The sequence below is a fragment of the Acinetobacter sp. SW-226 genome (assembly GCF_055632855.1).
On sequence record NZ_CM145752.1, the window covers coordinates 2932695 to 3163380 of the forward strand.

General features: G+C 40.9%; 200 protein-coding genes, 2 tRNA genes, 3 rRNA genes and 9 pseudogenes (2 of these 214 only partly in view). 72 read left to right on the plus strand and 142 right to left on the minus strand.

Features of this window, described 5'->3' with window-relative positions:
- Positions 1-359, plus strand: partial view of an ExbD/TolR family protein gene (locus ACZ8ZH_RS13935; RefSeq protein ID WP_119063738.1) — the 3' portion only. It extends 58 nt beyond the left edge of the window; only the last 359 of its 417 coding nucleotides appear in the window; its start codon lies beyond the left edge, outside the window; the stop codon is at positions 357-359.
- Between the two features lie 62 nt (positions 360-421).
- Here ACZ8ZH_RS13935 and bioD read toward each other — a convergent pair whose 3' ends face one another.
- The 5 genes from bioD to ACZ8ZH_RS13960 form a co-directional block, all read right to left on the minus strand.
- On the minus strand, positions 422-1075 hold the full coding sequence (bioD, locus tag ACZ8ZH_RS13940) for a dethiobiotin synthase (RefSeq protein ID WP_119063737.1): 654 nt from the start codon (positions 1073-1075) through the stop codon (positions 422-424).
- A complete protein-coding gene (bioC, locus tag ACZ8ZH_RS13945; RefSeq protein ID WP_119063736.1) occupies positions 1072-1851 on the minus strand; it encodes a malonyl-ACP O-methyltransferase BioC in 780 nt (259 codons plus the stop codon). The genes bioD and bioC overlap by 4 nt, the downstream gene beginning before the upstream one ends.
- Before the next feature lie 7 nt (positions 1852-1858).
- Positions 1859-3016 carry an 8-amino-7-oxononanoate synthase gene (locus tag ACZ8ZH_RS13950; RefSeq protein ID WP_119063735.1) on the minus strand — a complete coding sequence of 386 codons (1158 nt, stop codon included), beginning with the start codon at positions 3014-3016 and terminating at the stop codon, positions 1859-1861.
- Complete coding sequence (bioA, locus tag ACZ8ZH_RS13955; protein ID WP_119063734.1) at positions 3013-4332, minus strand: adenosylmethionine--8-amino-7-oxononanoate transaminase; 1320 nt, start codon at positions 4330-4332, stop codon at positions 3013-3015. Before bioA ends, ACZ8ZH_RS13950 begins: the two co-directional genes overlap by 4 nt.
- Positions 4333-4437: 105 nt before the next feature.
- Entirely contained in the window at positions 4438-5184 is a 747-nt protein-coding gene (locus tag ACZ8ZH_RS13960) for an alpha/beta hydrolase family protein (RefSeq protein ID WP_119063798.1), read from the minus strand.
- 155 nt (positions 5185-5339) lie between these two features.
- On the opposite strand from ACZ8ZH_RS13960, the gene ACZ8ZH_RS13965 reads away from it, so the two are divergent.
- A complete protein-coding gene (locus ACZ8ZH_RS13965) occupies positions 5340-5909 on the plus strand; it encodes a peroxiredoxin (protein ID WP_086208739.1) in 570 nt (189 codons plus the stop codon).
- Positions 5910-6007: 98 nt separating this feature from the next.
- On the opposite strand, the gene ftn is transcribed toward ACZ8ZH_RS13965, so the two are convergent.
- The 5 genes from ftn to ACZ8ZH_RS13990 form a co-directional block, all read right to left on the minus strand.
- The gene (ftn, locus tag ACZ8ZH_RS13970; RefSeq protein WP_004695301.1) at positions 6008-6472 is read right to left on the minus strand and encodes a heteropolymeric bacterioferritin subunit Ftn; all 465 of its coding nucleotides are present in this window, start codon (positions 6470-6472) and stop codon (positions 6008-6010) included.
- Positions 6473-6742: 270 nt separating this feature from the next.
- A complete protein-coding gene (locus ACZ8ZH_RS13975) occupies positions 6743-8374 on the minus strand; it encodes a PepSY-associated TM helix domain-containing protein (RefSeq protein ID WP_119063733.1) in 1632 nt (543 codons plus the stop codon).
- A 3-nt stretch (positions 8375-8377) separates the two neighbouring features.
- Positions 8378-8671, minus strand: a complete 294-nt coding sequence (locus ACZ8ZH_RS13980; protein ID WP_086208741.1) for a hypothetical protein — start codon at positions 8669-8671, stop codon at positions 8378-8380.
- Positions 8637-8927 carry a hypothetical protein gene (locus tag ACZ8ZH_RS13985; protein WP_162622312.1) on the minus strand — a complete coding sequence of 97 codons (291 nt, stop codon included), beginning with the start codon at positions 8925-8927 and terminating at the stop codon, positions 8637-8639. Before ACZ8ZH_RS13985 ends, ACZ8ZH_RS13980 begins: the two co-directional genes overlap by 35 nt.
- A 73-nt stretch (positions 8928-9000) precedes the next feature.
- Entirely contained in the window at positions 9001-11142 is a 2142-nt protein-coding gene (locus ACZ8ZH_RS13990; protein ID WP_228199430.1) for a TonB-dependent receptor, read from the minus strand.
- A 265-nt stretch (positions 11143-11407) separates the two neighbouring features.
- On the opposite strand from ACZ8ZH_RS13990, the gene ACZ8ZH_RS13995 reads away from it, so the two are divergent.
- Positions 11408-12475 carry an SDR family oxidoreductase gene (locus tag ACZ8ZH_RS13995; RefSeq protein WP_086208743.1) on the plus strand — a complete coding sequence of 356 codons (1068 nt, stop codon included), beginning with the start codon at positions 11408-11410 and terminating at the stop codon, positions 12473-12475.
- 278 nt (positions 12476-12753) lie between these two features.
- Here ACZ8ZH_RS13995 and ligA read toward each other — a convergent pair whose 3' ends face one another.
- The 5 genes from ligA to ACZ8ZH_RS14020 form a co-directional block, all read right to left on the minus strand.
- Positions 12754-14793, minus strand: a complete 2040-nt coding sequence (gene ligA / locus ACZ8ZH_RS14000; RefSeq protein ID WP_086208744.1) for an NAD-dependent DNA ligase LigA — start codon at positions 14791-14793, stop codon at positions 12754-12756.
- Between the two features lie 94 nt (positions 14794-14887).
- Positions 14888-15874: a cell division protein ZipA C-terminal FtsZ-binding domain-containing protein gene (locus ACZ8ZH_RS14005; RefSeq protein WP_119063732.1), complete on the minus strand. Its 987-nt coding sequence runs from the start codon at positions 15872-15874 to the stop codon at positions 14888-14890.
- Between the two features lie 4 nt (positions 15875-15878).
- On the minus strand, positions 15879-19331 hold the full coding sequence (gene smc, locus ACZ8ZH_RS14010) for a chromosome segregation protein SMC (RefSeq protein ID WP_119063731.1): 3453 nt from the start codon (positions 19329-19331) through the stop codon (positions 15879-15881).
- 10 nt (positions 19332-19341) lie between these two features.
- The gene (locus ACZ8ZH_RS14015) at positions 19342-20037 is read right to left on the minus strand and encodes a GntR family transcriptional regulator (protein WP_086208747.1); all 696 of its coding nucleotides are present in this window, start codon (positions 20035-20037) and stop codon (positions 19342-19344) included.
- Between the two features lie 160 nt (positions 20038-20197).
- Positions 20198-21001 carry a sulfite exporter TauE/SafE family protein gene (locus tag ACZ8ZH_RS14020; RefSeq protein ID WP_119063730.1) on the minus strand — a complete coding sequence of 268 codons (804 nt, stop codon included), beginning with the start codon at positions 20999-21001 and terminating at the stop codon, positions 20198-20200.
- Between the two features lie 28 nt (positions 21002-21029).
- Between ACZ8ZH_RS14020 and ACZ8ZH_RS14025 the strand changes: the two genes are divergently transcribed.
- Positions 21030-21785, plus strand: a complete 756-nt coding sequence (locus ACZ8ZH_RS14025; protein ID WP_119063796.1) for a biotin--[acetyl-CoA-carboxylase] ligase — start codon at positions 21030-21032, stop codon at positions 21783-21785.
- A 17-nt stretch (positions 21786-21802) separates the two neighbouring features.
- Positions 21803-22534: a type III pantothenate kinase gene (locus ACZ8ZH_RS14030; protein WP_119063729.1), complete on the plus strand. Its 732-nt coding sequence runs from the start codon at positions 21803-21805 to the stop codon at positions 22532-22534.
- On the opposite strand, the gene ACZ8ZH_RS14035 is transcribed toward ACZ8ZH_RS14030, so the two are convergent.
- The gene (locus ACZ8ZH_RS14035) at positions 22525-23124 is read right to left on the minus strand and encodes an RBBP9/YdeN family alpha/beta hydrolase (RefSeq protein ID WP_119063728.1); all 600 of its coding nucleotides are present in this window, start codon (positions 23122-23124) and stop codon (positions 22525-22527) included. The two genes, ACZ8ZH_RS14030 and ACZ8ZH_RS14035, sit on opposite strands and share 10 nt — an antisense overlap.
- 180 nt (positions 23125-23304) lie before the next feature.
- Positions 23305-24711 (minus strand): signal recognition particle protein, encoded by a 1407-nt coding sequence (ffh, locus tag ACZ8ZH_RS14040; protein WP_010327404.1) that lies wholly within the window; start codon positions 24709-24711, stop codon positions 23305-23307.
- 138 nt (positions 24712-24849) lie between these two features.
- Here ffh and ACZ8ZH_RS14045 point away from each other — a divergent pair, with 138 nt between their 5' ends.
- A complete protein-coding gene (locus tag ACZ8ZH_RS14045; RefSeq protein WP_010327405.1) occupies positions 24850-25659 on the plus strand; it encodes a cytochrome C assembly family protein in 810 nt (269 codons plus the stop codon).
- A 178-nt stretch (positions 25660-25837) separates the two neighbouring features.
- On the opposite strand, the gene ampC is transcribed toward ACZ8ZH_RS14045, so the two are convergent.
- Together ampC and ACZ8ZH_RS14055 are read right to left on the minus strand one after the other, a co-directional pair.
- Positions 25838-27004, minus strand: coding sequence for a class C beta-lactamase (ampC, locus tag ACZ8ZH_RS14050; RefSeq protein WP_119063727.1), 1167 nt, complete (start codon positions 27002-27004; stop codon positions 25838-25840).
- 201 nt (positions 27005-27205) lie between these two features.
- Entirely contained in the window at positions 27206-27586 is a 381-nt protein-coding gene (locus ACZ8ZH_RS14055; RefSeq protein ID WP_119063726.1) for a hypothetical protein, read from the minus strand.
- Positions 27587-28130: 544 nt separating this feature from the next.
- Here ACZ8ZH_RS14055 and ACZ8ZH_RS14060 point away from each other — a divergent pair.
- Together ACZ8ZH_RS14060 and ACZ8ZH_RS14065 are read left to right on the plus strand one after the other, a co-directional pair.
- Positions 28131-29717, plus strand: a complete 1587-nt coding sequence (locus tag ACZ8ZH_RS14060; RefSeq protein WP_119063725.1) for an ATP-binding cassette domain-containing protein — start codon at positions 28131-28133, stop codon at positions 29715-29717.
- A gap of 62 nt (positions 29718-29779) precedes the next feature.
- Positions 29780-30715, plus strand: a complete 936-nt coding sequence (locus ACZ8ZH_RS14065) for a tRNA dihydrouridine synthase (RefSeq protein ID WP_213069988.1) — start codon at positions 29780-29782, stop codon at positions 30713-30715.
- Here the strand turns inward: ACZ8ZH_RS14065 and ACZ8ZH_RS14070 are convergent.
- From ACZ8ZH_RS14070 to acnD, 20 genes are all read right to left on the minus strand, one after another.
- Positions 30712-31767, minus strand: coding sequence for a DUF1176 domain-containing protein (locus tag ACZ8ZH_RS14070; protein WP_119063724.1), 1056 nt, complete (start codon positions 31765-31767; stop codon positions 30712-30714). The genes ACZ8ZH_RS14065 and ACZ8ZH_RS14070 overlap by 4 nt on opposite strands.
- A gap of 39 nt (positions 31768-31806) precedes the next feature.
- Entirely contained in the window at positions 31807-32211 is a 405-nt protein-coding gene (locus ACZ8ZH_RS14075) for an NUDIX hydrolase (RefSeq protein ID WP_119063723.1), read from the minus strand.
- A gap of 96 nt (positions 32212-32307) precedes the next feature.
- Positions 32308-32787 (minus strand): YybH family protein, encoded by a 480-nt coding sequence (locus ACZ8ZH_RS14080; protein ID WP_228146980.1) that lies wholly within the window; start codon positions 32785-32787, stop codon positions 32308-32310.
- A gap of 77 nt (positions 32788-32864) precedes the next feature.
- Positions 32865-33200 (minus strand): YegP family protein, encoded by a 336-nt coding sequence (locus ACZ8ZH_RS14085; protein ID WP_110973862.1) that lies wholly within the window; start codon positions 33198-33200, stop codon positions 32865-32867.
- Positions 33201-33434: 234 nt separating this feature from the next.
- Complete coding sequence (locus ACZ8ZH_RS14090) at positions 33435-33800, minus strand: 5-carboxymethyl-2-hydroxymuconate Delta-isomerase (protein ID WP_119063722.1); 366 nt, start codon at positions 33798-33800, stop codon at positions 33435-33437.
- Between the two features lie 139 nt (positions 33801-33939).
- Positions 33940-34278: a zinc ribbon domain-containing protein YjdM gene (locus tag ACZ8ZH_RS14095; protein ID WP_110973864.1), complete on the minus strand. Its 339-nt coding sequence runs from the start codon at positions 34276-34278 to the stop codon at positions 33940-33942.
- 177 nt (positions 34279-34455) lie between these two features.
- On the minus strand, positions 34456-34806 hold the full coding sequence (locus ACZ8ZH_RS14100; protein WP_086208761.1) for a DUF488 domain-containing protein: 351 nt from the start codon (positions 34804-34806) through the stop codon (positions 34456-34458).
- A gap of 59 nt (positions 34807-34865) precedes the next feature.
- Positions 34866-35315 (minus strand): SRPBCC family protein, encoded by a 450-nt coding sequence (locus ACZ8ZH_RS14105; RefSeq protein WP_171264420.1) that lies wholly within the window; start codon positions 35313-35315, stop codon positions 34866-34868.
- Positions 35316-35446: 131 nt separating this feature from the next.
- Positions 35447-35839 carry a ribonuclease E inhibitor RraB gene (locus tag ACZ8ZH_RS14110; RefSeq protein ID WP_086208762.1) on the minus strand — a complete coding sequence of 131 codons (393 nt, stop codon included), beginning with the start codon at positions 35837-35839 and terminating at the stop codon, positions 35447-35449.
- Positions 35840-35989: 150 nt separating this feature from the next.
- Complete coding sequence (locus tag ACZ8ZH_RS14115) at positions 35990-36946, minus strand: SNIPE associated domain-containing protein (protein ID WP_119063721.1); 957 nt, start codon at positions 36944-36946, stop codon at positions 35990-35992.
- Between the two features lie 285 nt (positions 36947-37231).
- Entirely contained in the window at positions 37232-37897 is a 666-nt protein-coding gene (locus ACZ8ZH_RS14120; RefSeq protein ID WP_086208764.1) for an RluA family pseudouridine synthase, read from the minus strand.
- A 627-nt stretch (positions 37898-38524) separates the two neighbouring features.
- A complete protein-coding gene (locus tag ACZ8ZH_RS14125) occupies positions 38525-38923 on the minus strand; it encodes a VOC family protein (protein ID WP_119063720.1) in 399 nt (132 codons plus the stop codon).
- 554 nt (positions 38924-39477) lie between these two features.
- A complete protein-coding gene (locus ACZ8ZH_RS14130; protein WP_119063719.1) occupies positions 39478-39750 on the minus strand; it encodes a hypothetical protein in 273 nt (90 codons plus the stop codon).
- Positions 39751-39835: 85 nt separating this feature from the next.
- A complete protein-coding gene (locus ACZ8ZH_RS14135) occupies positions 39836-40537 on the minus strand; it encodes a hypothetical protein (RefSeq protein WP_162900270.1) in 702 nt (233 codons plus the stop codon).
- Positions 40538-40776: 239 nt separating this feature from the next.
- Positions 40777-40983 (minus strand): hypothetical protein, encoded by a 207-nt coding sequence (locus tag ACZ8ZH_RS14140; protein ID WP_110973870.1) that lies wholly within the window; start codon positions 40981-40983, stop codon positions 40777-40779.
- A 231-nt stretch (positions 40984-41214) separates the two neighbouring features.
- Positions 41215-41790 (minus strand): DUF4126 domain-containing protein, encoded by a 576-nt coding sequence (locus tag ACZ8ZH_RS14145; protein WP_119063718.1) that lies wholly within the window; start codon positions 41788-41790, stop codon positions 41215-41217.
- A 119-nt stretch (positions 41791-41909) separates the two neighbouring features.
- On the minus strand, positions 41910-42053 hold the full coding sequence (locus tag ACZ8ZH_RS14150) for a zinc ribbon-containing protein (protein ID WP_004695201.1): 144 nt from the start codon (positions 42051-42053) through the stop codon (positions 41910-41912).
- Positions 42054-42393: 340 nt separating this feature from the next.
- Positions 42394-42537, minus strand: coding sequence for a zinc ribbon-containing protein (locus ACZ8ZH_RS14155; RefSeq protein WP_081313263.1), 144 nt, complete (start codon positions 42535-42537; stop codon positions 42394-42396).
- Between the two features lie 145 nt (positions 42538-42682).
- Positions 42683-44029: an SIR2 family NAD-dependent protein deacylase gene (locus tag ACZ8ZH_RS14160; protein ID WP_086208769.1), complete on the minus strand. Its 1347-nt coding sequence runs from the start codon at positions 44027-44029 to the stop codon at positions 42683-42685.
- Between the two features lie 69 nt (positions 44030-44098).
- Positions 44099-46723 (minus strand): Fe/S-dependent 2-methylisocitrate dehydratase AcnD, encoded by a 2625-nt coding sequence (gene acnD / locus ACZ8ZH_RS14165; RefSeq protein WP_119063717.1) that lies wholly within the window; start codon positions 46721-46723, stop codon positions 44099-44101.
- Positions 46724-46984: 261 nt separating this feature from the next.
- Here acnD and ygfZ point away from each other — a divergent pair, with 261 nt between their 5' ends.
- The gene (ygfZ, locus tag ACZ8ZH_RS14170; protein WP_119063716.1) at positions 46985-47707 is read left to right on the plus strand and encodes a CAF17-like 4Fe-4S cluster assembly/insertion protein YgfZ; all 723 of its coding nucleotides are present in this window, start codon (positions 46985-46987) and stop codon (positions 47705-47707) included.
- Positions 47708-47786: 79 nt separating this feature from the next.
- Positions 47787-48758 (plus strand): hypothetical protein, encoded by a 972-nt coding sequence (locus ACZ8ZH_RS14175; RefSeq protein WP_119063715.1) that lies wholly within the window; start codon positions 47787-47789, stop codon positions 48756-48758.
- A 45-nt stretch (positions 48759-48803) separates the two neighbouring features.
- Here the strand turns inward: ACZ8ZH_RS14175 and ACZ8ZH_RS14180 are convergent, their stop codons facing one another.
- A complete protein-coding gene (locus ACZ8ZH_RS14180; protein ID WP_119063714.1) occupies positions 48804-49979 on the minus strand; it encodes a PQQ-dependent sugar dehydrogenase in 1176 nt (391 codons plus the stop codon).
- A 340-nt stretch (positions 49980-50319) separates the two neighbouring features.
- On the minus strand, positions 50320-50565 hold the full coding sequence (locus tag ACZ8ZH_RS14185; RefSeq protein WP_119063713.1) for a hypothetical protein: 246 nt from the start codon (positions 50563-50565) through the stop codon (positions 50320-50322).
- 293 nt (positions 50566-50858) lie between these two features.
- On the opposite strand from ACZ8ZH_RS14185, the gene ACZ8ZH_RS14190 reads away from it, so the two are divergent.
- On the plus strand, positions 50859-51665 hold the full coding sequence (locus ACZ8ZH_RS14190) for a tetratricopeptide repeat protein (protein ID WP_110973876.1): 807 nt from the start codon (positions 50859-50861) through the stop codon (positions 51663-51665).
- A 39-nt stretch (positions 51666-51704) separates the two neighbouring features.
- Here the strand turns inward: ACZ8ZH_RS14190 and ACZ8ZH_RS14195 are convergent.
- The 3 genes and pseudogenes from ACZ8ZH_RS14195 to ACZ8ZH_RS14205 form a co-directional block, all read right to left on the minus strand.
- A pseudogene (locus ACZ8ZH_RS14195) lies at positions 51705-52629 on the minus strand (AEC family transporter).
- Between the two features lie 90 nt (positions 52630-52719).
- Positions 52720-53835: an NADH:flavin oxidoreductase/NADH oxidase gene (locus ACZ8ZH_RS14200; protein ID WP_086208823.1), complete on the minus strand. Its 1116-nt coding sequence runs from the start codon at positions 53833-53835 to the stop codon at positions 52720-52722.
- A 158-nt stretch (positions 53836-53993) separates the two neighbouring features.
- Positions 53994-54302: pseudogene (locus ACZ8ZH_RS14205) on the minus strand (carbohydrate porin); the annotation flags it as partial.
- 336 nt (positions 54303-54638) lie between these two features.
- Between ACZ8ZH_RS14205 and mutM the strand changes: the two are divergent.
- Complete coding sequence (gene mutM, locus ACZ8ZH_RS14210; RefSeq protein ID WP_086208824.1) at positions 54639-55499, plus strand: bifunctional DNA-formamidopyrimidine glycosylase/DNA-(apurinic or apyrimidinic site) lyase; 861 nt, start codon at positions 54639-54641, stop codon at positions 55497-55499.
- Complete coding sequence (locus ACZ8ZH_RS14215) at positions 55496-55780, plus strand: peptidylprolyl isomerase (RefSeq protein ID WP_086208825.1); 285 nt, start codon at positions 55496-55498, stop codon at positions 55778-55780. The genes mutM and ACZ8ZH_RS14215 overlap by 4 nt, the downstream gene beginning before the upstream one ends.
- 55 nt (positions 55781-55835) lie before the next feature.
- Here ACZ8ZH_RS14215 and ACZ8ZH_RS14220 read toward each other — a convergent pair whose 3' ends face one another.
- The 3 genes from ACZ8ZH_RS14220 to typA all read right to left on the minus strand — a co-directional run bounded on the left by ACZ8ZH_RS14220 (position 55836) and on the right by typA (position 58775).
- Complete coding sequence (locus tag ACZ8ZH_RS14220) at positions 55836-56165, minus strand: gamma-glutamylcyclotransferase family protein (RefSeq protein WP_086208826.1); 330 nt, start codon at positions 56163-56165, stop codon at positions 55836-55838.
- Between the two features lie 134 nt (positions 56166-56299).
- Positions 56300-56734 carry a large conductance mechanosensitive channel protein MscL gene (mscL, locus tag ACZ8ZH_RS14225; protein WP_086208827.1) on the minus strand — a complete coding sequence of 145 codons (435 nt, stop codon included), beginning with the start codon at positions 56732-56734 and terminating at the stop codon, positions 56300-56302.
- A gap of 202 nt (positions 56735-56936) precedes the next feature.
- A complete protein-coding gene (gene typA / locus ACZ8ZH_RS14230) occupies positions 56937-58775 on the minus strand; it encodes a translational GTPase TypA (protein ID WP_004695169.1) in 1839 nt (612 codons plus the stop codon).
- A 171-nt stretch (positions 58776-58946) separates the two neighbouring features.
- On the opposite strand from typA, the gene ACZ8ZH_RS14235 reads away from it, so the two are divergent.
- From ACZ8ZH_RS14235 to ACZ8ZH_RS14245, 3 genes are all read left to right on the plus strand, one after another.
- Complete coding sequence (locus tag ACZ8ZH_RS14235; RefSeq protein ID WP_470247762.1) at positions 58947-60317, plus strand: uracil-xanthine permease family protein; 1371 nt, start codon at positions 58947-58949, stop codon at positions 60315-60317.
- Between the two features lie 67 nt (positions 60318-60384).
- On the plus strand, positions 60385-61410 hold the full coding sequence (locus ACZ8ZH_RS14240; protein WP_086208829.1) for a class I SAM-dependent methyltransferase: 1026 nt from the start codon (positions 60385-60387) through the stop codon (positions 61408-61410).
- 9 nt (positions 61411-61419) lie between these two features.
- Positions 61420-62883: an amino acid permease gene (locus ACZ8ZH_RS14245; protein ID WP_119063712.1), complete on the plus strand. Its 1464-nt coding sequence runs from the start codon at positions 61420-61422 to the stop codon at positions 62881-62883.
- Positions 62884-63566: 683 nt separating this feature from the next.
- Here ACZ8ZH_RS14245 and omp38 read toward each other — a convergent pair.
- A complete protein-coding gene (gene omp38, locus ACZ8ZH_RS14250) occupies positions 63567-64574 on the minus strand; it encodes an outer membrane protein Omp38 (protein ID WP_086208831.1) in 1008 nt (335 codons plus the stop codon).
- A 374-nt stretch (positions 64575-64948) separates the two neighbouring features.
- On the opposite strand from omp38, the gene ACZ8ZH_RS14255 reads away from it, so the two are divergent.
- The 3 genes from ACZ8ZH_RS14255 to ACZ8ZH_RS14265 all read left to right on the plus strand — a co-directional run bounded on the left by ACZ8ZH_RS14255 (position 64949) and on the right by ACZ8ZH_RS14265 (position 67383).
- Complete coding sequence (locus ACZ8ZH_RS14255) at positions 64949-65473, plus strand: GspH/FimT family pseudopilin (protein ID WP_119063711.1); 525 nt, start codon at positions 64949-64951, stop codon at positions 65471-65473.
- 101 nt (positions 65474-65574) lie between these two features.
- Complete coding sequence (locus ACZ8ZH_RS14260; RefSeq protein ID WP_119063710.1) at positions 65575-66750, plus strand: thiolase family protein; 1176 nt, start codon at positions 65575-65577, stop codon at positions 66748-66750.
- A 183-nt stretch (positions 66751-66933) separates the two neighbouring features.
- Positions 66934-67383: a VOC family protein gene (locus ACZ8ZH_RS14265; protein WP_119063709.1), complete on the plus strand. Its 450-nt coding sequence runs from the start codon at positions 66934-66936 to the stop codon at positions 67381-67383.
- A 55-nt stretch (positions 67384-67438) separates the two neighbouring features.
- Here the strand turns inward: ACZ8ZH_RS14265 and ACZ8ZH_RS14270 are convergent, their stop codons facing one another.
- The 7 genes and pseudogenes from ACZ8ZH_RS14270 to ACZ8ZH_RS14300 all read right to left on the minus strand — a co-directional run bounded on the left by ACZ8ZH_RS14270 (position 67439) and on the right by ACZ8ZH_RS14300 (position 76980).
- Entirely contained in the window at positions 67439-68908 is a 1470-nt protein-coding gene (locus ACZ8ZH_RS14270) for a hypothetical protein (protein ID WP_228199429.1), read from the minus strand.
- 9 nt (positions 68909-68917) lie between these two features.
- Positions 68918-69271: a DMT family transporter gene (locus ACZ8ZH_RS14275; protein ID WP_087528269.1), complete on the minus strand. Its 354-nt coding sequence runs from the start codon at positions 69269-69271 to the stop codon at positions 68918-68920.
- Positions 69272-69376: 105 nt separating this feature from the next.
- A complete protein-coding gene (locus tag ACZ8ZH_RS14280) occupies positions 69377-69862 on the minus strand; it encodes a DUF934 domain-containing protein (RefSeq protein WP_086208836.1) in 486 nt (161 codons plus the stop codon).
- On the minus strand, positions 69855-71498 hold the full coding sequence (locus ACZ8ZH_RS14285) for a nitrite/sulfite reductase (RefSeq protein WP_110973889.1): 1644 nt from the start codon (positions 71496-71498) through the stop codon (positions 69855-69857). Before ACZ8ZH_RS14285 ends, ACZ8ZH_RS14280 begins: the two co-directional genes overlap by 8 nt.
- Before the next feature lie 379 nt (positions 71499-71877).
- Positions 71878-74279: pseudogene (locus tag ACZ8ZH_RS14290) on the minus strand (glucose/quinate/shikimate family membrane-bound PQQ-dependent dehydrogenase).
- A 183-nt stretch (positions 74280-74462) separates the two neighbouring features.
- The gene (locus tag ACZ8ZH_RS14295; RefSeq protein WP_119063707.1) at positions 74463-75740 is read right to left on the minus strand and encodes a carbohydrate porin; all 1278 of its coding nucleotides are present in this window, start codon (positions 75738-75740) and stop codon (positions 74463-74465) included.
- Positions 75741-75861: 121 nt separating this feature from the next.
- Positions 75862-76980, minus strand: coding sequence for a CaiB/BaiF CoA transferase family protein (locus ACZ8ZH_RS14300; protein ID WP_119063706.1), 1119 nt, complete (start codon positions 76978-76980; stop codon positions 75862-75864).
- Positions 76981-77191: 211 nt separating this feature from the next.
- On the opposite strand from ACZ8ZH_RS14300, the gene ACZ8ZH_RS14305 reads away from it, so the two are divergent.
- The 4 genes from ACZ8ZH_RS14305 (at position 77192) to ACZ8ZH_RS14320 (ending at position 82282) form a co-directional block, all read left to right on the plus strand.
- The gene (locus tag ACZ8ZH_RS14305) at positions 77192-78202 is read left to right on the plus strand and encodes an AraC family transcriptional regulator (RefSeq protein ID WP_086208841.1); all 1011 of its coding nucleotides are present in this window, start codon (positions 77192-77194) and stop codon (positions 78200-78202) included.
- Between the two features lie 189 nt (positions 78203-78391).
- Positions 78392-79597: an acetyl-CoA C-acetyltransferase gene (locus tag ACZ8ZH_RS14310; RefSeq protein ID WP_119063705.1), complete on the plus strand. Its 1206-nt coding sequence runs from the start codon at positions 78392-78394 to the stop codon at positions 79595-79597.
- Positions 79598-79608: 11 nt separating this feature from the next.
- Positions 79609-81753 carry a 3-hydroxyacyl-CoA dehydrogenase NAD-binding domain-containing protein gene (locus tag ACZ8ZH_RS14315; protein ID WP_119063704.1) on the plus strand — a complete coding sequence of 715 codons (2145 nt, stop codon included), beginning with the start codon at positions 79609-79611 and terminating at the stop codon, positions 81751-81753.
- Between the two features lie 187 nt (positions 81754-81940).
- A complete protein-coding gene (locus tag ACZ8ZH_RS14320; protein ID WP_114837568.1) occupies positions 81941-82282 on the plus strand; it encodes a hypothetical protein in 342 nt (113 codons plus the stop codon).
- A 30-nt stretch (positions 82283-82312) separates the two neighbouring features.
- Here the strand turns inward: ACZ8ZH_RS14320 and ACZ8ZH_RS14325 are convergent, their stop codons facing one another.
- Together ACZ8ZH_RS14325 and ACZ8ZH_RS14330 are read right to left on the minus strand one after the other, a co-directional pair.
- Entirely contained in the window at positions 82313-82747 is a 435-nt protein-coding gene (locus ACZ8ZH_RS14325) for a GNAT family N-acetyltransferase (RefSeq protein WP_119063703.1), read from the minus strand.
- A gap of 58 nt (positions 82748-82805) precedes the next feature.
- A complete protein-coding gene (locus tag ACZ8ZH_RS14330) occupies positions 82806-84020 on the minus strand; it encodes a class I SAM-dependent methyltransferase (RefSeq protein ID WP_110973894.1) in 1215 nt (404 codons plus the stop codon).
- Between the two features lie 109 nt (positions 84021-84129).
- Between ACZ8ZH_RS14330 and trhA the strand changes: the two genes are divergently transcribed.
- The 3 genes from trhA (at position 84130) to ACZ8ZH_RS14345 (ending at position 86803) form a co-directional block, all read left to right on the plus strand.
- Positions 84130-84771, plus strand: coding sequence for a PAQR family membrane homeostasis protein TrhA (gene trhA, locus ACZ8ZH_RS14335; protein ID WP_086208847.1), 642 nt, complete (start codon positions 84130-84132; stop codon positions 84769-84771).
- A gap of 145 nt (positions 84772-84916) precedes the next feature.
- Entirely contained in the window at positions 84917-86233 is a 1317-nt protein-coding gene (locus ACZ8ZH_RS14340; RefSeq protein WP_110973896.1) for an MFS transporter, read from the plus strand.
- A gap of 141 nt (positions 86234-86374) precedes the next feature.
- Positions 86375-86803: a hypothetical protein gene (locus ACZ8ZH_RS14345; RefSeq protein ID WP_086208849.1), complete on the plus strand. Its 429-nt coding sequence runs from the start codon at positions 86375-86377 to the stop codon at positions 86801-86803.
- A gap of 7 nt (positions 86804-86810) precedes the next feature.
- Here ACZ8ZH_RS14345 and ACZ8ZH_RS14350 read toward each other — a convergent pair whose 3' ends face one another.
- Positions 86811-87821, minus strand: coding sequence for a metallophosphoesterase (locus ACZ8ZH_RS14350; RefSeq protein WP_119063702.1), 1011 nt, complete (start codon positions 87819-87821; stop codon positions 86811-86813).
- 188 nt (positions 87822-88009) lie between these two features.
- On the opposite strand from ACZ8ZH_RS14350, the gene ACZ8ZH_RS14355 reads away from it, so the two are divergent.
- Positions 88010-89551, plus strand: coding sequence for a phospholipase D family protein (locus ACZ8ZH_RS14355; RefSeq protein WP_228146985.1), 1542 nt, complete (start codon positions 88010-88012; stop codon positions 89549-89551).
- A gap of 4 nt (positions 89552-89555) precedes the next feature.
- Here ACZ8ZH_RS14355 and ACZ8ZH_RS14360 read toward each other — a convergent pair whose 3' ends face one another.
- The gene (locus ACZ8ZH_RS14360) at positions 89556-90380 is read right to left on the minus strand and encodes a lysophospholipid acyltransferase family protein (RefSeq protein WP_086208852.1); all 825 of its coding nucleotides are present in this window, start codon (positions 90378-90380) and stop codon (positions 89556-89558) included.
- Between the two features lie 389 nt (positions 90381-90769).
- On the opposite strand from ACZ8ZH_RS14360, the gene hflX reads away from it, so the two are divergent.
- The 5 genes from hflX (at position 90770) to ACZ8ZH_RS14385 (ending at position 94462) form a co-directional block, all read left to right on the plus strand.
- Positions 90770-92101: a ribosome rescue GTPase HflX gene (gene hflX, locus ACZ8ZH_RS14365; protein WP_086208853.1), complete on the plus strand. Its 1332-nt coding sequence runs from the start codon at positions 90770-90772 to the stop codon at positions 92099-92101.
- Between the two features lie 43 nt (positions 92102-92144).
- Positions 92145-92516: a hypothetical protein gene (locus ACZ8ZH_RS14370; protein WP_086208854.1), complete on the plus strand. Its 372-nt coding sequence runs from the start codon at positions 92145-92147 to the stop codon at positions 92514-92516.
- A 10-nt stretch (positions 92517-92526) separates the two neighbouring features.
- Positions 92527-93201, plus strand: coding sequence for an LrgB family protein (locus tag ACZ8ZH_RS14375; RefSeq protein ID WP_086208855.1), 675 nt, complete (start codon positions 92527-92529; stop codon positions 93199-93201).
- 87 nt (positions 93202-93288) lie between these two features.
- Positions 93289-93732 carry a DUF2147 domain-containing protein gene (locus ACZ8ZH_RS14380; protein WP_086208856.1) on the plus strand — a complete coding sequence of 148 codons (444 nt, stop codon included), beginning with the start codon at positions 93289-93291 and terminating at the stop codon, positions 93730-93732.
- A 280-nt stretch (positions 93733-94012) separates the two neighbouring features.
- Positions 94013-94462 (plus strand): DUF2147 domain-containing protein, encoded by a 450-nt coding sequence (locus ACZ8ZH_RS14385; RefSeq protein WP_086208857.1) that lies wholly within the window; start codon positions 94013-94015, stop codon positions 94460-94462.
- A 43-nt stretch (positions 94463-94505) separates the two neighbouring features.
- Here the strand turns inward: ACZ8ZH_RS14385 and ACZ8ZH_RS14390 are convergent, their stop codons facing one another.
- Genes ACZ8ZH_RS14390 through pdxA form a run of 3 tightly spaced genes read right to left on the minus strand, consistent with a single transcriptional unit; the run spans position 94506 to position 97169 of the window.
- Positions 94506-95354, minus strand: coding sequence for a symmetrical bis(5'-nucleosyl)-tetraphosphatase (locus ACZ8ZH_RS14390; RefSeq protein WP_119063701.1), 849 nt, complete (start codon positions 95352-95354; stop codon positions 94506-94508).
- 1 nt (position 95355) lies between these two features.
- A complete protein-coding gene (gene rsmA / locus ACZ8ZH_RS14395) occupies positions 95356-96168 on the minus strand; it encodes a 16S rRNA (adenine(1518)-N(6)/adenine(1519)-N(6))-dimethyltransferase RsmA (RefSeq protein ID WP_110973901.1) in 813 nt (270 codons plus the stop codon).
- 32 nt (positions 96169-96200) lie between these two features.
- Positions 96201-97169 (minus strand): 4-hydroxythreonine-4-phosphate dehydrogenase PdxA, encoded by a 969-nt coding sequence (gene pdxA, locus ACZ8ZH_RS14400; protein WP_086208860.1) that lies wholly within the window; start codon positions 97167-97169, stop codon positions 96201-96203.
- Between the two features lie 539 nt (positions 97170-97708).
- Between pdxA and rplM the strand changes: the two genes are divergently transcribed.
- Complete coding sequence (rplM, locus tag ACZ8ZH_RS14405) at positions 97709-98137, plus strand: 50S ribosomal protein L13 (RefSeq protein WP_004695096.1); 429 nt, start codon at positions 97709-97711, stop codon at positions 98135-98137.
- A gap of 12 nt (positions 98138-98149) precedes the next feature.
- The gene (gene rpsI, locus ACZ8ZH_RS14410) at positions 98150-98536 is read left to right on the plus strand and encodes a 30S ribosomal protein S9 (RefSeq protein WP_086208861.1); all 387 of its coding nucleotides are present in this window, start codon (positions 98150-98152) and stop codon (positions 98534-98536) included.
- Between the two features lie 125 nt (positions 98537-98661).
- Here the strand turns inward: rpsI and ACZ8ZH_RS14415 are convergent, their stop codons facing one another.
- The gene (locus ACZ8ZH_RS14415; RefSeq protein ID WP_086208862.1) at positions 98662-98991 is read right to left on the minus strand and encodes a hypothetical protein; all 330 of its coding nucleotides are present in this window, start codon (positions 98989-98991) and stop codon (positions 98662-98664) included.
- Positions 98992-99114: 123 nt separating this feature from the next.
- Between ACZ8ZH_RS14415 and ACZ8ZH_RS14420 the strand changes: the two genes are divergently transcribed.
- The 7 genes from ACZ8ZH_RS14420 to ACZ8ZH_RS14450 all read left to right on the plus strand — a co-directional run bounded on the left by ACZ8ZH_RS14420 (position 99115) and on the right by ACZ8ZH_RS14450 (position 103687).
- Positions 99115-99768, plus strand: coding sequence for a glutathione S-transferase N-terminal domain-containing protein (locus ACZ8ZH_RS14420; RefSeq protein ID WP_086208863.1), 654 nt, complete (start codon positions 99115-99117; stop codon positions 99766-99768).
- Positions 99769-99776: 8 nt separating this feature from the next.
- A complete protein-coding gene (locus ACZ8ZH_RS14425; RefSeq protein ID WP_086208864.1) occupies positions 99777-100208 on the plus strand; it encodes a ClpXP protease specificity-enhancing factor in 432 nt (143 codons plus the stop codon).
- A gap of 17 nt (positions 100209-100225) precedes the next feature.
- Positions 100226-100885, plus strand: a complete 660-nt coding sequence (locus ACZ8ZH_RS14430) for a hypothetical protein (protein ID WP_086208865.1) — start codon at positions 100226-100228, stop codon at positions 100883-100885.
- Between the two features lie 404 nt (positions 100886-101289).
- Positions 101290-101649, plus strand: a complete 360-nt coding sequence (locus ACZ8ZH_RS14435; protein ID WP_086208866.1) for a hypothetical protein — start codon at positions 101290-101292, stop codon at positions 101647-101649.
- A gap of 82 nt (positions 101650-101731) precedes the next feature.
- A complete protein-coding gene (locus tag ACZ8ZH_RS14440; RefSeq protein ID WP_119063700.1) occupies positions 101732-102703 on the plus strand; it encodes a hypothetical protein in 972 nt (323 codons plus the stop codon).
- Between the two features lie 9 nt (positions 102704-102712).
- Entirely contained in the window at positions 102713-103261 is a 549-nt protein-coding gene (locus tag ACZ8ZH_RS14445) for a GTP-binding protein (protein WP_119063699.1), read from the plus strand.
- Positions 103262-103279: 18 nt separating this feature from the next.
- Positions 103280-103687: a roadblock/LC7 domain-containing protein gene (locus ACZ8ZH_RS14450; protein ID WP_086208869.1), complete on the plus strand. Its 408-nt coding sequence runs from the start codon at positions 103280-103282 to the stop codon at positions 103685-103687.
- A 131-nt stretch (positions 103688-103818) separates the two neighbouring features.
- On the opposite strand, the gene rrf is transcribed toward ACZ8ZH_RS14450, so the two are convergent.
- The 5 genes from rrf to ACZ8ZH_RS14475 all read right to left on the minus strand — a co-directional run bounded on the left by rrf (position 103819) and on the right by ACZ8ZH_RS14475 (position 109253).
- Positions 103819-103933: ribosomal RNA gene (rrf, locus tag ACZ8ZH_RS14455) — 5S ribosomal RNA — on the minus strand.
- A gap of 179 nt (positions 103934-104112) precedes the next feature.
- Positions 104113-107006, minus strand: a 23S ribosomal RNA gene (locus tag ACZ8ZH_RS14460).
- A 428-nt stretch (positions 107007-107434) separates the two neighbouring features.
- Positions 107435-107510, minus strand: a tRNA-Ala gene (locus tag ACZ8ZH_RS14465).
- 68 nt (positions 107511-107578) lie between these two features.
- Positions 107579-107655: transfer RNA gene (locus ACZ8ZH_RS14470), tRNA-Ile, on the minus strand.
- 61 nt (positions 107656-107716) lie between these two features.
- A 16S ribosomal RNA gene (locus ACZ8ZH_RS14475) occupies positions 107717-109253 on the minus strand.
- The 16S, 23S and 5S rRNA genes sit together here with 2 tRNA genes alongside, the layout of an rRNA operon.
- Positions 109254-109804: 551 nt before the next feature.
- Here ACZ8ZH_RS14475 and ACZ8ZH_RS14480 point away from each other — a divergent pair.
- The 7 genes from ACZ8ZH_RS14480 to ACZ8ZH_RS14510 all read left to right on the plus strand — a co-directional run bounded on the left by ACZ8ZH_RS14480 (position 109805) and on the right by ACZ8ZH_RS14510 (position 117396).
- A complete protein-coding gene (locus ACZ8ZH_RS14480; protein WP_086209817.1) occupies positions 109805-110704 on the plus strand; it encodes an MlaA family lipoprotein in 900 nt (299 codons plus the stop codon).
- Positions 110705-110802: 98 nt separating this feature from the next.
- On the plus strand, positions 110803-111771 hold the full coding sequence (gene gigA, locus ACZ8ZH_RS14485) for an RsbU family protein phosphatase GigA (protein ID WP_086209818.1): 969 nt from the start codon (positions 110803-110805) through the stop codon (positions 111769-111771).
- Between the two features lie 112 nt (positions 111772-111883).
- Complete coding sequence (gene gigB, locus ACZ8ZH_RS14490; protein WP_086209819.1) at positions 111884-112405, plus strand: anti-anti-sigma factor GigB; 522 nt, start codon at positions 111884-111886, stop codon at positions 112403-112405.
- A gap of 23 nt (positions 112406-112428) precedes the next feature.
- The gene (locus tag ACZ8ZH_RS14495; protein ID WP_086209820.1) at positions 112429-113253 is read left to right on the plus strand and encodes a carbon-nitrogen hydrolase family protein; all 825 of its coding nucleotides are present in this window, start codon (positions 112429-112431) and stop codon (positions 113251-113253) included.
- A gap of 347 nt (positions 113254-113600) precedes the next feature.
- Positions 113601-114026 (plus strand): organic hydroperoxide resistance protein, encoded by a 426-nt coding sequence (locus tag ACZ8ZH_RS14500; protein ID WP_086209821.1) that lies wholly within the window; start codon positions 113601-113603, stop codon positions 114024-114026.
- Between the two features lie 179 nt (positions 114027-114205).
- Positions 114206-116692, plus strand: coding sequence for a sacsin N-terminal ATP-binding-like domain-containing protein (locus ACZ8ZH_RS14505; protein WP_470247763.1), 2487 nt, complete (start codon positions 114206-114208; stop codon positions 116690-116692).
- Positions 116692-117396: a protein NO VEIN domain-containing protein gene (locus ACZ8ZH_RS14510; RefSeq protein WP_151706724.1), complete on the plus strand. Its 705-nt coding sequence runs from the start codon at positions 116692-116694 to the stop codon at positions 117394-117396. Before ACZ8ZH_RS14505 ends, ACZ8ZH_RS14510 begins: the two co-directional genes overlap by 1 nt.
- 64 nt (positions 117397-117460) lie before the next feature.
- On the opposite strand, the pseudogene gspE reads toward ACZ8ZH_RS14510, so the two are convergent.
- A pseudogene (gene gspE / locus ACZ8ZH_RS14515) lies at positions 117461-118949 on the minus strand (type II secretion system ATPase GspE).
- Between the two features lie 114 nt (positions 118950-119063).
- Here gspE and ACZ8ZH_RS14520 point away from each other — a divergent pair.
- Together ACZ8ZH_RS14520 and ACZ8ZH_RS14525 are read left to right on the plus strand one after the other, a co-directional pair.
- Positions 119064-119876 (plus strand): hypothetical protein, encoded by an 813-nt coding sequence (locus tag ACZ8ZH_RS14520; RefSeq protein WP_086209824.1) that lies wholly within the window; start codon positions 119064-119066, stop codon positions 119874-119876.
- Between the two features lie 9 nt (positions 119877-119885).
- Positions 119886-120809 carry a mechanosensitive ion channel family protein gene (locus ACZ8ZH_RS14525; RefSeq protein WP_086209825.1) on the plus strand — a complete coding sequence of 308 codons (924 nt, stop codon included), beginning with the start codon at positions 119886-119888 and terminating at the stop codon, positions 120807-120809.
- A 49-nt stretch (positions 120810-120858) separates the two neighbouring features.
- Here ACZ8ZH_RS14525 and ACZ8ZH_RS14530 read toward each other — a convergent pair whose 3' ends face one another.
- Positions 120859-123564 carry a DUF2339 domain-containing protein gene (locus tag ACZ8ZH_RS14530; protein ID WP_470247764.1) on the minus strand — a complete coding sequence of 902 codons (2706 nt, stop codon included), beginning with the start codon at positions 123562-123564 and terminating at the stop codon, positions 120859-120861.
- Positions 123565-123726: 162 nt separating this feature from the next.
- Here ACZ8ZH_RS14530 and polA point away from each other — a divergent pair.
- Positions 123727-126493: pseudogene (gene polA / locus ACZ8ZH_RS14535) on the plus strand (DNA polymerase I).
- A gap of 143 nt (positions 126494-126636) precedes the next feature.
- Here the strand turns inward: polA and ACZ8ZH_RS14540 are convergent.
- Genes ACZ8ZH_RS14540 through ppx form a run of 5 tightly spaced genes read right to left on the minus strand, consistent with a single transcriptional unit; the run spans position 126637 to position 131752 of the window.
- Entirely contained in the window at positions 126637-127206 is a 570-nt protein-coding gene (locus ACZ8ZH_RS14540) for a YggT family protein (protein ID WP_004979206.1), read from the minus strand.
- Between the two features lie 25 nt (positions 127207-127231).
- Positions 127232-128062 carry a pyrroline-5-carboxylate reductase gene (gene proC, locus ACZ8ZH_RS14545; RefSeq protein WP_119064930.1) on the minus strand — a complete coding sequence of 277 codons (831 nt, stop codon included), beginning with the start codon at positions 128060-128062 and terminating at the stop codon, positions 127232-127234.
- Between the two features lie 28 nt (positions 128063-128090).
- A complete protein-coding gene (gene tilS, locus ACZ8ZH_RS14550; RefSeq protein ID WP_119064929.1) occupies positions 128091-129437 on the minus strand; it encodes a tRNA lysidine(34) synthetase TilS in 1347 nt (448 codons plus the stop codon).
- Positions 129374-130198: an acetyl-CoA carboxylase carboxyltransferase subunit alpha gene (locus tag ACZ8ZH_RS14555; RefSeq protein ID WP_086209830.1), complete on the minus strand. Its 825-nt coding sequence runs from the start codon at positions 130196-130198 to the stop codon at positions 129374-129376. Before ACZ8ZH_RS14555 ends, tilS begins: the two co-directional genes overlap by 64 nt.
- A 30-nt stretch (positions 130199-130228) precedes the next feature.
- On the minus strand, positions 130229-131752 hold the full coding sequence (gene ppx / locus ACZ8ZH_RS14560) for an exopolyphosphatase (RefSeq protein ID WP_086209831.1): 1524 nt from the start codon (positions 131750-131752) through the stop codon (positions 130229-130231).
- Between the two features lie 263 nt (positions 131753-132015).
- Between ppx and trxA the strand changes: the two genes are divergently transcribed.
- From trxA to ACZ8ZH_RS14575, 3 genes are all read left to right on the plus strand, one after another.
- Positions 132016-132342, plus strand: a complete 327-nt coding sequence (gene trxA, locus ACZ8ZH_RS14565; RefSeq protein WP_086209832.1) for a thioredoxin — start codon at positions 132016-132018, stop codon at positions 132340-132342.
- Between the two features lie 331 nt (positions 132343-132673).
- Positions 132674-133942, plus strand: coding sequence for a transcription termination factor Rho (rho, locus tag ACZ8ZH_RS14570; protein ID WP_004692266.1), 1269 nt, complete (start codon positions 132674-132676; stop codon positions 133940-133942).
- A gap of 409 nt (positions 133943-134351) precedes the next feature.
- Positions 134352-134597, plus strand: a complete 246-nt coding sequence (locus tag ACZ8ZH_RS14575; RefSeq protein WP_470247765.1) for a hypothetical protein — start codon at positions 134352-134354, stop codon at positions 134595-134597.
- A 134-nt stretch (positions 134598-134731) separates the two neighbouring features.
- Here ACZ8ZH_RS14575 and ACZ8ZH_RS14580 read toward each other — a convergent pair whose 3' ends face one another.
- From ACZ8ZH_RS14580 to pheS, 3 genes are all read right to left on the minus strand, one after another.
- A complete protein-coding gene (locus ACZ8ZH_RS14580; RefSeq protein WP_004649746.1) occupies positions 134732-135028 on the minus strand; it encodes an integration host factor subunit alpha in 297 nt (98 codons plus the stop codon).
- A complete protein-coding gene (pheT, locus tag ACZ8ZH_RS14585) occupies positions 135025-137406 on the minus strand; it encodes a phenylalanine--tRNA ligase subunit beta (protein WP_470247766.1) in 2382 nt (793 codons plus the stop codon). The genes ACZ8ZH_RS14580 and pheT overlap by 4 nt, the downstream gene beginning before the upstream one ends.
- Positions 137407-137561: 155 nt before the next feature.
- Complete coding sequence (pheS, locus tag ACZ8ZH_RS14590) at positions 137562-138542, minus strand: phenylalanine--tRNA ligase subunit alpha (protein ID WP_086209835.1); 981 nt, start codon at positions 138540-138542, stop codon at positions 137562-137564.
- Positions 138543-138699: 157 nt separating this feature from the next.
- Between pheS and ACZ8ZH_RS14595 the strand changes: the two genes are divergently transcribed.
- Entirely contained in the window at positions 138700-139716 is a 1017-nt protein-coding gene (locus ACZ8ZH_RS14595) for a hypothetical protein (protein ID WP_119064927.1), read from the plus strand.
- A gap of 63 nt (positions 139717-139779) precedes the next feature.
- Here ACZ8ZH_RS14595 and ACZ8ZH_RS14600 read toward each other — a convergent pair whose 3' ends face one another.
- The 4 genes from ACZ8ZH_RS14600 to rpmI form a co-directional block, all read right to left on the minus strand.
- Positions 139780-139992 carry a KOW motif-containing protein gene (locus tag ACZ8ZH_RS14600; protein WP_119064926.1) on the minus strand — a complete coding sequence of 71 codons (213 nt, stop codon included), beginning with the start codon at positions 139990-139992 and terminating at the stop codon, positions 139780-139782.
- A gap of 144 nt (positions 139993-140136) precedes the next feature.
- Complete coding sequence (locus ACZ8ZH_RS14605; protein WP_119064925.1) at positions 140137-140676, minus strand: P-loop NTPase family protein; 540 nt, start codon at positions 140674-140676, stop codon at positions 140137-140139.
- Between the two features lie 270 nt (positions 140677-140946).
- Positions 140947-141306, minus strand: a complete 360-nt coding sequence (gene rplT, locus ACZ8ZH_RS14610; RefSeq protein ID WP_004692276.1) for a 50S ribosomal protein L20 — start codon at positions 141304-141306, stop codon at positions 140947-140949.
- An 11-nt stretch (positions 141307-141317) separates the two neighbouring features.
- Positions 141318-141512, minus strand: a complete 195-nt coding sequence (rpmI, locus tag ACZ8ZH_RS14615) for a 50S ribosomal protein L35 (protein WP_004278281.1) — start codon at positions 141510-141512, stop codon at positions 141318-141320.
- A 221-nt stretch (positions 141513-141733) separates the two neighbouring features.
- Between rpmI and ACZ8ZH_RS14620 the strand changes: the two genes are divergently transcribed.
- Both ACZ8ZH_RS14620 and ACZ8ZH_RS14625 read left to right on the plus strand, forming a co-directional pair.
- Positions 141734-142987 carry an MFS transporter gene (locus ACZ8ZH_RS14620; RefSeq protein WP_119064924.1) on the plus strand — a complete coding sequence of 418 codons (1254 nt, stop codon included), beginning with the start codon at positions 141734-141736 and terminating at the stop codon, positions 142985-142987.
- Between the two features lie 105 nt (positions 142988-143092).
- On the plus strand, positions 143093-143824 hold the full coding sequence (locus tag ACZ8ZH_RS14625; RefSeq protein WP_119064922.1) for a TonB family protein: 732 nt from the start codon (positions 143093-143095) through the stop codon (positions 143822-143824).
- 101 nt (positions 143825-143925) lie between these two features.
- Here the strand turns inward: ACZ8ZH_RS14625 and ACZ8ZH_RS14630 are convergent, their stop codons facing one another.
- From ACZ8ZH_RS14630 to ACZ8ZH_RS14640, 3 genes are all read right to left on the minus strand, one after another.
- Positions 143926-144354 (minus strand): YqaA family protein, encoded by a 429-nt coding sequence (locus tag ACZ8ZH_RS14630; protein WP_119064920.1) that lies wholly within the window; start codon positions 144352-144354, stop codon positions 143926-143928.
- A gap of 1 nt (position 144355) precedes the next feature.
- Positions 144356-144649: a hypothetical protein gene (locus tag ACZ8ZH_RS14635; RefSeq protein WP_119064938.1), complete on the minus strand. Its 294-nt coding sequence runs from the start codon at positions 144647-144649 to the stop codon at positions 144356-144358.
- A gap of 114 nt (positions 144650-144763) precedes the next feature.
- Positions 144764-145384: a glutathione binding-like protein gene (locus tag ACZ8ZH_RS14640; protein WP_110975526.1), complete on the minus strand. Its 621-nt coding sequence runs from the start codon at positions 145382-145384 to the stop codon at positions 144764-144766.
- A 119-nt stretch (positions 145385-145503) separates the two neighbouring features.
- Between ACZ8ZH_RS14640 and ACZ8ZH_RS14645 the strand changes: the two genes are divergently transcribed.
- Positions 145504-146142, plus strand: coding sequence for a class I SAM-dependent methyltransferase (locus tag ACZ8ZH_RS14645; protein ID WP_119064918.1), 639 nt, complete (start codon positions 145504-145506; stop codon positions 146140-146142).
- Positions 146143-146231: 89 nt separating this feature from the next.
- On the opposite strand, the gene infC is transcribed toward ACZ8ZH_RS14645, so the two are convergent.
- Positions 146232-146783, minus strand: a complete 552-nt coding sequence (gene infC / locus ACZ8ZH_RS14650; RefSeq protein ID WP_086209844.1) for a translation initiation factor IF-3 — start codon at positions 146781-146783, stop codon at positions 146232-146234.
- A gap of 5 nt (positions 146784-146788) precedes the next feature.
- Complete coding sequence (gene thrS / locus ACZ8ZH_RS14655) at positions 146789-148711, minus strand: threonine--tRNA ligase (protein WP_086209845.1); 1923 nt, start codon at positions 148709-148711, stop codon at positions 146789-146791.
- Between the two features lie 509 nt (positions 148712-149220).
- On the opposite strand from thrS, the gene ACZ8ZH_RS14660 reads away from it, so the two are divergent.
- Positions 149221-150864 (plus strand): acyl-CoA synthetase, encoded by a 1644-nt coding sequence (locus ACZ8ZH_RS14660; protein WP_110975528.1) that lies wholly within the window; start codon positions 149221-149223, stop codon positions 150862-150864.
- Between the two features lie 79 nt (positions 150865-150943).
- Here ACZ8ZH_RS14660 and yjgA read toward each other — a convergent pair whose 3' ends face one another.
- The 9 genes from yjgA to mazG all read right to left on the minus strand — a co-directional run bounded on the left by yjgA (position 150944) and on the right by mazG (position 157587).
- Positions 150944-151477: a ribosome biogenesis factor YjgA gene (yjgA, locus tag ACZ8ZH_RS14665; RefSeq protein ID WP_086209847.1), complete on the minus strand. Its 534-nt coding sequence runs from the start codon at positions 151475-151477 to the stop codon at positions 150944-150946.
- 2 nt (positions 151478-151479) lie between these two features.
- A complete protein-coding gene (locus ACZ8ZH_RS14670; RefSeq protein WP_110975219.1) occupies positions 151480-151749 on the minus strand; it encodes an HPr family phosphocarrier protein in 270 nt (89 codons plus the stop codon).
- Entirely contained in the window at positions 151746-152597 is an 852-nt protein-coding gene (rapZ, locus tag ACZ8ZH_RS14675) for an RNase adapter RapZ (protein WP_086209849.1), read from the minus strand. Before rapZ ends, ACZ8ZH_RS14670 begins: the two co-directional genes overlap by 4 nt.
- A 26-nt stretch (positions 152598-152623) precedes the next feature.
- Positions 152624-153466, minus strand: coding sequence for a pantoate--beta-alanine ligase (gene panC / locus ACZ8ZH_RS14680; RefSeq protein ID WP_119064916.1), 843 nt, complete (start codon positions 153464-153466; stop codon positions 152624-152626).
- A 3-nt stretch (positions 153467-153469) separates the two neighbouring features.
- Positions 153470-154279 (minus strand): 3-methyl-2-oxobutanoate hydroxymethyltransferase, encoded by an 810-nt coding sequence (gene panB, locus ACZ8ZH_RS14685; protein WP_086209851.1) that lies wholly within the window; start codon positions 154277-154279, stop codon positions 153470-153472.
- 4 nt (positions 154280-154283) lie between these two features.
- Complete coding sequence (gene folK, locus ACZ8ZH_RS14690) at positions 154284-154805, minus strand: 2-amino-4-hydroxy-6-hydroxymethyldihydropteridine diphosphokinase (RefSeq protein ID WP_086209852.1); 522 nt, start codon at positions 154803-154805, stop codon at positions 154284-154286.
- On the minus strand, positions 154802-156271 hold the full coding sequence (gene pcnB, locus ACZ8ZH_RS14695) for a polynucleotide adenylyltransferase PcnB (protein ID WP_119064914.1): 1470 nt from the start codon (positions 156269-156271) through the stop codon (positions 154802-154804). The genes folK and pcnB overlap by 4 nt, the downstream gene beginning before the upstream one ends.
- Positions 156272-156408: 137 nt before the next feature.
- Positions 156409-156807 (minus strand): ComEA family DNA-binding protein, encoded by a 399-nt coding sequence (locus tag ACZ8ZH_RS14700; protein ID WP_119064912.1) that lies wholly within the window; start codon positions 156805-156807, stop codon positions 156409-156411.
- A gap of 18 nt (positions 156808-156825) precedes the next feature.
- Positions 156826-157587, minus strand: a complete 762-nt coding sequence (gene mazG / locus ACZ8ZH_RS14705; protein WP_119064910.1) for a nucleoside triphosphate pyrophosphohydrolase — start codon at positions 157585-157587, stop codon at positions 156826-156828.
- Between the two features lie 118 nt (positions 157588-157705).
- Between mazG and ACZ8ZH_RS14710 the strand changes: the two genes are divergently transcribed.
- On the plus strand, positions 157706-158473 hold the full coding sequence (locus tag ACZ8ZH_RS14710) for an SDR family oxidoreductase (protein ID WP_086209856.1): 768 nt from the start codon (positions 157706-157708) through the stop codon (positions 158471-158473).
- A 41-nt stretch (positions 158474-158514) separates the two neighbouring features.
- On the opposite strand, the gene ACZ8ZH_RS14715 is transcribed toward ACZ8ZH_RS14710, so the two are convergent.
- Genes ACZ8ZH_RS14715 through cysM form a run of 4 tightly spaced genes read right to left on the minus strand, consistent with a single transcriptional unit; the run spans position 158515 to position 164022 of the window.
- Positions 158515-160821: a RelA/SpoT family protein gene (locus tag ACZ8ZH_RS14715; protein ID WP_086209857.1), complete on the minus strand. Its 2307-nt coding sequence runs from the start codon at positions 160819-160821 to the stop codon at positions 158515-158517.
- Positions 160822-160854: 33 nt separating this feature from the next.
- Positions 160855-162243 carry a 23S rRNA (uracil(1939)-C(5))-methyltransferase RlmD gene (rlmD, locus tag ACZ8ZH_RS14720; RefSeq protein ID WP_119064908.1) on the minus strand — a complete coding sequence of 463 codons (1389 nt, stop codon included), beginning with the start codon at positions 162241-162243 and terminating at the stop codon, positions 160855-160857.
- A gap of 6 nt (positions 162244-162249) precedes the next feature.
- The gene (locus ACZ8ZH_RS14725) at positions 162250-163071 is read right to left on the minus strand and encodes a 3'-5' exonuclease (protein ID WP_086209859.1); all 822 of its coding nucleotides are present in this window, start codon (positions 163069-163071) and stop codon (positions 162250-162252) included.
- A gap of 21 nt (positions 163072-163092) precedes the next feature.
- On the minus strand, positions 163093-164022 hold the full coding sequence (gene cysM / locus ACZ8ZH_RS14730; protein ID WP_086209860.1) for a cysteine synthase CysM: 930 nt from the start codon (positions 164020-164022) through the stop codon (positions 163093-163095).
- A 153-nt stretch (positions 164023-164175) separates the two neighbouring features.
- Between cysM and ACZ8ZH_RS14735 the strand changes: the two genes are divergently transcribed.
- The 5 genes from ACZ8ZH_RS14735 (at position 164176) to rsfS (ending at position 170098) form a co-directional block, all read left to right on the plus strand.
- On the plus strand, positions 164176-166989 hold the full coding sequence (locus ACZ8ZH_RS14735; RefSeq protein WP_119064906.1) for a GacS-like sensor histidine kinase: 2814 nt from the start codon (positions 164176-164178) through the stop codon (positions 166987-166989).
- 118 nt (positions 166990-167107) lie between these two features.
- Positions 167108-167896 (plus strand): crotonase/enoyl-CoA hydratase family protein, encoded by a 789-nt coding sequence (locus tag ACZ8ZH_RS14740; RefSeq protein ID WP_086209862.1) that lies wholly within the window; start codon positions 167108-167110, stop codon positions 167894-167896.
- 36 nt (positions 167897-167932) lie between these two features.
- On the plus strand, positions 167933-168808 hold the full coding sequence (locus ACZ8ZH_RS14745; RefSeq protein ID WP_119064904.1) for an NAD(P)-dependent oxidoreductase: 876 nt from the start codon (positions 167933-167935) through the stop codon (positions 168806-168808).
- A 15-nt stretch (positions 168809-168823) separates the two neighbouring features.
- Positions 168824-169618, plus strand: coding sequence for a hydroxypyruvate isomerase family protein (locus ACZ8ZH_RS14750; RefSeq protein ID WP_086209864.1), 795 nt, complete (start codon positions 168824-168826; stop codon positions 169616-169618).
- A gap of 75 nt (positions 169619-169693) precedes the next feature.
- Positions 169694-170098 carry a ribosome silencing factor gene (gene rsfS, locus ACZ8ZH_RS14755; RefSeq protein WP_086209865.1) on the plus strand — a complete coding sequence of 135 codons (405 nt, stop codon included), beginning with the start codon at positions 169694-169696 and terminating at the stop codon, positions 170096-170098.
- Positions 170099-170143: 45 nt separating this feature from the next.
- Here the strand turns inward: rsfS and ACZ8ZH_RS14760 are convergent, their stop codons facing one another.
- Positions 170144-170752, minus strand: a complete 609-nt coding sequence (locus ACZ8ZH_RS14760) for a hypothetical protein (RefSeq protein WP_119064902.1) — start codon at positions 170750-170752, stop codon at positions 170144-170146.
- A gap of 16 nt (positions 170753-170768) precedes the next feature.
- Positions 170769-172103, minus strand: coding sequence for an ammonium transporter (locus tag ACZ8ZH_RS14765; RefSeq protein ID WP_086209867.1), 1335 nt, complete (start codon positions 172101-172103; stop codon positions 170769-170771).
- A gap of 416 nt (positions 172104-172519) precedes the next feature.
- On the opposite strand from ACZ8ZH_RS14765, the gene ACZ8ZH_RS14770 reads away from it, so the two are divergent.
- Positions 172520-173671, plus strand: coding sequence for an IS4-like element ISAbe18 family transposase (locus ACZ8ZH_RS14770; RefSeq protein ID WP_058971770.1), 1152 nt, complete (start codon positions 172520-172522; stop codon positions 173669-173671).
- Positions 173672-173735: 64 nt separating this feature from the next.
- Here the strand turns inward: ACZ8ZH_RS14770 and ACZ8ZH_RS14775 are convergent, their stop codons facing one another.
- The 7 genes from ACZ8ZH_RS14775 to ACZ8ZH_RS14805 form a co-directional block, all read right to left on the minus strand.
- Positions 173736-175142 (minus strand): efflux transporter outer membrane subunit, encoded by a 1407-nt coding sequence (locus tag ACZ8ZH_RS14775; RefSeq protein ID WP_162900309.1) that lies wholly within the window; start codon positions 175140-175142, stop codon positions 173736-173738.
- Positions 175142-178273, minus strand: a complete 3132-nt coding sequence (locus tag ACZ8ZH_RS14780; RefSeq protein WP_119064900.1) for an efflux RND transporter permease subunit — start codon at positions 178271-178273, stop codon at positions 175142-175144. Before ACZ8ZH_RS14780 ends, ACZ8ZH_RS14775 begins: the two co-directional genes overlap by 1 nt.
- 8 nt (positions 178274-178281) lie before the next feature.
- Complete coding sequence (locus ACZ8ZH_RS14785; RefSeq protein ID WP_162622342.1) at positions 178282-179457, minus strand: efflux RND transporter periplasmic adaptor subunit; 1176 nt, start codon at positions 179455-179457, stop codon at positions 178282-178284.
- Positions 179458-179528: 71 nt separating this feature from the next.
- The gene (locus ACZ8ZH_RS14790; protein WP_119064898.1) at positions 179529-180152 is read right to left on the minus strand and encodes a TetR/AcrR family transcriptional regulator; all 624 of its coding nucleotides are present in this window, start codon (positions 180150-180152) and stop codon (positions 179529-179531) included.
- Positions 180153-180329: 177 nt separating this feature from the next.
- The gene (locus ACZ8ZH_RS14795) at positions 180330-181784 is read right to left on the minus strand and encodes an NAD(P)(+) transhydrogenase (Re/Si-specific) subunit beta (RefSeq protein ID WP_086209871.1); all 1455 of its coding nucleotides are present in this window, start codon (positions 181782-181784) and stop codon (positions 180330-180332) included.
- A gap of 3 nt (positions 181785-181787) precedes the next feature.
- Complete coding sequence (locus ACZ8ZH_RS14800) at positions 181788-182111, minus strand: proton-translocating transhydrogenase family protein (protein ID WP_086209872.1); 324 nt, start codon at positions 182109-182111, stop codon at positions 181788-181790.
- A gap of 11 nt (positions 182112-182122) precedes the next feature.
- Positions 182123-183250 (minus strand): Re/Si-specific NAD(P)(+) transhydrogenase subunit alpha, encoded by a 1128-nt coding sequence (locus ACZ8ZH_RS14805; protein WP_086209873.1) that lies wholly within the window; start codon positions 183248-183250, stop codon positions 182123-182125.
- A 1062-nt stretch (positions 183251-184312) separates the two neighbouring features.
- On the opposite strand from ACZ8ZH_RS14805, the gene ACZ8ZH_RS14810 reads away from it, so the two are divergent.
- The gene (locus ACZ8ZH_RS14810) at positions 184313-185503 is read left to right on the plus strand and encodes an MFS transporter (protein WP_086209874.1); all 1191 of its coding nucleotides are present in this window, start codon (positions 184313-184315) and stop codon (positions 185501-185503) included.
- A gap of 52 nt (positions 185504-185555) precedes the next feature.
- Here ACZ8ZH_RS14810 and ACZ8ZH_RS14815 read toward each other — a convergent pair whose 3' ends face one another.
- The 5 genes from ACZ8ZH_RS14815 to ACZ8ZH_RS14835 all read right to left on the minus strand — a co-directional run bounded on the left by ACZ8ZH_RS14815 (position 185556) and on the right by ACZ8ZH_RS14835 (position 191666).
- Positions 185556-186200, minus strand: coding sequence for a HEPN domain-containing protein (locus ACZ8ZH_RS14815; protein WP_119064896.1), 645 nt, complete (start codon positions 186198-186200; stop codon positions 185556-185558).
- A gap of 172 nt (positions 186201-186372) precedes the next feature.
- Entirely contained in the window at positions 186373-187923 is a 1551-nt protein-coding gene (locus ACZ8ZH_RS14820; protein ID WP_171405815.1) for an arylsulfatase, read from the minus strand.
- Positions 187924-188044: 121 nt separating this feature from the next.
- Entirely contained in the window at positions 188045-189307 is a 1263-nt protein-coding gene (locus ACZ8ZH_RS14825; RefSeq protein WP_119064894.1) for an anaerobic sulfatase maturase, read from the minus strand.
- Between the two features lie 299 nt (positions 189308-189606).
- Entirely contained in the window at positions 189607-190596 is a 990-nt protein-coding gene (locus ACZ8ZH_RS14830; protein WP_119064935.1) for an NADP-dependent oxidoreductase, read from the minus strand.
- 791 nt (positions 190597-191387) lie between these two features.
- A complete protein-coding gene (locus tag ACZ8ZH_RS14835) occupies positions 191388-191666 on the minus strand; it encodes an abortive infection family protein (protein WP_470247934.1) in 279 nt (92 codons plus the stop codon).
- A gap of 71 nt (positions 191667-191737) precedes the next feature.
- On the opposite strand from ACZ8ZH_RS14835, the gene ACZ8ZH_RS14840 reads away from it, so the two are divergent.
- A protein-coding gene (locus ACZ8ZH_RS14840) for an IS3 family transposase (protein ID WP_252665664.1) occupies positions 191738-192867 on the plus strand; the annotation gives its coding sequence in 2 pieces (ribosomal slippage) (positions 191738-191990 and positions 191990-192867; 1131 coding nt in all).
- Between the two features lie 154 nt (positions 192868-193021).
- Positions 193022-193522, plus strand: a complete 501-nt coding sequence (locus ACZ8ZH_RS14845; RefSeq protein WP_252665665.1) for a YqhA family protein — start codon at positions 193022-193024, stop codon at positions 193520-193522.
- 350 nt (positions 193523-193872) lie between these two features.
- On the opposite strand, the gene ACZ8ZH_RS14850 is transcribed toward ACZ8ZH_RS14845, so the two are convergent.
- The 16 genes and pseudogenes from ACZ8ZH_RS14850 to ACZ8ZH_RS14925 form a co-directional block, all read right to left on the minus strand.
- On the minus strand, positions 193873-194805 hold the full coding sequence (locus ACZ8ZH_RS14850) for an IS5 family transposase (RefSeq protein WP_470247767.1): 933 nt from the start codon (positions 194803-194805) through the stop codon (positions 193873-193875).
- A gap of 146 nt (positions 194806-194951) precedes the next feature.
- Entirely contained in the window at positions 194952-196391 is a 1440-nt protein-coding gene (locus tag ACZ8ZH_RS14855; RefSeq protein WP_470247768.1) for an ATP-binding protein, read from the minus strand.
- 179 nt (positions 196392-196570) lie between these two features.
- Positions 196571-197962, minus strand: a complete 1392-nt coding sequence (gene radA, locus ACZ8ZH_RS14860) for a DNA repair protein RadA (protein ID WP_180105882.1) — start codon at positions 197960-197962, stop codon at positions 196571-196573.
- A gap of 254 nt (positions 197963-198216) precedes the next feature.
- Complete coding sequence (locus ACZ8ZH_RS14865) at positions 198217-199431, minus strand: hypothetical protein (protein ID WP_428872051.1); 1215 nt, start codon at positions 199429-199431, stop codon at positions 198217-198219.
- A 7-nt stretch (positions 199432-199438) separates the two neighbouring features.
- On the minus strand, positions 199439-202315 hold the full coding sequence (locus ACZ8ZH_RS14870; RefSeq protein ID WP_470247769.1) for a type I restriction endonuclease subunit R: 2877 nt from the start codon (positions 202313-202315) through the stop codon (positions 199439-199441).
- Positions 202316-202366: 51 nt separating this feature from the next.
- Entirely contained in the window at positions 202367-203464 is a 1098-nt protein-coding gene (locus ACZ8ZH_RS14875; RefSeq protein WP_470247770.1) for a PD-(D/E)XK nuclease family protein, read from the minus strand.
- 69 nt (positions 203465-203533) lie between these two features.
- The gene (locus ACZ8ZH_RS14880; RefSeq protein WP_317113165.1) at positions 203534-203902 is read right to left on the minus strand and encodes a DUF4431 domain-containing protein; all 369 of its coding nucleotides are present in this window, start codon (positions 203900-203902) and stop codon (positions 203534-203536) included.
- Between the two features lie 36 nt (positions 203903-203938).
- On the minus strand, positions 203939-204790 hold the full coding sequence (locus ACZ8ZH_RS14885) for a hypothetical protein (protein ID WP_470247771.1): 852 nt from the start codon (positions 204788-204790) through the stop codon (positions 203939-203941).
- A 60-nt stretch (positions 204791-204850) separates the two neighbouring features.
- Positions 204851-205591, minus strand: a pseudogene (locus tag ACZ8ZH_RS14890) (restriction endonuclease subunit S); the annotation flags it as partial.
- Positions 205574-206005: pseudogene (locus ACZ8ZH_RS14895) on the minus strand (restriction endonuclease subunit S); the annotation flags it as partial. The pseudogenes ACZ8ZH_RS14890 and ACZ8ZH_RS14895, both read right to left, overlap by 18 nt.
- Positions 206005-207572, minus strand: a pseudogene (locus ACZ8ZH_RS14900) (type I restriction-modification system subunit M). The pseudogenes ACZ8ZH_RS14900 and ACZ8ZH_RS14895, both read right to left, overlap by 1 nt.
- 255 nt (positions 207573-207827) lie before the next feature.
- Complete coding sequence (locus ACZ8ZH_RS14905; protein WP_428872055.1) at positions 207828-208742, minus strand: recombination directionality factor; 915 nt, start codon at positions 208740-208742, stop codon at positions 207828-207830.
- Between the two features lie 288 nt (positions 208743-209030).
- A complete protein-coding gene (locus ACZ8ZH_RS14910) occupies positions 209031-210080 on the minus strand; it encodes a YqaJ viral recombinase family nuclease (protein ID WP_428872056.1) in 1050 nt (349 codons plus the stop codon).
- 158 nt (positions 210081-210238) lie between these two features.
- Positions 210239-211273, minus strand: a complete 1035-nt coding sequence (locus ACZ8ZH_RS14915) for a DUF932 domain-containing protein (RefSeq protein ID WP_428872057.1) — start codon at positions 211271-211273, stop codon at positions 210239-210241.
- Between the two features lie 18 nt (positions 211274-211291).
- Positions 211292-211558 (minus strand): hypothetical protein, encoded by a 267-nt coding sequence (locus ACZ8ZH_RS14920; RefSeq protein ID WP_428872058.1) that lies wholly within the window; start codon positions 211556-211558, stop codon positions 211292-211294.
- A 121-nt stretch (positions 211559-211679) separates the two neighbouring features.
- Complete coding sequence (locus tag ACZ8ZH_RS14925; RefSeq protein ID WP_470247772.1) at positions 211680-212564, minus strand: YagK/YfjJ domain-containing protein; 885 nt, start codon at positions 212562-212564, stop codon at positions 211680-211682.
- Positions 212565-213182: 618 nt separating this feature from the next.
- Here ACZ8ZH_RS14925 and ACZ8ZH_RS14930 point away from each other — a divergent pair.
- Positions 213183-214115: a hypothetical protein gene (locus ACZ8ZH_RS14930; RefSeq protein ID WP_419271654.1), complete on the plus strand. Its 933-nt coding sequence runs from the start codon at positions 213183-213185 to the stop codon at positions 214113-214115.
- A gap of 38 nt (positions 214116-214153) precedes the next feature.
- Here the strand turns inward: ACZ8ZH_RS14930 and ACZ8ZH_RS14935 are convergent, their stop codons facing one another.
- Positions 214154-214699 carry a hypothetical protein gene (locus tag ACZ8ZH_RS14935; RefSeq protein WP_470247773.1) on the minus strand — a complete coding sequence of 182 codons (546 nt, stop codon included), beginning with the start codon at positions 214697-214699 and terminating at the stop codon, positions 214154-214156.
- Between the two features lie 23 nt (positions 214700-214722).
- Positions 214723-215217: a hypothetical protein gene (locus ACZ8ZH_RS14940; protein ID WP_470247774.1), complete on the minus strand. Its 495-nt coding sequence runs from the start codon at positions 215215-215217 to the stop codon at positions 214723-214725.
- Between the two features lie 232 nt (positions 215218-215449).
- Between ACZ8ZH_RS14940 and ACZ8ZH_RS14945 the strand changes: the two genes are divergently transcribed.
- Complete coding sequence (locus ACZ8ZH_RS14945) at positions 215450-215740, plus strand: pyocin activator PrtN family protein (RefSeq protein WP_180105869.1); 291 nt, start codon at positions 215450-215452, stop codon at positions 215738-215740.
- On the opposite strand, the gene ACZ8ZH_RS14950 is transcribed toward ACZ8ZH_RS14945, so the two are convergent.
- On the minus strand, positions 215712-216848 hold the full coding sequence (locus tag ACZ8ZH_RS14950; RefSeq protein WP_470247775.1) for a tyrosine-type recombinase/integrase: 1137 nt from the start codon (positions 216846-216848) through the stop codon (positions 215712-215714). The genes ACZ8ZH_RS14945 and ACZ8ZH_RS14950 overlap by 29 nt on opposite strands.
- Positions 216849-216982: 134 nt before the next feature.
- On the opposite strand from ACZ8ZH_RS14950, the pseudogene dusA reads away from it, so the two are divergent.
- Positions 216983-218001, plus strand: a pseudogene (gene dusA / locus ACZ8ZH_RS14955) (tRNA dihydrouridine(20/20a) synthase DusA).
- A 138-nt stretch (positions 218002-218139) separates the two neighbouring features.
- Here dusA and ACZ8ZH_RS14960 read toward each other — a convergent pair.
- From ACZ8ZH_RS14960 to ACZ8ZH_RS15000, 9 genes are all read right to left on the minus strand, one after another.
- Positions 218140-219249 carry a DUF695 domain-containing protein gene (locus tag ACZ8ZH_RS14960; protein WP_119064563.1) on the minus strand — a complete coding sequence of 370 codons (1110 nt, stop codon included), beginning with the start codon at positions 219247-219249 and terminating at the stop codon, positions 218140-218142.
- A 99-nt stretch (positions 219250-219348) separates the two neighbouring features.
- The gene (locus tag ACZ8ZH_RS14965; protein WP_119064565.1) at positions 219349-220116 is read right to left on the minus strand and encodes a tRNA threonylcarbamoyladenosine dehydratase; all 768 of its coding nucleotides are present in this window, start codon (positions 220114-220116) and stop codon (positions 219349-219351) included.
- A gap of 129 nt (positions 220117-220245) precedes the next feature.
- Positions 220246-222999: an aconitate hydratase AcnA gene (acnA, locus tag ACZ8ZH_RS14970; RefSeq protein WP_119064567.1), complete on the minus strand. Its 2754-nt coding sequence runs from the start codon at positions 222997-222999 to the stop codon at positions 220246-220248.
- Between the two features lie 127 nt (positions 223000-223126).
- Positions 223127-223942: a TatD family hydrolase gene (locus ACZ8ZH_RS14975; RefSeq protein WP_162900304.1), complete on the minus strand. Its 816-nt coding sequence runs from the start codon at positions 223940-223942 to the stop codon at positions 223127-223129.
- A gap of 12 nt (positions 223943-223954) precedes the next feature.
- Positions 223955-224905 carry an RsiV family protein gene (locus tag ACZ8ZH_RS14980; protein WP_086209919.1) on the minus strand — a complete coding sequence of 317 codons (951 nt, stop codon included), beginning with the start codon at positions 224903-224905 and terminating at the stop codon, positions 223955-223957.
- A gap of 47 nt (positions 224906-224952) precedes the next feature.
- Positions 224953-225771: a hypothetical protein gene (locus tag ACZ8ZH_RS14985; RefSeq protein WP_110975534.1), complete on the minus strand. Its 819-nt coding sequence runs from the start codon at positions 225769-225771 to the stop codon at positions 224953-224955.
- 89 nt (positions 225772-225860) lie between these two features.
- Positions 225861-227450 carry a peptide chain release factor 3 gene (locus tag ACZ8ZH_RS14990; protein WP_086209921.1) on the minus strand — a complete coding sequence of 530 codons (1590 nt, stop codon included), beginning with the start codon at positions 227448-227450 and terminating at the stop codon, positions 225861-225863.
- A 169-nt stretch (positions 227451-227619) separates the two neighbouring features.
- Positions 227620-229698 carry an EAL domain-containing protein gene (locus tag ACZ8ZH_RS14995; RefSeq protein WP_086209922.1) on the minus strand — a complete coding sequence of 693 codons (2079 nt, stop codon included), beginning with the start codon at positions 229696-229698 and terminating at the stop codon, positions 227620-227622.
- A 265-nt stretch (positions 229699-229963) separates the two neighbouring features.
- A protein-coding gene (locus ACZ8ZH_RS15000) for a carboxy terminal-processing peptidase (protein WP_086209923.1) crosses the window boundary here: on the minus strand, positions 229964-230686 show its final stretch. 1473 nt of this gene lie beyond the right edge of the window; 723 of the gene's 2196 nt are visible here — the last part of the coding sequence; the start codon falls outside the window, past its right edge; its stop codon occupies positions 229964-229966.

Consider the following 230686-nt stretch of genomic DNA (forward strand, 5'->3'; position numbering starts at 1 on the left):
TGACTCCCCTGATTGATGTCATGTTGGTGTTGTTGATTATGTTCATTATCACAATCCCACTACCAAACAATGCCATTAATATCAATCTACCCAATGGTACACCACCACCGACTCAGGAAAAACCGCCTGAGATTGTCGAATTACGTCTAGATGCTCAAGGCAAAATGTTTTGGAATGAACAACCTGTTGATTCGAAGCAAGCCTTAGAAACACTACTACAAACGGTCGCACAAAAAACAGATCAAGACCAAATTAAGCTAAAAGCTGATCGCGCAACGGAATACAAATACATTGCGATGGTTATGGCGGCAGCTCAACGCCTTGATGTGAAAAAAATTGGAGTTGTAAGTAATCAATAAATAAAAGCATCATAAAAAACCGCTGACCGCGTTTAAGGTCAGCGGTTTTTTATTTTTTATGACTATATAGATGACTTTAACACAGGGATATCCATCCACAACGCCTGTGGAAAATGCTTCGCCAAATAGCCCTTTAAATAAGATGCCGTATCTTTAGAAATGAGTTCATCCTGAGATTCATCATTTAGGTTATAGGCCAAAGCATAGAGCTCTAAACCACGGTTTTTCAATGCTTCTAAACTTAAAAGAGTATGATTAATACTGCCCAAACGCCCCGAACTTACCAAAATCACAGGCAGTTGCTTGGCTACAATATAGTCGATACTGAGTAAATCTGTGGTTAAGGGCACCATCAAGCCACCCGCACCCTCTAATAACACCGCTTCATATTTTTCAGCCAGCTGCTGTGTAGCGCGCTCAATTTTTTCAAAATCAATTTCGCGCCCATCTAGCTTCGTGGCCAAGTGTGGCGATGCTGGATAAGTGAAAATTTCAGGCATGGTCAGCTTGCTTTCATCCTCTGGAAACCAACCCATTCCCATAATTTCACGGTGCTGTTCAATGTCTTCAGAAACATCGACATTGCCCGTTTGTACTAACTTTTGAGTAATGGTTTTCTTGCCTTGTTCATTCCAAAGTTTGGCTAAATAGCCTGTGGTATAGGTTTTCCCAATGCCTGTATCTATTCCACTGATGAAGTAAACTGATCCAGTCATGGCATTCTCCGTGCTATACAATAAATAGGATGATAGCTCAGGCGATAATGAATCAGCCCTGATGCATCCTGTTGTGAAAATTGTTGATAATCTTGATAAAAACGTTCGAGCGAGTGCTTGGTCCAACGAAAGTTAGATGCCGTTGCCGTGACACCTGTGGCTTTTAAATGTTGCAATACCTGTTTCGGTGTCGCAAAGTCTAAGTATTCAATTTGTTCAGACAAATGTAGAACGTCAAAGCCTTGGTTTTGCAACCTTTCCCGTAGTTGATCGAGCTTTAAATAAGCTAAGCCTTGTCCCGTTAAAGTCTTAATTTCTTGTAAATTCCGTTCACCAAAGGTGGAAAAACAAAACAACCCTTGTGCAAGCAGACTGTCATTCGCTTTATGGAAAACAGCATCAAGATCCGTCATCCACTGTAGCGCTGAAGTCGACACAATCAACTCTAAAGCATCAGGAAAATTGAGCCGTTCAATGTCACCCAACAACCAGTCTATATTTGAATAGCCCTGAAAGTGTTGTTGTACCTCTGGATATAAATCATTCAGTAGATAGTGTGAAATTTGGAAATCTTTCAGCAATAAATGGCTTAAATTTCCTGAACCACAACCAATTTCAAACACCCGCTCAAATTGCGTTTTAGCGGCATAATGTTGAATTAAATCAAAAAGCCGTCGTGCAATTTGCTTTTGCACAATCGCATGCTCAGTGTAACTTTGCCCTGCCTGAGCAAAGCGCAATGCGACTTGGGATTTATCAATCTCTGAATTTTTCACGACTCACTCACAACAACTGAATCAACTGATCTAAATCAGTATGGCGAACTTGAGCGGTCAAGGATATACGCAGCCTAGAACTATGCTGCGGCACAGTCGGTGGTCGTACAGGCATAATATAAAAGCCTGCTTGTTGCAAAGCTTTCGCCTTCTCCACCGTTTTGCTCGAATCACCGATGATCACAGGGACAATTTGAGACGTTGAAGGACAAGCAAAACCTTTGGCCTGAACTGCTTGCTGTAGGCGCTGACTGATACTGTGTAAATGCTGACGTGGATTATTTAACTGCAAGACTTGTTGCAAGATAAAGTTACTCCATGCCATGCAGATCGGCGGTTGTGCCGTACTAAAAATCAGTGGGCGCATAGTATTGATGAGATAGTCTCGAATTACAGGATGACAAATCAGATAACCACCAATTGAAGCCATAGCCTTACCCAAAGCACCAACTAAAAAGTCGATCTCATCAATCACTTGGTATTGCTCGGCACAACCCAAACCTTGCTCACCACGCACACCAATACCATGTGCTTCATCGACATAGAGCACGACTTTTTCAAACTGTTTTTTGATGCGGACCAGTTCAGCCAAATCGGTTTCATCACCATCCATACTAAAAATGGACTCGGTCACCACAATGATTCGCTCAAAAGCATCATCGGCATGATACTTCTGCAAAAGTTGGGTTAAATGCGCCAAGTCATTATGACGATAACGTACCAACTTCGCTGTCGATAAACGAATACCATCAATCATGCTGGCATGGATTAATTTATCAGCCAGAATTAAGGTTTTACTGTCCGCTAATGCAGGTAAAATACCAATATTCATGTGATAGCCGCTGTTGAATACCAAAGCAGCTCGACCATGAAAAGCCTGACTTAAGCTAGCCTCAAACTGTTCATATTCAGGAAAATTACCCGTCAATAAACGTGAAGAAGCTGAACTCATCCAGCGCTGAGCATTCGGTGTTTCATCGAAAAACTGCTCTCGTAATTCAATATTTGCAGCCAATCCTAGATAATCATTCGATGCCAAATTCAACATCTCATGATCATGGATTCGAATCATCCGCCCCTGCTGCACATTGGATGTAAACTGACGTAAATTGCCTTGCTGTTTAAGCACATCCAGTTGTGCTGCAAAATGCTCTATATGCTTCATACAACAGACTCCTGCATCTGTACGACTACTTCAACCAGTTGCTCAAGCAAGGTTTTGAGTTCCTGTGGGGTAATCACATAAGGGGGCATCACATAAACCAGTTTTCCAAATGGTCGCACCCAAATACCCCGGCGGACAAACTCCTGTTGTAAGGTCTTCATATCCACATTAAACGTCAGCTCAACCACACCAATAGCACCCAATACACGAACCTCGTGTACATATTCAAGTGACTGCAACGGGGTCAAAGCGGTACGAAGTTGTGTTTCGATGCGTTGAATATTGCTTTGCCAATCTTGTGAGATGAGGAGTTCTGTACTTTTCGCTGCCACCGCACACGCCAAGGGATTGGCCATAAACGTTGGGCCGTGCATAAACACACCCGCTTCGCCTCGACTGATGGTCTCAGCAATATGCTTTGTGGTTAAGGTTGCAGACAAAGTCATATAGCCACCTGTCAAACCTTTACCCATACACATAATGTCAGGTTCGACCTGTGCATGCTCCCAAGCAAAGAGTTTCCCCGTTCGTCCAAAGCCCGTCGCTATTTCATCAAAAATCAGTAAAACACCATATTTTTCACAGAGCAATTTGGCCTGTCGTAAATACTCAGGATGATAAAAACGCATCCCGCCTGCACCCTGAACAATCGGCTCAATAATCAGCGCGGCGATACTTTCATGCTGTGTTGCTAAGGTATTTTCAAGTTCCCGAATGTCCTCTTGATCCCACGCTGCATCAAAGGTAACTTGCGGTGCAGGAACAAAAATACGGTTGGGTAAGCTTGAGCCAAAAATTTGATGCATCCCTGTGACAGGGTCACAGACCGACATCGCATTCCATGTATCACCGTGGTAGCCCGAACGCGGGGTGACAAAATTGGTTTTGCCTTGTTTCCCAAGCGACGTCCAATACTGAACTGCCATCTTTAACGCCACTTCAACTGCAACAGAACCTGAGTCTGCATAGAAAATTTTATCTAAACTTGGCGGGGTAATTTGCAACAGTAATTTGCCCAGTTGAATGGCGGGATCATGACTAAAACCACCAAACATAATATGCGACATGTTTTGCAGTTGATCCGTCACAGCCTGATTCAGTTCAGGATGATTATAGCCATGTATGGTACACCACCACGAAGACATGCCATCAATCAACTGACGACCATCCTCTAGTTCAATGGTTGAACCGAAGGCTTTTTTGACTTTAAAGGTGGGAAGCGGATTGGTCATCGAGGTATAAGGATGCCAAATATGTTCTCGATCAAATGCTAAGTCATCCAACTCAGCATCCAATTTGGCATTGATCTTAGTCATCCTTAACTCCATATCGACTACAGTTACAGCAAAATTTCATTTTGACTGATCTTAAACCTGCGCGCATCAAAAAGAAATTGCGATATTCGCCACTCAGCAAGTTGTTTAATCCATTTTTTGTAAATATTGGCAGATTTGGTCAGTTACTTCATCGGCATGAAAAACTGGAAGCCCATGTGAACCACTTAAAAGCATCACATCTAAAAAATTTGCACCTAAAGCTTTTAAATTATCCATGACTTTGTAGCTAACTAAAAAATCTTGTTTAGCCAACAGATGGAGTTGATGTCCCGTATATTTTTGTAAGATCTCAACCGTATTTAAATACTCTAAACAATTGAGTCCCTGTTTTAACAGATCTAAAGACTGAGGCTGAAGCAAACTTTGCAACTGCAAAAAATCTTGCTTGGTGGTTGCCGTCCCTTGGCACACCATAAATCCAAATTTCTTTAAGGTTGCAATCGCATCTTCTTCGAAGGATTGTTTAAAGTTTTGAAATGTCACTGGACTCATCGCGGTTGGCCAATTTTCATACACCACAAAGCACGGATTTGAAGCCAAAGTGATTAATACTTTTTGCTGTTGATACTGCTTTTCCACAGCCTCAACCAATAAAGTCGCCAGTTGCCCCCCCAAAGACCAACCGATCAAGACATCAAAGTCTTTGGCTTGTTCAGCATGTTGCTGCAACACCTGTGCGTCCAATCCATTAAAAATATTGATCAGCTCAACCGTATGCCCTTGGTGTTGCAAAGCATGAGCCAAAGGTTGTAGTAACTTGGTCCCACCACCCCAGCCTGTGATGAGTAAAATACGTTGATTCAATGCCGACTCTAAAACTGTAAATTTCAAACAGTATGAAACCTCAGACTCCATTGCAAAGCAAGCCTTTTGAATAAGCACTAAATCGAACTGAAGAAGTTCAGAGTTGGATCTGAGAATATCAGCCCTTTAGCGCCTTAAAATTTGCTAAGATCAAGTCAATACTTTTCAGGACAGCCTACATCATGAAAATAATGCAAATGGCAACGATTAGCTTAATTTCGCTGGGTAGTTTCTGTGCCATCAGTAATGCCACTTATGCAGCACCGGCTTTTTCAAGCGCTTCATCAGAGCAAAAGCAGTGGGTGGGTAAGCCAGCTCCGAGTTTTAAGTTACAAGATCAAAATGCCAAATGGCATGAGCTCAAACAATATCAAGGCAAGTGGGTCGTTCTCTATTTTTATCCGAAGGATGACTCACCAGGTTGCACACAAGAAGCCAATCAGTTCAAAGCACTCTACCCACAATTTAGCAAAAATAATGCCGTGGTTTTAGGCGTAAGTCTGGATGACGTACAGTCACATCAAAAATTTTCGAAAAAGTTAGGGCTGAATTTCCCTATTTTGGCTGATAACAATCATCAACTGGCCAATCAGCTCGGCATTGTACGGAACTTAGGTATCGCTAAAATTGCGAAACGTGAAACCTTTCTGATCGACCCACAAGGTACGGTGGTCTATCACTACAGTAGTGTGAATACCCAAACCCATGCGGGACAAGTATTGGCAGATATTCAAAAGTTCTCTAAAAAATAACCCCTACAAAAAAGCCTTCGAACATTGATTCGAAGGCTTTTTTGATTTCTTACCATATAAATGCAACTGCCATCTTTACATAAAATGGCTCGCATCTCTTACATCTGAGACTGAATATAGTTTTGTAGACCAATCAACTCGATTAAACGTAATTGTTTTTCTAACCAATAAGTATGGTCTTCTTCAGTATCTGACATTTGTTGACGTAACATGTCACGGGTAATGTAATCACCCTTTTCTTCACACAATTTTACGCCTTGCGCTAATTTTTCACGTACATGATATTCGAGCTTTAAATCGGCTTTTAAGCATGAAACCACATCTTCACCAATTTCAACATCATCGCGTTGCATATTCGGTGTGCCTTCCAAAAACAAAACCCGGCGAATAATCGCATCCGCATGTTGTGCTTCTTCTTGCATTTCATGATCAATACGTTCAAAGATTTTGCTTAAGCCCCAATCTTCATACATACGTGAATGAATCAGATATTGATCGCGTGCAGCCAATTCTCCACCGATCAACATATTTAAGTAGTCTACGACTTCAGGATTGCCACGCATTTCAAAATCTCCAATCTTTAATGCAACCATTATGGACACATTTAATTCACTTTGCAAAACTTAAATTATGTAAGTTCATGATTTTTATAAAATTAAAATGAGAAACATACGCATTTGCAGTATGAATTATCAAAATAATAGTTATAAAATAAGCCTTTGCAAAAATTGATCCCTTTTGCAAAGGCTTTTTCAGCTTAAATAGCCCTCTGCTTTATTTTGTAACCATTAAAAATGCTTCTTATTTCAACCACCAAACACATTGAAAAAGACTCACTTGGATGAAGCAACAGACCAAATTGAACCTACTTCTGCGGACTGTACACGCGCTTGTGCTTGACGATAAAACCGTAAAAATAGCCCCGCAAAAAGAATGGAAAATACATCAATCCACCATAAATAGGAAAAAGATGACCATAAACCAATCTCGGGCAACAGCAAAGCAAGCATTGAGGTTAAAGGCAACAGCAATAAAGTCACTGCAATAAAGAGTAACAATGTAGGCAAAGCCCTTGCAGCACCAAGTACAAAACTAAGAATGAGGCTAAAGATAAAAATTGCATAATAGATATACATAAACCATGCATTGATGCTGTGTAGTTCAGGACTGAGGACATAAGCCCAACGCCCAATCAACATACTCATAAAAATGCCAAGGACTGTTCCTAAACATGACCCTATGGTTAAGTTTGCAATGAATTGCACATCCTTGCGCTGTGCAGGTGGTGCTAAATTCGGATTTTTTTGTCGCTTTACACGCGATTCAATCCATAGAATATTGCCTGAATAAAATAAAAATGCCCCGCCCATCCCCAAGGCCAAATACAACCACCGAGTAAAATCTCCACCATAGTTGCCAAAGTGCAAACTGAACATAGATCGAATCAGTTGATCTAGAGCTGAACTCTGGGTATTTAAATTGACCGTACTATAAGGTGCGGGCTGATAAGGATTGAAAAACATCACATCGAAGTTGTCACCGCGTAACATCTGGTCAGGGCTGTATAAACTCACACGGGCGGATGCCTTCGCGGGCTGGTCGAGATTGTTAAAACTTACAGACGAAACCTCATAGCCCTGTGCTTGTTGCTGGACCTGCAAGAGTATTTTTTCAACATCCAATGGAGGGACTGGTTCTACAATCTGCACCGCAGCAGGACGCTCAAACAATGGTTTGCCTTTTGCGACCAGTTGCCCTAAACCATCATAAAAGAGATCATGAAATGCAAAAACAATCACCGTTACACTAATCAAAATATGAAATGGTAAACTGGTAATGCCAATCACATTGTGTGCATCAAGCCAAAAGCGTTTTTTGTTCTTGCCTTGCCGTATCGCAAAATAGTCTTTGACCAACGTTGGCAAGAGAACGATCAGGCCAGTCATCAGCGCTAAAAAATATAAGACAGATACCACACCCATGACATAAACACCGAGCGTATGGTGCCCAAGCATGCCCGGAATGCCTGCTGTTTCATGTAGTTGTTCAATCAACCAACCCAGTTTGGATAGGTTTTCCTGTTCAACCTGTAAACTGCCATCTGGTTTCAGTGTCGCCAACATTGCACTTTGATCGGTATCAAAGTCATGATCATCATGCGCTTGACTTTGCGCAGGTTGCCACTGGATCGGGGCATGATGAAACTCTTTAGAGTTTAAATTGATCTGAAAGCTTTTTTGCGCTTCAGGATAGCGCTGCTGTACCTGTGACACCAAATCATTGTACTGATGCAATTCAACCGTATGTAAACTTTGTTGTGGTGGTGTTGCCCACTTACTCAAATCATGCTGGAACATACTTAGCCCACCTGCAAAAAAGCAGATGAACAAGAGAATACCCGCGCAAATCCCGACCCATGTATGTAACTCTTTGGCAAGTCGGAGAATATCTGTACGTACCTTCATACCCTATTCCCCTCTAAGCCAAAACACGAGTGCGTAAGCCACGACATTGAAAAACATATAAATTACAATAGACTGCCAACCACGTGGAATAAAATAGGCCACGAAAAAGAGTGGTAACCAAATCCACGGAATCGACCACATCCCTAACTGCGGCGCAAGGCCACGATGCTCAGATTGAAGTCCCCACATCGTGATTAATGCAGCTAAAGCGAAAGCTAGACTAAGTCCAAGAACTGCACCCGCAAAGCTTTTCGTCCACCAGTCAGGTTGTATCTTTTGATCGCGTAGCAACGTCATGCGTCAAAGCCCCATGTAATAAAGGAAGAAATGGTAGTGCTGACCACAACACCAATGGAATCAGTAACCACATCAACACTGCTACCAGTTTTGGTAATACCGACAGTAAAAGAACCAATGCCAAAACAAGACCTGTAAGTCCGACCCAGCGGTACTTTTTCGCCACAGCCTGCTTGAGTACAGTTTGATTAGCATGGGTCAAATACAGCAGGACACAACCACTACAGCACAGGAGTAAACCGAGAAATTTAATCATTGCTTTCAACTTAAATGAGGCAGCATTCAGACATAAAAAAGCCCACTGCATCGCAATGGGCTAATCTCAAAAATTAGAAATCGAAAGTGACACCAAGTTTATAGGTACGACCAGCACCTAAAATGGCATAGTTACTACCAAAGACTCCTGACCAATATTTTTCATCGGTTAAGTTATTTACATTGGCTCTAAATGTTGTATTTACACCACCAATTTTTGTCGCATATTTAGCCCCCAAATCCAAAATCGTGTAATCAGGCAACTCTAAACTATTATCCGTATTTAAGTATTGTTCACTCACATAAGATGCACGAGCATTTACACTCAAACCGTCAACGACAGGAATTTTATAGTCCATACCCAAACCAGCAGTAAAATCAGGTGTACCAATTACAGTATTACCTACTTGAGATGCTGTCCCCGATTTAACATATTCAGCATCAATATAAGCTAAGTTCGCCATCAAACTTAAATCTTCTGTTAGCTGTCCCGCTGTTGAAAACTCGATACCACGAGACCGTGTCTCAGCATCATCTTTAACAGCCTTAGTTACAGTGTCCTGATAAACCTCAGGCTTTTCAATTTGGTAAAGCGCTAAAGTATTGAGCCAAGAACCCACTTGGTATTTAGTCCCTAGTTCATATTGCTTGGTTTGATAAGGGGCTAATGTCTCCCCCTTATTTGTTGCAGTTGGATAGGTAATATCTGAAACTGTTACCCCTTCAGATAGTCCTTCGACATAACTTGCATAGAAAGATAGGTCCTCACCAAATGGTTTAACGACGAGACCTAAGCTTGGGGAAAGTTTATCTGATGAATATTTCGTCTTTTTATATAAATTTTTCGTGTCAATATCTTGGTACCGAGCACCTAAAATGACTTGTAATTTATCGTCTAACATCGACATTTGATCAGTTAATGTATAGCTGACATAGCGGTTATCGGCATAAGGTACAATAGTTGGATATGACGTAGGCATTTGTTCAGATGCATCTACAATTGGGTTATAAAGGTTAGTATTAAACGCATTTGATGTTGCTGCTGAATGTTGCCAATAATTACGTGTCAGATAATCTGCGCGTAAGCCAAGTGTATGTTGGATGGCACCTGTATCAAACTTACCTTCTAGCCCAAGATTAGCTGCGACAGCATGTTCTTGATAACCCACTCGATAATACTGTGAACTTGCGGCACCTGTAGTCGCATTTTGCACAATCATCCGTGTGCCAAAAATATGTCCAGAATATTCTTTTTCTGTATATCCTGCTCCCCCAAATACTTTTAAATCAGGGCTAAATTTATATTCGCCTGATACTCCTAAGTATTGACTACTTTGCTCACCGTGAATGTTTGGGAAGAAATTACTATCCCCACTCGGAGCCGCAATAACCTGTTTGATTGTACCCATACTTACCATAACAGGTGAACCATTATCACGCTTATCTCGTACCGCATAAGCGTCAAAGTTTAGTTTTAACTTATCCGTTGTATAGTCAAGTGCCACGACCCCTGTTGAATTTGTATCATCCATCCCATCAATGATATGTTCACCTTGCCCATAAGAGCCACCGACACGTACACCAAATTCCTTGTTATTACCTAAACGTCTTGCAACATCAAAGCCTGATTTATAGTAACCATCGTCTTCATAGCTTGCACTTACACGTGTCAGATCTTGATTAGCGCGCTTTGTTTGCGCCATGACCACACCACCAACACTCCCAGCTGGTGCCATGCCCGCCACTAAAGCATTAGGACCTTTAAGAACAGTGACTGAATCAATAATATCTGTTGGAATACGTCCAGTTGGCGCCATGCCATATAGACCATTAATATTGTAGTCTTCAAAACCTACAGAGAAACCACGGATCTGAATGTTTTCATTTAAATGACCTGAATTGGTCGTTTCACGAATACTCGGATCATTTTTAAGAACTTCAGAAACCGTCGCAGCTTGATTATCAGAAATTGTTTTTGCAGTATATGTAGTGACACTAAAAGGAGTATCAATGACAGACTTATTACCCAAGGCGCCTAACTTAGCTTCTTTGGCTAACTTACCATCTGCATAGTTTTGTTGTTGTGCCTGCGCTTCTGATTTTAAGGCAGGTAAAATCGAAACCTCTTCCTCAGCAAAGGCAAGCTGAAAACAGCCACCTCCCATCATTAAAATAGCAACAGAACTTGCAAGAATTTTTTTTGAAAAGGTTTTCATTTGAAACAACGCTTAAACTAAATGATAATGATTATTATATACACAATGTAAATAATTATTAATTGAATTTTCTCGTTTGACTTATTTATTTGATCTAAAATATAAATTTAGGATTTTTTCAATAAACCCTATATATATTGAATTAAATTGAGTGAACTATCGTAAAATAACGAATAAGTCAGTCATCAGTTCGGTACTGAAGCAAAGACTTTCCCTGCATTCACGTTTACACTAAGCCTATACTTAAAACAACAACGGTTGATCTATGACAAATTTAGCAACACAAGCGCCTGTACTGGTCACAGGTGCATCGGGTTATATTGCCAGTTGGGTGATTCAAAAATTATTAGCCCAAGGTTATACCGTTCATGCCACTGTACGTGACCTGAACAAAACCCAAAGCTTCGCACATTTATCTCAAATTGCAGAAAGCAGTGCAGGAACACTGAAACTATTTAAAGCCAATTTACTCGAACCCAATTCCTTTAAAGAAGCGATGCAAGGTTGTGAAATTGTCTTTCATATGGCCTCTCCTTTCGTCGTCACCAACTATAAAGATGCAGTGAAAGACATCATTGAACCTGCTGTTTTGGGTACAGAAAATGTCTTAAACACCGTCAATGAAACTGAGTCCGTTAAACGTGTCATTGTTACGTCGAGTATTGCATCGACCTATGGTGATGCGATTGATATTTTAAAAACGGACCATAATACTTTTGATGAAAGTCACTGGAACACCAGTAGTTCTGAGACCCATCAGCCTTATCCATATTCTAAAGTGATGGCTGAGCGTAAAGCTTGGGCAATGGCTGAGGCACAAGATCGTTGGCAGTTGGTCTGCATTAACCCTGCGTTGGTCTTTGGTCGTTCATTGACACCAAATACACAGTCAGGTTCGATTGAGGTCTTACAACAGTTTACCAATGGCTTGACTTTAGCAGGTGTCCCACCCATGTGGAATGGTGTGGTCGATGTTCAAGATGTTGCTGAAGCGCACTTACAAGCAGCATTCAACCCAAAAGCAACAGGTCGTTACATCGTCAGTGGTGGAACTTTAAGTCTGCTTGAAATCGGTCAATTGCTTAAAGCTCATTTTGGTTGGAAATTTCCATTTCCACGAAATGAACTGCCCAAAGCAGCCTTTAAGGTGATTGGTCCATTCATTGGCTTTAGCCGCGAGTTTGTTGAGTTGAATATGGGTTATCCGATTTATTTTGATGCGAACAAGAGCCAAAAAGAATTGGGTTTAAAATACCGAGATGTCAAAGAGAGTCTCGTTGAGCACTTTCAACAATTGCTCGATGACGGTGTTATCAAGCAATATATTCCTTGAAATAAATTACATGAATTTGACTTAAATATTCCTCCAGCTCATTGAAAAGCAATGATCTTGGCGGAGTCTTATCAAGTTCTCACCCCATTTCATCATTAGCCTGCAGCTGGCCCTACTTTTGTTTTGGCAAAAGTAGGCAAAACCATGCTCATCTGCAAAACCTGACCACTTTTTGATGTATCAGAAATATGTCGCAGAAACATTATCTTATTTACACCACGCAGGTTGCAGATGACGTTTTCGAGTATCATATTTCTGATTTAATCTGAGTCAACAATCTAAGCCTCTAACTGACCATAATCTTTCATTAGTTGAATAAACTCAGCTTCATTAATCACAGCAATCCCAAGCTTCTCCGCTTTATCCAGCTTTGAACCAGCTTTTTCACCTGCAACGACACACTTGGTTTTACTCGACACACTACCACTGACACGTGCACCTAGTGCTTGCAAGAGCTGTGTTGCTTCATCACGCCCCATCGTACTGAGTGTCCCTGTCACGACCCAACTTTCACCGTTTAAAGGTTGGCGACTTGGTGCCACAGGCGCGTCCCAGTGAATACCTGCCGCCAATAATCGGTCCAAAACTTCAAGGTTATGCGGTGCTTGAAAAAAGTCGACAATCCACTCTGCCGTGATATCCCCCACATCTGGAGTTTTCTTTAAAGCTTCAATGTCTGCGACACGTAGCGCATCTAAAGTTTGGAAGGTATTGGCTAACATACGCGCTGTGGTTTCACCTACCCCACGAATCCCCAGCGCATAAATAAATGCAGCCAAAGTCGTTTTCTTGCTATTTTCAATCGAATCAATCAAGTTCTGAACGGACTTCTCACCCATTTTTTCAATGGTTAATAGTTTTTCTCGGTGCTCGTGTAGGTGATAAATATCAGCCACATCTTTAAGCAAATCAAGATGTAACAGTGATTCGACCCAACGATCCCCCAAACCTTCAATATCGAGAGCTTTACGGGATACGAAGTGGCGAATTGCCTCGATACGCTGTGCAGCACAATACAAACCACCAGAGCAACGTGCTAAAGCTTCACCTTCGGGCATTACCACAGGCGATTCACACACGGGGCATTGGCTCGGGAGTTCAACTTCAGTGGCATCAACAGGGCGGAACTCAGGCCACACTTTTTCCACTTTGGGAATCACATCACCACTACGGTAAACACTGACAGTATCGCCAATTCGCACATCTAGGCGGTGAATTTCCCCAATATTATGCAAGGTGACATTTGAAACGGTCACACCACCCACAGCAACAGGATTCAACCGCGCCACAGGGGTCAATGTACCTGTACGCCCGACTTGCCAGTCAATATGTTCAACCGTGGTAAGCGCAGCCACCGCAGGGAATTTATACGCCGTTGCCCAACGCGGTTCACGACTTAAAAAGCCTAGCTGTTGCTGTTGTTTAAGGCTGTTGACCTTAATCACCATGCCATCAATTTCCACACTCAATTGTGGTCGTTCCGCATTGATTTGCTCATAAACAGCTTGAACTTCTTGAATGCTATCGCAGACAAAATGACGCTCACCGACTGCAAAACCAAACTGTTGCAACCACTCTAGACTTTCCGACATGGTGCTTTGACCATGATTGGGTTCACACTGCGCAATACCATAAGCATAAAATGCAAGTGGACGTGCAGCCGCAATGTTCGGGTCTAACTGACGTAGACTTCCCGCTGCGGCATTCCGTGGATTGGCAAAAGTCTTTTCACCTTTGGCTTCATTTTCTGCATTGAGCTTTTCAAAACCTGCTTTAGGCATCAAAACTTCGCCACGAACTTCCAGTAATGTAGGTACTTCGCCCTGATCTGTGCTCAACACCTTCGGCAAGTTACGAATGGTTTTGACGTTTTGGGTAATGTCTTCCCCTGTTTCACCATCACCACGCGTTACCCCACGCACCAGCACACCCTGTTCATACCACAGTGAAATGGCAAGACCATCAAACTTCAGTTCGACATCATATTGAATGGTTTGATTCGGCAAACGTTCTTCTGCACGGCGCGCAAAGGCAAAGAGTTCTTCTTGATTAAACACATTACCCAAGGACAGCATCGGTACCACATGAGTCACGCTCGTAAACTTCGCCAAAGGTTTAGCACCCACTTTATTGATCGGGCTATCTGGCTGAATACACTCAGGGTGTTGTTCTTCTAAAGCTTTCAATTGATGAAAAAGCTGATCATATTCACTGTCTAAAATGGTCGGCTGATCCATCACATAATAAGCATGATTATGCTGTGCCAAAATTTGGATCAGTTGACGCATTTGCGCAACGACAGTCGAAGTTTGAGTCATAATTTCACCATAAAAAAGGGCGGTCTTTGTTCCGCCCTAAAAATTGTATTTCTGCTGTCTATTATAGAAATCGTTATCGTTGCTTTCAATCAGATTAAGCGTCGATTGCTTGTCCAGCACGGTAATCAATCGCCAAGTGGCGCCAATGCTCACGCAGTTGGGGCGTGAACTCTTGATTATTTTGGTCATAAACCGTTCCATCTATTTCACGGGCAATCAAACGTGAAATACTGTCCATGGTGTCAAAGGCATTTTGGACATCGCGGTGTGGTAAGGCCAAGAAAAAGGCCAAGCCTTTAATTGGATCGGTCGACAAATTTTCCAAGTCAAAACCATCCATACCTGTATCGGTAATTTGCAAAACAGAGAACAGCAACTTGGTTCCATCTTCGTTATAGCGATGGAAACATGACATTTCGCCAAAACGTAAACCATACTTCATTAAAACTTTTAAGGTTTTCTCACCAGACAATGCACGACGTTCAGGATAAACATTCAGGGCAATAAACGATTCTGCTGTGGCTAAGGCACTTTCATCATCAACAATTTTTTGCTCATACAAATGTGCATCTAAAATACTACTTTCATCGTCAAACTCTGAAATTTCGGCTTTTTCAACGTTGGCATTTAAACTAAATTCAGCTTTATCAGCCTTCGCTTGGTCATCGACAAGCGCTGAGGTTGTACTTTCAGTCGTTGATTCTGTTGCAGTATTTTCAGGAGTGGCTGAGTCTACTGCTTTATTTTCTATGTCAGCTGATGCCACTAAACTTGGTTCAGCATCAGTATTCTCGACTACACTATCTGCATCTAAAGCCTTTGGTTCAGCTTTTCCCGCTATTGTTGCATCGACTGGAGCATCACTTAAAATCGGCTCTTTACGCTCTGCAGGTTCCGCGACCACCGTTTGCAGTTGGTCACGGACATGACGTGGAATAATCGGTTTTTGACTATCTTCATCAATATGCAAAGTCGAATCTAGCGATGGTGCGGCATCTGTCGGCTTTCGGAAAATCATTCTGATGCCAAGCAGCATAATAATCACTGCTATGACGATACCAATAATTGTTGTGTATTCCATCTTATTAGGCCTCCGCGACTAAACCGTATTCTTTTGCCTGTTCTAAATTTACAGTCACTAATTTTGATGTTCCCGGTTCAGGCATCGTAACACCTAACAAGTCGGTCGCCATCGTCATTGCGAGTTTATTATGGGTAATGTAAATGAATTGCACCTGTTCAGAAAGCTCTTTTACAAGATTACAAAATCTTCCCACGTTTGCATCATCCAGAGGTGCATCAACTTCATCCAAAACACAAAATGGTGATGGATTAAGACGGAAAATCGCAAACACCAAGGCCAATGCTGTCAGGGCTTTTTCTCCGCCTGAAAGTAGTGCCAATGAGCTGTTGCGTTTGCCCGGTGGACGGGCCATCAGTTTTACCCCAGACTGCCAGTCATCTTCTAAAGTTAGACTCGCCTCCCCACCATTAAACACTTTCGGGAACAAATCTTGTAGTTCAGCATTGACCCGATCAAAAGTAGTCATAAACAGTTTGCGGGTTTCTTGGTCAATACTTTTCATTGCAGCACGCAACTGTTCAACGGTATTTTCCAAATCTTGAATTTGATGACTCAATTCTTCAAAACGTTTAGACACTTCTTCATATTCTTCTGAAGCTGCCAAATTCACTGCACCCAATTTCTCAAACTGCTGCTGTGCTTTTTCTAGAACTTGTTGATGGCTACTGATCTCAATGTTCAAACCCTCAATAGCTTCAACATTCATCTCTTTCAGCTGTTCAGAATAATGTTGTAAGTCTGACTTTGCAGCTTGCCACGCCAAACGTTTTTCTTCTAACTGAGTTCTCAGCTTTTCATCTTGTTGCTGATGCTGATGACGTTGTTCGGTCAAACTCTGCTGACGCTCTTGCACCGCATTCAGCTCAACTTGCCATTCAGACCATGTTTTTTGTAACTTTTCAGTGATCTGTGCTTGTTCACTAAACTGGCTTTCTAAGGCAGGTAGCTCCAGTTGTACAGGGTCAATAAACTTTTTGGCCTGTTCCATCTGCGACAAAATTTGCTGATACTGTGCTTTTAAAAAAGTACGGTCTTTTTCTAACAGTTCAATCTGCTGTGTGGTTTGCACTGCCTGACGACGTACCATTTCAAGTGCTTGCCAAACCTGCTGTGCCTGCTGCTGGCTGTCATCCAGTTGCTCAGTCAAAGACTCCACTTGGAACTGCATGGTTTTGTAGTTAGGCAAGTTTTGCTCAAGCTTAATATTCAATGCATGCAGATCAATCTCCAAATCATCTTTTTGCATGGCATCTTCTTCGAGTTGACTGTCTAACTGTGCCAGTTGATTGGCCAATTGTTGTTTTTGCACTTCAAAGGCTTGGTTGGTACTTTGTACTTTGGCGATATTCAAGTCAATCTGCTGGGTTGCCTGAACTTCTTTTTTCAATAGCTGTTGATCCGCTTTTAACTGCTCATCTACTGCTTGAACTTGAGTACGAAGTTCTGTGGTTTTCGTTTCAAGCTGAGTCAGAAGTCCTGTTTTTTCAGCAAGACTCTGTTCAATTTCATCTAAACGAATTCGATGACTGAGTGCCCCCTGTCCAGCTTGGCTCGCTTCGTCATAATCCAGACCAATCACCCAGTCCACACCAACATGATAACCGTCTAAACTTAGAAGAGACTGACCATCTTTCAATTGCTTTTGCAAAGCGAGGGCTTGTTTTAAGTTGGTGGTCACCCCCACCTGCTGCCACAAAGAGGACTGCGGTGATTCAATCCAACTGGCTAGGCTATCACAACCTGCAATTTCGATCAGTTCAACATGTGGCTGAGGCGTTAACTGACGTGCAACCGCATCGGTGAATGCATCGCTGTTGTCCAAACAATGCGCTGAAAGCCATTTGGCTAAGAATTTTTCGACCAGCGCGGCATGGGTTTTAGCCGCATCTTTAAGCTTCAGCACATGCATCAACTGTGGATGATCACTATTTTTTAAGGCACTGACTTTAACCAACAGCTGCTTTAAATGCTTCTGCTCTGCACTTAAGACCTGTATATCTGCTTTGTGCTGATTCAACTCAGTTTGAGCAGCTTGGTGCTGAATACGCAAATCATCCAGCTGTAACTGCACCTCAATGATACTTTGCTCACGTTGTAACTGTTGTGCTTCGGCATCTTGCTTGGCATGCAACAATTGGTCTATCGCATCCAACTGGCTTTGGTTTTGAATTTGCGCCGCTTGCTGCTCTAAAATTTGCTTTTGTTGTTCAAAGCGTAAAATGTTTTTGGCCAACTGTTCACTTTGCGTCAACATTTGCGTTTTTTGTTGCTGTTGCTTTTCAACCAAACTTTTGACTTGTTCAAACTGTTGAAGCAATTGTTGCTGCTGTGCTTTTAAATCCGTTAAGCCTTGGCTTTGCTGTTGGTTTTGACTTTCTTGCTGTTGTAACTGTTCGGTATGAAGCTCATTTTGTTCGTGCAAACTTTCCAGTTGTAACTCGATCAACTGCATACGTTCTTTGGTTTGTGCCTTCTGCTGTTCAAGCTGTGCCAAAGTCGTCGTATTTTGCTGGAACAAGCTCTGCTTTTGTTCCAAAGTCATTTTCAACTCAGCCAGCTTTTTCTCGGCCTGTTGCCACTCACTCTGTAGGGGCGTGGACTGCTGAATCAGGCGTTGAAATAGCTCACTGGTTGAAGTCAAATCATGCTCTAAAGTGGTTAACTCTGAACGGACTAACTTGAACTGATCGCCCAAATCATTCATGTGCAGCGTATATTCTTGCTGTAAACGGCTGCTTTGTTCACATTGAAAAGATAAAACTTCGACTTTAATGGTGCGAATTTGGCTTTCCAGTGTTTTATATTGAATCGCGGTTTCAGCCTGACGTTTTAAAGTTTTTAACTGTGATCTTAACTCAGAGGCAATATCTTCTAAACGCGATAAGTTTTGCGTGGTGTGATCCAAATGCAATAAAGTTTCACGGCGACGTGCTTGATAACGCGAAACCCCTGCAGCTTCCTCAATAAAAACCCGCATTTCTTCAGGTTTCGCATCGACCAAACGGTTGATCATGCCCTGTTCAATAATCGAATAAGAACGTGGCCCTAAACCTGTGCCCAAGAATATATCGGTAATATCCCGACGACGGCATTTGGTGCCATTTAAAAAGTATTCAGACTTGCCATCTCGGTTAACCTGACGTTTAACTGCCAGTTCGGTATAGGCATTATAACTACCACCTAACTTGCCATAGGTATTGTCAAAACGCAGTTCGACACTTGCGACACTAACGGGCTTGCGCTTTGCCGTGCCCGTAAAAATGACATCCTGCATGCTACCGCCACGCAGTTGGCGAGCACTAGATTCGCCCATGACCCAACGGATCGCGTCGATTACATTGGATTTACCACAACCATTCGGCCCAACCACTGCGGTACGGCTATCTTTAAAGTGTAAGGTAGTACTGTCGGCAAAAGATTTGAAGCCGGAAAGTTTTAAACTGCTTAAACGCATAATGTCCTGACTAACGTCGTGAGCGTCTCGCCCACGCAAGTTCAATTTGTTTCATTCGGGTCAGAGATTCCAACACCAAGTTACGTAAGTGTCGACAAAAATCTTCCATAAATAAAGTAGCTTGTTGTGATTTTCTGATTAAAACCGCATCAGTCACTAGTTTAAATAAATCATAAGATTCTTGTAACTCTCTACGTGAAGTATTTAAGGTTAAAAAATAGCTTCGACGTATCGAGGGTAATAGCTCTTGATAGAACTTCATTAGATAAGGATTGCCCACCATTTCATGCTGGCGCGCCAAACCTTCAAAAATTAAATCATAAAATTTTTCGATACTGCCTTGTTTCAACTGGTTGCTCAATTCATCCAATAACAATTGCAAACGTTCCGCTTCATAGCTACGCCATGTCTCCGCAATACGTTGCACAATTTGCCCCAAAAGCAGGCTGCTGGTATCAAACAAGGCGCGCACTTGTTGGGCTGACATTTCTGAGACAATCGCGCCACGGCGCGGATAAATTTCAATCAGATGGGTACGTTCAAGCAATAACAAAGCTTCACGCACAGAACCGCGACTCACATCCAGTTCTGCGGCAATACGTAATTCTTGTATGCGCTCACCTTCAACCAACTCACCGCGAATAATTTGTTCACTGATGTGCTTGGCAATTTGTTCGGACAAACTCTCTGTATCATGTGCTTGCATACTGTTCCTAACTTGTTTTTATAAGATGCAATCCATGGTCTTTAGTGACCTATTTTTAAGTTTTACCTGAGATTAAACGGTAAACACCATGTCATTGTCAGACAATTTTACCGTCTATAATGCCAATGAAAATCAAGCTAGACAAGATTTTCGCGCTTATTTAAGAACTAAAACCTTGATAAATAAAATATAGCCCAACAACAATTAATAACCCCGCAAAACACTTTTTCAACATCGCTGGCGACAAATGGTGCGCTACTTTTGCACCAAACTTGGCAGTAATGAAGCTCATCATCGCAATCCCGAAAAAGGCGTAGACATGAATATAACCAATGGTATTCGGTACATTGACCTCAGCTCGATGACCAAACCACATAAAACCCAAAGCACCAGCTACTGCAATAGGTAAGCCACAAGCTGCAGATGTCGCCACTGCTTTTTGCATAACGACCCCGTGCCGGTTTAAGTACGGCACTGTCAAACTTCCACCACCAATACCAAAAATCGCGGAAGCCACACCAATACCTGCTCCAGCAAATAACTGTCGTCCTGTTGAAGGTAACTGACGCGATGGATCGACCTCGACATGTGCGCCACTAAACATTTTGTACGCCACCCAAACAGCAAAGAAACCAATGAGCAGTTGTAAGCCATGTCCCGACATATAGTCAGCAATGCCTGCACCTAAAAATGCCCCCACAACCAACCCAGGAGCTAAATTACGAAATACCGACCACAACACTGCTCCCCGTTTATGGTGCGCACTCACGGAGCTCATTGAAGTGACAATAATTGTGGCCAACGAAGTTCCCACTGCCATATGCATAATGACACTCGGGTCATAGTTTAGATGAGTAAACACCACATATAAAATCGGGATGATAATGAGTCCACCACCGACCCCAAATAGCCCCGCAGCAAAACCAGCGATTGCGCCAATCAGTAAATATATGATTAACTCCATGATCATTTTTCACTTTTCTCAGATTCATATGGATTTAGAGACACGCCAATTACAACAACTTCTCGCTGAAGCACAGCAACTCCCTGAAGTTTTATTGCTAAAACCAGTTACCACATCCACCAATGATGATGTGCGAGAGATTGCACAAAAAGGGATTCAGAGTGTTTTAGTGTGTAGCACACGGCAAACACACGGCCGTGGACAACGCCAACGACAATGGGTGTCCCCAGAAGGAAACATCTATTTAAGCACATTGTTACAAAGCAAAGCACCTATAGATGGGCGCTTGGCTTTAGAAGTTGCGCTCAATATTTTACAAATGCCGAGCTTACAAGGTTTAGCTTTGCAAGTGAAATGGCCAAATGACCTATATAGTGCACAAGGCAAATGGGGCGGAATTTTAGTTGAACCGCTATCGAGCCACCAAGCGATCATTGGGGTGGGCATCAATATCAATCAAGTCGAAGATACCCAGCTCGATCAAGCCACCAGTTCACTTGAACAGCTTGGTTTAGCCCAACCAGATCGAATTCACTTAATGGCAGAACTGTATCTGGCCATTCAACAAGCAGGCTTATGGTTCACCCATAACAGTGCAAATCTGGCTTCTCGTTTCAATCATTACGCAGCATTTATGCAGCAACAGGTCGAATTTGAACATATGAAAGGTCTGTCTCAAGGCCTATTCTTAGGCATTCAAGATGATGGTGCGGTACAAATTCAGACCGCGAATGGTGTTAAATGCTTTTACCAAGGCCGCTTGCGCCCAACATCCGTCATTTAAATAGACCGAGGATTATCATGAAAAATCTATGGTTAGATATTGGCAATACGCGGCTGAAATATTGGATTACGCAGGAAGATCGCATCATAGAACAAGGTGCTGAGTTACATTTACAATCCCCTGCTGACTTACTTTTAGGACTGATTCAACATTTTAAAAACTTGAACATTCAACAGATTGGTGTTTCTTCGGTTCAGGACAAAAAAAATAACGACCGAATCAACAAGCTTCTAAAAAGCTTAAATGTGCCCATCACCTTTGCCCAAGTACAGGCGAGCTATGCGGGTCTACAGTGTGGCTATGAAAAACCTGAACAGCTCGGAATTGACCGTTGGCTACAAGTACTCGCTGTAGCACGCGATGCTAGGCAGAACTATTGTGTCATTAGCTGTGGTACAGCGCTGACCATTGACTTGGCGGATGGGTTACAACACTTAGGTGGATATATTTTACCAAATCTTTACCTACAACGTGATTCACTCATTCAAAACACCAAAGGTATTAAAATTCCAGATGCCGCTTTTGATGAACTGGGGCCCGGTCGTAATACCATCGACGCCGTGCATCATGGAATTTTACTTGGTCTCGTCAGTACCATTGAAAAGGTTTTACAGCAGTCCCCACGTCAACTGATTTTAACTGGTGGCGATGCTCCTATATTTGCACGTTATTTGGAGCATTATGCACCTTGCATTGAAAATGATTTATTACTCAAAGGCTTGCAATATTATATTCAGCATCAACCCTGAGCCACCAGCTGCTGTTGTAACAGGGGTCTTAAGGTATTCAGCAATAGCTCAAATTCAGCATAGCCATTTTCCCGCATAAAATGCCCTGCACGTTTCACTTCCAATACCTCTGCACTCAAAAAGTGCCCAAAGCTAAGCGCCAAAGGCGGCGGAACATAGGGGTCATTATTGGAAAACATCACCACACGTGAAGCGATGTGAGAGTGGAGTAAACCGCTGTCCAACTTCGCTTGCGCAATAAAACCACTTAACTCAGGTAAGCTTTTTAAAGCCGCTTTAAAGCCCGCAATACAAAAAATCGCTTTGATTCGACGGTCACACAGTTTACCACTGAGATAATGTAAAGTCGCTAGACACCCCAAACTATGCGCAATGATGATGGTATTTTCATCCAAAGTGGACATTTGCAGGGTTAAAGCCTGCTGCCACTCTTCAAAATGTGGTGTATCGCTATGCGGAAGCACTAAGCGTTTTACTTCAGCACGTAGATCCATCTGACTGAGTTTTTGGCTGAGCCACGGAAACCAATGATCATTGGGCGATGCTTGATAGCCATGCACAATATAGATGTATTGTTTTGATCCATTCATTTTCTGCTTCTTATTATAATATTTGAAAAGAATAAATTTTACGCAACTTTCAGTCCATAAACAGTGCGTTTTTGTTATTAAGCAAGAGTGTTGAAAACGTACACAATAATTTCCATGACTCACAAAACAGCATAAAAAAAGGCGCTCAACGCGCCTTTTTCTGAAATGGTTAGAAGCAGATTACTTCTTATCGTTACCACCAAATAATGGTCCCATTCCGCCGCCGCCACCAAACTGCTTTTGCATACCGCTTAATGATTTCATCATTTTTGCCATACCCGACGGATTGGCAAATTTCTTCATCATTTTCGCCATTTGCGCATGTTGTTTAATCAACTTATTGACTTCAACGACATCCATACCACAACCTGCTGCAATGCGCTTTTTACGGCTTGGGTTCATCAGATCTGGATTACGACGCTCTTTGATAGTCATCGATTGGATAATCGCTTCCATCTTTTTCACTTGCTTTTCAGGGTTTGCTTGCGCCAACGCATCTTGAATCCCAGCATTGCTCATGCCAGGCAACTTATCCAAGAAGCCCATCATGCCACCCATTTTATTCATTTGCTCAAACTGCATTAGCATATCTTCAAAGTTGAAGCTGCCGCCTTTTTGCAGTTTTTTCGCCATTTTTTCGGCTTTTTCTTTGTCGACTTTGCGCTCAAGTTCTTCAACCAAAGAAAGTACGTCACCCATACCCAAAATACGTTGTGCAACACGTTCAGGATGGAATGGCTCTAAGGCATCGAGCTTTTCACCCATACCTAAGAATTTGATTGGCTTACCTGTGATGGCACGTACTGAAAGTGCCGCACCACCGCGCGCATCACCATCAGTTTTGGTCAGAATCACACCCGTTAATGGCAGTGCATCATTAAAGGCTTTGGCTGTATTTGCCGCATCCTGACCGGTCATTGCATCGACCACGAACAAAGTTTCAGTTGGCTTAATCGCCGCATGAAGTTCTTTGATCTCGTCCATCATTTCATCGTCTACGTGTAGACGACCTGCGGTATCGACAATCAAGACATCCGCAAACTGAATTTTGGCCTGTTCAATTGCACGCGTTGCAATGGTAATCGGTTTTTCGTCAGCGCTCGATTCAAAGAAAATCGCGCCAACTTCACCTGCAACGGTTTGTAACTGTTTAATTGCTGCTGGACGGTAAACGTCGGCAGATACCATCGCTACTTTTTTCTTTTGGCGTTCTTGTAAGAAGCGAGCAAGTTTTGCAGCCGTTGTTGTTTTACCTGCACCTTGTAAGCCCGCGAGTAGGACCACAACAGGAGGTTTTGCTGCAAGATCAAGGCTTTCATTGGCCTCGCCCATCATTTTTGTTAATTCGTCATGCACGATTTTAACAAATGCTTGGCCCGGCGATAATTGAGTCATCACTTCCTGACCCAACGCCTCTTCCTTAACTTTCGCGATAAATTCACGAGTTACAGGAAGTGCAACATCGGCTTCAAGAAGTGCCATACGTACTTCACGTAGGGTATCTTTAATATTGTCTTCGGTTAGCTGCCCAGAGCCAGTAACATTTCTTAAACTCTGCGTGAGTCGTTCCGTTAAGGTATCAAACATTGCAAAATCCGCTTAAAATTGCTAGTTGCAAAAAAATCTTTCTTAAAATAGAAAATTTATGCATAGAATGCTATAGGATACTGTAGTTCGCACCGAATTTATATAAATGAATATTCATCATCCTGAAAAAGGTTTGACATGATTAGCCTGCCCTTGGTTTACACCATCTTAGCATTAGTTGCCTATACCACCTCTTTTTGGTATTTGTTTCTCAAGTTAATGGCTAAACGTGATCCAAACCATTGGTTTATTGGCATTATTTTAGGCTTAGGCTTATTGCTACATGCCACCGTTTTGTACCATGACATGCTCACGCCAATGGGGGTGAATTATGACGTTTTCGTCTTAATGTCATTTACATCTGGGCTCATGTTGTTACTCAGTCTACTCTATAGCACTTATCGTCCAATTCTAGCTTTGAACCTGATTGGCATTCCTGTGGCTGCTACAGGACTCATTTTAGGTTTTGCCTTTAGTCAGTCCACTCAATTTATTGAACAGCGCTCATTGGGTTTAGATATTCATATTATTTTATCGCTGTCGGCCTATGCAGTACTACTCATGGCAACCATTCAAGCCGTAATTTTATGGTTCCAAGATCGCGAGTTAAAGAACAAACAAAAGAAACGCTTTTGGGTCAACTTACTGCCCTCTTTTCAAGCGATGGAATCTTTACTATTTGACTTGATTAAAACAGGTTTTCTTTTACTGACCGTAGCATTGGTATTTGGTTTCTTTACCATCGATAACTTTTTTGCCCAACATCTGGCACATAAAACCGCTTTTAGTATTATTTCTTGGTTTGTGTATGGAGCTTTGCTTATCGGACATTACCGTTTTGGTTGGCGGGGGCAAAAAGCGATTCGTTTTACCTTAATTGGATTCTTTTTATTGGCTGTCGGTTTTATCGGATCTAAGTTTGTATTGGAAATGATCTTAGGTCGATAACGTCTTTTTTAGTTTACCTGATCAAAAATATGTAACATTGCTTTATAAGCAAAAGCGGAACATGATCATTCAATAGAAAAGCCCAGTTTGGTCAGACTGGGCTTTTTAGTAAACATCAAGATTTTGATTTAGAAAAAATTATCGAATGCATTTCGTATGATGTAAATTTTAGAAAAACTTAAATACTTTTTACTGTGTTGAATACATTGTATGCCGCTTTTATCCGCTCTTCATTTGGGATTCTTTTATTCATTAACATGACTAGCCCAAAGCCTTTTTCAGGAATAAAGAGAACATAAGTTCCAAAACCATTCGTAGAACCAGTTTTATGAAAAACTTTGGATTTTGACTGGCTAATATCCTTTATAACTGGATTTGATTGCATAACAACGCTTTCAGAATTGCTCTCTTGCAAAATTTCTAAGGTAGTCGGATAAGAGAACGTCTCCCACCCAAGCGCCTGAGTCATGTTTCCAAGTTTGAAATAGCCTTTGTGCGTTTCTAAAATGGCTTTCTTTATCTCTGAACTATTTTTTTCTACATCCAAATTTGAATTTAAAAAACTTAGCATATCTGGAAGTGTAGATTTAACTCCATATGCTTGAGCATCTAATGCACCAGGATTAACTCGAATAAGATCATTCTTTTGATCATGCCCAAAAGCATAATGTTCTTTCTGTTCCTCTGGAACATTCACATAAGTATGTTTTAAATGAAGACTTGGAAAAATCACCTGTTCTAGTAATGATGGGAAAGGGACTTTCATTGATCTTGCTGTTAACTCTCCAAACAACCCAATACTAGGGTTTGAATATTGACGATATTTACCAGGAGGATTTTTTATATGCCAATTTTTAAAAAAGTCTAAAATTTGCTCATCTGTTTTGACATAATCAGGAAATTGTAAAGGTAAATTACCACTCGTATAAGTCGCTAGTTCCAACAAGTTTACCTTATCGATTTCTGAGTTCTTTAAAGCTGGCCAATATTGACTTGGATGATCTTGAAAAGATAATTTTCCTTGAGCCTTAGCATAAGCACCCGCGGTTGCAGTAAACAGCTTGCTGACAGAACCCAACTCAAAGATAGTCCGACTATCTACTTTTTTATGATCATTATTAGCTTGAAGACCATAATAGTGTTCGTAGTTTTTCCCCTGATAGATGACGCCTATCGCCATTCCTGCCACACCATACTGTTCCATAAGTGGTTTAAATGACTGGTTAACAGCAGTTTCAATATCTTTTTGCTTTGCCTCTATTTCATATGCATTTGAATGGATACTACATCCCACAGCTAAGGTAAAGAGACTAGTTTTAAATAGTTTTTGGGTTTTAGATAACATTCCTACTATTAGCCTTAATAATACAAATAACAATGTTCTCACTTATCTAATTTATTTTCTGTAATGAATCCTTATCACTCGCCTATTTAGCGCCATAGCGGTTATGCAGATTACTCTTAATCTAATGCGTAATATCCATAATTTAAAACCCATCCATAAAAAAGAAGCTTGTGCTTCCTTTTTATCCAATTGAACTTCAAATCAATTCTCTGGTAATTCATTTTCTTTAATAGATTCTTCTCTTGAAGCTAAAGCATTCTTACTAGAAATAAATTGTGAAATTTGAAATGCCATACCCATCACTGCACAAAACACACCAAGCAGACTCAAGCCCAAAGCTCGTTTCACAACAAGATGATCAGTAGCCCCAGAGTCAAATGACATCCCAAAAAATATTACAAACATGAGTGGTGTTAAGAACAGCATAAGGAGGCTAAATCGCGACCAGAAGGTTGCACGAACTACATCTCCACATAAATCAGTCAATAAGTTTTTTAAAACAGTTGTAATCACAAAAGTAGTAGCGCTACTCACCAGTAATGCAATACTAATTTCAATAATAAAACGTGTTAAAACATCCATTGCAGTCCCCTCACTATCATTATTTATTTAATTTTATTATCTACTCAAAAGAAAAAGAGCCTACCCTCCGTGTCTCATTAAGAATACAAGCAGTGATTTAACATCAATCTCTTATACGAACTCTAAATACTCAAAGCTATACACTCTACAGCCTTTCCAAAGGCAGCTCCACTAAAAACGTATAACGCCACTGTGAGCCTCAACTTTACACTCCTAAAAACCTAACTATCGCAATCGTGCGTGATGTACTCACATCTACAGAAAGCCACGATTAGTGTATGACAGAGTTTCGCAACCAATAATACTAATCGATAAATCTTAAATGCATAAGAAGGATAATGAAATGGATCACTTTTCATCCACCTGCTATACTAGCTAAATATTTAACGCCCCCTCCTTCTACTTTAGAGTAATGCCAATGAAGTAAGTCTTATTTTCCGTCAAATCTAATTTATTTGTTTTCTGACGTGCAAAATAAACTTATTTACTACTCTATACCCTTATAAAAAATTTATTTTGTATGTCCTGTACAAAGGAGTCTTCAATGACCCAACAGGCCTGTACCGTAAAAAATCTTAGTGTTCAATTTACTCATGAAGCACTTTTTCAGCATTTAAACTTTGAATTACCCGCTGCCCAATGTTCAGCCCTGATCGGACGTAATGGTCAAGGTAAATCAATATTAATGTCCTTACTCACTCAAGCGCACAGACCCAATTATGCGAGTGGCGAAGTGATTTGGCATATGCCATATGCTTACTTAAGTCAGCTCGAACGTTTAAGCAACTGTACGCTTGCCGAAGCCCTTAATATTGCTGACCTGCATGCAAGTTTTCAGAGGATTGAACAATCTACCGCAAGCTTTGAAGACTATGACCGCGTCGAACATGCATGGCATCAACCCTCTGAATGGTTAAAATTACTGAAAAGTGCAAACTTACCTACAGATCTATCCAGCTCAGTATCTCAACTCAGTGAAGGTCAGAAAACTAAACTGGCACTGTGCCGCCTATTTTTACAAACTGAGCATTATTTACTTCTTGATGAACCCAGTAATCACTTAGATCATGAAAGTCGTGTGTGGTTAAGCAAAAAAATCCTTCAACATCCTGCGGGCTGTTTAGTCGTTAGCCATGACCGCACATTGTTAAATCAAATCTCCAACACCTATGTTTTAAATGATTTTGGCTTGCAACATTTCCGTTGCAACTATGCCGAGTATCAGTTACAAGCAGAGCAACAGCAGCAGGCGCTACTACACAACATCTCGCAAGAGAAACGCGAACTTAAACAATTACAAGTCCAACAGCATGAACAACGCATGAAAGCCCAGAAAAGGCAAAAGTCTGGGCAGAAATTACGAAGCTCTGGTTCTCAAGCCAAAATCCTGCTCGACTTTAAAAAAGAACGTGCCAGTCAAGCGCTATCGGGTGTCGCGCAGCAACAACTTCGCCAAAAGGAACAAGCGCAAGACGAACTCAAAAACAAACAGCAACAGCTAGAACAGATGAAATCACAAAAGTTTGATTTCCATTTTCAACCTCAACAAACTGGTGAAATTCTTCGTTTAAAAGATGTGGTTTTAACCACACTTTCTATCTCGCCTATTTCTTTTGCTTTATATAGCGGAGAAAAAATCCAACTGTGCGGCCAAAATGGTTCAGGTAAGTCGACTTTACTTCGTGCCATCCAAAATCATAGTCATGTTCAATCGGGAGAGATTTTCAAGCGAGGAGCATCGTTATATTTAGATCAAAACTTTAGTCTGCTGAATCCAAAACTGAATGCGGTACACAATTTACAATTATTAAATCCATCTTTGTCTGATGAAGAGTGTCGGAATCAATTGGGGCAACTTCGAATTCGACGAGATAAGGCTCTGCTTCCCATCTCACTACTTAGTGGCGGTGAACAACTCAAAGTTGCCTTACTGTGTATCAGTCTCGCAGCACAGCCTGTGGACTTACTGTTACTGGATGAACCCGAAAATCATCTCGACATCGACTCAAGACAACTGTTGGCACAGGCTATTCGCGATTTTACAGGGGCGGTTATTTTAGTTTCACATGATGATGCCTTTGTCGAGGAGACACAGATTCAAAACTATTTCGATTTAACCCAAACGCATTAGACTGGACAGCGTGATCGGATTTGCGTATAACACCGTTTTTCTATTTGACTGGTGACACCGCTGTGAAACTCATCCTTGCACCGATGGAAGGCTTAACTGACCCAATCATGCGTGATGTGCTCACGTCTGTAGGTAGCTTCGATTGGTGTGTGACCGAGTTTATCCGTGTGACCAATTCGGTCTTACCTGATCATATTTTTCATCAGTATTGCCCTGAATTACTGCATAACGGAAAAACGGCAGCGGGAACACCCGTGCATGTTCAATTCTTAGGTAATGACCCTGAAATGCTGGCTGCCAATGCCATCCGTGCTGTGAAACTCGGTGCACCCGCCATTGATATGAACTTTGGTTGTCCAGCCAAAACCGTGAACCGTCACCGTGGTGGCTCGGTGCTTTTAGATGAGCCAGAAGTGGTGCATGAACTGGTCAAAGCAGTACGTGATGCGGTTCCTGTGCACATTCCTGTTTCTGCGAAAATGCGCTTAGGCTATATGGACCGACATTTTATGTTGGACAATGCTCATGCCATTGAAGACGCAGGTGCGGCTTGGGTTACCGTGCATGCACGGACCAAAGCCGATGGTTATACCCCACCCGCTTTTTGGGATCAACTCCGCCCGATTCGTGAAGCCTTAAAGATCAATGTGATTGCCAATGGTGAAATTTGGAATAATGCAGACGCGAAACAGTGTCGCTTAGAGTCTGGCTGTGAAGATTTGATGATTGGACGTGGTGCCGTGACCACTCCCGATTTAACCCAGTGTATTCGTCAAAATACTGATACACCTCTACTGACATGGAATGAGCTACTGAGCTTACAAATCCGTTTCTTAAACGGTGGGTATAAAAAAGAAATGAATATGGTCGGACGCTATAAGCAATGGCTCGGCATGATGTCTAAACATTATCCTGAAGCCAAAGCCCTCTGGGATGAAGTCAAACGCATCAAGCCGCTGGATGACATTATTCTCAAACTAAATACAAGTGTGACTTAATCCGTTCGCGCAACGATCGCGACATAAGTGGGTAAGTTCCACGCACCACCAGCAAAGCCTTTACATTGCTGCGATTGTGCCTGATAACTGAGGACAAAAGCCTTTCCATTCCAAGCCCACTCAGAACGAATACCACAGTCAGCAATGCCCCGCCCTTTTTGCTCTGAGAAAATTTGCGCCTCACTAAAACTTGAGCCTGATGTGGTAACTTGCTGCTGAATCTTTTGTAAGGCTTTGTCCATGACCCAGTAGCCTAGACCTTCATTGTATGCCCCACGCCAACATGGTACTTGAACCACCACTTGTTCCGCATTCAGCGGATAGACTGAAACCCGATCATCCTCAAAAAACCGCGCCTCATAGAGATTTGGACAGTCTTGTTCATCTGTTTTTGCTTTTAACTTTTTAAAGAGTTGATGGGCATTTTTACTGTCCACGGCAAAGTGGCTGGCAACCGCAGGTCGGTATCCTGTAATGCCAATTTTAGGGATGGCTTTGGGTTGTAAAACATTTTGCTCAGACTGATTGCCTTTTTGATAGATGGCATTCGGTGTATTTACCCGCTTTTGTATATCATCCATTTTGAGCAAAACAGCATTTGCCCCTGCGGTTGAAATTTGCCATTGCTGTGCTTGGGTCGTGAGACGAATATCTTCTGCACCCACCAAGGCCTTTAGCAACTGCGTACTTTGAGCACTGGACAGTTTTGCGGTACTTTTGTGGGCATCAAAGGTGGCTCTTCCCAACGAAGTAGCGCCAACACTCAGATTTGCCTCCATATTTTGCACTAAGTCTTCTTCTATCTGAAGTTGGATAAGCACTGCACCGCCTGCACCTGCGGGACGAGAAATCAGTAAAGATACTGGTTGACCAAACTGAGCATCACTCTGATAGCCTGCCGCACGGCACATACCCGTATTATCACAGGCAAGTTCCCAGTCCTTATGTATAAAGTAACTCCCCGTATCTGCATAAGCCAGTTGAGTTAAGGTGCTGATCAAAACAGCGCCCAAGAGTGAATGACTTAGCGTTCCTAACGTTCTATTCAACATATGACTTCACTCCGCTTGCGTGGAATATTAACCCTGTGCTTAAAAACTTCGACTCTGTACCGTACCTGTATAATTTAAACAGTCTTCAACACGAATCCGTTGCACTTTAGACAGTTGATCTAAATCAAACCATGCATAGGCCGTATGTTCATCGCTCAACTTAATCTCGGTCGATTCAGCCAGATGACATCTAAAAATAAACGCATGTGAAGTCACTGCCGCATGAAAATACACACCCGATAAATAATCAATTTGGACCTCACAACTGAGCTCTTCTTGGCACTCTCGCAGTAACGCTTGATGAATGGTTTCACCCATGTCTAATGCACCACCTGGTAAACCCCAAGCCTGATCAGCATAATTGGCTTTCAGTAATAAAACCTGCCCTACAGCATTGGTGATGACCGCATGAGAGCTTAGTCGGTAAAAGTCTTGGAATGCCATACACTTTCCTTTGGTCAAAGCTACATTCATTCATTAAAACACAGTCTGAACATGAATTGATTCCCCCCTGTAAAGCCTCTGCCTTTCAGTTTTTCATCAATCAGGAAAGTAGATCGGCTTCGACATTTGTGTCTCAAAATCGACAGGCACTGAAATATGTTGATGTGCAACCAACCACTCTCCAGCCGTTTTTTGAAAACACAATGTCGTTCGGCACCAAGGGATCTCTGGAGTAGCCACCCCACTGGCATGATCAAGTTTGGAATAACAATGAACAAAGGCCAAACCATCACGACTAAAAATATTCAGGCTACGCCTAAAAACCTTCACTTCACCCTGAAAAAATGGTGCATAGCGTCGCCATAGTTCCTGATAGGCTTGTACGCCTTGTAACTCAAATCCAATATCAAACAAACTGACATCACTCTGGCAAAGACGAATAATATTTTGTACATCCATTTTACAAATGGCATCATCCCACTGCTTGAGTTTGAAGATAATCTCATGCCCCGCATGCTCATCTCCAATTAATCGTACATCCACATAGTGCTCCAACAATGCGCATAAAATACCCATAAAAAAACACGTGCGCCTTCCTTAGCTAACACGCGATTTTTTTAAATTCTTAAACCCATAAATAATTTAATAGCAAATTAAGCTGTTAAATCTTTAATTGTGGCGCTTGCACCATTGTTTTTTACAGACTCAATGCCTTTATCGCGTGACTGCTCCGTAGCATAAAACTGACTGGTTCCAATAATCTGATGGTTGGCAGCCTTTAAGTTAAAATAAGGCTTACCATTTTTGGCTTCTAAGCGATCATAACGCGCATCATCTGGACTATTTTTCTGAACTGACTCAATTCCATTATGGGCTGACGCTTTTGCTTTATACAGTTCACTGGTTAAAATGACTTCTCCATTTCCCGCTTTCAAAACAAAGCGATATTGACCGTCATTTGCCTGACTGAGTTCGTACCATCCTGACATAAGCTCACCTCTTGTTATTTTAAAGCAATAATAAATAAATCAGATTTGAATAAAAAACCATCCAATTTTATAAAATATAAATGACTTCTTTTATAAAAAAAAGCCATTTATTGCCTTACCCATCTTTATTTTTTTTAAAATAACAGCGCTATATGAATAATGCATGACAACATCAAAATGCCAACACTGCATTTTCTCAACTCGGCTGAAACGGTTGATTATCCTTAAACTACTTTAGGCTTTTAGCACAAATTTACTATAGCTATTTCTTGGCATTTCAATAATTTCTACGCATATTTGTACAGCTAAATCGGTCGGGGCTTTAAAATTTTGCTGCAATGTTTTAAGTAAGAGCTTGGAAATAGCAGATTGCGTGGCTTCATCTCGACCACTAAGTAAAGAGACTTTGGCATGTAAATAAGCTTCTGCGTCTCCATCTACCCCAATCACAAAATCGGATTGTTTGATGGCACGACTTTTCACTTCATTGCCCGATTGTACAAACTCACCATCAAGCAAAGCTTGGTTTAAAGCCAACAACATCGGTTTAACTTCGAGAGTGTCTATATTATCTGAGTACTCAAGGTGGATATGAGGCATAACGTATTCTTCAACAGTTTTTTATCTTTATAGCATGCTGTGCACTTGTTTAAACAATTCATCTACTTTCAAAATCGTTTAAAACAAAAAATGGAGTCCCATTGACTCCATTTTAATTACTAACTGTAAACTCAGCGCATTAGGCTTTTTTTACATACTCAGACTTGAGTTTCATCGCGCCAACACCGTCGATCTTACAATCAATATCATGACCATCTGCAGCATCAGGTAGCAAACGAATATTTTTCACTTTAGTTCCGACTTTTACCACAGACGACGAACCTTTAATTTTTAAATCTTTAATTACCGTTACTGTATCACCATCGGCGAGTAAGTTGCCATTGGCATCTTTAATTGCCACCACTTCTTCGGTAGATTCCCCCTCTTTCCATTCGTTTGAACATTCAGGGCAGATCAGCAAGTCACCATCTTCATAAGTATATTCGGACTGGCACTTTGGGCAGTTGGGTAAAGACATAAAAACCTCAAAAATAAAAAATAAGCAATTCACATTGCTCAAAGCGCCAATATAGCATTATTCAGGCTAAAACAATGTGAATCACGTATTTATTTTATGGCTTTGGTTTTGCTTCTGTAGAAACAACGTTGATGCATGATTAAAGTAAATTTTACCCGTAGAACACTCATCCTAAGCTTATTTTTGCTCCAAGCACTGCTTCAAAATCACCACATGGTTATGCTGTTCTTCTTTAGCTGCGGTAAGTAACGTGATCTGCTCTTGCAATGCCAGTTGCCGTAAGTCATTCAACTCGCTGGGATGTGCTTCCAGCTCTTTCATATAACGAACCCTAAACTCATCCCAGTGTGCCACCATGTCTTGGTGATACCATTTCCGCAGCTCATTGGACGGGGTTAAGTTTTTTGACCACAGATCTATTTGGGCTTCAAGCTTTGAGACTCCTCGTGGCCATAGCCGATCAACCAAAACACGCTTACCATCTTCGGCTTCAACAGGTGCATAAATCCGCTTCATGCGTATTGGCATGCAAAACTCCTTTTTATTCTTTTGTGCAACTTATTCAATTGTTCAACGATGACGAAGTATTATTCATCGGGAATGTCTGGATTCACTAAAAAAGCCAAGAGTTGCAATGACTCTTGCCACCCCAGATAACAGCCATCGACAGGAATCACTTCTGGTAAACCAGACTGTGTGATATGAACTTCTGTTCCTACAGAGACCTCTTTAAACTCTACACGGACTTCAATTTTACCTGCCAGTTCAGGTACATCAAATTCATCGGTATAGCGTAATAAGCTATTTTCAATGATTTCATGATAGGTACCATGAAATGAATGCTGCATGCCTGTACTAAAGTTGGTAAAAAACATGCGATATTGACCACCCTCACGTACATCAAACTGCTCCACATGAGCCGTGAAACCATGCGGTGCCATCCATTTTACTAAAGCATCTGCATGGGTAAAAGCACGATAGACACGCTCGACAGGTGCACTAAATACGCGGTGTAACTGAACACTATTTGACATCATTTTTCTCGTTCTTTTCAAATATTCATGTTTAGTTTAAAACGCTAGAAATTAGAAACTGTAGCGTTATTGTGCGTAAATATAGAGCAAATAAAAAAGCATGTTTTTCAACATGCTTTTAATTTAGTGCTGACCTAAGCTTGGCCTTGCTCATAGTTTTCGTCGTCATCTTCTTCGTCATCATAGACATACGCCATACAGCCCCAACCATCGTATTCACCACCAAACTGCTCTGCAATTTTGGTAAACCACTGTTCTAAGTCGACAATGTCAGAATACTCAGGTTCCATATAGACATAAATGGTAATGATCCATTCGGAAACATCATTGTCCTCATCGACAAATAAGGTAATTTTTTGTTCTTCTTGTAATAAATACAGTGCACATTTTTCAGCTTGTGACTGATCTTGAAAGGCAATCGAATATTCTATTTCATGCGGCTCTGACAGATCATCACCATCCTCAGCCATTTGCCAAAGTACATTTCCGTTGTCATCATCTGGATATAATTCAAAATCACGTGTCATGCGAATGTCCTTGTTATCTTTTGAGCCAATATAACGTTGGCAAGTGACAAAATAGTGACTTTAACATAGCATAATTTGCTCATTTTTTAGCAGGTGGATCTGATTTTTTCTGCCAATTTTTACACTTTCTTTTTCTATCTATTTGCAACTTTATTGTACAACTCGATGTTCAAGCACAATGTGGCTTTGTCCTTGCACATCCCCCGTTTTTAAACTGTTCAATAAAGCTGTAAATTTCAACTCTTCTAACCGTAGCGCAAGATAATGGTCCATAATACGAGCATGACCAAAGACAGCACCATAGTGATTAATTAAAGTAAAGTCATCGCGCAATGCTTGAAGTAGCAAACCGAGATTGTCTTGAGCAACGCGTTGTAAATAAAAGTCTGCTTTACTGTTAAATAACTGAGAAAGCAGTGCGATGGCGGATAAATGCCGATGCTCATCCAAAAATGCACAAGTGACCACTTGATTGTGTTCTACAGCACGAATCACCTGCTGACGGACTTTGAGTAAATGATTGGCCGCATCCGTTTTCCCATAGCCTTCGATGAGTTCATCTAATAACTGCTCTGAAGGCAGTTGGTAAATGTGACTGTGTGTTTCAATTTTATTGTTTAATGCTTTAGAAATTTCAGCCAACTGCTCTCGTTCTTCTGCCATGTGAAAAAATGCGCCTAACTTTTCCTTTGCCCGTTGCATGATGGTTTCTTTGGCTTTGAGCTCGTATTCCGATAAGAAGTGATTTACTTTTTCAATCCGTTGTCGACATTGATTGAGCATCTGTTCGGCGTCAAATTTAACTGTTTCTGCAAACAACTCCACTTGGCTCAGCCGTTCAATCACATAATGTTCGACATCAATGATTTCTTGATAATGACTTAGTGCTTGTTCACGTTGTCTGAGTGTTCCCACTTCAATTCTTAAACTCGTCAGTCGATGTTGTAATTCATGCTGTTGTTGTTCGTAAGCCTCTAAGGTATTTCGACTGCGCTCTAAATTACATTCTAAAATTTCAATCTGCTTTTTGTGGCCGAGACTGCGCCTGAGTTGCCAAAAAATAATCGTACTGAGTAATGCAATCATGACAGCAAGTAGATAAAACATAGCCTATCTCCCAAAGGGAAAGTCATTTTTATTTTTTGAGGCTCATCTATTAGATAGCTTGTAAATTGAACGACGAGCCTTATAACAGACAAACGTACTCTCAGCCCATCTCAATTTGCTCAGCAATACCTTATCCAAAGAAGAAGCACATAACCTGACACTTTAAATGGGCATATTCGCTATACATTAAGGAGGCTCTTTTACACTCTAACTTAGCTGTGTTTTGGGCAATTTTATATCCCAAATTTTAAGTATTTCTCGTTTTTATTAAAAAATGTGTCTTGGTTAAAAAGGTACGTTCCCATGAATAGTAACAGTCTCCCCTGTTAAAGGCTGTTTAAAGGCTAAAAAGCTGGCATGTAGAGCCATACGCTTTAAAGGACTCCTTGTCGGTTCAGGATGATAGAGCTTGTCCCCTGTAATAGGATGCCCGATATATTGCATATGCACACGAAGCTGATGCGAACGCCCCGTAATCGGGGTCAGTAAAACCCGTGTAATATCGGTCTCAATGTCATAACTAAGGGCTTGATAAAGCGTTTTTGCAGGTTTGCCCAGTTCGAAGTGCACAATCTGCCGTGGTCGGTTTTCCCAGTCGGTAATCAACGGTACGTCAACACTGCCTTCAGCATCTAACTGGCCTTGAACTAAAGCAATATAGTGTTTATCCACCGTGCGAGCTTGGAACATTTTACTGACCGCAACTTCGGCATCGCGGTGCTTGGCAAACATTAAAACCCCCGAGGTCGCCATATCTAAACGATGGGTAATTTTGGCATGTGGGTACTGAGCTAAAACCCTTAAATAGGCACTGTCTTGGTGTTCTGGTAAACGCCCCGGCACCGACAACAAACCCGCAGGCTTTTCAATCACCACCAAATCATCGTCTTCATAAACGATCACCAAGTCTTCTTGGGGAGGTGCATAAACAAAGTTGTCATTTAAAGCCATGAAAATAACAGCATAGAAAAGCGAGCGCGAAAAATAACAAGCTGTGTTTCTACTGTCAATCATCTCACCAATATAGAAAACTCTCTCGGCTATTGGTTTTTCGCCCTGTAAATCACAGTTGATCGGTCAGTACTGAATAGGAGGCTTAAAAATGAAATGATCCATGAGGAACTGAATCAGCAGGATTTTTAAACTTTGTTAGAAATCTAGAATTTTATTTTTGTTTTGCTGTTTATTCATTGGAGAAATTTTTTAGGGTGTCTGGGAAAACATGTTGTTTACTTCAACTATCATAACTTTGTAAGTGATGATCTTATAGCCTATAAACTTTTGATTTATAGCGTCCTAAGCCGAATCAAGACCTTTTGGGTAAGTACTACTCACGCGTTTTGCGCCACTGGTAGCATGCTACTCTTTTCGATCCCGTCACACCCTTGAGATATAATTTAACAATCCAAGGACGGGATTGTTTCCCGAAGATAAAGTCTTTTTGGCTGTTTTTGGAAAAAAATCCTAGATTATTATTCATATAAAAAATATTTTCCCAAATGAACCGAATTTGTGATTTTTTTCGCACATAAAAGCGCTTTTCTCAGGATTTTATTTCTTCAAAGGCAGATATCTTACTCATTCATTACTTTTGAACATTTGCATCAATTGAATAAGATTGCCACAAGTATCATCAAACACCGCTACCTTGACTGTGCCTGCTCGCGTGGGAGCTACGGTAAAATGTACCCCTAATTTTTTCAGGCGCTCATATTCCGCATCGAGGTCATCCACTTGAAAAGAAGTATAGGGAATCAGATCTGCCTTGAGTGCGGTTTTAAACGGCTGTGCCGCAGGATGTGCATCAGGCTCCAGTAGCAGTTCAACACCTTCAGGACTTTCGGGGGAAACCAAAGTCAGCCAACGATAATCCCCCACAGGTACATCATGTTTGACTTTAAAACCGAGTTTTTCTGTATAAAACTGACAGGCTTTTTCTTGGCTATCGACCATGATGCTGGTGACATATATTTTCATTGTTGTTCCATATTTTTTATCAGACTTTTAATGGTTATAGCAGAAGCTTATGCTTTTCCGTGTTATGAATTAGACGTTTTTAGATAGGCATTTGTGAAACATTACAATGCTCACACACTACTGATTCAGTGTAATATTTTGAGATAATTTGAAAAAAATGGGATAAAAATATTTAAGAAATAAAGCTTTATGATTTTTTGGGATCAGGAGATAACTTCAACGATTAAAACTGGGTAAGTTCTAAACTTTTGCCTATAGATGGATAATCTATAGCGTCCTAAGCTGAATCGAGACCTTGTGGGTAAGTACGACGCTGATCTGATAGATAACGAGTCGCAAACTACTCTTTTCGATTCCTGTGCCCTTGAACGTTATATTAGGCAAAATGATACGAAATAAAATTCCTAAGATTCGCTTATTTCGTCATAGGATGAAAAAAATTTCCAAAAATTCAGAAAAACAAAGGAAATTTACACACATCAGCAGTTTTTTATTCTATTTCATTGCATACGTTCAGTCTTATTCGGTTTCTTGGCATTAAACTGCTCAAAACATTAAGTTCCCATATAGCCTTGCAACCACGTTGCAATAAACCACCATAAACTGATCGCAGACATACCACAGAGTAAGTTCGCTAAAACTTTCTGCATATTACTGAGCTGAGACAGATAGATTTTTCGGTTAATTACATACGCAACCACAGCTAAGGCTCCGCCGATTGCACCCCCAATGATCACTAAAAATAAAGGCCAACCTGCCATGAGATGCGCAACTGTACTCAGTTTCGGTTTCTCATTTTCAATCAACGCCATTTCTTTATTTTCCATCATCTCCCCTATATCTTTTCATCATGCTCACACAATATATCAAAGCATATTCATTAAAATTAACTTAGCAAAAACCACGCCAAGGCTACTCAAAACTAAGATCGTCGATGTCCTGAATTTTGCTCAAATACATCGGAGCAATATTCACCTTGCTCCATATTTCTTTAAATTTAGGGTCGCTATCAAGGTCTTTATTGAGGTTTTCTCTGACGAGCTTCTTCGCGGTAAGAAAATTAACACTGGTTTCACTGTTCACATAGGGGCCGAAATTATCTGAACTGTCATAACCAATCAGGCGCATATCACGCCCCTCTAAACGGAACTGGTAGGCCCAATATCCATAACGACCATGTGCATAATGCAGTTTTAACAAGCCTTTTTCGATAGAGGGCACCAACTCAGGGGCAAAGTACACACCACCATCTTCATTTTCCGAGGAAAATAGCGACAGGTTTTGAACGACTTTTTGATAGTGCCCTTTTACATTCAACAGCACAACCACGCCACGGCGGTTGCGGTCTAGTTTTCCACGATATTCATCAGTGATCCACTGTTTCGGATCTGTAGCTTTGACGATTAAAACTACATCTTGTAAGCCATCCTTGTTTAAGTCTCCCTGAATGGTTTCAAATAAGGTATAGCTCGCAGGAATATAGGCCTTATAACGAAGGCTGTCTTTTTTTAGCTGTTTTTCTGCTGTACTCAAAGTGGTATCTGCATAAACCAATAAAGACGAACTCAACAATGCAATCACACCAAGCAAAACCACCTTGAAAGACTTAGTCATAAATATCCTTAAAATTATGAGCAAACATCAGACCTTACTTTTTATCCATCAGCATTATAAGCTTGAATAGAACGTACAGACTGTTGATATTCTATGATCAGCATGAACAAACAATTTAAGATATGTATTTTCATCAATTTGCGACTTAAAGCTAAAGCTGAGGATATAAGGTTTATCTGAATTTCAAATACCGCCTAAAATAAAAAAGCTTTGCGACTTGCAAAGCTTTTTGATGGTTCTCACCCAAAACAGCACTTGTCACAACCTTCGACTTTTTCTCTGGGCCAGTTCATTCTTGCCCGTTTATAAGCCAGCTCATAATTGGCAAAATAACCAATCAGAATTTGATCCTCCGAGCTGGGTAAGTCTTCGCAGCCTAAGGATGCATTATGAATATGATGTACACCTTTTTCACTAGGCTGTTCATTTACAATAAATTTTATCATTTACAGCTCCCCGAATAATTCTTATAAAGTTCAACCACAAACAAAACCATACAGAAAGTATGTATTTGTAAAATTAAACGGATGGCGGATGAAAATCAATCATTATTTTAAAGGTGAAACTGAGCTCTAAGTCATATCAAGTTAAAAGGATTGATGTCCACATAACCGAAAATTAGCCACTCTATTTTTAAAACTTAGAGACCTAGCAACGCCATAATAAAACTGCCGAGATTATAAGGGTGTGCTGATACTTTGTTGTTTTTTGCGTTTAAACCAACGTACGGCCCAGATTGCCAAAATAATGCCTACAACCACCACCAAGACAGGAACCAGTAGTGACAGCACGGACAATAAAACGGCACCTACCCATTCCACGGTAGACACCAGTGGATTGGCAACCCCGCCTGTCGTCGCGGTTGAAACCCCTCGAACAGCAACGGTACTCATTTGCACGGCGCCTGCGGTTCCACCACCAACAATGATTGCGGCGGCCCAACTGGCAAACTGTGACATTTCCCCACTGCTGACCGCCATAGTGGTGAGTGTTCCTGCGACCATCGCGACTGGCGTTGCAATGGTGTCTAAAGCGTTGTCGACCCATGGTATGTAATAAGCTGCGATTTCACAGACAGTTGCAATGGCTAAGGCGATACATACCGATGGCATCGTTAACCATTCAAAACCTTGCATGGGCTCGAACCATCCCATAATTGAAGCAAGGCTCATAACCAAGAGTGGAACAAAGACACGAAAGCCACAGGCCGCACTTAAGCCAATACCGATACAAAGTCCTAATATGGTTTCCATGTGCTTTTCCTGTATGGCTTAAGTTGGGATATTCTTGATCTTTTTTATAACTTAGCAAAAAGCCCTATCGGGTGATAGGGCTTTTCTTTAAAACAGTGGGTAACTGTTAAATCTTTGGCTTAGGCATTCTTATTGTTAAATTGATTGCCTTGGCATTTGGTACACGGGGGTAAACGATCTGTACCAATTTCTAAGTAGACGCGGTGTCCGCATTGAACACAAAAATAGAAGCCTGTTCCAGGTTTTTCGCCAGCAGTAACCATTTTTGTTCTCCATATGTTTAGAAAATGGTCTTACTAGTATATGCATTTTATGATGGATGTCTATTGATCATTTTGACAAATGATGACGTCATAAATGTAAGAAATGATGTATTTCAAAAATAGCTAAGCTAAATAAAATTTAGTCATGAAAGTGCTGTCAGTAGCTTATATTGTTGTCTTTAGAGCGTTGAATCGTAAATGTACTCTTTTAAGCCGAGATGCGTTTGAGTCATGGCATCCGTTTTTAGCTTAACCAAAACATTACTTCCAACAAATGAAAAGCCCTATCTAATGAGAGGGCTTGATTCAAAACAGTGGATAACTGTTTGCAGTGTGCAGCTTAGGCAATCTTGTTGTTAAATTGATGGCCAAGGCATTTGGTACACGGGGGTAAACGGTCAGTACCAATTTCTAAATAAGCGCGGTGTCCGCACTGAACACAAAAATAGAAGCCTGTTCCAGGTTTTTCGCCAGCAGTTACCATTTTTGTTCTCCATGTGTTTTAGAAATGGTGAACAGAGTATAGACAAGCTTTTGAGGTTGTAGAGTCTATTTTGTGACCGCAGGGGTCAGGAAAATCGATTTATCTTTAATTTACAATATTTATTACTGCCAAAAAAATTAGTTTTTTAAACATTATAAAAAGGTGCATCTACTCCTCTTTCACTTAGATATTCAGCTATAAGTAATTTATTTTCCTTTAAAACATCATCCCAATGTTGTTTCCAAATTGAATATGCTTCCCAAGAGTACCCTAATAGCAACTCCTCACTCATGGTATTAAATGAATGTAAAACTACTTCCATAAAACTGTTTTTATTATGAAATTTGGATATATCAATGTTTGTAAAAAAATAAGTTAACCAATTTGCTAATGCAGTATATTGCCCCCATGCCCCATCCTCCGTCGTCAGAATTCTCTTTTTTTCGAATATATCTAAAAACTTTTCTTGTGCATTTTTAGTTTCAAAATTATAACCTGATGAAATCATTGCATTAAATATTTCAAAAAAAGAATCTGATGATCTAAGGTAGTCTTTACGATAACGTCTATTAGAACCATTTCTCATTACTCTTTGAATAGCCCTCTTCGAACTCGCCTTACATTCTTCTGCCTTTGGGATATAATCATTTAATTTTCTAAAAAGTCCATCTATCTCAACACCATCTAAAACACGCATATTAAAATTATTTTTATATAAATCCTTAATATGCTTCTCAATTTTACGCCTAGTAACTAAAATAATATTTGGTGATGTCATTGATGATTTTGAAAACTCTTTATAGCTATTAAATATAGATTTCAAATTATTATCATTAAACGCATAACCAAGAATTACAATAGTATTTTCATAAAGCAAAGTACTTAACTTACGTGAAAAGTAACTTTCAGCATTCATAAATTTAAAATAATTATTTGATGTTACTATCATATTATTAGGCGAATCAATGGAACCATGCACATGATAAACTTTAACCTTAGATCTTAATCTCGGAATCAAAACTCCAGGAGAAATTGTTTGACATTCCCCTTCTCCACATAATTCTTGTATTAGTTTATCGTAATTAGTTGTAACGACTCTAAATGATTGCTCTTGAAAAAATTTCTTAATATTTTCACAATTATCTGAAATAGTTAATGGTAAAATTATTTTTTTTATTTCCTCATAAATATCTAATTCTTTTTCTTTTAATTTCGAAGCTATAATCTCTGCCAATTCATCTAAAGCAAGTATAGGCTTATTAACTACAAACTCATGCTCTTTACTACATTTAGGACATTCACCTGTTATTTTTGATTTAAATAACTTCTTCTCAAGCTCGCCTGTATCATCACATTTAGCACATAATTCTTTTAAAAGATCTTCCCAAGTTGGAGCTTTCTGATTTGTAATTGCTTTTGTAAAACCAGCTCCTGTTATAAGACATAATCGATTATTAACAGCAGCATAAGCAATGTCAAAATAAATACTCATTTTTAACTCAAATAAAAACCCCACATTAATGTAGGGCTTTTCTTTGATAATTTCAAATACTTTTAATAATTAAGCTCTTAATTGCTCTTTCTCTTCTTGGCTTTCCAAAAAGTCCTGCGCAAAGCGTTGCAACACACCGCCCGCTTCATATACAGACACTTCTTCTTCAGTATCTAGGCGACATGTGACAGGCACTTCAACAATTTCACTCTTACCGTCATCCGTCGCACGTTCAATGACTAAAGTTAACGTCGAACGCGGCGCAATATTACCAATCACGCTATACAGCTCCGTACCATCTAGCTTTAAAGTTTTGCGGTCAACACCCGCTTTAAATTCAAGTGGTAACACGCCCATACCCACCAAGTTAGTACGGTGAATACGCTCAAAACCTTCCGCTACAATCACTTCAACACCAGCAAGACGCACACCTTTTGCAGCCCAGTCACGGCTAGAACCCTGACCATAATCCTTCCCAGCAATGATGATGAGCGGTTGCTTACGATTCATATAAGTTTCAATCGCTTCCCACATCCGCATCACTTCACCTTCAGGCTCAACACGTGCTTTCGAACCTTGCTTGATCGTGCCGTCCGCACGAACCACCATTTCATTAAACAGTTTCGGATTAGCAAATGTTGCACGTTGCGCCGTCAAATGGTCACCACGGTGCGTTGCATAGGAGTTAAAGTCTTCCTCAGGTACACCCATTTTGTGTAGGTACTCGCCCGCTGCCGAATCCATCATAATTGCATTCGATGGTGACAAATGATCCGTGGTGATGTTGTCAGGCAAGATGGCAAGCGGACGCATATTTGCCAGTGTACGTGGTGCAGCCAAAGCCCCTTCCCAGTACGGCGGACGGCGAATATAAGTACTTTGCGGACGCCAGTCATATAAAGGACTGGCTGCTTTTTCCGTTACACCTAAGTCAAACATTGGGATGTACACTTTACGGAACTGTTCAGGTTTCACCGCTTCTTTAACCAATGCATCAATTTCTGCATCTGATGGCCAAATGTCTTTTAAATAAATTGGATTGCCGTCTTTGTCATTTCCTAATGCATCTTTTTCAATATCAAAACGAATCGTTCCTGCAATTGCATAAGCAACGACCAAAGGAGGAGAAGCCAAGAAGGCTTGTTTTGCATAAGGATGGATACGACCATCAAAGTTACGATTACCTGAAAGTACCGCAGTTGCATACAGGTCACGATCAATAATTTCTTGTTGCAGTTTAGGGTCTAAAGCACCTGACATACCGTTACAGGTGGTACATGCATACGCCACGATCCCAAAACCGAGTTTTTCTAAGTCGTCCAAGACACCTGCTTCTTCAAGATATAAAGCAGCAGCTTTAGAACCCGGTGCAAAAGAAGATTTCACCCACGGTTTACGAGTTAAGCCCAATTCATTGGCTTTACGTGCCAATAAACCTGCGGCAACGGTATTACGTGGGTTTGAAGTATTGGTACATGACGTAATGGCAGCAATAATCACAGCACCATCAGGCATTAAACCATCGGTACGCTGTTCAACCACGCCAGCAATGCCTTTTTCTTTTAAATCCGCAGTTGATACACGAGCATGCGGGTTTGATGGGCCTGCAATATTACGTGTTACTGTTGAAAGATCGAAGCGAAGGACACGTGGATATTCCGCTTGTTTCATATCCGATGCCCAAAGACCAATTTCTTTGGCATAGGTTTCAACCAGTGCAACTTGCTCAGCTTCACGACCTGTCAGGGTTAAATAATCAATGGTGTTTTGGTCAATATAGAACATTGCCGCAGTTGCGCCATATTCAGGTGTCATATTGGAAATCGTGGCACGATCCCCCACTGACATGCTGTCCGCACCTTCCCCAAAGAACTCAAGGTACGCACCGACGACACGCTCTTTACGCAAGAATTCAGTCAATGCCAATACGATATCCGTTGCAGTAATCCCTGCTTGACGTTGCCCCACCAATTCAACCCCGATAATGTCTGGAAGACGCATCCAAGACGCACGACCGAGCATCACATTTTCAGCTTCGAGTCCTCCGACACCAATCGAAATCACACCGAGTGCATCGGTATGTGGTGTGTGTGAATCTGTACCGACACACGTATCTGGGAATGCCACGCCATCACGACTTTGCACCACTGGAGACATTTTTTCCAAGTTGATTTGGTGCATGATGCCGTTCCCTGCTGGGATCACATCAACATTCTCAAAAGCGGTCTTGGTCCATTCGATGAAGTGAAAACGGTCTTCGTTACGACGGTCTTCAATGGCGCGGTTTTTCTCAAAGGCATCTGGGTCAAAACCACCGTATTCCACAGCTAAAGAGTGATCGACGATCAACTGAGTCGGCACAACAGGATTCACTTTCGATGGGTCACCACCTTGGTCAGCAATCGCATCACGTAAACCTGCAAGGTCAACCAATGCCGTTTGCCCAAGGATGTCATGACACACCACACGTGCAGGATACCAAGGGAAATCATGATCTTGTTTTGAGAAAATCAGTTCTTTTAGTGACTGCTCCAAAATGGCAGGATCACAACGACGCACTAACTGTTCAGCCAATACTTTTGAGGTGTATGGAAGTTTTGCATAAGCGCCTGGCTGAATCTGTTCAACGGCTTCTCGCACATCAAAGTATTCTAGCTGGGTGCCTTGCAGTGGTTTGCGGTGATTATTGTTCATAGCGTTCCTGCCTTTGGTGTTTCATTTTTCTTCACTGTCTTTACTAGACAATTCATCTTTGTCTGCTAGGCATACTACACTGTCGAAAACCCATTTCCCAAATCGTTTATATTTCATAAGCTTAGGTATAAAAACAGGGGGTTTTGAAATATTTAGTTACATTAACTTTTAAATATTTACTCTAAATATGATTTTTTCTGAAAAATAGCGGAAAATAGCCCTAATTCTTTAGTATTAGATTTTAAGGTAGGCGAGCAATTCATGAGCGATCTAGCTTTCTCCTCTTTCACTTTAATTGGTGTAGATGCACTCAAATTTTTACAAGGTCAAGTAACGGTCAACGTTGAAGCTTTAGCTGAAAATACAACGCAATACACCGCCATTTGTGACTTGAAAGGTCGTATCCACTTTGGTTTGTGGCTGACAAAACGTAACCCTGAGCACTTTGAAATTGTCACCACTCAAGACCAGTCGGAAGAGTTTGCGAAACACATTAAAAAGTTTGGTGCCTTCTCTAAAATGAAACTTGAACCTATGAGTTCAGTTTTTCCAACCTTTACGCAAGACCGTACCACCTTCTCTGCTGAGCCTACCAATATTGCAGCATGGAAAGTGCAAGCCATTACTCATGGTGAAGCGTTTATCGACCAAGCGATTGAGCATGTGTTTCAACCTCAAGAGCTTCGTTTACACCAACGTGAAGGCGTGCACTATGACAAAGGGTGTTACTTGGGTCAGGAAGTGATTGCGCGTTTATGGTTTAAAGCTAAACCAAAAGCATGGTTGCATTTAATTCAGGGTACAGGCAGTGCGCCTGCGCAAGCTGAACAGTTGAATAAAGGTATTCAAGTGGTGAATAGTACTGCGATTGATGGCGGTTATGTCGCGTTGGTGGTGGCTCGTCCTGAGTCTTTGAGCGAACTGGATGTGACAGTTTTAGACTTACCGGAACGCTTAAATGGTGATGTGGCACGACCGCAGTAAGCCTTTAAAATTACAAGTAAGTTTATAATTTACTTGTAATTTTCATTAATATAATTAAATCTATAATAAGAGACACTTTATGAAAAAATTGGGGACTGTAATATTAACTTCTGTCTCTTCTATCACTTTTGCTTTTGATTATCCTAAACTATCTAATCCTACTCAGCAAAAGTTTCTAGAACTGTATATCAAAGATCGGAATGATTTAGTAAAAGAAGATTTATTTGCCCCATCAAGCACAAAACAAGAATGGCCTTGTCCAATCTCTCAAAAAGAACAGAATAGACTTGCCAATTTATTGTTGAGTAAACCACTAGCTATAGAAGATAAATCAAATACTCGAAAAGATGCAGATAATATCCCATCAAAAGAAACGATAATAATAAACAAAAATGTTCAAATCATTCCAATGAAAGCGGAATGTGTAAATGGAAAAATTATGGGCGAAGTAGAACTTCGAACAGAATATGACAGCCTACTAGAACAATATACAAAAAATACATCAAATAATGTCAGGTTTATATCGAAAATACATAACACCACACTAAGTACGGGAATGATAAAAGATGATAAGTTAGTTGGTACTGCAAAATCTTTTTCTAAGTTCATTACTTATTTAAAAATCGAAACTTCTCCAAACGATGGTAATAAACAATTTAGCGATCCAATTATCACTTTAGAAGTGAAATATAAAGATAATATTGGGAATATGGCATCATTTACAGAGGAAACAGGGTTTTATATTGCAGGCGGTGAGACTCAAAATCTGAGAAGTACTTTTACTTTGGTTATTGATAAAAATCATACACAAAAAATCACATATAAAAATAATCACATATCATCCATTGAGCCTTTTAAAAATGGGCTTCCTCATGGTGATCAGCTAGGCTACCTTGTTGGTATGGACGATAAAATTAATTTAATTCAAGCTGAAATGCCAAGTTCACATCCAAAGTTAGTTACAATCAACAGTACTAACTACATCGAAACACACTTGTGTATGCATGAAGGAGTCGAAGTTGATCAATTCCCATGTGTTGCTAAAAATTAAATTCAAATAGTTATTTGGGTGTGCGGAATCAAAAAAATGAATACACTATTTCCGCCTCACATAATAAACCACACCGCCCTTATCATCTGAAAAATAAAAAGAATTTTCATCAACTCGGTAAATATCTGCGGGTCGCCCATTTACCGTTTTATCCACTAAAAAACCATCCATAAAGGTCTGTAATTTTTGCCCTTTACGCATAATCACAATTTTATAACCATGACCAATCGTGGCATCCGTAGAACCATGCAGAGCCACTAAAAATGAATTTTTAATGGTGTCATCCGTATTTGGATCATCAAAATAGTCAAAGCCTAGAGCAGATGAATGTGATGGGAAATAAACATAAGGAGACGGTACATTTTTACATCCTGTTGAACGTTTAAATTTTGGATCTGCAAAAATTTGACCATTCGACGAATAACAAGATGGCCAACCATAATCGACATCATGCTTAAGTGCATAAAAAGTTTCATCAGGTTTATGTTTACCTAGATGATCTGCACCTTGATTGGTAGCAAATAAAAATTTACCTATCCATCTCAAACCCACTGCATTGCGTAAACCTGTGGCAAAAACCTTTTGTTCCGAACCATCGGGATTCATTTCTAAAACAGTTGCTCTAACTTTTTCTTTCTCGACACAAGCATTACAACTCGAACCCACGGAAACATAAATTTTTCCGTTCCCACCTACGGCAATAGTTCGTGTTAGATGCCAGCCCCCATATTTATAACTTAAACCATAATCAGGAAACGTCGCTAGAACTTCAGCTTTGGCCGTGGATTTTATTTCATCTTGGGTAAATTTTCGTCGGGTGAGCTGATGCGTTTCAGCCAAATACACCCAATCTTGTCCTGAAGAATCGGTATAAAATTGGACTGAATTTGGATTTTTTAACCCCGTCATATAAGGAATAATTTTGCCGAATTTCCCCGTTTCAGCATTCCATTCATCCAAAATATAAACAATGCCTTTTTTATTGTCGGTCAAATCGTGCATATCCGTTACAAACATTCTACCGTCAGGTGCTTTGCTAAAAAAACGAACGCGTTTTAAACCTTCAGCCGCAGGAATGATTTCGTAATTTGCGGGGAGATTTAGAGAAAAGTGCTTCCCATTTTTCAAGTTGATTTGATGAGGCACAAGATTGGGCTGCCCTGCTAAAACTGCCATTGAGCAACATAAACATAGAAATAAGATTGACAGTATTTTCTTCATATTGTGATACGTCTCGATTCATCTTATGAAAAACAGCTTCTTTTTATATGATACAACTTGAATTATGAACACAGAGTCAAATACTTTTGCTAGAAAATCGCATAAGCTATTCATATACAAACTATTCTTTTATATTATCTTTTAGCCTAACCACTGCAAGCGTCTTTACAGTGGGTTAAAGCCTTCATTCTCGTTCTGTGGCTACAAACAGAACATAAAAAAGTATTGCTTTAGAAATCTATAGCAAGCATCATTCCTTGGATAAAAGACTCACCCAAGGACTTAAACTATTTTTAGAGCCTTATGTAATAGTTCACTCATTTTCAATGAATATTAAATATCAAAAATCATGAAACAATTTATTCATGTCTTTGCAGAGATAGTCTTTAAATGAAAAGTCTCGTGCATGTTTAGCATCAAATTTTGCAGTCACACCGTCTTTTTCAAAGATATACACGCGGTCATCTTTGCTCACTAAAAACGCACCACCCAATTTCATCAATAAGGCATCAATTTTTTCGCCATCTGGAATCGACTCATCGGCCAAAACTTTTAAATAATTTCGCTTAATTGACTTAATAAACATGCTGAACTCACTACTAATTTTCAGCGCTATTTAAACAGAATCGAAGCCATAAACCTAATGAAAAAGCGAAGCCATCAGCTACTAATATCCATAACACGTTTGAATCCTTCCCACCTTAGAGCATGTGGTTTGTATTGGAAAAATATATTTGGATCAAAATAATCAACGGAAATTTGTAAGACCAAAACACAATTCAGATATTTACATTCACACAATTCAACTTATGATGTGAAATGACTAAAAACAAATACGCACATAGATGGACTTATGTGTACGAAAAAGGTTTATACAGCATGAAGAAAATCGTACTTGCAAGCTTAATTGCTCTTTCTAGCCAGTTTGCACTTGCAGCCACCACCCAAGATACGACCAACCCCGAATTTGCCAAAATTGAAGAAATGGTCAAAGCCAACAATATGACAGGGGCATATCAAGCTTTAGAAAAACTGGCAAAGTCTGGCAACCCACAAGCCATGTACAACTTGGCTTATTTGACGCAAACAGGTCAAGGCACAGCGAAGAATGAGAAAAAAGCCATTCAGCTCTATCAAGAGGCTGCAAACAAAGGCTACCCTGTTGCGCATTATGTGCTTGCGAAAAACTATGTCACTGGCACTTTAGGCTTGCCACAAGACCTCAACAAAGCCAAACAACACTTTGAAGCTGCCTCTAAACTAGGCTTTGATGATGCAACTGTTGAATATGCCGTGCTGTTATTTTCTGAAAATAAACCAGAGTCTGAAAAGTTAGCCCTGAAGAAACTTGATCCTTTGGTGAAAAAAGGCAACTATCAAGCCATTCATGCACAAGCCTTGTACGACATCAGCACAGGCTTTAAAAACAAACAAGAAGCGCCGATTCAAAAAGGTCTCAACAGCATTCAAGACTTAGCCAAAAAAGGTTACATTCCTGCCCTAATGGCCGTGGGCAATATGTTTGCCAATGGCAATATCATTCCGCAGAACTTACCAGAGGCGAAGAAAATTTTTACTGCTCTAGCCAAAGAAAATGTGCCACAAGCGAAAGAGTCATTAGCGCAGGTTGAAACCATGATGGCGAATCAAGCCAAGTCCCCTGCAACAGCAGCGGTTAAAAAATAAATATTTTCTTCAAAAATACTCTCCAAGGAGAGTATTTTTTTACCACCAAAGACCAATCAAGACACTGACCACCACAAAACTCAATAACGTGCTGATCATCAATGGGGTGAGTGCTTTTTCATTCAAACCATACACTTGCCCAAAAATACCAAATAGAGATGGCATCGGTAAGGCTGCAATCAAGGTCCCTGCATAAATCATCTTTTGGTCCAATGCAGTCAAATAGGTCAGTCCTAAATAAACCAATATTGGCATACAAATATTTTTAGACACCACCAGATAAACCGTTTGCAGGTTAAAAGACTGAATAGTGAGACCGACCATTCCACCACCAATAATAAACAAGGCTAAAGGCGAGGCAGTCTGACCTAACATTGCAAACACTTGGTCTATTAAATGCGGAATTTTAATTTCAAACATCGCACAGCTCATGCCAATCATCACCGACAAGAACAATGGGTTTTTAAATAACGTAAGAAATGTAGTCTTTAAAATGGAAGCAACATTGGCTTGCCTTTGTCGGCCTATTTCAGCCAAAGTGAGCATCAATGGAACCAAAAATACACTTTCAATGATCACCACCAATGAAATATAAATCATCGCTTCACTCCCCATCAGCAACGTCAAAATAGCGGCTCCCAATAAGCCTGTATTGGACATAGATGCACCCAGTGAGAAGACTGGAAGCGTGGGTAAAGTGATTATTAAAAAGCTTTTGACCGAGAATAAAAGCCGAAATGAATAAACCAAAAGTCACAACGGCATAAACAAAGAAATAGGACGGATACCAAATTTCATGCAGGTCCTTTGTTGCCAAGGCGTGCAGCAATAAAGCAGGTAATGCAATTTTAATAACAAAGGCACTGATTGCTATAATTTGTTCTTTAGCAAGCAATTGAATTTTGACTGAAATAAAGCCAAGAAATAGCAAAAAAAAGACTGGAAAAATTACCGAGAAAATCATTCAAGTTATTCCTTTTCCAGATGATGTAAGTAAAGACCTATCCTAGAACACATCTTTACGCAGTTGAAATATTTAAAAAGACTTATGGGCTTAGAACGCAGAAAATAAATCTTTGACTCCATGTGGCTGACACCGTAAATACTGTGGTGCGATAGAGACTTTTCCACCTAGTTCTGCGGCGGCATGCCACGGCCATCGTGGGTCATACAGCATAGCCCGCGCCAGACCAATTGCATCAGCTTCTTGCGCTTCCAAAATATGTTCAGCCTGCTTGGCTTCTGTAATCAGTCCTACCGCAATCACAGGAATTTGCACTGCTTGCTTCACCGCATGAGCAAAAGGTACTTGATATTTGGCCTTGATCTGAATGTTTTGTTCCACATGCAAGCCACCACTTGAGACATGAATATAAGCTGCACCGAGTTGCTCCAATGCCTTGGATAGACCTACCGTTGAATCAATATCCCAACTTTCTGTTGCGGTCGACTCCATCCAGTCAGTTGCAGATAAACGCACGCCCACGGGATAGTTTTCAGGAACGGCTTGTTTAATGGCTTGGAACACTTCTAAGGTAAATCGAATGCGGCTTTCAAAGCTTCCACCATATTCATCCGTCCGTCGGTTTGACAGGGGCGACATGAATTGATGCAGCAAATAGCCATGGGCTGCATGTAGTTCGATCAGCTCAAAACCTGCATCTACTGCACGCACAGCGGCACTGGCAAAGTCATCTATGATGTCTTGCATTTCTGTCACACTCAAAGCATGTGGAGCATGCTCTTCGGGCTTAAAAGGCACATCACTAGCAGACACCGTTTGCCAACCATGCGTCTGATTCGGTTTGATCTGACCTTTTCCCGACCAAGGACGGTCGGTCGATGCTTTACGCCCTGCATGTGCCAGTTGAATAGCAAAAGGCATTGGGGAGAGTGTTTTGACTTTTTGAAGTAAGGCCTTCATTTGCGCACGTTGCAAATCATTCCACAGTCCTAAGTCTGCAAAACTAATCCGGCCTATCGCTTGTACGGCTGTCGCTTCGACAATGCATAAGCCTGCACCAGACAACGCATAATTGGCCCATTGTTGCTCATGCCAATAGCTGAGTTCACCAGCATCATTGGCAGAGTATTGGCACATGGGCGCAATCACAATTTTATTTGTTAATTTTAAATCCCCAAATTGAATGGGTTGAAATAATAATGACATCACAGCTCTCCCTGTACTCACTATGATCTATAACAAATAAAGTGCCTTGCATTCAACGCTAAAAGTGCAAATCTGCTGTCAAACCTTTGCACTTTTATGGCTATCCATTTAGAAAATAATGCAGCTTACAAATCCCAAGACCAAGGCATTATCCACCACGTCGCAACAAAACGAACGATGAATCCCTCCCAGCCTGCCAACTTTTCTAAATCAAATTGTGTGCCTAGCCAAAACTGAGAAGTCGTTGTCAGACTTCTACCAGTGTTACGTCCACCATCCGCTAAATAATTGGTATCTGTTAACGCATTCGCTTCAAACTTGATCCCTTTTTGCGCCAATTCAGTTCGTTTTCCCTGCCAGTCACCGAATAAGTACTGGCCATGAGCATCCAAAACTTGTTCAGCATGACTCATTGTTGCTAAAACAGACATTGCCGTTGCACATAAAGAAAGCGTGAACTGTCGCATGAAATCCTAAGCCCTGATTTAAAATGAATATAGATCCACCTCATTTAGATGAAAAATTTAATGAAAATTACATAATTTTAAAAGAAAGATCTCAGCATTTTTTTATTTTTTATTCAGAATAAGTTATCAATACAGTCAACAATTATAAATATAAGATTTGATTTAAATGGTTCAAAGATTGTCCCTATAAAAATTGCTCTCTACTCCTACCTAAGTACTCATTCTGCTTTTCATTTTGTTCTAAATGCTTAGAAAAATAAGACAGATGCCAAAACTACTTGCAATATTGCGTGTACACCGCAATATTAAGCTCACGTTTTATCATCTTACGTTGCCATGCCTGAATTACCTGAAGTTGAAACTACCAAAGCCAGTTTATTACCGTTGTTAGATCAGCAAGTACTCAGCGTTGAAGTTCGTCAATCCAGTCTACGTTGGCCAATTCCCGCAGATCTCAACAAACTGGTCGGACAGCGCTTAGTTCAATTAAGTCGGCGATCCAAATACATTTTGGCAAGCTTTGAACAGGACACCATGCTTTGGCATTTGGGCATGTCGGGTAGTTTTCGGATTTGTGAAATTGGCGAACCTCTAAGAAAACATGATCATTTAATTATTCGTTTTGAAGATGTCGAGCTACGCTACCATGACCCGCGCCGTTTTGGATGTATCTTATGGTTAGATGAAAACTCACAAGCCAAGTTAATTGATACACTTGGACCTGAACCACTGAACACAGATTTTAATACTGAATATTTGAGTCAAAAGCTGAAAAATAAGCAGGTCGGCATAAAAGTTGCAATCATGGATAATCATGTAGTGGTTGGTGTTGGAAATATCTATGCCACAGAAAGTTTGTTTAATTTGGGCATACACCCTGCGCAAGTGGCATCGAGTTTAACGCATAGCCAAATTGAACAATTGGTGATCGAAATTAAACGCATTTTGCAGCAGGCCATTAACTTGGGAGGCTCGACCTTAAGAGACTATTCAAACGCCATGGGAGAAAATGGCTATTTCCAACAAACCTTGTTGGCTTATGGCCGAGCAGGTGAAATGTGTGTGAACTGCGAAACCACGCTGGAAAACATCAAACTCGGACAACGCGCTTCGGTGTTTTGCCCAGAATGCCAACCGCTGAAAAAAGTGCAATCCAAGCCCAAAGCAACGGCTATAGTTCGAGGAAAAACCAAATGAAAACTGCCATTGTTCGTCATATTTTGGTCAAAGACAAAGACCTCGCTGAACAACTGAAAAAGAAAATCCACGATGGCGCCGATTTCGCTAAAATTGCCAAACAATATTCCACCTGTAACTCGGCTAAGCGTGGTGGTGAGCTCGGCGAAGTGAAAAAAGGTCAGTTGGTTCCAGTGATTGATAAATTGGTCTTTACTGCAGCAGAAAAAGTACTTCATGGCCCAGTGAAAAGCCAATTTGGTTTTCATTTATTAGAAATAAAATTCCGTATGGATTTTTAAAATATAGCGAGATATGGTGTGTTTAAGTCCAAACACACCATAAGCATGGTCTTGATTAAGCTTCCTTCATCTCATAAGTCCACGCATCAACAGGTTCACCAGACGCTAACACCCCCTGCACCTTTACCCGTTGATACTGTATTCCTTCAAACTCATCCAATGCATCCCAATGTTCAGCCAACTTTTCGCTACAGAAAAAATAGCCCTCAACAGCAGGTGCCTTAGAATCAAGCACAATCGCAAATAAACCTTTATCAGGTCCCCAATCCAAAATATGGACCACGCCATGCACATAGCCTTTTTGCCATATACCACCAATGCGCTCTAAAAGGTGAGCATTTTCATGATTTGGACGTAAGGTCCCATAGACAAATAATTGATTCATGCAGCATCACAATACGGGTTCAAACTGCGCGCATCATAAAATTAAATCTGTACAAAAACCAGTCTTTTCATCAAGCATAAAGAAAAAAACGGCACATGATGTGCCGTTTTATTTTTGTTATCTTCGTCTTTTCATTATTGACGTTTTTTTAATTCATCACGAATCTCACGTAGCAATTCGATATCTTCTGGTGTTGCCGCTGGTTCTGGCGCAGCTTCTTCTTGTTTACGGCGCATACGATTGATCATTTTCACCATTAAGAACACTACCCATGCCAAAATGATGAAATTAATTAAAATCGTAAGGAAGTTACCATAGGTCAGGACATTTACACCTGCTTTGGTTAACTCATCTAAAGACTGTAAATTGTTTGGGTTATCGCCTAAAACAAAGAACTTTTGTGTGAAATCCACACCACCACCGGTGATCACAGTAATCAATGGCATGATGATATCTTTCACTAATGAATCAACAATTTTACCAAATGCCCCACCAATAATCACACCGACAGCCAAGTCGATCATATTACCTTTTACCGCAAATTCGCGGAACTCTTGCATAATACTCATTTAAATCTCCAGTTTTTTTTTGACTTTAATTTATGTGACGAAGTATACATTAATTTTATAGCTTCATTTCCACGTAATTTACTCGGAAATCATCTGTTTTTATACATAGGTTTGCTAATTTTAAACAAAAAAAATGCCATCAAGTGATTGATGGCATTTTTAAATGGCGCTGCCCCGCATGGGGCAACACCATTTTTAAAACTTATTTACCAGAACGGTTACGTTTACGTTCGTTTTCAGTCAAGTAACGCTTACGGATACGAATAGACTTAGGAGTTACTTCAACTAATTCATCATCTTCAATGAATTCAAGCGCTTGTTCAAGTGTATATTCAACAGCTGGAACAAGAGTCAACGCATCATCAGTACCAGAAGCACGTACGTTTGTTAACTGTTTTGCTTTAGTTGGGTTAACTGTCATGTCATCTGAACGAGAGTTAATACCAATGATCATACCTTCGTAAACTTCTAACTGAGGTTTAGCAAATAGACGACCACGGTCTTGCAATGTGAACAATGCATAGCCAAGGCAAGTACCTTGAACCATAGAAATCAACACACCGTTTTGACGTTTCGCAACAGTACCTTGTTTCATTGGACCGTAGTGCGAGAAGCTTGAAGTCATGATTCCTGTACCAGAAGTCATGGTCAAGAATTCTGAACGGAAACCGATCAAGCCACGTGAAGGAACAGTTGCCTCAATACGGATACGGCCTTTACCGTCAACTTCCATATTGGTCATTTCGCCTTTACGGTGACCCATTTGTTCCATTACAGAACCTTGGTGCTGTTCTTCAACGTCAAATGTTACGTTTTCGTATGGCTCTTGCTTTTCGCCATCAACTTCTTTCAAGATTACTTGTGGACGAGATACGCCCATCTCGAAGCCTTCACGACGCATGTTTTCAATCAGAACTGAAAGGTGAAGTTCACCACGACCAGAAACTTTGAAACGGTCTGGACTGTCAGTGTCTTCAACACGTAACGCTACGTTATGAATTAATTCGCGGTCTAAGCGCTCACGGATGTTACGTGAGGTTACGAATTTACCTTCTTTACCAGCAAACGGAGAGTTGTTTACTTGGAAAGTCATCGTTACTGTAGGCTCATCTACAGACAATGGCGGTAAAGCTTCAACATTTTTCGGATCACAGATTGTGTCAGAGATATGAAGTTCATCAATACCTGTGATACATACGATATCGCCTGCTTGAGCAGAATCAACATCAACACGTTCTAAACCGTGGTAACCCATGATTTTTAAGATACGACCGTTACGAGTCTTACCTTCTTTGTCAATTACAGTAACTTGAGTGTTCAGACCAACTGAACCACGTTGAATACGACCAACACCGATAACACCTACGAAGCTGTTATAGTCAAGTGAAGAAATCTGCATTTGGAATGGACCATCAACATCAACTGCTGGTGGTTCAACAATGTCTACGATGGTTTGGAACAATGGAGTCATATCTTCAGCAAGTTCTTCTGGAGATGGACCAGCAACACCACGAAGACCTGAAGCGTAAACAACTGGGAAGTCTAACTGTTCGTCAGAACCACCAAGGTTATCAAACAAATCAAATACTTGGTCAATTACCCAATCAGGACGCGCGCTTGGCTTGTCGACTTTGTTGATAATTACGATTGGCTTCAAACCACGTGCGAACGCTTTTTGCGTTACGAAACGAGTTTGTGGCATTGGACCTTCTTGAGAGTCAACAAGAAGAAGTACACAGTCAACCATAGACATTACGCGTTCAACTTCACCACCGAAGTCCGCGTGTCCTGGGGTGTCGACGATGTTAATACGGTATTCTGTATTGGTACGTGCATCTAACCATTTGATTGCAGTGTTTTTTGCAAGAATAGTAATACCACGTTCACTTTCAATCGCGCCTGAATCCATGACACGCTCAATCTCACCTGCACGATCGCCAAGTGCACCTGATTGCTGTAAAAGTTTGTCTACTAGAGTGGTTTTACCGTGGTCAACGTGCGCAATGATGGCAATGTTGCGGAGAGTTTTAATATCTGACATGTAAATTCGATACGCCTAAAGTTTGAGGGCAAATTATACAGAAAAATAATAGAATTTAGTAGTGACAGTTTATTGACAGACTCGTTTTTTTTGATAAGTGGTGTGCAATTAATTTTGTAAAGCCGTGTAAAGCGATTAGAATGGCGCCACATTGCTAATATCTTTTGACTTATGTCTGATCAGAATCTCCCCCCTAATCAGCCAGATCAGCTTGATTTGGTCTATGGTTTAAATGACCGCCCTCGTCCACTTATTGCTTTTCTTGCTGCTTTTCAGCACCTCCTTGCCATTATCGTCCCAATCGTTACTCCAGGTTTGCTGATTTGTTTAGCGCTTGGTGTGTCGAAAGAAGATACCAACATGATTTTATCCATGTCATTGGTCATCTCAGGTGTTGCAACCTTCTTACAATGTAAAAAAGTTGGACCTTTGGGCGCAGGCTTACTGATTGTTCAAGGGACCAGTTTTAACTTTATCGGTCCAATTATTGGAATTGGCTCTGCCATGGTTGCTGCAGGTACTCCTGTAGAATCCGTCATGGCTGCCATTTTTGGTGTAGTAATCGCAGGTTCATTTATTGAAATGGGCGTGTCACGCATCCTACCTTGGGTGAAAATGCTCATTACCCCATTGGTAACAGGCATTGTGGTGTTATTGATAGGTTTGACCCTCATCAAAGAAGGTCTCATCAGCATGGGTGGTGGCTATCAAGCCATGTCAAACAACACTTTTGCCAATGCAGACAATCTCATCATGTCGTGTACAGTGCTGGCATTGATCATCATCTTGAACCGTATTCGTATTACTTGGGTGAAAAGCTCGGCTATTTTAATCGCACTGATTGTCGGTTATATATTGGCTGGCTTTATGGGTCATCTTGACTTTTCGGGTGTTCAGGACGCCCCCCTAGTTCAAGTTCCAACCCCCATGCACTTTGGTTTAGACTTCTCTTGGAGCTTGTTTATTCCAATGGCCTTTATTTACCTTGTAACCTCTTTAGAGGCGATTGGCGATATTACAGCGACCTCTAAACTCTCCAACCAACCTGTCGATGGTTCAACATGGATGGAGCGTATTAAAGGTGGTGTCTTGGTGAATGGTGCAAATTCTTTGCTTGCAGGTATTTTCAATACCTTCCCTAGCTCGGTCTTTGCACAAAACAATGGCGTGATTCAACTTACTGGGGTGGCGAGTCGTTATGTCGGCATCTGGATTGCTGCGCTATTGGTGATTCTAGGTTTACTGCCTGCGGCTGCAGGTGTGATTCAGGCAGTGCCTCAAGCTGTTCTAGGTGGTGCTGTGATGGTGATGTTCGGTGCTGTTGCTGCATCAGGGATTAATATTCTTTCGGGTGTTCACCTTGACCGCCGAGCACTACTGATCATTGCCATTTCGCTGGCGCTCGGTTTAGGTGTTGCACAAGTTCCACAAATTTTGGAACATTTGCCAGAATTATTCCGTAACATCTTTAGTTCAGGTGTTGCGACAGGCGGTATTGCAGCATTGTTATTAAACATTATTCTTCCTGAGCCGAAGAAATAAGTTTTCATTTCAGTATGCACGTAGCCCAGCACTGTCTGGGCATCGTTTTTACTATGGAGTATATAAAATGGATCCACGAAGTGAAGTTGTTCTTCGCCAGCAGGAATTTCTCTCTGGTTCAGTCTTACTGGTCAATGCACCGTGTGACGAATTAAATACGCAACTAACTGGGGTTGTAGAGCCACATTTTTGGACATGGAATTTTAACGAATTACAATATTTCCAAAACCAACAAAGTGATGTGCATTTTGGTACAGATTTACCAGATGTCGCTTTTGATCAAGCCATTGTATTTGTTCCAAAATCAAAAGAGCTTCTCAATTACGTCTTGCACCAACTGGTCAGTCGTTTGGCCGTAGGCGCATCAATCTTTTTAGTCGGTGAAAAGAAAGGCGGTGTAGAACGTGCTTCAAAACAGCTACAACCATTTGGTAAAACACTCAAATTAGACAGTGCCCGACATTGCCAAATGTGGCAATTGATCACCGAAAAAACCGTAACCGCAAAACCTTTGGTCGATTGGGCACAGCACTACACAGTGCTCACCCCAAAAGGTGAATTACAGATTTGCGCATTGCCGGGGGTGTTTAGTCAAAGCCGTCTAGACGTAGGAACAGCCGTGTTATTGCCTCACCTTTCCCACGTCACCTCTGGCAAAATTGCAGACTTTGGCTGTGGTGCTGGTGTGATTAGTGCTTATTTAGCCAAGTTAAATCCGAAAAATCGTATCTTTGCACTGGATGTCGATGCCTTTGCACTGGCTTCAACAAAAATGACTTTTGAAAAAAATAATCTTTTACCAGAACAACTTGAGATCAAAGCAGTTCGCGGAATTGAGGATGCGCCACTATTTTTACACGCAATCGTCAGTAATCCCCCATTCCATCAGGGCATTCATACAGATTACAATGCCAGCGAAAATTTATGCAAAACATCCCGCCGCCATCTCAAATCAGATGGTGAGTTGTGGATTGTTGCCAATCGCTTTCTGAATTATCCATTACTCATTGAGCAAAGTTTTGGCCAATGTACAACCAAAGCCGATCAACAAGGCTTTAAAGTGCTGTTTGCTAGCACACAAAAGAAATCTTAAGGAACAATGATGAGCGAAACGACTCAACCAGCTCAACTCAAGCGAAAGCTTGGAGCTCGCCATCTGAATATGATCGCCATTGGTGGTTCAATTGGCACAGGTTTATTCCTTGCCTCAGGTGCAACCATTGCAAATGCTGGTCCAGGCGGGGCGTTATTGGCCTACTGCTTAATTGGTGTGATGATTTACTTTCTCATGACCAGTCTTGGTGAGTTGGCAACACACAACCCAACATCGGGTGCATTTTTCACCTATGGTACCAAGTATGTTGAAGGTGGTTTTGGTTTCGCCCTCGGCTGGAACTATTGGTATAACTGGGCGATTACGGTGGCATTTGAATTGGTTGCCGTCCAATTCATTATGAAATTCTGGTTCCCCGACCTACCTGGTTTTTACTGGAGTGCCTTATTTCTAGCTGTTGTCTTTGGGATCAACGCACTCACCGTCAAAGGCTTTGGTGAAAGTGAGTTCTTCTTCTCCTTGGTGAAAGTCCTTGCCATTATCGTGTTTATCATCATTGGTATTTTCATGATTGTTAAAATCATGATGACACCAGGTGTATCTACATTTGCAAACTGGACTAAAGGTGAAGCCCCATTTGTTGGTGGTTTATCTGCACTAATTGGTGTGGCGATGATTGCGGGGTTCTCGTTTCAAGGTACCGAGATGGTTGGCGTTGCTGCAGGTGAATCAAAAGATCCGCAGAAAACCATTCCAATCGCCATCAAACAGATTTTTTGGCGTATTCTTCTGTTTTATGTCGTGTGTATTTTCATTATTGGCACCCTGATTTCTTATGATGATCCCTTGCTCCTTCAAGCCGCTTCATCTGAGAATATTACACTCTCTCCCTTTACTCTACTCTATGAAAAAGCAGGTTTTGCCTTTGCAGCCAGTGTAATGAATGCTGTAATTTTAACAGCCATTCTTTCAGCGGGTAACTCAGGAATGTATTCGTCAACACGTATGTTGTTCGACATGGCCCAAAATGGTAGCGCACCAAAAGCATTTTCAAAATTGGACCGTCGTGGCGTACCTATGAATGCCCTTTATGCGACCACAGCAATTGCCGCACTTTGCTTCTTAACTACCTTTATTGGTGAAAAGCAGGTATTTAACTGGCTGCTCAATATGTCAGGTATGTGTGGTTTTATCGTCTGGTTAGGGATTGCTGTTTCACACTATCGTTTCCGTAAAGGTTATGTTGCGCAAGGACATAGAATTGAAGATCTGGCTTATCGTGCCAAATTTTTCCCTTTTGCTCCATGGTTTGCCTTTATTCTGTGTACCATTGTTGTTTTAGGTCAAAACTACCAAGCAGTACTTGATGGCGAATGGCTCTCTGTTCTATCGACCTATATTGGTATTTTCTTGTTCTTGATCATTTGGTTAGGCTATAAGTGGAAATACAAAACCAAACTGGTTTCTTATCAAGAGATGGATGTCAGTCCAATGAACCCCGATCGCGATTAAAATCCTTTCATAATAAAAGACAGTCTTCGGGCTGTTTTTTATTATCATCATTTATTGTTTAACTCAAACCATAACACATCAATTAATAATTCAATTTTCAATAAGATAGTTCAATTATTAAAGTCACATAAAACCGATAGCTATAATTCGAATCTAGCCTAAAATTAGTTAATATTCTGCAACTAGTATCCGTTCACTTGTGAGATGAACAATTGACATACTTACGCAGTAAAAAGAACGTACTTGGTTTAGCTCCAAATTCGCACCGCCACAACTCAAGAAGACAGCTTGTTGAGCACTGATCGCGATCTATTTTTTAGACAGAAAATAAAGTAGTTTCAAGTGGCTCCAAGTTGGAAATATTATTTCGTTGGCAAACACATCCTTGTAAAGTTAAATAACTAGAATTATCCATTTACTCTAAAGGTAAAGCTATTATCAATGTCATGAAGCAGGAATAAATGTAAATACCCTTATCATTCCTCTTAGCCCCATCCCTATAATTCGAAACTTCTAACAGTATCATCCTATAACGAAACTAACCATGACGACCCTAAGTCTTAACGGCTCTTGCATTAAGTAATGGGTTTATTGTTATCAACATGACTTAACATAAATTGCATTATTTTTAGGCATAAAAAAACGACTCCGAAGAGTCGTTTTTTTATTAGTTAAAACTCAAATTATTGAGCTTGAACTGTACGGCTGCCAGAAATTGTCGCGAATACACGACGGTTCATAGCACGGCCTTCTTTAGTATTGTTGTCAGCAATCGGTTGGTCCCAAGCGAAACCTTGAGTAGACAAACGAGCTGGGTCAACGTTGTATTCGTTTACTAGAGACGATTTAACAGAGTTAGCACGAGCTAAAGATAAACGTTCGTTCAATGCACGTGGACCAGTGTTGTCTGTGTGACCTTCGATGCGAGCAGTAGCGTTTGGATATTCAACTAACTTCTCAGCAACTTTAGCGATTTCTGGTTTGTATTGGTCTTTGATATTTGATTTATTTGTATCAAAGAACACACGAAGTTCCATGTTAAGGTCTTCAGTTAACTCTTGTGGTTCAACTGGAGCAACAGGCTCAACTGGAGCAACTTCTACTACAGGAGCAGCAGGCTTCAAGTGACCACCAAGAACTACGTTAAGACCAGCAAGTGCTGTGTAGTTCCAGAAATCTTCATCAATGTTGTAAGTAGCACGAGCTTCAGTACGTAGAGATAAAGCGTCGTTTAAGCGCCAGAAAGCACCAAGACCAGCATTACCTAAAGTACCTTCTTCGTCTTTAGCAATACCATCGATGTCATATTTATAGTGACCAGCACCTAAAAGTACATACGGCTTAATTTTGCTGTCGTAGTTTTTAGTAATCAAATCAGAAGTAGCATAGAAGTTACCATTGATTTGAGTTTGCTTGTATTCAGCGCCAGCAGCTAAACCGTCTACATCACCTTTAACTTGGTTGTATTCAGCTTCGAAACCTAACCATGGAGTCAATTCAACGCCTAGAGCAGCACCAACGAATAAATCGTCTTGAAGTTCAGGACCTGAAGTTAAGTGGTCAACTCCGTTGTTGTGCTGACTGTCTTGGAAAGTGTAACCAAGCATTAATGGAGTAACAGTTACGCCCGCGTTTGCAGCAGCTAAAGGAGCAGCTACGAGCATTGCTAATGCAATACGACTCATTTTCATGGATTTATCCTCCAGAGATAACAATTGTTTTTCAAGCTAAGCTTAAAATTATTTAACCATTCTGAGATAGGTTTTTTTATACCCCAGTTTTATTTTTAAGCTATTCGCAATGAATCATACAAACACTTTATTTTTTTTCCAAGTGCTTGATAACTTTAATCAAGTAAATTATTGACAAAATTACTTACAATTTCCGTTGTAATTCGGTAATTTTTTACTCAATTTTTAGTTGCGAATCGCTTATTTTCACTTGTCATACATTTTAACAGCTTTTTGAACAAGTTGAATACTACTAATTATGTATAAAATTTGTTTGATAAACAAAGCTTTAATAAATAAAAAATAATCTTAAAATAAAAAATACGGATAAATACATGTTTTATATCAATAAAAAAGGGATAACTTTGTTTGAACTTGTGATTACCATCACTATTCTTGCCATCATTTGCACACTCGCCCTGCCATATTTTCATCAACACATGGCCTCACAAGAGCGAAGCAAGACGCTGAATATATTAAGAAATAGTATTCAGACTGCCAAGAATATAGCCAACTTACAACATCAAAATATCACCATTTGTCCAAGTCAAGACCTCGTTCAATGCCAGAATCATCAATGGAACACAGGCTTTATTGTATTTATCGATAATAATAAAAACCGACGAGTAGATCCCACTGAAACCATTATTCGAACAGAACAGCAACAGCTCAAATATGGCAATCTTGATTGGCGAGGCACACTCAACCTTCCATCCTTAAGCTTTAAAGCTGAAAATGGTCTCCCTCTCGGCTCAAATGGAACTTTTTATTATTGCTCTTTGCAAAGCTCAGATCATTTTAAACTAGTCATGAGCAAAATGGGACAGCTCCGAGCCGAGCCACTCAATACCTGTAACTAGACCCATGAGTCCATAATCACGTTTTCAGCTTTTCACTCAAAAAAATTTGCATATACTGCTTAAGTTTCCAACAAAACAGATAAGTGATTTCGGAGAAGAAAATGACAGACATCGTGATTGTAAATGGTGCACGTACCGCAATGGGTGGTTTTCAAGGCAGTTTAGCAAGCGTAACTGCGCCTGAACTCGGTGCTGTGACCATCAAAGAAGCGATTGCTCGAGCAGGCTTACAAGCAAACGATGTAGAAGAAGTCATTATGGGCTGTGTTCTACCTGCCGGTTTAAAGCAAGGTCCAGCACGCCAAGCTATGCGCCAAGCTGGTTTACCTGATTCAACAGGTGCCGTGACCATTAATAAGCTCTGTGGTTCTGGTATGAAAGCAGTTATGCAAGCGGCGGACATGATCAAAGCTGGTTCTGCAAATATTGTTGTTGCAGGTGGCATGGAGTCGATGACAAATGCACCTTATATTTTAACCAAAGCGCGTGCGGGCTACCGTATGGGACATGGCGATGTCAAAGACCACATGTTCCTTGATGGTTTAGAAGATGCTGAAACAGGCCGTTTGATGGGTTCTTTTGCACAAGATATGGCCAATACTCGTGGCTATACGCGTGAGCAAATGGATGCCTTCGCGATTCGCTCTTTAGAGCGCGCACAAACAGCGGTCAACGAAGGTTACTTTGCCGATGAAATTGTGCCTGTGACTGTAGCAACCCGTAAAGGGGATGTTGTCATTGATAAAGATGAACAACCGTTCAATGCCAACATTGCAAAAATTCCAAGCCTTCGCCCTGCTTTTGCTAAAGACGGCACCATCACTGCGGCAAATGCAAGTTCAATCTCGGATGGTGCATCAGCATTGGTTTTAACTTCAGCAGAGAATGCATCGAACAAAGGTTTAGCCCCATTAGCTAAAATTGTGGCTTATGCTTCGAATTCACAACATCCATCAGAGTTTACCATTGCACCCGTCGGTGCAATTGAAAAAGTACTGAAAAAAACGGGGTGGGATGCACAAGAGGTCGACCTTTGGGAAATCAATGAAGCTTTTGCAATGGTGACCATGTGCCCAATAGATGACTTCAAGCTTGATCCTGCAAAAGTGAACATCAATGGTGGAGCTTGCGCACTGGGTCACCCTGTCGGTTCAACAGGCTCACGTATTATCCTCACTTTAATTCATGCACTTAAACGCACAGGTGGTCAAAAAGGGATTGCAGCACTATGCATCGGCGGCGGTGAAGCGACTGCTGTCGCGATTGAATTACTTTAAGATGCAAGCAACCTTCTTTTATTGACATATTTTATACAATAAAAGATTGAATGATTAGCTGATATAAAAGCGATATTTATGAGAATCCCTCGACTTCGGGGGATTTTCTATTACAAGATTGTATTATGGTCGATCTCAACGACTTGTTAAAATAACGACGAAAAAAATAACAAGGATAAGACAATGCAACTGAATCACTACCTCAACTTTGACGGTCAAACCGAAGCCGCTTTTAATTTTTACAAATCTGTCTTTGGTGGAGAGTTTGCAACGTTCATGCGTTATGGAGATTTACCTTCAGATGAAAGTTCAGTCACCCTTTCCGAAGCTGACCAACAAAAAATCATGCATGTTTCATTACCGATTAACGAAACAACAGTGCTTATGGCATCCGACACGAATGATCAGTTTTGTGCTCAAAGCAATACTGTATTTACAGTAGGTAATAACCATTATATTTCGATCAATTTGGAAGCCCATGAGCAAGCCGACGCAAAACGTTTATTTGATGCACTTTCAATCAATGGAAAAATAGAGATGCCTCTAGAGAAAACCTTTTGGGGTGCACTCTATGGCGCATTTACTGATCAGTTTGGAATTAAATGGATGGTGAATTGCCAACTAGATGGATAATTGCATATTTGTAATAATGCAATCTCAAATTGATATTGCATTATTATTTCTCTATTTATATGTTTTCTAATATTTTACGAACTCCAATATCTTCAAAAATCTCAGGGTATTGTTTCATAAAAGTTGGTAAATGTTGTTTCACTTCATTTTTCTGAAGTACAGTCCATCTCGGTGGATAGGTTTCATAACTAAGAAATTGTAGACGACACCGTAAATGATAGTAAAAGCTCTGCTGATCTTTCTCAGTTTCTATAAATTTTTGCTGCGTAACAAACCAATAAAGCTGATCCCATAAACTATAACCTTGCGTTAAGTCTAATTTTTGCTGAAATGACAAACTTCCTTCGACTAAGCATAAATACTGTTTTAATTCATCTAAAGTAGGCTGGGTATCACAATATCCTTTTGCTTTAATAAATTGAGATGGTGACACTATTTGTTGAGTAGAATGAAAATATTCTAAATATTGATTTAGTTTGATATTTTTTTGTTTCAATGCAAATAAGACCAATGCATTTGCAACTTTTTGAGATTCCATTTTTTCAATAATATGAAAAAAATGAGGTAAATCACCTTTCCATAGAATCCATTGAAAAGCTCTAATTTTCAGCTGTTGTCGGTTTAAACTATCAATAGAATATTGAGTAAAATATTCTTTAAAATCAAATTGACATTGCCTTAAAGCAAAATATGCATAATCCATTATAGATAAATAATGACTGTGCCAAAGCTTAATTAAATCATCCGTTGTTAAAACACCTCTATGATACAAGACATCAAATAAACGATACTGCACATCTCGAAATTTTAAAGTTTGGAGTTCAATCATAAGTTCATGATTTGATTGAGTTTGAATAATAAAATCAAGCCAAAACTTACGGACTATTTGGTCTTTCGCAACTTTGCATAATTCAATCAAGTAATCATGTTCAACCCATTGGTATTTTTTGATATAAACCAACAAAATACGAGGAAGTTCTCCTTGTAATGAAATCAAGGTGTCTTGCAAATAACTTTTATTATTAGCAACCTCTTTCAATAATAATTCTTCAACTTCAGTAACAACGCGTATTCTCTTTTGTATCGCCGCAATATCTAAAAAATAATCAACACAGAGCCGACTAAATTCAGGCCTTTGACTCCACCGTTGCAAGTGTCTAGCTGCCAACTTTTGGTTAATTGGAACATAGTCACTTAACCGAAATAATAAAGCTGGAAAAAGTGCAGTCTCATAACAGTCTTGCAGTTGTTCTAATGTACTCTGACGTACATACCCATCATAACTTCTAAGCTGCCAAAGCAATTCATCTAAAGAACTTTCTTCAAGATTTTCATTTTTTATTTTTGGCATAATTACATAAGAAGATTGTTCTTCTAAACATTCAACGGACTGCTTTTCAAATACATTAGATGCATTTATATGTTGCTCAGACAAACCAAAGAGCTTTTTTAAAAAGTTTAACATTTTATTTTTTAATGAAAGAATTTTATTTTTATAACAAATTATGAAATAGCTGTCATTCACTGTCGATTATCAAACATCAATATTGGAAAATTGCGCAATAATAGTGAGCCCCACAGTAATAAAACCGATACCAAGCCATCCTGCTAGATCTATGTTTTGTCCTAAAAATGTCTTGGCCAGTAGTGCAGTGGCGATAACACCAATACCAGACCACAGCACATATAAAATGCCTGCTTGCATAAATTTTAAAGCATAGGCAGCGCATGCAAAAGAAATCATGTACAGCACTAGCGCAATGCCTTGATCCAATTTATTGACCAAGCCATTGCCTTTTGCAGAGTAAAAAGTCGAAAGCACATCTGTAGCAATAGCGATGAGTAGCCAAATGACACCAGGATTAATCTTTGCAAAGAGTGCCATCATATCCAATTTTCCTGCTTTTTTTCTTCAATTTGTTCATCAAAAATGCTGCGTATAAATACAAAAAAGCTGGACTAAAGTCCAGCTTTTCAATGCTTGCCTAAAAATTTAAGCGCCTGTTTGATAACTGGCTTGAGCAACGGCTGTTGATGCTTGATACGGATTTCTAAAATCATTTAAACCCGCTGCTGCTTCAAGAATGTCTTTGCCTTCTTTAACAACAAAGGTATCAAAGCCTGAACGTTTCATGTAGTTCAAGACATCTTTAAACACATCACCTGTTGCGCGTAGTTCGCCTTGGAAACCTTGACGGCGTAATAGCGCTGCAAATGAATAGCCACGACCATCGTTAAAACCAGCAAAATCAATAAATATGGCATCTAGCTGATCTAAAGGGAACTCATGCGTTTCAGGTGAAGCATCGACTGTCACCAGTAGTGCTTTTTTACCCGAAACTTGAGCCAATTGATCTAACTGCTCAACCGTTAAAACCACATCACCTTGTGGTAAAACACCATCTTCACCAATCACTTGGTAAGTATTGTCGGCAATCGTGCCATCTTTAGAGAGGACTTGTAGTGCTGTATTAAGCATATGCACGCTCCTTAAAGGGTTGGATGCCCACACGGCGATAAGTTTCAATGAATTCTTCACCCTCATTTCGAAGGTCAAGATAGGTATTTAAAATTTCTTCAACGATGTCTGGTACCACGTCAGCTGCAAATGATGGGCCTAAGATGTCACCAATTGAAGCATCATGGTCTGCATTACCACCCAAAGTGATTTGGTAGAACTCAGCGCCTTTTTTGTCTACACCTAAAATACCAATGTTACCTACATGGTGATGACCACATGCATTCATACAACCTGAAATATTCAGATCCAGTTTGCCGAGGTTATAAATGGTATCTAAGTCATCAAAACGGCGTGAAATCGCTTCAGAAATAGGAATTGATTTTGCATTTGCCAATGAACAGAAGTCACCGCCTGGGCAGCAGATAATATCTGTTAAGAAACCAATGTGCGCACGTGCTAGATTGTTTTTCTCAAGAATAGTCCAAAGCTCAAACAAATCTTTCTGAGGCACATCGACCAAAGAAATATTTTGCTCATGCGTGGTCCGCAATTCACCAAAGGTGTATTTGTCTGCAAGGTCTGCAATCAAATTCATTTCTTCCGTGGTCACGTCACCCGGTGCAATACCTGTACGCTTCAACGAAATCGTTACAATACGGTAGCCCTTCACTTTGTGAGCATTGGTATTGATATTGAACCACTGTTTGAATTTTGGATGCGTAGCAAACTGTTCAGAAAAATCTTCATCTGCATAATCTTGATAATCAAACGGTATAAATTCTTCGTCTAATTTCTGCAAAATTTCAGGCTGAATCTTTAAAGTTTTAATGGTATGCGCAAACTCAGCTTCGACTTTTTCAGCAAAGACTTGAGGAGTTAACGCTTTCACTAAAATTTTAATACGTGCTTTGTATTTGTTATCACGGCGACCGTGTAAGTTATAAACACGTAGTACGGCTTCTAAATAAGCAATCAGGTCTTCACGTGGCAAGAAATCACGAATGAAACTACCAATTACAGGGGTACGACCTAAGCCACCACCGACTTTAATTTTATAGCCGATCTCACCCGCTTCATTTTTAACGATATACACCCCAATATCATGGAATGAGGTCGCTGCACGATCGGTTTCTTCAAGTGCTGATACAGCAATCTTGAACTTACGTGGCAAGAAAGCAAATTCTGGGTGGAAGGTTGACCATTGACGGATCAACTCACACGTTGGACGTGGGTCAGCTACTTCACCAGCAACCACACCTGCATATTGGTCTGTAGTCGTGTTACGAATACAGTTACCTGAAGTTTGGATCGCATGCATTTGTACCGAAGCAAGCTCTTGAAGCATGTCTGGAACATTTTCTAGCGCAGGCCAGTTAAACTGAATATTCTGACGGGTTGAAACGTGTGCATAACCACGGTCAAACTCAGTTGCAAGTTCTGCAACTTTGCGCAATTGCGTTGAGTTCATTAAGCCATAAGGCACAGCAATACGTAACATTGGCGCATAGCGTTGTACATAGAGACCGTTTTGAAGGCGTAATGGGCGGTACTCATCTTCAGTGAGTTTTCCAGCTAAATAACGTTCCGTTTGGTCACGGAACTGTGCAACACGTTCATTGATCAGTTGCTGATCGAAATCAGTATATAAATACATGGCGTACAGCTAGTAGTTTCATTATAACGGCTGACAGCATAACGAGATTTAAACTATCAACAAAATGCGTTTTTTACATATTTCATAGCTGTTTTATTGATAAGGATAAGTAGATGTGCTGTTTGTCCCTAATCCTAAAGGTTTTTCTGATTAAAGTATTTTTTATTAGATACTTATACATTATTCAGCTAACCTCATTCAGGCTATCATATACACGCTAGCCCATCCATTGCTACTGCGTAAATTTTAAACCCAGCTTTCTGGACAAACCTCAATATTTTTATTCTTTCTTCCTCATCACTTTGCCCTTTTCAACTGACTGCACATAAAAATAGCCTAACGAATCAGGCTATTTTAAAGTTTAAATGGCTACAGAAGATTATTTTGCATCGGGTAAGGCATACGCCACCAAAGCATCTCCCATCTTGGTACCAAATGAACCATGACCACCCGCCATAATGACCACATACTGTTTGCCATTCGCTTCATAGGTCATTGGTGTAGCTTGACCACCCGCTGGTAAACGACCTTTCCAAAGTTCATCACCATTGGTCACGTTGATGGCACGGATATAATTATCCTGCGTACCACCGACAAACATCACATTACCCGCAGTTGAGATTGAACCACCAAGCATAGGCACCCCCATTTTAAATGGTGGCAATTGAATCCCTGGTAAGCTGTCGCGGATCGTACCAATACGACGTTTCCATGCAACTTCATGAGTATTTAAATCCACACCTGCCACAAAGCCCCAAGCAGGCTGTTTACATGGCAAGCCAAATGGAGACAAGAACGCACTGATCTCTACACCATAAGGCACACCATACATCGGTTGTACGCCCGCTTCAGTGCCTGCACCTTTGGCTGTTTTCGGACGGTTTGGATCGGCTGGAATGAGTCTAGACACAAACGGCAAACCGATTGGGTTCATCACCGCGATTTGGCGGTCAGGGTTAACAGACATACCGCCCCATTCGAATACACCCAAGTTGCCCGGGAAAACCAAAGTTCCGTTTTCTGAAGGTGGGGTATAAATACCGTCATAGTTCAGTTTGTGGAACGACACACGGCACATCAACTGGTCAAACATGGTTGCGCCCCACATTTGCTTATCCGTCAATTTCTCTTTTGGTGCAAGATCAAAATCAGAGAAAGGTTGTGTCGCAGAATAACGCTCACCTTTGGTTTGTGGCCCACGTTTCACTGTTTGTGGTACAGGTTTTTCCGTAATTGGAACAATGGCTGCACCAGTACGACGGTCTAGAACAAAGGCATTACCTGTTTTCGTTAACACGTAAATGGCAGGAACCATTTTACCTGACTTGTCTTTAATGTCCGTCAATGTCGGTTGTGATGGTACATCCATATCCCACAAATCATGATGCGTGGTTTGGAAATTCCACACCAACTTACCTGTTGAGGCATTCAGTGCCAGCATTGAGTTGGCATAACGCTCATGTAATTCGGTACGGTTACCCCCCAAATATCTGGCGTACCCACACCCGTTGGAATGTAAACGATATCCAAAGCTGCATCATAGGCTAATGGTGCCCATGCATTCGGTGAGTTTTGAACATACTTTTGACCCGGAGCTGGAATCGCGTTCGGATCTTCGGCACCTGTATCAAACACCCACAACAATGCACCCGTATTCACATCATAACCACGAATCACACCTGAAGGTTCTTCAGTTGAATAGTTATCTGTGGTTGAACCCGCAATAATAATCGTCGTGCCTGTGACCACAGGTGGTGAAGTTGGGATATAACCGCCCGGATAAGGGAATGGCATGTCTTTTTGTAAGTCGACTTCACCATTTTTACCAAAGTCCGTACAACGCTCACCAGTATCAGCATTGATGGCAACCAAACGACCATCATTCACCGGCAAGATCACTTTACGTGGGCACAACTCAGACGATGACTTTTTATGTTGCAAGCTGGCTTCAAAACCAACTGTATTGTTCGCATCATAATAAGACACGCCACGACAGGTTAAATGTTGGAAAGTATTGTCCGATTTCAACTTCGGATCAAAAGTCCATTTCGCCTTACCTGTAGCTGGGTCGAGGGCAACCAGTTTTTGGTGCGTGGTACAGATATACATATTGTCCCCAACTTTAATTGGGGTGACCTGATTGGTGGTTTCACCAGAGTCATTTTCTGTTTTAAAGTCACCTGTGTTATAGGTCCAAGCCACTTTTAAATCTTTAACATTCTCAGAATTAATTTGCGTTAAAGGAGAATAACGCAAACCAGACTGAGTACGACCATAAGCAGGCCAGTCGCCATCCGCAACACCCGGAATGGACTGTGCGGTTGCAGGTTGCTTGCTGCTCAGTTCACCTCGAATTTCTTGAGGATCATTAAATACAGCATAGATCATCACTGCAATGGTAATTGCCAATGAACCTGTTAAAGCAATTTTTGCACCTTTAGCGTTGTCAAAGCCACGTGTGACCGCTGGAATGAGTAACCATAATCCAAATAAACCAAGGATATCTAGACGTGGTGCCAAGGCAAAGAAGTCAGAACCCACTTCCCATAGGCCCCACACCACTGTACCCAAGACCAACAAGGCATAAACGATTAATGCCGTACTTTTTAATTTTTGCAGTAGAACTGCAGTCGCGATGAAGAGTAACCCTGCAATGATGTAGTACCAAGACCCACCAAGCACTGCAAGATAAATCCCTCCTATCAGCAGGACTAAACCAAAGATCACAGCAATCACAGCTGTAAAAGTTTTAAGTCCTGAACCTGAAGACGGAGTACTCATATTGACCACCTTTTTCTTAGATTCTGTTAAAAGCTCATATCATTTCAACATTGATATAAGCACCTAGACAGTTTTTAGATTTTAAGTATCTGTCCAAACGACTTATTTCAAACAGTTTTATGCTTTGAATAACCATAAACGTATTTATCAACCTTGTTGAACAAATACTTATAGATCTAGAAACTAAAATGCAGTCTGGAATTTAATTCCGCCGACCCATGCATTTTCACCATTTTTATATGCGCCCACATGGCGAATATATTGGATATTGGGACGAATGGTTAACCAGTTGGCTGCATGAATACCGTAGTAAATCTCGGCATCATATTCTTCACTTTGTAAGCCACGGGCATCAACGCTGTTATTGGCAATATTCGCCTCATTCACGTCATCATTGATGCTAATACGCCCCAAGCCAATCGCAATTTCATCTTGTGGACGTGCATCAAAAGCGCCTTTATAGACCAAACCTATGTTCTGCATGTCGCGAACCGTATTGGTGTCTGAGTCATGTAGCGTGAGATTTACAAAGCCTGTTAAACCACGTGTAGCATCATCGTGATGTGCTGTGAGTTGTTGCTTGGCAACCACCCAGCCCCCTTGTTTATGTGAAGTTTGCTGCGGGTTTTGAATATTTGTGGCGTCTGCCGAACTGTAGTAATAACCCGCACGATATTCACCGGGTAATTTTTCAGTTCCTAACTGAGGAGACCACACTACTTCAGCAGGAAGAATCGCGCCATGCGAACCATCAGTACTTAAGTTCCAGCCTTTGCCACGCTCTAAGTTTTCAGGGTTATATTCATATACCCCAACTTGTGCATATAGCTCAGGACGGATATTGTATTTAACCCGCGCAGCCCACTGACTGACAGGCCAGTTGTACCATTGGTCACCGACCCAGTTACCAACTTGAGAGCCACACAGTGCAAGATTCTGGAAATCACAATCGAAACTGTTGAAGTCTTCACCTTCACCAAAACGACCGACTTTGATGTCCAACTTTTGATCCATGAACTTTTTCTTAATCCACAAATCCGTTAAACGCCACGTTTGTCCACGTCCCCACACTTCTTGAGTAGAACTTAAATGTCCATCTAAAGCATCGGAAGTTTGAGAAAGTGAACGTCCATTACGCTCAGTAATGGTGATTTGAGCCTCAGTATCCTGCCAACCCAAAATTTTGTCTAAATCGAAGTGCGTACCAAATGCAAACTGGTCTGCATATTCAGTACCATGATTTGAAGAACGTGAAGCATCGAGTAAAGTTGCCATCTCACCCGTATAACCAAAGCTAAAATCGTAGCCTTTTTCTTGCAATGCGGTGCGTTGACCATTCCAATCACCGAGCATCCAAGGGCTTTGTACCTCGAATGCATTTGCAGCATATACAGTTTGCAGGCAACAGCTGAGTGTTAATAAACTCACCGTTAAACACCAACTTCTATTACATTTATTCATAATTGGTGACCTTTCTTACAATTTTACAACCAATTGATATGATACTTGCTATTTGTATAAAGACCCATTGTTTTTGTTAGATTATTGTTTTAAAACTGGTTAAATTATCGCTATATGATATTTACAAAGAGTCAAAACCCAAAGATTTCCCTATAAATTCATACCTTATTTTTGAACGTGAAAACTTGATTGGACAAGCTAATTGTTGTTCGCTTTTTGTACTCCCCTCTTCTAAAGGCACAGCAACAATCCATTTTCGGTCTCTTGCCAGTTGCGAATCGAGTGCTTCATCTAGCTTCAATACAGGCTCAACACAGACATCCCGTGACTGAAAAATTGCGTTCCATACAGCAAAATCTTGGGTTTTAATCTTGGCTTTTATCGCTTGTTTCACCACCTGACAGTCGTCAGTTGCCAGTGAGGCGCCTTTTTCAGCCACAATGGGCAACTCTAAAATTTCTGCCAGTCCATGTAAAAACTGTGGCTCTAAACTCCCAATCGACAAATAGCGACCATCTTGCGTTTCATAATAGTCATAAAAAGTCGCACCATTGAGATAGCTTTGCTCCGGCCCTTGCTTTTCCTGTCCTGCTAAGCTCGCCGCTGCAGCCATGCTACTGAGCCCCACCACACAGTCAGTCATAGAGATATCAATATACTGCCCTATGCCACTACGCTGCCTTTCGATCACAGCTGCGAGTATTCCTATCACGCTATGTAATGACCCGCCTGCAATATCCGCAATTTGAATTCCCAAAGGAGGAGGACCACTGTGCTGTCGGCCGCTATGTCCTGCGATCCCAGACAAAGCCACATAGTTGATATCGTGCCCTGCTTTATTTTGATATAAACCTGTTTGCCCATAACCCGTAATGGAACAATAGATCAAGCGCGGATTAATTGCAGATAAAGTTTGATAGTCAAGTCCCAGTCTTTGCATTACCCCCGGGCGGAATTGCTCAATCACAATGTCATAGTCTAAAATTTTCGACTTGATCAGTTCAATATTGGCAGGATCTTTTAAATCCAGTGCTACAGAATGCTTATTTCGGTTGAGATAACTGTGTGCTGTGGCCTGCCCATTGGCATAAGGTGGCATTAAACGGATCAGATCAGGTCGAGTTGGAGACTCGATGTGGATCACTTCTGCACCTAAGTCTGCCAAATACATTGTTGCAAACGGTCCCGGTAAAAGTGTAGAAAAATCGAGAACTTTCAATCCTTTCAATGCCATATCCATGCTACTTTTTACTCTTTTTATGTTGATTTTTTAGCTATTTTAGAAATATAAAAGCAACAAAACAATGTCATGTTCAGCCATTTACCTTGATCATTTCGGCAATTTAACATGTAAAAAGGCAAAAAACTTTAGTGTAAATTGCCTAAACTTATTTTTTTAGCGTCATTTAGGTCAAACGCAAGTGAATATAAAAGAGACTGAAGGATTAAATATGAGCCGTGATACCATTAGTATCCATTTCGTCAATGCGGCTTTAACTGGCGTAAAACGTCTCGGCATGGATGTCGAAACATTACTTTCTCACGTTGGCATTGAGGCAGAACTGCTGCGTCAGCCTAAAGCCCGTATTTCTCCAGAACAATATACTCGCTTCGTTAAAATGTTATGGATGGTCACCCAAGACGAACATGTTGGTTTTGACAAACAACCACGTCGTCTAGGTACATTTGCCATCATGTGCCAGTTGATTATTCATGCCAAGACCTTAGGGGATGCTTTAGAACTGTCTTCACAGTTTTATAAGCTCTTTGGTGATGAATGGTCTGTGACATTAGAGCGCGACAAGCACGAAGCGCGTCTCGTTCCCCAGATTCCAAAATCAATGGACCCAGATCACTTTATCACTGAAAGTATGTTGATGATTTGGCATGGTCTTGCTTCTTGGTTGATTGAACGTCGTTTACCCCTGGAACGTGTACATTTTGGCTATGAACGTCCTGCACATGCAGATGAATATGATGCCTTATTCTTCGCACCTGTGATGCAGTTCGATATGCCGCGTACCGAAATCACTTTTGCCGCAGATTATTTGGACTTACCAATTCGTCAGAATGAAGAAACGTTAGAAGAGTTCTTAAAAGCCGCTCCTGCACAGTTGTTAGTGAAATTTAAAAACACCAACTCCCTCACTTCACGTATTCGTGATGTGTTGAAAAGTCAAATTGGTGAGGAAATGCCAACCCTGAACGATGTGGCTTCCATGTTGTATTTATCTCCTCAAACGTTGCGTCGTCGCTTAGCGGCTGAAGGTAAAAGTTACCAAGGCGTGAAAGATGCATTACGTCGTGATGCCGCGATTCACCTGCTGTTAAATCCGGGTTTGACGTTGGAAGATGTGGCACAACAAGTGGGCTTTAGTGAAACCAGCACCTTCCACCGTGCCTTTAAAAAATGGACAGGCGTCACACCTGGTTTATATCGCCAACTACACGGTTATCACTAATTTTTTAGTTTGACGACGGTTCGGCACATTGCTAAACCCAAGATTTCGATCTTGGGTTTTTTTATGCCCTAAACTCAGGCTATTGGCAAAAATCTTCATCTAGCCTGACCCGTTCTAGTCATTGCATCACGGCGATTAATTTGTACACTCAAGGACATAACAACTTAAAAGTCATAAAAAGGAACAGCTATGAGCGAGGCTTATATCATTGACGCCATTCGCACACCACGCGGAAAAGGAAAGAAAGATGGTTCATTGTATGAAGTAAAACCGATTACTTTACTCACCATATTATTGAATGAACTCAAAGATCGTCATCATTTAGATACGTCTAAGGTAGATGATATTGTCTTAGGTTGTGTCACACCAATAGCTGATCAAGGTGGTGATATTGCGAAAACTGCAGCAATTGCAGCAGGTTGGGACAATGATGTTGCGGGTGTGCAAATCAATCGCTTTTGTGCGTCAGGTTTAGAAGCAGTCAATATGGCTGCGCAAAAAGTACGTTCAGGTTGGGAAGATGTGGTTGTTGCTGGTGGCGTAGAGTCGATGTCACGTATTCCAATGGGGTCCGATGGTGGCCCGTGGGCATTAGACCCTGAAACTAATTTAAAATCACATTTTGTTCCGCAAGGGATTGGTGCTGATTTAATTGCAACATTGGATGGTTATACGCGCTCAGATGTTGATGGTTTTGCAGCAAATTCTCAGCGTAAAGCGGCGGCGGCGCAAGCTGCAGGTTATTTTAATCAGTCTGTGGTTGCCATCAAAGACAAAGCCGGCGTGACCATTTTAGACCAAGATGAATTTATTAAACCAACCACGACAGCAGAAGGTTTAGCAAAACTCAATCCAAGTTTTGAAATGATGGGTGCAATGGGGTTTGATGCGATTGCATTACAACAATATCCAGAAGCGCAAAAAATTAACCATGTGCATCACGCAGGAAACTCATCAGGTATTGTCGATGGTGCAGCACTTGTATTGCTTGCTTCCGAGAAAGCGGTCAAAGAACAAGGTTTAAAACCACGTGCCAAAGTATTAGCGACAGCATTGGTCGGTTCGGATCCAACCATTATGCTGACTGGGCCGGCACCTGCTGCTCGTAAAGCATTGGCAAAAGCAGGCTTAACGATTGACGATATTGATCTATTTGAAGTCAATGAGGCCTTTGCATCTGTGGTGATGCGTTTTATGACAGAATTAAAAGTGCCAAGCGATAAAGTCAATGTAAATGGTGGCGCAATTGCGATGGGGCATCCATTGGGTGCGACGGGTGCGATGATCCTTGGAACCTTACTGGATGAATTAGAGCGTCAAGGTAAAAAGCGTGGCTTGGCAACATTATGTGTGGGTGGTGGCATGGGTATTGCGACCATTATTGAGTTGGTATAAGGAGAATAATAATGAGCGCAATTCAATATTTAAAAAATGACGATGGCATTATTATTCTAACTTTAGATTCCCCGAATCAATCAGCAAATACTATGAATGCGGATTTCCGTGTAGCTTTAGAAAATATTGTTTCTAAACTGAAATCTGAAACGTCAATTACTGGGATTATTTTCCGTTCAGCGAAGAAAACTTTCTTTGCAGGCGGTGATTTAGATGAATTGATTCAAGCACGACCTGAAGATGCTACGCCTTTTTTTGAAATGATTCAGAAAATGAAAGCCGAGTTCCGTTATATCGAAACTTTAGGTGTACCTGTTGTAGCTGCATTGAATGGTACGGCTTTGGGTGGCGGTTGGGAAATTGCTTTAGGCTGTCATGCACGTATCGCATTGAATGATCCTAAAACAAAATTTGGTTTACCAGAAGTGACTTTAGGTCTACTGCCAGGTGGTGGTGGTATTGTACGTATGGTACGCCTTTTAGGTTTACAAAATGCTTTTCCATTCTTGATGGAAGGTAAGCAGTTTGGTGTGGATAAAGCGAAATCATTAAGTTTAATCCAAGACACGGCGGAAACACCTGAAGAATTGATGGATAAAGCGATTGCTTGGGTGAAAGCACATCCCCCATCCACAAAAGCATCACAACAGCCGTTTGATGTGAAAGGCTATAAGATCCCAGGTGGTGATCCTAAAACACCTGCGGTTGCGCAAATTCTTGCGATTGCTCCAGCAATGTTACGTGATAAAACCAAAGGATGTTATCCAGCGCCTGAAGCCATCATGGCGGCTGCGGTTGAAGGTGCACAGGTGGATGTGGATACGGCACTGACCATTGAATCTCGTTATTTTACCTATCTTGCGACAGGTCAAATTTCAAAAAATATGATTGGTACTTTTTGGCATGGATTAAATGCAATTAAAGCAGGTGCGAGCCGTCCTAAAGATGTTGCAAAATGGCAAGCAACAAAAGTGGGTGTACTTGGTGCTGGAATGATGGGAGCAGGGATCGCTTATTCAACAGCAATCAAAGGTATTCCTGTTGTACTCAAAGATATTTCTGTTGAAAATGCAGAAAAAGGGAAAGCCTATAGCCAAAAACTGCTAGATAAAAAAGTATCACAAGGACGTATGACCGCTGAAAAGCGTGATCAGGTTTTAAGCTTGATTACCGCAACGGCATCTGCCGAGGATTTAAAAGGCTGCGATTTAATGATTGAAGCTGTATTTGAAAATCAAGAACTCAAAGCTAAAGTCACTCAAGAAGCTGAGACTTTCCTTGCTGAAGGCGGAGTGATGGCTTCAAATACCTCGACATTACCGATTACTGGTTTGGCAAAAGCTTCGAAAGATCAGGCAAATTTTATTGGCCTACATTTTTTTAGCCCAGTTGATAAAATGCAATTGGTTGAAATCATTAAAGGCAAAAACACTTCTGCTGAAACTTTAGCGAAAGCCTATGACTATGTACAGCAAATTGGTAAAACCCCGATTGTTGTGAATGATAGACGTGGCTTCTTCACCAGTCGTGTATTTGGTACTTTTGTTCAGGAAGGCTTACGTTTACTGCATGAGGGCGTACACCCAGCTCGTATTGAAATGGCGGCACTCAAAGCAGGCATGCCCGTTGGCCCACTAGCCATTCAAGATGAAGTTGCATTAACCCTTTCTGAACATGTTGCCAATGAAACGCGTAAGGCATTGCAGGCCGAGGGTAAAGATTTACCACGCTCAGGTGCAGATGATGTGATTCAAACCATGATTCATGAATTCGGTCGTAAAGGGAAAGCTGCTGGCGCAGGTTTTTATGATTATCCTGAAAGTGGTAAGAAACAGCTTTGGGAGGGCTTGAGCCATTGGAAAAAAGAGATTGATATTTCTGAACAAGAAATGATAGACCGCTTCTTGTTTGTACAATCGCTAGATACGTTACGTTGTTATGAAGAAAATGTCCTTGAGTCTGTAATTGATGCCAATATCGGTTCGATCTTTGCGATTGGCTTTGCGCCGTGGACAGGGGGAGCAATTCAGTTTTTAAATCAATATGGTTTAGACAAAGCGTTGCAACGTGCCAATCAGCTTGAAGCGAAATACGGTGAGCGTTTTAAAGCACCGCAATTACTCATTCAATCATTGCCATCTGGGCAAATCCATTAAAATGCTGACTTAAAAATCAGGGATCCATAGATCCCTTTTTTTATTCTCTTGGAGAAACCAATTAAAATACTGATTCATCTTTTAATTTTGACCTATCTTAGTGCATTATTTTCACGCCCGAACTCATTTTTTGTGTTATAAAGTTACATCGTTTTAGATTTATTATTATTCAATTGGGCTGTTGCACATGACTGACAATACTTCTCCTGAAAAATCACCATGGGGTTGGAAAGCACTGATCATTGCTTTCATTTTAAGCGGATTTTTCTTAGGTTTCTTCTACCTTGCAGTAACCAATGAACCTGACTATATGCCAAGTCAGCAAGCTAAACAGAACACTCAACAACATGCTTTTAAAAATGCACCAGCTATGTCTGAAGAGTCAATGGCAAAAGCGCAGGCTGATAAAGTAGCGCGTGAAACAAGCAATCAAGCTGCTTCTGAAAATACAACCGAACATGCAACGGCTGAAGAACATAGTATGAGTGCCGATGAACATGCGCAGATGTCTTCTGAACATAGTCACTAATCTACGTTAAAAAGAAAAAGCCCTGATGAATCAGGGCTTTTTCATAGACGATAAACGCATATCAATATGTGGAATACCACAGTCTAAATACACCTCACCCTCTTGTACAAAACCCAAAGCCTGATAAAACGCTTGTGCATGTACTTGAGAAGACAACACTAAAAATGGACGCTGTTGCTGTTGGGCGTATGCGATCACAGCCTGCATCAAAACCTGACCTATACCCAAACCTCGATGCGACTTTAAAACAGCAACACGACCAATACTATGATTCTGTAATAGCCTTGCCGTGGCGATAGCTTGATCTTGTTCATAGACGACAAAATGAACTGCAATTTCATCTTGCTCATCCCATTCATCTTCAGCAGCAATGCTTTGCTCTTGAATAAAGACCTGCTCACGAATCATTTTCGCAGCCTGTTGCAACTCATCCCATGTTCCGTGCGTAATTCTCAAACTTGGCATTTTCATTTCCCTATAAATCATCTCTGTATTGATCATTGCAGTAACAGTGATGTTCCGATCAACACTTACACCCAACACCTTGCTGATCCCATTGATCATTCAACAACAGTTCCAGTGAATGCTTTTGAATGCCATACATCTCTTTCAAGGCTTGAATTTGTGCCAAGACAGCAACATCGGGCGCTTGATAATCCCTACGCTTGGTTGCCAAAATCATTTTATTCTTACTGGTATGCTCAAGTGCCACAAACTCAAACACTTTGGTTTCATAGCCATAGGCTTTGAGTAATAAGGCACGAATAGTATCGGTCAGCATTTCAGCTTGCTGACCTGCATGAATGCCAAATTGCAACATGGGTTGTAATACAAGCGGAGCTTTCAACTGTGGACGTAATTCTTTATGACAACACGGCGCACACATGATCATTTCGGCATTTAAACGAATGCCCGTATGGATCGCAAAGTCAGTCGCTACATCGCACGCATGCAGCGCAATCATCACATCGAGACGTTCAGGTTGGTAAGTTCGAACATCGCCCTGAAAAAAATCAAGTTGTTGAAAATCCGACTTGTGTGCAACCTCCTGACAGAATTCCACCATCTTGCTGTTGAGCTCAACCCCAGTCACAAAAGGATTCAGATCTTGCTTTAGCAAATAATCATACAAAGCAAAAGTTAAGTAGCCTTTTCCAGAGCCAAAATCGACCACACGTAGTTGTTCAGGCAGTTGAATATGACTTAAAGCTCCTGAGAAAATTTCAACAAATTTATTAATCTGTTTCCACTTACGCGCCATACTAGGAATGATGTGCGCTTTTGCATCGGTAATGCCAAGCGGCTGTAAGAAATAACTGTCTTGATCGACAAAACGCTGCTTGATTCGATCATGTCCTTGCTGCTCTGCTACTTTAGCCTGCGTTTTATTTTTACTTTGGGTCAGCATGGCTTTCTTCTTGTTCTTTTTCAGTTGAAACTCTTGTTCAGTCGTCATCAAATTGGCTTGTTTACACTGTGCCAAAAGTTCAGTCACCGTTTCAAGTGCCAGATCTAAGGAATAGTTTTTAGTGACATCTTGAGTTTTATAACGATATAAACAACTCAATACTGACTGACCTTGCACAGTCACTACCCGAAATGTCATTTTTTCTAATTGTTGCATTTCCCCCTGATACTGGCTCAAAATCATCCGATCAAAACATTGAGATTCAAGCGCTTGCTGAAAGGCTTGCAGGAATTGCTGCTCTTGTATAGAGGAAGACACCGAAGTGGTCATAATAGAAACCAGAAAAAGAATTGCGATTAAATTTTAAAGCGTCTTACGCTAAATGCAAATTTGAATTACGATACAGTTGTATATTTTATAAAAACAAGCACGATTGCCTATGAACGCTCATCCAGTTGCAAACTACGATCCTGTCGAAGAACGAATCAATTTCATTAGCCATGCTATTGGTGCAGCTCTTGCACTCATAGCAGGAATATTATTGATTATCAAAGGGTCTTACTTAGAAACAGCGCAATGGATCGGGCTGTGGGTCTATGCTTTGAGCCTATTTTTATTGTTCGCCGCATCAAGCTTATATCATTTTGCCGAATCACCTGAGCGTCGAGGCTGGTATAAAAAATTAGATCACACCGCCATTTATTATCTAATTGCGGGCACCTATACCCCATTTTTGTCTATCGCACTACCCACACAAAAAGCACATTACCTGCTCATTGCACTTTGGGTGATTGCACTCATTGGCACACTATTCAAGTTAGTTTTCATCCATCGCTTTGAAAAAATCTCACTGATTGCCTATCTACTTATGGGATGGATGGCTGTGTTGGTTATGGATGATATGCAACGCTTTTTATCTAAACAAGCACTCACTTTTTTAATCATTGGTGGACTTTCCTACACCATCGGTGCATTGTTTTATGCGCTAAAAAAGGTAAGATACACTCACGCTATCTGGCATATTTTTGTATTGATCGGTGCAGGATCACATTTCTTGTCTATCTATCTTTACGTGATATAACCCGCACCTACTACATTTTTTAGCAACCCTAATCCCGTAGTTTGTCCGCAGGGTTTTCGTATTTTTTTAAGAAATTACGCCTTTTTTAAAAAGATTACGCTTTTAAAACTAAGTCTCATTATTTTTAGTAAGTGTAAGGTCTACCATGGCGTCATTAAATACTGCTGTTGCAGAACAACAGCAGCCTGTAAACTCAAAATTTCGCGTACTTACAGCCAGTCTCGTAGGTACCACAATCGAATTCTTCGATTTTTATATTTATGCGACTGCTGCAGTCATCATTTTTCCATATTTGTTCTTTCCAGCAAGTACCGATCCGATGACCGCTACAATTCAGTCATTAGCAACCTTTGCGATTGCCTTTATTGCACGCCCGATTGGTGCTGCACTGTTTGGACATTTAGGTGATCGTATTGGTCGAAAAGCCACCTTAGTTGCCGCATTGCTAACCATGGGGCTTTCAACCGTATGTATTGGCTTGCTACCAACCTATGCACAAATTGGAATTGTTGCACCATTACTGCTTGCACTCTGTCGTTTAGGTCAAGGCCTCGGCTTAGGTGGTGAATGGTCAGGTGCGGTCTTGCTTGCCACAGAAAATGCACCTGAAGGTAAACGTGCTTGGTATGGTATGTTTCCACAGTTAGGTGCACCCATCGGCTTTATCTTGGCAACGGGTTCATTCTTGACACTCGGTCATTTCATGTCTGAAGAAACATTCATGACATGGGGTTGGCGTATTCCATTTATATCAAGTGCGCTACTGGTGATTGTAGGACTGTGGATTCGTTTACAACTCCACGAAACTCCTGCGTTCCAGAAAGTTTTAGACAAGCAAAAAGAAGTTAATATTCCATTTAAAGAAGTAATCACCAAGCACTGGGGTATGCTGATTTTAGGCACTATTGCTGCCATCTGTACCTTTGTTGTGTTCTACCTCACGACGGTCTTTGCTTTACAGTGGGGCACCAAACAACTGGGTTACACTCGTGAACAGTTCTTACAACTTCAATTGGTCGCAACACTCTGCTTTGCTGCGTTCATCCCTTTATCTGCAGTATTTGCAGAAAAGTTTGGTCGTAAAACAACGTCTATTGCTGTATGTATTGCTGCGGCACTGTTTGGTTTAGTGTTTTCCAGCATGTTGGAATCAGGCAATACCTTTGTTGTATTCTTATTCCTATGTATTGGTTTATCTATCATGGGTTTAACCTATGGGCCAATTGGTACCGTGCTCTCTGAAATTTTTCCAATATCGGTTCGCTATACAGGTTCAGCACTGACCTTTAACCTTGCTGGCATCTTTGGTGCTTCATTTGCGCCATTAATTGCAACAAAACTTGCAACCACTTATGGCCTACATGCTGTAGGTTACTACCTCACAGCTGCATCCCTTCTGTCTTTATGTGCATTCTTAATGATCCGTGAGACCAAGAATGATGATGTAAACAATCAAATTTGACCCTAAGTTTGATATTTGAAACCAGCACAATGATGCTGGTTTTTTTATACCAATGCTTTAACAAACGCTACAAAAACCACCTTTAAAATTGCGCATATAACTTCAAAAATAAAGGTGAATACTGATGAATAGGACACAGAAATGGATGAAAAAATAGAACAACTCACCAATGAACAACTCCTCGACGTCATCGTATTAGTTGAAGAAAACAAAATCATTCAAGCCATCCAATACATCGCAACACACACGGCTTTTCAATACGACGATGCCCAAGAAATCGTCACAGAACTCACAAAACGTCATGATGCAGCACTAAAAAGTATGTATAACCACGAGCAACTTTACTCAGAAGATATCTCAACTGCAGAGTTAACAATAAATCGTCTTACTCCTCCGAAATTAACTCTCAAAGAAGATCAAACCCTGCAAAAATCACAACATAAAGATGTGAATAATAGTGACGTAACCCGAACACAAGGTATTCAAGCCTTACAGCCCAAAAACCACAAGCTGTGGATGATCTTGGCTGTGGTCATTTTGGTTTTAAGCTTTATTTTTTATTGGTTCTAGCTGAGCTTTAGATTAGCTCAATGATATCAATGGTCGGTGGGACCCGGAAGCGAAACGGTACACCCACCATACCTGTACCCACCGTAACAAACACATCTGCGTGTTCATGACGGTACAAGCCTTTCTTGTGCCCCAAGATCGACACCTTTTTCATCACAAAATCCGTTAACCACGGCAGTTCAACCTGGCCGCCATGCGTATGACCTGACAACATTAAAGGACGTGTTGGTAAAGAAGGCACCATATCGACCGTGTCAGGATTGTGCGATAAAATGACCCATGGCTTGTCCTGTGGTAAATGTGGCATAAAACGCATATCTGCCTTACCTGCCCACAAGTCACCGACCCCGATTAAACGAAACTCATCAAATTCAACAATCTGCCCCTCTATATCAATGACATTGTTGATCTTCAAAGCATGTCTTAACAGGTTTTGAATCGGGGGACCTGGATACTGTTCATCATGGTTACCATTGACCGAATAGACGGGGGCATTAATTTCGCGTAGTACCTCTAACTCTTCCGCCAGTGTATTTTCAGGTTCATAGGTCCAGTCTCCAGCAATCACCACCAAATCAGGCTTTTGTTCATTCAGCCGTTTAACAATGGTTTTTAACTGACGTTCATGACCTGAAAACAAACCAATATGTAAATCGGCAACCAAAGCAATACGAACAGGTTTGAGTAATTTATAGTCCTCTTGGATTTGATACTGCATGGTTTTAACATGGACAAAATGCGGCTCAATAAAACGTGCATAACACAATAAGCCACTTACTAAAAAGACAAAAATTGCTTCATGCCATGAGTAATAACCTTGGATACCTGCGTATAAACTAAAGAAAAATAAAGGAATCAGTAAATAAGACAAATAAAAAGCCAGTAAATGCACAAAGGCTTTAAACGGATGAATCGTCTCCGTATTGGTTTGACTGATCCATGCTTGATACACTGCCCAACCGGCAAGCAAGGCCATCGCAATATAAAAATAGAACACGACGGATTGTGTATTTAGCATAGACATTTACTCACAAACAGTTCATCAAGAACACATAATCTTCTGTTTATCTTTTCACAGCTCAGAATTATACTCAAACCAAATTTATAGACTTTATGACGATGGAAAAACCACACAGCGCAGTGAAGCGCGCTCTACCCCGCTCAACGTCGACTCAGCAAGGTGCTAAACTACTTTTACTCAGCTGTATGGTGATCTCTGTTCCTGCCTGTAATACTTTGCCCAAACAGATTCCGCAGCCTCAAGTTTATGCTTTTGATCAAGCCACGGACCAAACCAGCTTAGCCAAAATCGTACTACCACTCCGTGAGCAAAATCCGGGATTGACAGGTTTCCATATTCTCTATAACCCACTCGAAGCATTAGCAGCACGCATCCATCTCATTGATAAAGCAGAAAAGACTTTAGATCTACAATATTATATTTGGGATAATGACCGTATCGGCGCACTGGCACTTTATTCAATATTGAAAGCGGCAGACCGTGGGGTCAAGGTTCGGTTACTGATTGATGACAACAATGCCAAGAAAATGGAAGGCATTTACCTCGCACTCGACCAACACACCAACATTGACATCAAACTGTATAATCCCTATCGCTTCCGCCACTATCGCGCGATGGATATGATGCTCAATCTCAAACGCATTAACCGTCGTATGCATAACAAAAGTTTTATTGCTGATAACCAAATCGCGCTGATTGGTGGTCGTAATATGAGTAACCAATATTATAATGTCAGCGACAATTACCAGTTTTCCGATGTAGATGTCATGCTTGTAGGTTCGGCAGCAGATGAAATTGTGCACTCATTCGATGAATACTGGAATGATGATTATGCCTTTCCAGTACGTCAAATCGTCAATGCCAATCATTACAGCTTACGTTATGAAGGCTTAAAAACACAGTTGCAACAGCACTATCAAGAAGTGACGGTACAAAATTATCTGGATCTTGCCAATCGTTCACAAGCGTTTGAACACTGGCTGAACGATAGTATCCAATTTGACTGGGTCAAGGCCGAAGTCGTAAAAGACTCACCAAGTAAAATCAAATCCCGAGCTAAAAAAGAAGAACATCTCAACTTCCAGTTGCAAACCCATCTAGAAAAACCAACAGATAGCATCGACATTATCTCTGCCTATTTCGTTCCTGAACGTAAAGGCAAAAAACACCTTGCCAACCTTGCGCAAAGTGATATCCAAGTCCGTGTACTCACCAACTCATTCAAAGCCAATGATGTACCTTTGGTCCATGCTTTCTATGGAAAATACCGCCAAGACTTACTAGAAAATGGTGTACAACTGTATGAATTCTTAGCAAATCCTGCGGCTGAAGCACTTAATGAGAACAATGAGGAAATCTCGAAAAAAGCCAAAGTCAGCATCAAAGGATTAAGCCGTTCTAGCCTGCATGCCAAGCTTATGACGATTGATGAAAAACAGGTTTTTATTGGCTCATTTAATTTTGACCCACGTTCTGCCAACTTAAATACCGAAATTGGTGTTTTACTCAACAGCCCGCCTTTGGCAAAGGCTGTGCATCAAACAATGGATCAAAATTTGAGTAAATATGCCTATAAACTGGTTCTGGATGCCAACAAAAATATTAACTGGCAAATTAAGCAGGCCGATGGCTCAATCAAGACTTATACCACAGAGCCGAAAATGAACTGGTTTAAACGTGCTGGTATTAAAGTCATTTCATGGCTCCCGATTGAAGGCTTTATGTAAGCCTTCAACTTCCCATCGCGCTCGCTTGAGGTTTCAATACCTTTTGGTGTAAGTCAGCCAAGCCTTGCACCATCTTTTGTTGTACCAAGGCTGTTAAGCTATCGACTGTATGACCTGCAGTACAAATTGCAGGTAATGCAACCAGATGTGCTGTAACTTGAGGCATCTCCAAGACTTTTTGGACGTGTTCGGCAAAACCAATATTACCAATAAAAGGCGAAACTTGGTCGAGCCCGCCCTGCTGATTGACATAACAAATTAAACAAATTTGGACATCGCGCTGTGCTTCAATTGCAGCCCCTAAAATACGCCCATGTACTTTTTTTACTTTAGAGCCGTCAGTAGTTGTCGCTTCTGGAAAGAACAGCACAGGAATGTCTTGTTTTAAAAATTCAGTAATTTGTTCACGGATCTTGATTGAATCCCCCGACCCACGTTGGATAAACAAGGTTCCACCACTTTTTGCAAGTTTGCCGAACACAGGCCATTTTTCAATTTCAGCTTTGGCTAAAAAAAACACCCGTGCGCCAGAACCCAAAACAGCCACGTCTAACCATGAAATATGATTACTCACCCAAAGTGCAGGTTTACGTGGAATATCGCCATGTACATGCACATCAATGTTAAAAACTTTGCAGAGTCGACGACAAAAATACTGCACGTAGCGGGTATTTTGAGGATTATTAATGTCTTTATACAAGCCATGTCGATAAACCAAATAAAAACCCTCAGAAACGGCACCGAGTCCCGTTACTAGCTTCTTGCTATACAACGCAAGTTTTGAGAGTCCACTTAATGATGTTGTTTTTATTTCAGTATTTGATTGCATAGAGGATTCACTTGGCACAGCTTTATTCAACAGTTAATCATTGATTACAACTCATTCTATACTGATCTTAACTTACTTGCATTGATCATAAAAACCGAAAGACTAGATGATTATTTTCAATTTTAATCGTTTAAATAAATTAATTACAATAATTCAATCGAAATATCAAAACAAGGTTCTCCCATGAATGATCAAATGAATCCTCCTGCTGCACCCTTAAATCCCGTTCAAGCATTTAAATTTATTCTTGGGTTAAGCATCTTATACTTTGGAAGTTTGGTTCTTTTGGTACAGCTCTTTCGCACCATGTAAAGCCACGCTATAACTATTTCGCTCAAGCTGAGTAAATTCATCTACACTAGAGCTTTCTAGGTGCGAGATTATATTGAGTGGAATATTTTGAACAGAAACAAGGTGGCGAAAAAACGATTTTAGTCAGTGTTGCCATCCACATTCTGGAAGATCTTGATGCAGAAGAGTTTCGCTTACTTGCCAAGTCGGCAGGTGCAGAAATTCTAGAGCATATTCACGCTCAAAGATTCAAACCTGACCCTAAATATTTTATTGGTTCAGGCAAAGCTGAAGAAGTAGCAGCACGTGTGGAAGAGCTAGAAGCAAGTTTGGTGATTATTGACCATGCACTAACCCCCAGTCAGGAACGCAACCTGAGCCGCATTATCAAATGTCGCGTCATTGACCGCACCCGCCTTATTTTAGATATCTTTGCACAGCGCGCACGTACTCATGAAGGTAAACTTCAAGTCGAATTGGCTCAACTTGATCACTTGTCTTCTCGACTAGTCGGTACAGGGATTAGTCTCGATAGCCAAAAAGGTGGGATTGGGCTTCGTGGACCAGGTGAAACTCAACTCGAAACTGACCGTCGTTTACTTCGTGTTCGTGTAGGACAACTTAAAGATAAATTAGAGAAAGTACGACAAACGCGAATCCAAGGTCGTGCAGCACGCCAAAAAGCTGCTATTCCAACCGTTTCTTTAGTCGGTTATACCAATGCTGGAAAATCGACTCTATTTAACACCCTCGCCAAATCTGATGTTTATGCAGCAGATCAGCTATTTGCAACCTTAGACCCCACTCTAAGACGTTTAGACTGGGATGGTATTGGCCCTTTGGTCTTAGCCGACACTGTAGGCTTTGTACGTAACCTTGCGCACGCCTTGGTCGAATCTTTTAAAGCGACACTAGAGGAAACCTTAGAAGCTAGCCTACTGCTGCATGTAATTGACTCCAACAGTCCAGATCTGATGGAACAAATTGAAGCCGTTGAAAAAGTGCTCAAAGAAATTGGAGCCGATATTCCTATCCTTCGTGTTTATAACAAAATTGACCAAAGTGCTGAACAAGCCAAAATTATCTATGCTGAACCCAATGTCCCTGAGCGTGTTTATGTGTCAGCACATACGGGCGAAGGACTCAATCTACTGCGCCAAGCAGTACAAGAGTGCTTAATGGGACAAATTCAAAACTTTGACGTTCTGCTCAAGCCAGCCTATGGAAAATTGCGCAACCAATTATATGCCCTGAATGTGATTCAATCTGAAAATTATGATGATGAAGGAAATCTTCACCTACAAGTGTACATTGCACCACATAAACTGGAACAACTGATTAAACAAGCACATTTACCAATTGATGAAATTTTAGGTTTGAAAGCAAAACAATTTCATCGTGAACTCGAAGAATTTGAAATCAAAAACTAAATCGGTTAAAACGTGATAAGTAAAATGTTAATGACAGAACAAAATGGAATGGATAAAAACGGTTGATTGGACCGCATGGATCGGCACGGTTGCCCTCATCGTTCTCTTTCGAGAATCTGCTGTATGGGTCACGGGGTACTTTGGGCACCCCGAAATGGGCAATTTACTTGGACTCATTAGTTTATTAATCGTGCTGTTAGGTTGGCGGAAATTCAAAAAAATTCCAGCACGTTTGGTCGATACCAACAATAAAATCATGAAAGAAAGTGCTTTCGCCTTTCTGCCCATTAGTGCAGGTTCCTTGCTGATGATGACCCATTTAGGTCACGAAATCCCAATGTTTTTGGTGGTGCTGTTTGTCAGCACACTTATCCCACTTTGGGTTTATGCCAAAATGTCTAAGAAATGGCTTTAGGAGAATGCTCATGATTCCCATCATTTTCGGTTTTTTCCTGACTTTAGTTGCTTATTTACTGGCAAAACCAATCAATAAAAAGTTGCCACAGATTCCAATTATTGTGATTGGCATGTGTTTTGTGATTGCACTTCTCTTCCTCCTCAACATTCCTTATGAGCAATATATGGCGCAGGTAAATCCTGTTTTTAATCATTTGCTCGGTTATGTCACTGTTGCACTGGCTATTCCTTTAGCGTCCATGCGTTATGACGACCTTCCTCTCAAAGCAGTGGTTGGCATCTTAGTTTTTGCAAGTATTAGTGCGGTCGGATTGCCTATGGGTTTGGCTTATTTACTGCATTTATCTGATCCGACCATCATGGCTTTTGCCACACGTGCTGTCACCACTCCAATTGCGATTAATATCGCAACACTCCTCCATGCACCCATCAGTCTCGCAATTTTAATTGTGATTTTATCTGGAGTCATCGGTGCCGCATTCTCTCCACTGATTTTAAAACATATCAATGATGAACGCGCTTCAGGGTTAGCACTCGGTCTTGCCGCACATGCTATTGGAACAGCCCAAGCATGGCAACGAGGCAGTATTGCAGGGCGCTATGCTGCCTTTGGAATGGCAGTCAATGCTGTGTTTACTGCAATATGGTTACCGTTGTTTATTCTATACTTGCAAAAAATGTGATATGTTCCTCACATAAACAATTGTATTGTTTAAAAAATCAACTTATGATGAGTTTGTCGTTTATTAAATGATAAAAGGATTTTGTTCATGAGCAAATTGACACTTGCAATCGCACTCGCTACATCTGTCATTGGCAGTGCAGCTTTTGCTGAAGATATTAGCGGTACGTGGAAAAACATTGATGACAAAACTGGATCATCGAAAGCCATCCTAGAAATCCGTCAAGAATCAAACGGGACCTATACCGCTAAAGTTGTTAAAGTGACCCCTCGTCCAGGCTATACCCCCAAAGAACATTGTATCAATTGCCCAGCACCATATACCAATAAACCCATTTTAGGCATGGATGTCATGAAAGGGCTCAAACACAATGGTGATACCAATTATACAGGTGGAAAAATTATCGACCCGTTGTCAGGAAATATTTACAGTTGCAAAGCAAAACTTAGCTCGAATGGTAAACGTTTAACACTTCGAGGATATGTGGGCATATCTGCACTGGGTCGTAGCCAAACATGGATCCGTGAATAATTGCGACTTAATGCTCGCTAACGTGTGGCTATCATCTGTAAAATCATACCATGTTGAGATTTAACAGCTAAACGATGAGTAAATTATACATTTTCAAAACTTAGACTGATCATTTTAAATTCAATGAATAATAAGGTTTCAGCTAAGTCTGTATGATTTTTCCATTTTTTTAAAAGGCATATGCCTATTCTATATCCAACGACCATAAGCAGTTTGCCTTATGCTAACTGCTTATTTTTCTGTGTCTTGGATATTTTTGTGAAATTATAGAGAACCTTATATGAAAAGTAAGTTTTTTATCGCGGGATTAACATTGTCCATGCTTTGCGGGGGAGCATTTGCACAGGACTTAACAGGGACATGGCAACAAATTGATGATAAGTCAGGCTCGCCGAAAGCCATTATTGAAATTCGTAAAGAGTCCAATAACACCTATACTGGAAAAATTGTTAAAATTACGCCACGTCCTGGATATACACCTAAAGAATTTTGTGTAAATTGCCCATCGCCTTATACCAACAAACCCATTTTAGGCATGGATATTATTAAAGATTTGAAGCACGTGGACGGCACCAACAACTATGAAAAAGGTCGTGTGATTGATCCATTATCAGGCAAACTCTATGATGCCAAAATGAAGCTGAATGCCACAGGAAAGCGACTTTCCCTACGTGCATACATTGGTGTTTCTGCCTTAGGTCGTAACCAAACATGGTTAAGAATCGACTAAGAATAAAAAAGCCACGAACTTCGTGGCTTTTTTAATGCATGGGCTATTGAACTGGATTATCAACGGCAAATAAGCTCTCATCTTCTAAACGGTAAGCCATTAATTGATGCCCCCAGACACAACCGCCATCTACATTTTGAATCGAGTCCGAAATAGTTTTGCCTTGTAAAGCGGCCCAGTGACCAAACACAACTTTATGGGTTTGCGCTGCTTGCGAAGCGAAGTCAAACCATGGTTTGAACCCTTCAGGCATTGGGTCGCTGAGTGAGTCCTTAAAACTAAACTCCAAACGCCCAGCACTATCGGTTAAACGCATACGGGTCAAATAATTCACGATACAGCGTAAACGCGCGTTGCCCGTGAGTTCATCCGACCACAAAGTAGGTTCTTTGCCATACATGTCTTTTAAAAAGGCATCGACAACATCAAAATCATCCGCTGCAATGACCGCCTCAACTTCTGCCGCCAAAGCAGCAGCCTGTTCTGCTGTCCAGTTAGTTGGAATGCCTGCATGCGTCAGAACTGTCGTTGCATTTGGAAACACACACAAGGGCTGTTTCCGCAACCAATCAATCAAATCATCACTATCAATCGCATCAATCACATCACGAATGTTATCTTTATCTTTAATTGTTTTAATGCCACGTGCAGCCGCCAGCAAAGTTAAATCATGATTGCCTAAAACTGTTGCAGCAGTATTACGCTCTACTAATTTTTTAATAAAGCGTAAGGCACCCAATGAGTTTTCACCACGGGCAACCAAATCCCCTGCAAACCAAATAAAATCTTGGTCAGGATCAAACTGAATGGTCTTTAGCAAGGCTTTGAGTGCTTCAAAACAACCCTGCACATCACCAATGACATAATTGTATCGAATCTCTGCACCTGCCACCTTAAGCCACCATTTGATCTGCTAATGCCACAAATTGAGCCAGTGTTAAAGTCTCTGGGCGCGCCATCGGATCAACACCTGCTTGTTCAAAACCATCTTCAACCAACATGCCTTTTAAGCTATTACGCAAAGTTTTACGGCGCTGGGTAAAGACATGTGATACCAACCGTGCCAAAGCTTTTTCATTTTTTGCCACAATCGGCTTAACTGCGTACGGCTCTAAACGGAACACCGCAGAAGTCACTTTAGGTGGTGGGTTAAATGAACCCGGCGGTACTTCAAACAAGAACGTAGGTTTACAGAAATACTGAATCATCACCGACAAACGACCATACTCTTTGCTATTTGGAGTAGCCGTAATACGATCCACCACTTCTTTTTGTAGCATAAAGTGCATGTCTTTAACTTTGTCACCAAACTCCAAGAGGTGAAACAAAAGTGGCGTCGAGATGTTATACGGCAAATTACCCACAACCCGTAAAGGGCGACCATCTTCAAATAGATTAGTGAAGTCGTACTTCAGTGCATCCGTTTCAATAATGGTTAAACGTTCAGGATGTGGCACACGCCCCGGTAAACCTGCCGCCAAATCACGGTCTAATTCGACCACCGTGAGTGCGTCACATTCGCCAATCAATGGAGAAGTTAAGGCTGCCAAACCCGGGCCAATTTCCACAATGTTATCACCTGAACGGGGTGCAACTGAACGTACAATCTTGGCAATCACACGTTGGTCATGTAAGAAGTTTTGCCCAAAACGCTTACGCGTATGGTGCCCTTCATCTTTAGGGTTTAAGGCATTAATTTGATACATAAAATTTTCCAACGTGAGTTAATCACTGAACATTAGTGACGAGCTAATTCTAACGCTAAATCAACAGCGACCTGGAGGCTTGAGCTTTTCGCAAGACCTGTGCCTGCGAGGGAGAGAGCTGTGCCATGATCAACTGAGGTACGAATAAACGGCAAGCCCAAAGTAATATTAATGGCTTCACCAAACCCTTGCGATTTTAACACAGGTAAGCCCTGATCGTGATACATCGCCAAAACAGCATCGGCATCTTTTAAGTTTTCAGGGGTAAATAAAGTGTCGGCAGGCAAACTCAGGCTCATATTCATGCCTTGAGCACGGTAGCTTTCTAGCACGGGATTAATCACCTCAATTTCCTCCATCCCCAAATAGCCATCCTCTCCTGCGTGTGGGTTTAAGCCACACACTAAAATATGCGGATGCTCTTTTTTGAATTTGCTTTTTAAATCTTGAATTAAAATATCAATCACTTGATGCAGGCGCTCTTTGGTAATTGCATCAGGCACAGCTCTCAAAGGTAAATGTGTAGTCGCTAGCGCGACACGCAACGTCTTGGTTGCAAGCATCATCACCACACGTTCCACCCCAGCAAACTCTTGGTAGTATTCGGTATGTCCACTAAAGTGAATGCCAGCATCATTGATGACTGACTTTTGTACAGGTGCAGTTGCAACACCTACACTTTTCCCTGACATGGCATAATCGGCCGAACGTCGTAACTGTTCTAAGACATAGGATGCATTGCTTGGGTTTAATTCACCTAATACCACAGCTTGGTTCAAGGGCACATGTTCAACATAGAGCTGTCTCGGAGCCGATGACGTCTTTTGCCCTACATATTCAATGAGTTCTATGTCGATTCCCAATTTCTCTGCGCGCTTAGCTAACAAGTTCAGATCCGCCAAAACAACAATGGGGCGTTCATCTACCCGCCCTGCAAGGCTCAAACAAATATCTGGACCAATTCCAGCAGGTTCGCCACTGGTGACATATAAAGGAAGCATAGCTAACTCAAATAGAAGGCATGCAATATTATACAACGTATATCAAAGCACATCATGTAACGATGAACTCAAGACCTATCTATCGGCTGACATATTTTAAGCATGTCGATATGGCTCTTGAGCTAGAAGACCTTCTGTAGAAAATGAAACAGTGAAACTTGTTTAATCGAGCGATTTCAAAATTGAAGCAGGGAAATTTGGTACTTTATAAAGAAAACTCACCCAATCTTGGACAAATTTCCAACTGTCACTTTTATAAAATTCATAAGCAATATCATATCTTAGATTATAAAAATATGTTTCAAATTTGATAATAGCGCCAACTCTCCGCTTTTATTTTCGATTCACTCCAATTTCCTCATGATTTAAATAAAAGAATAAACTTTAATCTCTTCCTTTATAGTGCGGAATATCGTAAAATACGGCACTTGAAATTTCATATTTTCATTTGTGATTCCGAACAACTTCGTTTAGAATCGCGTCTCCTTTTGTTTGGACAGATTCCATAGTCCAAACCAACTATAATAGGTAGTGGTTTAATGAAAACTCTCAGCGCTAAGCCTGCTGAAGTTCAACACGACTGGTACGTTGTTGATGCTTCTGGCAAAACTTTAGGTCGCCTTGCGACTGAAATCGCTCGTCGTCTACGTGGTAAGCACAAGACTTCTTATACTCCTCACGTTGACACTGGCGATTATATCGTTGTAATCAATGCTGAAGAAATTCAAGTGACTGGTAAAAAAGCACTTGATAAAAAATACTATCGCCACACTGGCTTCCCTGGTGGTATCCGTGAGACTAACTTTGAAAAGTTAATCGCTCACAAACCAGAAGCAGTTTTAGAAAAAGCTGTTAAAGGTATGTTACCAAAAGGTCCTCTTGGTTATGCAATGATCAAGAAAATGAAAGTGTATGCAGGTACTGAGCATCCACACGCTGCTCAACAGCCACAAGTTTTGGACATCTAAGGGATACAGCACATGGCTACTAATTATGGTACAGGTCGCCGTAAGACCGCAACTGCACGTGTTTTCTTGTCAGCTGGTACAGGCAAACTCGTAATTAACAACCGTACTCTTGAGCAATACTTCGGTCGTGAAACTGCTCGTATGGTTGTTCGTCAACCTTTAGAGCTTCTTGAAGCTACTGAAAAGTATGACCTTTACATCACTGTTGCTGGTGGTGGTATCGGTGGTCAAGCTGGCGCTATCCGTCACGGTATTACTCGTGCGTTGATCGCTTCTGACGAAACACTTAAACCTGCTCTTCGTCAAGCTGGTTTCGTTACTCGTGATGCTCGTGAAGTTGAACGTAAGAAACTTGGTTTACGTAAAGCTCGTAAACGTCCTCAATTCTCTAAACGTTAATTCGTTTACCGAATCGGACAAAAAGCCTTGGTTTATCCAAGGCTTTTTTTATGTGTCATTTTCAACTTTAAAGTCCATGCATTCTGCTTTATTCGTATGATATCCCTCTAGTTACATATTTCAGCTTATTTTAAAAATTGATGATCTTTAGGAAGTGGTGCATTACACGGCTCATCCGTTTGCTCATCGACCATTTTCACAGCTCCATCATTATAAACAGTGACCTTACAGCCTTTTACCGTATATTCTTGCTGAATACCGCCATACATCTCATCCTCAGATACAGAGGTAGCGACATCACAGGCTTCATCAGTAATACAAGCGGCATATTCAGCAGTCTGCGGCACTACATCTACTGATTCGGCTATATCTTGATTTTGAGCATAACTATTTGAGATAGAAGTCATTAATACAATCACTGCGATCAATTGAGTGATTCTGAGCATTAGTTGCATAGTTTTATCCTTATCTTTAATTTTTTCCAAGTTATTCGATTGTATAAGCATATTAAAGTTAAGATGATTTTATTGGCTATTTTTAGTATTCTAACCGATTCACTTCACCTAGTTTCTTGAAATATGTCTGTCGAAACTACTCCGCTTCAAGGAATTACGCTGTATAGCCATGCAGATGATTTTCGCTCCCACTGGATTCGTTATGTACTTGCAGAGAAGCAAATCAAATACCATCTGGTTTTAAGTGATGCAGATGATGAAGATCTCGCCAGCTTAAACCCTTATAATCAGCTGCCGATGTTGATTGAAAATGATTTAAAACTATTTAATGCCAATATCATTTCCGAGTATTTAGACGATCGTTATCGTCAAAACAAGCTCTATGCCGACGCGCCTATGCCTCGTGCGGAACAGCGTCAGTATATTTGGCGCTTTGAACAAGATTGGTTAAAGCTTGCCGATATGATGCTACGCCATCCAGATACACTCGATGCACAAGCAAAACTGAAAGCACAAAAAAAACTGAAAGATACACTCATTTCCCTAACACCATTGTTTCAGCATTTCCCCTATTTTATGTCGGAAAGCTTTAGCATTTTAGATTGCATGCTCGCGCCCATCTTTCTGCGCTTAAACAGTATGGGTGTGCATTTACCCAAACAGCAATGTCGCCCAATTTATTTATATTGCCAACGTATTTTTAGCCGCCCTGCATTTTTAAAGTCTTTAACTTTGCAGGAGAAAAACCATTATCAATCTGAATTTAAACAGCCGTAGAGAATATTATGTCTGATCAAGAATTAAACCTTACGCCGACTCGTCCATATTTAGCTCGCGCCATATATGAATGGATTTGTGATAATCAGCTGACACCACATTTATTGGTCGATGCAACCCAGCCCAATACTCTCGTTCCTGAACAATTTATTCAAGATGGGCAGATTGTCTTAAACATCGTCCCGCATGCCGTGCATGCGCTACATATGAGCAACGATGCGATTACCTTCTCTGCACGTTTTGGTGGGGTATCTCGTGATATTTATGTCCCCCTTAATGCTGTGATTGGCATTTATGCCCGTGAAAATGGACAAGGTTTATTCTTCGACCCATCTGAATATGAGGGTCATACCCAAAATGAGCAAAATGCTTTAAAATCAGAGCATGAAGAAAAACCTGAAGCATCTAAGAAAAAACCAAGTCTCAGACTATTAGATTAATAAAATGGAGTAAGTATATGGCTTTTGATTTAGTACAATATTTTTCAGAACAGATTAAAATTCAAAAGCCTGAGCTTCTGAATAAATTTCCTCACGAAGAACGAAATCAGTATCTAGCAGAAGCCAATACACTCGCACTAGGAAAACTTATCACGCTTATCCGTAAAGATGGCGCGAAACTTTACCACGAAATTCAAACTCAAGATCACCTGTATATTCAGGAACTTGCTCGACATCTTACCACCTCACCTCACAATGTATCTCAGCTAGCCAAAGCAGACTTAGAACATAGTCTAACGGAAATGCTAAGCCTTCAGTTTGCTGAACTAAAACAACTTGATGAAACAGGTAATTTTGGTGAACGAGGTATTCATGAACTTCTCGTGGGTCAAGTTGAACACCTTTCAGGTCAAGCAGACGACTGGATTTGGACAACAAATGACCTAACAGAACTGATTGGCTCTAAACCAATGCCTGAAGAAGAGCTATCATTAGAAGAGACGATGAAGGAGTTTAATCAAATGGTAAATCAACACACAACTGACCACCAAGACCACACACATAGCCAAGCAACTGAAGTAAACACAACACCAGTGTGGGCTAAAATCCTTGAACCAGTGGTTGCTGTTATTATTCTATGGGGACTCTACTGCGCAGCCTCACAAATGTTCATCTAAATGATTAAAGATGAGAGATGCTCTAATTCAACGCATCTCTCTGTTTTTAAATTAGAAATATTTATTCAATCTTCTTAAATTAATCAGAAAAATAGATCTTGTCCTCAACATTATATGGCTATTTTTAAAATTTACATTTCCTTACACTTGTAAATAAATTAAGCAATTTTCTATTCAATTGCAAATTCAATCAAAATATTTTAATTGAAATGTCAATAAAATCACAAAAAAACCAGTAAAAACTGACTAAAAAGCTCGGATTTGATCGCCAATTCCTTTTCCATATTTGTAGCTCAATTTATTTCTATTGATAATTTTTTCACGCCGTCCATATAATGAAATCGACTTGTGAAACAACAGGTTAAAAGGATTTTCTAAAACTCATATAATTGAAGAGAAAAACTATGGCTAGAGTCTCATTAGAAGCATTAGCAAATATTGATGGTTTCTATGCAGCAGCATTGGTTGACGGAGAAAGTGGTTTAGCTCTCGCGACTCAAGGCGGTGGAAGCATTGATTTAGAACTCGCAGCAGCAGGCAATACCGAAGTCGTTCGCTCGAAACGTCGTGTTGCACAAGCCTTAAATTTAAATGATACGATTGAAGACATTCTTATCACTTTAGGCAAACAATATCACCTAATCCGTCCATTAGAAGGCAATGACAAGATTTTCTTATATCTTGTACTTGAACGCTCTAAAGCCAACCTTGCAATGGCACGTCATGAACTTAAAGGATATGAAAAAGGCTTAGATTTTTCTTAATTTGAATTACCCCCTTTTTCATCATTATGGGAAAGGGGTTGTTTGTATTGCCCTCTTCAACCTTTTAAATTAAAGACATACTATGAATAAGCAATATATTAATATTGCGATTACTGGCCTAAGTTCGAATCATTCAGAAGAGCTTAAAACACAGCTACGTAATCTCATTCCTCAAGAGTATAAAATTAACTGGAGTTCTGCTGCCGACCCAAGCATTGATTGCTTATTCATACATGAAAATTTTTATGACACAGACAGCATACAAAAAATCATACAAAGCCGAAAATTTCCTTGGCTGAAAATTACCAAACGCCAACAAGGGCAAAACCTGATTCATGAAAATACGCTTTCTTTGCCCATTATTCACCATGAAAGCTTATCTAATTGGATTCTACAACATCTACTCAATACACCGATTGAAACTCAATCACACGCACTTACTGAAGCTGACACACAATATAAAAAAAGCCCTTATAAATTAGAATATTTCAGTAAAATGCTAGATCAAGAACGAAACTCAAAACTCCATCTCTTTGACACATTAGGCACTATTGCAATTATTGATGTACAGAACAATATTGCATGGCTCAATACGACTAGAGAACAAGATTTCACCGAATTTGGCTTTGACTATGATATTGCCAGCACCAGCAACTTCATGAAAGTCTCACGGAAGCAACCACATATACTGAGTGATTGGCTATGGCAGTTTTTTTGGAATTCTCCATTATTTTTAAAAGAAATCGCACCTGAGGATGGTCATTTTAAAATTCATATGTGGCCTAAACCTAGCCAGAACTTGGATAGAAAATACATTTTCCAACTTTCAAGTTGTTTTATACAAGGTGGAAAGATTTCCAAAATTTCAATACAACTTGATTTACCTATCGACACAGTACAACGCTTTATTGCAACAAATATTGCAACAAACAACCTCTCGAAAATCAATATCTGGGATAAGCACTACAATCCCCCAGAAACACCACAAATTTCAGAAGAATCAAGTTTCATTAAAAGTTTTTTTGGAAAGCTAAGAAAAAAATTAGGCATATAGGAAAAGTGTATGATTTTACAACGCTTTAAAATCGTTTTTGCAGGTGGTATGGGTGCAGGAAAGACAGAGGCCATTCGCTCACTTTCAGAGATTCCTGTACTGCAAACGGAAGCTTTTAATACTGATGTACAACGCCATAGCAAACTAGAAACTACTGTTGGAATTGATTATGGTGAAATTACACTCGAAGAAAACCTCACTATTGGCCTCTATGGCACACCTGGGCAAAGCCGTTTTGATTTTGTTTGGTCCGCTATTACCAAAGGAGCAATCGGTGCGGTTATTCTTATTGACCACCATTCGGATGATCCTATCCAAGAATTAGAGAACTATTTAGAAACCTTTCAGAATTTTACGGATAATATCGCCATTGGAATTACCCATACCGATCTTCATTCTGAATCAGGTAAATCTACAAATATTTATAAGGAATGGCTACTTGAAAATGAGCTCTTTTCTCCTCTTTTCTTTATTGATGCACGAAACAAAGATGATGTACTGCTATTATTAGAAGCTTTAATTACTTCGATCGAAACTAACTCAAATATTACAAATTAACCCTCCGAGAGGTTTTATATGTTCACATTGACACAAAACCGTACTGCACCCGAAGAGTTAATTGAATTTTCAAAAAATGTAATTCAAGATATTCTCATGAATGTTCGCGGTGTCAATTACGTTATGCTCTGTAGCACTGATGGTTTTGAATTAGCACACGTTTATAAAAAAGATGGTTATAACACGACTAAACTTGCGGCTGTCAGCAGTTCAATTTTGGCTATGGTTGCTGCATTTATGCATGAAATTCACCTTGAAGGCTGTCAATCAATTACATTAGATGCAGATAATGGTAAAGCCATCTTAACCTCTATTCCCTCTTCAAAGCATCCTATGATTATCGTGACTTTAACCGAAAAAGATGTCTTACTTGGCCAACTTCTCTATACCCTAAAAAATTCTGGTAATCGCATTATGCAATATTGACTTAAAAATCAACCAAAAACCAGATACTGATAAGACATCAGCATTAATCAATGACAATAAATTCACTATTTCACTAACCGCATAATAAAAAAAGCCCCCTAACAATTAAGTTAGGGGGCTTTTGAATAATGAGCTGGCGATGACTTACTCTCACATGGCAAACGCCACACTACCATCAGCGCTAAGAGGTTTCACTTCTGAGTTCGGGAAGGGATCAGGTGGTTCACTCTTGCTATTGTCGCCAGCACAACTGTTTATGACTATTCGTTTGGTCTTATTTACACATTGTGTATGCCTAACTTTCATCAAATGAGTTATTAACAGAACATCTGAGTTAATTTAATTTGCACATTGTACTTAGCTTTATAACTAAATCAAGGTATTTGCAGTGATTTGAACCACAACACCAACTGTTTGGGTGTTGTATAGTCAAGCCTCACGAGCAATTAGTATTGGTCAGCTTCACATATCACTATGCTTCCACATCCAACCTATCAACGTCGTAGTCTTCAACGGCTCTTTAGAGGACATAAAGTCCTAGGGAAATCTTATCTTGAGGTAGGCTTCCCGCTTAGATGCTTTCAGCGGTTATCCCTTCCGAACATAGCTACCCGGCGATGCGACTGGCGTCACAACCGGTACACCAGAGGTTCGTCCACTCTGGTCCTCTCGTACTAGGAGCAGATCCTCTCAAATTTCCAACGCCCACGGTAGATAGGGACCGAACTGTCTCACGACGTTCTAAACCCAGCTCGCGTACCTCTTTAAATGGCGAACAGCCATACCCTTGGGACCTGCTTCAGCCCCAGGATGAGATGAGCCGACATCGAGGTGCCAAACACCGCCGTCGATATGAACTCTTGGGCGGTATCAGCCTGTTATCCCCAGAGTACCTTTTATCCGTTGAGCGATGGCCCTTCCATACAGAACCACCGGATCACTAAGACCTACTTTCGTACCTGCTCGACTTGTGGGTCTCGCAGTTAAGCGCGCTTTTGCCTTTATACTCTACGCGTGATTTCCGACCACGCTGAGCGCACCTTCGTACTCCTCCGTTACTCTTTAGGAGGAGACCGCCCCAGTCAAACTACCCACCAGACATGGTCCTCGTCCCGGATTACGGGACAGAGTTAGAACCTCAATATTACCAGGGTGGTATTTCAAGATTGGCTCCACCGAAACTAGCGTCTCGGTTTCAAAGCCTCCCACCTATCCTACACAAGTAAGATCAAAGTTCAATGTCAAGCTGCAGTAAAGGTTCACGGGGTCTTTCCGTCTAGCCGCGGGTACACCGCATCTTCACGGCGAATTCGATTTCACTGAGCCTCTGCTGGAGACAGCGCCCCCATCATTATGCCATTCGTGCAGGTCGGAACTTACCCGACAAGGAATTTCGCTACCTTAGGACCGTTATAGTTACGGCCGCCGTTTACTGGGGCTTCGATCAAGAGCTTCGCTTACGCTAACCCCATCAATTAACCTTCCAGCACCGGGCAGGCATCACACCCTATACGTCCACTTTCGTGTTTGCAGAGTGCTATGTTTTTAATAAACAGTTGCAGGGGCCTGGTTTCTGTGGCTGCCAATAGCTCAAGGAGTAAATCCTATCACCGTCGGCAGCGTACCTTCTCCCGAAGTTACGGTACCATTTTGCCTAGTTCCTTCAGCAGAGTTCTCTCAAGCGCTTTGGTCTACTCGACCTGACCACCTGTGTCGGTTTCGGGTACGATTCCTATGTAACTGAAGCTTAGAGACTTTTCCTGGAAGCATGGTATCAGCCACTTCACTGTACAAGTACAGCTTGCTATCAGTTCTCAGCATAGAGTACCCCGGATTTGCCTAAGATACATGCCTACAACCTTCCACCTGGACAACCAACGCCAGGCTGACTTAACCTTCTCCGTCCTCTCATCGCATTACATAGAAGTATTGGAATATTAACCAATTTCCCATCGACTACGCCTCTCGGCCTCGCCTTAGGGGTCGACTCACCCAGCCCCGATTAACGTTGGACTGGAACCCTTGGTCTTTCAGCGAACGGGTTTTTCACCCGTTTTGTCGTTACTCACGTCAGCATTCGCACTTCTGATACCTCCAGCATACTTCTCAATACACCTTCATCGGCTTACAGAACGCTCCCCTACCACTTGCAATAAATTGCAAATCCGCAGCTTCGGCATATAGTTTTAGCCCCGTTACATCTTCCGCGCAGGCCGACTCGACTAGTGAGCTATTACGCTTTCTTTAAAGGGTGGCTGCTTCTAAGCCAACCTCCTAGCTGTCTATGCCTTCCCACATCGTTTCCCACTTAACTATAATTTTGGGGCCTTAGCTGGCGGTCTGGATTGTTTTCCTCTTGACTACGGACGTTAGCACCCGCAGTCTGTCTCCCGGATAGTACTCATTGGTATTCGGAGTTTGCATCGGTTTGGTAAGTCGGGATGACCCCCTAGCCGAAACAGTGCTCTACCCCCAATGGTATTCGTCCGAGGCGCTACCTAAATAGCTTTCGGGGAGAACCAGCTATCACCGAGTTTGATTAGCCTTTCACCCCTATCCACAAGTCATCCCCTGGCTTTTCAACGACAGTGGGTTCGGTCCTCCAGTTAGTGTTACCCAACCTTCAACCTGCTCATGGATAGATCACCCGGTTTCGGGTCTACACCCAGCAACTAAACGCCCTATTAAGACTCGATTTCTCTACGGCTCCCCTATGCGGTTAACCTCGCTACTGAATGTAAGTCGCTGACCCATTATACAAAAGGTACGCAGTCACCGAACATGTCGGCTCCCACTGCTTGTATGCATGCGGTTTCAGGATCTATTTCACTCCCCTCACAGGGGTTCTTTTCGCCTTTCCCTCACGGTACTGGTTCACTATCGGTCAGTCAGGAGTATTTAGCCTTGGAGGATGGTCCCCCCATATTCAGACAAGGTTTCACGTGCCCCGCCCTACTCGACATCATCATATAAGCCCTTTCGTGTACAGGACTATCACCCACTATGGTTGCACTTCCCAGAGCATTCCACTAAAACTTATATGACTTAATGGGCTTTTCCCCGTTCGCTCGCCGCTACTGAGGGAATCTCAATTGATTTCTTTTCCTAAGGGTACTGAGATGTTTCACTTCCCCTCGTTCGCCTCGTATGACTATGTATTCATCATACGATACCTGCCTTATGACAGGTGGGTTTCCCCATTCAGAAATCTCCGGATCACAGGATATTTGCCGCCTCCCCGGAGCTTATCGCAGGCTATTACGTCTTTCTTCGCCTCTGACTGCCAAGGCATCCACCACATGCACTTAATTACTTGACTATACAACCCCAAACAGTCGCTAATCCCTACAAGTAGGATATTGCGTCGCGAACTTAATCGCTACAGTTGGAGCCTTGTAGATTTAACTACGTACAGCTTCAATTCAATTCACATACCAAAACGCTTGATTCAGTTAATTTCGCTAGTAACTCATTTCTTCAATCTTCACCATCCAGTAATAAATCACTGTTAATGTCGATCTTAAAAACGAGTATGAACAAATTATTTCAACTCAAATATATTCTGTTAATGATTTTTCCAGCCTTCGTCAGGTCAGGAAACTGCGATAAATCACAGAAGTTAATAAGCTATTTGCTTACTAAGTTCTGTAATCTTTAGCTCTAAGCTTCGTTCTATGTGTGCCTGCGCACAGCATAGCTGTTTGCTTAAATTCTCGGACAAAGCGTTGCTTTGTTTACCCTCAAATTTGGTGGAGACTAGGAGAGTCGAACTCCTGACCTCCTGCGTGCAAAGCAGGCGCTCTACCAACTAAGCTAAGTCCCCAGCTTATCAATAAGTCAATGTCTCTGTTTTTCTGTATTCAGCATTTAACAATGCTTGTTAGTCAGATTTGGTGGGTCTGACAAGACTTGAACTTGTGACCCCACGCTTATCAAGCGTGTGCTCTAACCAACTGAGCTACAGACCCTCAGATACATCGTCATGAAGAACAACTTGTTGTGGATTCTTACCAATCGTCAATCTTTCGTTAAGGAGGTGATCCAGCCGCAGGTTCCCCTACGGCTACCTTGTTACGACTTCACCCCAGTCATCGGCCACACCGTGGTAAGCGTCCTCCTTGCGGTTAGACTACCTACTTCTGGTGCAACAAACTCCCATGGTGTGACGGGCGGTGTGTACAAGGCCCGGGAACGTATTCACCGCGGCATTCTGATCCGCGATTACTAGCGATTCCGACTTCATGGAGTCGAGTTGCAGACTCCAATCCGGACTACGATCGGCTTTTTGAGATTAGCATCCTATCGCTAGGTAGCAACCCTTTGTACCGACCATTGTAGCACGTGTGTAGCCCTGGTCGTAAGGGCCATGATGACTTGACGTCGTCCCCGCCTTCCTCCAGTTTGTCACTGGCAGTATCCTTAAAGTTCCCACCCGAAGTGCTGGCAAATAAGGAAAAGGGTTGCGCTCGTTGCGGGACTTAACCCAACATCTCACGACACGAGCTGACGACAGCCATGCAGCACCTGTATGTAAGTTCCCGAAGGCACCAATCCATCTCTGGAAAGTTCTTACTATGTCAAGACCAGGTAAGGTTCTTCGCGTTGCATCGAATTAAACCACATGCTCCACCGCTTGTGCGGGCCCCCGTCAATTCATTTGAGTTTTAGTCTTGCGACCGTACTCCCCAGGCGGTCTACTTATCGCGTTAGCTGCGCCACTAAAGCCTCAAAGGCCCCAACGGCTAGTAGACATCGTTTACGGCATGGACTACCAGGGTATCTAATCCTGTTTGCTCCCCATGCTTTCGTACCTCAGCGTCAGTATTAGGCCAGATGGCTGCCTTCGCCATCGGTATTCCTCCAGATCTCTACGCATTTCACCGCTACACCTGGAATTCTACCATCCTCTCCCATACTCTAGCTTCCCAGTATCGAATGCAATTCCCAAGTTAAGCTCGGGGATTTCACATCCGACTTAAAAAGCCGCCTACGCACGCTTTACGCCCAGTAAATCCGATTAACGCTCGCACCCTCTGTATTACCGCGGCTGCTGGCACAGAGTTAGCCGGTGCTTATTCTGCGAGTAACGTCCACTATCCAAGAGTATTAATCTCGGTAGCCTCCTCCTCGCTTAAAGTGCTTTACAACCAAAAGGCCTTCTTCACACACGCGGCATGGCTGGATCAGGGTTCCCCCCATTGTCCAATATTCCCCACTGCTGCCTCCCGTAGGAGTCTGGGCCGTGTCTCAGTCCCAGTGTGGCGGATCATCCTCTCAGACCCGCTACAGATCGTCGCCTTGGTAGGCCTTTACCCCACCAACTAGCTAATCCGACTTAGGCTCATCTATTAGCGCAAGGTCCGAAGATCCCCTGCTTTCCCCCTTAGGGCGTATGCGGTATTAGCATCCCTTTCGAAATGTTGTCCCCCACTAATAGGCAGATTCCTAAGCATTACTCACCCGTCCGCCGCTAGGTTAGGTAGCAAGCTACCTCCCCCCGCTCGACTTGCATGTGTTAAGCCTGCCGCCAGCGTTCAATCTGAGCCATGATCAAACTCTTCAGTTAAAATCATTTAGTGACTTAAGGTCACAATTCTGGCTCATCAATTTTCTGACTAAAAATTCGCTCAAATAAACTTCGAGTAATTTCTACCATCAATCAATGAAATATTTTCGATCGATCAATCAGTAAAAATCCACACAAGTTGTTCTTCATAATCTCTTAATGATCTTCTCAATGGTTCGTCACCATCAAGCTAGGTCGGCTATATTACTCTCAATCTCTTAAAAGTCAACTGGTAATTTAAATTATTTTAAACTCTCTTTCTAAAACCCAACTCAATCACTTTCAACTAAGTTACTGTTTTATCAGAAGTTTTAATCTTCATCACCGCCGATGGATGTGCATTCTACAGCATTTCTATCCCCTTGCAACCCCCTTCTCTCAATTATTTATAAAAAAACTCCCACTTGTTTATTTATTCGACAAAAATACATCTTTTTACTAACATTTCTTAAAATTTGATTTAACAATGAGCAATTAAGAGCTGTTAATATAGTTAAAAGATTATATTTTTAATTCAATCTGCTGATTATAAAGTTCCGGAACTCTTTTATATGCAACACATTCGCCATTTATGTGCAGGTCTTCTGTTTATAGGCTTCACGACTTTTGCATTTGCTGAAGATGTAACTACAGCTTCAAGCGAAATAGATACCAGTGCTGATCCACAAGCAGCTTCATCTTCTTCGCTTAAAGAATTGAAGAACATTAAAGCGAAAGATTTAAAAGTAGATGCCAATGCAGCACAACCCGATAGTGTAAAAGATCCACTTCAACCCTTAAATCGGCAAATTTTTGCTGTTAATGATGCATTAGACCGTGCAATCGTTCGCCCTATTGCTGTTGAATATAAAGAAAAGATTCCCTCAACTGTTCGTGATTCGTATAGTGGCTTTCGTAAAAATCTTGGTGAGCCTTGGAATGCAGTCAACCAATTAATTCAGGGAAGACCTGGTCGTGCGGCAAAAACATTAGGTCGATTCACTATTAATACAGTGACTACTTTAGGCTTTGCAGATCCTGCTTCGCGCTTAGGTTTAGAAACGGAAGATGAAAACTTTGGTACAACACTTGGCTATTGGGGCGTGCCTTCTGGCCCATACCTCGTACTCCCAGTTTTTGGACCTAGTACTTTCCGTGATGGTTTTGGTTTGGTCGTTGATGGTTATGCACGTCCGCAACGGTACATTCTAGAAGATGAAGAAGGCCTATATTGGTCCGAACAAGTTTTACGTGGTATTGATGTTCGCTCACAACTCATTGATATTGAAGGTGCGATTCAAGGCGACAAATACTCTTCAATTCGTGATATTTATTTACAACGTAAAAACTTCATTATTGCTGAGAAAAAGGGGGTAGAAGCTGAAGGTATGTTTATTGATGATGTTGGTGACGATGACTCTACCGACTCCCCTTCTTCTAATCAATCACATCAAATGTTAGATACGGAATAACAATGGGTTACAGCTAGAGCTGAATTTTCTTTCTCTAGCTGTAATTTGCTTGTTATAGTAAAGCTATAGCTTAATGCTAAGGATAAGCCAATTTTTTTATGTATTTCATTCAACCCTCTCGCCATATTCCATATTTAGAACAGGTGCTAGACACACTGCCCAGTGTGCAAATGATTCGCATAGAAGATATTGATCTTTATGACCCAACGATTATTGCGATTGCTGATATCCAAGATTATTTAGAGCACAAATGGGTACTCCCAACGATCGTGCTTGCCTTTGAAAATGAAGGAAGTGCTTTAGCTCAAGCTTGGGAGCTCGGTGCATTAGCTGGTTGGATGTGGAATAAACTGCCCAGTAACCCACAGCAATCCTTACTTAAGATTGATGCACAATATAAACGTAACCAAGATAGTCGAGATCTACCTTCTGCAGCCGAATTGCAAAAACGACTTTTGCCTAATCCCATAGAATTACAAAACTATACCGTTGAAACCTTTTTTCAGCCTTCTGCTTATTTGTCTGGCGATTGGTTTGATTACTGGAAAATTAGTGACAAAGAACTGATGTTCTATTTGGCTGATGTTTCTGGACATGGTGTCACCAGTAGTTTATTAACCTCTTGGATGGCGGCTTTTCATGGTCGTGCCAAAACACCACGTGGGCTCATTAAGAAACTTAATGGCATGTTGGTGCAAGAAAATATTGAAAAGCACATTACCATGATTGCAGGAATTTTAAACCTCGAAACCCACCAACTACGATGGTCGAGTGCAGGACATTATCCCCCTGCCATTGTGTTTGAACCAAACCAAGCACCTAAAATATTGAACACCAGCAGTTTTCCTCTTGGCCTTACCGAAGAGCTAGAGGTTGAAGAGCATGAATGTGTGCTCAACCGTCATGCCCGCTTCATTATTTGTTCCGATGGAGCTCTTGAACCGTTCAGTGGTGGACTAAATGATCAATTCACACAATTGGTCTATCATTTGCAAAATCAATCCTTTGAAGCACCAGAGCATGTTGCAGACGATATTGCTATCTTAAGTTTACGTCGAATGAATTAATCAAATTATCAATAACTTATTACAATATCCTAGTTTCTAAGACTGTTAGATACTTGAGTAAGTATTTGCCCTATGGGATAATTTCCTATCCTTCTCTGCAAATGGCATTTATATGTCAACAGGTCATGTTGAATATGCAAGCTTGAATGGAACGCATATTTTTAAGCTTATTGGCGAAGTGCGTGCCCAATCTTGTATCAGTCTAGACAAACTTTTAAACCGTATTGAACAACAGTCAAATGTTGTTGGTGCAATCGTAGATTTAACTCAAACTACATTCATTGACAGCACTGTGTTAGGCATTTTGGCGAAGTTAGGCTTAAAGCTTAAACAGATCCATAATATCCAAGCTGTCATGTTGTCCACCAACTCAGATATCACGACCTTGGCCAATAGTATGGGGCTAGGGCAAGTTTTTGTGATTTTAAATTACTGCGGTGATCCAAACGTTTGCACCCTTGAACTTACAGAAGAACATATCACGCATCGTAATATGTTAACTACTGTGTTGGATGCACATAAAACGTTAATGGAACTCAACCAAAGTAATCAAAACATGTTTGAACCTTTAGTTAAACAATTGCAAAAAGAACAAGACAGCCTCGACCAAGTGTCGCAGCAACAAAACGCATAACAACAAATTCTACAGGCCCATTTATGACTTTACTTTCTGCTGTACAGATGAATTCTCAAAATGACATTGACGCAAATTTCATTGTCATTGAGTCTCTGATTCAACAAAGTAAAGCAAATGGTGCTGAACTCATTGTGTTTCCAGAAAACTTCGTGTGTTTTGCAGCAGGCAAACAGCGTGAGACTGCGGCACAGTTCGAAGATATTCAAAAACGTTTAGAAAAATTGGCGCATCAATACCAAACGTGGATTGTTGCCGGAACGTTGCCATGCCCCTTTCGTCCAGATGGTTCAGTGATTAAGGATGGTCGTGTACGTACAGTGAGTCTTTGTATTAGTCCTGAGCGTACCGAAGCACGTTATGACAAAATTCATTTGTTTGATGTGCAAGTTGGCGATGCTGTAGGTGGTTACCAAGAATCTAAATTTTTTGAACCTGGTACAGATGTCGTTGTAGCGAAAACACCTTTTGGTGATATCGGCTTAATGGTGTGCTATGACTTACGCTTTCCTGAACTGGCTTTAACTTTACGCGCGAAAGGTGCAAATATCTTGACGGCGCCTGCTGCATTTACTTACACCACAGGTCAAATGCATTGGCAATTATTATTACAAGCACGTGCGATGGATAGCCAATGCACTGTATTAGGCGCTGCGCAACAAGGTTGGCATGGTGAAAAAAGACAAACTTGGGGGCATACGGCAGCAACCAATAGCCGTGGTCAAGTTTTGGATTTGATTCATACTCAAGGTGCTCAGCTAATTACCGTCCCTTTTGACTTGGCAGAACAAGCTCATATCCGTGAAAGTATGCCATTGATGCAACACCGAAAATTAATGCAGTTTTAAATCAAGTCACAATCTTTAAAAACTACTGACTTCTTCGCACCAAATTATCTTGATGAACATCTACTGTTCTTCTACGGAAGAAATCTCCAATACTAAAAATACATAACTCTATTTACCTTTAAATGGTGAATAATGTCACTGATTACATTCCGTTTGCGTTCACATGAATAAGCCACAGCTAGGAAAGCTTTGAGAACTAGCAATCGAACCTATATGATTGATTTTTAATAGACTAAAGTCTCAATTTAATCATAACGATTTTCTGTGTAAATTTACAAAAACACTGCTTATTCTTTCTATGATTTAAGACAGGATAAGGACTCAAATACAATATTTAGGGAATCAAAATGTCTTTAGAAAAAGTCGTTTATACAGCACACGCAAAAGCAACAGGTGGTCGTGATGGTAGCGCAACGTCATCAGACGGCATTTTAAATGTTAAATTAGCAGTGCCTAAAGAAATGGGCGGTGCAGGTGGTGGCACCAACCCTGAACAGCTTTTTGCCGCAGGTTATTCTGCATGTTTTCTGGGTGCGATGAAGTTTGTCGCAAACCGTGACCATTTAAAAATTACACCTGACGTATATATCGAAGGTGATGTTGGGATTGGTCCGATTCCAACAGGCTTTGGTATTCAAGTGACTTTAAATATTCATTTAGAAGGTTTAGAGCAAGCCGAAGCGCAAAAATTGGTGGATGCAGCACATATCGTTTGTCCTTATTCAAATGCAACGCGTGGCAATATTGATGTGACATTGAATGTAATTGTTTGATTTTTCTCATAAGAATCTACCTAAAAATACAATTTTATTTTTAGGTAGAAATAATTTTATTTTGATAGAACAGCACATCACTATTGAAAAATATAGCTTATATTCATGAAAGTTTATATATTCACAAACAATACAGTAAAGAATACAAAATCTAAACTTCAAAATAACGTGAAACAAAAATGAGTGAAATGCAAAATATAAACCGTAATGAAATATTAGAAAATGCAAAGACAGAATCAGAATTATCAGATTTGAAACAACACGCAGACAAGATGATAAGAGGTTTTGAGAGTTTTAATAATTTTTCGTCAAATCGTGCTGTATGGGAGCTGGTTCAAAATGCTTGCGACCTTACAACGGAATGTGAAGTCGTTTTAGATTACAAGGACGGGTTTTCATTTACTCATAACGGAAAACCATTTACGACAAAATCGTTCATTTCTCTAATAAAGCAAGTAAGCGGAAAATACGGAGAGGAAACAAACATTCCAGAAGTTGGAAAATACGGAACAGGTTTTTTGACGACACATACATTCGGGCGTAAATTTCGTATCAATTCAACTCTTGAAGCAAACAACACATTTTTTGAAATTAAAGATTTTTTAATCGACCGTAGCCCGAAAGAGTGGAAAACGTTAAGTGAAAACATTAGAACGCAAAAAGAAAATGTTTATGAGCTTATACAAAAAGGTGCAATTCTTGCCAACCCTGAAATAAAAACGACATTCACTTTTTTACCCGAAACCGACCAAGAACGAAATTACATTGCAGAATCAAGTAAAGACTTAGAAGACTACATTCCTATTGTTTTAACGATAAATGACCGACTCAAAAAAGTAAAAATCGTTTTAAATGATTCTGAAACTTCGTTTGAACGAATTAAAAAAATAAAAGTAGAAAATGACAAAGGAATAGAATTATACAAAACAACTATTTCAAAAAATGGAACAAACAAAATAATTTATTCAATCATTGAAACTGACGACCAAATTGAAGTAATTCTTCCAATCAACGAAAATCTCGAATTGTTTCAGTTTTCAGAAAGAATTGCCCGATTATTTTTATATTATCCTCTAATTGGTTCAGAGGATTTTGGTTTAAACTTCGTTATCAACTGTAATAAGTTTTTGCCAACAGAACCAAGAGATGGAATACATTTAAAAAGCAACAAAGACCAAGTAAAGGAGCAAGAGGAAGCAAACCGAAAAATAATAGAAAAAGCATCACAACTAATTTTTGAATTTTTAAAAAGTAACCTATTAAACGTTTCAAATCCGCTTTTATATGCTCAAATAAATTTCCAAAGAAATACAAACAATAGCTTATTAAACGAGTATTTTGAATCACTGCAAAAAGTTTGGATAGAAGAATATAAGTTTTTGCCTATTGTTGAAACCTCTGACGGTTTTAAACCCGTTAACCAAGTTTATTTTTTTGACGAGGAACTATTAAACAACACAGAGTTTTTTTATGACATTTACACTTTGGTTTCGACATTTTATAACAACATTCCGATAAAAGAAAAAATTGTTTTATGGAGCAAATTTGCAAGTGAATGGACAAACGAAAAAACAAAAGGAAAAGCTGACTTTATTGGACATAAGGATTTAGTTGAGAAAATATCAAAAGAACATTTATCTAAGTTTGACAAATATTGCTTAATCAACTACTACAAATATCTAATCATAGAAGAAAAGATAAATTATTTTTCAGAACATACTTTATTACCAAACTTAGACGGGAAATTATGTTTTCTTTCGTTGCTACTTACGCCTAAAAATTTAAACGGAACACTTATTGAGATTGGGAAGTCTTTAATCCCAGATTCTATTGAACGAATAATTCATAAAGATTTTTGCTTTGAATTCCATTTTGACAAATTCAATAGAAAAGACTTTTCAAATAGCGTTAAAACAAAATTGGACGAAATGCAGGCTTCAACTGGTATCTATTTTCCTGAAACTATCAATGAACAAATTTACAATGTTCAATCATTTGACAAAACTCAAAAACTTAATGCTAATTTCTTTGAAAGTTTATTGAAGTATTGCAAGCTGAACAACAATGTAAATTCACAAAGCAAACCTTCATCATTAGTAAAAATCATCAGCAAGTATTATTCTTTTGGAGAAAATTTAATTCAATTATCTAACATTGAAAACCAAGAAGAAAATTTAGACATTCGTTCATCAAGGAAGATATTAGTTCAAATTTTCTTCAACTTAATTCAATATCACAACGAAAATTGGGTAAAAGAAAACATTAACTTGTTACTTGAAATTGCAAACTGCAATGAAGACAGCCTTAAAGAGGTTTATTTGGCTTCAAAAATTTATCCTAATCAAATAAACCAACTAAAAAGCATTAGTGAACTAAAAAGAGATCTTGAAATAATTCCTGAAATTAAAGGCCTTTACAATAAGGTGGCAAAGAACGAAATCAGAAAAGAATTGGTTTACATAGAATTTAATGAATTTGTTGCGGAGGATAGATTTGTAACAAGCAAATATCTAACCACAGAAATTGAAGACATTTTCTTTGGGACAGACATTAACAACATAAACGAACACCCTTTCAAAGTTGAAATACTAAACATCATAAAATCCTTGAGAGAAAAAAATATGCAGAACTTTTTCCAAGACTTGATGATAAAAAGGCAAATGTAATGTTGGAAGTTGTTACTAATGAAAATACCAAAGACGATATTTTTTCAATTGTGACTTTAGGAGAATCAGATCTAAAAAAACTCGGAAAACTTGTGCAAGAAAAAAATTTTTCAGCGATTTTAAACGCTGCAACCATCTTGCTTCAACAGCAAAGGGAAACTGAAGCCGATTTTCACCATAAATACGAAATTGGAACATACATTGAAAAGCTAATTAGAGAAAAATTATCTAAGGAATTGCAAAACAGAGTTTCATTTGGCGACAATGAAACAGAAACAACCAATATACAAGGCGGTCAAGACATCGTTATTTTCCTTGACAAAAATCCCGTTTATTTCATAGAGGTAAAATCAAGGTGGAACTCACAAAATTCCGTTTCTATGAGTAAACTACAATTACAAAGAGCAGTTGAAGAAAATAGGCGTTATGCTTTGTGTACGGTGGACATTACACGCTATCCAGGTAAAAACGATAGATATAAACTTTCAACAGATGAAATTTTACCACTTACAAAATTTGTAACGAACATCGGAGACACAATAAAACCGCTAATTGAAGACAACTTAGAGGCAGAAAAACACCAAGAAAAATCAATACACCTGATCGAATACAGAGGTATAATTCCTCAAGACATTATTCAAAGAGGTAACGATTTTAAAAGTTTCATCGAAATCCTTTTTACAATAATTACTGAAAAAACATGAAGTAAGTAAATGATCATAAATATTAACTTCTTGATCAAAATATCAACAAAATAAATAAAGTGGCTTATTCCGCCGCTTCATTGGTCACACGTAATACTTCTTCCAAAGTAGTCTTCCCTGCCAATACTTTGCGCAAACCATCATCGCGAATAGAGCCTGAATGTTGTCGTGCATAAGCTTCTAGCTCAAATTCAGCTGCGTTACCATGAACTAAACGTCGCATTTGGTCATCCACAGGGACAATTTCATAAATTGCGGTACGCCCTGTAAAACCTGTATGTGAACAACGTTCACAGCCATTTGGTTGAGGTAACTGAAATTCTGTTTTTGGATTCAAATGCTGAAATAATTTTTTCTCAAAATCATCTGCCTCATGCCAAGTTGCACACTGGCTACATAAGGTGCGTACTAAGCGCTGTGCGATAACACCAATCAAAGAACTCGATAACAAAAATGGCTCAATGCCCATATCTTTTAAACGAGTGACCGCCCCAATGGCTGTATTGGTATGCAGTGTAGATAATACTAAATGCCCTGTGAGCGATGCTTGTACCGCAATTTCAGCCGTTTCTAAGTCACGGATTTCCCCCACCATCACCACATCAGGGTCTTGGCGCAGCATGGCCTTTAAGGCTCTCGCAAAAGTCATATCGACTTTGGTGTTGACTTGCGTCTGTCCAATCCCTTCCAGTTGATATTCAATCGGGTCTTCGGCGGTCAAAATATTTTTAGAGCCGTCATTGAGGTCTGAAAGTGCTGCATAAAGTGTCGTGGTTTTACCCGAACCTGTCGGCCCTGTGACCAAAATAATACCGTGTGGTCGATGCACCAATTGAGTCAAACGCTCATAGTCAGGCTTCAATAAACCCAAATGGGTCATATTCAAACGACCCGCTTGTTTATCGAGTAAACGCATCACCACTCGTTCGCCATGTGATGATGGCAAAGTCGATACCCGCACATCGACTTCACGCCCAGCTAAACGCAGTGAAATACGTCCATCTTGTGGAATCCGTTTTTCCGCAATATCCAATTTAGCCATGACCTTAATACGTGATACCAACAGCGGTGCCAACTCACGGCGTGGTTGGACAATTTCACGTAATTGCCCATCGACACGTAAACGCACCGATAATTTCTTTTCAAAGGCTTCAATATGAATATCAGATGCGCCAACACGAATCGCTTCAGATAATAAGGCATTAATTAAACGAACAATTGGAGCATCATCTTCCTGATCCATCAGGTCTTCAGCTTCCAGGCACTTGGTCGGCTAAGCTGAGTAAATCAGGATGATCTTCTAAACCTGCGGCCACTTGCTGTGATTCACCACTGTCGCCTGCAAAGCTACTACTCAAAAGCTGATGAAACTCTTCATCACTACACAATTGATGTTGTGCTGCCACACCTAAAAAACGACGTGCCTCTTGCAAAGCCAACAAAGGGGTACTTTCACGGCGCACAATATAAGCTTGATCGCCTTCGTAGCGTAGTAGCACGCCATGTCGTTTAGCAAAACTATAGGGAATTTGTAATTGTTTAAGCACTTGCATCTTAAAATTATAATAATGATGAAAAATATTATTTTGAGTGTACTCTAAGCGTATGACAGCGTGAAGTCTGTTTTTCACTGATTTGCAATATAAGGAAATGTGCTGTTGCCTAATATGAATGAACTGTTTGAATCGGATAGCCCCAATTTAAAATGGTGGGGCGAATACAACTTTGAGCTGAATCAAGCCCGTGCATGGCAATTTGGCTCATTACTCTTTCGCCTCACTCGTGGTCTACAAGAGTGGCGTTTAGAGTTTCATCGTCCTCAAGTGCAGTATGACTATGAGCAAAAATGGCATGCGATAGAAGACCCACATTTCGCCTTTCCACACCCTGTCGAAATCAAACGCTACATGTTTAAAAACACCCACTCTACGATTCAACTGATGCCACGTTTAGCTGATCGTTCAGTGGTGATTAAGCCTGTCGATCCGATTTACATTCCTGCGGGGCAACGTGGGACACTTTATATCAGTACACCTTTGTCAATTTCAGGTTTTATTGAAGGTCAGCGCGACCCTTTATTTGATATTCCTGTGATTTTACCCAAAGAAACGTGGTTTGGCCCAAATCATCGTACTGGGGAAATTGCTTATGCGACAGCCGTCGATGGGAGGACTGAATTACATCAGTTAAAACCACGCGCTTTTCGTGCAGTGACGCCTATTGAGTTTCAAAACACCAGCCATTTACAACTACGTTTTGATCGAATGAACGTCCCCGTTCCTGCATTACCACTCTTCTATAGTGAAAGCACGGGACGACTTTGGACTTCACAAATTAAAGTCATGCATGAAGGAATTGATCGACCACCTCGTATCCGTATCGAAAACCGAACACCACCACATGCAGGTAAAGTCATTTATATGCATCCGCCACGCTCTTCGGCAAGTGCACTGTTTAATATGTTTGATTCATTCTTCTAGGGGGAACATATGCCAAATTCAAATATTCCCCAAGAGATTAGCAGTAGCCTAAAAGGCATTTTCACCAACATCAACACAGAGCGATTAACAGAAATCCTAATTGCCTTAGTATTGTGTTTTGTTGGTTTTGTCTTGGCACGTCTGGTTTCAAATACCTTTATCCGCACCATTGGGACTAAATTTAACGCCCACCAACGACTGGTTTGGCGGCGGGGTATCTTTTACTTCATTTTCTTGATCTTTGTGATGGCAAGTCTCAAAGAAGCAGGTTTTAAACTGAGCGTCTTTTTAGGCGCCGCGGGTATCTTAACAGTAGCTTTGGGTTTTGCTTCGCAAACCTCTGCATCCAACTTAATCAGTGGTTTATTTCTTATTGGTGAAGGTTCTTTTGAAATTGGCGATACCATTCAAATTACCCTCATTCGCGGACATACCATTGAGGGTGAAGTCATCTCAATTGACTTACTCTCAGTTAAACTATTGACTCAAGACAATATTTACGTTCGACTCCCCAATGAACAACTGATTCGGGCACCTGTCCACAACCTCTCTAAGTTTCCAATACGGCGTATTCCAATCACCTTAGCGATTAACTTTCATGAAGACATCATTAAAGTCCGTGAAGTACTGATTGATGTGGCCAACAAATACCCTTTGGTGCTTGCAGATCCCAAACCTGCTGTGACAGTCACCGCCTTTCGCGAATCGTCAATTGAGTTACTGTTTGCTGTGTGGTGCCAGCAAGATCACTATCTACAAGTCCGTGATGAAATGCAGGAACGGGTTCGTAACGGGTTCTTAGAGAACCAAATTGAAATTCCTGTACCAAAAATGGGTTTTGTTGATCACCCACTTTCACGTCCTTTGTCTCATGAAGATATTGATCAATATACCAATGCCCAAGCTCTAAAACGTGAGCCGAATATCAAATAAATCAATGCAGCTCCTTATGATTCATACCGACATAAGGAGCTGAACTTGTTTAATTAGTCTTTTCTTCAAGTTCAGGCATCGGCGCAATATACGCGATTACCAACATCACTAGGCCAGCGCCCAAAAACGAAATCACACGGGTGAGTGTGCCAATATGAGACAAGTCAAATAAGACCAGCTTGAGCGTCACCAAAACCAAAATACAGCCACCAAAAATCCATAGTGAGCGCAAATTACGCTTGGTTGCCGTCAACATACAAATGAATGCCAAACTGACCCAAAGCAAAGTAAAGCTCAATTGCACCAACGCATTTTCCCACATTTGCCAGTCATTATAAGGTGTTAGGAAGTAGACATGCAGCGCACGTAGCACCACATAACTACTCAGCCAAAGTAGACTCGACATCATCAAAATGGCACCTAGACTTTTTTCCAAACCTGCTTTCATCTGTAAATTCAGCATCCAAATAAACCCGATCAGCATCGCAATACTGATCAAGTCGAATGGGTTGAATATCGGCAACCAATATAGTTGAAAAGCTTGCTGGCTAAATATCTGAGAACAGACGATCCAAAACAGCATAAGCACTAAGGTATTACGCGCCTGCCAAAACTTTCGCCACAAGTTTGGAGTGGGCTGCGCATAACACCATACGGCAAAGGCGAGCGGTAAAATAACGATGCTCAGATATGGCATACTTGGAATGAAGGTTAAACTGGTCAGCGCCAAACTCAATAAAGCACCCAAACTCACCCATTCCAGCTCATCCTCCACACCCTGTAGCGGGCGTAACCACAGCAAGGTGAGTAATCCGCTCGTTAAAGCAAACAATAGACGGTCTAAGCCAGAATGCCACATAATGATGCCATCATGGCTCAGGTCAACCAAGAAAATAAAGGCAACCGCATACAACGGAATCAGGCCAACCCATTTGGGCAATAGCCATGACCAACTGGCTTTGCGGTAGAGTAGCCACTCATTCAACACGCTATATAAAAGTGTAATGATCAGTAGCGCTATTGTTACCTGACTTTTACTGTCGATTTCATCTAAAAGCAAAATAAACAACATGCTGGTTGCTGAAAGCAGTTGTAAGCAAAAAAAGGCAATCGTGGCAAAAGACAACTGTTGTCTAAAGCGCTCTACACTGTTGGCAATGGCAACCACAGCAAAATAACTCAGACACAACGCCCAATAAACTTCCGTTGGAAAACGATTGAGCTCCACCACATAGTAGAGGCTCGACAGTCCTGCTACCGCCAATAAGCCCATTGCCAAATATCGACTCAAGCTCAAGGTACGGTACAAAGCGTAGATAAAGATCAGCGCACCCTCGACACTCCAACCCACCACACCCCACTGATCAGGCAGTAAAATGGGAGGTATCAACGCCAAAAAGACCAAAGACAAACTGAGATAACTTTGTGCAATCAGCTCAACACTGTGAGCTCTTTTTATAAGTTGATAAAGCATGGCATAGAGCGCTGCGAAGCCTAGACTGAAGCCTGCCTGCCAAGTCGCTTCCTCAAAATACATCACATACAAAAAAGCAAAAGCAACAATGGGTGCCGCAAAAATTAGAGCCACATCCAAGATCGGGTTCAACTTGAACTGAGTTAAATCCTCACGTGCCAACAGTTGACTATAACGAAAACTCAGCCAAATAAAGACGGCACTATGTGCTAAAACCAACAAGGTAAGCATGTCTCGCTCAGGCGCTTTACCTTGATAAAAAGCATACGCTCCACCTACGACCACCGTCATTAAAAAAGCAATTTGGTTAAGGACTTTCCACGGTCTGAACGTGCTTAAAACCGCAACCGCAATATTGATGACCAAATAATAGGCCACTAGCTCTATCGCAGTGGCATTCCGTACAGGCAAGGTAAAAGGTGCTAAATAAGCAATGACCATCGCCATTAACGCTAGTTCAATCGACTGCTGTCTTAAACTAAGCCAAAGTGTCACTGCCATCACCACCACAAAGCACAGACTCGCTATCGCTAAACTTGCAATCACACCGTTGTAATAAGCAAAAAACAAAGTCAAAAATAAACCTGACAATCCAAGTGCTTCCAAAGCCAAAGCAAAACTGCGGTTTTTGTGTTGAAGCACATAACCCAAGACCACAACAGACACACTCACCACTGCAACAAGACCCAGCTTGACCGCAAGACTCAACTGCCAATGTTCGGTAGCAAAACGTAATAATAAAATAAGCCCAATCAACAGCACCACGATTGCAACTTTTAACACAGGATTACCCTGCCACAGCCAGTGTTTCACTTGCTCACTGAGACTCAAATCATCTGTGTTATTTAGAACGGTGGACTTCGTGGGCAAAGGGGGTGAATTTTCAAATTCTGGGAAACGGTCGGATATACCCTGATGTGGCTGTGCTTGCACAGATAACAATAGATATTCTAGGCGACGCAACCAGCGAAAGAAAAAGAACAACCAACCACTGATCCCCAACCCAATGAGTCCGCCCCATTGCCCCACCATCCCGATTAAAATGATGAAAGACGCAAGGTAAAGTGGCACTTTTGACGTTGGCTGAAAAGCAACGCCCTGTTGTTCCGCCAACGTCGTACTGGGTTTTTCAATATTATCAACATAGTGCATGACACTCATGACCCAAGCGATTCCACACAATGCACTTAACAGTGGCACAACTAAAAACCATGCTGCAATTGCAACAATGGTCAGCCCCATCAACCACATCATGCGAATTTCACGCTGTCCAGTTTGCATCCGTTCTCAATCTCTTTTTCTCATCTTCAAAGAATACATCAGCTTGGCGTCACTATTTAAGCGCTGAACGGTAACCATCTATGCCAATCGGTACATCAATACACTTTGTTCTGTGGCAAAATCACGTACAATGAACAGGTTATTTGGATAAGGAATCTTGCAATGCCACCATTTGTCTTGGTCGATGGCTCATACTTTTTATTTCGTGCTTTTCATGCTTTGCCACCGCTCACCACGTCAACTGGCTTACATACCAATGCAATTCGTGGGGCAATTTCTGCGATCCAGAAACTGATGCGTCGTACTCAACCAACGCATATGGCGGTCATTTTTGATACCCCTGAACCGACTTTCCGTCATGTGCTGTCGCCCATTTATAAAGGTGACCGCCCAAGCATGCCTGATGAATTATCGGAACAAATTCCATACTTGCATGCCTTGATTCGTGCCTTGGGTATCCCTTTATACATGCTCCCAGGTGCAGAGGCGAGATGACATCATCGGGACTTTAGCCAAACGTGCAGAGGCCGCGGGACAGCAAGTGCTGATTTCCACAGGCGATAAAGACATGGCACAGTTGGTGACCGATAAAGTCACCTTAGAAGACAGCTTTAAAGACAAGCCGATGGATGTGAATGGCGTATTTGAAAAGTTTGGGGTGTGGCCAAACCAAATTATTGACTATCTGACCCTAATGGGCGATGCCTCTGACGGCATTATGGGCGTTCCAGGTGTCGGTGCCAAAACTGCGGCAAAACTGTTAACAGAATATGGTTCGATTGGTGGCATCTTAGAAAATGTCGATAAAATTAAAGGCAAAGTCGGTCAAAACATCAAAGAACATGCCGATGGCATTGCCCTAGATCACCAACTGGCAAGTATTGTCTGTGACTTAGAGACAGGGCTGACCTTTGACGATCTTAAACTGCAAGACCCGAATACCGAAGCCTTACGTTCACTATATACCGAACTGGAATTCCGCCAACAGTTGCAATCATTGGATCATCCAAATAATCCCAATAGTGCAACCTACAAACAAGCAACGCAAGAAATTGTTAAATCAGCACAATCTGAAACCGTTATCAATACGGAAGATCAAGCCGTCCAAAGCAGCGTCGATGACCAACTGGGTCAAGCGAACTACCATACTGTGCTCAGTGCAGAACAGTGGGCATCATTATTCAAACGTTTAAGTACAGAAAAACGTTTTGCCTTTGATACTGAAACCACCAGTTTAGACTATCGCGTAGCGCAAATTGTCGGTTTTTCGGTCGCATTTGATGCGCAAGATGCCTATTACGTTCCACTTGCACATGATTATGAAAATGCACCTGTGCAACTAGAGCGTGAACAGATCTTGGCACAAATCAAACCGATTTTAGAAGATGAGTCGGTTCAGAAAATTGGCCATCATTTGAAATATGATGCGCATGTCTTAGAAAATCATGGCATCGAGCTAAAAGGCTGGTACTTCGATACCATGTTGGCATCTTATGTACTCAATGCTGTAGCAACGCGTCACGGGATGGATGACGTGTCACGTCTCTACCTCAGCCACTTAACCACCACGTTTGAACAAGTAGCAGGTAAAGGCGCAAAACAGAAAACCTTTAATCAAATTGAGATCGAAACCGCTGCACACTATGCTGCCGAAGATGCCCATGTAACCTATCGCCTGTTTGAAGTGCTCGATGCCAAACTGCAAAAGCACCCTGAACTGGTCAATATTTTACACAATGTCGAAATGCCAGTGGCCCGTGTCCTGACCATCATGGAAGAAAACGGCATTGAGCTCGACTTAGACTTCCTCGACCAACTCGGTGTTGAGTTTGCCAATACCATGGCCAATCTTGAAAACCAAATTACCGAACTGGCAGGACAAAGTTTCAATGTTAGCTCGCCGAAGCAAGTCGGTGAGATTTTGTTTGATAAACTCGGACTCAAGGGTGGCAAAAAAACCGCAACGGGCCAGTACAGTACCTCTGAAAGTGTTTTAGAAAAAATTGACCACCCGATTACCGAGCTCATTTTAGACTATCGCGGTTTATCTAAACTCAAAAGCACCTATACCGATGGCTTATTAAAACAAGCCAATAACGATACCCATCGTGTGCATACCAGCTACCACCAAGCACTGACCGCAACAGGCCGTCTGTCTTCGACCGATCCAAACCTACAGAACATTCCTGTGCGTGAGGAAATTGGACGTCAAATTCGTAAAGCCTTTATTGCACCGCAAGGTCGCGTGTTATTGGCAGCCGATTATTCACAAATCGAACTGCGTTTAATGGCGCATTTCTCACAAGATGAAGCCTTGGTTGATGCCTTTAATCATGGGCAAGATGTACACCGTCGTACTGCGGCTGAAGTCTTAGGTATCGCCCTCGAAGATGTCACGTCAGACCAACGTCGTCAGGCCAAAGCAGTCAACTTCGGTCTACTCTACGGCATGTCTGAATTTGGCTTAACCCGTCAACTCGGTTTTAGCCGCGAAGAATCGCGTGGCTATATTGCGAAATACTTCCAACGTTATCCGGGCGTGCTCGACTATATGGAACGCACCCGCCAAATTGCACGCGAACAAGGTTTTGTCGAAACCATTTTGGGTCGTCGCTTGTACACGCCAGATATCATGGCAAGCAATAAAATGATCAAACAAGCGGCCGAACGTGCTGCAATTAATGCACCACTACAAGGTTCTGCTGCGGATATTATTAAAATGGCGATGGTTGCAGTTGATCAAATGCTACCGAAAGATCAAGCCAAAATGCTACTACAAGTACACGATGAATTGGTTTTTGAAGTCGATGAAGCTATTGCAGATGAATTGGCACCACAGCTTGCTAAAGTGATGCAATCGGTCTTGAATATTTCAGTCCCTCTTGTAGTTGAAGTTGGCAAAGGTCGAAACTGGGATGAAGCCCACTAAAGCATTTGCGCCTTCCTCCTCCAAGGAGGAAGGCTGGGATGGAAGCTATTTGTCTCCTAAAAGTAAGATCAACGTCTTCATCTAAAAAATTTCAGCCGTAAAAAAAGGACTCGCAATCGAGTCCTTTTTTATTCGCTACAATCTTATAAACCAGTGAGCAGAACAATCGCCACTTCATTCATAATCATTTCAGCAATATACAGCGCCAAGAACGCTACAATTGGAGAAAGGTCAATCATGCCCATATTCGGCAATAAACGGCGAAACGGCGCCAGTAAAGGTTCCGCAAGCTCCTGAATTACCTCAATATAAGGCGAGCGTGACTGCGTAAACATCACCACCCAACTTAAAATAATCGTTGCAAAAATCAAGTAACGACAGAAACGAATCAAGTCCTGAATCATGGTCACAAAAGTTAAAATAACCAAATGCACAGGACTATTTGGCATCGCTCCAGAGAGATACATGACACCAAAAATTTTCAGTAAGTACAATAAAACCAAAAGCACTAAAGCCGCTAAGTTAACGCGACCTTTCGCTACATTTGGAAAAATACGACCAAACATATCCACAATTTTTGTGGCTTTTACGGTCGACATCACCACTGGGTTATAAAAGTTAACCGCTGCCAATTGCATGAGAAAGCGGAAGAACACCAGTAAAATTGCAACGTTAATAATGATGCCAAAAATTAGCGCAGAGTTTGCACCCATACTTGAACTTTCCTAAATAAAACGATTATTTGCTACTTTCACTTAGCTCTTGAGCAAGTTCCTGACTGCGTTTTTGAGCAGCAGCCAATGCAGCTTGGATATTTTGTGAAATTTGTGCACGATCAAACACTTCAAGTGCCGCTTGGGTTGTACCATTCGGTGAAGTGACATTTTTACGCAATTCAGCTGGTGTATTTGAGCTGGTAATTGCCATTTGCGCCGCACCCAATGCAGTTTGCAACGTCAATGCCGTTGCCACTTTTTCATCTAGGCCGAGGTTTTTACCTGCACGGATCATGCTTTCCATCATATAGAAAAAATAAGCAGGACCTGAACCAGAGACCGCAGTCACCGCATCAATCTGCGCTTCCTCACCTACCCATAAAGTTAAGCCAGTCGCAGCAAGTACTTGGCCCGCCAAATCACGGTCTTCTTTATCTACAGCCTCAGTGGCATATAAACCATGCGCACCTGTTTGTACTAAAGCAGGCGTATTTGGCATTACACGCACAATACGATCACTGCCAGCGAGTGCAGCAATCGTGGCAATTTCAGCACCTGCAACAATCGAAATAATCAACTTACCGTCAAATAAACCGTTTAATGGTTTTAAAACATGGGCTAAAACTTGAGGTTTAACCGCTAAGACCACGACATCGGCTTCACGAATAGCAGATGCGTTATCCTCAGTCACCACCAAGTCTTTTTCAGCCAATAAATGACGAACTTGTTCAACAGGATCAGAAACCGTAATGCGAGTTGAAGGTAAACCACGTGAAATCAAGCCACCAATGAGGGCTTGAGCCATGTTACCACCGCCGATAAAACAAATATTACGATTCAGCACTGCGCTCATGATTATTTCTCTATCTCGAATTTTTTAACTAAGCAATTAAATTTGGTTGCCATCCACCCGCTTCACAATAAGCTGACTCGATCAACCAAAATCCTTTAGGCGTAAAAACACCAAGCATAACATTATCTATGCTTAATATTTGTATTGTGTGACGTTGCCATGGAAAAATTTGTGCACTTTGAATGGCTTTTTTCAATGGCCAAGCCCCAACACGCCCATGTAAATGTAATTTTTCCCCGCCTAAACGTGGTTTTATTTGTAAAGGCTGCTCTAATAATTTAGCAGACAGCCCATATTTTTGTGTTTCAATCTGATATTGCCCAGATGCCAGATTATAGCTTTGATGTAGGCTAAAATGCTGTTCAATTGGTTCAAGTGTCTGAGATTGCTCCGCCAAATACTCGGTCTTATGGACTCGAAAGAGTTGCTGTTGATAACGCACATAATAGTATTGATTCCAATGCAAAGCGGCCTGAGCATCGACTTTGGATTCAATCACCTCATCAAATAGGCGTTGTACCATATCAAAAGCAGGACGATATAAGTCCTCACCTTTCATCCAAGCAGACAACAGCTGTCGCTGTCTCGGTGCTGATAACTGACGAAATGAAGTTAAATTTAAAACTGAAGCATCTCCACAACTGGCCCAGTCTTGCGCCAACACATCGGTCAAAATGGATTCAGCATCTTGCATCAAATAACTGGTACGTGCCAAAGCTTGCTGCATTTTCGGAAAGCGTTGTTCTAAGGTTGGCCATAATTCGGCTCGACACCATGCCCGATCATAACTGGTATCAAAATTGGTTTGGTCTTGAATATTTCTCAGTTGCATATCAGCAGCCCACAGCTCAATTTGCTGTCTGGACAAAGCCAATAGCGGGCGCCAAATTGTAAATTGCTCTCGTATGTCGAGGCTCTGCATGGCGGCAAGTCCATGAATCCCTGCACCAGAGAGTAATCGGAGTAAGATAGTTTCGGCCTGATCTTGTTGATGATGCGCGAGAACTAAAATTTCATTGGCAAGAAGATGCTTCTGAAAGGCAGCATAACGTGCACTGCGGGCTTGGCTTTCTACATTGCCTGTATCAACATCCACCGCTTGAATCACACATGGAACATCCAAGACATAGCACTGTTCTTGAACAAAGCTGCCCCACTGTGGACTGACATCCTGCAATTGATGATCAATATAAATGGCGCGAGTGCGCTTGGGAAATAAATGAGACATCAAATGGAGTAGTAACATGGAATCCATGCCACCACTACATCCGATTAAAAAATGAGGCTGTTCAGGTGTATCCTGAAACTCGGTTAAGACGCTAGTCCTAAATTGTCGCTGCCAAACTTCATTAAACGTTGGTAACGTGCTTCGCATCGTTCATTCGCATCCATCGGTTGCAACTCAGCCAAAGCATCTTTTAAAACAGTTTTTAAAGCATGCATGACCTGTTCTGGGTGGAGGTGAGCACCTTCACCTTCATCGACCACATATTCAACAACACCCATTTTCTGTAATTTTTCAGCAGTCAATGCCAAAGCTTCACTAGCTTGCTCTGCTTTTTCAGCTGTTTTCCATAAAATAGATGCACAGCCTTCAGGTGAAATGACCGAATAAATACTATGGGACAACATCACCACACGGTCAGCCACGCCAATGCCCAGTGCGCCGCCTGAACCACCTTCACCAAGGACAGTTGCAATCACAGGCACTTTCAAGCTTGAAAGTTGTGCCAAAGACGTTGCAATTGCTTCAGCCTGACCACGTTCTTCTGCACCCACACCTGGATATGCACCCATGGTGTCAATAAAGGTAAAGACGGGTAGATTAAAACGTTCAGCCATATCGAGTAAACGTTGTGATTTACGGTAACCTTCTGGGTTACTCATACCAAAGTTATGTTGTAACTTTTCACGCGTACTACGACCACGGTGTTGACCCACAATCATGACTGGCTGACCATCAAAGCGAGCTAATCCACCGATCATTGCACCATCATCACCAAATAAGCGATCACCATGCAAAGCATCAAATTCGGTAAAAATTTCACTCACATAATCTAAAAATTGCGGACGCTCAGGATGACGTGCAATTTGAACCGTCGTCCATGCTTTGGATTGCGCAGCTTTATTCTTCATAGCTCAACCATAAATCCCTAATTGACCAATTTATTCATCGACAAATTGTTCTGATTGGATATCCAGCTCAACATCCCAATGCTTAAATTGCGCCTGCTCATCATGCAAGTCTGCAACCAGCAAAGGCCATTGCGCGGCATTACCAGAAACACTCAGTTGCCATTGTTGCGCATTGCCTACTGTTAATTCAATGGCAGGAAGCATCTGATCGCTACGACTATGATTGAGTAAAACAGCAAGGCGAAGTAGCAAACACAGATAGACTAATTTGTTGCCGCCGACTTTCATCACATCGACACGCGCGTCACTGCGCAGCTTACGGCGATGATGCGCTACCAAATGTGACAAATGGTTTTGATCAATTTGTGAGAAGCCCGCAATGTCCGAATGTTGCAATAAATATGCACCATGACGATGGTAGCCAGCATGGCTAATCGCCAAACCAATTTCATGCAGATAAGCTGCACGACGCAGTAAATCACTGTCTTCTGTAGTTAATTTTAGTGACTCTGCCACACCATCAAACAAATGTTGAGCCATGTTCACAACTCGTTCCGCTTGTTTTGGATCGGCGTTATAACGGCCCATCAACGCTTGTACAGAACGATCTCGGATATCTTCATGTTGAAAACGCCCCAGTAAGTCGTACATGACCCCTTCGCGCAGGGCACCATCTGAATACACCAACTTATCTAGTTCAAGTACATCAAAAATGGCGTAAAGAATAGCAATCCCGGCTGGCAAAACTGCTCGACGGTCTTCTTTTAAACCATCAAACTCCATCTCAGAGACGTGTTTATATTTGAGCAATTTTTCTTTAAGCTTATCTAAACCGTCACGGGTCAGTTCTTCTTTTTCATTACTCCAGCCCATATTTACGGTAATTTGACGACACGCTTTGATGGTTCCACTCGAACCGACCACCGTATCCCAACCCGCTTCTTTATAGGTATTGGCAATCCCTGACAGCTCCTTACGTGCTGCGACCACGGCTTTATCAAAACTTTTTTGGTTTATTTCACCATCGACAAAGAAGGCTTTGGTAAACGCCACACAGCCCATTTGTAAAGATTCGGTATGAATCGGCTCAAATTCTTCACCAATAATCAGCTCAGTTGAACCACCGCCGATATCAATCACAAGGCGACGTCCACTGTTCTCCATGGTGTGGGATACGCCCAAATAAATCAAACGTGCTTCTTCACGGCCAGCAATAATTTCAATATGTTTAGGTAAAATTTCTGCCGCTTTTTGAATAAACTCATGACCATTTTTAGCTTGACGCAGCGCGTTGGTCGCCACAATTCTTAAACGGTTTGGTTGAACTGAACTTAAACGACCAACAAAGCGGGATAAACAGGCCAAACCACGCTGCTGTGCAGCTTCTGTTAAATTTTTATTTTCATCTAAACCCGCAGCTAACTGTACCTTTTCTGACATTGACGCAACTTTTTTCACTTCGCCATGATCCACACGTGCAATTGCCAAGTGGAAACTGTTCGACCCCATATCGATGGCAGCAAGTAACTCTTCATCAATCAAAAAATCAGACATGATTTAATATAAACCTATACAGAATTGTGCTTAGATTAATTCACCTCCATGCAATTTAAAAGCCATTTATGGTCAGAAATTGACGAGCTTTTAAAATTTCAGCATATATGACAATTGTGTTACACGATCAGTAACATTGAGAGCTCCAATTAGACAAATTCAAACTAAAGGTTGAAAATTTAGTAATCCATCTACTCAGTGATAGCAGGCTATGACATACTATTAGCCATAAAACTATCCAAAAATTGAAACTGGAGCTATCCATGTCTGGCAATATCGTAAATACAACTGATACTAACTTCGACGCTGATGTACTTCAATCAGACGTTCCTGTGCTTGTTGACTTCTGGGCAGGCTGGTGTGCGCCATGTAAAGCGATTGCACCTGTATTAGAAGTATTGGCGAACGAATACGAAGGTAAAGTGAAAATCGTTAAAGTTGACGTAACTGCTTGTGAACAAACGGCTGTGAACTACAACATCCGTAACATTCCTGCACTATTGATGTTTAAAAATGGTGAAGTTGTGGCTCAACAAGTGGGCGCTGCACCAAAATCGAAACTAACTGCTTTCATCGACGAAAACATTTAAACCTCGATTTAGAGCACATCATGAAATACGCTGTTTAAACAACAGCGTATTTTTTTCGGCTATAAATTGACAAGTTTGACTTTCTCTCTTATATTGCTTGCTCAAGAGATAAAGGATTATCCAATCCTGTCATTTTCTTAAAAGACACAACACATAAGATCGCCGCTCGGCAATACAAATTGTTTTGACACGCTTCTCTTCAAACAATGAATCAGTCCTCTGAATTGTTATTGTGCAAATACAATTGCGTTACTTCATTGCATGTCCGCGGCTAAATGTTGCTTCCTTTTCATCCTGTATCCTAGAATTTTTGATTCTTATCTGACCTCCTATGAATTTAACCGAACTCAAGAAAAAACCGATTGGCGAACTCATCAAAATTGCTGAATTTATGGGCCTTGAAGGAATGGCTCGTAACCGTAAGCAAGACATTATTTTTGCCATCTTAAAGCGCCATGCGATGAATGGCGAAGAGATCTTTGGTGATGGCGTTTTGGAAATTCTGTCAGATGGCTTCGGCTTCTTACGCTCTGCAGCAGGTTCTTACCTTGCAGGTCCAGACGACATTTATGTTAGCCCATCTCAAATTCGTCGTTTTAATCTCCGTACTGGTGACACCATTACGGGAACGATTCGCCCACCAAAAGAAGGCGAACGTTATTTTGCACTGTTAAAAGTGAATCAAATTAACTACGACACCCCTGAAAACTCTCGTAATAAGATTTTATTTGAAAACCTAACGCCATTATTCCCGACTGAACAGTTGGTGATGGAACTTGGTAACGGCACCACTGAAGATTTAACTGCACGTGTAGTCGACTTAGTTGCACCCATTGGTAAAGGTCAACGTTCAATTATCGTTGCGCCGCCAAAAGCGGGTAAAACTATGTTATTACAAAACATCGCCCAGTCGATTGTACGTAATAACCCAGAGTGCTTCCTCATCGTTCTTCTGATTGATGAACGTCCTGAAGAAGTAACAGAAATGGAACGTACAGTTCGTGGCGAAGTGATTGCGTCAACGTTTGATGAATCTCCTGCTCGTCACGTTCAAGTGGCTGAAATGGTGATTGAAAAAGCCAAACGTTTGGTTGAACACAAAAAAGACGTTGTGATTCTTCTCGACTCCATTACCCGTTTAGCACGTGCATACAACACCGTTGTGCCTTCATCAGGTAAAGTTTTAACTGGTGGTGTCGATGCACATGCACTTGAGCGCCCTAAGCGTTTCTTCGGTGCAGCACGTAATATTGAAGAAGGTGGTTCACTGACCATCATTTCTACAGCCTTGATTGAAACAGGCAGTAAAATGGATGAAGTGATCTACGAAGAATTCAAAGGTACTGGTAACCAAGAAATTACGCTAGACCGCCGTATTGCTGAAAAACGTGTCTTCCCTGCGATGAACATCAAAAAATCAGGTACACGTCGTGAAGAACGCTTAATGTCTGAAGATAACCTTCGTAAGGTCTGGATTTTACGTAAGTTACTTCATACCCAAGATGAACTCGCAGCAATGGAGTTCCTACTTGATCGTATGAAAGAAACTAAAACCAATGATGATTTCTTTGACCAAATGAAACGTAAAGCAACCAGCTAATCTGACTAATCTTATAAAAAGGCTGTCTCTAGGACAGCCTTTTTATTTGGTTGACACCACTTACACAATGAAACATTTCAAAGCACGGTATGTAAACTTATTTGCAAGTTTTTGATAAACAAAAATTTGAAATAAAAAAGCTCCATCTTTTTAGATGTTTATTCGGCATTTATCCAATATAAACCCTGCTATTAATTGTTATTTTCTGTTAAAAAATCACTGTTTTTAGACCATTTTTATCAATTTTTTCACCTTAGCTAGTAGCAATTCAAAATGCGCAGTGATAGCATATTTGCAGACCAGTTAGACTGCTCCTGCGTTGTTAGTCCCTAACAAAATTAGGAACAATAAAAGCATACAACAGACTAACGTCGGTTTTTTTTAATCTCATATTTTAGAGAGTGATGCCATGTTATTCAAAAAAATCGCTATTGCTGCTGCAGTTGCTACTACTTTAGCTTTCGTTGGCTGTGCTAAGAAAGAAGAAGCTCCTGCTGCTGCTGCTGCTGCTGCATCTGAAGCTGTTCAAGCTGCTTCTGAAGTTGCTGTAGACGCTGCTGCTGCTGCTTCTGAAGCTACTGCTGCTGCTTCTGACGCTACTGCTGCTGCTTCTGACGTTGCTGCTACTGCTGCATCTGAAGCTAAAGCTCACTAATCACTTTCGATTAGTCAGTAAAAAAGAGAGCCCTTGGCTCTCTTTTTTTATGCTGAAAATTTAGTTTAAGACTTTGCTACCCATTATCAGTAGCAAGTCAGCTTAAACCTACACCTGAAGCAAAAAAAAGCAGATCAATCGATCTGCTCATTTCCCACACGCTGGCGGAATTTCTGCCCTGCGCGGAAGGTCACTACACGGCGTGCAGAAATCGGAATTTCTTCACCCGTTTTCGGGTTACGACCTGGACGTTGACGTTTATCACGCAACTCAAAGTTACCGAAACCAGAAAGTTTAACTTGCTCACCAGAGATTAGCGCTTGGCTAATCTCATCAAAAAACAACTCGACCATTTGTTTAGCTTCACGACGGTTTAAACTCGTGAGCTCACTTAGATGGTCAGCCATTTCCGCTTTTGTTAATGCTGTCATGAAGCCCTCAATGTCGCCTGATAAGTGTTTTCCAACACGTGTAAAATATGATCCATACCGGATTTAATTTCAGCATCTTCAAGCGTGCGCGATGGGTGCTGCCAAAGAAGTGCAAATGCCAATGAACGCTTACCTTCTTCAACGCCTTGCCCAGTGTACACATCGAACAACCAAGTCGAGTCTAAAAGCTCACCACCTGTTTTTTCGATAAGTTGCTGAATTTCACTTACATTTATCTTATCACTAATTAAAAGCGCAATATCACGTCTAACCGACGGAAAACGTGATAATTCTGTAAAATTAGATACACAAGTTTGCAAAACAGCCGATTGATCAAGTTCAGCCACCCAAGTTATGCTCAAATCCAGTGCATCTTCTAAAGATGGATGTAATCGACCAAAGTAACCAATAGATTGACCATGGACTAAAACCTCAGCAGACTGACCCGGATGCAACCAACTACGTTCAGAGCGAACATATTCAACCTGCACACGACCTGCTGCCAATACTTCTTCAATTTCGCCTTTGAAATCAAAGAAATCCATAGCTTGAGGTTTAGCATGCCAAGTTTCTGACGTTTTTGCACCTGTTGCAATCACTGCAAGGGTAGGAATTTGTTTCAAATCATGAATAGATTCAGCATCTTGATAGTCGAAACGTAAGCCGAGTTCAAAGAAACGCACACGACTTTGTTGGCGGTTTACGTTATATTGCACACACGGAATCAAACTAGAAAGCAGTGTTGAACGCATTACTGCTAAATCGCTTGAAATCGGGTTAGCCAAAGCTAAAGGATTCACAGCCGCATTGAGTTGCTTCTCAAGCTTTAAGTCTGCAAAGCTAAAGCTAATTGCTTCTTGATAACCCAAAGTCACGAGGGTTTGACGAAGCTGAGCCACTTCAAATTGGTCTTGATATTGAGCCAATTGCGCTTCAATTTTTGGCAAACTGATTTGAATATTGTCATAACCATGAATACGCGCAACTTCTTCAATCAGGTCTTGGTAGATCGCCATATCATAACGGTGTGAAGGCGGAACCACTGACCACTGACCTTCTGCTTTAACCGTCACAGCACAACCTAAACGGGTCAATGCATCCGCAATAAATCCAGCATCTACGCGATAACCAAGCAATTGATCCACTTGCGCTTGTTCCAGCTCAATCGCTTCACGCTTCGGTAAAACTGCCGTTTGTTCTACAGTCGTAATCGGACCGAACTCACCACCCGCCAATTCTGCAATCAATTGTGATGCACGATGCATCGCTAGCATTGGCAGTTCAAAATCGACACCACGCTCATAACGCTGCGACGCATCCGTATGTAAACCAAAACTACGCGCACGGCCCGCAATAGCTAATGGAGCAAAGAATGCAGACTCTAAGAAAATGTCTTGAGTTTCATCACTAACAGATGAAGACAAGCCACCCATGATGCCTGCAATCGCCAATGCTTTTTCATCATCCGCAATCACCATGACTTTTTCATTGAGCTCAACTTCTTGTTCATTCAGTAGAACAAATTTTTCAGTTGCATTCGCTTGACGAACTTGAACCGAACCTTGAATTTTTGCCGCATCAAAAGCATGTAACGGTTGACCCAACTCCATCAGTACATAGTTGGTAATATCAACCAAAATACTGTGCTGACGAATCCCTGAGCGAACCAAAGCACGTTCCATCCATTCTGGGGTTACTGCTTTGGTATTCACATTTTTAATCACACGACCTAAATAGCGCGGGCAACCTTCAGTGCTCACCACAACTTTTTTCTCATCGGCAATAGTTGCAGCTACAGCATTAATTTCAGGTGCAGTCACGGTCAGTTGATTAATCACCCCAATTTCACGAGCAATACCACGAATACTGAAACAGTCACCACGGTTTGGCGTGATGCTGATATCAATCACATGATCATCAAGCTGTAAATACTCACGAACATCCACACCGACAGGTGCATCTGTAGGCAATTCTAAAAGACCATCAATTTTATCTTCTAAATCAATTTCAGACGCACCACACAGCATACCTTGTGATTCAATGCCACGAAGTTTGCCTTTTTTGATTTTGAAATCACCTGGAAGCACCGCACCAATGGTTGCCACAGGGGCCTTCATACCAACCCGCACGTTTGGCGCGCCACACACAATTTGCAATGGTTCACCTGAACCAATATTGACGGTTGTTACACGTAAACGGTCTGCATCAGGATGTTGTTCTACGGTCAACACCTCGCCAACCACTACGCCAGTGAACGGTTTTGCCGCAGGCGATAAGTCATCGACTTCTAAGCCCAACATGGTTAGTTGGTCAGATAACGTATTGCTATCAACGGCTGGGTTCACCCATGTACGCAACCAATTTTCGCTAATTTTCATAAATTCAATTTCCTTAATCTCCCCCTAACCCCTTCTGTATAAAAGAGGGGAAAACCACGTACTCTATTTTTGACTGTGGAAGTCCCCCTTTCTTAAAGGGGGATTTAGGGGGGATTTCTATAAACCTTTAAATTGTTAAATTTGTATTTAAACCATTAAGCAAATTGGCGTAAGAAACGCACATCGTTTTGGTAGAACATACGTAAGTCATTGATGCCATAACGAAGCATCGCAAAACGTTCCACACCTAGACCAAAAGCAAAGCCTTTGTATTTTTCAGGATCAATACCCGCAGCTTGCAATACATTCGGATGCACCATGCCACAACCGAGTACTTCTAACCATTTACCACGCTCGTCCATAATGTCCACTTCAGCACTTGGCTCTGTGAATGGGAAATAAGATGGACGGAAACGTACTTTTAAGTCTTTTTCAAAGAATTCGTTTAATAGATTGACCAACAAACCTTTCAGTTCTGCAAAGCTGGTATTTTCAGCGACATACAAACCTTCAATTTGATGAAACATTGGCGAATGCGTTTGGTCAGAGTCACAGCGATATACACGGCCCGGACAAACAATACGAATCGGGGGTTGCTGGGTTTCCATAGTACGAATCTGCACACCCGAAGTATGGGTACGTAGCAAATGGGTCGCATCAAAATAGAAAGTGTCGTGCATTGCACGTGCAGGGTGATGCCCTGGAATATTTAAAGCTTCAAAGTTGTGATAGTCATCTTCAACTTCAGGACCAGTTTCAATCACAAAACCTGCTTTGGTAAAGAACTGACAAATACGCTCTTGCACTTGAGTGACCGGGTGAATACTCCCAATCGTTTGACCACGACCTGGTAGAGTAATATCAACCGTTTCACTTGCGAGTTTCTGCGCCAACGCAGCTTGTTGTAATTGTGTTTGGCGTTCAGTTAAAGCACTGGTAATCGCTTCGCGGACTGCATGAATTTGCGCACCAAAAACTTTACGCTCTTCAGGGTCCATTTTACCTAAAGCTTTCGATTGCTCAGCGAGCTGGCTTTTCTTACCCGTAAACTGCACTCGTACTTGATCGAGTGTAGCAAGGTCCTCTGCTGCTGCAATCGCAGCGAGCGCTTCAGTGGTCAGGGCTTCCAGTGACATAGTAACTCTCAAAGCAACAATTTATAAAATTAATAAAACCCCATATTCTATCAGTTTTTAAGCGTGTTGATGAAGCTCTACGATCAGGAAAATTTGTTTAGTACATGGTTTTATAATCAGGTTAAGATAGGGCCATCACAGAAGAGAACAACAAACGATGTCGCTTGATCCTATTTGGCAACAACAACTTACTTTAGTGACTTATGGCAATGAATATTTGCGTCACAACCTAAGTTTCCAACGTTGGTTAGAACACGCCATTTTTGACCGACATTGCTTTCAGTTTCGTGATCTGAATAGCCAACATTTACTGGCTCAGCATTTTCAAGTATGGCTTGAAGCCTTAAAAAAACAAGGGGTCAAACAACTCAGTCTACATAGTTCAACATTGCTAGCAGATGAAAAGAACCCCAATCCAAATATTGAACTGCTTGCTACACCACATATTATTGTGAGTCATCAAGCACAGCAAAAAACTGCTTGGATTTTCGGTAAAGAACTGGCTGAGTGGTACAGCGCCGAACAAGATTTTATAATTCCAAAAGCACAACAAAGCTCAATCCGTAGCGAAAATTTATGGCGTTTTGAACTGAATCATAAACTCAGCAAACGCATTGAAGCGGATTTACAAACGCCGAAATGGGATGAAATCGAAAACTTTACCGAACAAGAACTCTTTAGTGCGCCATTTGCGCAAGGTTTGGTCGAGCCTGATGCTGTAGACTTACCTTACTATGGACAACAAGATGCCATAGATGAAGCCCACCATCTCTCTCTTTTACCGACAGACTACGCTGCTGATTATGCACATCAAACGCTGTATCGTTTAGATGCCCTATCAGCATTGATCCAGACCAAGATTCAACATCCTTACAATGCAGAAGGCCAAGTCCTCACGCCAGATGAGCAATTGAACCTACGTCATTTTGAGCAAAAGATTGATGATTTAAAGACCAAGTTCATCGTAAAAGTAGCCAATCACTATCAAACCGCACAGCTAAGCCCCAAAAATACAACTACACCGCTTGATGCTCGCAATCATTCCGCAGCTAAATTAAGTCCGATAGAAACCAAACCTCATGAAACACAGCATAAATCTGGAAAAACTGGGGTGTTTGCTTTAATTGTGATTACACTTTTAATTTGTGTATTGGGCTATTACTTTGGGTTATAACCCTCGCTAATATAAAAAGCGCCAAACTTATCCGTGGGCGCTTTTTTATTTCACCACACTAAATCATGCTGTAATTAAATAATTAAAAGGCTGAATCTTAATTTGTATTTTATGTTCATCGGCATGTTGATTAATATAATGATTGACTGAAACCACCTTGCCTTCTAGCTCTGCATCAGGCCCATACATAATTTTGACCGACTCCCCTTTCCTTGGAACCATTTGTAACTCTACAGCAATACTGCCTTGTCCCATCCCTGTAATCTCTACAAGCATATCCTGATCCTTGTCTTATCAATCTTTTTATTTATTAGGCATCTATCACATTTCAGATTAAAGCAGATTTATGTAACCAAAGTTCAGCTATGGTTTTACATATAAGGCTTCATTTTTTCATGTTTCATAAATTTAAGCTGTACTCTACTCAACCACCAATTGATCTAAAAAGTTTTTCACCTGTTTAGGTGTCTTTAAATGAATCCACTTTATATGCTGATATTCGGGCATCTGCATCATGTTTAAATATTTTTTTCTATTTTTAGCATGGGTTTTCACCATCCACCAAATGATTGAATCCCGACCAAACATACGCAAGAGGCTTTCACGATTATTGGAGTTTTCCCATAAATCTTGTTGCGCCCATGCACGTTGAACAGCACGTTTCACAGAACGATACAGATTGACTGGAAATGGTAAGTCCAACCAAATAACCGTATCAATTTCCACCCATTTCACAGGAATGGCTCGGGTATAGTTACCATCAATGACATAACCTTGTGTCGCGTTTTGTGTTTCAGACTCAATTTTGGCAAAAAATACTTCATCTGGACATTCCTGCCAATCATCCAACCAAAATAAGTTATCTAATTCAATATAATGCAAGCCTAGCTTCTCAGCCAAAGCTCTGGAAAAGGTCGATTTGCCCGTGGCTGATGTACCAACTACGTTTATTCTTTTCATTGTTGTATCCAATTCCAATCCAAGCTTTTTCGCTATACATCATCATGGTTGTATCACACGCTAATGTCTAGTCTATGATTTGCTTTGATGCATCCCGCTCAAATCACATAATCATAATATCCAACGCTCACCCGCCTGATGGAATATTTTTAGTTTTTGATGAATACCTATAACGCTCTAATTTTGAAACATCAAAACTCTCAATGGGATTAAAAGAATAGGCAATAAAAAAGACCGCTAAAAAGCGGTCTTTTTTTAAGTCTTAAAGACTTATGCAGCTAATGCATCTTTAGCTTTAGAAGCTAAAGCAGCAAATGCAACTGCGTCATGCATAGCGATGTCAGCAAGTACGCGACGGTCGATAATCACTTGAGCTTTTTTCAAGCCAGCGATCATACGGCTGTACGATAAACCATTTAGACGAGCACCAGCATTAATACGCGCAATCCATAGAGCACGGAATTGACGTTTTTTCTGACGACGGTCACGGTAAGCGTATTGACCCGCTTTGATTACTGCTTGGAACGCTACGCGATATACGCGTGAACGAGCGCCGTAGTAACCTTTAGCACGAGCAAGAATTTTTTTATGACGGCGATGAGCCTGTACACCACGTTTTACACGAGCCATTTATAATCTCCTTAGATGTATGGGCACATACGACGAACTGAAGCAACGTCACTCACGTGAACCATTACACAGCCGCGTAATTGACGAATACGCTTAGCAGATTTTTTGGTCAAAATGTGGCGTTTGAACGCTTGTTTACGCTTGAAACCGTTTGCAGTCGCTTTGAAACGCTTAGCTGCACCACGGCGAGTTTTCATCTTAGGCATAACAACCTCTTTTGAACACCTGTTCGGAACGTTTGCACCATTGCAAAACGACCTGCAGGTAAGGGAGCGAATATTCTAATCGAACTTTGTCTAAAACAAAAGCAAATAATCAACAATAAAAGCAAGCTTAGTCTATTTCCCGATAAGCTTTAAGCGATGAATTTATAAACACACGCACATCCAAGCCGTATAATGCCTCATCCATCTAATATTGTATCCTTATGAACGTCAAACAGGATGCGTTTGCTGCGCTCCGCTATCGAGACTTCTCGATTGTTACACTCAATCAATTTTGCCTGACGCTTGCCATTTTAATTCAGGAAATTATTGTGGCGTACTCCTTGTACACCCTCACTAAAGATCCACTGACTCTAGGTTTAATTGGTTTAGCAGAAGCAATCCCCTTTATTGCGCTCTCCTTATGGGGCGGCTATTTTGCCGATCGCTTTAATAAGCAAACCATCATGAAAATCTGCTTATTCTGTGCCATTCCACTACCCTTGGTTTTATGGGGGTTATTTCATGCTTATAGCTTAAAGCAAATTGAACTCTCCACCCTGTCATGGGGTGTTTATGCCGTGATCTTTGGTCTAGGAACGATTCGAGGTTTCTATAATCCATCTGCAACATCACTCAAACCCTTTTTAATTCCACGAGACATTTATGCCAACGGCGCCACATGGACCACCATTGGTTGGCAAAGTGGGGTGATTATTGGCCCGATGCTGGGTGGGTTGATGTTGGCTTTTTTAGGTCGTGAAACCAGTTTAATCAGTGTAGCAGTGCTACTTGGTCTGTGCTTTTTACTCGTCAATCTTTTAAGTAAACGCACGTTTCCTAAAATTGAAACAGAACATGTGCTGCAAAGCCTAGGTGAAGGCTTTCGCTTTATTGCTAAAACTAAAATCGTCCTCTGGGCCATCTCACTCGACTTAGTCTCGGTACTGTTCGGTGGTGTGATTGCTTTACTCCCGATCTTTGCTGAAGATATTTTAAAAATTGGTCCAGAAGGATTAGGCTATTTACGTGCAGCACCATCAATTGGTGCGCTTATCACCATGATTGCGCTGACTCGTTTTCCACCCACCCGACATGCTTGGCGCAATATGCTACTTGCTGTTGCAGGTTTTGGGCTATTTACATTTTTGTTTGCTTACTCAAACTACTTATGGCTGTCTTTGTTTGCTCTGGCTATGACAGGGGCTTGCGACAGTATTTCAGTGGTAATCCGTCAGACCATTTTACAAATCTATCCTCCTGAGAATATGCGAGGTCGTGTTGCGGCAGTAAACAGTATGTTTGTATCGAGTAGTAATGAATTAGGGGCATTTGAGTCAGGTCTTGCAGCTAAATATTTAGGTCCTGTGATTGCAACAGTTTTTGGCGGCAGCATGACCTTATTGGTGGTCGCACTGAGTTGGGCTAAAACCAAAGACTTATTTGGCGTCGACATTACTCAAGCCGAGCAGAAATAGTTTTTAATTTAACAATATAACTTGCGAGTCTTTTCAATTCAGGAAATACTCGCAACCATTATTTAAGTCATACGCACTGGATGCGTTATAAAAGAAATTGATCATATGAAACCACTCTTATTGCTTGCATTATCAACATTGCCCGTTCATTTAAGCCATGCAGCTCAGCCACCATTAGAACTCACCATTCAAAAAAGTTCAGCTCAATCAGCACATTTGACCACGCGTATTCAATGGGTCGATTTTCCCAAACCCCAATATAAAAATAGCGATTTAAATCAGCAAAATCGTGCAGCGATTATTCGTATCTATGCAGATGAAACAGGCGATGTGACCAAAGCCACCGTACAGGAAAGTACTGGGCTCAAAGCTTTGGATGAAAAGTTGGTGAATGCTGTGCTTCAAGCCAAAGTAAAACCTTTTGTTGAAGATGATACTGCTTCTGCCGTCATTGGTTATCAAGTTTTTAATTTAAAACTAACGCCAGATGACGCCGAAGCATGTAACTACACCTTTGACTCTAAGAACTGGCTTGCGCAACAACAGCAACAAAAAGTGCCTTTTCAATATCAAACTCAACCCATGCTTGGATTAGATTCAACACAGTTAAATGGTCATGACCGTCAAGTTAAATTTAGCTTCAAAACAGATAAACAAGGCAACGTGAAAAAGCCCAAGATTACTAAAGGCTCTGGCATTTATGAGCTTGATCAGCAGGTTTTACACGCCGTTGCCAACAGTAAAGTCAGTGTTAAACGTACCGCAAGTACGCTTTGGCTTTATAAAAAATCTAAATTTAAAGATGTGATTGAATTTGACCTTGAGTCTTGTCACTAAAATCTAAAAGGACACGAGTTTTCGATAGCTCGTGTCCTGACTTATTACAAACCTAAAAACCATTAAAAATCTGTTGGTCAATGACAGCATTTGAAGACCGATTAGAATTGACTAAACATCCAATACACAAAAAGATAACGCCCTATTTTCGCAATGCTCACCATCAATAAGAAACGAACAAAGTTTTCTTTGAGCAATCCTGCAATCAGAGTAATCGGATCACCAATGATGGGCACCCAACTGAGCAATAAAGACCAAAAACCATATTTTTGATAAATGCCCTGTGCCTGCAACATCTTTTGCTCTGAGACTGGAAACCATTTTTTGTTTTTGTATTGCTCAACTTTAAGACCCAGCCACCAATTGACACAACTACCTAGAACATTGCCTAAACTGGCGACAGCCACTAGTAACCACACTGGATACTGCGTCTGAGTCAACACCCCCACCAAGACTGCCTCTGACTGTAACGGTAGCAGTGTCGCAGCTCCAAAAGCAGAAAGGAAAAGCAGTCCTAAGGTCCACATCATTTTATGATTTTAAACCCAGTTTTTTCTTGGTTGAGTTATAGGTGTAGCCTGACCAGACCAATGTTAAAATCAACAAAAACCAACGTGACCATGAATACTTATCGGCAATCGGTTCAATTGCAGCACGGAGTACCGCCTGATCTTTGGTATTGAGCAGTTCAATGATTTTTTGAATGTGTACCGCTTCAGCTACAAAAAGCATCAAACATCCCGCAATCCCCAAAATAATACTGAGATAGATTTTAGGATTCGCTTCAATAATGCGGGTTAAATTGAGGAAAAACTCTTTTTTCATTACGCTGATGTCCAAACAACCTTCAACAAAAAAGCCACCCATCGGTGGCTTTAAAGAATGGCTTATACCTTGAAGGCACTAAGCTTAACACAATTCAAGTCATTACTTTTGTACCTAATTAACTCGAATCGCCAGTGCTCGTTGTACTGCAGGGCGTGCTTGAATACGCTCCATATAAGCTTTGACATTAGGATAATCATTTAAATCAATTTGTTGCCATTCATAACGCAAAATCCATGGGAAAATAGCCATGTCTGCAATTGAATACTCTCCTGCCACATAATCTTGCCCAAAAAGTTGCTTGTCTAATACAGCATATAGACGTTTGGTTTCATTAACATAGCGTTCAGTTGCATAGGCAATACGTTCAGGAGCAAATTTACTAAAATGATGGTTCTGTCCAAGCATAGGGCCAAAACCACCCATTTGCCACATTAACCACTGCTCAACTTCAACACGGAACTGCTCATCCCGTGGATAAAACTGCCCTGTTTTACGCCCTAAATACTGCAGAATTGCTCCTGACTCAAACACCGAAATAGCTTCACCTTTGGGGCCATCTTGATCCACAATCGCAGGAATTTTATTGTTAGGTGAAATACGAAGAAAATCAGGTTGAAATTGGTCATTTTCTAAAATATTAATGGGAAAGACTTGATACTCCAAGCCCATTTCTTCTAATGCGATGCTAATTTTATGTCCGTTGGGTGTTCCCCAATAGTACAAATCAATCATTCTTATTTCCTAAGTTTATTCGCTTATTTTGGATACACGATATCATAATTAAACGTGATTATTTTTATGTAATTTTATATATTATTTAGCACATATTTGAATAAAAACCACCCAACAAAATGAATAAAATCATTGATATTCCAAGCCCGATCAATTTAAAAGACCCGCTTGAAGCGACTCAATGGGCAAAAGAAGCGAATATTAAACGTCCTTACCGGTTGGAGTTCTTCAAACACTATATTTCACAAATTCTAAGTCACCCAAAGCCTGATGTTCGTATTTTAGAACTAGGTTCAGGGCCAGGTTTCTTGGCGTATGAACTTCTAGATAGACGCCCCAATATCAATTATACCGCCGTCGATTTTTCAGTAGCCATGCATAGCTTAGCCAAACAACGTTTAGCTACTATTGCTTATACGTCTGTAGATTTCATCATCGCTGATTTTAAACAGCAGGACTGGTATACCGCCCTTCTTAATCAACGCTTCGATTATGTTGTCATTCATCAGGCTTTACATGAACTTCGCCATAAAGCATATACCAACGATTTTCATAAAAGCATTGCGCAACATGTAATTCAGCCTAATGGTACATATTTCATCACTGACCATCTTGCTGAACCCGATGGACAGATGGGTAATCGAGAATTATATATGAATAAACATGAACACATTGAGAGCCTAAAGAATAGTGGCTTTGGTAATGTTGAAATTGCACTTGAAATAGATGGCTTATGTGCTTTTCAAGTTACTTTATAGCTAGATTAGATACAGTTTATTAAAAATGGTTCATCGTTAGGTAATAAAAAAGCACTGCATAGGCAGTGCTTTTTTTAATCAATAGATTATTACTTTTTCTTTTTAGGACCAAGCAACATACCCATTTGACGACCTTCCATTTTCGGTGCTTGTTCTACAACACCCACTTCAACCACATCTGCTTCAACTTTTTGTAATTGAGCCAAACCAAGTTGTTGGTGTGCCATTTCACGACCACGGAAACGAAGGGTAATTTTTACTTTGTTGCCTTCTTCAAGGAACTTAGTGATTGCACGTAGTTTTACGTTGTAATCACCAACATCAGTACCCGGGCGGAGTTTGATTTCTTTCACCTGTACTTGATGCTGTTTTTTCTTCGCTTCTTTCTGCTTTTGCTTTAGATCAAACAAATGCTTGTTGAAGTCCATGATTTTACAAACAGGCGGTTCAGCGTTGGCTACGATCTCAACAAGATCAAGCTCAACACTTTCAGCAGCGCGTAATGCTTCTGCCAAGCTAACAATACCTTTTTGCTCACCATTTTCGTCTACAAGACGGACTTCTTTCGCACGAATTTCATCATTCAACGCAGGACGGTTTGATTTGTTACCGCCCTGTTGATTACGGTCAGGCTGTTTAATCGCTGTTACTCCACAATGTACCGGCCGCGTTCGGCAACGGCTGCTTTTACTAAGTCAACGAAAGCGTCGATTGACATAGTACCCAAATTTTTCCCAGAGCGGGTACGGACATTTACTGTACCTTCCTCTACCTCACGGTCCCCAAGTACCAGTAAGTAAGGAATACGCTCTAATGTACGTTCACGAATCTTAAAGCCGATTTTCTCATTTCTCAAGTCTGAAATCGCACGGAGACCGTTTTCTTTAAGTTTAGCGACGACTGACTCACATGCTTCCGCTTGTGAATCGGTAATGTTCATCACACATGCTTGGATTGGTGTCAACCAAGGTGGCATAAAGCCCGCATAGTGTTCGATTAGTATACCAATAAAACGTTCAAAACTGCCAAGAATTGCACGGTGCAACATCACAGGCTGATCACGATCATTGTCTTCAGTGACATATGACGCATCTAAACGTTCTGGCAGATTGAAGTCACATTGGATTGTACCACATTGCCATACACGGCCTAAGCAGTCTTTCAGTGAGAATTCAATTTTCGGACCATAGAATGCGCCTTCACCCGGTTGAAGTTCCCACTCCAAACCAGCAGCATCTAAAGCATCTGCTAAAGATTTTTCAGCCATATCCCAAAGTGCATCATCCCCGACACGTTTTTCCGGACGAGTAGATAACTTCATCTGCACTTCTTCAAAACCAAAATCTTTATAAACATCTAAAGTCAGTTTAATAAAGTCTGCCACTTCAGGCCCAATTTGTTCTTTGGTACAGAAAATGTGTGCATCGTCTTGAGTAAAGCCACGAACACGCATAATCCCGTGCAATGAACCCGATGGTTCGTTACGGTGACATGAACCAAATTCAGCTAAGCGAATTGGTAAATCACGGTAAGATTTCAAACCTTGGTTGAACACTTGCACGTGACATGGGCAGTTCATTGGCTTCACTGCATAGTTACGACTTTCAGAATGCGTCGTAAACATGTTGTCTGCATAGTTTGCAGCATGGCCTGATTTTTCCCACAGCGTAAAGTCTACGATTTGTGGTGTTTTAATCTCAAGATAACCATTGTCTTGCTGCACTTTACGCATGTATTGTTCAAGTACTTGGTAAATCGTCCAACCATTTGGATGCCAGAACACCATACCCGGTGCTTCTTCTTGCATATGGAACAGGTCTAAAGCTTTACCGATTTTACGGTGATCACGCTTTTCAGCTTCTTCAATACGTTTGATATAAGCCGCAAGCTGTTTCTTGTCTGCCCACGCTGTACCATAAATACGTTGAAGTTGTTCATTCTTCGCATCACCACGCCAGTAAGCGCCTGAAATTTTAGTCAGCTTGAACGATTTTAAGAATTTAGTATTTGGTACGTGCGGACCGCGGCACATATCCAAATAATCTTGATGGTAGTACAAGCCCATTTGTGTTTCTTCAGGCATGTCCGCGATCAAGCGTAATTTATACTCTTCACCACGTGCAGTGAATTCTGCAATCACTTCGTCACGTGGGGTCATTTTTTTGATGACATCATAATCTTGGTCGATGAGCTTTTTCATACGCTCTTCGATGGCCGCCATATCATCTAAAGTAAATGGACGTGGCATCCAAATGTCATAGTAGAAACCTTCTTCAATGACAGGACCAATCACCATTTTCGCTTCAGGGAACAATTGCTTAACCGCATGCCCCACCAAGTGAGCGCAAGAGTGACGAATAATTTCGACCCCTTCTTCGTCTTTAGGCGTAATAATTTGAAGGCTTGCATCCGTGGTAATCAGATCAGATGCATCGACTAAACGACCATCGACTTTTCCTGCAACTGTATTTTTAGCAAGACCTGGACCGATGCTCAGTGCAACGTCCATCACAGATACGGCTTGATCAAATTGTTTTTGATCGCCATTTGGCAAAGTGATAATTGGCATAAAAAATCCTTAAGGAGTGATGCCCCGTACCATGGAGCATGTCACCGCGAGATTATGATCGAGGTAAAACCTCAAAAGATAAAAACGGTGGATAAATAAAATCAGTCGAATTTTACACGTGTTATCCACAGGATTAAACCTTTTCGCCTAGAAAATTCGCTTTTCGGCGCATTTTGAATTCATTTGCCAGTCCATCACATCCCTCAAATAAGGGATTTGCTGTTGAACCTGCATATCACCACAAGGCTCAGAATAACGATTGCATCTATTTTTATTAAAAAATACCGTAACACAAGGAGACACAAACCGATCAAAAAGCAAGCTAAAATCGAACTACAAATGGATCAATTCCGTAAAATTAATACATTCAGTTTAGATAAACTAAACAAAAAAGTTCAATAAATTCACCTAAAAAGAACAACTCGACTAAAGCATAAATGCAAGATGGCTTGAAAATGCATATCTTTTAAGCAATGGAAAAAATAATACCAAATTCAGGAGTGATCAACATGGTGAGTGCTTATGATGAGTTACCAAGAACCCCCGCAAACTTTGTGGCTTTGTCACCATTACGTTATTTAGAACGAGCTGCTTATATTTACCCTCATCAAGATGCCATCATTCATGGGCACCGCCATATTTCATGGCGTGAAACTTACCTTCGCTGCCGCCAATTTGCCTCACAGTTACAAAAATTGGGAATCACAAAAAACGATACTGTCTCTGTTTTGCTGCCCAATGTCCCTGCAATGATCGAAGCACATTTTGCAGTCCCAATGGCAGGTGCTGTGCTCAACACATTGAACACGCGCTTAGATGCCAAAACCATCGCATTTATGCTTGATCATGCAGAAACCAAAGTCTTATTGGTGGATCCAGAGTTTGCATCGGTTGCACAAGAAGCCTTGGCTTTGGTCGGACGCGATATTTTCGTGATTGATGTAGATGATGCTGAGTACGAGAACTGTTTTGCAGCTCCGATTGGTCAGATTGAATATGAAGACTGGTTAACTGAAGGCGATGAAAACTTTGAATGGCATTTACCTCAAGATGAATGGGATGCCATCAGCCTTAACTACACCTCTGGCACCACAGGCAACCCCAAAGGCGTGGTTTATCACCACCGTGGCGCTTATATCAATGCGGCCAGTAACATCATTGCTTGCGGCATGACACCACGTGCGACCTATTTGTGGACCTTACCTTTATTCCACTGTAACGGCTGGTGCTTTGCATGGACCATGGCAGCCAATGGGGGCACCAATATCTGCCTGCGTAAAATTGATCCTGAACTCATTTTCAAATTGATCGCTGAGCATAAAGTCGATTATTTCTGTGGTGCGCCAATTGTGTTATCCATGCTGATCAATACCCCTGAAGAGCAACGGGTTCACTTTGAACACCGCGTTGAAGTAATGGTGGCAGGTGCTGCGCCTCCTGCTGCAATCATTGAAGGCATGCGCCATATTGGTATCAATGTCACTCATGTCTATGGACTGACTGAAACCTATGGGCCTTCTGCGTTGTGTGCCTCTCAAGCGGGTTGGTCAGACTTATCTATTCAGGAACAAGCACAGCTGCACTCACGCCAAGGTGTACCTTACCCACTGCAAGATGGTATGAAAGTGCTGGATCCAGACACGATGCAACCTGTACCGCATGACGGTCAAACTATGGGTGAAATTATGTTCCGAGGTAACATTGTGATGAAAGGTTATCTCAAAAACCCTGAAGCCACGGCAGAAGCCTTTGCTGGTGGTTGGTTCCATACAGGCGATCTTGCCGTTTGCCAACCTGATGGTTATGCCAAAATTACTGATCGCTCTAAAGATGTCATCATTTCTGGAGGCGAGAATATTTCATCACTCGAAGTGGAAGAAATTCTGTATCAACACCCTGCTATTTTAACGGCTGCAGTGGTCGCGAAACCCGATCCACGTTGGCAAGAAGTACCCTGTGCATTTATTGAACTCAAAGCAGGTAAGGAAACCACACCTGAGGAAATCATTGAGTTTTGTAAGCAACATCTGGCACGTTTTAAAGTCCCGAAAGATGTGGTGATTACTGAAATTCCAAAAACCTCGACAGGCAAGTTACAAAAATTTGTCTTGCGCGATTGGGCGAAAGAGCGTGCAATGGGTGAGTTTAGCTAAACATTCAGCAGTCTGCACAAGCAAAAATCCTCACATAAAAAAAGCGACCTTAAAGGTCGCCTTTTTACATCTAAATGGCTTAATTATCTGAAATTAAAGCCACTTGCTGAATGTAATTAAACAACTTTAAACGTGAAGCTTTAAGCTGTTCTTCATCCGCCTGTTGTTTCATATCACGGTGAATACGCAAAACATGTTGGCGAATGGTATGACGCTCAGCTGCATTATAGGTTTTGGAAAACTCATTAATCACAGGGTCACCATCTTTGATCATACGATCAACCCAACGTAGCAATTGAGCGGTTTTTTTCGCGCCTTGTTGCGGTGTCAAATAAGACAAAATCACTGTTTCGTCTTCATTACGCAGCAACTTGCCAATGCGTAAAAATTGGCGACGACGAGCTTCATTTGATGTAATCAGTTTCACATCCAAAAGTGCTTCAATCAAACGCTCTTCAACAGGTAAGTTTTGAATTTGTTTAGTGTTCAACTCTGCCAGTTGCGCACCCAAAGACGCCATACGTTGTACGGCTTTTTTCTGTTCGGTTTTACTTGCACGTCCTTCTAAAGATTCAAAGTCTTCTTCAGTAAAACTATGCGGTCGACGTGCCACGATTAATCTGCCTCGTAAAATTTTGCTGCAAAAAGTGCCTGAATTTCAGATAAAGCTTGTTCTTCATCTGCACCATCAAGCACTAAACGTAAAGTGGTGCCCTTCCCTGCGCCTAGCATCAGAAGGGACATAATATTTTTGGCATCCACCAATTTGTCTGCTTTCCCAATTTGGATAGAAGAACGGAATTTTGTGGTCACTTCAATGAGCTTGCCAGATGCACGCGCATGTAACCCTAGTTTATTAATTACGTCAACAGTTGTGTCAATCATGACCAGTGCTTCATTTCTCGATGGAGGACCTGAACAGACCATTTTGCCTCAAGAGCTTTTTTTAGTCTATCCACAATATATACAGAACGATGCTGCCCGCCCGTACAACCAATAGACACAGTCATATAATGACGATGCCCCTCAGCAAAAGCAGGTAACCATTTATCTAAAAACTTATAAATATCTTGGAACATTTCATGCGTTTGCCCACTTTGCTCCAAAAACTGTTGCACGGATGCGTCTAGCCCAGAGTGCTTACGCAGTTCCAAATCCCAGTGTGGATTGGGTAAATGGCGTACATCAAAAACATAGTCTGCATCCAGTGGAATACCATGTTTAAAGCCAAAAGACTGTAAAATCAGGATCAGATTATCTGACTGTCCTAACTTTGAGAGTAAGGTGTGCTTTAAATCGTGCACACTTTTATCGGTGGTATCAATATGCACGGTAGAGCGCAAATTAATCGGTAATAAAAGTGTTTTCTCTTCCTGAATACACTGATTCAGGCTTTGAAAGCGCGTTGCTAATGGATGTGGACGACGTGAAGCACTAAAACGTGCAATCAATTCTTGGTCACGTGTGGTCAAATAAATAATATCGACCGTACCATGTCTTTGCAATTGTTCAAACACCAAGTCAAATTCTTGCAAATCTGCACGGGTACTGCGGACATCCACGCCCAAGGCTAATTGTTCAAGATTATTTTCTCGATCCAGTTTCGCCACGATTTCAGGAAGTAAAGCCAAAGGCAAATTATCAATACAGTAATAACCTAGATCTTCCAATACTTGTAATGCAGAGGATTTACCTGAACCAGACTGTCCTGTAACAATTAAAATGCGCTTCATCTTAATCCTTTGTCATCAAACCCGAACTAAATGTGTTTCACTTTCAAGTTATCAATTAAACGTGTTACACCAAGCTTTGCCGCAACAAACAACACTACATCTTGATCAAACGCGTCTACTTTTTGTAAAGCTGGGGTACGTGCTTCCACATAATCCACAACAAAACCCGCTTGTGTCAATGTCGCCTTTATATTTGTTAACACATCAGCTAAAGCGATACCCGTTTGTAGTGATTGCTCCGCTGCTTTTAAGCTTTGATAAATGCTTGGTGCTTTTTGGCGATTTTCTTCACTTAAGTATCCATTACGTGAACTCAAAGCCAAGCCATCTTCTGCTCGTGCAATCGGAACGCCAATCACTTCAAGTGGCATATTTAGATCACGGACAAACTGACGAATCACCGCCAGCTGTTGGTAGTCTTTTTCACCAAAGAAGGCAAAATTTGGTTGCACAATATTGAACAGTTTTGTCACCACCACCGCTACACCATCAAAATGTCCTGGGCGTTGTAAACCACACAAATCATTGGTGATATCAGATACAGTAATATTGGTCAAACGTGGATTTTTACCATACATTTGTTCAACCGATGGTGCAAAAACGATGTCACACCCTACATCAGCCAACAAACGCTGATCTTGCTCTAAGGTACGTGGATAGCTATCAAAATCTTCATTTGGACCAAATTGAATCGGGTTCACAAAAATACTGACCACAACCACATCACAAAGCTTTTTGGCTTCACGTACAAGGTTTAAATGCCCTTGGTGCAAGTTCCCCATGGTCGGTACGAAACCAATACTCTTTCGAGCCGTTCGCGCAGGGTTCAATGATGCTGAGAGGCCTTGGATCGTGGTTTCAGTTTTCATGTTTTACAGCTCGACTTGAAATGTTTGTTCTTTAGCTGGGAATGAACGATCTAGTACTGCTGTATGGTATGCCTTGAATGCATCCAAAATCGCAGTTTCCCCTGCTTGTTCTTTCATAAAGTTACGTACAAATTTTGCAACACGACCAAAAGTCAGTCCAAGCATGTCTTGTACCACCAAGACTTGACCATCGGTATCCACACCTGCGCCAATGCCAATAACGGGTACATGCGGGAACAACTCACTAATTTCTTTACCGAGCTGTGCAGGCACACATTCCAATAACAACATTGCAGCACCCGCATCCACAACCGCCTGACAGTCGGCAATCAACTGGTCTGCGGCTTCACGTGTGCGCGCTTGTAATTTATAACCGCCTAGCACATGAACAGACTGTGGGGTTAAGCCCAAGTGTACACATACAGGAATACCATTTCGTGTCAAAACCTGAACTGTTTCAGCAAGCCATGCACCGCCTTCGACTTTGACCATTTGCGCACCTGCCTGCATCACAACTTTTGAGCTTTGCAGAGCATCATTTAAAGTGGCATAGCTCATAAAGGGCAAGTCTGTCAAAATGAAAGCATGTTGATTACCACGACATACTGCTGCTGTATGGTAAGCCATATCCTCAACCGTAACAGGCAAAGTGGAATCACGACCTTGAATGGCCATCCCTAGAGAGTCGCCAATTAAAATAGTATCAATTTCAGCTAGTTGCATTGCTTTTGCCATACTTGCATCATAGCAAGTTAGGCAGGAAAATTTGCGACCTTCTGCTTTAAATTTTCTTAAGTCATTTAAACTAATCATCAAACTATTCCTTTTCAACATTTTGAGCATTGCTCAATTCAATCGCGGCCCAATTACCTGCATCAAGCACACTTAATGTCGCTTGTTGTACAACAGGCAACTGCTTCAACGCAATACCATCAATGTGTAAATCAGGATCTAAATCCAACAGTGGGATAAGCACAAAATCACGCTCCATTACCCCTACATGTGGCACAGTTAAACGTTCATGCTGAATTTTTTCTTCGGCATAAAGCAGTAAATCTAAATCTAAAGTGCGTTCACCCCAATGGCGTAAACGTACACGTCCTGACTCTTGTTCAAAACGTTGTAGCTCATCCAGCAACGCCAAAGGTGCTAAATCTGTACTGAGTTGTAATACGGCGTTTAAATAGTTGGGCTGATCTTGCGGTCCCATCGGTGGACTTTGATATAACTTGGAGATCTTCACGTCCCCGAGACTGGCCAACTTATGCACTGCTTCAGTTAAAATCAATTTAGAGTCGCCTAAATTGCTCCCTAAACCGATGTACGTAATGATGCTCATTGTGTTGGCCCAAAAATGACGCTGCTCAAGTCACGCTTCACACGCTTGCGTTTTAAAATTGGATGATCTAAACCTATTTCCGCAGAGCCAGTTGTAGTCACCGCGCCCACTTGAGATCGAACTTCAGACTGCTGTTTGGTCTTACGCGTGCGACGACTGCGTGGTTCTTGTTCTTTTACCAGAGGCTCTATTTCATGGCTTACTGTTTTAGCAACAGCAGCTTCTTCAGCACTTGCTTTGCCACTGCGACGTGCTTTTGCACGTTGGCGATTATATTGACTAATGGCACGCTCTTTTTCATCGGTGCTCATTAATTGATATGCATCCCACCATTGACCCATACCTTGCGTACTATCATCGCCCGATTTTTCACGCAGCAATAAAAAGTCAAAGCCTGCACGGAAACGTGCATGGGTTGATAATGCTTGAATTTGCTGTGCTTTCGGGTTAAGTAAACGCGTTTGCATTTCCCACACTTCACGAATAAACGTTTCAGCAAAGCGCGGAATAATCGTCCGAGTGGCTTGGCGTTTTAATACATCAAGTCCCGCTTGTGCACGAGCTTCAGCAGCAACCACACCTTTACTGCTATAAAACTCACAACGCTCTAGGAACGGTTTCCAGAGCAACACCGCATAGAAAAAGGCAGGGTTAATGGTTTTGCCGACTTGAATACGCTGATCCGTATTTTTAGCCGCACGCTCAATAAATGGGCTGATATTCGGCTGAATGTCCGCAAATAGTTGTTTCCAAATTCCGAAGTCAATCAGCATTGGCAATACACGATTCAGATGACCCATTGTAAACAGCTTCTGAGATTCATCATACAGGCGGTGCGGAGAAACATCGCGAAGCAGTTGTGTCATTTCAAGACTGAAAACATCTAAAATTTTCTGATCAATTGAAAAACCTAATTTTGCAGCAAAACGTAAAGTACGCAACATGCGCACAGGATCTTCTTCAAAACGCGTTTGCGCATCACCCAATAGACGTAATGTTTTATCTTTAATATCGTCTACGGCATGACAAAAATCCAATACAATGCCCTTGCGTGGCTGATAGTACATTGCATTAATTGAAAAATCACGACGCGCAAAGTCTTGCTCAATCGTTCCCCAATTGTTATCACGCAAAATCATGCCTTGCGCTGAGGTGACTTCTTTCTTCGGCGGTGCACGGAAAGTTGCAACTTCAACCAACTCACGACCTGAATAGACATGAGCCAACTCAAAACGGCGCCCGATAATACGGCAACGTCGTCCGAAAACTTCTTTTACCTGTGACGGTGTTGCATTGGTCACTGCATCAAAATCTTTAGGATTTAGGCCAAGCATCATGTCGCGGACACCGCCTCCGACGATATAAGCCTCATAGCCAGCCTTAGTTAATGCATCGATCACATCTAAAATGTAAGAAGGTAATTGAGCGGTTGATAAACCACATTTTGACGCGCGCAAAGTTTGCAAAAGCCGCTGTCTCCTACGCCTAAACGTAAAATTCTAAGATGACGCTAATGATATCTCTAACACAATCAAAGGGCAATTTGATTCTCGAAAGCAAAACAGAATTCTGAGCAATTCATGAAGAAAAGTATTCCATTTGACTATAAACTCAAACGTGCTTTATTTTTCTGAAAAATGGCAGGTCCAATCCCTGTCACCTGCTGTAATTCATCTATGGATTTGAATGCACCCTGTTTCTGTCGATAGGCTACAATTGCTTGGGCTTTCTTTAGACCTACACCCTGAAGCTGTTGTAATTGTTCAACACTGGCTTGGTTTAAACTTATTTTATCCGCATCAGTTACAGACTGAGGCTGAACTGGAGACACAGCACGTTTCACGCTCTTGGGCACTTGAATACGATCATCCCACGCTTGCTGTTCAGCTTTCCAGCTCAGGTAGTTCTGATCAAAAGACTGCGCATAACTGGTCGGCACCCAAGCCAATAAACTCAGTAATAACAAAGCAATGATCAATAAACTTACTTTTATTTTTATCAATTCAAACCACCATTTTTATTATTTCAATTGTAATTTGGCTTGCTCCCACAGATGATCCATTTCAGCTAAAGACATGTGCTCAATATTTTTGTTTTGTTGCAAAGCTTGATCTTCAATGAAAGCAAAACGAGTCCGAAATTTATGAATCGTACTCAAAAGCGATATTTCGCTTGAGACGCCCAGTTTACGTCCAACATTGATCATTGAAAATAAACAATCGCCAAATTCATCTGCTATTTCATCGGAATTTTGCTGCTGAACCGCATGTTTCAATTCAGCTAATTCTTCTTCAAGCTTGGCATAAGCACCTGCCACATCAGGAAAGTCAAAACCGATCTGTGCTACATTTTTTTGAATGTGTTCCGCCTGCTGTAAGGCAGGCCCGTGTTTGATACTGTCAAGTCTAGACTGTGCCTTACCTTGCTTTTCCTGTTGTTTAATTTGCTTCCAAAGTTCGCCCACCTCTTCAGCAGACAACGCCGAAAACTGCTGTGCTTGAAAAACATGGGGATGACGACGAATCAACTTTTCGGTGATGGCATGCACCACATCTTGAAAATTAAAAGCCCCTTGCTCAGCATACATCTGCGACTGGAACACCACCTGTAGCAGTAAATCGCCTAACTCATCACGTACTTCATCAGCCTCACCTGAACGCACGGCATCTTCAACCTCATAAGCTTCTTCAATGGCATAGCGGGTTAAACTTTCTGGGGTTTGCTGTTGATCCCATGGACATTTTTCACGTAACTCACGCATCACGTTCAGCAATTGTTCCATGTTTATCTCTCTTCAAAAATCATATTGATAATAATTACATTATGACGGCATACATTTGTTATGCTCAATCCAATCACAACAATAACATTAAGAAAAAGAGCAACAAGGAGCAGTTTCAATGCGCAGTATTTTGATTAGTGGTGCAGCTCAAGGGATTGGTGCAGCCATCGCCCGCTTATTTTATACACATCATTACAAAGTAGGGATTTATGACATCAATAGCGCTCAAGCCGAACAGCTGGCAGCGAGCCTCGGCCCAAATGCCAAAGCAGGACAGCTCGATGTTTCCAACTATCAAGACTGGCAAACGGCTTTAGCCGAGTTTGTCACATGGGCAGGCGAGCTCAATGTCTTGGTCAATAATGCAGGAATTCTATTCTCAGGGCCTTTTGAACAAACAGAGATCGGCGCACATCACAAAACCATGTCGATTAATGTCAATGGCGTACTGAATGGCTGCCACGCTGCATTGCCCTATCTCAAACAAGCAAATTTTGCTCGTGTCATCAACCTTTCATCGGCTTCAGCCATCTATGGTCAAGCTGATTTGGTCTCGTACTCTGCCAGCAAGTTTGCAGTACGCGGTATCACCGAAGGCTTAGATACCGAATGGCAAAAATATGGCATTCGCGTGCTCGATGTCATGCCACTATTTGTACAAACTGCTATGGTGCAGGATATGCAAGCGAAGAGTATTCAAAACATGGGAGTACACTTAACTGCGGAAGATGTAGCACAACACGTTTTTCAACGCGCTGTTGAAAAAGATACGGCTTTAACTCCAACCCATCAAGCCGTGGGCGCTAAAGCCAAGCTTTTATTTCAACTGAGTAAAATCAGTCCCCAATGTCTGAATCGCCTGACCAACTTATATCTTTCTAAATAAAAAAAGAGCCTGCAATTGCAGGCTCTTTCTTTTCAATTCGCTTAGTTACCTTGCACCAAACGACGCGCACTAATGATGCCCGGTTGTTGCTCTAACCGCGCCAACAGTTTCGATAGTTGCGATAAGCCTTTGACCTCAATCAACAATTTCATATTGGCAATACCATCTGCTTCAGAAATCGTATTAACCTGACGAATATTGATTTGGTCAGAAAAAATCACTTGGGTCAAATCTTTGAGCAAACCACGGCGATCATAAGCTTCCACCACAATTTGCACACTCTGACCACGTGTTGGCTGCATTTCCCAATCGGCTTCTACTGCACGTTCAGGTTCATTTTGAATCATGCGCAAGTAATCTGGACATGCAATTTTATGAATGCTCACCCCACGATTCAAGGTGATATAACCTGCAATCGACTCGCCATGCACAGGCTGACAGCATTGAGCTACATGCAGCTCAACGTTATCCAAACCATCAATCAGAATGCCATGTGCTGACAAAGTATGGCTAGCACGTGGGTTCAAGGTCGGCTTCAGCACCAGCTCAGGTTCATCCTGATCCAAATGCATATGACGATTCACCTGATTAATCAGCGCATGTAGACTAATATCACCATTCACCAGTGCAATCAGGATGTCTTCACCCGCTTTGACATTGAAATGATTGCAGTAATCATTTAAATCAATACTTTTCGGATGAATCGCTAAACGTGAAAGCTCTTTATTGAGTAGCTCACGGCCTACTTCCAAGTTTTTACTACGATCTTGTTGGCGGAACCAATGACGCAACTTGTCACGCGCACGTGCCGTCTTGATATAACCTAAAGAGTTCACCAACCAATCGCGGTTTGGCTCACGGTCTTTCTTGGTTAAAATCTCAACTTGCTCGCCCGTTTTTAAGGTATAAGTCAGCGGAACATAGCGCTGATTCACCCGTGCGGCATAGCATTTGTTACCAACTTGGGTGTGTACATGATAAGCAAAGTCAAGCACGGTCGAACCACGTGGAAGTTCTTTGATATCGCCATCACGACTAAAGACGTAAATCTTCTCAAAATCTTCAAAATCCTGAATTTGTTCAAAATTTTCAGAATCATCATCTGACTTATGTACATTGGCATCATTCCGTTCTTGATAATGCTCAAGCACTGCACGCAATGAATGTAAACGGTGGTTAAAAGAGCGGTCGGTATTCTTGCCGCCTTCTTTATAATTAAAGTGTGAACATACCCCTAGCTCAGCTTCTTCATGCATATTTTTGGTACGAATTTGTACTTCAAGTGATTTGTTTTCCGCAATCACAGCGGTATGCAATGAACGATAACCATTGGCTTTCGGGTTGGTAATATAATCGTCAAATTGATGCGGAATATGACGCCAAATTTGATGTACGATCCCCAAAGAGTGATAACATTCAGGGACTGTCTTCACCAAAACCCTGACGGCACGTATGTCATAAAGCTGATCGAAACTCAGGTTCTTACTTTTCATTTTTCGATAAATCGAATAAATGTGTTTCACCCGACCACTGATTTCAGCCTCTATACCATGTTCAGCCAAAGCTTCACGCAACTTATCTATGACAAACTGGATATACTGCTCACGCTCCAGTCGCTTCTCATTCAGTAGCGTCGCAATTTCTTTATAACGATCAGGTGCTAAATAGCGAAAGGCCAGATCTTCAAGTTCCCACTTTAACTGCGCAATCCCTAAACGGTGTGCTAGTGGTGAGTAAATGGTTAAGATCTCGCGTGCTACACGCTCTTGACGTTCTTTAGAAGAAGTCGCCAATTCACGCAGTGCATAGGTTCGCTCTGCCAGTTTGATCAATACAACACGTACGTCTTCGGTCACAGAAATCAACATTTTATAAATGCCGTTTAAGTGCTCGCGCTGGTTGTTATTAAAATGATCTTCGAGGCGTTTATTCTGCTCGATGAGATCAGACAACTTCCCCATGGACAAAGTGCCTTTGACCAAGGCATGTACTTGTTCACCAAAGTGCTCTTGCACTTCTGCCAAAGGAATGACCCCTTCACGTACACCACGATAGAGCATCGCAGCAGCTAAAGTATCTTCATCGACATGCAAATGGGCCAGAATATCCGCCATCTCAATACCTGTATAAAAGATATTGGAACGGTGGTTTACTGTGGTTTCTAACTCTTTTTGTAAAGTCAAATTGGCAACTTCTTCGAGTTGCTCAAGCTTCGCATCATCTAATATGCTTCGAACACGATCTAACCATTCAGCCAAATCATGTTGAGCTTGTTCGGCATGCTCTACAGTCGCCTCCTGAGACAACTCATTAAGTCGCCCAGGTAGTTGCTCACGTACTGTGACCATACCCATCTCCTACATTTTTACGCTTCATATTCTTTAATCGTTTATCTCATTATCTTTTTCAAACAATGCTATCGACTCAACATGACCAGTGTGCGTAAACATGTCCATCACACCAGCTTTAACCAACCGATAACCCTGCTGTACCAACAGCCCCGCATCCCTTGCGAGTGTCGCTGGATTACACGACACGTAAACGATTCTTTTTGCACCAAAGTTAGGCATATAATGCATTATTTCCTCTGCGCCTGCACGTGGAGGATCTATCAATAATGCATCAAATCCTTGATTTGCCCAAGAATGATGCGAAAAATCTTTTGTTAAATCTTGTGAAAAGAACTTCAACTGACTCAATGCATTGTACTTTGCATTTTCCGCACCACGCTGAACCATCTCCTCACTACCTTCAACCGCAATCACCTCTCCCATCGCACCAACACATCGAGCCAAAGGCAAAGAGAAATTACCTAAACCACAGAACAAATCGAGCACACGCTCTCCTTGTTGTAATTCTAGCAAGTCACATGCCAATTTCACCATTTGTGGGTTGATGGTTGAGTTGACTTGAGTAAAGTCCTGAGGATTAAAACCAAATTCCACATCAAAATCAGTTAAACGATAATGTAAACGCATCGCTGCATGTTCATCATCGACACGCTTTAAACTTTCTGGGCCCTCAGCCTGTAAATACAACTGCCACCCTTTGTCTAACGCAAATTGTTTTAATCGGTTGACATCCTCTAGGTTTAATTTTTCAGTATGTCGTACCGTAAGGGCAATATCACTATCCCCCATCGCTAATTCTATATGACCAATCGCGGCTTTGACTGTTAGACTTTGGAGTAACTGCTTCAGTCGTGTGATCGAACCAAACGCTTGATCCAACACCAAACAGCGGTCAATTGAAGTCAGTTTATTGGTTTGGCGCTCGCGAAAACCGACCACCAACTTATCTTTATTGGGAATATAGCGCACCCCAATGCGTGCTTTACGGCGGTAGTCTTCACGTAAAGAGCGCAAAGGTGGCAACCATTCTTCAGGTTGAATACCTGCAAAATGCTGCAAATGCGATTGCAGTACATTTTGCTTTAAACGAATTTGCTCATCGGGATGAATGTGCTGCATATTACAGCCACCACAGCTTTTAAAATGCAGACACTTTGGTTCGACACGAAAAGCAGAAGCTTCACTGAGGAGTTGAACAGCATCGGCTTCCTCTAAACGCTTTACCGCGTGGGTAATCTGCGCTTTCACCGTTTCCCCAGGCAGAGCATAGCTAATAAAGACTTTTTTGCCATGCTTTTCTACAGGATGATCAGGATGTGAACCATAGTGTGCTATACCACGCCCTTCATGCGAAAGAGACTCAACCTGAAAGATATAACTCGGCTGTTGAGTGGGACGAGGTTTGGCTCTATGTTTCATGTGTACCTAAATATGGGAAGAAGAAAAATCAGCAGCGGTAAAAGCTGTATGTTGCGAGGTCTCACGCCACACCGTTAAGAAATCTTGATGCTGTGGCTGGGTTTGTAAAAACTGAATGGTTTGGTGAACCAAATGACGATGGTCTTGCGTCAACAACTGCCCTTTGAGCAAGAGCCAACGCAAATATACCAGCCATGTATTCAGCACATCACCTTCACAATAACTAGTGAGTTTAAGCCATTCCTGCGCCCGAACATATTCAGGCACATGATAAGCCCCATCGCCTCGTTTGCCAGGATAACCCAACAAATGTGCAACATCATCCAGTTTTTGGAAATGACGTCCATTAAACATTGCCATCACATCCATAAGGTCGATGTGGCGCTGATGATAACGGTTCTGATAGTTATTATAGCGCTTTTGTGTGTCAATTTCGCCCTGATCGAACAAAGCAGGTGCAGTTAAACCATGATACATGGCACGAAGCATGATCACTGGTAAGTCGAACTGCGCACCATTCCAGCTCACTAAAGTTGGTAAGCGCTTATCAAATATAGATAAAAACTTACTCAGAATTTCTGCTTCAGAGTATTGTTCGCGACTAAAAGAAAAGAGTTTCATCTGGCCTTGATCATCCAACCACAAGCCTGAAATACACACAATTTCATGCAAAGCCAAACGTTGAAAATCCATGCCTGACTCTTGGCGACGCAATTTGGTCAGTGCAGCCTCCAAATCAGCCTCAGGCAAATCCAAACCATATAAATGCGCCCCAGATCTCAAATCAGTCATGGTTTCAATATCAAAGGTGAGCACAGGTAGGCGCATATATCAGACTCTATTTTCGTTTTATTCAGGATCAACCACAGAGAAAAGTCCCGTCGATAAATAACGGTCACCACGGTCACAAATAATGCATGCAATGATAGCACCAGGGTTTTCTTCAGCAATTTTAATTGATGCCCACACCGCACCACCTGAAGAAGTTCCTGCGCTAATGCCTTCTTTTTGTGCCAATTTACGCATGGTTTTTTCTGCTTCAATTTGCGGAATATCAATAATCTGATCAATCCGACTGCGGTCAAAAATCGTCGGCAAATATTCTTCAGGCCAACGGCGAATCCCCGCAATACTTGAACCATCCGATGGCTGTAAGCCAATAATTTGAATCTCAGGGTTCATCTCTTTGAGGTATTTCGATACGCCCATGATGGTACCTGTCGTGCCCATTGAACTGACAAAGTGAGTAATTTTCCCACCTGTTTGCTGCCAAATTTCAGGCCCTGTCGTTAAATAATGCGCTTCAACATTGTCAGGATTACCAAACTGGTTGAGTACAAGCCCTTTGCCTTCCTCTTGCATTTGCAACGCTAAATCACGTGCACCTTCCATGCCCTGCTCTTTCGTCACTTCAATCAGCTCAGCGCCATAAGCACGCATTGCATCTTTACGCTCTTGGCTCATGTTATTTGGCATGATCAGTTTCATTTGATAGCCACGCATCGCGGCAACCATCGCCAGTGCAATGCCTGTATTTCCACTGGTCGCTTCAATCAAGGTATCGCCTGGCTGAATTTGCCCACGCTTTTCCGCTTGCATAATCATGTTATATGCGGGACGGTCTTTAACAGAACCTGCAGGGTTGTTGCCTTCTAACTTTGCCAATACTGTTGCTTGAGTATGACGAGCCAAACGCTGTAAACGCACCAGTGGAGTTTTTCCAACATAGTGATCTAACAAAAATTCGTCTGCTTGAAAATCAGTGGATGTAGTACTCATTGTTTGCACCTTGATCGAGGTGCGCCTATTGTATGGAAAAATGCCTGCCCCTGCACCCATTTAGCGTGCTTTTTCGTGAAAGTGATTAAAGCACCGTCGATTTTTTACAAAGCATGCTACACTTCAAAGCATAGGGAATAAATCGCTTGCATCATGTCAAATATCAATAAAAAGTTATTTAATCGTCTGCACTTAAATCATGCTTATGGACAGCTCATTGCCCTTATTTTCGTGCCGATTATGATTTTGGCATGTGTCGGTGCATTGTTGGTGATTACCGAAACTTCAAATGCAGCCAAAGCTCAGCAACGCCAAATGGCGATTGCAATTTTAACGCGCTATCAACTCGATGCCGAAGCAGCCATTAATTTATTGAATGCTTCGCCTTGGCAATATGAAAATGCACGTTATCTCATGCAAAAAATGCTGGATGAAAAGCATCTGATCCGTGCCGCAATTATTGATGACAAAGGCAATAATAAACTCAGCATTGGTTATCAAGATCAGGCGCCATGGCCTGCGCTGAAAAAAGGCACCGATTTTTTTGGCCCCTTGTCTTTTAACGGCAATACGGTCTATGGTCTTCCCATCAACCAATTTGCTGGCTCACCTGCTCAGTTAGTGATTGAAGTTGACAATCAACCCTTACAAATTGCACGTTATCGTGTGTTGATTGTGTTGATTGCGACAGGCTTGTTAACACTCTTATTGCTTTTATTGTGTTTGAATTTTTACTCGCGTCGTTGGATCGCGCCCATGTATGAAATTCGCATGCAGTTACAACGTTTAAATGCCGACACCCTTGATCAACACATGATCATCAACAGTACGGGTGAATTACGTTTATTGCAGCGCGACATTGCCAATGTGGTGAAACGCTTACACTTTAGTTTTTTAGAACTAAAGGAACACACTGAGCAGACAGAAGACGATTTGCGCCGAACTCTTGACACATTAGAAGTGCAAAACATTACCTATCGCCAAGCACGTGACCAAGCCATTTCAGCAAGTCAGTCTAAATCTGTTTTCCTAGCCAACATTAGCCACGAACTGCGCACCCCACTAAATAGTATTGACGGTTTTATCCATTTGCTGTTGCGTCAAGACAACTTGAGCAACGACCAAAACCTATATTTACAAACCATTCGCAAGTCTTCTGCACACTTACTAGCACTGATTAATGATGTATTAGATTTTTCAAAAATTGATGCAGGTAAGCTAGAACTCGATACTGCCACTTTTGACCTTGAAGAAGCCATTTTTGATGTAATGGATATGCTGTCCCCACTCGCAGCACAAAAGCATATCGACATGGCTTTTTACTATGCAGACAATGTGCCGAAGCATGTGGTTGGCGATACCTTACGCTTTAAACAAATTTTGACCAACCTAATTTCCAATGCCATTAAGTTCACCCCTGATGGTGAAATTATTGTGCGCGCAAGACTTGAACAAGATGATATTGGACAGTGTTTATTACATTTTAGTGTACAAGACAGTGGTATTGGTTTGAGTGGTACCGACCGTAAGAAATTATTTGAATCCTTCTCCCAAGGCGATGCATCTGTCACTCGCCAGTTTGGAGGGACAGGATTGGGCTTAGCGATTTCTAAACAACTCGTGCACCTGATGCAAGGCCAAATTGGCTTTGAAGACAACCAAGAACGTGCTCCAACAGAAAAAGGCTCCACTTTTTGGTTTACAGCCATGTTTATGGTCAATGAGGAAGATGAATTCATCGAACATCCTCAATTTAGCAATATTCAAGTCGTATCTTATTTAGCGCATCCTGCAACTGCCAATATTTTACGCCACTATCTAGAAGACTATGATGTCAAACACATTGAATCTAGCTCAATTTTGGATTTGTTTAGCCATCTGAATAAACTGCCTCTAGATGTCGAAAATACCTGGCTGATTGTAGATCATAGCGGAGATACTGAGGCCTTATTGAAAGAAATCCGTCAACGCTATAATGGTAATCTTGCAGTTTACGGCTATCAAATGTCACTTGATCTAAACATGTTGAATGACTACCGCGCACGGCCTTTATACCAACCACTCAGCCGCAGTGCCTTGATTCAACTACTCAGCAATCAACCCTTGTTTGAAGATAACGAAATGGAGTCTTTCAATGGTCAAGGTTTACATATTTTGGCAGTCGATGATCACTTACCTAACCTCATTGTACTTGAAGCATTATTGGGTGAATTGAATGTCACTACCACCAAGGCCTTGAGTGGGCAACAGGCTTTAGAAATTTTACAAGAACACTTTGAACAGGACAGCAAACCTTTTGATTTGATCTTTATGGATATTCAAATGCCTGTCATGTCAGGTGTAGATACTACACGCGCTATTCGTGCCTTAGAGTCAACTCTAGAAAATAATAAACGCTTACCGATTATCGCACTCACTGCACATGCTTTAGCTGATGAAAAGCAAAAACTCCTGCAAGTCGGTATGGATGACTATGTCACTAAACCAATTCAAATTGATCAAATTATCCAAATTTTGACTCACTGGACTACAGAACGTTTCAACAAAACCTCCGCGGTTGAAAAAGCCATCATGATTGAGGCGCTGGATCCGAAAGTACTGGACTGGCAACAAAGCTTACAATTGGCAGCAAACAAAGAAGATCTTGCTATTGATCTGCTACGCATGTTGATGGATAGTTTCGACACGGAACTAAATGAAATGAAACAGTTGATAGAAATGGAAGACTTTCCGCAACTTGAACACGTTCTACACCGCCTATACGGGGCAACGCGCTATGTCGGTGTACCGAACTTGCAAGAAGCAACTGGCACATTTGAGCAGTTTGTTTCGACCTTGCGTAAAGAGCGACGTAAAGCCGATGAACAGTTCATTCAAGAAACCATAAAACGTTTTAATGAGCTCAAAGTTGTCATTGAGCAAGTGCAACATGCTGCACAACAAATTTTAATCAAACATAATTCCTAAAAACGGTCGAAACTCGACTAAAGTCAGTACTGTCTATCTTTTGATATGACTGCACTGTCATGTATCCTAACAAGGTGCATGTTATGCTCCATGCAAGCAAAAAATAAGAGTTTTCATCATGGCTTTACTTCGCATTGAAAAAAATAATGGCATCGCGACTGTTTCACTCAACCGACCAGACAAGCGTAATGCCATGAGCTTCGCTTTATTGCGCGAACTGGTGCAAACCGCTGAAAAAATCAAAAAAGATCGAAGCATTCGCTGTGTAATTCTGACTGGTGAAGCGCAAGTATTTAGTGCTGGTATTGACCTTGCTGATTTAAACAATCCCAAAAATCGTGCCTATGCTGCATGGGAACTGATTAAACCTGGGCAAAGTCTATTTCAAAAAGCGTTTCTTATTTGGCAAGAACTGCCTGTTCCTGTGATCGCAGCAATTGAAGGATTTTGTTTTGGTGCCGGCATGCAATTGGCTTTGGCTGCTGACATTCGTGTCGCTCACCCTGCAACTAAAATGTCGATTATGGAAAGTCGTTGGGGACTTGTGCCAGATATGGGGCTTACTCGCTCTTTAAAAGGCTTAGTGGGACTTGATCTTGCGAAAGAACTCACGCTTACAGCACGTATTTTTGATGCTCAATATGCCAAAGAAGTCGGTTTAGTCACACACTTAGATGAATCCCCTCTTGCAAAAGCACAGTCTATTGCAGAAGAAATGCTACAGCGTTCACCTGATGCGCTCATGGCCTCTAAATACGTACTTGATGCCATGCAACATGAACCAAAAAAATCTTTGCGCATGGAAAAAATTTGGCAACTCAAATTACTGTTAGGTAAAAACAGCCAAATCGCGCGCAAAAAAGACAAACAACCCGATGTCCAATTTGTACCACGCCAGTACAAATAACAGCATTTAACCGCATTCAGTTTAGAAGAGAGTCCCATGAGTTTCGATCGACACACTAAAATTGCATTTCTTGGTATGGGGCTCATGGGAAGCCGAATGGCGACCCGATTAATTCAAGCAGGTTTCGAAGTCGCGGTCTGGAACCGCACTCAAAATGCCAAGGATGCACTCATTGATTTGGGAGCAACAGACTTAGCCCTGCAAGACATAGCCCTCTATCCCGTTATCCTCACCTGTTTAGCTGACGACAAAGCGGTTGAAAATGTTTATGAACAAATAGAGCCGTTTTTAGCAGCCAATCAAGTACTTGTCGACTTTTCCAGTCTTTCGGTTGAGCAAACGATTAAACTTGCTGCACGTGCTGAACACAAACAGGTGCAATGGATTGATTCGCCTGTGTCTGGAGGAACTGTAGGTGCAGAGCAAGGAACGTTGGTGATTTTTGCTGGCGGTGATGTTCAAACCATTCAGGACTTGTCTTTAATTTATAATATTCTGTCACAGCGCGTTACTTGCATGGGCGCTACAGGCACAGGACAAGCCACTAAAATTTGCAATCAACTGATTGTGGCTGCCAATAGCACCTTGATTGCTGAAGCGGTGGCTTTAGCTGCTAAAGCTGGCGTAGATACTCGTCTACTTGCACCTGCACTGGCAGGTGGTTTTGCAGATTCTAAACCCTTTCAAATTTTAAGCCCACGTATGGCCACACACCAATTTGAACCCGTACAATGGAAAGTACAAACCCTCTCTAAAGATTTAAACAATGCTGTGCAACTCGCAGCCCACCATCAACTCGATATCCCCGTTGCAGCACGAGCACTTCAGCAATTGCAAGCACATCAACAACAAGGCTATGCTGAAGCTGACCTTGCCTCGGTCATATTACAAGTAGAACAGAAAGCCAAATAACAAAAGGAGAAAATCATGACCAAACTTGCTGTAAATTTATCCATGATTTTTACCGAAGTACCGCTGCTTGAGCGTTTTGCTTTAGCTCAAGCCGCAGGCTTTAAACATGTTGAGATCCAATTTCCCTATGAACTGAGCATTGAACAAGTTCAAACTCAGCTAACACTACATGACTTAAGCCTCTGCTTGATTAATGTTCCTGCAGGCGACCTCATGACAGGTGGTAATGGTCTAGCAGGTGTCCCTGGCAAAGAACTGGAGTTTCATCGGGCCCTACAGTTGGCTGTGCAATATGCCAGCGCACTCAAAGTACCAAGCGTGAATATCCTTGCAGGCAAACAGCCATTGGACGCTGACCTCCTGCCTTGTTTAAACACTTTGGCTAAAAACTTAAAGTTAGCCTGCCACATGTTCACCGAACATCAAATTCAACCTGTCTTTGAAATGATCAACGGCACAGATATGCCACGCTTTTTAGTACAAAATATTGCCCAAGCACAAGAAATGTTAGAAGCCGTAAAACATCCTGCACTTAAAATGCAATACGACTGCTATCACATGGCAATGATGGGTGAGGATGTCCTTCAAGGCTTACAAGAAAATATTCAAGATATTGGACATATCCAGTTTGCCGACTGTCCGGGCCGGCACGAGCCAGACACTGCACAAATAATGTATGCAAATATTTTTGAATGGTTACAACACAGCAACTATGATGGTTTTCTTGCGGCTGAATATCGACCAAAAACTGTTTCAACTCAGTCCTTTGCATGGAAGGCAAAATACTTTGCCACGCATCCTCAAAGCTAAGCCTTGTCAGATTTGAATTTTTCGGCCAAAAACTCTATACTATAAGGTGAGTTATTGTCCGGAAAAATTCCCTTTATGAATTTAGAACCATCGCCCAGCGCTTCTAATTCTCACGATCTCGCAATGAATACACAAGCTGCCGACGTACAAGCTTGCTTAAAAGTTGTACACGAAGCCCTTGAAGATGTAAAAGCAAAAGATATTTTAGCGCTTGATGTCAGCTCAATCAGTAATGTTGCTGATGCAATTGTAATTGCAAGTGGTACATCTACGCGTCACATTAAAGCACTTGCTGATAACGTTGCTGAAGAAGCACGTAAAGCAGGCTTCCGCCCTCTCGGTGTCGAAGGCGAACGTGATGCTGAATGGATCTTGATTGATCTTGGCTTTGTTGTTGTGCATGTGATGTTGCCAACAGCACGTCGTTTCTACGACCTCGAAAGCCTATGGCGTGCAGCCCCAGAAGAAACTGTAGCCTAATCAAAAAAAGCGACCTAAAGGTCGCTTTTTTATACGCTATATTTTCTAAATGAGCCAATGCAAATCCACTGACGGATACTGTGTTTTAACCTGTCTCTTGATACTGGCATAAACCTGATCAGCTTTTGCAGGGCCGTAAAATTCACAGTACTTTTCATAGCAGGCTGTCAACATCTGAGCATACTGAGCCATCAATAAAGTATTTAGAAGCATCCGATCATCCAACCTTTGGTTTGCAGACATCAAAATAGATAATGCTTCCAACTCCACCTTTACTTCACTTTCAAAATCCTGCATATCAACATCTTTTACCGACTGACAAATACCTTGCATAAAAAAGATGAAAGCATCCAATAATTGCTCTTGCGTCTGTTCTGCTCGGAGCTCTTGGGCTGTAGGCTTGAGTAATACTTGTTTTTCAACTTGTGCCATCTCTGCTAAGACATTTCTGAGCATATCTTTGCGGTGATAACGCAATTCTTCGGTAGTGCAAATTTCACTCAAAAAACGATTTAAAACAAAGGATGGTTGGTCACCATATTTGGCTTCCCAGTGATTCAACACTTGCTCCAAAAGTGTCCCCGGTAAGTATTGACTGAGGCCTCGTTCAATCGCTTGACGTTTTTGCAAAATACTTAATGTTTCAGTCGACATGAGCAATCCTCTTCATTTAATGACGTTTAGTCATATCATCTGTTTCAAAAGTCACATCATGCTGAAACTCCGGATAGGACAGTTCGGCATGTTCGGTATAGTCTAAACCACGTTGTTCATGTTGTTTACTTACACGTAGACCACCCAACACTTTATCCAAGACTTTGAACACAATAAAAGCCACACCAAACCCCCAAATAAATGCAGCCATAATACCTAAAATTTGTACTGCAATTATTTCTGAATTAAACATTCGCCCTTCAAAAAACAGCCCTGCTGCCAACGTCCCCCACGCACCACAAAAGCCATGCACAGTCACGGCATCGACCACATCATCCAAACGAAGTTTTTCCATCAATACAGGTAAAATACTGACCAAAATTCCAGCAAAGGCTCCACTCATCACTGCAAAAAGTGGGCTCATGGTTGCACAGCCTGCGGTGATTGCAACCAACCCACCTAAAGACGCATTAATCGTGCCTCGCATTAAAATCGCTTTACCTCGAATCAGGGTATAGACCATGTAGGCAACGGCCGAAGCACACGCCGCTAAATGCGTGTTTAGGGCTATACGTCCAATACTCACTTCAGCTTTAACGGTAGAAGCAGCATTAAAACCAAACCATGCTAGCCATAAAATAAAACCACCTAGTGCCACCAGCGGTAAATTATGTCCAGCCAAATAGTGAACTTGCCCATTGCGACCAAAACGTCCGAGTCGTGGCCCAAGCACAATAATACCCGCCAGAGCCACCCATCCACCAATCGAGTGCACAACAGTTGAACCTGCAAAGTCGATAAACCCTAGAGCCTTCAACCAGCCCTCGCCGTCAAACAAACTTCCCCAAGCCCATGCCCCAAAGATCGGATAAATCAAACCGCTCACTACGGCCGCACTGACAATATAGGCTACAAAGTGAATACGCTCTGCCATTGCGCCACTGGCAATAGTGGTGGCCGTTGCAGCAAACATCATTTGGAAGAACAATAAATTCCAATGCCATCCATCCATTTCATTGGGTGCAAAATGAGAAGTTCCGATCCAGCCAGTTTGGTTTACCCCAAACATTAAGCCAAAGCCAATCAACCAAAACACCAAGCCCCCCAAACATGCATCCATATAGTTTTTCATGAGTACATTAATCGTATTTTTAGAACGAACTGAACCACTTTCAATCAGTGCAAAACCCGCTTGCATAAAAAACACCAAGATACCACCTAGCACCACCCAAACACTGTCTAAAGATAGGCGAATTTCTTGTATATTGGCTGCACTCACCACAGGTTCAACTGCCCAGGTTGAGCTAGAACACAGTAAATATAGCCCTGCTAAAATTTGAAGTTTTTTCATCATTATCCCCCAAAGAACCGAAATAAAAATTGCAACAAATATGCCAATTTCTAGGGATATACTTAATTTTCTATATATATTTCAAAACATTTATTTGATCAAAAGTTCCAGTAACTCAACCTTTTTCAACCTTATTTTCACATAAACAATCTTTCTAAAATTTAAAACCCATTTCTCTTATTGCATAGAAAACACATACATTCTGCCTTACATCACGCGTACTCGAGCTAATGTCATTCAAATATTAAAACGATGTTGCTTTGAGACCCTTTTCAGAAAGACGCCAAACCTCTCACATAAAAAAAGTGACCCGAAAGAGCACTGCTGTCCCATAGTTTGCTTTAAATAAAAAAACCTGAGTCCTAACAGTTAAAATATGAGTGTAAACAAACACTTTAACGACCAGGATTCAGGTTTTGTCACATCAGAATACCGTATTTTATGAGCTAATTAAACCTGTTGTGCGACAGGATTTTGAACAACTTGCTAAAGTACACCATGTTGGACAGAAATTTAGAGCGACTTCCCGTTGGGATCAGTTTATTGCCATATTGATGTCTCAATTCTCTTGTAGGCAAAGTCTGAGAGATATTCAATCCAATTTGGAGTGCCAACAGGAAAAGCTAAGTCATCTCGGAGCAAAATCTATTCCCCGAAGCACGCTGGCACGAATCAATGAGCAGCAGCCTGCTGCCTTGTATCAACAGCTATTTTACAAGTTGCTTAAATACTATGAACACTCAAAAGTAGCTCATAAATTTCGCTTTAAAAATCCCTTGTATTCCTTGGATGCCAGTCATATTGACCTGTCGCTTTCCTTATGTGAATGGGCCAAAGTTCATGACTCAAAAGCCAGCATGAAACTCAGCATAGGATTGAATCACAGCAATGATATTCCTGAGTTTGTTGCAGTTGAAAATGGCAAAGAAAATGACATGGTACAAGGTCGCAAATTCCAGTTTCCTGCTGGCAGCATTGTAGTTTTTGATAAAGGCTATGTCGATTACCAATGGTATGCAAATCTGACTGCTCAAAACATTGGATTTGTCACACGTTTTAGGCCTAAATCTGTGTATCAGGTGATCCAGCAACATCCAGTGCTTGAATCCAAAGGTATTCTAAAAGATGAAACCATTCAGCTGAATAGCGCACATGCCCTAAAAAGAAAAGCCCCAGTGTTAAGAAGAATTGAATATAGAGATCAGCAAAGTGGCAAGCACTTTAGCTTTCTCAGCAATAACTTTCATTTAGCCGCCTCCACCATTGCGGCGATTTATAAAGATCGTTGGAAAGTTGAGCTGTTCTTTAAGGCGATTAAGCAGAATCTCAAATTAAAAGCGTTTCTAGGCCGCAGCAGGAACGCAATTCAGACACAAATCTGGATTGCGATGATCGCCTATTTATTGGTGAGTTTCGCTCAACATTTAGGGAAAACAGGTTGGACAGTTCAACGTTTACTCAGAATAATTCAAGTGAATTTGTTTGAAAGAAGAACTTTAAAAGCTTTATTTTCACCCGATAAAATACCCATAAAACAAGAGGAAGCTCAAATGAGCTTCCTCTTGTGAAAAATTGTGGGACAGCAATGCCCGAAAGAGTCACTTTTATAAAACAACGAACCCATTCAATTTTTTATTGCGCGTCAGCCCCCCCGCCTAAGACCTTATATAACGTGACACGATTGGTGGCTTCCTCTAGAACCAACGTAACAAGTTCTTGCTGTGCACTATAATATGTTCGCTGCGCAGTCAGGGCCGTCAAATAGCTATCCAAACCTTCTTTGTACCGGGCAGTAGATAAACGATAACTACGTTCCGAGGAACGGACTAGGTCTTTTTGTGCATCAAGTTGCGCTTCAATAGTCTGACGCACAGCCAAAGCATCTGCTACATCAGAAAAAGCGGTTTGAATCGCTTTCTCATATTGTGCAATATAGATATTTTTCTGAATTTTGGCTGAATCTAAAGAAGCTTTAAGCTCCCCTCCTTGGAAAATAGGCACAGAGATCGTTGGTATAAACGACCATGTACCAGTTCCAGCACTAAACAGCTTTTCTAAATCGCTACTGCTTCGCCCAGCCGTGGTGGTTAATGAAATGGTTGGAAAGAAAGCTGCTCTTGCGGCTCCGATGTCAGCATTTGCCCCCTTTAAGAGATGCTCTACATATAAAACATCGGGGTGGTTTTGCAGCATGCTCGAAGATAAGTTTGCAGCAATTGGAGCCAGACGTATGGATTGCAAATCTATATCATTTGAGGGAAGAAACTCAGCTGGTACAGCAGTGCCTACGATTAAGTTCAATGCATTCTGCGCTTGAGCCAAAGCCTTCTTGTAACTGGCAATATCAGCCTTGGCACTATCGACACTGGTTTTAATTTCCTCATAGTCTAGGGCAGAAGATATACCTTCTTTATATTTGGCATAAGTGAGTTTGAGTGTTTTTTCCTGACTGGCCAGCGTGCTTTCTGCGATGCGCAATTGTTGCTGATAAGCTGCAATCGTCAACCAATCACTGGCAACCTCTGCAACCAAGCTCATACGCGAACTACGTTGTGTTTCAGCGGTTGCAAAATAGCTTTCTAAAGACTCAGTATTCAAACTTCGAATACGACCAAACAAATCAAGCTCCCAACTGGTAAATCCTACAGAAAACTCACTAGAGCGACTGATTTGGCTTTGCCCCGATGAGGATTGTGCTTTAGATGCAGATTGAGATACAGATGCACTTACACTTGGATATAAGTCTGCTTTCTGAATGCGATATTGTGCTCTAGCTTTATCAATATTCAACATCGCCATACGCAAGTCACGATTATTATCTAAAGACATCGCAATGACTTTTTGTAAGCGAGTATCAAGAAAAATAGTGCGCCACTGTATATCTGCAACTGGTTGAGAAGAGCTCTCCCCCACAGCCTGATTATTAAATGACGTTGCGACAGGCGATGTTGGTTGACTATATTCTGGATTGAGATTCATGCACCCCGTCATTCCCAGAAAACACAGCCCCACTGCGCCATATTTATAGTTCAACAACATTATGAATGCTCCTGTGGTAATTCAGCTGTTTTCTTTTTGGAAAAAATGCTACGGATAAGAACATAGAATAAAGGGACAAAGAAAATACCAAGTGCCGTAGACAATAATGTTCCACCAAAAACACCTGTTCCTAAAGAGTGACGCCCGCCTGAACCTGCTCCCGTACTAATCACCAAAGGCAATACCCCGAGTAAGAACGCAAATGATGTCATTAGAATTGGACGCAGACGCATTTTAGTTGCATGTAAGGTTGCAGCTATTAAGGTTTCACCTTTTTCTTCTAACTCTTTAGCAAATTCCACGATCAAAATCGCATTTTTCGAAGCCAGACCGATGGTTGTCAGCAAGCCAACTTGAAAATAAATGTCATTAGATAAGCCTCGTAACGTTGTAAATAATAAAGCGCCCAACACACCAATCGGCACGACAAGTAAAACAGAAAAAGGAATCGACCAACTTTCGTATAAAGCCGCTAAACACAAGAATACAAACAGGATTGAAATAGCATATAGCAGGGGTGCCATATTGCCCGACTGCTGTTCTTGATAAGACAAGCCAGACCATGCATAGCCAAAACCATTTGGCAATTGTTTGACTAAGTTTTGCATTTCTGCCATCGCCGTTCCAGAACTCACTCCTTCTGCGGCTTGCCCTGAAATTTCCATTGCGGAAGAACCATTAAAACGAGCTAAAGAAGACGGCGCAAAGTTCCATTTACTTTCAGTGAAAGCAGAAAATGGCACCATATCATTATCATCATTTCGAACGTACCAACGATTAATATCGCTAGGTAACATGCGCGCAGACGCTTCCCCTTGCACATAAACCTTTTTAACACGCCCATTATTTACAAAGTCATTGACATAGCTACTGCCCAAAGCAGTTGATAAAACATCATCAATATCACTTTGACTGACTTTTAAAGCACCTGCTTTGGAGTCATTAATTTTCAAGGCAAATGTAGGTGCATCTTCTAAGCTGCCATAGCGAACAGCCGTAAGCTTTTCATTTTGCTGAGCGAGTTTTAGAAGCTGATCACGGGCCGAAACCAATGCATCATGCCCAGCTCCACCCAAATCTGTCAGCTCCATGGTAAAACCTGAGCCTTGTCCCAAACCCGGAATCCCAGAGGGTGCCATGGCAAAAATCTGCGCATCTTTAAACTTAGAAGCCATATCTTTGGTAATACGGTTCCCAACACTTGTAGCATCGGTAGAACGTTCAGACCAATCTTTTAACTTAATGAATCCCATTCCTGAGTTCTGACCACTACCTCCAGTACTAAAACCAGCAACACTCATCACCGATTCCACTTCAGGTTGCTTTTCTACATAGTCAGCAACTTGATCCATAACACGCACAGTTTGTTGTTGCGTCGCACCTGATGGTAGTTTGATTGACACCATCAACATGCCCTGATCTTCTTCTGGTAAAAATGCTGTTGGAAGTTTCCAAAACAGCCCCGCAATAGAAACAACAATGAGTAAATAAGCCACCAGACCTAGACGTTTATGAGCAAGTATCCATTTCACACCACGGTTATAGCGCTCGGTATTGGTATTAAATGTCTGGTTAAACCACTGAAAAAATCGAGAAAGCACGCCTGTTTTTTTCTCAGTTCCATTTTGATGAATTGGCTTCAACAAGGTTGCACATAATGCGGGGGTAATCGTCATTGCAACAATCACCGAGAGAATCATCGCAGAGGCAATCGTAATAGAGAACTGGCGATAAATAGCTCCTGTAGAACCACTAAAGAATGCCATGGGAATAAATACCGCCGTCAGTACTAAAGCAATACCAATAAGCGCACCTGTAATTTGCCCCATTGATTTTTCAGCAGCCGCCTTAGGTGATAGTCCCTCCTCTTGCATGATCCGTTCAACGTTTTCCACCACAACAATCGCGTCGTCCACCAAAAGACCAATCGCCAACACCATGGCAAACATTGATAAGGTATTAATGGAATAACCCAAAATAGACAACACGCCAAAGGTCCCCATGAGCACAACAGGAACGGCAACTGCAGGAATTAAAGTAATACGCCAGTTTTGCAAAAACAGATACATAATAATGATGACCAGCGCAATTGCTTCAAATAGGGTCTTCACTACTTCTTCTATCGAAATTTTGACAAAGGGTGCTGTGCTATAGGCAACCTTATAGTTCACACCCGTAGGAAAGAACGCTTTGAGCTCTTGTAATTTTGCTTCTACCGCATTTGAAACATCTAAAGCATTTGCACCAGCTGCAAGCTCAATCCCCATGCCTGCTGCATTCTTACCATTGAACTTACTCAAGGCCGCGTAGTCTTCACTGCCGAGTTCAACATTTGCCACATCAGACAGCCGAACCTCCGCTCCACTTGCATCTGACTTTAAAATAATATTTTTAAACTGATCTACTGTTTTTAAGCGACTACGTGCCGTTACCGTGGCACTCAGTTCCTGCCCATTTACAGCAGGTAAAGCGCCAAGAGAACCTGCCGCAACATCGCTGTTTTGTGCTTGAATAGCCGTTACAATATCACTGGGTACTAAAGAATAGGTTTTGAGTTTTTCTGGATTTAGCCAGATTCGCATGGAATACTGCGAACCCATCACTTGAACATTACCAACACCACTGACTCGACTCACTTGGTCTTTTACACTAGACACCATGTAATCTGCCAAGTCCGTACCATTCATACTGCCATCTTCTGAGATAAAACTCAGCACCATAAAGATACTACCTGAAGACTTGGTCACCGTCAGACCATTGTCCTGCACGGATTCTGGCAAAGAGGATTCCGCTTGCTTCAACTTATTCTGGACTTGAACTTGTGCCGTATCTGGGTCTGTCCCTGAAGCAAACGTTAAGGTTACCGAAGAGCTCCCTGAGGATGAACTACTTGATGACATATACAGTAAATTATCCAACCCCGTCATACTTTGCTCAATCACTTGCGTCACTGAGTTTTCTGTCGTTTCAGCTGAAGCACCTGTATAAGTTGCACTGATACTGACTGTTGGAGGAGCAATGTCAGGATATTGCTCAATAGGTAAAGTATATATAGAAAGTGCACCCGCCAAGGTGATCACAATTGCAATGACCCATGCAAAAATAGGTCTGTTAATAAAGAAACGAGCCATTGTTCATCCTATTTTTGATCTGAGGTCACTGAATTACTTGCAGTTGCTTGCTGTACCACTTTCACGGTATTCCCCGAAGAAACAGTACTCACACCTTCAACAATCAACTTCTCCCCAGCTTTGAGACCAGAGGTCACCACCCACTGGTTGCCTTGTGCATCCGAGGTTTCGACGGTACGTTCAACCACCTTATTGTCTGCACCGACCAACTTCACAACAGGATCTCCCTTATGATTTCGGGTCACTGCCTTTTGTGGAATCAGAATAGCCTGATGATTAACTGCTAATGGTAGCTCTGCCTTAACATAAGCACCTGGAAGCAATAGATATTTAGGATTTGGAACAATAGCTCTTAAATTTACCGTACCCGTTCCAGTATCAACGGACGTTCCAATAAATTCGAGCGTCCCCGTATGTTCATAAGTCGAACCATCTTCCATAATAATACTGACAGGCACCTTACCATTAGGGGCATTCAATGTTCCCTTATCAATTTGCTTTCTCAGATTAAGCAATTCAGTGCTCGATAGCGTGATATCAACATAAATTGGGTTTAATTGTTGGATCGTTGTCAATGCGGTCGTTTGCTCAGCCGTCACCAGTGCACCAGGAGTATATGTAGACGTGGCAATCCGTCCTGAGATCGGGGCACGTATTGAGGTATAGCCCAAATTAATTTTGGCTGTATTTAACGCCGCTTTTGCAGAAATAACGGCTGCTTCTTGTTCTTTTAAAGTTGCTTGAGCATCAAGGGCATCTTGCTGACTAACCGCCTCAATTGCGAGAAGGTTTTTATAACGTTGCGCTTTGGGCTTTGCGGCAAGCAAACTCGCCTCAGCTTCAACTAAATCACCACGCGCACTTTCATGTGCTGCTTGATACAGTTTAGAATCGAGCTGATACAACACCTGACCAGCTTGTACATAATCTCCTTCCTTAAAAAGTCGCTTTTCAATAATACCACTCACTTGAGGCCTGACATCTGAGGTCAAATAAGCCGTTGTCCGACCAGCCAAGGTTTGTTTCATGTCCATAGACTGAGGTTGGATCGTCATCACCTCTACTTCAGTTACAGACTTTTGTGGAGCGACCTGCTCTTGATCACAAGCAGATAAGGTAAGACCAAGACAGCATAAAATCATTCCTGTCAGAAAAGCCTTTTTGAATACTACCGATTTTTTCATTGCACACGCACACCTAGATTTGAAAAAAGACTGAACCCACCACATTAAATTTAAGAAATAAAATATTGTATTTATTGAATATTATTTTCTTTCTCTTTCACTTCACCAAATAAGGAATCCATTGCTGTTAACATCGTTTCATAAATACGCTGTAAAATAGCCTGATCAACATCTTGCGAATACCCTTTCGCCGTTCTCAAAATGACGCCCTCCGTTAAAGTGGCAACCACCTCAGCAATTGCTCTTATTTCTTGTGGAGATGCGGTTTTGTAATATTCTCTTAAAATATACAAACCTTGCTCCTGCATTTTTTTTTCTGATTTTTCAATAGTTTCGATTATTTTATTATTGCCACTAATATTGAGAACTTCATATAACAAAGATAATTCTTCAGAACTCATATTATTAGGATGCCCACTGGCAAGCTCCTGAGCCTTTATATGTACATCGTGTCGGTGAAAGCCAGGAGTGCAAATGCGCTTGTCCGTAATACTCAAAATCATATTTTCTATGATTTCATCTTTATCTTGAAAACAGCGATAAATTTGTCCGGGACCTAATCCACTGGCCTTTGCAATGTCTGCAATTGAAAGTTGATCTAAACCATGTGCTACAGTTAACTCTATAGCTTTATCAATAATAAGTTGTTTTCTTTTGTTCTGTTTTTCCGTGCGAGATAGCGGGTGCAAGTCCATAATAGGGTTTAGCCAAATTGAGAATAACAATTCTCAATTTAAACACCTAAATACAAATCAGCATGCTGATTTCTTATACAAAATGTGTCTTTGTGAGGTTTTTTTGTAACTAAAGAGCTTTGGCCCTAAAACAAAAAAACCACCCGAAGGTGGTCTTTATACAATCCAGGAGGAGGATTAGTGTCCACCACCATTAATTGCTTTGGTCATATCTTCAACCACTTTTTTCGCATCACCAAAGATCATCATGGTTTTTTCATTGTAGAACAAGTCATTGTCTAAGCCCGCATAACCTGTTGCCATAGAACGTTTGATCACCATGATGGTACGTGCTTTATGTGCTTCAAGAATTGGCATGCCGTAGATTGGAGATGTCGGATCATCTTTCGCCGCAGGGTTAACCACGTCGTTTGCACCAATTACCAGTACTACATCTGTTGCAGGGAAATCTGAGTTGATCTCATCCATTTCTAAGATGTCTTCATACGCAACATCTGCTTCTGCTAACAATACGTTCATGTGACCCGGCATACGACCAGCCACTGGGTGAATCGCGAAGCGAACTTTTACGCCCTGCTCTTTTAAGATTTCACACAATTCTTTAACTGCATTTTGTGCACGACCTTGCGCCATACCATAACCCGGCACGATCACAACGCTGTCTGCATTTGACATCAAGAAGCCTGCGTCATCTGCTGAACCAGAACGGTGATTACGCTGTGCTTGTTCACCTTTGTTCGCAGAAGCCACTGCTGCACCGCCCATCGCACCACCAAACAAAACGTTGATGATCGAACGGTTCATCGCTTTACACATGATGTAAGACAGAATCGCACCAGAAGAACCCACCAGTGAACCTGCAACGATCAACATATTGTTTTCAAGCGTGAAACCAATACCTGCTGCTGCCCAACCAGAGAATGAGTTCAACAGTGATACCACCACTGGCATATCACCACCACCAACAGGCGCAATCCACACCCAACCGAATGCAAGTGCAAGTGCAGTCATTGCCCAAAATGCAGTCATGTTACCCGTGGTGAAGAAATACACACCACATGCCAACATTGCAAGGAAAATCAGCGCTTGTACAGGTTTAACCCATGCACCAGAAATGGTTTTTGCCCATTTTTTTGCAGCCAATTTACCATAAGCAAATACAGACGCTGTAAAGGTAATCGCACCAACGAAACAACCCACGAACAATTCAAACAAATGAACCTTGCTCATGTGGGCATGTTGTACACCCGCAGCAGTTAATGCAGCTTCATTTTGTGCAAATAAAGCAGTGAGTTGGTTATTGTGTAGAATTGCAGCAATCGCAATCAATACCGCAGCCAAGCCCACCAAAGAGTGCATCAATGCAACCGTTTCAGGCATTTGTGTCATAGGTACAGTACGTGCACGGGCAATACCCACAAGTGCACCCAGTACCATTGCCCCGCCAATCATCCAAATCACTGGATGATCTGCCACAAAGAAAGTAGTGATCACCGCAATCGCCATTGCGATCATGCCGTAACGGTTACCTTGAATGGCAGTTTTAGGACCTGACAAACCACGTAAAGTTAGGATAAAGAGGACAGCACCAATCAGGTAGAACCAATCCGCATAGTCTCGAATGAATTCCATATATTAGCCCTCTTTTTTCTTTTGCTTTGGCTTGAACATTTCAAGCATACGCGCTGTTACTGCGAAGCCACCAAAAATGTTGATACTTGCTAAGAACACCGCAATCGCACCTAAGATGCTCACCACGTTAACGCTTTGGAATGCGACATTGGCATCAACTCCAATCGCAGGTAAACCTACAGTTTGGATCATCGCCCCCACAATAATGATGGATGACAAAGCATTGGTTACTGCCATAAGTGGTGTATGTAATGCTGGCGTTACGCCCCACACCACGTAGTACCCTACAAAGATGGCAAGGACGAAAATTGTAATTGTTTCAACCATGATCTATCTCCTTAACCACGCTTGAGCAGTACTTGACCGCCATGAGTTACTAGAAGGGCTTTTTGAATTTCTTCTTCAGGGTTGAGTGCAAAGTTTTTCTCAGCATCAAACAAGGTGTCAAGGAAATTCAATACATTACGTGCATACAAAGCAGACGCTTCTGTTGCAACTGTAGATGGAATATTTGGAATACCTAAAATGGTCACACCATTATCAGTGACAACATTTTCACCATTCTTCGAACCTTCAACGTTACCACCCGTTTCAACCGCCATATCAAGGATGATTGAACCTGGTTTCATTTTGGCAACAGTTTCTGCTTTGATTAAGCGTGGTGCGTCACGACCTGGTAATAGTGCAGTAGTAATCACGATGTCGGCATTCGACACAGCTTTATCTACAATGATGGCTTGATCACGGATATAGTCTTCACCCGGCATCCAACCATAACCATTTTTCGCAGCATCGGCTGCTTTTTGTTGTTCTTCTGCTGACATCGGTACGTCTAACCATTTGCCACCTAAAGACTCAACTTGGTCCTTCGCTGTTGGACGTAAGTCCGTTGCTTCAACCACAGCACCCAAACGTTTTGCAGTTGCAATCGCTTGTAATCCTGCAACGCCGACTCCCATGATCACCACACGTGCAGGTTTTACTGTACCTGCAGCCGTCATCAACATAGGGAACATACGTTGGTATTCAGCAGCAGCCAAAAGCACTGACTTATAACCCGCCAAGTTCGCTTGTGAGGACAACACGTCCATGTTCTGTGCACGAGACAAAGTACGTGGCAATAGCTCTAAAGCAAATGCAGACACGTTTTGCGATGCAAATTGATCAAGTTCAGTGTTGCGGTGCGGATCAAACATGGCAATAACCGATGTATTTGGCGCAAGCTTTTGAATCTCAGCACCCTGAGGGGCACGTACTTTCAAAACGATTTGGCTACCGGTATAGGCATCATCTGTAAGCGTGGCACCAACTTGTTCATAGGCACTGTCAATATAAGCAGCTTTTACACCTGCTCTACGTTCAATGACTACACTGTGACCAGCATTGATCAATTTTTTTACCGTTTCTGGCGTTGCGGCTACACGATTTTCACCAACAACCGTTTCGGCTGGAATTCCGATCTGCATGAGCGTCCCTCAAGCTAATTTTTCTTAAAGTAAACATCACGAGTTAGGCGATGTTTCCCCCAGGATGTTCTTATGAATTTTTGGATTCTAATGAAACTTTTTTAAAATACCACCCACTATTTATTTAATAAATACCCACATACTGAACTCGTGATTCATAAAAAATATTGTGTGATATATCGTTTATTTGCTGAAAATGACATTCAAAATTGATTTATTTCTATTCAGCACTTTCCCCTCATCGCCATTTAGCATAAAAATCGCACTTTTTTTGTACAAGACTGAGTGCTTTAATTCTTCCCTATTGATCTTTTTGACCAATTCACAAATTTAAAGCATCACATTCACATAAAACAAAACCTATCATTCATAGACCTTTTCCACATCTTGTCATGCAAACTTTGCAGACATTGACCCAAGTGACAGTTTCACGGCAATGACTCTGGCTTCAAATTGAATAACATCTATGTTGAATAGATCAAAAATACCCATACCCCAATTTCAGTCAGATGAAAAAGTGTATTTGAAAATGATTCTGTAAAAACCCTAAACAAAATTTGTCCTGTTCAATCTGATTTCAAGCTAGAGTTGACTAACAAAAAACTTTTTTCAATATTTTATGGAGTGATAGTAAAGCCAATTGTGAGTCTGTACTTAAACCTAAATGCACCATAATCGACCACAAAAGCATCTACAAGGTCAATATTTCAACAATTTGATTTGGCTGTTTGCTGATGATTCTGATGAAGAATGATGGAATGCAACAATTACTCACAATTTTTCCCCATCAATTCAGAATTTTTTTCATTTTTCTCGGTGTTTTTTGACAGAAAATTAGAAATATCACTTTTTTTTGATTATATCTCAGTAAAGCATATCAAAAGAACATAAGAATGCGAGGTTATTACTCAGCCCTATAGCGATCCACTCGTACTTTATTTTCTGCACCATTTTTATGCTTTTAACCTCGCTTCGTATACAATTTCCCAAACGCTACATCATGATCATTCAACAGTGATGTTGTCGTTGTTTGCTCCTACCTCCCCCAATCAAAGGCTTACTATGAATACTTCCTTCGACATCAGTCGAGATAAATCACTGCTTTGGCTCATGGCAATTGTGTGTGGTTTATGTGCAGGGGCAAACTATTATTGCCAGCCTTTGATTTCATCAATACAACAAAGCCTTCAAGTTCCAGAAGAACAAGTCGCTTTAACAGTAACGTTTGCACAAGTGTCTTATGCTCTAGGTTTGCTATTTATTGTGCCTTTAGGTGATATGCTCAATAAAGCCAAGCTTATTCCACTCCTGATGTTTGGTGCATCTGTAGGGCTTTTTATTTGTGCAATATCGACCAACTTAGCGATGCTCTGGATCGGGACAATTATTACAGGGTTATTCTCTGTCGCAGCTCAAGTGCTGATTCCTTTAGCTGCGATGGCAGTCAAACCTGAACGTACTGGCGAAGTGGTTGGTTTTCTCATGAGTGGATTACTGGTCGGCATCTTACTGTCTACCAGTGTGGCAGGCTTACTTTCTGATCTATGGCACTGGAAGATGATTTACATCCTCAGTGGCATTGCCATGTTTGTTCTAGCTTTCATTATGAAAGGAAAGTTGCCGCAACTACCAAAATTTAAAATCACTTATTTCACAATTTTTAAGTCCATGGGAAGCCTACTGAAACAAGAGCCACGCTTGGTGTTTCGTTCAATGACTGGTGGATTTGCTTTTGCTGCCATGAGTATGCTGTTTTCAACCATTGCCCTGCTGCTAACCTCTAAGCCATTCGAACTCTCCGATGTATGGGTGGGTATAGTGACCCTTGTTGGCGTTTTTGGGGCACTCTCGACTCAGTTCATTGGGAAATGGGCAGATCGTGGTTATACCCTAGTCCTGACTTGGGCAGGCTGCGCCATTTTAGCCTTGAGTTGGGTGTTTTTATATTTGGGTGCCAGTTCATTACTCAGCTATGTCCTAGGCTATGCACTAATTAACCTTGGTTTAGCCACCACACATAGTTGTAATCAAAACGTGATTTTCCGTTTACGTCCCGATGCAAAGTCTCGGGTGAACTCAATCTATATGACTTTATATTTTATTGGTGGGGCGTGTGGTTCTGCGCTGGGCGTGTATGCATGGCATCATGGTGGCTGGAGCAGCACCTGTCTGGTCGGAATTTCATTGGTCATCTTGGCCAGTGTCTTTGCACTGATTGACACACTATATAGTAGAAAATATGGTATTGCCTAATACCGATAATCAGACAGCTTGCTTTAAAACTGTCTGATTTTTTATTCGTAAATTAGCTGACCTGTGCCACTGGATAATAGGGTTTCCCGTTATCTAGAGCATCTGCATTTTCCAGTAAAATATAAATCAAAGCAGGCAATAACGCGGATAAAACAAGACATGCGTCTTGGAGTTGCTCTCGGTTTAACGCGCTTTTATAGGAGCAACCACCCTGCATGAACTGATCGTTCAACGTGCATAAACGGCTAAATAAGATCAACAAAATATCTTCTGTATGTTTATTCTCTATGGCTTCTGTGACTTTCTTCTTCTCGTGTCCTCGTTGAGCTTTATACGCCTCTAGGCTAATTGCCTGATTTTGATAGTCCCAATAACTTTGCATACTATACGAACTGTTCAATAGGCGATAAATAGGCTGACTCGACCTCTCCAATAAAATTATCTCAAATTTGTGCTCAACATCATGCTGAAGCATTGTCTGTAAGAACTGGCTCAGATGCTGTTGGTTTTGAAGGTGTTCTAATTCTTGGGCATACAAAGCATGAAAAGAAATCCATAGCGTGATGAACTTTAAATCAAGATCATCATCCAATTGTATGGCTTTTTTAAACCAGCTTAGTCCACGATGAATTCTTAAATTAAAGGCATCAGAATGCACTGCTTTTTTATCCTTAAAGACTTGCTCAAGTACAAACATATTTCCTCCATTTTTTATTGTTATCGTCTATTTACCATAATCAATTTGAAGTCGAGGCTCAATCAAAAACAAAGATTGATGCGTTCAATAAAAATAGGTTGAAAAAAATGATGCCATATTAATAAAAAAGGCAACTCAGAAAACTGAGCTGCCTTATTCATACAGAATGCTTTTATTTTTTCGTTGCCTGCATATTTTTAATCAGCTCACTAAAATCGAGTGTTGCTGCTTTTTGTACAGGAGGATAATCCATCAAGGATTTAATATGTGATCCAATCAAAGCCTGCAAAGGTTCAGAAATCCATTGTTTACTTTGGATAATTTCAGAACGGTCTCTTACACTATCAAAGGACTCAAATGGGTCTTGACGGAGATTGTACATGATGGGGAATTTTTGCTTTTGATAACTATCATAATAATTTTCACTGGTTTCAAAGTGAACTTTCCACTGCTTAATTCGAACAGCTCGCAGTGTTGATTCATGATAATAAAGAAAATTATTGCGTTTGCTTTCCACTGATTTCCCTGTCCAGTAATCTAAATTATTCACCCCATCAATATATTGCTTACGATTGTTTTTCATATCTTCGACAACATTTGGATTACCTGCAATCGTTGCCAATGTCGTGAAAAGATCCATGTTGGCTTGAATACCCGTTCTCACCTGCCCTGCAGGAATATGTCCCGGCCAGCGTACCATTGTCGGAACACGTACCCCACCTTCATAGGTCGTCATTTTTTCACCACGAAATGGTGTCGTACCACCATGATTTTTTGCGCTGTGTTCAGGGCCATTATCCGTGGTATACACAATAATGGTATTGTCCAACACGCCCATTTTCTTCATATCATCCAACAATTGACCGACTTGCATATCGTGCTCAATCATCCCGCTGCCATACAAATCATCTTCTGAGGTTGCTTTTGCAGCCAAATAGCGATGAGACGCACGTAAATGCGTATACATGTGCATGCGACTTGGATTCAGCCAAACAAAAAATGGCTTATCCAATTTTTTACTGCGTTTCATGAAGTCAACACTGGCTGTAATAAACTCATCGTCTACTGTTTCCATGCGTTTGCGCGTCAATGCCCCTGTATCTTCACATTTTTGCTTCCCCATTTTTCCAAAACGAGAATCTGTAGTTTCATCATCTGTTGAAGAGGCATAGCAGTGTAAAACACCGCGTGTGCCATATTTTTTATGAAATTCTGGATCTTTGGGATAATCAAATTGTTCTGGTTCTTCTTCGGTATTTAAGTGATATAAATTACCAAAGAACTCATCAAAACCATGCACAGTCGGTAAGTGTTCATTACGATCGCCCAAGTGGTTTTTCCCAAACTGACCACTCATATAACCCAAAGGTTTAAGCACTTCTGCCAAGGTTGGGGTCGCAGCTTGAATACCTAGTGGAGAACCTGGACGTCCTACTGTGGTCATGCCTGAACGAATTGGATATTGCCCCGTAATAAATGCTGCACGTCCCGCTGTTGAACTGGGTTGCGCATAATGATCGGTGAACATGATGCCTTCTTTGGCAATTCGATCAATATTGGGCGTGTTATAGCCCATAACGCCATGACTATATGCACTAACATTTGTGAAACCTACGTCATCAGACATAATCACCAAAATATTCGGTGGCTTTGCCATTAGACTCGTTGAAAGTAGTGCTCCACCCAGTACAGCGATTGAACTCGAAATCCTTTTTTTGTGCATATTCTTTTTCCTTTTATAACATTTTGAAAATTTGTCTTTCGCCTGAGCAACATTGACAAAATTCGAGATAAACCCGTTTATTTAAAAGACTATTTTTAGTCTTTATTCGCAGCAAATTTCTTTAGGGTTTAAGCTGTTTCATAATTTCACTTTTGGATAAAAGTGCAGTATGAAAAAAGCGCTTTAAGCCAGAACACAGATAATGTAAACCTGCTTCTCCATCGGGTGTTTTCAAAAAGCGATCTTTGGGACAGTCACCCCAGCAATATTGTAAATAGGGGCATTGGCGACAGTATTGAGGCAAGCTATTCGACTTCGCATAAGCAAACTTTTTCTGTTCTTCTGAAAAGACTAGATCGCCTTGATGTATCTCTTGAATGTTACCGAGCTTGTATTCGGGATAGACAAAATGGTCACAGGAAAAGAGATCACCGTTATGCTCGATTGCCAGTGATTTTCCGCAAATCTGACCAGAAACACATTTCTGCGCGCCATAGCCAAGCATCATGGACACTATATTTTCAAACTGGTCGACAAATACCCGTCCAAAATCTTTCTTGATCCATTCCCCCCAAACCCGTGAGAGAAAATAACCCCAGTCATCAGCAACAATAGACCAATCAGTGACAACAGAGTCGTTGGTTCCTGGTTGTGCGGCAGAGCTGCCAAGTATGGGTAAATCATCAAGATTCCAATGCCCAGGCGCAGTGCTTTGGAACTGTGCACTTTCCATTCCCGGAATAAACTGGATCATCCGTGGCTGCACCTGATCACGGATAAAACGATATACATCGTTTGGGCGTTTCGCATTGTCTCGATTCACGACACACAGTGCGTTAAATGGAATCTGGTAGCGATGAAGTAATTCCACGGCATGCATCACTTTGGCATGCGTAGGTTTGCCGCCTTTGTTATAGCGATGTTTGTCATGAAATTCAGCTGGGCCATCAATAGATAAACCAACCAAGAAATTGTGCTGACTCAGAAACTCACACCATGCCTCATCAAGCAAGGTGCCATTGGTTTGTATGTCATTTTCAATACATTGCTTCGGCTTCTTATATTTATTTTGTAGCTCAACCACACGCTGAAAAAATTCTAACCCCATCAGGGTAGGCTCACCACCCTGCCAGCTAAAAACCACTTCATTACCTGTTTGTGCTTCAATATATTGCTTGATATGCAACTCAAGCATCGACTCCGCCATACGTGGGGTTTTAGGTTGACGCAATAAGTCTTGTTTATGCAGATAGAAACAGTAACTACAGTCCAAGTTACATTGGGCACCGGAGGGTTTGAGCATCACATGATAACGATACGTTTGCCCTTGAAGCTGTATACTTTTTAAAGGTGGAGACTCGGCTTGAGTAGGGATAATGCGCATGCTGATTCTATCCAGATTGTAATCATTGTTTTAATTTATGTGAGAACACCCAGCCCCATAGCAAACCATGCTGACTTGGGGCTAAAAGAATAGGTTCTCGATTCGTCCATGTGATTTAAGTTTGATCGTCCACAAGAATGATACGATCTTCATCGCAATTTAAATTTCACTAAGCACAGCACCAACGCCGCCAGCATCCCCTTTGCATCTAAAACAGTTGATCCAATACACAAGGGACAGAACTTTTATAGTGAGCAATAAAATTGAATTGGCATTAACATCCATGAGAGCCATTAAGATTAAAACTTAACGATAAATTTTCCTGTATTTTCACCTTTAAATAGCTTCATTAAACCTTCAGGCAAGGACTCGAAACCTTCAACCGTATAGGTTTTATATTGGATTTTGCCTTCTGCGAGATAACGACCCAACACAGACATAGCCTCATCTGCAAAAGACGCATAATCAGTTACAATAAAACCTTGTACACGCAGGCTTTTTAAATTGATATCCACCCAACTTGGACCCTTTGCAGGCACCTCATGGTCATAATCAGCCAACACGCCACAGACGATGACACGTGCATACCGATTTAACTGATTAAAAATAATTTCTTGGATTGACCCACCCGTATTTTCATAGAAAACATCCACACCATTTGGCGCGGCAACACGAAGTTGAGCTTCAAAATCCTCCGCTTTATAGTTAAGCGCGGCATCAAAACCCAGCTCTTCAACCAACCATTTACACTTTTCATCAGAGCCAGCAACACCTACGACTCTTAGACCTTCGGCTTTCGCCAATTGCCCGACTAATGAACCGACTGAACCTGCTGCACCTGTCACCACCAAAGTTTCACCCTTTTTAGGTTTTCCAACTTTCATTAAACCTGCATAAGCGGTCAGACCTGTGAAATAAAATAAAGCCAATATGGCCTCTGCTGGTATCGAGGCATCAATCACTTGCATGTCGGCATGACCTAAAACATATTCACTCCATCCAGTGACACCAACGACATGAGTACCGACTGGAAATTGAGCATTCAAGGACTCGACTACCACGCCGACTCCGTAAGAGCGCATGACTTCGCCTATTTGTACTGGCGGTAAATAACTGTCTTCTCTTGGTTGGAGCCAGGTGCGCATAGCAGGATCAAGTGACATATGTGTCTGCTTAACGAGAAACTCACCTTCTTTTAAAGTCGGTTGTGCCAAAGTGACTAGCTCAAAAATATCTGTAGTGATATGTCCTTGCGGATATTTTGATAACGTAAAGGCTTTATAAGTCATGATCTTTCCTACCATCATCCAAATTTGCTTTAACTCACCCTTGTGCAAACATATTTTCTCCATCAATTTAAAATTCAACGGAGCAAAATAAGGACCCGCTTACACAAGGGCATCGTTGGATTCAGAAAGTTATCAAAATTTAAATGCAGAAAAACCACTCTAAAGAATGGTAATTAATCTTTTCTCAAGAAACATGAGCGCTCAACAGTACATTAAACGGCTGTACAGAATAATCATTTACAAGAAAGTAAATAAGTACAGAACAGAACTCAAGTTTCACAAAGTATAGGCAGCCCTCCACTAAACGTTGCACTTAGCAAAATGTGCGAATTTTATTTTTATGTTACTATTATATTCTGTTGGAAATTTCTGCGTGAACGTAAAGGCCTCCGCTTTACTCTTTCTTATCTCTCCAAAATTATCTCGAACATTTTTAGAACTCTTCAACGTCATCTGTTGTCGCCAATAAAAAGTTTGGCTTTGGTTTGATGGCTACTCGTTTACAGATAATTTCCTAAACATTTATTTGCATTCCATCTGCTTTAAAGTAACGAAGCCCTTTGTATAAAAAGCAGATAAACACTGATAAAGAGCCTGATTTTTAATGAATACTGACAAAACCATTGAAACCCCTCAATCTCCACGAATCAGTGTTGCACCAATGATGGATTGGACACTTAAAACAAATTTAACTAACCAAATCAAAAACTTAATTAAATAATATTCTTAGAATGGCGTAAAAATGGCGTAAATTTTCTATTAAAAATATTTACATATTTTACTAAATACTTTTAGATCGCAATTTTATTCTTTTTGTGACTCCATGATTCAAGTAAAAATAGTGCGATAGTATGAGCAGAATGAATAGCAAGTCTGGCATGTCTAGGCTGCAAATTATACGTCCGAATACCCGCTCCATGTGCAGAACTCGCATGAGTCCTTAGCGCAGAAATACCGTCGACTGTACTTAATATCCCTGATATTATTTTTAATATATCTTCATCCTTAATGGAATCTGTACTGATATTCAAATCTTTTCTAACAACTGTAAATTGATGTGGGTCTAGGATTTTAGACCATGCCTATAAGTGATAATCTACTCCCCAATAAGCATGGGAAATGCTTGTTTTTGGAGTCAATCATGACACGAAGAAAACGTCGTAATCATTCAGCAGAGTTTAAAGTTAAAGTTGCTCTCGCAGCAATTAAAGGCGATCACACACTCGCTGAACTTTCTACTCAATTCGATTTACATCAAAACCAAATCATTGATTGGAAAAATCAACTGCTTGAACAATCAGTCAATATTTTTTCAGGACCAACAGCACAACAAGAACCTGAGATTGACCTCAAAGCTCTACATGCCAAGATAGGACATCAGGCATTGCAAATTGATTTTTTAGAAGGTGCGCTCAGAAAAATAGGGCAGCTGAGCGGCAAAAAATGATCGATAAGACCCATCAACTTTCGGTACGACAACAATCACAGTTGATTCAAATCAATCGCAGTACGTTGTATTACAAGCCCAAAGAGATTTCATTAACTGATTTGAGTTTGATGCGTCTGATTGATGAAATTCATCTCGACTACCCATTTATGGGCAGTCGAATGATACGAGATATGCTACAGCGTCAAGGACATCAAATAGGTCGGCGTAAAGTTCGACGTTTAATGCGCTTGATGGGAATACATGCCTTGTATCCAAAACCCAATACCAGTAAGCCTAATCTTGCACACCGTATTTTCCCATATCTGTTGAAAAACACGGTCATAGATCACTCTAATCAAGTCTGGTGTACAGATATCACGTACATTCCTATGGCTAAAGGCTTTGTCTATCTGTGTGCAATTATAGATTGGCATAGTCGTAAAGTACTGGCTCATCGTGTATCGATCAGTATGGAAACAGACTTTTGCATAGATGCGTTGCAAGAAGCAATTGTGAAATATGGTTGTCCTGAAGTCTTTAATACAGACCAAGGCAGTCAATTCACAAGCGAGGCATTTTTGAATGAGTTAAAATTGCGAAATATCCGTATCAGTATTGATGGGAAAGGACGATGGATGGATAATGTGATGATTGAGCGTTTATGGCGCAGCGTGAAGCATGAGGAAGTCTATTTGAAGGCTTACGATACGGTTAAACAAGCGAAACAATCAATTGCTGAATATTTGGATTTTTATAACATGATACGTCCTCATTCAAGTTTGAATAAGGCAACACCGAATGAATTTTATGATCAACATTTACTAAAAGTAATGGCAGCATAATTTAAATATTTAGAGCGGATTTATCACTTATAAAACTGAATTGAGTGGTCTAATTAACGGAACCACATTAGTCTTCTTCATTTTCAAATCAATTTCTTATCCGCGATTTTGATTAATAGTTGTTTGTTTTTTTCATTTTAAGGGATGTTATCAAGTGCTACAAAATTTTTTTGAAAAGAGTAGATTTTTAGTTATTATAGTTATTATAAATTGCATAATATCTTCTATTTTTTTATATTTATCAACTATATATCTTCTAATTGATGCAATAATTTTTATTATGAAAAATATATATGCAACTAATTTTGAAGTAAAAATAGTTGTTGTTAAATTTTTAAAAATCCTCGATGTCTCGTTAATTGCTATTACATTTCATTTAATTTCAGCAGGTTTTTATAAATTATTTATTCAACAAGCTATTTTTGACAATAGTTCTTTTCTTAAGACACTATCAATTAATAAGTTTCATGATCTAAAAGTTATTATATTACATGTATCTATTATAGTTATAGTCATCTTGTTTTTAGAAGATATTGTTGTTTTTGGTGGAACTTTAGCCAACTTATATGCTGGTATTTCTTCTAGCCTAGTCATATTAGCAATAATTTTTACTTGTAAGCTATTAGATAATGATCATCACAAAGACGATGAATAACTTAAATCGCAAGGACTCATTTAGAATTACTCTTTTCATTTGAGCATTTAATCGAAGTTAAGATTAGAGATCGTCATGTATTGAGAAAAAATGTCTGATTCAAACTTCACTAAACTCAAAATTGCATCAAAGATTGCAGCTTCAAATAGAAATACTGCACTCTTTTTTTAATCAAAAAATCTGCATGCTTGGTTTTTCCATAAGAAAAAAACCAAAAAATGATCCAATATTCTTAGAAACTGCCAAAAATTTTCTAAAAAAATCCCGATCAGGATTCGGAACTTTTCTAACTCCAAATGGCTTTGGTGCACAAAGATTTAAAAAATAGAACTACCCTAAGCGACTCAAATTTAAGTGACAACTTGGGTATGAGCTCGGCCTAATTCCATAAATTTATTTAACACTGCCACACGTGCATGAATCTCATTCACCTGGCTTTGAAAACTCCGTACACTGAGTTTATCTCCCAATAATTTGATGCGATGCATCTTGGTTTCGAACAAGCTTCGGCGATGATACCCAGACCACTTTTTCCAAATTGCTCTTCCTAGGCATTTAACCGTTTTCAACAATTCATTTCTTTCTAAAGATCTCAGCTTTTTGTCTTTCCAGGGCTTCGCATTTTTTCTTGGCGGAATCACCGCATGTGCCTGTCGATCTGAAATGACTTTTCTGCAGTGTTTCGTGTCATAAGCACCATCTGTATAGACAGAATCAATCTGCTCATCAAGTGGAATTTGATCAAGTAAATCCTCGAGTACTTGTGAATCACTGACATTGTTTGTCGTGAGCTGAACGGCCCGTATTTGCAGCGTTTCAGCATCTATACCAATATGCAGTTTACGCCATTGGCGACGATATTCAGGCTGATGTTTCTTACGTTTCCATTCACCTTCACCTAAAAACTTCAAGCCAGTAGAGTCGACGAGTAGGTGGAGACCATCACGACTTTTTTGATAGCGAATTGCAATATCAATATGCTTTTGTCTTCTACAAATAGTCGAATAATCTGGCGCTGTCCAATCTAATCTACAAAGTTTAATGAGGCTCTGAACAAAGCCAGTGACCATGCGTAAAGAGAGTCGAATTAGTGATTTGATCATAAGGCAGCATTGAATAGCCGCATCAGAATAAGTTTGATTTCTACCATGTTTGCCTTTTGGTTGTGCATACCATTGAGTAGTCGGGTCAAACCAGATCAAGATATTTCCTCGATTCACCAAAGCTCGGTTGTAAGAAGACCAATTGGTTGTGCGATAGGTTTTAGGTGCGGGCTTATTCATTTGAGAATTATATTGCTAGATAAGCCTTTACAGATAGGTTTGTGCAACAAAGCCATTCATCACTAAAATCAAATGTCGAACATGATCGCCAGCTTGTACGGTAGCTTGATCGGCAACATGTACGGTGGCTCGATAAACAACTAAAATTACTCAATTTCTTTTTTAACTAACCAATACCCACGTGTTCCACCAACACGCTCAAGCCAACCTGCATCTTTTAAATGATTGAGGTGCTTTTTTACTGCCGAATTATTGATACCCAACTGTACCGCCATATCACGATAAGAAATTTTAGGATTTTGTTGAATTAAAACTAAAATCTCATTTTGTCGGTCAGTCAATATTTCAGTGTTTACCATTGAGCCACCTGAATCTTCGATTGAGCCACCTATTGAGCTACCTGAATCTTCGATTGAGCCACCTATTGAACCACCTAATGACTCAATCACAGGACGATATAACTTCACATCAAAAAAATCACCAGTTTCCAAAAATTCAGGTGTGGTTAAATGTTCTGCTTCACAGATTTGTTTTATCCGTTGCAGACCACTACCCCAATGCTCAATATAACCTAGCTCTCTAAACACACGAGCCAATACCCGATTACGAATTTCTGAACGTCCTTGCAACAAATCTGCTTCAGTTAAACCATTAGGTAATCCACCTGGAGATACAATATTGATCAAATCATCATAAACAGCAACTTTAATATTGCGTCCAAAATTACTATAGTCCCGATGAACATAAGCATTGACTAAGGCTTCACGGATGGCATTTTCTGGAATTTCCAAATAATCGTAACGCTTTAATCCACGAATTTCGGCACGCAAAGACAAATGATTTTTAATAAAAATTTCTGTTTGCTCAATTTGAGAAAACAAATCCCCTGTATATTCTTTACGATCTAAAAACACGCTCATATTTGTGCCTTTAAATCGGGCACACTGGGTCATGACATGCTCATATTTACCCAATAAAATCAATAAGCCATGACTGGCATAATGCTGCCCTTGTTCCTCTATAACCAACTTTAGGTTCAGCATTTTTTCTAAGGTAAGTGCCTTATCAGCAGCTTTAAAAGCCGTTTCCAATACTGTTAAATCTAGTTTTTCTAAAGGGTATTGATAGTTTGCTAACGAATCAAAACTCACATTGAGGCGTTGCAATTCCAGTTGTTGAATATTCTCAGGTGATGCGACACGGTTACTTGCACCTAAGCGGATATACGTACCTTGCTCACGCCCCACAGATTTAAGATAGTATGGAAATAAACTTCCCCGAGCCACTTCCACAACCAATAATTCTACGCCTGCAATATTTTCAATATAGATTTGTGCTGCCAGTTGCGGACTGCACAACTCATAAATCATTGAGGTAATTTTATCTTGCAAGTCAAAGATATCTTCTCGAATCCCAACCAACTGCCGATCATCCGAAACCCCAACAATCAACTTACCACCACTACTATTTGCAAAGGCGATTAAAGTCTTGGCGATTTGCTGGCCTTTAGGTAACTGCTGTTTAAACTCTAGCGTCTTGCTTTCGCCTTTTTGAATTTCTAGCAGTAGTGGATGTTCAGCATTCATTAGCTATCTTTCAATTCTCTTCAGTATGGATTTTCAATACGGTAATACTGGCAATAAATTAAGTAGATACCACAACAAAATTTTACCTGTACCATAATCGCTACTTTACTAGATGAAGCTCATTTTTTACAGCAAACGCCGTAGATAATGTCAGGTAAAACCAATTTGATCTATCCTACTTACTCAAGCTGCTCACTATTTTGATCAAAAACAATTTGTAAGACTTGGTACAGATACTCCACAGCAATCACTCGCATAGAGTCCAAAGCTTGCTTTGGCTGATTCACTTTAGGTACGACTACAGTTTTAAATCCGTTCTTTTGTGCTTCCTTTATACGTTCCTGTGCATTGGGTACAGACCGAATCTCGCCAGACAAACCTACTTCACCAAACACAGCCATATCGTGAGGTAAGGGTTGATTTTTTAGGCTCGATACACAAGCCAATAGAACAGCTAAATCTGACGCTGTTTCTGTAATTTTCAATCCACCCACAATATTGACATAGACATTATGTTCAAGAATATCCACGTTGGCTTGTTCTTTCATAATGGTCAACAGCAAAGTAAGGCGATTATACTCCAGTCCTAAAATAAGTTGTCTAGGTGTAGTTTTTGTTTCACTCACTAAAGCCTGTACTTCGACTAAAAATGGTCGGACCCCATTTCGACTGACCATGACAACAGAACCAGCAACTGCCTCACCATAGCGATCCAAGAAAATCGTTGCTGGATTTATAACTTCCCTTAGCCCCTGATCTGTCATCTCAAAAACACTTAATTCATTTACAGCCCCAAAGCGGTTTTTAACAGCTCTCATCATTCGATACTGTAAGTCACTTTGCCCCTCAAAATACAATACGCAATCAACCATGTGTTCCAGTACACGAGGGCCAGCCAATACACCATCTTTGGTCACATGACCAACAATAAGTAAAGACATCCCTCTTTGTTTTGCAAGTCGGGTTAAAATTGCAGCAGATTCTTTAATTTGTGATGTACTGCCTGATGCAGCAGGAATAGCCTCCGTATATAAAGTTTGAATGGAATCCAAAATCACCATAGAAGTTTTTTGTTCCGTTAATATCTCACAAATGCGTTCTACTTTCGTTTCTGCCATGACATCCAGTCTGTCCAGTGGCAAACCTAATCGTTTAGCCCGCATAGCAACTTGTGACAGTGACTCCTCCCCTGTGATATATAAAACCGATTGATTTTCTGCGATATGCGTAGCAGTTTGTAAAAGTAGCGTTGATTTGCCTATGCCAGGATCACCACCAATTAATACCACTGATCCAGTGACTAGCCCACCACCTAATACACGATCAAATTCTCCTATACCTGTTGAACACCTAAGTTCCTGACTCATCTTCACCATATTTAATTTGGTAATATGATGTTGTTGTCCTGCATAGCCAGAATGACTTAAACCTGCTGTAGCCCGATGTTGAGCCTTTCGTTCAACTGTTGTTTTGCTGAAACTATTATATGCTCCACATTGAAGACACTCTCCAATCCACGTATCCTCCTCCTTGCCACAATCACGACATACATAAACTGTAATTTTAGCCACTGTAAAAACTCTAGTTTTTAATTACCTAAAGCACCCTATCAAGCTAAATTATCAATCTCAAGTAAGGCGGTGAAATAAGGGTAAATAATTGAGAATACATGGAAATATTCTTTTAAAAATGAATTGAAGGGTAAATGACTACAAAGAGATTCAAAATGCCGGGATTTGTTTTGTACTTAAAGTATTTCCTTCAATCGCAAGTGAACCTTTAATGGTACGGATACGATTGGCTTTCCTTAGTTTTATTTACAGTCTCACCACCTCTCTACTGTTATCTTCGCTATTGATCTCACTCCTTTATCAATATCATTTACCAAACCTGATGCACATTGATAATGTTCAGCACAAATTTTTCTAACTTCTGGATCTTCATCATTTATTAATTGAGTAGCACCCTCATAATATCGAGCACAAGCTTTGCGAATTTCTACCTCATGATCATTCACAAGTTCATCTACACAATCTATAGCCTCTAAACAAGCCAATCGAACACTCATATCATGATCATTAACTAGCTCTTTGGCAAAATCTTCATCAACTGCAATACATGCCTTCCGAACTTCTGGATCACGGTCTTGAATCAAGATAGCTGCAGTATGGTAATTATTTAATTCTTTTAAAGCATTTAACTTTAGCTCTGTGTTCTGACTTTCCAAAATCATGAATTGAGCATGCTCTGCTATGGTATCATCTTCATCAGTCATCAATTGAATTGCACAACTTTCATAAAGTTGAACACAAGCTGATTTCACCCACCAATCATCTAAATGATTATCTAAAATTTGTAAGGCTAGACGTTCATCAATACGGCACAGCTCAACCAATTCCTCTGAATCTAAACAGCACCAATCATCATCTTCCAAAAGCCGCTGAATACTTATTTCAACAAGATCTTCATCTTCACTATGCACTAATTTTAAAGCACATAATCTCCAACTTTCAGCGCACTTTTGTTTGATCCATTTGTTCTCTAACTCTACACAAATATCAGCAAAATTATCATCTGTAGCAATTTCATTTTCTAAAATTTCTCTAGCCCTTTCTTTCTCTTCTAGTACATCTGAATCAATTCCCGTTAAGGAAACTGTTTGTAATATATCTGGTTCCCACTCAGCATCATTCATCAATATCAGAGGATGACATAACTCCCAATCTAGACATGCTTGACGTACTTTATAGCTATCATCTGCAAATAAATACTTAGCACAAGACTCCCATTTTTCTGCACATGCCGCACGAACAGTAGCATCGCCATCTGCGATAAGTTTTAAGGCTAAAAACTCATAATGCACAGCACATAACTGTCTAATTTCAGCATCTTCATCATGAATTAAGGTTTGTGCAAAGAACTCACTTTTTTCAATACATCGTTTTTTAATATCTTTATCAAAGTACGAAAGGTATTTATTTGCTGTCACTGGATCAGTCAGTAAGGCATCTACTTGAGCATCAATATTCTGCATATCCATTATCTACTCAAAGGCCAGTATAAAAAGTCTGAATAAATTTTCTCGTCCTATCCCACAACTGATTAAATACACTCTCCCGCTCAAACAGCTTAACCTTATAGTTTGGTAAGTCTTTTAGTTCTTCCTTCCGTGGTAAACGCTTCGTGAATTCATAGTTATCTAAAACCGTTTTCATCGCTTCTGGTTTCAGGTTTTCTTCTTTACAAAGATGCTGATAGGCTTGTTCTTTTTCTGCATCCCAGAACTGAGCAAAAGCCACTTGTACGCTTTGCCCGTTGATCATTTTTGGCATATTTTCTTCGATGAATTTTTGAATCAAATCTTGCTTATCATGCAAGCTAATATCACTACCAATCAGATCATGGACTTGAGCTTCGTATTTCTTACGCTGCTCATCTGTTTCAGCATTCACTGCCATCTGTAGCAGTGTCAGGATATAACCCACATTAATGCGGTCACTGTGCAGTAGGTCCAATTGGAAATCGACATCATCCAGCACCGAGACTTTTTCTTTTTTAGTGGCTTTACGAGTTGCTCGACATAGATCTGCATATTTCGAAGCGAAATTAGCAAAGTGTTGTTTATCTAAAACAGTCTGATCTTGGTCATATTCCACAAAAGTTTGCAGTTGTGCGTTGTAACGCATGACCTCGCGGAATGCCTTGATGAATTCCAGTTGCTGATCTTCAGTCAGCAAATCATCCACGGCTTGATAGTCGGGGGTAATGTTCAGTAATTTTTCGACTGCATCCGCATAATCCTGTTGAATTTCTTCAAAGCTCGGTACCAGTACTGTCTTTCTTGCTTCCTTATTAGAAAACAGGGCCAAGGCTTCATCCGTAGCACGTTTCAGATTGCGGAAGCTAATGATGTTTCCGAAAGGCTTTTTGTCATTGTACACACGATTGGTACGTGAGAAAGCCTGAATCAGACCATGGTATTTAAGGTTCTTGTCCACATACAGCGTATTTAGGGGCTTTGAATCAAAGCCCGTCAGGAACATATTAACCACTAATAGAATATCAATCTGCTTTTTCTTGACTCGATCTGCAATATCTCGATAGTAGGCATAGAAGCCGTCACCAGAATTGTAGTTAGTACCAAACTGGGCATTATAATTAGCAATGTAACGTTCTAGTTTGTCGCGGCTAGACTGGTTAATTTGTGTTGGGGTGTCTGTAGATTCTTCATGAATCAAACCATTCTGATCTACAGTATCGACTGCTTCATTAGCACCGTAGGAGAAAATTGTAGCAATGGTCAGTGGCTTAAACAGCCGACCTTGGGCTTCATCCTGTTGTTGCTTTTCAGCTTGGACTTTCTCAAACAAATCGTAGTACTGGGTCAAGGTATCGACTGAACTAACACAGAACATCGCCGTGAATTCACGACTCTTGGTTTTGGTGTCATGTGTCTCAACGATATAACGTGCAATCATTTCCAGTCGTTGCGGATTGTCGTATAGCTCTTGGGTGTCAATCCCCTCAACATCATCATCACAATCAAGATTGTTCTGCATCCCTTTAGCGGTATATTTGCCACGGTAATCAATTTGGAACTGCAATACATTGCGGTCACGTATCGCATCGACAATCACGTATTGATGTAAGCACTGATTGAACAGGTAATCCGTGGTCAGTTTCAAACCTGCTTTGGATTGGCTGTTTTCCTCAAAGATTGGTGTACCTGTGAAGCCAAACATCTGCGCATTGCCAAAGAACTTTTTAATGTTCTGATGCGTGTCACCAAATTGACTGCGATGGCATTCATCAAAGATGAACACCACTTTCTTGTCTTTTAGGTAATTGATGTATTCCTGATAGCGGTCATTACTGATGGCACGATTCAGCTTTTGGATGGTGGTCACAATCAGCTTGTCATGGCGTTGATCAAGCTGCTTCACCAAAGTATGCGTGCTGTCGGTACTGTCCACACTCTCTGCTTTAAAAGCATTAAATTCGCGTGAGGTTTGCGTATCGAGGTCGTTACGATCGACCACAAACAGAACTTTTTCCACATCAGGCATTTGCATGATGATCTGACTGGCTTTAAATGAAGTCAGGGTTTTACCTGAACCTGTAGTGTGCCAGATATAGCCGTTCTGATCGGAGTTTTGCACATGCTCCACAATTTTCTGTACTGCATAAATCTGATAGGGACGCAGCACCATCAGGCTTTTGGTGGTTTCTAGCAGCACCATGTACTGGGTCAGCATTTGGGTCAAATGCTGCTGATTGAAAAAAGCTTCGGCAAAGTCGACAATTTCATTGATGTGTTTGTTATGGACATCCGCCCAGGGAAAGGCAAACTCGATGCCTGTGGTGCCGTTGGAGTAATAACGGGTATTGGCACCATTACTAATGACAAAAAGCTGAATAAAACCAAATAGCCCTTGCCCTGCCCAATAGGCTTCACGAATATAGCGTTGCGTTTGATTAAAGGCTTCGGCGATTTCCATGCCGCGTTTTTTCAGCTCGATCTGCACTAAAGGCAAACCATTGACCAGTAAAGTCACATCAAAACGGCTGGTTCTGCCATTATAGTCGCGGTGGTCGATGGTGATTTGATTGGTCACCTGATAGATGTTCTTGCTTGGGTCATCTGAAAGGAAAAAAATATGTTTGCTAGTGCCGTCATCAAATTTGACAGGGAACAGATCACGCAGATTCTTGGCGCGTTCAAACACTGTGCCCGTGTTCAAAAAACTGATGACCTGCTTCCACTCAGTATCTGACAATGCTGTAAGTCCGTTAGCACGTTCAATTTGTGTTTTGAGATTAGACAGTAGTTGGCGTTCATCCTTGATGGTAACGGTTGCATAGCCCAGTCCTTGCAGTTGTGCAATCAGTTCATTTTCAAATTGATATTCGCTTTGTACTGTCATTTCACCCTCTACTCTCTAAATTCTTATTCGCTTTATATTCAATATACTGATTTACCTTAAAGTTTTTTCAATCACATCTAACAAACTTGCTTTCTCCAGAATTAAATCTCGAATCGCTTCAAAATTATTTTCAGGTGCTCGCCAATAGATACATAACCAGCGTTCAGCACCACCTTTATATTTTTCAATTTTCCAGTTGAGGTAGCGTGAATCATCGTTGCATTTCAAAATAGAAAATACTTGCTCCTCTAATGCTTCTGGTAAATTCAGAATATAAGTATTCACCCCAAAGATTGTCTCGCCATGATTTTCATAAATATATAAAGTGTTATTTGTCAGGTTATTCCACGCATCGTTATAAAAACGAATCCCTCCCCATGATTCATATTTGTTTCTAGAGATATAACCATCAATGGATTGATTAAGAAGCTGACTGATACTATCGACAACTTCTTGAATAGTATTAGTTTTCAGCTTTTGCAACTCTTGTATTTCTTGATAATGATCAAAAATAAATTGGATACGGTTCATATCTAGATTCTGGGTACGATAATAACTTTCAAGATGCAGCAAAAACTCACGAGCAAACAAATTCCATTTATTCATGGGATTCGTCATCATTTGTTCTGCAAGGTAAGGTCGGACAGCATTCACCAATTCTTGGTAGGAAATACCGAACCAATTTTGGGCTTCACTTTTACCAGAGATGCTGAGTATCAAGCCAAGGATAGCTTTGCCTTTTGAGCGTGTTTGAGCATATTTCACATAGTCATCAAATGGATTGTTTTGATGATGGTAAATTTTAGCTTCCAGTAAAATGAGATGTGTATCGGTATCAATCATTAGGTCGATACGATTGCTGTTATGTGTAACGCATTCTCGCTCCAAGTTTTCCACTTGACCTAAACTAGAATTCTCTAGGGCGCTCATTCCTACAACAACATCACTAAAGCCTTTCCAGAACACCTCTCCCAACTCATGGGATTCTTGAGGGTTTAAGAAAAATTCAAGCAATTCAGTGGTGGGATTTTCGTAATGGCTACGAATCGCAGTATCGAAAAAAGTTTTTTCTCGCGGAATCGCTTTAAACTTTTTTGCAGAATCTAAAAGTTGTGTGAAATGTTCAAAAGGTGAAGTTGCTAAATTCATTATGCCCCCTATACAAACATCTGATGTAACAAGCTTTTCCCATGTTAGGAACTACAATCAGTAATTTCATTATTTATAATCCACAGACTTAACAACACAAAGAACTTTAGTCGTGTGATGGGCAGTATGTGATCTAAATAATTCACTACATTTAATTTTTACCGACTGCCCTTCTTTCTTAAACAGTGAAGAATAACGTGGATCATTATCCACCAATTGAATAAGTTTAGTTTTGACTAAACCTTCTTCACCATCGACATTGACTTGCCGATCTAAAGCCAATGCAATTTGATTACCGCCAAAAGCTTCTTGATTAGGATGTAAGCTTTTAATTCGCAGTAATTTCCCTGTTAATGTTGCTGGTTGATCGTAATAAAATGTTTGTGCTTGGCTTAATATAGGCATTAAGGCAAGCACAGCAATTAAAAGTTTTTTCATATTCCCCTATCTCTTTTCAATTTTTAACTATTTGAATCACTTATATTCTTTCTTTATTGCATTAAAGTGGAATAATTTTGAGTAATTGACTTTACGGATCTGATCATAATCCTCAGTCGGTTTTTCTCCCTGATAAGTCACTTTCAGTGGGAAATAAGCAGCTCCATTATTAATCACGTCTAAGCTACTGTCATAGCTATAATACAGTGGTGAATCTTCTTCATAACTTCCCCCGTTATCGGCTCCAGCATCCGCTACACCATAACTATTGATAAAGTCATTTTCAGGGAGGTGCAACGCTTCCCACCACAGTTCTGTCGTTCCTGTGCTGGTGTACCCGTTTTGGAAGATACTTCCAACCAAGTTCTTACCCAAAGGCTTTAAGTTCTTAGCAATTTCTTCCAGATCAAGCCCCACACGCCCCCAGCTACCAGAAAATTCAGCATCTTTGGCACTTCGGCTGACCAGTTGATACTGACCATTATGTAGTTTTTTAAAGCTAAACAAGTCTGCTGTTCCTGCACAAGCATGGCAAGACACCACATTACCTTCACTACCGACCTGTATCTTTTCAATCATGACTAGATAACGCGATTCCTTGGCATTATTTTTATATTCAATTACTGGATGCATGAGCGCGACAGTCGTATTTTCATCTTCATCCGCTTGTCCCAAAGTAATATGTGGCATTTTACTCAGCTCTTCGTCATCGACATAGCCACGGCTCATCTGACCAGTATAAAACTGGCGCATGATGTTCTTAAAGCTCAGGCTATCCAGTTGTACCTGTGCCATTTGCAGCGCTGAAAATTGTGAATTAGCCATAGCTATTGGTGCAGCAAACAAAGCGCTGCTGCTTAATAGCAGGCTGATCAATAGTTTTTTCATTTGTACCCCCCGATAGAAAATGTGAAAAAGCCAGATTCAAAAGTAAATCTGGCAAAAGACTTAAACAAACATCTGCTGTAACAAGCCTTTTTTCCACTGTTTGGCTTGTTCAATTTGCTGTGCCACCACTTCAATTTTTTGGTCAATGGCAGATAAGAAATTAGCGATTTTAGTTTGTTCACTCACTGAAGGATAAAATACTGTTATTTTATCCATGTCTTGTTTCCCAAAGTTAGCCTGTGCAGATTGATTTGCTAATTGAGAAAATCTTCCAAAAACTAAATCTGATGTTAAAAGATATTTTAAGAAAGGTTTTATCAATAAATTTTCATTCAAAGGGATAAATTTACCAACACGATAGTTTTGCAATAGAATAAAGGGTTTGTTTTTCACCTCTATAATTCTTCCGATATAACCTGTCAAAGACATCAAAATATCACCATTCTGAATTTCAAATTTTTTGAAATCCTCACGTCGATTCTCATTGATATAAGTTAAATTGGCTAAATCTAAATTATTGCCTATGACATTCCCGATTTTAATTACTGCGATACCCTTAGAGGTGAAATCTGAAGTCCGGAATTGATATCCATGAAATAAATTCACAATATCACTTAAAATAGTTTCCTCCCACGCCCCAAACTCACTACCATCATCCGCTTTAAAACGAATTTCCTGACTAAACAACTTTTGCATCATGCCTTGTTTATATTGGTTCAGCAGTTCATGTTTTTGCGTCAGTTGGCTGATCTTTTCATCCACGTTCGATAGAAAAGAAGCGATTTTGGTTTGTTCTGTAAATTCGGGGATAAAAATATTAACTTTTTTTATCATTCCTCCAGTTACAAGGGGTTGTCCTGTCCCAAATACAAGTCTATTCAGATTAAATTTTATCAGTAGTTCTCGTAAATAATCTAAACTCGTATCATCTGATACAGTGAGTCTCAGAGTGTTATCTGATACAGAATATTTTCCATCTATTTGATATAAAGATCCTGCATTCGCACCAACACGTGCAATTAAAATTGATTTTCCTTCATAGTCAAAAATATCTTTATAACCAATCACACCTGTTGAACCATAAAAAGGGAATTCTCCAGTATCGCCTTTCTCTTCCGATTTTCCTGACTGAATAGAAAACCCTTTCAGTTTCTCAAAAGTTGTATTTGTATAGTCTGCATCAAACTCTTTAAATCGTAACTTAGGCACAGCCATTACTTCACCTCCGCAAACGGTGAAGCAATACCTAGCTCTTTGCAGAAATCCGCAATGATGGCATCGGTCTTTTGGCTGTCTTGTTCCAAAGCTTGAAGCTGTTTTGCAATCGCATCTAAATCAATCTCGGCTTCCGCCTCAAAGGTATCCACATAACGCGGAATGTTCAGGTTGTAATCGTTATCTTTGACTTGTTGTAAGGTCGCGACATGCGCATATTTTTCAATGTCCTGACGGTTTTCAACGGCCGCAACAATATTGTCCAAATGCTCAGGCAACAGCTTGTTTTGATTCTTCTGTTTTTCAAACTCATTGCTGGCGTCAATAAACAGAATGTTGCCTGTATGCTGACGGTTTTCTTCAACACCAAAATACAGGTCGGAATAGACGTGCCATAGAAAATATTGGCAGGTAAACCAATAATCGTATCCACCACATTCATCTGCTCAATCAAATACTGACGAATCACGCCCTCACTGGATCCACGGAACAATACGCCATGCGGCAACACCACCGCCATGGTGCCATTGTCATCCAGTTGATACAGCATGTGCTGTACAAACGCCATATCGGCTTTAGAACTTGGCGCCAGTTTGCCATACGCGGCAAAGCGTTCATCTTGTAAAAATAACGGATCGGCAGACCATTTTGCAGAAAATGGCGGATTCGCCACCACCGCATCAAACTTTTTATCTAAATGCTGCGGACGGGTTAAAGTATTTTCCTGCTTGATGTCGAACTTGGCAAAATGCACGTCATGCAGAATCATGTTCATGCGTGCCAAGTTGTAAGTAGTACGGTTCATTTCCTGACCATAAATCATGTCAACATCTTTGACTTCACGTTTTACCCGTAGCAATAACGAACCTGAACCGCAAGTCGGGTCATAGACTGAACGTAAACGGTCTTTGCCTTGGGTGACAATCTTCGCCAGTAAAGTTGATACCGTTTGCGGGGTATAGAATTCCCCCGCTTTTTTGCCCGCGCCTGAGGCAAACTCACCAATCAGGTACTCGTAAGCATCGCCCAGTACATCGGCTTCGGTATTGGAAATATCAAAATCAATATCATCTAAATGACTCAGGACTTTCGCCACCAGTGCATTACGGTCACTGGCATTATTGCCAAGCTTGGTCGAGTTTAGATCTAAATCTTCAAACAGGTTGGCAAAGTCATCGGCAGAGTCGGTGCCTAACGTGCTTTGTTCAATCGATTTTAAGGTTGCAGTTAAATCATCCAAAATGAATTCGCCCTGACGACCACGCTCGGCTAAGGTATGGAATAGCTGTTTTGGTGTGAGCGCATAACCCACTTCGGCAATGGCATTCTTTTTAATTTCTTCGATGTAGGGCACATGCTCAGCATTATTTTCATCTAATTCTAAAAAGCTGACGTCTTCACCATTGAGCAATTCGTTGGCAAAGTTCACCGATTTTTCTGATAAATATTTAAAGAAAATAAAACCCAGTATGTAATCACGGAATTCATCGGCGCCCATGGTGCCACGCAAAGTATTGGCAATATTCCAAAGTTGTTTTTGTAATTGTTGCAGTTGTACTTGGGTCATTGTTATTGAAGTCCGAAGAAAAGTATAAAACGTGAATAGTTTACCGAAAATTAAAGTTTTTTCAGCAAAATTGGAAATAGAAAGACAAAATTTGTCGCACTAAATTTAACAGTACAGTCAATCGTAGCCAACTTAAAGATGCGTGTACCATTCTTTTGACCATTATCCCTGAAATGCTACAGGTCTACCTACGGACAAAAAAATAAGGGAATTTTCTCCCTTATTTTTTATATTAATATATTTCAATAATTTGAATTAACTTATCGCTTTAACACTCTGCCTAAGTCCCTTTTGAATCTGCATGGCACTGTCTACGGTTTGACAGGTATTTGCTGCATGATCAGGCTGTGTATCAACAGCATTTTGCTGATCACTATAAAACTCCTCCACAATATCCAGCCCCTCCTCACCCCCCACCTCAAAGCTGGCATTGCCATAACCTTGCCGTGCCACATGATCTAAAGCCTCCTGATAAAACCCTGCTGCCTTGCTCTGTTCATCTATCTGTTTGGCTGAGCTAATTGCCTCCTGCAAATTGACACCATCACGTAAAGTTAAGTCCACGTAATAGATCGGAGTACGGTAACTTTGCGTGGTACTTTTTCCTCGTAAGGTCAATTGCAATGGCAGACATGAAAGTAAGTCACCCGATGCCGCATGGTAATAACTAAGTCGTGCTGCCAATGTCCGAATACTGTTAAAGCCTGTGGTTCTAAAGATGAATGTACCAAACTCATCTGATTCATCCAGATTGACATACAGCCTGCCATAAGGTTTACAGAGTCCGCCTTGTGCCAATGGGCATAAATCAGGTGACAGACATGGATGCTGCTCAATGCCATTCTGTCCAAGTCGCTGACAGGTTTCTCCATTGCCTGAGCAGATTAAGCGTCCTGTTTGTCGGTCGAATAAACTGTACTCGGCTCTAAGGTTGAGCTCAGGGTCATTAAAAATCATTCGTACAGGTATGGTTCTGAGTTTCTGGTTTTGTGCCTTGGCACGTAATTGCTCGTCCAGTGGATGTTTGACCCATCCCTCTTTCCCTTGGATTTGGCTGGTAATGGTAAACTGGTCATCCTTTTCAGGCAGCCGCTTGCCATTCTTTTCAACGATCTTGCCAATACTAATACGCCCCAACACAGGTGGGGTAATTGCTAAACCTTTAATCATGGTGATTATCCTTTATTGCATTTGTTTACGGATTCCCCAAATCCATTGAATGCACTGTCTCCTACACCATATTTTTAATTCTCCTGAAAAAAATGATTTCCAGTCACAGGTCATGGGAGAAATCATTGTGCGAACATAAAAAAATGCAAAGCTGCTCCACCGTCCTTTCCTTAGTATTAGGGAATAGACAAGAGGGGCGACTTTGCACAAATTCTAAATTTAGGGAAATAAAATGGTTTGATGTGGTGTGTGATGGAAATAGGTCTAAAACTTGTTTAGTCAGACGATTTAGGTTGTTGCAGAATAAATATTAAAGCGTCTGCTGCCTTGTCGGGGCTGTGGGTACTGGTTTAATAGCTCAGGCTGTGCCTGTAATAATGCCTTTTGATCCAGTACCACACTGTCCTTTGATTTTTTCCATGTCACAGTACCATTGGAAAAGATGGCTTTCTCGGCATCTTTCATGAGTGCCTGAATCCGATGTTTGAGATAGTCATACTTGGTTTGATGGTCGGTGAGTTGTTTTTCCTCATGCAGCAGATCAGTAAACAGTTGATCAACACCCTCCAACGTGGAGAAATCAACGGTCTGTAAAGGGATATGTTGTGGGTAAAGCAGTTGCAGGGCTTTGGCGGCTGATTCACTGGCATCAACACTCGGTGGTATGTCATTTTCCACATAGCTCCAGAATATGCGTTCAGAAGTCATGATTTGGTCAATCACAATTTCATTGCGTTCAACCTTAAAAATCTTGGCTTCATGTCCACAGATCAAGACACAGATATGCGCTGCCTGTTTGCCTGTGACTGCCAGTTGGTGCTGCACCTGAATAATCACATATAAAGGCACACCATCACGCCAGAGTTTGGTTCCCCATTCCCCCACAGATTTACATTCCAATATCTGTACTTCATCACAGCCAACCACGCTGTAATCCAGATTGGCTAACATAAAGTGTTTATCAGGATCAGGATGCTGTAACACCGCATTGACCTTACGCACCTTATGACCTGTCTTGTGTTGGTAATAGTTGGCAATTAAAGGCTCAAGCTGATTACCCCAATATAAGGGGGAATAACTGTTTTGGGTCGGTTGATCAGGCTGGTTCTGCATCCGACCTGTTTTAATCATCCATAACTCTAACATGCTCATGTGAGGATTAAGCCCACAGGCTGCGGCTGCATCACTGCTACCAATGCCCTGTTTGCGTACCTGTAACCATTGTTCACGGCTCATGCCTTTGGTTTTAACAAGGCGTTTGGCATGACTAGGATTAGGTTTAGCTAACGGTAAATGTGGTATGGATTTGCTGCTTTGTGGTTCAACAATATGGTTCATGAGATACTCCATGTCTGTAAAAATTAAAATTGCGGCATAAAAAAAAGCCACATCAGGGCGATGTGGCAAAAGGGAGTTTTTGGGTAGAGGGAAACACATCATTTAAGCAATGCGTATACTGCTTAGGCTAATTTGACTGGCTCTAAATCCGACCAAAGTTAGACCACCATTCTGAGTGCCTGTTCCAGTCCTCGCTGTTTAATGGCTGCACCTGTACCAAACCATGCTGAATCCAGTCGGTGATCGGTACTCATGGCTCGGCGTTCATGATCGACAAATTCGGTGATGCTACACAGCAAACCATAGGCTGTACCTTTGGCTGAACTGAGTTCTGCACCTCGTCCTTGACCATTAAACATATCCATGACTTTCGACATGGCTCGTCCATTCGGTTCGGTTTTATTGGCTGCATTGGCTTCATTTGCCACATTACGGTAGAACTGGATAATGCTGTCATCCTGTTCAGCAATACTGAGATTGGTATTGTTAAATACCGCATCAAAATAGGCTGTCGCTTCCTGTTGGGTGACTTTACGCTGACTGAGTTGCTTCATTTCATACATGTGGTCATCCCATGCACGGACTGAAATACCCAGTTGCTGTTTGACCTTTTCTGCATCAAAACGAGTGCTATGTGGAACTTTCACCACGCCTGCACTGGTACTGCCATTGCGTAAGGCAATCGCCAAGGTGTTGTTACATACAACCCGAATGGAAGTGAACTGTGCTGTCGTGGCAAGTGTGCCATCACATGCTGTTGCCAGTAGAATGTAGCCATTGCTGAAATCCTTGCCTTTTAAGGCTGTACTTTGTCCTGTACGTGCCAAAGCCCAGAATTTCTTGCCACCTTTGAGTACCCCTGCGGTTTCCAGTTCAAAGCCTGATTGCTCGGTCAGATCACGATAAAACTCAAGGATTTCTTTGGGTTGAACTTCCTGAAAGCGTTGGCTCACGACTGATAAAGGTGCATGGGTATCAGAACGGTATAAGACACGTTGTTCCTCATACGGCATAATGATGCTTTGCCCACGTTCATTCTGTGCCATATAACTCACATCGGAAGATTCAATCCGCCAATCCATGCCTGCCTGCTCTGCCCAGACTTCAATCGGTTGATTTTGCGTAAGCTGATTACCCAGACCATGCCACGGGGTTTCACCAACATACGCCATTTGTTCAAGTTGATGTGCCATGATGATTTCCTCCCATCCTTAGTTGAAATTGTGCTGGCAATTGTTGCAATGGAAATAAGCGGTAGGCTGCTGTGGTTGGGATGGTTGAACCAAACTATCAATCAAGCCACCTACCACTGCACCAGCTAGCCCACCCAATAATGGTGACATCGGTATAGGCAAGCTTTTAGAAATCATCGTACCAACTCCTGCACCAGCCATAGAACCATAAGTATTAGAACTTCTAGATGCTGATGTTGAGCGGCTAACATTTTCAGAATAACAATATGGGCATGTAATATTCATAGGATAATCCTCATTAAATGAAAAAAGGCTTACCGATGGGTAAGCCTATGTTTTTGAATGTAAGGGAAAAAGAAAATATTCAATCTTCATGTTAATGATATATATCTATGATTTTTTGGGATCAACGTTGTGACATACCAAAGGTTTTCATCTTTTTGGTGGTTTTAATCCTGAGATGTTGTTCCTTTTCAGGGCGTGCTGAATATGTCACGACTGAACGCATCTTCTTCACCTGATAAGGTAATTTACTGTAGATTACCCCAATTCCAACGACTCCATTTTCTTCATATTGCTTTAAATAGCGACGATCATGGCAATTAAAATAACGTCCTTCTCCATCTGTAATATCCTCCCATAACTCACCCATATCATTCGCAATCGTCCATGCCCCTATACGATCTCGTTCATCAAAAATAAATGTAATATGGCAATGATAGCCTTTGCTCTTACTACCTTGTTCCAAAGCCCATACCAGTAGTAATACATCATCTCCATATTTAGATCGCTTCACTTTTCTAAGGAAACGCTCCAGATCATCTTCTACTCTCTGGATATTAACATTGGGGATATAACTCAACTCAATGCTTACAACCAATAGAGCCTCATAGCTTTCAGTTAATTCAGTTAATCGCTTATCTAGTTTTTTAGTATTCAAGCTTTCGTTATAACGATGTTGTCGTCTTTCGTTTAAATGATCATTTTTCATTTTACTGAAATATCTTTGCCAATCATCAAATGATCTGCGTTTTAAACTTCTCAATAAGTCTTTTGGTGAATCTAGGTCGCGATGGTAGTCATATAGTAAATTACAAAATAATTGTAATAAACTTGAGTAACTAAAATCAGGATTATAGACTTGATCAAAGTCAAGGATTAATTCACAAAAGTTTTTATAAAAAGATCGAGGTTGTCTTTTTGCATATAAACTGGATTGAATAAAATCTTCTATCTCAATGGATAGATTTGCTTCGCAGATTTTACTTGATGGTATATTTTCAAAATTCATGGTCACTTGCCTATAGTTTAGAACCATATGAAGTGACAATTATTTTAATAATTAAATTTTAGATTAGAGATTATTGAATTAAGTTCTTTTAATGAATAGTTTAATAAGTTGATTATATATTTATAAACAAAGTCATTACACATAATTAAAAATAAAATTAAAATAAACTAAAGCATTATTCAAACATAACAATATCAAGGCTTCCAGCATAATCAGATTTTAAATAAAACATGATAAATCCAATTAAAGTTATCCGATGGTAAATATATCAAAAATCTGGTGTCATTCATCAGTATTCTTTGATTGTCTCACTGATATTAGAGACCTATCATTGTGGTTATCTACAATATCTGGTCATGGACTATCACAAAACTGCCTTTTGCATAACTTCAATTTTGTCACTCCTATCATCTGAATGACAAAGCCAAATGATACAGGATTGTATGGTGTGTCATTGCAGGTCGTGGGTACAGAATTGTGCTTTGGTGTGCCTCCTATGAGCTATAAAAAAATTATTAAAAAATCATGCTAAATCGTGGGAAAACATACAGAAAAATTCGTTGAAACTCATACTCACCTTTAATAAAGTTTATATAAATCTTAGTAAAGGAAAGCACAATGAGCTACACATCACGCAATGATGATCTAATCAAACTGGTTAAAGAGTTGAATACAGAAGATAGTGTCTGGTTACTTCATGTTATCAATAAGGACACAATTGAGTTTGAATCACGTATAGATATAGAGGATGAACATGATCCACAACTAATGGATAAGGACATTGATAAATTAAATTCAATCAAAGATCTTAATGAATTAAAAAACTATTTAATTGATGGGTTAAAGGATAAGACAGAAACTTTTTCTAAAACTATCATGGACTTGATTGAGGAGTACAAAGAACAACTCATGATTAGAAGTCGTGATTTTTCAAAATATAAAACAAATAGACGATTATTGAGTTTTGCACTTTATAAAATATCATTTGATAATCGTGATATTTATCGCCAAAACCCATCCATTTCAAACCCCTATGTTCGATTCCTTTATATTATGTTTACCTATAGAAAATATTATAGAAGCAGTCGAGAACTTGAACGAATAGAAAGAAAGCATAGCGAAATTATCAGTGCAAAATCTTTACACTTTAAAAATTATGATCATCCTGAGTTCTATAAATGGGCAAAAACCTATATCGACAAAAACACATCAGAATTTAAGGAATTTAATCAGATCGAATTTACGCCTTTACAAGATGCTGACTTTGGCATTTGGGTTAATTCAATTTTTGATATTATGTACTATGCAAATCAACATGCTTATATCAACTTAAAGAAACAATTGTCTAATGCTTGGTATCAAAAATCTTATCAAAAAAATAGGAAAGGAAGAGAACATCATTATTTCCTAACAGATTTAACTAAAGATTTACTTAAAATACTCGCATCAAAACACAATAAAAATGAAGATAGGATGATTGAACATTTAATTAATAAATGTGCAATTGAAGAAAGTATTATTGTAGATGGGAAGTTAGTATATTCTATTTGACTATACTAATTTTTACTAGCTCAAACCTTATTTTATAATTACTCTTTTTTTGGCTTGTACATTTGCAAGCCATCTATTGCTTGTCTTAATCTAATTTTATAATTTTCTGAATAACGATCATCATAACAAAGTTGATCTATAAAGTCATAATACCATACTCCATATTTTGAAGCATCGTCAAATACATTATGAATAAATTTATAAAAACTATATAACCTAACAGAATTATCATAAAATGTTCTTTGTATAAATTCGAAACCATACTCCTTCATTTTATTTTGTGCATACTCCGTACAAACTCTTCTCTCTTTATCATTTAAATCATGTACAGCCTTTGTTTTACAAACATAAATACTATTAATTGGAATATTGTAAATTGGTCTATAATTAACTTGCTCTTCATTATTATATATATTTCTCGAGTGTCCCTCGATAAAGAAGAAAGCCCCAACTAGTGCGGAAACATTCCGAACATCACCATTAAATAGCATTTCCTTATGATTTATCTCTTTATTTATCGAAATCAATAAACCTCTGATTTTTTTAACACTGTCAGTCATAATTTCATTAAAATCCAATTTCATGAACATATTGTCATAGTTATGAATTATTTGCTTTTTAATATCTCGAACTCACAAAACATTAATACCCTTAAAAAGACTCTATTCATTTCCTCCTTATGTTTAGGGCTCATCTTATCCTCTTTAAGTCGTCCAGTACTTAATATTTTAAGTTCCAACAATTTATTAAAAAATGACATTGATGCTGAGTCAAAATCAAAATACAAAAATTGAGCTAATAATTTATATTTTACTGTTCCATCCAAACAGGAAATATTGGAGTGCCCACATATATTCAAAACATCTTGCAAATATGTAGATACTGGGAAGCCACTGCTCTTTACTCTAAGCAATACCTCATCAATAATTCTTTTAAATCTTGACTCAAATACCTGATTTAATTTTAATTCAATCCCACACAACAGATAATGCTTATATACTTCAGCCCTATACTCAGTAAATCCTCTCTGTGAATTTATAGTATCAATCTCATCAGTGACATAGCCATAAAATTCATTCTTCAAATCAGAGAAAGTAGACATCGATGCTAGGTCATGTATGAAAATATAGTCCAAAATATTAAACGCCGAAATCTTCCACTCAGTTACTCGAACCACTGCATTCCCTCAAAGATGTACCACTTAACGACATTTTCCTTTTTTTCGGTTTTTTTACAATATCCACATCAAGTCGATTGATGGCAGTTTAGTCAAAAATTCAAGACAAACTTGATAAAAATCAATTATTTAATCTTTTAAGATAAAGGTGCACCTTATGAAAAATGCAACGATCAAGACTTCAGACTACTTATTTATGCAGTTTAGAACTGCAATGCCAACACTTGACCAAGTCGGTGATATCTATTATCCACACCTAAGTAAAGCCAAGCGACTTGAAAAAGCTCGGAATGGAGAATTTCCTTTTTGCTGTTTTAAGCTTGATACAAGTCAGAAAGCACCATACTTTGTTGATATTATTGACTTGGCTTTTGTGCTTGAAGAAAGATATAAAGCTCAACTTGAGGAATTTAAAAATTTTATGCAATCAGTTTTAAAATCTGATTAAGACAAATAATATTTTTTCTGACCTTTACGGATACATACCGTTCCAGACTACTCCACGAATCATGCAGGCTCACTTGCTGGATTTGTGGAATAGTCATTCCTTTCTCTGCTAACCGTGTACAGCCCTCATGACGTAAATCATGAAAATGTAAGTCATCTATTCCCAGCAACTTACAAGCCTTTCTAAATTCGCTCCCCATCGTTTTTGGGCTTAATGGCACGAGTAGGTTTTCATCATAACCTCGTTTTAACATCCGATGACGAACATCTCCATCAAGCAATAAATCAATCATTTGCTGACAATCATCATGGACACTAAACTCCTTGTGGTTGCCTTTAGAACCATTCGGATTTTTTAAATCCCGAATCTTCCATAATTTATTCGTTTCATCATAGTCATCCAATTGCATTCGTGTAATCTCTGCTTCCCGTCTACAAGAGAAAATTGCAAACCACATGATTAAGTGCATAGGGTAGCTGTAAGATGAGTGATTCCATTTTCTGACAAAATACTTTGTAAGGCTTTCAAGCTCATCAAAAGTAGGTAGTCTATCTCTTTTTTGACTCGATGATATTTGACGAGTCTTTCTCAATTGAGCAGTAGTTTTATCAAATGTTGGTAAATCTACTTTTAAATTCCACATGATTGAAGCATGGCTTAATACTCCCCTGATGTGCAATAACTCATGCTGTAATGTGCTGGTGGCTATTGGCTGTAAATTCAGTTTATCAATTCCCTTTTTCCGTAGCGACACATGACTGGAAATATGGGTTGAACCTATTTCTGTAACCATATTCTGGGCAATGGGTAACTTTTGAATTAATTTAAGCGAGTATGTTTTAGTACGCCCATATTGATCGCCAACCTCTGCAAGATGCTTGGTAATCGCATCATCTAAGGTTAAGTCCACCAAGTTTTCCTGACCAAACAAAATTTCTGGGTTTTCATCTATCTCTGCTTCACGTTTACCAATCCATAGGTTAGCTAATCGCTTTGTAGAAAATGTCTGGCTTTCTTTAAATGCAGGAAACCCTTTTTTATTAATTCTGATTTCCGCACGATAACGGATTGTTCCATCCTTGAGTTTTCGTTGTGCTATAGTACCCACAAAATTTACGCCATAGAAAAATTTACGCCATTATGGCGTAAAAATGGCGTAAATTCTAATCGAAACGGTGCGAATTAGGCGTGAATGGTTGCAAATAATTTAGTATCAACATCAACATAAATGGATGATTTTTAATGATTAAATCAGACACTCTTGAAAATACTAAAGATTTCAGAATTAGCGTTGCCCCGATGATGGATTGGACCACAAAAGACTATCGTTTTTTTGCACGTCTCTTCAATCCGAATGTAATTTTATATACCGAAATGGTCACTACAGGTGCCATTCTATTTGGTGGTGCAAATCGTCATTTAGACTATAACAATGAAGAGCACCCAATTGTTTTACAACTTGGTGGCTCAAATCCTAAAGACTTAGCTACATGTACCAAAATGGCTCAAGACTGGGGCTATGACGAAGTTAACCTCAATGTTGGCTGTCCAAGTGACCGTGTACAAAACAATAAAATTGGTGCATGTCTTATGGCAGAGCCAGACCTCGTCGCAGAATGTATCGCTGAAATGCGCCATGCTGTGGATATTCCCGTGACCGTGAAACACCGTATCGGCATTGATGACATGCATTCTTATGAAGAAATGCTACATTTTGTTGATACCGTTGCCAAAACGGGTTGTGATAATTTCATCGTACACGCACGTATTGCCTTGCTTCAGGGACTTTCTCCGAAAGAAAACCGTGAAGTGCCCCCCTACGCTATGAAGATGTCTATCGTTTAAAGCAAGAGCGTCCAAATCTATTGATTGAGATTAATGGCGGGGTCAAAACCTTTGCAGAAACGCAAGAGCATCTCAAACATGTGGATGGTGTGATGATCGGACGTGAGGCATATCACAATCCCTACCTTCTGGCTGAACTTGGTCAGTTGTGGAATTTAGAACTTCCAGACCGCTTTGACATTATCAATCAAATGCTGCCGTATATTGCCCAGCGTATGGCTGAGGGTGCTCCGTTATCAATTATCACTCGTCACATTTTAGGTTTATTTCAAAACCTTCCGGGTGCTCGCAAATGGCGCCAGGCCTTAAGTGGTGGTAATGCTAAGACTTTTGCTGATGTTGAAAATGCAATTCTCAACATTAAAGACGCGATGCAACGCACCGAAGATTATTTAAAAGAACAGACTCTAGCTTAATAATTTAGAATATTAATCTAAAAGAAAAAAGCGAAGCAGATGCTTCGCTTTTTTCTTTTATAGTCTGATACAAGGCTTTACTAAAGAACGTTTTCAATATTGGTCACACACACATTTCATTTTAAATTCATTAGGTGATTAACCCGTAAATTTACTCAGAGCGCGCCAGTATTTATCTTTGAACAGGCTGACTTCTATTTCAAAGTTGTCTTTATATTTTTCAATCACTTGATCAATGACTTTAGATGGCTTTCTAAACTCTTTACACACAAAATACATGGTTCTTAAGTGATTACCCGTTTCACGTCCTATATTTAAATAGCCATCCACATCTTTCAACTCTTGCAATAATTCGTCTTCTATCAGATTCAGCAACTCATAATCTGTAGAAGCAGGCATGCCATTTGAATGCTGACCATCATAGGAGATTTCAATCAGCATCATCCACGGATGTGAGGCTTTTTGATCCCATGTTAAAAGTGTACGATTTAGAGTCGCCAGCAAAGGTAGGCCTTCATTGGTTTCGCCTTCCAAGCTAGCAAATTCATCGGCATCCGTATTTGAACGGGTAATTTTGTCTAATCTTGAAATTTCACTGCTTTTCAAAATTAAAATGTTTTTAAGCAAGTTAATCGGTAGCAATTCTTTTTCGGCATCTTGTTTAGACTGGACAGAAACATTGTCCAATTTGGTGACCGCATCATACTCACCCAAATAGTTATCTAGGAAAATATAAACGGCTTGTAAGAACTCATCTTTTTCCGCTGCATTATATGCCTCATGCAACACCACTAGATCAATCTCATCGGGATATTCAGCTTGCTCATTGAAATAAAAAGACAAAGTCTCCTGACTAAACTCATAACCATGCATATTAATCCCGACTTGATGAATATCGCTTTCAGGTTTAAGCGCAGTGAACTTCCACCCTGCAATCTCAGGTGCAGCCGCAATCAACTCTTCCACAAAAACAATATTTTGAATGATGCCGTCTGGCGTTAAAATTAATTCTGCCGTCTGCGCACCAAACATGCCGGTCAAAAAAAAGATGCCACTATGGACCTTTTCCAATTCAGGTGCTAATCGATCAAAAAAATTGTGCTCAATGTCGCTATTACTGCCTTCTGCAACAATACGATGGAAGTCCTGTTGATGCTGCTGAAACCATTGCCAAAATGCAGTATATACATTTTCATTCGCAGGCATTTTTTGCTCTTGAGAACCCCATAATTTTTTTAAAAAGCTCATTTTTCTTTTCTCTTTTTTCTATTGATTTCAATATTTTTTGTGTTCTATGGACTGTATCAATATATCGACTTATACAGTCCAATTAAACCTAAAACAGTCTTATTGTTTCGCTTTCATTCTATCTAATTTTTTCAGTACTTCCGCGACTGCCACCATTGCAAAGCTTGAAGTCACCACTACGGCTGAACCATAGCCACCGCAACGTAATCCAGCACTAGGGCAAACCTCAGCACTAGAAAATGGGTTATCAATCGAATACACGCAGGTAATGCCAAACTTTTCTTTAGGTTTTTTACAAATCCCCATTCCACGCAACTGGGTTCGAAGTTTTGCTAACATTGGATCTTGTTCTGTTTTAGACAGATCAGCCACTCGGATTTTCAATGGGTCGAGCTTGCCCCCCGCTCCCCCTGAAACAATCAATGGGATCTTATTAAAACGACAGTGCAACATCAGTGCTAATTTCGCTTTGACGTCATCAATACAATCTAAAATTAAGTCTGGTCGATGTTCTAAAATTTCTTTGACGTTTTCTGGAGTCAAATAGTCATCAATCAGATTCACTTTCATTCTTGGATTGATCTGACGGCAACGCTCCGCCATGACTTCGATTTTTTCTTGTCCAAGTGTCGAACTCAGCGCAGGCAATTGACGGTTAATATTCGAAGCCGCAATCGAATCCATATCAACCAGTGTTAATTCGCCGACGCCTGTACGCGCTAAAGCCTCGACTGCCCACGAACCCACACCACCAATCCCGATCACCATCACATGACTTTTTTCATAATATGAAAAGGCCTCGTCTCCATAAATTTTGGCTACACCAGCAAAACGGCGGTCATATTCATCATGTTGCAGATCAGTCATGCGTACATCTATATCGGTAAAATCGTGTTCATTTTACCTGAATACGACCTTGGATTGAATGTAGGCTGAGAGATTTCATCACTACAAACAATAAAGCCCTGCTGCTGACAGGGCTTTATTCCATAGAGATTATGCTGCAATTAAATGACGCAATACATAATGCAAAATACCGCCCGCTTTAAAGTATTCAACCTCGTTCAAAGTATCAATACGGCACAACACCTTAAATTGGTCTTGGCTGCCATCTTCTCGAAGCACCTGAATTTCCAAGGTTTGATGCGGCTGGATATCATCCGATAATCCATGAATCGAAAGCACTTCACGACCCGTCAAATTTAAGGATTGGCGGGTTTGTCCATCGACAAATTGCAATGGCAATACTCCCATACCAACCAGATTGGAACGGTGAATTCGTTCAAAACTTTCGGCAATCACCGCTTTAACCCCCAGTAAGTTCGTGCCTTTGGCAGCCCAATCACGCGATGAACCTGTGCCATACTCTTTCCCAGCAATAATGATTAATGGCGTATGTTGCTGCTGATAAAGCATAGAAGCATCATAAATCGGCAAGGTTTCTCCTGTTGGAATGTAGATCGTGTTCCCACCTTCTTCGCCACCTAACATTTCATTCTTAATGCGGATATTAGCAAAAGTGCCTCGCATCATCACTTCATGGTTGCCACGTCGAGATCCATAAGAGTTGAAATCTTTGGCTTCCACACCTTGTTCTTGTAGATAGCGTCCCGCAGGGCTGTCTTTCTTGATATTACCCGCAGGTGAAATATGATCGGTAGTGACCGAGTCTCCAAGCACAGCCAAAATACGGGCTTGTTCAATATTAGTAATCGGTTTCGGTGGCTGACCAATCGCTTCAAAAAATGGCGGATGACGAATATAGGTTGAATTTTCTTGCCAAGCGTAGGTCTGACTTTGAGGAATCTGAATCGCCTGCCATGCTGCATCACCATCAAATACGGCTGCATACTCTTTATGGAACATCGCAGTATTGACGCTCTGTAGCGCCTGATCAATCTCCGCCTGACTCGGCCAAATATCTTTCAAATAGACCGCCTGCCCATCTTTGCCTAGACCAAGCGGTTGTGTCGTTAAATCTGTACGGATATTGCCTGTCAAACCATAAGCCACCACCAAAGGTGGTGAAGCCAACCAGTTAGTTTTCACTAAAGGATGAACACGCCCTTCAAAATTACGATTACCTGAAAGTACTGACGCGACATTGAGATCATGACACTGAATGGCTTCTTCAATCGGTTCAGGCAGAGGCCCAGAGTTACCAATACATGTGGTACAGCCATAACCGACAAGGTTATAACCCAACTCATCCAAATACGGCGTTAAACCTGCGGCAGCCAAATAGTCAGTCACCACTTTAGAACCAGGCGCAAGCGAACTTTTCACCCATGGTTTACGCTGTAGCCCTTTTTCAATGGCTTTCTTAGCAAGGAGTCCCGCAGCTAACATCACACTCGGATTAGACGTATTGGTACATGAAGTGATCGCTGAAATGACCACATCACCATGATTCAAGGGATAGGATTTTCCATCAATGGTACAAGATGGCTCCTCATGTGGCAGATTGGCTTTTTTAGCTTCAACAGCTGTGCCACCGCCTTCATTTTCTAAACGCTCTTTGGCTTCTTTGGCAGGCTTTAGCGTTAGTTCCATCAATGCATGAAAAGTTTTCGGTACATCTGACAACAAAACACGATCTTGTGGACGTTTAGGGCCTGCCAAACTTGCCTGAACAGTCGTCATATCCAAGCTCAGTGTATCAGTAAAAACGGGTTCATCGCCTACATTGCGCCATAAGCCCTGCGATTTACTATAGGCTTCGACCAAATCAATTCGATCTTGTTGGCGACCTGTCAGTACCAAATATGCCAAAGTCACTTCATCAATCGGGAAGAAACCACAGGTTGCACCATATTCAGGTGCCATATTGGCGATGGTGGCACGATCCGCTAAAGGTAAATCCGCCAAACCATCACCGTAGAATTCGACAAATTTACCCACCACCCCTTTCTGGCGCAGCATTTGGGTAATGGTTAACACTAGATCTGTTGCGGTAATCCCTTCATGCAGTTTCCCTGTGAGCTTGAATCCGATCACTTCTGGAATCAACATCGACACTGGCTGCCCGAGCATTGCCGCTTCAGCTTCAATCCCCCCAACACCCCAGCCCAGTACACCTAAGCCATTGATCATAGTGGTGTGTGAGTCTGTTCCAACCAAAGTGTCAGGAAAAGCAAAAGTTTGTCCCTCATCTTCGCCTAGCCATACCGCTTGAGCCAAATACTCTAAATTGACTTGGTGGCAAATCCCTGTCCCTGGCGGAACAACACTAAAGTTATTAAATGCAGATTGCCCCCAACGTAAGAACTGATAACGCTCACCATTACGCTGCATTTCAATTTCGACATTTTCAGCAAAGGCATCTTCATCGGCAAAATGATCAACCATCACCGAATGATCTATCACCAAATCGACTGGTGATAAAGGATTAATCAAATTCGGATCACCCCCTGCTTGAGCCATCGCAGCACGCATAGCGGCAAGGTCAACCACGGCGGGAACACCTGTGAAATCCTGCATCAATACGCGTGCAGGTCGATATTGGATTTCCTGATCTGAGCTTCTATGTTTTTGCCAATCGACTAAGGCTTGAATATGCTCTACTTTTACACTTTTTTGATCTTCAAAGCGAAGTAAATTTTCGAGTAAAACTTTTAATGATTTTGGGAGTCGATCAATATTTCCTAGTGTTTGAGCGGCTTTGGGGAGATTAAAAATTTGATAGGATTTTGTACCTACCGTAAGTGTTTGTAAGGCATTAAAACTATTGATTTTGCTATATCTGGCCATTCGGTTGCCCTCCCAGTATTGGCGAGTTTATTTATTATGATGTTCTTCCTTTAATGTAAGCCTGTTTAGAAAAGAGTGTGTTCCCTTTTGGTTATCTTATTTTTATCGAGATTATTGTCTTATTCTTCTAAAATTTTAAATGCAGAGCAGCCAATGAGTTTTGCCAAAGTTGAGTTGCAAGCGACTGTGTAGATTGACCTAGTGTCTGTGCCAACCCCTCCAACACATAAGGCAAATTGACAGGGGTATTACGGGTTCGATGCTCAGTCGAGGTTTGACAGCACAACGGCGTCATATCAGGGCAATCTGTTTCAATCACCAAATGTTCAGTACCAATCGCCTGTACCACTTGATGCAATTTTTTGGCATTCGGATTAGTAATTTGTCCTGTGACCCCGATTTTAAAACCGAGTTTGACCAATGCTTTAGCTTCTTCTACACCACCACTAAAAGCATGAGCGATGCCACCTAATTTAAATTTTTGTGCTTTTAAAATGGCAATAGTTTCCGCATGTGCTTTGCGAATATGCAGTAATACAGGCTTTTGATATTGTGTTGCCAATGCCAATTGTTCAATAAAATAATACTGCTGTTTGGCGAAAAGTTCGGGCTGTTTATGTTGTTTTAAAAACGTATCTAAACCAATTTCACCCACCGCCACACAGTCATGTTGTTGCAAGATCTGCTCAAGTCGCTGTAAATGTTCAGTTTGATGTTGTTCGATATAAAACGGATGTAAGCCTGGCGCTAGATAAGAGGACGGAACATTATCCCAGTTTGTTAATTGCTGATGGATCTGAATCAGCGCATCAAATCGCGACTCAAGAAAACCAATCAGTACCAGTGCATCAACCCCTACTCGTTTTGCTTGCTCAGCCAATTGTTGCCGATCAGCATCAAAATCGGCAACATCAAAATGAGTATGGGTATCAAACAGAGGCAAGCTCATGCTTAATTAACTCTTGGCTTCTGAAGCAGCCTGTGCGCTCTGTTTGGCTTTGGGTAAATACTCAGGCTTTAATATTTTCTGGAGCTGATCATACCCAATGGTTAAGCGCGGTAAGCCCACCACATAAGGGCCTATTTCATACTCGCCATATTGCAAAATTAGACCTTCAGTACCCAAGTAATAATTGTTACTCAAGCTAAACTTCCATGCTTGCTCATATTCATCGACATTGGTCGCTAACTTCGTGTCCACAATCCAAGTACGAAAGGCTTCATGTGCGACTTTATTCAACGCTGCTTTTTGATTGGGCAACAATAGATCATCCAAGCTCACGAGCTTCTGCTGTTTTAAATCAAAATTGTAATAATGCTGTGATGATGAACCATGTGCACCACCTAAGTAGCTACTGGTATTCAACACCACCGTCGCCAGAGGGTCTTTGGCATTTAAGATTTTCGGTTTAATCATCAAACTGATTTGATGGTTAGAACTTAGGTCTTTTAGTTCCTGATCTAAAGCAAGAAAGGCGGCCAAATAGGGTTGAACTTGTTTCTCTAATTTCAGTTTCGGCGTGAGGACTTGGCTCACTGTTGTAGGCTCTGAACTGGCAACAGTTGAACTTGCTACTGTTGCATCATGACTACTATGAACAGGTGAGATATCAATAATCTGTGATAAATCGTCAATGATTTTCTGATCAATAAAAGCATCAATAAATGCCTGATTACTTTGTAAACGATCAATATTTAATTCAGGGCAAGCATTACCATCACATTCAGGCAATTCAAATTGTAATTTTTCAGTATCCCCCACCAGTTTCAATACCGTTTCTGCCTCAGAAGCGGCTGTGGTTTGGGTCGCAGGCGTTTGTGGTTCTTTGTCTTTCGGTTGGCAGGCCGTCAGACCGATTAAGGCTGCAAGTACGCTGATTGTCAATATTGTTTTGCTTTTTAACATAAATAACCTATTAGCTGTTGAAGCCAACTCTTGCTTAGACCAATGCTTTAAAATAACTGGGTGTAGACATCGGCTTTTAATACCTGTTGAGTTTGTGCTTTCGTCAAATAAATATCAAGCTGAGTCCCATCTTTTACAATTTCATGGGTTCGATAATGTAAACCGATGCCTTCTTGGTCAAAGAACCAATCTGCTTGCCCCCAGTATAATTTTGCAGGTGCAACGTTTCTGACTTCTGGTTCTTGCTTCTTCAACCAATCTTGATACGCTTTTTGCACCAGTACATTCATCGCAATTTGCTGTTTAGGATGAATTAAATCTAATAATGCCACCGCCTTTTGACTTTTGCGATCCGCAACAAAGAAATAATACCTTTCCTTAACATTAACATTCTCTTGATTGGTATCCACCCCAATTTGCATCAACACAAACTGATTGCGCTGATACGGTATACGCGTATACATCGCTAAGCTATAGGCTTTGTTTCGGCTAAATTCAGCCTGCCAAGTATCTGACTTTTTCACGTAGGCATTAATGGCTTGTTGTAAACTCATATCTTGTTTCAAGCCAATTTGGTCTTGAATGACCCGAGCCTGACTTTTGGCAATCCATTGGTTTAACCAAGCATCTTCTGTTTTTAAAGTCTGAATGTCTAATTCGATACAGTTCTTAGTCTCACAAAAGGGCTGTGCGATATCCGCTGCTTGTTGTTGAATATTTAAATACGGCAAGACTTCAGCCTGCTCTGTTTTAAACACCGAGCTTTTGGCATCTGTATCTGTTTCAGATTGTTTAGATGAGTCACATGCTGTCAGTAAGACAGTCAAACTCACTAATGTTGTATAAATAGCCTGTTTGTGCAACATGCGCTTTCCATGAATTTCATGATTAAAATAAAGTGTCTTACTTAATAAAACAGCTTCATGAAGAAGCTGTTTTATTTTTTAAATTCCGATTAGTGTTCGCGAGTATTGCGGAACACGATGTCTGGATAACGCTCTTGCATGAGTTGTAAATTGACACGACTTGGTGCCAAGTAGGTTAAGTGACCACCACCATCAACCGACAACTGGTCATGTGCCTTTTTCTTAAACTCATTGAATTTTTTGTCGTCATCACAAGACACCCAGCGCACCGTATTAATGCTCACAGGCTCGTAGACGCAATCGACTTTGTATTCTTCTTTCAAACGGTATGCCACTACTTCAAACTGAAGCACACCAACAGCACCCACAATCAGATCATTACTATTCTGCGGCATGAAGACCTGTGTTGCACCTTCTTCTGAAAGTTCTTTGAGGCCTTTTTGTAACTGCTTCGACTTCAATGGGTCTTTCAAACGTACACGGCGGAACATTTCAGGAGCAAAGTGTGGAATACCTGTGAATTGCAGTTTTTCACCTGAAGTAAAAGTATCACCAATTTGAATCGTGCCGTGGTTATGTAAACCAATAATGTCACCCGGCCATGCTTCTTCTAGGTGCTGACGATCACCCGCTAAGAAAGTCAACGCATCACTAATACGTACATCTTTATCTAGACGCACATGCTTCATTTTCAAACCTTTTTCATATTTGCCTGAACAAATACGCATAAAGGCAATACGGTCACGGTGTTTCGGATCCATATTGGCTTGAATTTTAAAGACAAAGCCCGTAAAACCTTCTTCTGTGGCTTCAACCAAACGATTTTCTGTTGGGTGTGCTTTAGGTTCAGGCGCATAATTACTAAATGCATCTAACACATGGTCTACACCAAAGTTACCCAAGGCTGTACCAAATAAAACTGGGGTTTGTTTGCCTTGTAAGAATAACTCTCGGTCAAGTGGCTCATTGGCCATTTGCACCAGTTCTAAAGACTCTTCAAATGCAGCCCAAGCTAGCTCACCGACTTTTTCACGTAAGTCAGCATAGTCATAACCATCACGAACTTCAATATCGGTAATGGTTGAACCAAAACCAGCTTTATAAACATAGAACTTTTCTTCGATTAGGTTAAATACCCCAGCGAAGTCACGACCCGTACCAAGTGGCCACGTAATCGGCACACATTTGATTTTGAGAACGTTTTCAATTTCATCCAACAGTTCTAAAGGCTCACGGATTTCACGGTCCATTTTGTTGACGAATGAAATAATTGGGGTGTCACGCATACGACACACTTCCATCAATTTGATGGTACGGTCTTCGACCCCTTTTGCACCGTCAATCACCATTAAAGCCGAATCGACCGCCGTTAAGGTACGATACGTATCTTCTGAGAAGTCTTCGTGCCCTGGTGTATCCAGTAAGTTGATCATTTTGTCTTTAAATGGAAACTGCATTACAGAGGTGGTAATCGAGATCCCACGCTCTTTTTCCATTTCCATCCAGTCCGATGTCGCGGCACGGTCAGATTTACGGCTTTTTACCATCCCCGCAACCTGAATCGCTTGTCCCCATAACAATAGTTTTTCGGTCATGGTGGTTTTACCCGCATCGGGGTGGGAAATAATCGCAAAGGTGCGACGCTGCGCAACTTGCGCGGCTAATTCATTTTTAAACATAAATTAAATCTGCAATTGATACATAGCCTGAATGATCGCCTCGATCAATAAAGGCTATACAGGAAATTCTAAATTGGGCTAATTGTATCCGAATACCGCTTGGGCTTCTATTGTCTTTTATCAAGCCCTGTTAGAAAGCCCCCTAACCGAACTGCAGATGCCAAAACAGCTAATTAAAATAGGTCGAGGATGCATACTCAAACTCTTCCAAGCGCTTCACATCCATAGGCATACCCAAGAGATAGCCTTGTAACTGCTGGCAACCTAAACGGGATAAAATTTCCATTTGCAACGGGCTTTCAACACCTTCTGCTGTTACGACCAACCCCAACCGAATCGCCAAATGGACAATACTTTCTAAGATCATTTCATCTTTAGAACCAACAGAAAGCTCATGAATAAAACCACGATCAATCTTTAACTCATCTACAGGCAAATCTTTCAAATATAAAAAGCTAGAATGACCTGTACCAAAATCATCAATCGCCAAACGAATCCCCATTTCACGTAAGCGCTGAAGCGTACGAATACTGCCCTCAATATGGTGCATAGCCGTGCTTTCTGTAATTTCTATAATTAAATGATTCGGGTTAACTTTGTACTTATCAAAAAGATGTTCTAAATTATTAAATAAATGCTTATGCTCAAACTGTACTGCTGATAAATTCACAGCGATTGGATACAGTTCAACTTTATCTCGCTCCCAAATTTGCAGTTGTTTACAAGCCTGCTCTAAGGCCCAATAGCCCATCTGAATAATCAGCCCAGTCTTTTCTGCCCCTTTAATAAACATATTTGGAGTCAGTAAACCTAAACTTGGATGCTTCCAACGAATCAACGCTTCCACACCACAAATTCGCTGATCTTTAATGGTGAATTTCGGCTGGTAATATAAAACAAACTGTTGCTCTTCGACCGCTTTGTATAAGTCATTAATCAGTTTGGTCTGACTTTTGGCTTCTTGTTGGTCAATACTGTAATTGAAAATAGAAAAAGTATTTCGCCCTTGATACTTTGAAGTCAGCATCGCTGCATCAGCATTAATCAATAAATCCTGTAAATTATTGCCATGTTCAGGATACATGGCTATACCAATACTGGCAGAGACATTGATTTCCTTACCCGCAATCAAGAAGCTCTCTTGAATTAACTCTAAAACTTGTTCCGCCATATCACATGCGTGGTCGGGTGTTGCTTGTTCAAGTACCATCAGAAACTCATCGCCACCAATTCTCAACATTTTTTCATTTTTGCCGAGGTGGTGATGAATACGCGTGGTGAGTTGGACCAATAATTGATCCCCGACATGATGTCCAAACACATCGTTTACCGCTTTAAATCGGTCTAAATCAATATATAAGAAGGCAATACTTTCATCACGAAAGCGATGGTCTGTAAATAGAAAATGCGCATATTCAGCCAAATACAGACGATTTGGCAATTTGGTTAAATTATCTTGTACAGCCTGATTTGCTAATTCTCTATTCGCTTGGGATAGCTGTTTATTGCGTTCCTCTAACCGTTGCTCCAAGACCGCCACAACAAAAGCCGCAACCAAAACTAGGCTTGTGATGAAGATCACTACAAATAAAATAATACTTTGCCCAGCCTCTAAGGTCATGACCAAACGATCACTATCCGCTGGATAAAAAGAGACCGCCAGCATGCCTGTATAATGCATGCTCACGATAGTCAAAGCCATCATTCCTGCGACATACCACTGGAATAAGGATTTTTTATTAACCGCATTTTTATATTTAAAAATCAACCAAAAAGTCAAACCAGAGCCACTGATAGCCAGTAGAATGGAAAAAATCGTGAGTAAAGGATCATAGACACTATGATAGCCTTCAATCATTAGCCCCATCATCCCCGTATAGTGCATCCCTGAGATACCAAGTCCCATCAACACAGCACCTAAAACCAGTCGGAGAAAAGGTAAAGTATTACGCGTGGTCAACCAAATTGAAAAAATAGACGCAAGAAATGCGATAAAAAAAGAAAGAATAGTCAGTGCTGGATCAAAATAACTATGTATTGGCAAATCACAAGCCAACATACCCACAAAGTGCATAGCCCAAATGGCACAGCCTAAGAAAAAACCACTGAGTAAAATTAGCCCTGCTTGAAACTTTTTTCGCCATGCACGAAACAATAGACGTTCAGTTGACACTGCAAAAAAACAAGCCAACAATGCCACAATAATTGAACCTAATACCAAACTAAAATCATAATGCACATGCATCATATAAAGTGTCCGTATTAATTGCTCTTTTTCTTCATTTATATATCCTTTTTATCAAAGGCGAAAAGCATTGTTACCTGATTAAGAATCTTATACAAATAGTTTCAGGTCAAGAAAAAAACGTAAAAATCTTATTAGAATTTATAGATTTATTTTACAGTTCAGATCGGTTAGATTGTCGATAAAACTGACATTTGTGTCTTAAGTCACACTTTAAAATAAAAAGCCAGTTGAAACTGGCTTTTTATTTTATTTGTCCAAAAAAGAACTACTTCACTGTACCTTTTTGCAACTTCGCATAATCTAACAAAACGTTCGCTGACTCTGTGACGAACGCTTCATCTTCAGGTAAAGCTGGTCGTTGATTTGCCTTCATTTTGGCACGTTCTTCAACTAAGGCTTCCATCGCGGCTTGATAGCTTTCCCAGTTTGCATATGGTTTTTGCCCTGCAATCTGACGGCGCTTATTTTCAGCATCCAAAGTTTGCTTTTCAAGTGCAATCAATTCAGCTTTACGTTGATCAATATCTAATACAACACGCTTTTGCTCTTCAGTCTTTTTCGAAATTTCTTTGCGTTGTTCCAAATAGTTAAACTGCGGATCCACTTTAACCCGTGCTTGAGACAACTCACCTAAACGTTTCACATAAGGAATAATACTGCCTTCACGTTTAAATGGTGCTGTCGGAATGGTATCCCACTCCAACGCATTTTTGGCTTTACGCTCACCAAATTCGTCATTATAGATATCCACCAGTTTAACGTCTGGAATCACCCCTTTGTTTTGGGTACTGCCACCCGTGACGCGATAGAACTTGCGCTGCGTCAATGTCGCTTGACCATGTGCCAAATTATCGAGCTGAACTTGAGCCGTTCCTTTACCTGTGGTGGTACTACCAATCACAATCCCACGCTCATAATCCTGAATCGCAGCAGAGTAAATTTCACTGGCAGATGCCGATGCCAAATTCACCATGACTGCCAATGGACC

Coding starts and splice junctions, on each gene's coding strand:
- bioD (WP_119063737.1), bottom strand. CDS start 1,075: ATGACTGGATCAGTTTACTTCATCAGTGGAATAGATACAGGCATTGGG.
- ACZ8ZH_RS13950 (WP_119063735.1), bottom strand. CDS start 3,016: ATGAAGCATATAGAGCATTTTGCAGCACAACTGGATGTGCTTAAACAG.
- bioA (WP_119063734.1), bottom strand. CDS start 4,332: ATGACTAAGATCAATGCCAAATTGGATGCTGAGTTGGATGACTTAGCA.
- ACZ8ZH_RS13965 (WP_086208739.1), top strand. CDS start 5,340: ATGAAAATAATGCAAATGGCAACGATTAGCTTAATTTCGCTGGGTAGT.
- ftn (WP_004695301.1), bottom strand. CDS start 6,472: ATGCGTGGCAATCCTGAAGTCGTAGACTACTTAAATATGTTGATCGGT.
- ACZ8ZH_RS13975 (WP_119063733.1), bottom strand. CDS start 8,374: ATGAAGGTACGTACAGATATTCTCCGACTTGCCAAAGAGTTACATACA.
- ACZ8ZH_RS13980 (WP_086208741.1), bottom strand. CDS start 8,671: ATGACGTTGCTACGCGATCAAAAGATACAACCTGACTGGTGGACGAAA.
- ACZ8ZH_RS13985 (WP_162622312.1), bottom strand. CDS start 8,927: ATGATTAAATTTCTCGGTTTACTCCTGTGCTGTAGTGGTTGTGTCCTG.
- ACZ8ZH_RS13990 (WP_228199430.1), bottom strand. CDS start 11,142: ATGAAAACCTTTTCAAAAAAAATTCTTGCAAGTTCTGTTGCTATTTTA.
- ACZ8ZH_RS13995 (WP_086208743.1), top strand. CDS start 11,408: ATGACAAATTTAGCAACACAAGCGCCTGTACTGGTCACAGGTGCATCG.
- ligA (WP_086208744.1), bottom strand. CDS start 14,793: ATGACTCAAACTTCGACTGTCGTTGCGCAAATGCGTCAACTGATCCAA.
- ACZ8ZH_RS14005 (WP_119063732.1), bottom strand. CDS start 15,874: ATGGAATACACAACAATTATTGGTATCGTCATAGCAGTGATTATTATG.
- smc (WP_119063731.1), bottom strand. CDS start 19,331: ATGCGTTTAAGCAGTTTAAAACTTTCCGGCTTCAAATCTTTTGCCGAC.
- ACZ8ZH_RS14015 (WP_086208747.1), bottom strand. CDS start 20,037: ATGCAAGCACATGATACAGAGAGTTTGTCCGAACAAATTGCCAAGCAC.
- ACZ8ZH_RS14020 (WP_119063730.1), bottom strand. CDS start 21,001: ATGGAGTTAATCATATATTTACTGATTGGCGCAATCGCTGGTTTTGCT.
- ACZ8ZH_RS14025 (WP_119063796.1), top strand. CDS start 21,030: ATGGATTTAGAGACACGCCAATTACAACAACTTCTCGCTGAAGCACAG.
- ACZ8ZH_RS14030 (WP_119063729.1), top strand. CDS start 21,803: ATGAAAAATCTATGGTTAGATATTGGCAATACGCGGCTGAAATATTGG.
- ACZ8ZH_RS14035 (WP_119063728.1), bottom strand. CDS start 23,124: ATGAATGGATCAAAACAATACATCTATATTGTGCATGGCTATCAAGCA.
- ffh (WP_010327404.1), bottom strand. CDS start 24,711: ATGTTTGATACCTTAACGGAACGACTCACGCAGAGTTTAAGAAATGTT.
- ACZ8ZH_RS14045 (WP_010327405.1), top strand. CDS start 24,850: ATGATTAGCCTGCCCTTGGTTTACACCATCTTAGCATTAGTTGCCTAT.
- ampC (WP_119063727.1), bottom strand. CDS start 27,004: ATGTTATCTAAAACCCAAAAACTATTTAAAACTAGTCTCTTTACCTTA.
- ACZ8ZH_RS14055 (WP_119063726.1), bottom strand. CDS start 27,586: ATGGATGTTTTAACACGTTTTATTATTGAAATTAGTATTGCATTACTG.
- ACZ8ZH_RS14060 (WP_119063725.1), top strand. CDS start 28,131: ATGACCCAACAGGCCTGTACCGTAAAAAATCTTAGTGTTCAATTTACT.
- ACZ8ZH_RS14070 (WP_119063724.1), bottom strand. CDS start 31,767: ATGTTGAATAGAACGTTAGGAACGCTAAGTCATTCACTCTTGGGCGCT.
- ACZ8ZH_RS14075 (WP_119063723.1), bottom strand. CDS start 32,211: ATGGCATTCCAAGACTTTTACCGACTAAGCTCTCATGCGGTCATCACC.
- ACZ8ZH_RS14080 (WP_228146980.1), bottom strand. CDS start 32,787: ATGGGTATTTTATGCGCATTGTTGGAGCACTATGTGGATGTACGATTA.
- ACZ8ZH_RS14085 (WP_110973862.1), bottom strand. CDS start 33,200: ATGTCAGGATGGTACGAACTCAGTCAGGCAAATGACGGTCAATATCGC.
- ACZ8ZH_RS14090 (WP_119063722.1), bottom strand. CDS start 33,800: ATGCCTCATATCCACCTTGAGTACTCAGATAATATAGACACTCTCGAA.
- ACZ8ZH_RS14095 (WP_110973864.1), bottom strand. CDS start 34,278: ATGTCTTTACCCAACTGCCCAAAGTGCCAGTCCGAATATACTTATGAA.
- ACZ8ZH_RS14100 (WP_086208761.1), bottom strand. CDS start 34,806: ATGCCAATACGCATGAAGCGGATTTATGCACCTGTTGAAGCCGAAGAT.
- ACZ8ZH_RS14105 (WP_171264420.1), bottom strand. CDS start 35,315: ATGATGTCAAATAGTGTTCAGTTACACCGCGTATTTAGTGCACCTGTC.
- ACZ8ZH_RS14110 (WP_086208762.1), bottom strand. CDS start 35,839: ATGACACGTGATTTTGAATTATATCCAGATGATGACAACGGAAATGTA.
- ACZ8ZH_RS14115 (WP_119063721.1), bottom strand. CDS start 36,946: ATGTTTTATCTACTTGCTGTCATGATTGCATTACTCAGTACGATTATT.
- ACZ8ZH_RS14120 (WP_086208764.1), bottom strand. CDS start 37,897: ATGGCTTTAAATGACAACTTTGTTTATGCACCTCCCCAAGAAGACTTG.
- ACZ8ZH_RS14125 (WP_119063720.1), bottom strand. CDS start 38,923: ATGAAAATATATGTCACCAGCATCATGGTCGATAGCCAAGAAAAAGCC.
- ACZ8ZH_RS14130 (WP_119063719.1), bottom strand. CDS start 39,750: ATGGAAAATAAAGAAATGGCGTTGATTGAAAATGAGAAACCGAAACTG.
- ACZ8ZH_RS14135 (WP_162900270.1), bottom strand. CDS start 40,537: ATGACTAAGTCTTTCAAGGTGGTTTTGCTTGGTGTGATTGCATTGTTG.
- ACZ8ZH_RS14140 (WP_110973870.1), bottom strand. CDS start 40,983: ATGATAAAATTTATTGTAAATGAACAGCCTAGTGAAAAAGGTGTACAT.
- ACZ8ZH_RS14145 (WP_119063718.1), bottom strand. CDS start 41,790: ATGGAAACCATATTAGGACTTTGTATCGGTATTGGCTTAAGTGCGGCC.
- ACZ8ZH_RS14150 (WP_004695201.1), bottom strand. CDS start 42,053: ATGGTTACTGCTGGCGAAAAACCTGGAACAGGCTTCTATTTTTGTGTT.
- ACZ8ZH_RS14155 (WP_081313263.1), bottom strand. CDS start 42,537: ATGGTAACTGCTGGCGAAAAACCTGGAACAGGCTTCTATTTTTGTGTT.
- ACZ8ZH_RS14160 (WP_086208769.1), bottom strand. CDS start 44,029: ATGAGTATTTATTTTGACATTGCTTATGCTGCTGTTAATAATCGATTA.
- acnD (WP_119063717.1), bottom strand. CDS start 46,723: ATGAACAATAATCACCGCAAACCACTGCAAGGCACCCAGCTAGAATAC.
- ygfZ (WP_119063716.1), top strand. CDS start 46,985: ATGAGCGATCTAGCTTTCTCCTCTTTCACTTTAATTGGTGTAGATGCA.
- ACZ8ZH_RS14175 (WP_119063715.1), top strand. CDS start 47,787: ATGAAAAAATTGGGGACTGTAATATTAACTTCTGTCTCTTCTATCACT.
- ACZ8ZH_RS14180 (WP_119063714.1), bottom strand. CDS start 49,979: ATGAAGAAAATACTGTCAATCTTATTTCTATGTTTATGTTGCTCAATG.
- ACZ8ZH_RS14185 (WP_119063713.1), bottom strand. CDS start 50,565: ATGTTTATTAAGTCAATTAAGCGAAATTATTTAAAAGTTTTGGCCGAT.
- ACZ8ZH_RS14190 (WP_110973876.1), top strand. CDS start 50,859: ATGAAGAAAATCGTACTTGCAAGCTTAATTGCTCTTTCTAGCCAGTTT.
- ACZ8ZH_RS14200 (WP_086208823.1), bottom strand. CDS start 53,835: ATGTCATTATTATTTCAACCCATTCAATTTGGGGATTTAAAATTAACA.
- mutM (WP_086208824.1), top strand. CDS start 54,639: ATGCCTGAATTACCTGAAGTTGAAACTACCAAAGCCAGTTTATTACCG.
- ACZ8ZH_RS14215 (WP_086208825.1), top strand. CDS start 55,496: ATGAAAACTGCCATTGTTCGTCATATTTTGGTCAAAGACAAAGACCTC.
- ACZ8ZH_RS14220 (WP_086208826.1), bottom strand. CDS start 56,165: ATGAATCAATTATTTGTCTATGGGACCTTACGTCCAAATCATGAAAAT.
- mscL (WP_086208827.1), bottom strand. CDS start 56,734: ATGAGTATTATGCAAGAGTTCCGCGAATTTGCGGTAAAAGGTAATATG.
- typA (WP_004695169.1), bottom strand. CDS start 58,775: ATGTCAGATATTAAAACTCTCCGCAACATTGCCATCATTGCGCACGTT.
- ACZ8ZH_RS14235 (WP_470247762.1), top strand. CDS start 58,947: ATGTCTGATCAGAATCTCCCCCCTAATCAGCCAGATCAGCTTGATTTG.
- ACZ8ZH_RS14240 (WP_086208829.1), top strand. CDS start 60,385: ATGGATCCACGAAGTGAAGTTGTTCTTCGCCAGCAGGAATTTCTCTCT.
- ACZ8ZH_RS14245 (WP_119063712.1), top strand. CDS start 61,420: ATGAGCGAAACGACTCAACCAGCTCAACTCAAGCGAAAGCTTGGAGCT.
- omp38 (WP_086208831.1), bottom strand. CDS start 64,574: ATGAAAATGAGTCGTATTGCATTAGCAATGCTCGTAGCTGCTCCTTTA.
- ACZ8ZH_RS14255 (WP_119063711.1), top strand. CDS start 64,949: ATGTTTTATATCAATAAAAAAGGGATAACTTTGTTTGAACTTGTGATT.
- ACZ8ZH_RS14260 (WP_119063710.1), top strand. CDS start 65,575: ATGACAGACATCGTGATTGTAAATGGTGCACGTACCGCAATGGGTGGT.
- ACZ8ZH_RS14265 (WP_119063709.1), top strand. CDS start 66,934: ATGCAACTGAATCACTACCTCAACTTTGACGGTCAAACCGAAGCCGCT.
- ACZ8ZH_RS14275 (WP_087528269.1), bottom strand. CDS start 69,271: ATGATGGCACTCTTTGCAAAGATTAATCCTGGTGTCATTTGGCTACTC.
- ACZ8ZH_RS14280 (WP_086208836.1), bottom strand. CDS start 69,862: ATGCTTAATACAGCACTACAAGTCCTCTCTAAAGATGGCACGATTGCC.
- ACZ8ZH_RS14285 (WP_110973889.1), bottom strand. CDS start 71,498: ATGTATTTATATACTGATTTCGATCAGCAACTGATCAATGAACGTGTT.
- ACZ8ZH_RS14295 (WP_119063707.1), bottom strand. CDS start 75,740: ATGAATAAATGTAATAGAAGTTGGTGTTTAACGGTGAGTTTATTAACA.
- ACZ8ZH_RS14300 (WP_119063706.1), bottom strand. CDS start 76,980: ATGGATATGGCATTGAAAGGATTGAAAGTTCTCGATTTTTCTACACTT.
- ACZ8ZH_RS14305 (WP_086208841.1), top strand. CDS start 77,192: ATGAGCCGTGATACCATTAGTATCCATTTCGTCAATGCGGCTTTAACT.
- ACZ8ZH_RS14310 (WP_119063705.1), top strand. CDS start 78,392: ATGAGCGAGGCTTATATCATTGACGCCATTCGCACACCACGCGGAAAA.
- ACZ8ZH_RS14315 (WP_119063704.1), top strand. CDS start 79,609: ATGAGCGCAATTCAATATTTAAAAAATGACGATGGCATTATTATTCTA.
- ACZ8ZH_RS14320 (WP_114837568.1), top strand. CDS start 81,941: ATGACTGACAATACTTCTCCTGAAAAATCACCATGGGGTTGGAAAGCA.
- ACZ8ZH_RS14325 (WP_119063703.1), bottom strand. CDS start 82,747: ATGCCAAGTTTGAGAATTACGCACGGAACATGGGATGAGTTGCAACAG.
- ACZ8ZH_RS14330 (WP_110973894.1), bottom strand. CDS start 84,020: ATGACCACTTCGGTGTCTTCCTCTATACAAGAGCAGCAATTCCTGCAA.
- trhA (WP_086208847.1), top strand. CDS start 84,130: ATGAACGCTCATCCAGTTGCAAACTACGATCCTGTCGAAGAACGAATC.
- ACZ8ZH_RS14340 (WP_110973896.1), top strand. CDS start 84,917: ATGGCGTCATTAAATACTGCTGTTGCAGAACAACAGCAGCCTGTAAAC.
- ACZ8ZH_RS14345 (WP_086208849.1), top strand. CDS start 86,375: ATGGATGAAAAAATAGAACAACTCACCAATGAACAACTCCTCGACGTC.
- ACZ8ZH_RS14350 (WP_119063702.1), bottom strand. CDS start 87,821: ATGCTAAATACACAATCCGTCGTGTTCTATTTTTATATTGCGATGGCC.
- ACZ8ZH_RS14355 (WP_228146985.1), top strand. CDS start 88,010: ATGGTGATCTCTGTTCCTGCCTGTAATACTTTGCCCAAACAGATTCCG.
- ACZ8ZH_RS14360 (WP_086208852.1), bottom strand. CDS start 90,380: ATGCAATCAAATACTGAAATAAAAACAACATCATTAAGTGGACTCTCA.
- ACZ8ZH_RS14370 (WP_086208854.1), top strand. CDS start 92,145: ATGGAATGGATAAAAACGGTTGATTGGACCGCATGGATCGGCACGGTT.
- ACZ8ZH_RS14375 (WP_086208855.1), top strand. CDS start 92,527: ATGATTCCCATCATTTTCGGTTTTTTCCTGACTTTAGTTGCTTATTTA.
- ACZ8ZH_RS14380 (WP_086208856.1), top strand. CDS start 93,289: ATGAGCAAATTGACACTTGCAATCGCACTCGCTACATCTGTCATTGGC.
- ACZ8ZH_RS14385 (WP_086208857.1), top strand. CDS start 94,013: ATGAAAAGTAAGTTTTTTATCGCGGGATTAACATTGTCCATGCTTTGC.
- rsmA (WP_110973901.1), bottom strand. CDS start 96,168: ATGTATCAAATTAATGCCTTAAACCCTAAAGATGAAGGGCACCATACG.
- pdxA (WP_086208860.1), bottom strand. CDS start 97,169: ATGCTTCCTTTATATGTCACCAGTGGCGAACCTGCTGGAATTGGTCCA.
- rplM (WP_004695096.1), top strand. CDS start 97,709: ATGAAAACTCTCAGCGCTAAGCCTGCTGAAGTTCAACACGACTGGTAC.
- rpsI (WP_086208861.1), top strand. CDS start 98,150: ATGGCTACTAATTATGGTACAGGTCGCCGTAAGACCGCAACTGCACGT.
- ACZ8ZH_RS14415 (WP_086208862.1), bottom strand. CDS start 98,991: ATGCAACTAATGCTCAGAATCACTCAATTGATCGCAGTGATTGTATTA.
- ACZ8ZH_RS14420 (WP_086208863.1), top strand. CDS start 99,115: ATGTCTGTCGAAACTACTCCGCTTCAAGGAATTACGCTGTATAGCCAT.
- ACZ8ZH_RS14425 (WP_086208864.1), top strand. CDS start 99,777: ATGTCTGATCAAGAATTAAACCTTACGCCGACTCGTCCATATTTAGCT.
- ACZ8ZH_RS14430 (WP_086208865.1), top strand. CDS start 100,226: ATGGCTTTTGATTTAGTACAATATTTTTCAGAACAGATTAAAATTCAA.
- ACZ8ZH_RS14435 (WP_086208866.1), top strand. CDS start 101,290: ATGGCTAGAGTCTCATTAGAAGCATTAGCAAATATTGATGGTTTCTAT.
- ACZ8ZH_RS14440 (WP_119063700.1), top strand. CDS start 101,732: ATGAATAAGCAATATATTAATATTGCGATTACTGGCCTAAGTTCGAAT.
- ACZ8ZH_RS14445 (WP_119063699.1), top strand. CDS start 102,713: ATGATTTTACAACGCTTTAAAATCGTTTTTGCAGGTGGTATGGGTGCA.
- ACZ8ZH_RS14450 (WP_086208869.1), top strand. CDS start 103,280: ATGTTCACATTGACACAAAACCGTACTGCACCCGAAGAGTTAATTGAA.
- ACZ8ZH_RS14480 (WP_086209817.1), top strand. CDS start 109,805: ATGCAACACATTCGCCATTTATGTGCAGGTCTTCTGTTTATAGGCTTC.
- gigA (WP_086209818.1), top strand. CDS start 110,803: ATGTATTTCATTCAACCCTCTCGCCATATTCCATATTTAGAACAGGTG.
- gigB (WP_086209819.1), top strand. CDS start 111,884: ATGTCAACAGGTCATGTTGAATATGCAAGCTTGAATGGAACGCATATT.
- ACZ8ZH_RS14495 (WP_086209820.1), top strand. CDS start 112,429: ATGACTTTACTTTCTGCTGTACAGATGAATTCTCAAAATGACATTGAC.
- ACZ8ZH_RS14500 (WP_086209821.1), top strand. CDS start 113,601: ATGTCTTTAGAAAAAGTCGTTTATACAGCACACGCAAAAGCAACAGGT.
- ACZ8ZH_RS14505 (WP_470247763.1), top strand. CDS start 114,206: ATGAGTGAAATGCAAAATATAAACCGTAATGAAATATTAGAAAATGCA.
- ACZ8ZH_RS14510 (WP_151706724.1), top strand. CDS start 116,692: ATGTTGGAAGTTGTTACTAATGAAAATACCAAAGACGATATTTTTTCA.
- ACZ8ZH_RS14520 (WP_086209824.1), top strand. CDS start 119,064: ATGAATGAACTGTTTGAATCGGATAGCCCCAATTTAAAATGGTGGGGC.
- ACZ8ZH_RS14525 (WP_086209825.1), top strand. CDS start 119,886: ATGCCAAATTCAAATATTCCCCAAGAGATTAGCAGTAGCCTAAAAGGC.
- ACZ8ZH_RS14530 (WP_470247764.1), bottom strand. CDS start 123,564: ATGCAAACTGGACAGCGTGAAATTCGCATGATGTGGTTGATGGGGCTG.
- ACZ8ZH_RS14540 (WP_004979206.1), bottom strand. CDS start 127,206: ATGGGTGCAAACTCTGCGCTAATTTTTGGCATCATTATTAACGTTGCA.
- proC (WP_119064930.1), bottom strand. CDS start 128,062: ATGAGCGCAGTGCTGAATCGTAATATTTGTTTTATCGGCGGTGGTAAC.
- tilS (WP_119064929.1), bottom strand. CDS start 129,437: ATGCGAAGCACGTTACCAACGTTTAATGAAGTTTGGCAGCGACAATTT.
- ACZ8ZH_RS14555 (WP_086209830.1), bottom strand. CDS start 130,198: ATGAAGAATAAAGCTGCGCAATCCAAAGCATGGACGACGGTTCAAATT.
- ppx (WP_086209831.1), bottom strand. CDS start 131,752: ATGTCTGATTTTTTGATTGATGAAGAGTTACTTGCTGCCATCGATATG.
- trxA (WP_086209832.1), top strand. CDS start 132,016: ATGTCTGGCAATATCGTAAATACAACTGATACTAACTTCGACGCTGAT.
- rho (WP_004692266.1), top strand. CDS start 132,674: ATGAATTTAACCGAACTCAAGAAAAAACCGATTGGCGAACTCATCAAA.
- ACZ8ZH_RS14575 (WP_470247765.1), top strand. CDS start 134,352: ATGTTATTCAAAAAAATCGCTATTGCTGCTGCAGTTGCTACTACTTTA.
- ACZ8ZH_RS14580 (WP_004649746.1), bottom strand. CDS start 135,028: ATGACAGCATTAACAAAAGCGGAAATGGCTGACCATCTAAGTGAGCTC.
- pheT (WP_470247766.1), bottom strand. CDS start 137,406: ATGAAAATTAGCGAAAATTGGTTGCGTACATGGGTGAACCCAGCCGTT.
- pheS (WP_086209835.1), bottom strand. CDS start 138,542: ATGTCACTGGAAGCCCTGACCACTGAAGCGCTCGCTGCGATTGCAGCA.
- ACZ8ZH_RS14595 (WP_119064927.1), top strand. CDS start 138,700: ATGTCGCTTGATCCTATTTGGCAACAACAACTTACTTTAGTGACTTAT.
- ACZ8ZH_RS14600 (WP_119064926.1), bottom strand. CDS start 139,992: ATGCTTGTAGAGATTACAGGGATGGGACAAGGCAGTATTGCTGTAGAG.
- ACZ8ZH_RS14605 (WP_119064925.1), bottom strand. CDS start 140,676: ATGAAAAGAATAAACGTAGTTGGTACATCAGCCACGGGCAAATCGACC.
- rplT (WP_004692276.1), bottom strand. CDS start 141,306: ATGGCTCGTGTAAAACGTGGTGTACAGGCTCATCGCCGTCATAAAAAA.
- rpmI (WP_004278281.1), bottom strand. CDS start 141,512: ATGCCTAAGATGAAAACTCGCCGTGGTGCAGCTAAGCGTTTCAAAGCG.
- ACZ8ZH_RS14620 (WP_119064924.1), top strand. CDS start 141,734: ATGAACGTCAAACAGGATGCGTTTGCTGCGCTCCGCTATCGAGACTTC.
- ACZ8ZH_RS14625 (WP_119064922.1), top strand. CDS start 143,093: ATGAAACCACTCTTATTGCTTGCATTATCAACATTGCCCGTTCATTTA.
- ACZ8ZH_RS14630 (WP_119064920.1), bottom strand. CDS start 144,354: ATGATGTGGACCTTAGGACTGCTTTTCCTTTCTGCTTTTGGAGCTGCG.
- ACZ8ZH_RS14635 (WP_119064938.1), bottom strand. CDS start 144,649: ATGAAAAAAGAGTTTTTCCTCAATTTAACCCGCATTATTGAAGCGAAT.
- ACZ8ZH_RS14640 (WP_110975526.1), bottom strand. CDS start 145,384: ATGATTGATTTGTACTATTGGGGAACACCCAACGGACATAAAATTAGC.
- ACZ8ZH_RS14645 (WP_119064918.1), top strand. CDS start 145,504: ATGAATAAAATCATTGATATTCCAAGCCCGATCAATTTAAAAGACCCG.
- thrS (WP_086209845.1), bottom strand. CDS start 148,711: ATGCCAATTATCACTTTGCCAAATGGCGATCAAAAACAATTTGATCAA.
- ACZ8ZH_RS14660 (WP_110975528.1), top strand. CDS start 149,221: ATGGTGAGTGCTTATGATGAGTTACCAAGAACCCCCGCAAACTTTGTG.
- ACZ8ZH_RS14670 (WP_110975219.1), bottom strand. CDS start 151,749: ATGATTGACACAACTGTTGACGTAATTAATAAACTAGGGTTACATGCG.
- rapZ (WP_086209849.1), bottom strand. CDS start 152,597: ATGAAGCGCATTTTAATTGTTACAGGACAGTCTGGTTCAGGTAAATCC.
- panC (WP_119064916.1), bottom strand. CDS start 153,466: ATGAAAACTGAAACCACGATCCAAGGCCTCTCAGCATCATTGAACCCT.
- panB (WP_086209851.1), bottom strand. CDS start 154,279: ATGATTAGTTTAAATGACTTAAGAAAATTTAAAGCAGAAGGTCGCAAA.
- folK (WP_086209852.1), bottom strand. CDS start 154,805: ATGAGCATCATTACGTACATCGGTTTAGGGAGCAATTTAGGCGACTCT.
- mazG (WP_119064910.1), bottom strand. CDS start 157,587: ATGGAACAATTGCTGAACGTGATGCGTGAGTTACGTGAAAAATGTCCA.
- ACZ8ZH_RS14710 (WP_086209856.1), top strand. CDS start 157,706: ATGCGCAGTATTTTGATTAGTGGTGCAGCTCAAGGGATTGGTGCAGCC.
- ACZ8ZH_RS14715 (WP_086209857.1), bottom strand. CDS start 160,821: ATGGTCACAGTACGTGAGCAACTACCTGGGCGACTTAATGAGTTGTCT.
- rlmD (WP_119064908.1), bottom strand. CDS start 162,243: ATGAAACATAGAGCCAAACCTCGTCCCACTCAACAGCCGAGTTATATC.
- ACZ8ZH_RS14725 (WP_086209859.1), bottom strand. CDS start 163,071: ATGCGCCTACCTGTGCTCACCTTTGATATTGAAACCATGACTGATTTG.
- cysM (WP_086209860.1), bottom strand. CDS start 164,022: ATGAGTACTACATCCACTGATTTTCAAGCAGACGAATTTTTGTTAGAT.
- ACZ8ZH_RS14735 (WP_119064906.1), top strand. CDS start 164,176: ATGTCAAATATCAATAAAAAGTTATTTAATCGTCTGCACTTAAATCAT.
- ACZ8ZH_RS14740 (WP_086209862.1), top strand. CDS start 167,108: ATGGCTTTACTTCGCATTGAAAAAAATAATGGCATCGCGACTGTTTCA.
- ACZ8ZH_RS14745 (WP_119064904.1), top strand. CDS start 167,933: ATGAGTTTCGATCGACACACTAAAATTGCATTTCTTGGTATGGGGCTC.
- ACZ8ZH_RS14750 (WP_086209864.1), top strand. CDS start 168,824: ATGACCAAACTTGCTGTAAATTTATCCATGATTTTTACCGAAGTACCG.
- rsfS (WP_086209865.1), top strand. CDS start 169,694: ATGAATTTAGAACCATCGCCCAGCGCTTCTAATTCTCACGATCTCGCA.
- ACZ8ZH_RS14760 (WP_119064902.1), bottom strand. CDS start 170,752: ATGTCGACTGAAACATTAAGTATTTTGCAAAAACGTCAAGCGATTGAA.
- ACZ8ZH_RS14765 (WP_086209867.1), bottom strand. CDS start 172,103: ATGAAAAAACTTCAAATTTTAGCAGGGCTATATTTACTGTGTTCTAGC.
- ACZ8ZH_RS14775 (WP_162900309.1), bottom strand. CDS start 175,142: ATGTTGTTGAACTATAAATATGGCGCAGTGGGGCTGTGTTTTCTGGGA.
- ACZ8ZH_RS14780 (WP_119064900.1), bottom strand. CDS start 178,273: ATGGCTCGTTTCTTTATTAACAGACCTATTTTTGCATGGGTCATTGCA.
- ACZ8ZH_RS14785 (WP_162622342.1), bottom strand. CDS start 179,457: ATGAAAAAATCGGTAGTATTCAAAAAGGCTTTTCTGACAGGAATGATT.
- ACZ8ZH_RS14790 (WP_119064898.1), bottom strand. CDS start 180,152: ATGGACTTGCACCCGCTATCTCGCACGGAAAAACAGAACAAAAGAAAA.
- ACZ8ZH_RS14795 (WP_086209871.1), bottom strand. CDS start 181,784: ATGGAATTCATTCGAGACTATGCGGATTGGTTCTACCTGATTGGTGCT.
- ACZ8ZH_RS14800 (WP_086209872.1), bottom strand. CDS start 182,111: ATGGTTGAAACAATTACAATTTTCGTCCTTGCCATCTTTGTAGGGTAC.
- ACZ8ZH_RS14805 (WP_086209873.1), bottom strand. CDS start 183,250: ATGCAGATCGGAATTCCAGCCGAAACGGTTGTTGGTGAAAATCGTGTA.
- ACZ8ZH_RS14810 (WP_086209874.1), top strand. CDS start 184,313: ATGAATACTTCCTTCGACATCAGTCGAGATAAATCACTGCTTTGGCTC.
- ACZ8ZH_RS14815 (WP_119064896.1), bottom strand. CDS start 186,200: ATGTTTGTACTTGAGCAAGTCTTTAAGGATAAAAAAGCAGTGCATTCT.
- ACZ8ZH_RS14820 (WP_171405815.1), bottom strand. CDS start 187,923: ATGCACAAAAAAAGGATTTCGAGTTCAATCGCTGTACTGGGTGGAGCA.
- ACZ8ZH_RS14825 (WP_119064894.1), bottom strand. CDS start 189,307: ATGCGCATTATCCCTACTCAAGCCGAGTCTCCACCTTTAAAAAGTATA.
- ACZ8ZH_RS14830 (WP_119064935.1), bottom strand. CDS start 190,596: ATGACTTATAAAGCCTTTACGTTATCAAAATATCCGCAAGGACATATC.
- ACZ8ZH_RS14850 (WP_470247767.1), bottom strand. CDS start 194,805: ATGAATAAGCCCGCACCTAAAACCTATCGCACAACCAATTGGTCTTCT.
- ACZ8ZH_RS14855 (WP_470247768.1), bottom strand. CDS start 196,391: ATGAATGCTGAACATCCACTACTGCTAGAAATTCAAAAAGGCGAAAGC.
- ACZ8ZH_RS14865 (WP_428872051.1), bottom strand. CDS start 199,431: ATGGATATGCAGAATATTGATGCTCAAGTAGATGCCTTACTGACTGAT.
- ACZ8ZH_RS14870 (WP_470247769.1), bottom strand. CDS start 202,315: ATGACAGTACAAAGCGAATATCAATTTGAAAATGAACTGATTGCACAA.
- ACZ8ZH_RS14875 (WP_470247770.1), bottom strand. CDS start 203,464: ATGAATTTAGCAACTTCACCTTTTGAACATTTCACACAACTTTTAGAT.
- ACZ8ZH_RS14880 (WP_317113165.1), bottom strand. CDS start 203,902: ATGAAAAAACTTTTAATTGCTGTGCTTGCCTTAATGCCTATATTAAGC.
- ACZ8ZH_RS14885 (WP_470247771.1), bottom strand. CDS start 204,790: ATGAAAAAACTATTGATCAGCCTGCTATTAAGCAGCAGCGCTTTGTTT.
- ACZ8ZH_RS14905 (WP_428872055.1), bottom strand. CDS start 208,742: ATGATTAAAGGTTTAGCAATTACCCCACCTGTGTTGGGGCGTATTAGT.
- ACZ8ZH_RS14910 (WP_428872056.1), bottom strand. CDS start 210,080: ATGAACCATATTGTTGAACCACAAAGCAGCAAATCCATACCACATTTA.
- ACZ8ZH_RS14915 (WP_428872057.1), bottom strand. CDS start 211,273: ATGGCACATCAACTTGAACAAATGGCGTATGTTGGTGAAACCCCGTGG.
- ACZ8ZH_RS14920 (WP_428872058.1), bottom strand. CDS start 211,558: ATGAATATTACATGCCCATATTGTTATTCTGAAAATGTTAGCCGCTCA.
- ACZ8ZH_RS14925 (WP_470247772.1), bottom strand. CDS start 212,564: ATGAATTTTGAAAATATACCATCAAGTAAAATCTGCGAAGCAAATCTA.
- ACZ8ZH_RS14930 (WP_419271654.1), top strand. CDS start 213,183: ATGAGCTACACATCACGCAATGATGATCTAATCAAACTGGTTAAAGAG.
- ACZ8ZH_RS14935 (WP_470247773.1), bottom strand. CDS start 214,699: ATGAAATTGGATTTTAATGAAATTATGACTGACAGTGTTAAAAAAATC.
- ACZ8ZH_RS14940 (WP_470247774.1), bottom strand. CDS start 215,217: ATGTCTACTTTCTCTGATTTGAAGAATGAATTTTATGGCTATGTCACT.
- ACZ8ZH_RS14945 (WP_180105869.1), top strand. CDS start 215,450: ATGAAAAATGCAACGATCAAGACTTCAGACTACTTATTTATGCAGTTT.
- ACZ8ZH_RS14960 (WP_119064563.1), bottom strand. CDS start 219,249: ATGAGCTTTTTAAAAAAATTATGGGGTTCTCAAGAGCAAAAAATGCCT.
- ACZ8ZH_RS14965 (WP_119064565.1), bottom strand. CDS start 220,116: ATGACTGATCTGCAACATGATGAATATGACCGCCGTTTTGCTGGTGTA.
- acnA (WP_119064567.1), bottom strand. CDS start 222,999: ATGGCCAGATATAGCAAAATCAATAGTTTTAATGCCTTACAAACACTT.
- ACZ8ZH_RS14980 (WP_086209919.1), bottom strand. CDS start 224,905: ATGTTAAAAAGCAAAACAATATTGACAATCAGCGTACTTGCAGCCTTA.
- ACZ8ZH_RS14985 (WP_110975534.1), bottom strand. CDS start 225,771: ATGTTGCACAAACAGGCTATTTATACAACATTAGTGAGTTTGACTGTC.
- ACZ8ZH_RS14990 (WP_086209921.1), bottom strand. CDS start 227,450: ATGTTTAAAAATGAATTAGCCGCGCAAGTTGCGCAGCGTCGCACCTTT.
- ACZ8ZH_RS14995 (WP_086209922.1), bottom strand. CDS start 229,698: ATGATGCATGTGCATTATGATTTTAGTTTGGTATTAGGTTCAATTATT.